The organism is Brachyspira sp. SAP_772 (assembly GCF_009755885.1).
Taxonomy (GTDB): Bacteria; Spirochaetota; Brachyspiria; order Brachyspirales; family Brachyspiraceae; genus Brachyspira.
This window is the reverse complement of the sequence record NZ_VYIX01000001.1, coordinates 1-230,686: the sequence shown is the minus strand read 5'-3', so window position 1 is coordinate 230,686 and position 230,686 is coordinate 1. Positions and strand designations below refer to the sequence as shown.

Below are 230,686 nucleotides of genomic sequence, written 5' to 3'. Positions count from 1 at the left end.
AGTACTTTTATAAATAAGTATGGATTTGGCAGTTTAGAAATTGCTTTAAATTTAGGAATAAAATTTGGAAATTAATTTTAATAAAATAAATTATAAAAAGTTTTAATATTTAGTTATTAATAAGCTATGTATGGAGAAAGAATCAATATGGTTTGAGATAAATAGAACATTGATGGTAATTTACTTTTATTATTGTTATATATTGAAATGATTGAATTTTTACTATACATTTGATAGAACTTCATATTTAAAAAATCTATATTAAATGTAGTATAATATCTAAATATAAGTTTAAAATACAGTTTTTTTGGTTATTTTATACCAATACCGAAGGCACTTCCTACGGTCGTTCTGAAGGACTCCCTTTGGTCGTAAAAGAACTGGGGGTTCGTGGGCTAGTACCCGAAAATAATAACAATATAAAAATTAATTTTTACAAACTTAAAAATTTTAAGTATATATATTACATATAAAAAAACTAGTGGGATTTAATACTATTTTATATTTGCACTTTTTGGTTCTTTTTGCTGCGGGAAAAAGAACAACAAAAAAATTGACAAACTTAAATTTTTTGAGTATATGAAAATAATAAATAGGAATGAAAAAATGGCAAAAATATCTAATTATCTTTTTAACAAACATATAGAAAAATGCAAAATATCATTAAGAGGATTTGAAAAAAGCGAAGTTAAAGATTTAAAAGATGATTTTAAAAAAGAAGCAAAAAAAATTCTAGCTGATGCTAACAATTTTTTAAACGGTATTGATGCATTAAATTATTCTGATTTTGATGATTTTAATAGCAAGGCGGAAACTTTTAATGATGAATTAAACAGAATACTTGAAACATTTTATATAAAAGAGCCTGATGAAATTTATACTTATAATAAGTTTATTGATTATTTTCATTATGATCAAACTATGTTTAATGATGAAGATAATGAAATAGATGTCAATGATTTACATACTTTAGATGAATACTTCGATTACAATACTAATGGAGTTGTTTATAATAATTCAGGATCATATCAGAAAGCTATAGAGTGTTATAATAAAGCCATAGAGTTAATTGATAATTATGCATTATCTTATTATAATAGAGGACTTGCTAACAATAATTTAGGATTTTTTAAAAAAGCTATAAAAGATTATGACAAAGCTATAGAATTAAGTAAAAATTATAAAGATGCTTATTACAATAGAGGGCTTGCTAAAAATAATGCTAATTTACACAAGGAAGCTATTAAAGATTATGATAAGGTTATAGAATTAGACAATAAAAATATAGATGCATATAATAATAGAGGTGTTTCCAAAAATTATTTACAGCTTTTTAAAGAGGCTATAAAAGATTTTAATAAGATTATAGAGTTGGACACTAATAACTATTATGCTTATGGTAATAGGGGCAATTCTAAGCATGATTTGGGACTTTATAGAGAAGCTATTGAAGATTATAACAAAGCTATAAAGATTAATCCTAATTTTGCAGATGCTTACTATAACAGAGCAAATTCAAAACAAGAGTTGGGATTATATAAAGAAGCTATTGATGATTATAATGAGGCTATAAAATGGAAACCTAAAGATTTATATGTATATAACAGCAGAGGAAATGCTAAATATAATTTAGGCTTGTATGAAGAAGCTATAAAAGATTATGATAAAGCTATAGAATTGAATCCTTATTATGCAGATGCTTATGAAAACAGAGGAAGTGCTAAAGATGAATTAGGACAGTATAAAGAAGCTATTGAAGATTATGATAAAGCTATAGAATTAGAACCGAATACTGCTTATTTATATAATGATAGAGGCTGGGTTAAGAAAAATGCTGGATTATATAAAGAAGCTTTGAAAGATTATAAAAAAGCTTTAGAGTTAGATCCTAATAATGAATATGCAATTAGAAATATGCAAGGTCTTAAAGAAGAACATGGCTTGAAATGAAGTTATAATATAATGAATATTTTTAAGTTTGTAAATTTTTTGTTCAACTTTTCCCGCCTTCGCTGTGCGGACTTCGTCAAAGTTGTAAAAAGTGCAAATACTACAACTTTATATTTTATAATATATCTTCGATGTAATATAATATCTAAAATTTAACGTACACCTAAAAGATAGATTTCATAAAATGCAGTTCTTTTGGTTCTTTTATACCAATAAAAGAACTGGGGTGCGGGGCAAAGCCTTGCAAATATTTTAATTTAAACAAATAATTTTTTTACATAATATATGTTTTTGCAACTTTTCCCGTGGCAAAAGTTGCAAAAGCACTTATTAACTTAATTCTTTATTATAGTTTTACTATTTTTATATTTTAAGCCATATAAAAATCAATTATCTAAAAAAATCAGATATGTTCTCAATAAATCCTATTATTGTATGTAATATTAAAGATGGTATAGCAATTACAATTAGAAGTACAATCGTAAAAATAGTTGATAAAATATTAAATATTTTATTAAAAATTAATTTTATATTATATATAAATACTACGGGATACGCTTTTTTGCCATTATTGTTTTTTATATTTTTATCTGCATTATTTTCTATCAAAAGAGAGGCAACTTTTTTTTCCATATTAATATTTCTATGATTATTATTTTTTTTATATGAAATCTTATGAAGTGCAGTATCTCCATCATTATTTTGTAAATTAATATTTACTTCGTTTTTTATAAGCATTTCAATAATATCATATTCTTCTGTTCCTATATTATCTCTAGAAAGTATGTAGTGAAGTATACCATTTCCGTCATTATCTTGTATATTAATATTTGCTCCAAGATTTATAAGTGTTTCAATTTTATATTTGCTATCTGGAACTCCTATAATTTCACTTTTACCAAATTTAGGTTTATGATGTGAATCATATGACTTACTTATATCAAGTATAAGGCTTTTTCCCTCTTCATTTTTCTTATTAATATCCATTCCATTATCTAATAAAACTTGTACGAAATTAGAGAAATTATTAGTGCTTAAATTAGGTATATAGTTATACCATGTCTCACTATTAGTTATAGAGTAAGTTATATATTCTTTTTCAATATTTTCAATTATGTATTTAAACTCATCGATATTTTCTGATATTACTGATTTGTATAATGCTGATTCTTTATTTGTTGCCGCTAAATTTTTAAAATCTTCACTTACCTGACCATAAGCAATGTACGAACTAATAATAAATATTATAATACCTAATACTTTCATCATAAACCTCTTTTAATCATATTTTTGATTATACATTGTAGCAGTATATTGTGTCAATAAAAATTTCATTAATGAAGAATAAAATTGATTATAATAATTTTAATATTTCAAATAACATTTTTAAACTAGGTTTAATAACAACTGAATATATATTATTTTTAAAAATATCTATTTTTTCTTATAATATTTTTTTACTAAATCAATCATTTTTTTATCCTTAATAGCCTCGGCATATTCTAAAACATTGTAGCTTTCTTTTATACTTCTGCCATAGTCATTATCAGGTTTCATTTTTATATTTAAATCCACTCCGTTTTTAAATAAATATTCAGCAACTTCATAATTATGTTGGTCTATAGCATGAAATATCGCAGTATAGTTTATATCATTAGGATAATAGTTCACATCAGCCCCATTTTCAACCAATGCCTTAACTATTTCTAAATTACCCGCACCTGCAGCAATCGCTATAGGAGGATAATAATCTAAAAATTTTGTATCTAAATCAGCACCATTATCTTTTAAGAGTTTTACCACTTTAGGAGTAGATGCTGCAAGTATAGTAGCAGGTGCAACCCCGCTATTATTTACAGCATTAACATCAGCCCCATTTTCTATTAAAAGTTTTGAAGCCTCATAAGGATTTTCTCCCGAAATTGCCCATAATAACGGAGTATCTCCATTCTCATAAGCTTTCAAATTAACATCTATTCCATTGTCTATCAAATATTTCATTATATTAATATTTCCCTTTTCAGAAGCATAAATAAGTGCACTTGCTCCCCAAGATGATTTTGCATTTATATCAGCATTGTTTTCTACTAATAAATTAAATATCTCTTCATTGCCTTTTTCGCATGCAATTATAATCATAGTTTTACCGTCTTTGTTTTTTATATTTATATCAGAGTCATGTTCTATTAGTAATTTTGCTATCTCTATATTGCCAGTCCTCACAGCTTCCATCAAAGCATTAAATCCGTCATTTGCTTTTAAATTAACTAAAGCCCCATTATCAATCAAAGCTTTTGCTATATCATAATGATTATATGATGAAGCTATCATTAGAGGAGTAGTATTAGCATAGTGAGTAACATCACCTATAATAATTTCGTCTTTTGAAGCAGCATTTATACCACCTTCATTTATTAATTCAATTATTTCAGCAACCCCTGTTTTATTTTTATTCTTTTCTAATAAACTTAATAATTCATTGCTTGGCTTTATTATTTCATTTGTAGTAGTGGTTAAACTATTTATTTTATCATTATTGCTCTTGGAATAAAGTGATGAAATTGCAATCATTAATATAAGCAGTATTTTCTTTTTCATATAATAACCTTTTTATTAATATATTTATATAGCAATGTAGGAACTAATTATAATAATCCATAATACTTTCATCATAAACCTCTTTTAATCATATTTGTGATTATACATTGTAGCGGTATATTGTGTCAATAAAAATTTCATTAATGAAGAATAAAAATTGATTATAATAATTCTATGGAATTGAGAATAATAATTTTAATGTTTCAAATAACATTTTAATTAGGTTTAATAATAACTAAATATATATTATTTTTGAAACTATTTATTTTTTATTATAATATTTTTTTACTATGTCAATCATTTTTTTATCTTGAATAGCCTCAGCATATTCTAAAACATTATAGCTTTCTTTTAGTATATCTTTATAAATATCAGAAGGTTTTAATACTATATTTAAATCTACACCGTTTTTAAATAAATATTCAGCAACTTCATAATTATGTTGGTCTATAGCATGAAATATCGCAGTATAGTTTATATCATTAGGATAATAGTTCACATCAGCCCCATTCTCAACCAATGCCTTAACTATTTCTAAATTACCCTCACCTGCAGCAATTGCTATAGGAGGATAATTATCTAAAAATTTTGTATCTAAATCGGCACCATTATCTTTTAAAAGTTTAACTACTTCAGGAACAGATAATGCAAGTATACTAGCAGGTGCAACTTCGCTATCATTTACAGCATTAACATCTGCACCATTTTCAATTAAAAGTTTTGAAGCTTCATAAGGATTCTCTCCAGAAACAGCCCAAAATAATGGAGTACTCCCATTATAATCCTCTTTTCCATTAACATCTATACCATTATCTATTAAATATTTCATTATGTTGATATTGCCTTTTTTAGAAGCATAAATAAGTGCACTCTCCCCCCAATATGATTTTGCATTTATATCAGCATTGTTTTCTACTAATAAATTAAACATTTCTTCATTGCCGTTTTCGCATGCAATTATAATCATAGTTTTGCCGTATTCATTTTTTATATTTATATCAGAATTATTGTTTATTAGTAATTGTGCTATCTCTATATTATCAGCTCTTACAGCTTCCATTAAAGCATTAAATCCATCGATTGCTCTTAAATTAACCAAAGCCCCATTATCAATCAAGGCTTTTGCTATATCATAATGACCAAATGATGATGCTATCATTAAAGATGTTGAATTGGGGTAGTATACTATATTTTCTATAATGATTGTACCTTTTAAAGCCGCATTTACACCGCCCTCATTTATTAATTCAATTATTTCAGCAACCCCTGTTTTATTTTTATTCTTCTCTAATAAAGCTAATAATTCGTCGCTTGGCTTTATTATTTCATTTGTAATTGATAAACTATTTATTTTCTCATTATTGCTCTTGGAATAAAGTGAGGAAATTGCAATTATTAATATAAGCAGTATTTTCTTTTTCATATAATAACCTTTTTATTAATATCTACTATTATATAGCAACGTAGACTAATACTCAATATTAATAAACTATTTTAAACTAACAAAATCTCCTTTGTAATTTATACGCAAATCTAAATAATTGCTTAACTTTATTCTATAGAAATTTGTTGTTTTATTTATTTCGTATATATGAACATCTCCATATCTTTTTATAATATTTCTTAGACTATTTGATATAGGTTTTGGCAATATATTATCTGATATATATTCATCGCTGCTAATATAATTCCAATTACCATTTCTATCAAAATCAATATAAGTTCCATTAGATAATTTTACTTCATATTCATCATTAATTTTATCTATATATATTATTTTTGCATTACGGAAGTAAAATTCTATTAATTTTCTAGCATTTTCAGGAAGTTTGCTAGGGGTTATTTTTATAGAGAATTGTAATTTAGCATTCATATTTAACCTCCATATTGTTATTTGTAAATTATCTTTACAATTATAATTATAGTCATAGATAGAGTTTTGTCAACATTATTTTACAAATAATTTACAAAAAATTTACAATTATTAACACTTTATACATGCTATATAATACATATAACACATAATATGTACAACTTTTATGTAATAAACAACATATTCGTCTTTACAATACTGCTAAATATATTCAAATACACAAAAAATGCTTGAAAAATATAACATTTTGCAATATAATTTTTTTGTAAAAATATTTAGTAAATATATTTTGCTTTAATATTGCTTATTTTAATTCTTTATATAGTAATAAAATAGGCAAGATTTTACAAAATATACATAATAATTGAAAAAATAATAATTTTTTATTAATAAATATAGTATCAAACTACGGAGTGTTAATCATGGAATATAATTTTACTACCATTGAAAAGAAGTGGCAGAAGTACTGGAAAGATAATCAATCTTTTAAAACAGTTTCTAAACCTACAGACAAAAAATATTATGTATTAGAGATGTTTCCTTATCCATCTGGAAAAATGCATATGGGACACGTTTCAAACTATACTATAGCTGACTCTATAGCTAGATACTATAAACTGTTGGGTTATGATATTTTACACCCAATGGGATGGGACGCTTTTGGTATGCCTGCTGAAAATGCTGCTATAGACAATAAAACCCACCCTGCTGAATGGACTTTAAAAAATATTGCCAATATGAAAGAGCAGTTAAATTTGCTTGGATACTCATACGACTGGGATAGAGAAGTTACCACTTGTTTGCCTGATTATTATAAATGGGGACAGTGGTTTATATTAAAAATGTATGAGAAAGGGCTTTTATATAGAAAAGGCGGAGATGTTAACTGGTGCGAGCATTGTAATACAGTGTTGGCAAATGAACAGGTTACTGCAGAAGGTACTTGCTGGAGATGTGATGGAGAGGTTACCAAAAAGAAGCTTGAACAATGGTATATAAAAGTTACTGATTATGCAGAGCAGTTAGATGCAGATTTGAAACTATTAGAAGGCTATTGGCCCGATAATGTTATAGCTATGCAAAAAAATTGGATAGGAAGAAGCGTTGGTGCATATATTAATTTTAATTTAGATGACGGTAAAGACTTCCCTATATTTACAACTCGTCCTGACACTATTTACGGTGTTACTTATATGGCTATAGCTTGGAATTATGACGGGCTTTTGGATATGTGTACTGCCGAACAAAGAAGTGCTGTAGAAGAGTTCATTAAAAAGTCTGCTAAGATTGACCAAAAAACAGACTACGAAAAAGAAGGTGTATTTACAGGAAGATATGTAGTTAATCCATTTAATGGAGAGAAAGCCCCTTTATATGCTGCTAATTTCGTTTTAGCTGAATATGGTAGCGGTGCAGTAATGGCTGTTCCTGCTCATGACCAGAGGGACTTTGAATTTGCTAAAAAATATAATATTCCTATAAAAGTTGTTATACAAAATGCTGACAATTCTATAAAAGCAGAAAGTATGACAGAAGCCTATGTAGAAGACGGAATAGTTGTTAATTCTGATATATTAAACGGGCTTTCTTCAAGAGATGCTATAAAAAGAGCAATAGAATATGCAGCAGAAAAAGGTTTTGGAAGAGAGCAAGTACAGTATAAACTTAGAGATTGGCTTATATCAAGGCAGAGATATTGGGGAAATCCTCTTCCTTTTATACATTGTGAGAAATGCGGGGTTGTACCTGTACCTGAAAGTGAGCTTCCTATAACACTTCCTATGGATATAGAGTTTACAGTTGGAGAGAATCCTCTTAAAAAATCTGCTTCATTTGTTAATACAACATGTCCAAAATGCGGTGCCCCTGCTAAAAGAGAAACTGACACTATGGACACATTTACATGCAGTTCTTGGTATTATGCTAGATATACAGATGCTCATAATGACAAAATGCCTTTTGACCCTGCTGCTGCTAATGCTTGGCTTGGTGTTGACCAATATATAGGCGGTATTGAACATGCTTGTATGCACCTTTTATATTCAAGATTCTGGTACAAGTTTATGAGAGATATAGGACTTATAAAAGGAGATGAGCCTTTCAATAGACTTCTTACTCAGGGTATGGTTTTAGCAAATAGTTATGAGGCTAAATCATTGAAGAAATTCTATACTCAAGAGCAGATGAACAATAAAGAATATGAAAAAGACGGCATTAAAAAAGAAGACATTATAGTAAAAATGGAAAAGATGTCAAAATCAAAAGCTAATGGAATTGATCCTGCTGAGATTATAGAGCTTTTCGGTGCTGATGCTGTTAGAATATTTGTTATGTTTGTTGCACCTCCAGAAAAAGACAAAGAATGGTCTGATGAAGGTGTTAAGGGCTCTGCAAGATTCTTAAACAGAATTTGGAACTTATTCTTAAAATACAAAGATGAAGAAGCTTTCAAAAATGCTAAATCATTTGACTATAATAATCTTTCAAAAGACGGACAAAAGTTATTTAGAAAATACAATAAAACTATTAAGAAAGTTACAATAGACATTAAAGACAGATTCCACTTTAATACTGCCATTGCTTCACTAATGGAGCTTTTAAACGACATGTCTACTATAAAATTAGCTAACAATGATGATTATGCTATGTTTAGAGAAGTGATTAGAGGATACTTAATTCTTCTTAACCCTATAGCTCCGCATATCACAGAAGAGCTTTATCAGATATTAAACTTCGGTAAAATGATAATTGAAGAGAGATGGGTTGAACATAATGAAGAATATTGCAAAGACGACACATTTGAATTAGTATTCCAAGTTAATGGTAAAATAAGAGACAGAGTAGAAGCTGATGTTAATATAAGCGAAGATGATGCAAAAAATCAGGCATTATCAAGCGAGAAAGTAAAACAGTTTACAGAAGGCAAAAACATTGTTAAAGTAGTTTATGTTAAAGGCAAGCTTGTAAACATAGTTGTAAAATAAAATATTTTTTACACAAATAAAATAAAGAAGAGTATAAAGTTATATTTGTACTCTTCTTTTTTATTATAATTTATAACTTTTTTAAAAATTATAAGTATTATTATTTATTAAAAATATTTTTTATTTCTCTAGCTAAATTTTCAGCTATTATTTTATGCGATTCTTTATCAAGATGTATTTGATCTTTTTCACTAGACTGCACTATACTTCCTAAATCAAAAAAATAAACTTTTTCTTGTTCTGCAAGCAATTTATATTTTTCAGGCAATTCTTTAGATATTTTTACAGAATTTTGATTAAACCCTGATAAGTCATTAACAATATCAACTTTATCTCCTATAGGAGGAGGGGCAAGCAATAAAATTTCAGGTTTTTTATACCCCATTGAATCTTCACTATTTCTAATTTTAAATATAATTCTTTTAATTCCCTTAGTAATTAAGTTAGAAGTAGCAGAAAAATGCACTTTAACATCGTTTGTACCTAAAGCTAGTATAATTAAATCTAATGGTTTATGTGTTGCTAATGCTATTTCTATATATGCTATTCCATTTCTACCAGACTCAAATGGATCATCAAATACAGTTGTTCTGCCATTCAAACCTTCCTCAATAATCCTATAATCATTCCCCAAAATATATTGTAATATTCCTGTCCATCTTTCATTTATAGAATATCTTTTATTAACTACTGGTATTAAACCAAATGTATTACTATCTCCATAGCATAGTATATTTAGCATAATCTTAATTTCCTATTAAAATTAATATTTGTTCTTAATAATATTAATAAAAATATATTTGTCAATATTAAAATAAACATATTATTTTTTATATACACTTCTATTATATTAGTATATAAGATTTTTACTAATTTCTATTTAGCTTACATTACATACCCCACCCTTTATTTTTCATTGTTTAATTTTGAAATTCTAATTTTATTTATTTTTATTGTTTAATAAGAATTAGCAAGCCCACCCAAGCTTTATTTAAATTAATAATCTATTCAACGCACGGTTAGATAATCACTGCTTATAAATGAAAATGTTTATAAAAAATTATTCCTAATTTATCATTTAATTTAACGTGCGGTATTGAAATAATTAAATTTTATTGTATTGAATTATTTTTTTTATTTTATATAATGTAATTATGTATATATTTGAATTTAAAGAAATAGGAAAAGAGTCTATTTGGGGCGGAAATACATTAGTTAAATCTTATTCTAAACCTTTTGATAAAGATAAGAATATTGGTGAAAGTTGGGAAATATGTGATTTAAAAAATGATAAAAATGTTGTTTCTAACGGTGAGTTTAAAGACAAAAATATATCATTTGTCATAGAACAGCTTGGAGAAAAACTTTTAGGAACTAATTGCAAAAATAATAAAGACTTTCCACTATTAATAAAATTAATAGATGTAAGAGATAAATTGTCAATACAAGTTCACCCAGATGAAGAATATGCTAATAAAAAACATAATAAGCATGGCAAAAATGAAATGTGGTATATTATGGAAGCGGATAAAAATGCTAAACTTCTAATAGGGTTAAAAAAAGGTATTGATAAAAATAAATTAAAAGAAGCTATAGAAAATAATGAAAACATAGAAAATATGTTTAATTATTTTGATGTAAAAAAAGGAGATGCTTTTTATATACCTAATGGATGCATACATGCTATAATAGGAGATATCTTAATAGCAGAAATACAAACGCCAAGCGATATTACATATAGGCTTTATGATTGGAATAGAGTAGATAAAAATGGAAACTCAAGAGAACTTCATATAGAAGATTCTTTTAATGTTATTAAAGATATAGATGCTTTTCAATTAAAGTCAAAGAAAGAAAATTTATTAAAAAAAGATAATATAGAAATAAATAATATATTTTCAAATGAATATTTTATAGTAGAAGAATATATTATTAAAAATAAATATACTTCTAAAACAAATAATAAAACATTTGAAATAATATTGGTAATAGAAGGAAATGGAACAATAGCAAGCGATGAAAATAGTGTTGAATTAGAAGCTGGAAAAACTGTTCTTTTACCTGCATATCTTGGAAAGTATAGCATTAATAGTGAAAAAGGTATAAAATTATTAAGAGTGACGGTTTAAGGAAAATTGTAGTTTTATGAATATAATAGAATTAAAAGATGTACATAAGAGTTTTGGCAGTCAAAAGGTATTAAATGGTGTCAATCTTATAGTTAACAAAGGAGAAACATTAGCAGTTATAGGCAATTCCGGCTGCGGTAAAAGTGTTCTTATAAAACACTTAATAGGATTGTTACAGCCAGATTCTGGAAGCATTATAATAGATGGAAATGATATAAATCAAATATCAGATAATGAGCTTACAGAGGTGAGAAAAAAGTTTGCTATGGTTTTTCAGGGAGCTGCTTTATTTGACTCTTTAAATGTTTATGAGAATGTAAGTTTTGGGCTTAGAAGAATAAAAAAAGGTATATCAGAAAGTAAAATAAAGGTAAAAGTAGCTGAAGTATTAGATATGGTAGGTATGCCAAATATAGAAAAGAAAATGCCTTCAGAATTATCTGGAGGAATGAAAAAACGTGTTGGGCTTGCTCGTGCTATTGCAATGGACCCTGAAATATTGTTGTATGATGAGCCTACTACTGGATTAGACCCCGTTATGTCTAGGGTAATAGATGATTTAATAGTAAAAATGCAAAATATACTTAATGTTACAAGCATAGTTATTACGCATGATATGACTAGTGTATTTAGAATGGCTGATAGAGTTGTTATGCTGCATAAGGGGCAGATTATAGAAGGCGGAGACCCTGACCATTTAAAAGAAATAGAAAACCCTCATTTAAAATTCTTTTTCATGAGCAGTATAGCAAAGAAGGGTGAAGATATAGAAAGTATTAGACCAAAAGATTAATTTATAAGGAAGTTTTATGAAAAACAAGGTAAAATTAGGAATATTTTTTATAGTTACTTTAGTTCTATTAATTGGAGCTATAACTGTATTTGGTAAGTTTAAATTAAAAGGTAATGGATATAGAATATATGTAGACTATGTATTTATTGGAGACTTGCTTGTAAATGGTAAAGTATCATATAGAGGAGGAGGTATTAATATTGGTTTCATAGAAGATATTAGTATTAATCCAGATGGAACTATAAGAGTAACTTTATTTATTACAGACAGAAAAGTTATATTACCAGAAGGCACAAGATTTACTATACAAACAGTAGGTTTGGGGCTTGGTGAAAAATATATTATGGCTACACCTCCAACAATTACAACATCAGGACTTAAATCTATAGAGCCAGAATCTGTTGTGCAAGGTGTAGAGCCTTTTAGCTTGGAAAGCACATTAGGTTCTATAGGAGATATTGGTAAAGATTTAAACTTTGAGCAATTTTCCGAAATATTTACTAATTTATCAAAAACTATTATAAGTATAACTCAAATCATAGGTACCAATGAGAAAACTATTACAGATGTAATTTCAAATTTTAATGAAAGTTTAGCACATATTAATTCTATTACAAAAGATTTATCTAGCATAATTAATGATGTAGAAAATGGTAAAGGTACAGCTGGAATCATTATGAAAGATACAAATATGCAAACAAATGTAGCTGCTATTATTGATAATATGAAAGTATTTAGTGAGAAATTAAGAGATAATCCTTCTGCATTATTATTTAGAGAGACTAGGACTAATAGATAATATAATTTTTTTAAGGAGTATCTAATTATGCCTATATTTAAAAAATTAAGTGATGAACAAAAACAAGAGCTAAGAGAGAAAAAAGAAATAGAGGCAAAGATAAACAAAATATCAAAATCTAGCTTAAATAGATGTATAAAAGATGCTGAATATATTGCAATTAAAGCAGGAAAATATTCTCTTAAGTTTTTTTCTTCTCCAAAGAAAATATCTCATAAGGGTAAAACAGATTTATTTACAGAGATTGATGTAAAAAATGAAAAAATGATAAGAGAATATTTAGCTAAAAAATATCCAAAATTTGGTTTTTATGGAGAGGAATCTGGACAAACTGATAATGATAAAGATTTTAACTGGATAGTAGACCCTATAGACGGAACTACTAACTTTATACATGGTTATCCATTTTACTGTGTATCTATCGGTTTAGCATATAAAAATATACCTATACTTGGTGTTGTTTATAATCCTATAACAGACACAGTATATAAAGCACATATAAAATCAAAAGCATATAAAAACAAAAAAGTAATTAGTGTAAGCAATAATAATAAATTAATAGACTCTTTAATAATTACAGGTTTTTATTATAACACTAGCACTGATGATGATTTTCTAAACAATAGAATGATAGATTTTGCTAATATGGTTAAAAGAAGTTTGGCAGTTAGAAGAGATGGTTCTGCGGCATTAGATATATGTATGGTAGCAGAAGGTATTGCTGACGGATTTTTTGAATATGGATTATCACCTTGGGATATATGTGCGGGTACTGTGATTTTGAAGCAAGCTGGCGGTATGGTAACAAACATTAACATGAAAGAATATGACATATTTTCAAAAAAACAATATGTAGCAAGTAATAAAAAAATTCATAAAGAAATGATAAAAGTACTTGAATAAGTTTTCAATAGATATAAAATATATATCAATATTTTTTAATATTTTTGTTTGAAGGAAAAATTTATGATAGAAGGTAAAAAAGGAAAGGTAATTCAAGTAGTAGGCTCAACATTGGATGCCGAATTTGAAGAAGGACATCTTCCTGCTATATTAAATGCTCTTTATATAGATAAAGAAGTAGAAGGAATAAAAAGACATATAGTCTGCGAAGTTCAGCAACATTTGGGAAGCGGAAGAGTAAGGGCTATAGCTTTAGAATCCACTGATGGTATATCTAGAGGAGATGATATAATAGACACAGGCAATCATATAATGGTTCCTGTTGGTAATGAAACTATAGGAAGAATATTTAATGTATTAGGACAAACAGTTGATAAAGGTGAACCTATCAATGCTAAAGAATATCGTTCAATACATGCTAATCCTCCTAAATTTGATTCATTGGAACCAAAACTTGAAATATTTGAAACTGGTATTAAGGTAATAGACTTACTTGCTCCATATATTAAAGGCGGTAAAACAGGACTTTTCGGAGGTGCTGGAGTTGGTAAAACTGTTCTCATAATGGAATTAATACATAATATTGCAAGCGAACATGGAGGATATTCTGTATTTGCTGGTGTAGGTGAAAGAACAAGAGAAGGAAATGACTTATGGTCAGAAATGAAAGAGTCTGGAGTTATTAATAAAACTTGTCTTGTTTATGGTCAGATGAATGAGCCTCCCGGTGCGAGACTTAGAGTAGCATTAACTGCTCTTACTATGGCTGAATATTTTAGAGATTCTGCTAATTTGGATGTGCTTTTATTTATAGATAATATATTTAGATTTACTCAGGCTGGAAGTGAGGTATCAGCGTTACTTGGACGTATGCCTTCAGCAGTAGGTTATCAGCCTACCCTAGCTACAGAAATGGGTGCTTTACAGGAGAGAATAACTTCTACTAAACATGGTTCTATTACTTCAATACAGGCAGTATATGTACCTGCAGACGACTTAACAGACCCTGCACCTGCTACAGCATTTACTCACTTAGACGCTACAACTGTACTCTCTAGGGAAGTAAGTGAAAAAGGTATTTATCCTGCAGTAGACCCTCTAGCTTCAACAAGCAGAATATTAGACCCTATAGTATTAGGTAAAGAACATTATGAGGTAGCTAGAAAAGTTCAGCATATATTACAAAGATATAGAGACTTACAAGATATTATTGCAATATTGGGTGCTGACGAGCTTTCTGAAGATGATAAATTAATAGTATCACGTGCTAGAAAAATAGAACAATTCTTAAGTCAGCCTTTCTTTGTAGCAGAACAATTTACAGGACTTCAAGGAAGATATGTTAAACTAGAAGACACTATTAGAAGTTTTAAAGGAATTTGTAATGGTGATTATGATGATTTACCAGATCAGGCATTTAGATTGGTAGGTTCTATAGAAGAAGCTATTGCTAAAGCTAAAACTATAAATGCTTAAATATTAATACACCCTTACCGATAATTATAACAATAATAATACTTTAGGTTGTTTGTATGCAATTAAATAAAAAAGAAATTTCTAGAAAAAATAAATTGAAGTTCTACATACCAATACATTTCTTAATAGTTGCTGTTGTATCTGTTGAATTATATTCAATACTATTAAGAACTATATATCAGTTGGGAAGTTCTTTAAGAGGATATGTATATTTATTTATTGTATTAATAGCATTAGGAATTTCTATAAGTTTATTTTTAGATTGTATAAAAGCAGAGAGAAAAAAATCTGTTATGCTTGGAAGGCTGTATGTTATAAAGACAGGTGTTGCTGTTGTATTAGTAGCTATAGTTTCATATACGATTTACCTAATAGAAGGAAGTATTAGCATTTTTGAAATAATTAATATAAGACTCATAATGGTAATATTTCTTATAACTTTTTCTATGGGGCTTGCTTCTCTTTCTTTTAACTTTTTGGTGGGACCCTTATATAGAAAAACTGGCTCTAAAGAATATTATTTACCTATGGGTTATAGTTTAGTGCCTATATTGATATCGGTAGTTATATTTATAATCACTTTAGTTAATGGTATGCATTATAGGGCTGAATCTTATCACTATGGGGCTTCTAATGCATCTAAAAAAAGAGAATATGCTAATGATTTTGTAAATGAGTTTGCAAGAAGAATAGATAAATATATTAATGTTACTACCGCCCTATCATACTATATAAATAATTATCCTAGAAATAATAATAATTTTAATGATAATATTAATATTATTAATAATTATATAAAAAAACAATATATAAATGATCCTGATATAATATCTTTTGCTATATATTTCTCAAACCTAGATAATATGGGAATGAATATAGATGATACTGCAGCAAGAAATTTATATGTAGATTTTGGCTATAAAGATAATAGCGTTACTAGAGTATATACAAATTATACTCCAAACATAGATAGAACTAAATTGAATCTGCTAACTAGTGAAACTAATTATTATGTAGACATTATAAGATATAATGATAGTTTTTATGTTTATAATCCCATTATTTATAATAACAATAATATAGGTTTTATTTTATTAGAAGTAAAAACTTCAATATATGAAGATTTATTAAATAATAATTTATATAAAGATAATTTAAATATATTTATTACAGATAGAGATTATAATATTAATGCTTTTAATAATCTCAATGAACTTCAAAATATGCAAAACATACTAGGAAATGTTGGAAACTCACTTCAAATTAGAGACGAACAAAACAATAGTAAAATAAATAGTGTTGTAGATGCTAAAATATTCTATAATGAAGCATTAAATTTATTATTTGTAAAATATTTATTATTCAATGATATATATGTAATAAATAGTTGGAGTTATCAGCCTGCATATCAAACAGATCCTGCTTTTAGAGAGGTATTATCTATTGCTAATTTATTTATATATCTAGGATTATTAATATTTTTAATTTCTATAATATTATTAATATACAATTTAAGAAGAACTTTAGTTGCTGCTAAAAACGTTTCTGAATCACTCAGTGAAGGCTCTGGTGATTTAACAATCAGACTTCCTATAGTTAATAATAATGAAACTGGTGAATTAGTTCATTCATTTAATAAGTTTTTAGATAAAATGCAAAACATTATCGTAACAATTAAAAACAATGCTTATACTATGACTGGAAACATACAAAATATGAGAGCTTCTATTAGTATGAGTATTAGTGATTTTAACACAATATATAAAGAGTTTGAAAAAGAATTTGAAAACTCTTCAAAAATATCAGCGTCCTCTTCTAATGCTGCAAGAGTGAGTTTTATGCAAAGAACTAAATTTAGCTCTGTTAATGAAACTATACAATTATTATTAGATAATATTAATGACATTACAGATAAAATAAAATCACAATCTGAAGCAATATCAAGAACAAGTACATCAGTTCAGCAGATGATAGCAAATATTGTTACAGTGAGCCAAGGAGCAAATAAAGCAAATACTTATGCAAAAGTATTATATACAGAAGCACAAGATGGAAGTAATATAGGAGAATCTGTTACAGAATCTATTCAAAGTATTAAAGAATATTCAAAACAGATTACAAACATCACTCAAGTTATACATAACATAGCAGAACAAACTAACCTACTTGCAATGAATGCTGCTATTGAGGCTGCTCATGCGGGTGAACATGGTAGAGGTTTTACAGTTGTTGCTGATAAGATTAGAAAATTGGCAGAAGATACAGATGAAAACTCTAAGATAATTGATGATATTATTGAAGAGACTACACAGGCTATTGACCATACTGTAGCTTTAGCATTTAAGAGTTCTGAATCTATGGAGAAGATACTTGAAGGTTCTAACACCATTGCTGATTTAATTGCTAACATATCTAATGCTAATGATGAACTTGATGTTGGAAGAAGGGATATATTAGCTAATATTTCAAACTTAAATAGTATTACTGAATATATTCAGGAATTATCTATAAAACAGATGCAGATGAGTTCTACTGTTGGGCAGAATATAACAAGCGTTGATAAGTTGGCTGAAGATGTGGTTAATGTTGTAAATACTACTGAAAGTGATATTAAAAGACTTGTTAACTCTATAGAAAATGTAAGTGAGTTGTCTAATGCTAGCAGTGCTAGTATGGAGACTATGGATAAGAGAATAAAAGAATTACAATATATATTCTTACAATTATATAAATCTGTTATTTCATTTAAGACAGAAAAAACTGAAGAAGATTTACAGAAAGAAGCTAAGGCTTTGGATAAATTAAAGTTAAAACTAGAACAGAGAGCTCAAAAACAAAAAATGAAAGAAGAGAAAAAGAAAATGAGAAATAAAGGTTAATATGAGTAAAATAAAATTTATATTAATTTTAACGATATTTATTTTTAATATTTCTTATACTCAAACGATATCGCATAAATTCTTTTGGAATCTCAAAGTTGGAGAGAGAATTGAATCTGTAAAAACTGCTGATGTAGAATATTATGAAAACGGTTTATTAAAAAAAACTTATAAAGAAAGAAACATTGTAGATTTAACAGTTATAGCAATAGCTCCTAAGGGCGGATATAGAGTAAGTGGAGTATTTAAAATCTTTAGGCTATATGACAAAGATAGTGTTTTTCATTTGGAAGAAGAATATTCAAGTGATTTTATAATACACACTAATGGTACATTTGAAGTGCCTTATAATTATTTTATGCCGAATGTAAGACATATTCCTACATTCCCAGACAAAGAAATACCTCTCACTCATTCTTGGAATAGTGAAGCTATGGAGATAGTAAAAGTTAATAATGCCCCTAATCTTGCTATGGCATTATCTTCCGATTATTTATTTGCCAACATTGAAACAAATGAAAATAATGACCCTCTTGCTGTTATACAATATCATATCATGACTGATAAAGATTTACTTCAGGCAGGACTTTCTAGAAATGGTTATCCTGAGAGAATATATGGTTTTAATTATGGAACTTTTTTGTGGGATATGAATAAAAATATACCTGTATCACAAACTGAGAGATATCAGATATTATTTGGATATGGCAAAAACTTATCTTTTCTTAGTTTGCAATACAAGATGAATATTATAAGCACTTATAAAATTTATAATACTCTTACAGAAGAAGAAAATGAATTAAACAGAAAAAAGTTAGAAGATAATCTTAATGATGATGTTGTAGTTGATACTGTTCCCGAGGGGTTGGTAATTAGGCTTGGGGAGATTTTATTTGATACGGATTCTTATACACTTAGAGAAGATGCCAAAGACACTGTTGATAATATTATAAATGCCATTAAAGAAACTTATCCAGACAGAGAAATTATAGTTGAAGGACACACTGATAACACAGGAGAAGCAAATTATAATCAAACCCTATCAGAAAGAAGAGCAAAAACTGTAGCAGATTATATTTTGCCAAAACTCGACCATGATAAATTGTCTTATAGAGGTTTTGGGGATAAAGAGCCTATAGCTTCAAATGATAATCCAGATGGAAGACAAAAAAATAGAAGAGTAGATATTATAATAAAATTAAGATAGGCCTGTAAAAATATATTTTTTACAAGCCCAATAATGTATTTTTATATATTCTTCGTGTTGTCTAAATTATTATTATAAGAACTTCCATTCAAGCCCTATATCCATTTGAATAGCAAACTTATATTGTATATGTTTCTCTACAAGCCAAGTACCCAACTTCACATTAGCAAAAGGAGTAAGACTAGGAACTTTTTCTATAGGTTTCTTATAGCTGTAGGCTGCAAATAACCCTACTCTAAATAAATCTTTACTTGAAATCATATGCTCTATTGTGCTATTGATAGCAAAAGCCATACCCCACTCTCTCATGCTGTAACCTAATTTTATATCATGATTAAAGTACCAATCTTCTGCCTTTACAACTATAGCCTCTCTAGGCAAGTATACAAAATTAGCTTTATCAACTCCAAATGCTCTTATATAGCTTATATATGGAGTGTATATTAAAGCTAATAAACCCGGTCCTGCTGGTCCTCCCATTGTAAGTGTAGGAGCCATTTGAAAATATATTGTATTTCCGCCTACATACTGAGGTTTTTTAGTCATTGGATTAAGACCTGTAAATGGCGGAAGTGCATGATTAAACTCTTTTGTGTTGCTATCTACCAAAGTAGGTCTTCCGGGGTCTGCTAAACCTGCCTCATATGTAAACTTAAATAAAAACTTTAATGCTATTAGAGGCTGAAACTCAACATAGGCTGATGTTCTTGAAAAGCTGCTGAACTCCTGTTCTATGCCGGCAAGCAGATAAGAATCAGCAAAGAAGAAGTTGTTTCTCTCTCTAAATAAAGCTTTTTTATAAAACACTTGACCTTGATACAATGCCCCAAAGTGATTCCATCTTCCTAAGAAGTGATTGGAAAAATACCAGCCCTCATCAGAAGTATCTGTCAAATCTCTTTGAGGCGTTGCATTGTCTTGTGCTATTAACGGCAAACTCATAATTAAACTAAGCATAATAATTAATAATTTTTTCATAAAACCTTCCTTATCACCTATAAAAATATATTCTCTTATCATACTTAGTCTAACCTTCTTAACTCATTTTTATTTAATGGCGTATATTTAGAAACTTCATTAGCAGGCACTTTTTTCCAAGTAAGTGTCTTACCAAAAAGCCCGCCGCCATCTACACTGGCTCTTAATTTTATCTCTTGCTTATTATCAGATAAATCTATTTTAGCATTATACACTTTTCCCTGCTCTGGATTGTAGACTTTACCATTTTTCCACTCTCCGCTTTTGAACTCTAAGTTATATAAATATACTAATCCTTTTAATGGCAAGTTTCTTAATTCTTTCTTTGGATTATTAACATCATACACAACATCATTAGAATTAGTATAAGCAAATGAATAAGCATAATATTTATTGTTTTCTTTGAATATCTCTATAACTGCAATTCTGTTTTTGGCATCAGCATGACTATACCATAAACCAACTATATCATCAGCATTCTGTGCTAAAGCTATTATATTAAATAACATAGTAAAAGCTAATACTTTTATAATCAAATTCCTTTTCATTTTTTCTCTCCTTAATTTGTTTTTTATTATCTTGCTGGCATTATTTTAATACCAACAAGATATTTATTTTGAGATTTATATTACTTAAAAAGATTAATTATCGCAGGAAGCCAATGATGTATTGTTCCAAGAGCTGTACCGAATGCTGTACAAAGGAGTAATCTTAAAACCACATAAGCCTTTATAGGGAACAATATATTTCTTGCTGCCAAATATCCGCTTAATAAAGCTCCTGTAAATCCTCCGCCCGGGAATCCCCAAGCACTAGCAAAGTGAAGATTTTTCACTGTAGGAGATACTCTCACACTGCGGCTTTTTTTCAAATATCCATCTTGAGCAAAACCATATGCTGTACCGTCTGGAGTTTTAATATATCTCTTTATTGTTTTTGGTGTAGCTACTTCATAATATTCAATATTCTCTCTAAATCCCGGATAATGTTTCTCTGCTCTCTCTATCAATTTTTCTGCTAACTCTTTCTTTTTAGCTTTATATTCCTCATCGCTTAAATCTTTCCACTCATCTAAGAATGAAGGGCCTGTTAGTACAGCAAATGAACGCTCATCTCCCTCTTCTACAAGCCCGCTATCTATTGCTGAATAATCTACAAATACAAAGTTTCTATCTTCTACTGGTATATCTCTTTGTCCTTTAGCATCTTCTTTAAATGTGGTGTTCAATGTTTTCTCTGTAGTTATAAATGTAGAGTAGGCATTATTAGGGTAGAGCTCTGAGAACTTTTTCTTAAATATTATGTAAACTGTGTATAATGATACAGAGTTTTTAAGTTTATTTATTCTTTTGTCTTCATATCCTTTTGGCAATAATTCATCATAAACCACTTTAGGAGCAGCATTTGCTATTATATAATCACCATATACTGTTACTTCTTCTTTTGCTCTTTTATCAAAATAAGTTACTCCCTCAGCAATATTGCCTTTTACATTTATCTTTTTTACCTCAGAAGAAACTTTTACTTCGCCGCCATTTTCTCTTATTATATCAGCTAAAGCATTTGATAAGCTTTGACTTCCGCCTTTAATAAAACAAGCAGAATTATAATAAGCTCCCTGAGCACAAGCATGATAATACCAACTAAACTTATATGGGTTATCATGATAATAAGTAATATTAATGTTTAATATTCTTTTTAATTTATCACTTTTTATCATAGAGTCCAACACATCACCTAATTTCTTTTGTGTAAATAGATGATACAAGTTCATAGGGAATGTTGTTATAGGGTAAAAGAAGAAATCAAAGAACTTCAAATCATAAGGCACTCTTCTTATCATATACATCATTCTTGAAAGTCCAGCAAAATATTTTCTTATGCCTTGCTTTTCTTCTGGGAACTCTTTTTCTAAAGTGTTTATAACATTTTCATAACCTTCTGGTATTACTAAATCAGTGTCTTCACTTTTTATTCTCCAAGTTTGAGGAAGCTTTACTAAATCAATTCTGTCATAAAGACCTAATTTATTGAATATTACATGCTTCATATCTCTGCTTTTTTTGCCCATATCCATTTCATGAAGCCCAACTTCAAACTTAACATTTTTTCTTTTAAATACTGTGGCACAACCGCCTACTATATTATGGCTTTCTAAAACCAATACTTTTTTTCCTTGTTTTGCTAAATAAGCTCCAGATGTTAATCCTCCTAATCCAGAACCTATAATTACTATATCATATTTATTATTTTCCATTTTTATCTCCTTATAAAAAGAATCTTTATAAGCATTTTTAATCATTTTTGCTTATATACAAATGATAATATAAAATTATAAAAATACAAGCGTTTTTTTATGAAAATGCGTATATCTAAGTGGCATTTCAGTAAATTTTATGAACTTTTTAGGTATTTGTATAAAATGTAGCGTAAAATATTATGATGTTTTGATATTTTTATTAAAAATTATGGATTATTGTATTGTTTTTGTGAATATTTTTAAGTTTATTAAGTAATTTACTCTTCTTTTTTTATGTCGGATACTATATTTTCTATAGAGTTTTTATTAAGAAAATCTATTTTTTTGCCGTAATTTTTTAGAAGCATCTGTTCATCTTCTGTTTTTACTGATTTGCTTGATATTATAGTTTTTAGCATATGCATCATTAAAGCATGATGTATTTTTAATTTATCAAAATCTATGCATCCTCTTAAGAAATAAAACTTTATATTCTCTTTTTCATTAGGTTTAAAATTTTTATCTAATGAAGCATTATAAATATCTTTGTCATTAGGATCGCCTATACCTATAACAACACAATATATTTTTTTATTATTATGTAAACTATTATAAAGCTTTCTAATAGTTTTTATAGCAGATAACTTTCCAGCATATAATGCACTTACAAATATTATTTTGTTATAATCATTTAAAGTATTTAAAGAAACATGCCCAATTTCAAATATATCAGCATGCAATTTATCTGAAATCCATTTAGAATATGTTTTAGAAGAACCATATTTACTTTTATAAAGTACAGCAATATCTTTTGGCATATCCTTATAATATAATAAATAATTTTTTTTTGCAATAACTAATAATTATTTTTATATTAATAATAGATTTAATGAATGTATTTTTTATTTAAAAAAAGAGCAGCTATTATTTTTTTAACAATAGCTACCCTAAAACTTATAAAACTATATTTTATGAATTATGCTCTTCTTTATCTAAATTTCCTACAAACTTATCAAAAGTATGAAGATTTCTTCCCTCCAAATCACCTAAAATCTTTATTCTTTTAATAATGTCATTAAATAATTCCTCTTCTTCAAGCTGCTCCTCAACAAACCACTCCAAAAACTTTAATGTAACATAATCTTTATCATCCATTGCCTTACCTACTAATTTATTAATACAATTAGTAATATACTCTTCATGCTTAATTATTTTTTCAAATAGCTCTGCTACAGAATTAAAATTACATTCAGGAGCTTTCATCTCTCCCATTATAGCCTGACCGCCAGCTTTATTGATATACTCTCTAAACTTCTCTAAATGTGTATGCTCTTCTGCTGAGTGATTATATAGGAAGCTGCTGCATCCTTTTAATCCTTGTTTCTCGCACCATCCAGCCATGTTGAAGTATAGATTTGCTGAATAATGCTCCTCGTTTAGATGGTCATTTAATAATTTTACTGTTTCTTCTTTGATTATAGGCATAGTAGACTCCTTTTTGTTAGAAATTATAGATATTATTTTAGAGTATTCTAACATTTTTTGCAAGACTTTTATATCATAAAATATAAAAAAATGCTTGATTTTTTATCATTCTACTAATAGAATGTATAAGTATATTTTTTAAAAACAATTTTATTAAATGGAGAAATAATAATTATGAGTTTCAGAGAAAATAGTTCTTTAAGAAGCGACAGAGTATTAAAGGGTGATGAAAGAGCACCAAACAGATCTTTATTCTACTCTATGGGTTATACTGATGAAGAATTAAAAAGACCTCTGATTGGAATTATTTCTGCATATAGTGAAATTGTACCTGGACATATACATCTTGACAAACTCTCTCAGGCTGTTAAGGCTGGAGTATTAATAGGCGGAGGTACACCTATACTTATACCTTCTATAGGTGTTTGTGATGGAATAGCTATGGGGCACTTGGGAATGAGATATTCGCTTCCTTCAAGAGAGTTAATAGCTGATTCTGTTGAAAGCATGGTTATAGCACATGGATTAGACGGCGTTGTGCTTGTACCTAACTGCGATAAAATAGTTCCGGGCATGATAATGGGACTTTTGAGAATGAATATACCGGGAATAGTGATAAGCGGTGGTGCTATGCTTCCGGGAGAGCATGGAGACAGTAAAGTTAGTTTATCAAATATATTTGAAGCTGTTGGAGCAAAAAAGGCTAATCTTATAAATGATGCTGAATTAGAGGAATATGCTCAGCATACATGCCCTAGCTGCGGTTCTTGTGCTGGTATGTATACTGCTAATAGCATGAACTGTCTTTCTGAGGCATTAGGTATAGCACTTCCTGGAAACGGCACAATACCTGCTGTTTATTCTGCTAGAACATTACTTGCTAAAAAAGCTGGTATGCAGGTTATGGAATTATTAAAAAAAGATATAAAACCATTAGATATAATAACTCCAGAATCTTTTAAAAATGCACTTGCTGTTGACATGGCATTAGGCTGTTCTACAAATAGCGTACTTCACTTGCTTGCTATAGCTAATGAGGCAGGAATAGAATTAGATTTAAAAATCATAAATGAAGTAAGCGACCGCACTCCTAATCTTTGCCATTTAGCACCTGCTGGACACAACTATATAGAAGATTTATATAAAGCCGGCGGAATACCTGCTGTTATGAAAGAGCTTGATAAGGGAGGATTTATAAATACTTCTCTTCTCACTGCTACAGGTAAAACAATAGCCGAAAATATAAAAGATGCTGTTAATAAAAATAATAATGTTTTAAGAAATATAGAAAACCCTTATAGTAAAACAGGCGGTATAGCAATACTTTGGGGAAATATAGCAAAAGACGGATGCGTTGTTAAGCGTTCTGCTGTTGCTGATGAGATGCTTGTACATAAAGGCCCTGCAAGAGTGTTTGACAGCGAAGAAGAGGCAATATCTGCTATATATGCCGGTAAAATAAACAAAGGCGATGTTGTAGTTATAAGATATGAAGGACCTAAGGGCGGACCCGGTATGCGTGAGATGTTAAACCCTACTTCTGCTCTTGCTGGTATGAAGCTTGATAAAGATGTTGCATTAATCACTGACGGAAGATTCTCTGGTGCTTCAAGAGGTGCTTCTATAGGTCACGTTTCACCAGAAGCTGCTAGCGGAGGCGAAATAGCATTCATAAAAGAAAATGACATCATTAGTATAGACATTCCTAATCATAAAATCAATTTAGAAATCTCTGATGAAGAAATGGAAAAGAGAAGAAAAGAGATTGCCATTAAACCTTTAGAGGAAATTAGAGGCTGGCTTGGAAGATATAGAAAACTTGTTCAGTCTGCTAATACTGGTGCTGTATTGAAATAATTAAAAATAATTTTTAATAAAATGATGTTATGGGTATTTAATCCTATAACATCGAATAAGCACTAAAAAATCTAAAAGTCATTATAAAAAATTACAGACTGCTTGAATATCTATCTTTTAAGCCAGGATAAAAATTGTTTAGTTTATAGCTGATATAAGCTTAGACTAAATTTATTTTAAATAAAATTTTTAAAAGGAGAGAAATATGATTATTAGAAATTAATTTTATAAAGTAATAAACTTGTTTTATAATTGATTAAAGATATTGTAAAACTATATTATTAAATATTTATATTGTTTTTAGTTAGATATTTAGTATATAAAATATAATTAGTATTACTTTCTTAATTTGCACTTTTTGGTTCTTTTTGCTGCGGGAAAAAGAACAATAAATTTTTATGTTTTTATTATTTGTGGTGGCTTTGCCCCCTGCGAAGCGTGCCCGCAGGGTACACACCCCCACTTCTTTTATTGGTATAAAAGAAGCAAAAGAACTGCATTTTTAAATACTAAAATATATTAAATATTATTTAATCAATATTAATAAGTTTTGAAACAAATCTAATATAAAAACAATAAAACAAAAACTAATAAAAAAGGATATTAAAATGAAAACATTAAAACAAATAAGTAATTTCTTCGGTAAACATATGTCAGTTATAGTATTAGTAGTGGCTGCATTAGCTTTATTTTTCCCAAAATCTGTAAGCTTCATAAAAACTAGTTATGTTAACTACCTTCTTATGACTTCAATGTTCTGTATGGGTATAACATTAAAACTTGAAGATTTCAAAGTGTTATTTACAAGACCAAGAGATATAGTGATAGGGGCAATAGCACAATTTACTATAATGCCTTTACTTGCATTCTTACTTTCTTTAGCTTTCAGACTTCCTCCTGAACTTGCAATAGGGGTAATACTTGTAGGTACTTGCCCGGGGGGAATATCTTCTAACGTTATAACCTATTTAGCTAAAGGAGATGTGCCTTTGTCTGTAGGTATGACTTCCGTATCAACAATACTTGCTCCATTAGCAACTCCGCTTCTTACCCTACTCTATGCTGGAGAAAAAATAGATGTTAATGCTATGAGCATGTTTATATCAATACTTCAAGTTGTAATAGCTCCTATAGTATTAGGATTCGTTATAAATAAATTCTTTCACAAATTTGTTGAACATTTCAAAGATGTGCTACCTTTAATATCAGTAGTGGCAGTTGTGGCAATAGTAGCTGCTGTAGTATCTTCAAACTCTCAAAGACTTATGCAGGTTGGTCATTTAGTAGTTATAGTTATAATAATACATAACACTTTAGGATATATGCTTGGATATTTACTAGGAAAGGTTTGCAAGTTTAATAATGCTAAATGCAAAACCATATCTATAGAAGTTGGCATGCAAAATGCAGGATTAGCTTCATCGCTTGCTTCAACACATTTTGCTTATATGGCACTTGCAGCAGTACCCGGTGCTATAGGAAGTGTATGGCATTGTATATCAGGTTCAATAGTTGCTAATATAATGGCTGCAAGAACAAAAGAGTAAAATTGTTATTAAGAGATAAACTAAAGATAACTTAATTTATTACTTATTCTTTTTTATCTCTTAAAAAATAATTTATTTATAATTTTATAATAATAAAGGATAAAAAATGAGTTTAGAAAATTTATTTCTGCCTAACTTTAGTATAGGAAGTGACGCTTATAAAGATGTATATCATATATGTTCAAATTATGGGAAAAAAGCTGTTATAATATCTGGTAAAAAATCTATTCAAGCATCTATAGAATCAATATTAAATAATATAAAAGACATAGAGATAACAGGAATGTTTCATTATGGAGAAAAATCAACTTTTGAAAATATTGATTTACTTAAAGATAAGAAAGCGGTAATAGAAGCTGATATGATATTTGCAGTAGGAGGAGGAAAGGCATTAGACACATCAAAAGTTTTAGCACATACTATAAATAAGCCTATATTTACATTCCCTACATTAGCTTCAAATTGTGCTGCTGTAACTGGAGTTTCAGTTGTTTATAATAATGATGGAAGTTTTAAAAAAATGTTTAATGAAAAAAGACCTCCTTTGCATACATTTATTAATACTGACATTATATTAAACTCTCCCGAAAATTATTTTATAGCTGGTATAGGAAATGCATTATCTAAACAATATGAAGCATTATTTTCTACAAGAAATGAAAGTTTAAATTACAGAAATTTCTTAGGCATTGAAATAATAAAAAACTGTTCTAATGATATATTAAAACATTATTCAGAAGCTATAAACGATTTTAGAAATAAAAAACTAACAGATACCTTAAAAAGAGTAATACTTCATATAATATATACAACAGGATTAACATCAGTAATAGCAAAAGATGATTATCATATATCTTTAGCACATGGTATGTATAGCGGACTAAGAAAAATAAAAAGAATAGGAGAAAAATTACTTCATGGTGAATTAGTATCATATGGTGTATTACTGCTTCTTACAATGGACAAGCAATATGAGGCAAGAGAAAATATTTTTAATTTTAATAAATCTATTTCTCTTCCAACATGTTTAAAAGACGTAGGTATAAATAAAGCAAGTTTAGATGATGAAGAACTTAATATGGCATTAGATACAGCTCTTACGGGTAAAGATTTAAATATAAGCCCATACAAAGTCGATAAAAAAATGATATTAAAAGCTATCATTGATTTAGAAGAGTTCAATAATAAACAATATTTAAAAAAAGGATAAAAAATGAAGACATTAAAACAAATCAGTAATTTCTTTGGTAAGTATATGGCTATAATAGTATTGATAGTAGCGGCTGTATCATTGTTCTTTCCAAAAACAGTAAGCTTTATAAAAACAAGTTATGTTAATTATCTCTTGATGATAGTAATGTTTGGTATGGGACTTACATTAAAACTTGAAGATTTTAAAGTGGTGTTCACAAGACCAAAAGACATAATCATAGGTGCAATAGCACAATTCACAATAATGCCTTTACTTGCATTTTTACTTTCTATTATTTTTAAGCTTCCTGCAGAACTTGCTGTAGGAGTTATACTTGTAGGTACCTGTCCGGGTGGTACTTCCTCAAATGTTATGACATATTTGGCTAAAGGTGATGTTGCTTTATCTGTGGGTATGACTTCTGTATCTACAATACTTGCTCCTTTTGCGACTCCTCTGCTCACTTTACTATATGCTGGACAAAAAGTTGATGTTAATGCTGTAAGCATGTTTATATCAATAGTGCAGGTTGTTATACTTCCTATATTCTTAGGTTTTATAATAAATAAATTCTTTTATAAGTTTACAAACAACATAAAAGAAATACTTCCTTTAATATCAGTACTTGCAATTGTAGCAATAGTAGCTGCTGTAGTATCAGCAAATTCACAAAGATTAATGCAAGTTGGTTATTTAGTTATAATAGTAGTTATGCTTCATAATTGTTTGGGATATTTGCTTGGTTATATACTTGCTAAACTATTTAGACTTAACAATGCTAAATGTAAAGCTGTATCAATAGAAGTAGGTATGCAAAACTCAGGGCTTGCAACTTCTTTAGCAGCAACTCATTTTGCATCAATGGCACTTGCAACTGTACCGGGAGCAATATTTAGCGTATGGCATAATATATCAGGCTCTATTGTAGCTAATATAATGGCTTCAAAAATAAAAGATTAAATAAAAAATGATAATGGACTTGAATATTATTTTATTTAAGTTCATTATTATTTATATTTTAAATTACTAAACTTTAATTAATTATAAATTTATAATAAACACAATTTAAAATCTTTTAATAATATTATTAAAAGTATGTTGTAAACGTTTTACAAACTTGTGATTTTTTTTCAAAATATAAACTATATTTTTTAAGCTAATATTTTTAGTTTAAAAATAGCCTAAAAGTTATATAAAAACATAGCCTATTATTATAAATATAACAAAAAATAATTTTCTTTTTTATAAACTTCCATTTTTTTAGCATAATTTCATATAAATTTATAAAAAAATAAATTTGACAATTTTTTAAGTAAAATTATAATAAGACAACAACAAATATAAAGAGGGGTATAAGATCAATGAAAGTAATAGATATAGAAAAAAAACCTAATCTTGAAAATGAAAGAATATTTTTTGGAGATTTTGGGCACTATATAAGAATAGATTCTGTAAGCCATGAAATAGCAAGAAAATTAAAAGAAGCTAGTGAAGGAAACACATGGTTTTCAAAGGAAGTTGACTATAAATCTGACAAAACAAGATTCTCTTCTCTTCCTGAAGACGCTCAAAGGGCTTTTAAGCTTAATATAGCATATCAAACTCTAATGGACAGCGGCGTTACAAGCGGTTTTTCATCAATATTAAATAGAATAGTTACAAGTTCTATATGGTCTATTCTTTATTCTAGAATAGCAATAGAAGAAGTTATACATGCTGAGAGCTATTCTTATGGACTTTCTGAAGTTTTTGGGCATTTAGCTACTGAAACTTTAGATTTAGTTTATAATGATGAGTTTGTAAAGCATAGAATGGAAAAAGAAGTTGAGCTTTTTGCCTGTGTTGATGATTTATGTAATATAGAAAATAGCAATGCTACTCTTGAAGAGAAAAAAAAGGCTGTATTAAAGCTTATAACTGGTATATATTTGCTTGAAAGTGTAAAATTTCCATTTTCATTTTTAGTAACATTTACAATCAATAATAGCTACAACGATGCAATTACTGGTTTTACAAAAACTATTAAATTAATAGCACATGATGAACTTAATACTCATGTACCAACTGGTAAGAATGTTATAAGCATATTAAGAAAAGACGCTAATCAAGGCTTTAAAGAGTTATTTGACAGCGGTTGGTATAATGATATGGCTAAAGAAATGACTGAGTTTACTGTTAATGAAGAGATAAAATGGGCAAAATATCTATTTGATGGAAAAGAAGTTGCTGGTATAAACTCTTCTGTAAGTGAACATTTCATAAAATATTGGGCTGGTGTAAGATTAAAAGATTTGGGAGTAGAAACGGAATATTTAAAAGAGCCTAAATCTGATATTATAGATTGGTTTAATGCATATAGAGATATTAACAAACAAAATGCAGCACTTCAAGAGACAACAAACACCTCTTATCAAAAAGGTGCATTAAAAAACGATTTATAATATAAGGTTAATAGGGTTAATTTACTATGATAGAACTTACCAAAGATAAAAAGCATATTATTATCAAAAGAGACGGCAGAGAAGAACCATTTAATGAGGAAAAATTAAAAAAAGTTATTAACTGGGCTACAGACGGAAAAGAAGGCTTTACTAATGCATTGTTAGAGGGACTAAACATAAAAATAAACGATAGAATGAAAATAGAAGTTCTATATGATGAGCTAATAAATACAGCTGTAAATAAAATAAGTCCATTATATCCTTCTTATGATACTATAGCAGAGAAGTTGTATCTTATGAAGATATATAAAGAAACCTGCAAATTAAAAAAGACTGGGAGCTACCCTCATATAAAAACTTTCTTAAAAAAAGGCGTTAAACATAAAGTATACGATAAAAATATAGTATCATTATTTTCAGATAAAGAGCTTGATAAAATTAACTCTATGATAGTTCCAGATAGAGATTTACTCTTTACATATAAAGGATTAGCTATATTTTATAGAAAGTATTGTAAAAATATAGGAAGCAAAAAGTTAGAACTTCCTCAGATAACCTATATGGTTGCTGCTATGTTTTCTTTTTATGATGATTTCTATAAAGGAACTAATAAAGATATAGTTGAAAAAACTAAAGCTGATAGATTAAAATATATAAAAAGAACTTATGATATGCTCTCTAAACATGAGGTAACATTTGCAACACCAAGAATAGCAAATAGCATGTCTATAAGAGCACAATTAGCAAGCTGTATATTAAACACTCCAGACGATGATACTTGGAGTTTAAATCAAACCGATGGAAACATGGCATTATATTCAAAGTTTTCTGGTGGTATAGCTTATGATGCATCATATATAAGGGCTTCAGGCTCTACTATACAAAGCAATAGAGGGCGTTCTGATGGGCCTGTACCTTTTATTAAAAGAACAGAACAGACAATATCCTCATTCAATCAGGGGGGAGTAAGAAAAGGGGCTTGTGTTATCACTTTCCCTTGGTGGCATTTAGATGTATTAGACCTTATTATGCTTAAAGATGCGGGTGGAACAGAAGATACTAGGGCTAGAAAATTAGTTTACTCTATTAGAATAAGTAATATATTAAGAGAACGTGTTAATAAAGATGAATATATTACATTATTTGACCCTAAGGAGACTCCGCTGCTTAATGAAGAGTTTGGGGCAAAATTTGATGTAGCTTATATATATTATGAAAGTAAGTCTTCTATTAGAAAAAAGAGAATTAAAGCAAAAGATTTACTATTTCAAATATTAAAAGTAAGACAAGAAACTGGTAATTTATATCTCACATTTGTAGATAATATTAACGAACAGAATATGGTTAATAAATTTGTAGGGGCTTCTAATCTTTGTCAGGAGATAGTAATTCCTTCTTTTCCTTCTAAATTAATAGAAGAGAAATATGTTGTTAATGAAGATGGAAGCTATGAGATAGTACAGAGAAAGAAAAGCGGTGAGATTGGTATATGTAACTTGGTATCTGTAAACTTAATGTCTTGGGTGAATTTTAGTGCGGAGAAGAAAAAATCATTTTGCTACACTCTTTTAAGAGGATGCGATAATATTATAGACAGTCAGTTTTATCCTGTAAAAGAAGGTGAGATTGCAAACAAGAAAAATAGACCCATTGGTATAGGAGTTATTAATTACGCCAATTTATTAGCATCAAACAAATTAAGATATACTGATAAAGAGGCATTGGAGTTTACAAATAAAATATTTGAAGATTTATATTATCATATATATGAAGCTTCTAATATATTGGCAAAAGAAAGAGGACCTTATAAAACATTTAATGAATCTAAATGGAGAGAAGGAAAAACTCCTGTGCATATTTCACTTTTAAGTAAAAGCTCTAATTTGAAATTTGATATAGATATGGAGAAATGGGATAAACTTGCAGAAAATATAAAAAATTATGGAGTAAGGTTTTCATTCCATGGAGCAATAGCACCAACTGCAACTTCTGGTAAAAGTGTATCTGCTACAGAGAGTATAGAGCCTATAGTAGATTTATTTTTCGTAGAAGAAGGTATACAAACTCTCCCTAGCCTAGCACCAAATTTGAAGAAAAATAGAGAATATTATGAAAGATGTTGGGATATACCAGCAAAAACTATAATAGAACTTGCTGCCATAAGACAAAGATATATAGATCAATCACAATCTTTAAATCTCTATTATGTAAAACCAGATTCTGCAAAAGAGCTGTGGGACGATATTCAGTACGCTATGGATTTGGGGCTTAAAACACTTTATTATATGAAAACACCTAAGTCTAATTTTGAACTTGAAGAAGTTTGTGAGTCTTGTACTTAATAATTAAGATAATAAAATAATTAATAAAAAAGCCCTGTAATATAATTATGGGGCTTTATTTTGTATATAAGTTATAATACATAAAAAACCGCTGCAACCTATTAAAGATTACAGCGGGTACATATTGTAAATATTTTTTAATTCTTTATTTTATTTTAAGCAAGTGCTTTTTTAGCTACTTCAACAACAGCCTCAAACGCTTTATAATCATCAATAGCTAAATTAGATAAAGCTTTTCTATCTATTAAAACATTAGCTTTTTTAAGACCATTAATAAACTTACTGTAAGATATACCTAAAGGTCTGCATGCAGCATTGATACGAAGAGTCCATAATCTTCTCATCATTCTCTTTTTCTGTCTTCTATCACGATAAGCATATTTTAAGCCTCTTATTACAGCCTCTTTAGCCTGCTTTGTTTGCTTGCTATGAGAACCATAATAACCCTTAGCCATTTTTAATATTTTTTTAACTTTTTTCTTTCTTACTATTCCGCTAACTGCTCTCATTTTAGTCTCCTTTTATTATCTGCCATAAGGCATTAATCTTGGCATCTCTAACATATTAGTATCATCAGCTATTTTTGCTTTACGATACTTTCTTTTAGTGTCAGGTCTTTTATTTAAGAATTTGTGGCTACCAAATGCATGAGCAAATTTTACTTTACCTGTCTTAGAAAATCTAAAACGTTTTTTAGCACCGCTTTTTGTTTTTAACTTTTGTTTCATAAACTAATATCCTTTAAAAATTATATTTACTATATGCTCAATCTACTCGTATGATAAGTACAAAGTAGTTAGTGGGCTTAAAAAATTAATTATATTTACTTACTCTTCAGTATTAGCTGAAGCTTCTTTTTTAGAAGCTACTTCAGAATCAGAAGAAGTCTTTTTTACTTTCATTGGATTAAGCACTGCAGAAAGATTTTTACCTTCTAATTTAGCAGGCTTTTCTGTAGAAGCTTCATTTTCCAAATCCTGTATAATTTTATTAATAAGGTCATAACCAAACTCTGTATGAGCCATCTCACGGCCTCTAAACATTATTGTAATTTTTACCTTATTGCCTTCATCTAAGAACTCACGAATATGTTTCATCTTAAAGTTGTAATCATGTATGCTTATTTGCGGACGCATCTTGATTTCTTTAAGCTGAACTGACTTCTGTTTTTTCTTAGCTTCTTTACTCTTCTTTTGAATATCAAATTTATACTTACCATAATTGATAATCTTACAAACAGGAGGTTCTGCTGTAGGAACTATCTCTACTAAATCTGAACCCTCTTCCTTGGCCAATGCTAAAGCTTCTTTTATGCTCATAATACCAAGGCTGCCTTTCTCATCATGTACTACCCTAACTTCTGGTGCAGTAATAAACTGATTAATTCTCTCTCCTTCTTTTTTTACTGTTGCCATTATTTAGCTACCTCATTTAGTAGTAAATATAGAATCATTCATTCTCTCCTTAGATTCTTGCTGTAGTTTTTCCATAAACTCAGTTAAATCCATATCTTTTATTTCTTGTGAAGAACGTGTTCTAATAGATAATTTTCCACTAGATACTTCCTCTGCTCCTATTATAACTGTATATGGAGTTCTTTGCAAGCGATATTTTTTTATCTTAGTACCTAAATTTTCATTACTTTCATCTATTTCTACTCTGAAACCAGCCTCTTTTAACTTTTTAGCTACTTCATGAACTCTATCAATTTGAGGCTTTTCATTAAGAACATTAACAACAGCCACTTGTATAGGAGATAACCATAATGGGAACTTACCATTATAATGCTCTACCAATATACCTATAAAACGTTCCATCGAACCTAGTATAGCCCTGTGAAGCATTACAGGAGTATGTTTTTTACCGTCTTTACCCTCATAACTAATCTCGAATCTCATAGGAAGTGAGAAGTCAACTTGTAAAGTACCGCATTGCCAGTTTCTGTCAAGAACATCTTTAATATTAAAGTCTATTTTAGGACCATAGAAAGCTCCATCGCCTTCATTAACTTTATAGCTTATGCCAAGTTTATCTAAGGCATTCATTAAAGATTTAGTAGCAAGCTCCCAAATCTCATCACTTCCTATTGATTTTGCAGGTCTTGTAGAAACAAATATTTCAAAGTCCTTAAAACCAAAGTCTTTATATACAGATAAATAATATTCTATAGTGTTAATAATCTCATCGCCTAATTGCTCTTCTGTACAGAATATATGAGCATCATCTTGAGTGAAGGCTCTTACTCTAAATAGTCCATGCAAAGCTCCTGAAAGCTCATGTCTATGTACAAAACCCAACTCAGCAACTCTTAAAGGCAAATCTCTATAACTATGTATATTAGAATTATAAACAATCAAACCGCCCGGACAGTTCATAGGTTTTACAGCATATTTAGTTTCGTCAATTTCTGTAAAATACATATTTTCTTTATAGTTATCCCAGTGTCCGCTTCTATGCCATAACTCTTCATTAAGTATAGCAGGAGTTTTAATTTCAACATATCCGCGTTTATCATTCTCATTTCTTATATATGATTCAACTGCCTTATAAATAATCATACCATTAGGATGCCAGAAAGGAAAACCGGGACCTTCATCGTGGAAACTAAATAAGTTTAATTCTTTACCTAATTTTCTATGGTCTCTCTCTTTTGCCTCTTTAAGCTTTTTAAGGTATTTATCTAATGCCTCTTTACTTTCAAAAGCAGTACCATATATACGAGAAAGCATTTTATTGTTTGAGTCACCTCTCCAATAGCTTCCTGCAACAGACATAAGTTTATAAGATTTTATATAGCCTGTTGAAGGTACATGCGGTCCTCTGCAAAGGTCTATAAAATCACCTTGCTCATAGAATGATACTGTATCTGCATCTATGCCTTCTATAATTTCAACTTTATATGGTTCATTTGCCTTTTTAAAATATTCTATAGCTTCATCTTTTTTCATTACTTTTCTTACTACAGGAATATTTTCTTTTACAATTTTTTTCATTTCATCTTCTATTTTTGGCAAATCCTCTTCAGTAAAAGGTTTCTCAGCATCAAAGTCGTAATAAAAACCATCTTTAATAGCTGGTCCTATAGTAACCTGAGTATTAGGATAAAGTCTTCTAACTGCCTGAGCCATTAGGTGGCTTGTAGAGTGTCTTAATATTTCAAGACCCTCTTCGGTGGTGTTAAGTATCAATTCTAAATCGCCATCTGTTTCAGGCGTATATGTAAGGTCAACTTGTGTTCCATTAAACTTTGCTGCTACTGCATCTTTTGAATCTTTTTTTGCGTTTTGTTTAAGGAAGTCTAATAAAGACTCTCCATGAGACAAGTCATAAGACTGTCCTAAATAATTAATTTTTGACATTATAACACCTCTTTGAATTGATACTTTATTATTTACAAATATGCAAATAATTTGAAATATTATAACATATTTTGTTTTATAGTCAATTATTTAACTTTTATAAATTTGTTTAGAAGTATTAGATTTTAAACTATTTTTAATTATAGGCTGTTTAATATATTATCCAATTTTAACATATTATCAGCAATTTCTTTTACATAATCATTATCATTACATCTTTCAGCATCTATATACCAATAATATGAATATAGCTCATAATCTTCTTGTAAATCTAAATTAGGAAATTCTTCTATTAGTTTTTTTCTAAATTTGTTATTTTTTATTTTACTAATAAGTGTTTCATCTGAATTATCATAATAAATACCAAATAACAACCACTGACCCTCATTATTGTATCCAACTTCTAAAATATTATATAGCTCCCCAAATTTTTTATAATGTTTATAAATACTATGGCTTTTATTTTCTTTTGGATTTTGTATATCATTAATTATACTTTCTTTTTCTCCACATACAAAATCATTATTTTTATTCATTATACTCTTAATATTTTCTATAAAAAGAAATTCATTTTTAAATTTTAATTCAATTTTTTTTATGTTTAAAACATCTGCCACGCTATTAAATAATTGCAAATATTCCTCTAACTTATCAACATCTATATTTTCATCTTTATTCATTATTTCTTCATTTATTATTTTTAATATTTCATTTCTTGTCATTTTTAATCTCCTTAAAATTATCTTCTTCTAAAAAGCAAATTATATAATTCTGTATAATCTTTATAGATTTCTTCTAATTTCTCATTAAAAGTTTCATTATTGAATTCTATATTTTTTGAATATAAAAGTTTTTTCTTATGCTCTATATCTTTATTAAATTTTTTATCTAATATTTCATTTTCTAATTTTAATAATTTTTGTTTATTATTTTCATCATATGTAGACAGACATAATTTTATATTATCATGAGTATTTAATATATACAACTCTGTCTTAATCTTATCAAAATATTTATAATTAGACCAGTTATTATTATAGTTTAACAAATGTTCATATATAGTGTCTTCATCTGTTTCATCTATTTTTCCATTATATTTATTTAATAATTTCTCTTGCAATGATATTGTAAATTTAATATCTTCTTCTTTTCTGCTTTTTAATATCTCTAATTTTTTATATCTTATTTTATCACTTATAATATCTGCGGCATTATTATATATTTCTATATATTCATCATATTTTGTAATATCTTCTATACTTTCATATAATTCATTGAGCTTTTCATCATTAAGAAGAATATTATTAATTACTTTATTGTCAGGCTCTATTCCAGATAAATAATTTTCGTTTTGAATAAATTGAATCATAGCAGATTCTAATACTTTATAGTCTTTCTCTTTTTCTATTAATTTAGTAAACATATCACTTTCTAAAATACTTTCAAGCCATGAAGTTATAAAACTATGAGGTATACAAAAAAGATTATTTCCTATATTATTTTTTAATTCATTATTTAAACTATTTTCAGATGGTTCGTATCCATATCTTGTTAGATAAACTACATATATATTTTTTATCTTTCTATTTTTTATATCATTATAATAATCAGCAATTTGATTTTCCCCATTATCTCCGCTATTAACTTTATTTTCTATTATTACAGCATAATTTTTTTTGTTATCCCATATAAGCAAATCTATAAATTTATTCTTTTGCGTTTGAAATTCTTTTTTTACTTCAAATTTACATTCCTCTAATATATTATTTTTATATTCTACATTATATTTATTAAATAAAAATTCTATAAACAGTTTGGCGAAATTTAGTTTTATATCACACTCGTCAATATTTTTGTTGATATTTACTTTCAATATATCATACAACATTTGAGAATTAAATTTTTCTTGCTCTTCTATTGAAATTAAGTTAAATATGTTTATATAAGGAGGCTTATTAGCAAGTTCCTTAAATATGGATTCTCTTTTTGATATGATATGTTTGAATAATTCTGTTTTGATTTTTTCATCTTCTTGAAATTTTTTGATTATAGTTTTTAGCATTATTGTATCCATATTAGGTTTTACATGTATTCTTTATATTATATTATATTGTCAATAAAATAAAAGGCCGACATACAAAATAATGCCAGCCTTAAAATCAAAACTAATAATAAATCAAATCAATTTAACGCCTTTAATTCTTCTACCTCTTTAGCAAATAGTTTTAAAGCACTCTCTACAACCTCAGGCTTAGTCATATCAACACCTGCAACTTTTAGATTCTCTATAGGGGTCCTGCTTCCTCCGCTTCTTAGGAATTTCAAATAATTGTCTCTGTTTGTGTAGTCGCCTTTGGCATTGCCTTCAAGTATCCCATTAGATAAAGCAACAGCAGCTGACATACCTGTAGCATATTTATAAACATAAAATGAACGATAGAAATGAGGTATTCTCAAAGCCTCTAAATCGCTTGTCTCTTCAAGAACAGATTTCTCTCCAAAATATTTTTTAAGTAAATCTTTATAAACATTTCTTATAAGCTCTAATGTTGTAGGGTTGCCGTCTTCTGCTTCTTTGTGGATTATATGCTCAAACTCTGCAAACATTGTCTGTCTAAACACTGTAGCAACAAATCCGTTTATATCTTTATTGAGTAAAAATGCCTTAACTTCTTTTTTGCTTTCATTTTGCATAAGATAATTAAATAAAAGTTTTTCATTGAAAGTGGAGGCAACTTCAGCTTCAAATATAGTATAATCATGATGCTGGAAAGGGTTATTTTTTCTGCTGTAATAGCTATGCATACTATGTCCTGCCTCATGAGCTAAAGTAAATACTGATTCAATACTTTCATCTCTGAAGTTCATCAATATATAAGGCTCTGATACGTAACAGCCCGCAGAAAATGCTCCGCTAGTTTTTCCTTTATTCTCATATTTATCAACCCATCTTGAATTAAGACCTTTTGTGAGAGTTGATATATATTCTTCACCCAGTGGTGATAAGGCCTTATTTAAAACATCTATTGCCTCATCAAACGTATGATATAACTTAACATCTTTTACCACTGGGGCATATTTGTCATATTGCCTAAAGTCGTTAATACCTAATTTACTAGCACAATATTCGTAGTAACTATGAAGTGCAGGCAAAGCATTATGAACACTTTCAATTAAACTATCATAAACACTCACAGGTATATCATCAGCAAATAATTCCATCTCTCGTACGCTGTTATAATTTCTTATTCTAGCGTCAAATATATCCTGCTTAATTTGGCTTGCATAAAGTTCTGCTAATGTATTTTTGTGTTTATCATATTCTTTATAAAATTGATTGTAGCTGTTTTTTCTTATTTCTCTATCTTGGCTTTCTTGAAAACTTGAGAATGTTGCATGAGTAAGAGGAGTTTTTTTACCATTATGTTCTAATTCACCAAAGTCTAAATCAGCATCATTTAAAGTATCGAACACATTTGAAGCTGTTGAAGATAATTCACCTTGAAGAGCTAATATTCTCTCCTCTTTTTCTGACAATGTATGAGGCTTGTATTTTAGTATGTTTCTTAAATAAATTAAATAATCTTTTAATACTTCATCTTTCAAAAAGCCATTAATTTTTTCATCATCAATGCTCATAAGTTCAGGCTCAAAATAACTCATGTTAGCAGATATCTCTGAAGAAAGTTTTGCAAATCTTGCAACTTTTATATTAGAATCATTATTAGTTAAATCTTCTGTTTGTTTTAAGAATGCATAAGAGCCTAACTTTTCCAAAACAATAGAAGCTTTCATTATAGTGTCTAATATGTTTTTTAATTCGGCTGCTGATTTTGATAGATTTCCTTTAAACTTACTCACCTCTTTTGAAAAATCTTCCATTGATTTAAAATCTTTTTCAAACTCTTCATCATTTTTATATAATAAACTTAAATCCCAAGTATCTTCTATTTTTACATCTTTTCTTTCTATTAAAGTATTTGATTTATTTTCACTACTCATATAATATTCACTCCTTAATATTTTTTTATAAAAACATATTTAACTGATATTTGTAAATTATAACATAATATAACGTTTTACAAAATAAGAAATAAATATATAATAATGTAAAATATTTATTTTGGAATATTATTTTGGAACAACATGTTATTGTTAATGAAAAAACAATTAAAGAACAAATTATTAAATTAAATGAAATTATAAAAAATAATAAATTATCTAAATTAAGTAATGAATTAGAAAAAATATTGTTTAATGAATTAAAAGCTGGAAATGAAATAAGAGAAATATCTGTTGGCGGGTTTGGAGATGAAAAACATTTATATATTTTTCTAAATAAAACTTTCATTACTAAAATAGTGAAGAATTATAATAATATAAAATATATAGAAATTAATGACCCTCATTATTGGAAGGCAGAATATACAGATATAAAAAATAAACAAACTATAGCATGTCCTTTTTAAAAACTATAACATAAGGAGATTTACAATGGAAACTTTAAACTTTAGTAATATAGAACAAATCATGACTTTTTATTTAATATTTAATTTTATAATATTGGTATGTTTAATATATATAGTATTATCTTTAATATTTAGATTAACACCTAAAAAGAAAGAAGAAAATAAAAAAGAAGATATAAAACAAATACAAAAAAATAAAAACATAAAAAGAAGAAAAAGAAAAGATATAATAGAACTATTTTGGACTGAAGATAAAGATAGCAAATCAAAAACTATGATAAAAAGAGCTATTTTTATATTTTTTATAATATTTACATCATACTATATATTTAATTCTATAAGTTTTATTATAACAAATATTGATGTTGTAAAAAGAGTTTTAAAAATAGAATAATAAAAAAAACAACATATGTAATTTTTAACAGTTGATTTTTAGAGTTAAAAGGTATATAAATATATTATAAATATATTTTAAAAGAGATTATTATTTATGAATGTATTTATGATTTCAAGTGAAGCCTATCCATTTTCAAAAACTGGAGGCTTAGGAGATATTGCAGGAAATCTTCCGCATGCTTTAAAACAAGTAAATGTTAATAGTTCTTTAATCATACCGCTTTATAAAGATAATTATAAACTAATAAACAATAACATATATACCACATTTGATATAAAGCTTGGATCAGAAACAATACAAACAGAAATTATTAAACATAAACATAATAATATTGACGTTTATTTTGTAAAGAATGATTTTTTGTTTAAAAGAAACGGTATATATTCAGAAGACTCTAAAGATTATGAAGATAATGCAAAAAGATTTATAGCTTTTACTAAGAGTGCCATAGAATTATTAATGTATCTACACAAAAAAGAAAATATTAAATTAGACATAGTTCATTTACATGATTGGCAAAGTGCATTAGCGGCACTCTATATAAAAGAAATATACAACACCGAAGAAGCTTTTAAAAACACAAAAGTAATATTTACTATTCATAACCTAGCCTATCAAGGCAATTTTAATACAGATATATACTCACTTCTCAATATCTCTTGGAAATATTTTATACCAAGCAGAATAGAGTTTTATGGATATGTAAGCTTTATAAAGGCAGGCATTATACTTTCAGATGTAGTAACAACAGTAAGCCCAAATTATGCCAAAGAGATACAAACAGAAGAGTTCGGATGCGGATTAAACAATTTACTTTTAAACAAAAATGAACAAGGAAAATTATTCGGCGTATTAAACGGAATGCATGACACTCAATGGAATCCAAAAACAGATAAATATATAAAACATAATTATGATATAAACACGAAAGAAAATAAGAAATTAATAAGAAATGCTTTATATAAAGAATTAAAAATAAAAGAAAAAAATTATCCATTAGTTACCATGATATCAAGATTCGACCCTCAAAAGGGGCTTGATTTAATATATTCATCTTTCTTTGAACTTTCTACTTATGATGCTAATTTTATATTTTTATTTAGCAGTAATAATTATTTTAAAGATTTTGAGAATGATTTTGTAGCGAGAGTAAAGAGAGCAAAAAATATAAGAGTGTTATTTTTATTTGATGAAGCATTAGCACATAAGCTAACAGCAGCAAGTGATATATATTTAATGCCTAGTAAATTTGAACCTTGCGGACTTAATCAAATATACAGCATGAAATATGGAAGCCTCCCAATAGTGCATTCTGTAGGCGGGCTTAAAGATACAGTTATAAATTACAACGGAGCTAAGACAATAAAAAAGGCAACTGGTTTTTCATTTAATGAATACTCTCAAAAGTCATTTGTAGAAGCTATGGACTTAGCGTTCGATTTATATTATAATAATAAAAATCATTTCGATAATCTTGTAGATAATGCTATGAAAAAAGATTATTCGCTTTTAAAAACTGCTTTAGAATACAAAAAACTTTATAATAAAGTTTTAAAAAATAAATAATAATTATAGGAGGGGTTTATGCCAAAAGATCCAAGCTTTGATATAGTTTCAGTAGTAGATATGCAGGTTATGGACGATTGTGTTAATGTTGCTGTAAAGGAAATAAGCAATAGATTCGATTTTAAAGGTCAAAACATCACAATAGAACTAAATAAAGGTGAAAAAACTGTAACCATAACAGCACCTGCAGAGTTTGTACTTAATCAAGTAAAAGATATTTTATTTCAGAAGTTTATTAAAAGGGGCTTAAATCAAAAAAGTTTAAGAGAAAAGAAAAAAGAAAAAGCAAGCGGCGATGCTGTAAGAGAGATAAATGAAATAGTTAATGGTATAGATAAAGATTTAGCCAAAGAAATAGTAAAAGATATAAAAGACATGAAATTAAAAGTTCAGGCAAGTATACAAGATGAGCAAGTAAGAGTATCTGGTGCTAAAAAAGATGATTTGCAAGCAGTAATCACTATGCTAAAGGGAAAAGATTATCCTATACCTTTGCAATTTGTAAACTTTAGATAATAATAATTTTTTAATCGTTAAAACAAAAAAGGCTTTATTAAAAATAATAGAGCCTTTTTTATTTAAGCAAACTAAAAAAATTATAGCATACTATCAACCATAGCTTTAATATTTTCAATAGTAGCTTCTTCTTTAGTTACTTCTTTTACTTTAGCACCGTCTTTATAAATGGCAATAGTAGGAAGTCCTAAAATCTTTTCACGAATAGCTAATCTTCTTGCTTTAGAAGTATTAAAAGAATAGAAAGGTACTTTGCCTTCATATTGTTTAGCTAATTCATGAACATGAGGCATTAATGCTTTACAAGGCTCACAAGTATCGCCGAAATAATCAACTAGGCATAATTCTTTTGAATTAATAACCTTCTCATCAAAAGTATCTTTATCTAATTCTACCATAATAAAACTCCTATATTAATATATTTTATACGATTATATTATACAAAAAATATAGCCATAGTCAAGAGAATATATAATTTATTATTAAGAATATCATAATAAAGAAATATTTTTTAGCTATTATTTTTATTCAATATAAAAATTACATATTAGTATTTATCTTAATGTTGATTGTAATATAAATGATTTTTTAAAATTAATAATTATTTATCTACAGGTATTCTCAAAAATATTTCACTTCCTATAGAAAGCACATTACTTGTAAGTTTGTTCCAAGCCTTAATTTCAGCAACATCCACATTAAACTTTCTTGCTATAATCCAGAGTGTATCTCCTGCCCTTATATGATACATTATATCTTTATACTCATAATCAGGCGGAGGCAAAGATTCAAAATATACGAATTTACCTTCTCTTATTCTCTCTTGCTCTTCTTCATATTGAGCCAAATCCACCTGCTTAGCATTATCAAGCCCTTGAATAGGAATCATCACCTGCTGACCTATGTTTAAATTTTTTGATTTTAATTTGTTTATCTCAACAATAGCCTGCATAGGCACATTATAAAATCTAGATAAATGCGAAAGTGTTTCATTCATTTTTACTTCATGTCTTCTAAATGTAACCCTCTCTGAAGCAGGAATCTTACCGAAAGTATCATAAAATAATTGTTCTTTTCCCTCAGGTATTCTTAAAGGATAACGCACCATACCCGGAGGAGTTACACCTCTTGATAAATGCGGATTAAGTGCTTTTAAATCTTCTGTTTCAGCTTCTATCATATCTGCTATTATAGATAAATCAGCCGCATCATCAACATAAACCAAATCACCCTCTGGAAAAACTACTTTTGGTTTGTTAATCTTAAATCCAAACTTCTCTGGATTTTTTGCTATAATAACAGAGGCTACATATTTAGGTATATACTCTTCAGTTTCTTTAGGAAGCACCTTAGCTCTAAGCAAATCATAAAAATTATTGCTTTTAACCTGCCTAATAGCCCTAGATATTCTTCCCCCTCCTGCATTATATGCTATTAATGCAATAACCCAAGATTTAAAATTTTCATCAAGCCTCATCAAATGCTCAGCCGCAGCCTTAGTAGAACGCTCTGGGTCAAACCTGTCATCAGACCAATAATTAACTTTTAAATTGTATATAGCTCCCGTCATAGGCATAAACTGCCAAAGCCCCGCAGCCCCCGCATGTGAAACAGCCTGAGGATAAAAACTACTCTCTATTATAGGTAAATAAGCTAAATCTTCAGGCACACCCTTTTCTGCAAATACTTGTTTTATATAAGGCAAATATATCTGTGCCCTGTCAATAATCTTTTGCATATGAGGACGCCAGCTTCCCTGATATCTATCCAAATAATAAGAAACTCTCTCCGTACGAAAATCATCAACATTAAATCCCCTAAGCTCTACTACTTTAATATCGCTTCCAAGTGCCTCCCCATAAACTGTAAGCTCATAAAGATTAACACCATCCAAACCCTTTCGTAAATACAAGTCAAAAGTGTCACATGAGTTAATAAACAAAATCAAAACTATTAAAAATATAGCTAATATGTTTTTTCTTTTTAAGACTTTTATTTTCATGAATAAATATATTTAACATTTTTTTATAATATTTGCAAGTGTGTAATTATCTTTTAAAATTTGTACTAAAGCAATCATAATAGTTGACAATTTCTTTAAATAAAAATATTATATAGCAATAACTTACAGGCATGGAGAGAAAATAAAATTATGGCTAAAATTGTAAAATGTAAATACTGTAAAACTGTTAATGATAAATATGCCAAACAATGTAAATCTTGCGGAAAAGCGTTGTATCCAGAAATATCTTTCAAAAAAGCAACTATTATAACTGTGATATTAGATGCCATATTTGCTTTTATATATATTTTTGGAATATTTTTATTTATATATAATGCCAACAATAATGAAACTCCAAAATATATAAGCTTGCTTCCTGCACCAAATACTATTGCCTTTTTTGTTATTCTATTAATAATGTTATGTTTTGCCGCTATAAAAATACTTTATATATTAAACGTATTCATTTTGAAAAAAGATATTATATACATTATAAGAAGAATTAGTTTATTTGTTGAAGCTATAACAATGTTTCCTTTGCAAACAATATTAGGCCTATATTTTTATGATATAGCAACTAGCGAAGACAAATCAAAAAAGAATAATTAATTTAATAATATTATTATAATATAATAGGATATAGGTGCTGTTAATATTACACTATCAAATATATCAAACACACCCCCATGACCGGGAAACAATTTGCTAGAATCTTTTGTGTCATACATTCTTTTAATTAAGCTCTCTCCCATGTCTCCAAGAAAACCTGTTAATGTAAATATTACAGTAAGCCATATTATTTGTAATAGAGAAAATGTAGGTATATCTTTACCAAGCAATAAACTTAAATATCCATTTGAATATAAATAATAATAAATTATAGATGTAGGTATTGTAAACAAAAACATACCCACTAAACCTTCATAACTTTTATTTGGAGAAGCACTATTTGAAAGTTTATGCTTTCCAAATTTTCTTCCAATCGCATATCCGCCCGTATCGCTAAGCCAAGCACATAATAATATAAATACAATATAATATTTTCCGCTAGGCATAAAACGCATTAAAGATATATGCCACACCCCAAGTCCAACATATATAAAACAAAATACAGCAGTAAGTATTGCCCTACCCCTCTCTTCAAAAGTAGAAACATTTACCTTAAACATATTAATTATAAAAAGAGCCGCTATTAAAGCAAATACCATAACAAGCGATAGATTCATAGAAATACTATTTATTTGAGTAAACTTATAAAGACGAGAAAAATCACCATGAAGTATATTGTTTCCGCATATAGTGATAATATATCCTAAAACCATAGCTGCTATTGTAGTAACAACAGTTCTAAAATTCTTCTGCCTATAAACCTTAGCCATATTAAATATTTCTAATGTGCTTATTATAGAAATAGCTAATATCAAAGCATGAAAGAGAAAAATAACTCTATTGTAAAGCAAAATAATAGTAAATAATGGTAAAGTTAATGCTACAGATATAAGTCTTCCCTTCATTTTTTATAAGCCTCCATACCTTCTGTTTCTGTTTGAATATTCTTCTATAGCTTTTTTAAAATTCTCTTTAGAAAAATCAGGCCATAATATATCAGTAAAATATAATTCACTGTATGATGCCTGATACATTAAAAAATTACTTAATCTATGCTCTCCCGAAGTTCTTATTAGAAAATCTGGGTCTGGTATATCTTTTGTATATAAATAATTTCCTATAGAATTCTCATCAATATCTTCTATATTAATTTTATTTGCTAATACATCAGAATACATATTTTTTATAGCAGTTTTAAGCTCATCTCTAAAACCATAATTTAATGCTAATACAACTGTAAGCATTGGATTTTGGCATTTTTCTAAAGTCTCTTTTTCTGTTTCTTCTATAGTTTTTATAGTATCTTTTGGAAATTTGGAAATATCACCTATATGTTTTACTAAAATATTATTTGAAATAAGCCTTTTAATTTCTTTTTTGTAGAATTCTTTAAGAAGTTTAAATAACGCCTTTTTTTCTTCTTCTGGTCTTTTCCAATTCTCTGTAGAAAAAGCATAGAGTGTTAAATATTTAATATTAAGTTCGCAGCATGCCTCTACTATATTAATAACATTTTCGCTTCCAGCCCTATGTCCAAAACTTCTGGATTTGTTGCGAGCTTTAGCCCATCTGCCATTACCGTCCATAATTATTGCAACATGTGAAGGAACTTTATTATCCTTTTCTGTCATCATAATTATATTTTGTCTAATTCTTTTTCTTTTGAACTAACTAATTCATCAACTTTTTTGATATAGCTGTCTGTATCGTTTTGTATTTTTTTCTCAAGATTTTTAGATTCATCTTCAGTAATAGCTTTCTCTTTGAGTTCTTTTTTTATAATATCATTTTCATCTCTTCTTATATTACGAATAGCTATTTTAGCTTCTTCGCCTCTATGTCTAACACCTTTTTTTAATTCCTCTCTTCTCTCTTTAGTAAGTTCAGGAACCATTATTCTAATATTGCCGCCGTCATTAAAAGGATTGAAACCCAAATCAGCTTTTAATATAGCCTTTTCTATGTCTCCTACCAACGCTTTATCGAAAGGCTGTATCATTATAGTTTTTGCATCAGGAGTAGAAACGTTGCCCACTTGTTTAAGCGGCATACTGCTGCCATAAGCCTCTACCTTTACACCATCTAATATAGAAGCATTTGCTCTTCCTGTTCTAATACCTTTCAAATCATTTTGTAAACTATTAATAGCCTTTTCCATTCTATCTTTATAGGATTCTTTTGACATAGATTAAAACCTCTTAAAATTATTTAAGGCAATTATAATTTAAGATATAAGTATTGTCAAGTTATTATTAATAAGTAAATTTTTATATAATTTTTATATATTGTTTACAACTGTTAATATTTAAGATAATAGTAGAAAAAAATGAAATAATTTCACTATAAAAAAATACTTGACTTTTTTAATAAATAGTATAATATGCATATCAATATTTGTACATCGCGGGGTGGAGCAGTTGGTAGCTCGTTGGGCTCATAACCCAAAGGCCGTAGGTTCAAGTCCTGCCCCCGCTAATAGCCAATAATAAAAGGCTTAAACTTTTTATTTGGCGGCGTGGCTCAGGTGGTTAGAGCATGCGGCTCATATCCGCAGTGTCAGGGGTTCAAGTCCCTTCGCCGCTAATAACTTTAATCAAAAGGCAGGTGAGTTAATTGGTACGTATTTTCGCTAATGAAGGTGAACCAGTTGAAAGCGTTATTAAAAGATTTAGAAGAGCTTGTGAAAACGAAGGTATCTTACAAGAATTAAAAGAAAAACAATTCTACAAAAAACCTTCTCTTGAGAAAAAACTTCAAAGAGAAAAAGCTCTTAAAAGAATGAAAAGAAAAATCAAAAAAGAACGCAGATTAGGTTTACTATAAACTTATCTACTATAAATATTAAAGCATTGATAGTTTTTATTATCAGTGCTTTTTTTATTGTAAAATTATATTATATTATAATAGACTATTGACTTTTATCTTTTGTGATATTATATTAGAACAATAAAATATTGTAGTTTTTCGGAGTATAATATTATGAAAGCAATCAAACACATAACAATACTTACTTCTATTTTATATGTTATAGTATCTTGCGGAGCATCTATGCCGCTTAAAGAGTATAAAGATGCTTCTACTTTAAGAGATAAAACAATTAAATATGAGCTTCAAAACTATTCTAAAGAACAATTTGATATAGCTGAATCAAGCTTTGCAGAGGCAACTATACTTATAGATGAAAACAAAGAACCTGATACTGTAAAAGAGTTACTTACTACTGCTTCAAATGCATATTTGGTTGTTTTAAATGAAGGTTTGCCTGTATATGCTGAAGAATTAAAAACTGAAACTTCAAGAAATAGAATATATTCTAAAGATATTAAAGCTTATATAGTTGATAAAGAAAATTATGAACTTGCTGAATTAAACTATATTAATGCTTTATCAGCTTTAAGCACAAACAATTATGAACTTGCTGTTGATTCTTTCCTTAAAACTAGAGATTATCATAGTAAAGCTTTCTTTAATACAAAAGAACAATTTGATAATAGCCTTAAAGGAATTCAAGAGGCTGATGATAAAATTAAACAAATAGAAGATTTAGAAAATTCTACTAATAATTAATATGGAGTTTTATTATGAAAAAAGCATTATTAATTCTTTTTGCAGCTTGTTATTTAATTTATGGACAAGACACTAATAATAATATAAATAATGAAAATATAAAAGACAGTGAAGATTATCAATTAGCACAAAGATATAGAGAATTAGCTATAGAGGCTCATAATGCTGGTGATTATAATCAGAGTATTGAGTTTTCTAAACAAAGTAAAGAATATTCAGATAAGGTTATAGCTAAGTTTGGAGTATATGGATTAGTTTTAAATGCTCAAAGATATGCTGAGAGAAACTTAGCTTTACTTAGAGGAGTTGGAGGAGATACTAATGAATCTTCTATTAACCTTTATGAAGGCTCTGTAATGGACTATGAAGCTGGAAACACTATATTTGATGCTGCTACTAATGATACAGACTACAGCAACTCTATAACAAAATATACTGATTCTTCTTTAAAATCTAAATTAGGTTATGATTTGGTAACAATAGGTTTAAGAAGAGATTATCTCATTAATGAAGGTGTGCTCACTAACGCAGACAGTAATGATAATAATATAATAGATTTAAGAGATAAAGCTGTAGCATTATCTAAAGAAAATAATTATAATGATGCTTCATCTAATGCTAGTCAAGCAATGAATATATTAGACATGCTTGAAGCTCCTTTAGCTTATGCAAAAGCAGAAGAATCTTTAAACAAAGCTAAAGAAGATGGATATAATGAAACAAAAATGACTAATTATAATCAAGCATCAACAACATTAATATTTGCTAAACAAGCATTAGATGGTGAAGATTTTGCTAATTCATTATTTAATTCAAAACTAGTAATAGAGATGGTTAATGCTATGTATAGCGGTGCTGAATACAATAATAATGAAGAGATAACTATAGTAGAAACATCAGGAGTACTATTCCCTAAATATTATAAAGTTCAATATAGAAGAGTTGGTACTGATTCATTATGGAAAATAGCTTCTTATGACTTCATATATGGTGATGGCAATTTGTGGAGAAAAATATACGAAGCTAATAAAGACAAAATAAAAGACCCTAACATTATAATAGGCGGACAAATATTATTAATACCTAGTCTTAAAGGAGAAACAAGAGACGGCACTTATGACTCTAATAAGCAGTATGGTAATATAAAAGATATAAAATAAATAATATAAGAAGAGAGGAAACAAAATTTAATGTTAAAAAAAACAAAAGTTATTTTATTATCATTATTAGCGGTAATAGTATTTACAGCAGTATTATTGGCACAGAAGCCGCAAACATCTAAAGAGCATTTGTTTATAGAAACCAATTACGGTACTATAGAAATAGCATTCTACCCTGAGAAAGCTCCTAAACATGTAGAAGCTATTAAAAAATTAGCAAATCAAGGTTTTTATAACGGCACACTTTTTCATAGAGTAATACCTGGTTTTATGATACAAGGCGGAGACCCATTAAGCAAACAGCCTAACAGAGCATTACATGGTACAGGAGGCCCTGACTTTGTAATACCTGCTGAGTTTAATGATGTATCTCACAAAAGAGGAATATGCTCTATGGCAAGAAGTCAGAATATTAATAGTGCTGGCTCACAATTTTTTATTTGTGTAGCTGATAGTCCTTTTTTAGATGGACAATATACTGTTTGGGGAGAGGTTATTAATGGAATGGATGTTGTAGATAAGATAGTTAATCTTAAAAGAGATGCAAACGATAACCCTCTTACACCTGCAAAAATGAATAAAGTATATGTAAAATAATAAATAATAACAAAGGAAAAATAATGGAACATTTATTTATAGAAACAGATTATGGTACTATAGAAATAGAATTCTACCCTGATAAAGCTCCTAAACATGTGGAAGCTATTAAAAAACTAGCTAATGAGGGCTTTTATGACGGCATTAGATTTCATAGAGTAATACCTAACTTTATGATACAAGGAGGCGACCCTACAAGTAAAGACCCTACTAAAAGGCATTTACATGGCACAGGAGGCCCGGGATTTAGCATAGAAGCTGAGTTTAATGATGTATCACACAAAAGAGGAATATGCTCTATGGCTAGAAGTCAGCATCCAGACAGTGCTGGTTCACAATTTTTTATTTGTGTAGCAGACTGCCCTTTCTTAGACGGACAATATACTGTTTGGGGAAATGTTGTTGATGGTATGGACGTTGCAGATAAGATTGTTGCTTTACAAAGAGACCACAATGACAACCCTATTGTAAACTCAACTATGAACAAAGTATATATCAAAGAAGTATAATTAATAAAGATAAAAATATTAAAGCGATAGAGTTATAATAAACCCTATCGCTTTTTTATATGCAAAAAATTTCAAGTTTATCATAATTTATTTTTTTAATTTTAATTATTGCGGGGGCTAGCCCCCGCACCCCAGTTCTTTTTGTGACCAAAAGAACCAAAAAGACTGCATTTCTATGAAATATATCTAAAAGCATATAGCATCATTTTATTGTATTTGTTACATATAAAAAATAATATATTGCACTTTTTTAATGATAGATTAAGAACTTAAATATTTGCACTTTAGTGAAGCGTACCTGTAGAGTAAAAACTTTGACGAAGTCCGCACCGCGACCGAAGGAAGTGCCTTTAGGTATGGGTGCGAAGGCGGGAAAAAGTTGAATAAAATAAAAACTTATATAAAAAATATAGTCGTTTAGAATATTATTTATTAAATATTGATGCAAATAAAAAAGTCATACCTAGTATTAAAAACTAAATATGACTTCTATTATAATCACAAACTATTTATTATACTCTTTTAAATACTATAGAAGCATTATGTCCGCCAAAACCAAAAGAATTGCTTATAGCATATTCTATTTTGTAGTCTTGAGCAGTATTAGCAACAACATCTAAATCACATTCAGGGTCTTGCTCATCAACGTTAATAGTAGGGTGAACTTTAGAATCTATTATACTCATTACAGTAGCAATAGCCTCTATTCCACCAGCAGCACCCAAAGCATGACCTGTCATAGATTTAGTAGAGTTAACCTTAATCTTTTTAGCATGGTCTTCACCTAAAGCTTTTTTAACAGCCTTAATCTCAGCTATATCTCCAACAGGAGTAGAAGTACCATGAGTATTAACATAGTCAATCTTGTCTGGAGAAATTTTAGCAGCCTCTATAGCCAAAGACATAGCTCTTGCTCCCATAGCACCATCTTCTAAAGGTGCAGTAATATGATTAGCATCACAAGTAAAACCATATCCAGAAACTTCAGCAAGTATATTAGCATTTCTTTTCTTAGCATGCTCATACTCTTCAAGTACAAGTATACCAGCACCCTCAGCTATAACAAAACCATCTCTGCCCTTATCAAAAGGTCTAGAAGCTTTAGTAGGTTCATCATTTCTAGTAGATAAAGCTCTAGCATTATTAAATCCAGCTATAGTAAGAGGATTGATAGTAGCCTCAGAGCCGCCAACTATCATAATATCAGCCTCATTATCTTTAATATGCTTGTATCCTAAACCTATAGAATGGTTTGAAGAAGCACAAGCAGTAACTGTACTATAGTTAGGGCCATTCATTCCATATTCCATAGCTATTAAACCGGGTGTCATATTAATAATTTGCATAGGAACAAAGAAAGGTGAAACTCTGCTTGGTCCATCAGCAAGTATTACATTATGATTATTTAAAAGAGTAGTGATACCGCCTATACCACTTCCAAGAACACAGCCTGCTCTCAAAGGATCAAAACCTGTTTTAGGCTCTATACCAGCCTGTTTTAAAGCATGATAAGCAGCATATACACCATAAGTTATAAAAGGGTCAAGTCTTCTTAGCATCTTCTTATCAGAATAATAATCACCCTCTAAAGCAGCTACTTCACCGCCTATTCTAGTAGCTAATTGCTCTTTTTCTGGGTCAAAATATTTACTAAGTGTTTTGATTCCAGAAACACCATTAAGAAGATTGTCCCAGAAAGTTTTAACATCGTTTCCAAGACAACTTACAATTCCAAGACCCGTAATAACAACTCTACGTTCGCTCATAATAACTCCTATATGTTATAAATATAAAAATTCCCGCAAAAAATTACGGGAATAATTAATATTCTTAAAGAAAATTATTTCTTATGCTCTTCAATATATTTAGCAGCATCAGCTACATTTTTAATCTTTTCTTGTTCTTCTTGAGGAATTTTGATATCATAACGTTTTTCTAATTCCATAATAAGCTCTACTAAATCAAGTGAATCAGCGTTCAAATCATCTACGAAAGAAGCTGTATCAGTGATTTTACTTTTGTCTGAAATGTTTAATTGATTAGCAACAACATCTTTAATTTCATCGATTAATGCCATGTTGAATCTCCTTTTTTTATTAATTTATTATTATTTTTAATTTATTATAAAGTGCAAAGCAACTTTATTAACTATTACATAGACATGCCGCCATCAACGGCTATAACTTCTCCTGTTATATAATTGCTCAAATCTGAAGCAAGAAATACAACTATATTAGCAACATCTTCTGCAGTACCTAATTTTTTTAAAGGTGTAATATCCATTATTTTTTTTACAGCATCTTCAGCAAGTACGTCTGTCATATCTGTTTGAATAAAACCCGGTGCTATAGCATTAACGCATATTCCGCGAGGAGCAAACTCTTTAGCCATAGATTTAGTAATTCCTATAATGCCCGCCTTAGCAGCAGCATAATTCACCTGACCAGCATTGCCCATTTTTCCTATAACACTTGATATATTAATTATCTTACCCTTTCTTGCTCTTAACATACTTTTAGCAGCTTCTCTTGAAGTGTAAAATGCTCCAGACAAATTAGTGTCTATAACATCATTCCAAGCACTGTCGTCCATCTGTATAACTAACATATCTCTAGTAATTCCAGCATTATTAACTAATACATCTATAGAACCAAATTTTTCTATAGTCTTAGCAACAACCTCTTTACAAGATTCGCTAGATTTCACATCATGAACCAAAGCAAGTGATTCCACATTATATTTTGATTTTAATTCATCAGCAACTTCTTGAGCCTTATTAATATTTGTAGCTGTAACAACAACATTAGCTCCTTCATTAGCTAAGGCCTCTGCTATCTTTTTTCCTATTCCTCTGCTTCCGCCTGTTACTAAAGCTGTTTTATTTTTAAGATTTAAATCCATAATTATCCTTACAATTATTTAAATACGTTTACATTAATTAAAACAAAATATGCCAAATTTGTCAAGCCTATTTTGCAACTTTAAAATTACCGACTTTTTTGTTTAAAAGGTCGAAAAATGATAAGAACTAACTATATACTAATTTTTATAAGTTTATCAAAAATATTTTTTTAGTTTTTTATTTACGGGGGCTTTGCCCCCGTACCCCCACTTCTTTTGGTGCCCCAAAGAAGCAAAAAGACTATATTTTATTTTAAATTTAGGTTTTATAATATATTTAATACATATTTTCTTAATATAAGGCTAAATAAATTGCACTTTTTGCAACTTTGACGAAGTCCGCACCGCGAATGCGGGAAAAAGTTGAAGAAAAAAACTATATAACAAAATATAGTCATTTAAATATACACCCAAAATTACCTTGAAAATTACTAAACTAATAGTGCTTTTTAAACGGCTCTTATACCCAAATTTAGTGCATTACTACTACACGTACACTATTCTCTTGCCACCTGCCCTGCCATTTACTTCCACTCACTACAATAATTCTGTCTTTGTGTTCTGCTAGTTTATGCTCTACCAAAGTATCTTCAAGTATGTTAATCTCGCCTCCGTGACTAATACCAGCACTAAAGTTCAAATCTTCAGGCATATGTATAGTATAAACATTATGACATATAGCAAGACCATTACAAAGATTATTATCAGCCGACATAAACACTATAGGAGTTTTTGGTCTTTTTTTAGATAAATTCCTAACAGTTCTTCCAGACCTTGAAAGAGCTATTATTGCCTTATTATCTAAACTATATGATAAATAAGAAGCACTGTCAGCCAAAGCATCATTAACACCGCTGTCCAAATAAGTCATATTATCATGAGAAGTTTTATTAATAGACCTCTCAGCAGCCTCCACTATAGAAACCATAGCCTTCACAGACTCTATAGGATAATCACCCGAAGCAGTCTCCGCAGACATCATTACAACATCAGTGCCGTCTAATACAGCATTAGCAACATCGCTAGCCTCTGCCCTTGAAGGAACAGGGCTTTTTGTCATACTCTCAAGCATTTGGGTAGCTATTATTGTAATTTTACCCATATCGTTTGCCATTTTTAGTATTTTCTTCTGCCAAACAGGAACCTCTCCAAATGGTATTTCTACTCCCAAATCTCCTCTTGCCACCATTACACCGTCAGACTCTTTTATTATGCTCTCTAAATTCTCTAATGACTCAGTATTTTCTATTTTTGATACTATTCCAACATGCTTAAAATCATTATCATCTAATATCTTTCTAAGCCTTATAACGTCCTCTGCTCTTCTCACAAAACTCATACCTAAATAATTAGCACCGTTTTTAGCAGCAAACAAGGCATCATTAACATCTTTCTCTGTTAAAACCTCTGTTGTTACATGAGCACCGGGTAAGTTAATGCCTTTACTGCTTAATATAGTGCCCCCTGTTATAACCTTACATACAACAAGCTTTGAAGCCTCATCACTAGACTCTACTATAAGCTGTATAGTGCCGTCAGCTATCAAAAGTAATGAACCAGCCTTTACATCATGAGCAATGTTCTCATGTGTAGTAGGTATTATGCTTTCATCATTAGTCTCTTTATGTCCGCTTAATTTTACAATATCACCCTCTTTTACTGTAATATTCTCTTTTAACTTACCTATTCTTATTTTTGGTCCCTGCAAATCTGCTAATATCGCTACAGGTTTACCCAACTCTTCAGAAACTTTTCTTATTATGTTTATTCTCTCTAAATGTTCATCATAGCTTCCAAATGAAAAATTAAGTCTGCATACATCAGCACCATTTGCTATTATCTTTTTTACCATTTCTTCATTAGACCATCTAGGGCCTAAAGTTGCAATTATTTTTGTTTTTCTCATAATATTTTACCACCTCTTATATAGAAAATATTATAAAACATAGAAATATTTTTACAACTTTTTATACTAAAAATTAATATTTTTTTGCTTTAAAAACACTATTAATGTATAATAAATGATTATGAATAAAAAATTATTATATATATTATTAATTACTATAATTCTATCTTCCTGTAAAAAAATAGAAAACATCACAGTTATATTCGATGATATAACAGTAGATATACCAGAAAACTTTGAGCAAAACTATATAAACAACATGGTAGAATATAATCCAAACTTTAAAATAATAGATTCCTACGGCATAGAAACAAAAACTTCTATATACAATGTTTCATACACAAAATCTAATTACCCAATAGATATTTTAGCTTCAAAAGAAGGTATAATAAATGGCGTTATAAATAATAAAGTATTAAAAGAAGTAAAAGTAGAAAAAGAAGGATATTACAAAGAACAAACTAATGCCTATGATATATTAATTAGCTATTATTATGGGCCAAACAAAACATATCAAAGAAGCTTTATAATGCTAAACGGCAATAACATACTTCAAATAACTGCTATATATAATGCCAATAGCAAAAAAGATGATAAAACTATAAACGATATAATAAACTCTATAAAACAAAGAACTTAAACATAATCTTTTATTATTAGAGAAAGCTCTTTTACTTTTTCTATACTCAAAGATTCCCCTCTAATTTCTTTATCAATATTTGCTTTTTTTAATATTTCATCTATTTTATCTTTATCAATATCAATATATGGAGATTTTAAAAAATTATTTTTTATAGTTTTTCTTCTGTTGTGAAATAAAGTTTTTGAAACAGACTTAAAAATATTAAGCATACTCAAATCAACTTGTTTAGGCTTAATGCTTATAATAGATGATGTTACTTTTGGAATAGGATAAAACACTTCTTTTGATACATTGTATTCTAATTTAATATCAGACATAAAACTTGCAAACAATGTTAAAGCAGAATAATCTTCACTGCCCTCTTTTGCAATTAATCTGTTTGCAAAATCGCTTTGTACCATAAAAACAGCATAGTTCCATCTATTATAGCAATCACAAAAAAGCCATTCTATTATAGGGCTTGCTATATTGTATGGAATATTACCGTATACATCAAAGTTTTTATTTTTATCTATATCGTTAATATCAACTTTTAGTATATCACTATGAATAATATTTATATCTTTATAAGTCTCTTTCAAATGATTATACAAAGCATTATCATATTCAACTATAGTGAGATTATTTTTATATATATCAACAAGCACATTACTTAAAGAACCTAAGCCCCCTCCTATCTCTATAGCATCACTCCCTCTCAAAATATCTTTAGGCACAGTGTTTGCTATATTATAAGCAATGTTTCTGTCGCATAAAAAATTCTGACCTCTATTTTTGTTTGGAAATATAGACTTATTTTTTAAATACTCAGTAATTTCTGATTTTGAATATACATTATTTAACATATTTATTTATTCTTGACATCTGTAATAAAAACAATAATATCATAATAACAGCAAAACTAAGCATTATTATAATACTTATATTAATACCTAAAACCATAAGTATATGTGTATTTATATAATTAAGAACTATAATATAAAGCAGTACAAATAATATAGTACCAATAATACCTATTAAATTTGCAGTAAAACCAATAGAGGCATCTTTTTTAACATAAATATTATATCTAAATGAGAAATATGCTATTATTATAAACAATAGTAAATAATAAATCGGAGATAAAATCTTTTTAAATAAAACATTAATAACAAGATCATTAGAATAACCAAATAAAGGAAGCTCTGTTTTTAAGCTCATAATATCTTTGAATCCTGTGTAGCTTAATACTATATATGTATAATATTTAATATTTTTCATAGCACTATCAGACATATTAATAGGAATAATATTTTCAGTTATATTGTTGTTATTATAAGTGTTATTTACAGGATTAAACTTTGCTTTTAAAATAATATTTTTCATATTTGGGGCATTATATGAATCAGTTATTTTACCATATTTATATATTACTTTATTTGTAGCTTTTAACTCATTATCTAAATTAATAATAGATACATCATATAAATACAATGACTCTCTAAGAAAAATACTATAAAGTGCACAAAGCATGGTATTATTATTAAGCATTAAAGTAATACCATTATTTTCTAACATTGTTGTGTTTGTTATAGAATAATAATCTTCAATAAAGAATTTTCTAATCTCTTGTGCTCTATCTATAAAAAAATCATACCTATCAATACTATCAACTATTAAAGAATAATATGTGCTAATTTCATTGATATCAGGATAATTAACAAATAAATTAGATATACTGCTATAAGCTTTCCAAAAATCTCCATTTCTATATAATTCTATAGTATCTGCAAGCTTACCGTATGTTAATGAATCATAGAAGTTATTACCTATATAAGCAGGTTTGTTATTTTGTATAATGCCAATTTTATTAAGATAATAAATAGCTATTGGGTTATGTCTATCAATTTTAAGTACATCATTATAATATCTATTAGCAAGAGTATAATTTGAAAGACTAAAAGCCCTAGAACCTTGAGAAAGTAAATTATTTACATAAGTAGCTCTATCAGTATTGGCAAGCTCTTCTAATTCATTTTTTTTATTTTCAATATCTTTTAACAATAATAAAATATTACCGTCATTTCTATCATATATTAAAGCATTTCTAGCTAATTTCTCTGCCTCATTCAAATTTCCATTATCAAATTCATATTTTGCCATTTGATATTCATTTTCTTTTAATGATGATTTATACTGATTAAAATATCTATAATCTTTATTTGTATTATATTCTTTTAATGCATACACCAATTTGTCAATTAAAAAATAATCATAAAATCCAAAAAATGTAGTCAATACAACTATTAAAGCGATAGGTATAGCAATGATTCTAGATATTTGTAAACCGGGTAAATAATAACCTTTAAAAAAGGCAGAATACACACTTAAAGCAATTATAAAAGGAATGAAGTTTTTATATATAAGAAGCGAAATAAGAATATATACTGGTAAATCGTATACTTTACCCTCACCTCTAGTATATATGTTATATAGTAGAAATATAAAAAATATTGAAATAATACTAATAATAGAAAAGCTTAGTATCAATCTTAGAATTATACCAATTTTTTTCATTATTCTTCCACATCAATTACTTGCTCAACATCCTCTATTACTTCTTCTACTGCTTCAATAGGTCTTAATTTAGGTTTTTTGTCATAAATATCCTGCATAACTTTTTGAGCCAATATTTTAGGAGGCAGCACTGCAAAATCATTTATAACAATATTAAAATAATCTATAGCCTCTTCATACTTATTCTGATAATAATAACAGAATCCTATTTCATAATAAGCCCAAGAAACATCTTTAGCAAAATTATTTCTATCAAAGTTGTCTATGATATATTGATAATATGCTATAGCATTTTTATATCTTTTATTATTAAATTCAGTATAAGCTTTTTCTGCTATGATTTTAGGATATCTTTCTTCAGCATCCACTTGTACAGTTGTAGCACAAGAAATTGATAATAAAGCAAAAATAAGCAATAAATAATAAGTTTTTTTCACCAATAAAATCCACTATTTTTTTATAGAATAGACTTCATCGCGTACTGGCAAACTTTTGCGTAGGATTTTTAGGAAGCTTCTTAAATCGCCCATATCCTTATAATCATCACACTTCTCTACAGTTCTTCTTGCAACTGTAAAATACTTGTACATTTTTTCTTCACCAAGTTTTTTACGCCATTGTTCCTGAGTACATTTTACTCTTAGCAAATATTGTGAGCCGTCTATTCCGCTAGCTTTTCTAAATAAAACACAATATCTGCAATTAGCACAATAAATACCTCCGCATTCTGGAGATTGTTCATTTTGTTCTTCAGTCATAAATACTTACCATAAATTAATTATATTGTTTTATAACTACAGTATAGCAAATTTACTATTAAAAGTCAAGTTCATATGCTATCAATAATACTACATACAAAACAATTATTCTTCTAATATATATAAGTACTCTTCTTTTACAAAAGGTCTTATTTCATCAAAAGAATAAACTATCTCTGTTTCACCTTGAACATAAGCTGTAATACTGTAAATAGGCCATACAAAGTGAATACCATCTTTATATACATAAAAGCTAGTGTCTTCTAAAGTTATTTCATCAAGAGGAACTAAATAATCTTCTTCTGTTCTGTCACTTATAGAAAGAAGTTTAGATTTCATTGTAATAAGCAATTTTTTATCTTTAAAGTCTTTTATTAAATCTGTAATTGAAATTTTCTCTCCATCTTTAAGAGAATAAACTAAAGATGTATTATTATAAACTCCATGAGCTCCTCCCATATATATAGAAGAATAGCTATTGATAGATATTGTTGTATTGTTAAAATATAATATATCTTTACCTGCTATATACTCATAACTATACTCTGAGTTTGTATACCAGTCATTATAAAAATCACTCATAGCCTTTTCAAATAAAGGAAGCGTTTCATTTTTTAGCCATAATGTTTCATCTCTTGTAATGTTGTCAATATTATCATTAATGTCTAAAGTTATTTTATCATAAACTTCTAAATTATTTGTATCGCTTGGAATAAGCACAAATATAGAATCTTTATAAAAGAAAGCAGAGCCATTTCCAAGAGAATCATTTTGAGATGAGTTTGTGTATAAATAGTTGTATGATACAGCAGAAACAAAATCTAAAGCACTAATATCTACTTCATCTATTTTTGTTGTAATGGTAAAGTTTTTATTATAATAATCGCCTCTTATTGTATCGCCTGCATCAGACTGAGCATACATATCAGCTCCATCATTATCAATAGCGGCATTAGAATAAAAATAAGTCTTTATTAAATTTTCATCTATATAAGTAAATCTAAATTGAGCAATATTATATTCTGGAAAAACCATATCATTTAAAGCCAACTGAGCCATAGAGCCATTATCATTTTTCATAAAAGTATAAGGCGAAAACCATTCATTATAATCACCATCACTTTTAACAGTTGTTGTTGGTAAAGTGTTTTGATTAGTATCTATATAATTATTTTCTATATTTTCCTGATTTTTCTCTAAATTATCCTTATTACTGCAAGCAACAAATAAAAATAAAACTAACAATAATACTTTCTTAATCATAAAAACTCCAAACATTTTTTAAAAAAAGAATAATATATTTTTCTTTTTTTTCAAGTAAGAGTTTTTACTTTTTTTGAATATAGAGCTTTACAAAAATAATTAGTCGCTGAATGATATAACGCCTTCAATAATAGCTTCAAATCTTTCAGGCTCTATAATCATCACAGTATCATCAACTTTCAAATTAGGAGCAAAATCACCTATACTTATTAAGAATGAGTGAGCACTCTTATACGCCCTAGCATAATCCATAAACTCATCTACAGTATTTTGTCTCATAGGATATCCAGAAGTATCCAAAGCAAAAGTACTTTTATATGATTGACCTTCAGAACCAAACTTTTTAATAGTTACAAAGAAAACTAAACTATCAGACTTTTTAGTATGGTCTGTTACAATATATCCATTTAAAGTTAATATTCTATAGAAATGTTTTTCCAAATAATCAATAACATCCATTTCTAATGCTGTTCTAAATGCAGTATTAGCTATAATAGAGCTATAAGTTTTTAATTTTTGATCAACATCCAAATATATGTTTCTTACAGATTTTATTATTTCCCACTGTTTAACAGCCTCTTCAAAATGTTTTTGTTTAACTAAAGTTTCAGCATATCTATATCTTTCATCTACAACTTTTTCATTTGCAATATTATCTTTAGTAAGCACTTCCCTATAATATTTATTAGCCTTATCATAATCTCCAAGTTCATAATAAGAATTAGCCAAATCTAATGATATACTATCTTTATTATCCATAAAACTGCTGTCATAAGATATTTCTAATTCTTTTACAGCATTTTGGAAATCTCTCGAAGCAGATAATATTCGTCCATAAAGTAAATGATAATTATAATTAGAAGAATCTAAAGCTATAGCCTTTTCAATATTCTGCTGTGCTGCATGATAGCTTCTCATTTTATAATAAGAATAAGCAAGCATATACAACAATTCAGGATTACTGTCATTACGTGTAGCTGCTAATGACAAATATTTTTGAGCTAATATCCATTCACCGCTTTGATAAGATATAAGTCCTGCTTTATATAGAGAATCATAATCTTGATTTTTTATTTTTATTATATAATCATATTCATCTAAAGCTTTTTTAGCATTTCCAGTCTCTTCATAAATATTAGCTAAAAACTCACGCACTTTTAATTCAGTAACATCTTTGGTGAAATATGCCCCATCTAACATAGATTGTAATGATGCCATAGCTAATATATACTGATTTTGCTTATAATATAAATTAGCACTATACCATAATATAAGCGGATCTTTTTTAAATTTGGGGTCAAGTTCATTAATTTCTTTCATTGCAAGCTCTGCATTACCCTCTTCATAATACTGCGTAATGCGTTTTAATTTAGCAGGATAAGAACCGCTCTTTACAATAAAATTAGTTGCAACTCCCAATACAACTATTAGCATCATTATAAGTATTATTGAAACTTCCACTATTATATTCCTTTTTGATAAACTATAACAGGGCTTTCTGTTTCTTTAGATTCCCTTAAAGCTTCTTTTATTTTATCAGTTAAATTATCTTTAACTGTAAAAATTGATATTTTATTAGCCTTATTATCAGCAAAATCAAATCCGCTAACTGCCATAGATACTTTTACATCTATATTTTCCCCATTATAACTAAAACTATGGTTTTGAAGCATCTTTAAATATCTCTTTGTAATCTTCAACGCCTCTTCTTCATTAGCATACACTATTATATATATAACATCATCATCTATCAAACATTGACTCTCGCCTGCTCTTGCTTCTCTTTTAATAAAAGCCACTAAATCTTTTCTAATCTTATAATAAGCAAATCTATCATAATGCTCTATTATATCATTAGCATTAGAAATATTAAATGCCATTATACCTATAGCATAATTGTGCCTTTGTGAAAATGATATTACTGTTTTTAATGTATCATTAAATATCTCATATTCTAAAGTATTAGTTTTTTCTGTTTCATCATCTGAGCTATTAGATAAATTAGCAGAGTCATATCCTAAATTAAATAATATTAAATTGTACATAAAGAATATAATATTTCTTATGTTATAAGATAAAAATATAGCCATAAAAAATAAGCATAAAGATAATATTGTACTATAAAAAGTATATTCTTGTCTGTATAATATTTTTTGTACTTCTGGTATATAGCTTAGAGAAAGAAGCATTACTATAGAAGTTACAACAAAAAACAAAATATTTCCTATGCTTTTTCTCAAATTAGCCTCATGTTCTTTTGCAGAAAATATAAATACCACCACAAAAGCATACAATATAGACATAGATATCCATATCCAAACCCAAATATCTAAAGTGTAAAGTAAATAAACCAAAAAGTTATTAGGGTTTGAAGAGATGAGTAATATATATATAGGTATTGCTATAGCACTATATATTAAAGTGCTTATCATAGCAGCAAAAAAACCATAAAGATATGATTTTGATAAGCTAATTTCTTTTACTTCCATAAATAACTACCTAATTTTTGCACCATACGGTATTATCATATTTTAATTTATTGAATCCGAATATCTTCATCATTCTCTCTAATTCTTCTTTAGTAGAATAAATCATATATTCAAGTCCCTTTCTGCCCTTGCTTACAATAGAAATAAAACTCTCCTCTGTTACGCAAACAGCATTAGCACCTAAAGCATAATATTTAAACAATTCTCCGCCATATTTAGGAGACTCCGCAAGTATATTAATTTGCATTTTACTCTTTTGCAAGTTTAAAGCTATGCTACTAATAGTATCGGAAACTTTTTTCATACCTTTTAATGAATACTTATTATTATTAGAAAAATATACATTATTTAAATTATTATTCATTATATCTTTTTCATTGGAGACACCTTTTATTATTAGAGGAATATCTAAATGTTTTTGAATATAATTTATTTCTTTATGAGTTTTTAGATGAATATTATTTTCAGTATTATTATAATAATAAGACAAATCTATTCCAACAGCACAAGCTCCGCTTTTTTGAGCCTCTTTAAGTTTTTTCATTATAACATCTTGAGAATTATTACCGCTAATCATAATAATTCCTCTCTTATGTTCTTTTATAGATTGAATAGCCAAATTAAATATTTCATCATTATTAAAATCATTAAGTATAGCAAGTATTTCAGAGTTTGAAGCTATATCCATAGTGATGTTATAATATTCTTTTATATCCATTATACCGTCTAAAGCTTCTGGAAGATTATGAATTGTGTCTATTATTATAGGCTGAGATAGATGCATATTAAATATACTAGTTTGCAAGCTAATATTTTTATCATCGTTATGTATTATACTTGGAGAGAAAGAATAATTTTCTAAACCTGTATCTTTATTTTCATCAAACAAATAATCAACATTATGTTTTGAAGATAATTTTTCTTTTGATACTTTTTTAATTTCTTCTATTGTGAGAGATTTTTCATCGGTTAGCTTAAAATGAACAGCATTTATAGCTTTATTAGCAATTTCTATAGCTTTATCTCTAGTATCTGCCACAGCTATAATATTACCAGCCTTATCAAGATTGCTTGTAGGAGAAACTAATATATCACCAACCTTTGTTTTAATAAATATCTCTTTTACGCCATCTATATTTTTAGCATTCTCCAAACCTTCTATAGATTCAATAATCCCAGTGCCGGGTAAAAATGCTTTTTCAACGGAAACTCTATCCCATTTAGGCTTTAAATCACTTGGAGGGTTACCCAATGCTATTTCTATTGCATTTTTAATTAGGTTTACACCCGTAGCAAAAGGATAAGTATAAGCACTCATAAACCCGCCGGAAAGTCTAGCAGCAATCTCCCCTACCATAGCACCGTTTTTGGTTACTTTTATGTCCCCCTTAGCAGCACCAATTTTTAAATTCAAAGCCTTTATACCTGCCTTCATTACATTGATTGCATCATCTATCTTTTCTTGTTCTAAAGCAGAAGGAAGTATATGACCAGTCTCTATAAAAAATGGAGGATATTCTATTATTCTATCAGCAACACCTGTAACATATATTTCATCATTATAAATAAGCATATCTATAGAAAGTTCAGGCCCCTCCATAAACTCTTCTATTATCACCTCTCCAGAAGGCGAAGCACTCTTAGCCCTATTAAAAGCATTAAGCACATCTTTTTCATCAGACACCTTCATTACACCGCGAGCCCCCATATTATCAGCAGGCTTTACTACAACAGGCTTCTCTAAATTTCTATAAGCCTCAATAGCCTCATCATAATTCCATACAGGGAAAAAATTAGGCTGAGGCACATTGTTTTTCTTAAATCTCTCACGCATTCTTATCTTGTTTGATGCCGCATAAGCATCTTCAAACCTATTACCCGGAAGAGATAAAGCATTGGCAACAGCAGCAACCGTGCTAGAAGCATCAGTTCCAACCGTAATAACCCCATGTATCTCCATCTCTTTGCTTAAAGCCCTAGCAACTCTCACACATCCATCAACATCTCTTGTAGATTCTATTATAGGATAATCCGCTATTTTCATTCCCGGAGCATCTTTATTATAATCTAATACTATTGTATATAATCCCATATCTTTGGCTATTTGTATAGCTGGTACTTGTAATAGTCCAGCTCCTATTATGATAATTCTTTTACCTTTCATAATTAAAAAATTGCCTTTATTTATTTAATTTAAAATAATCCATTAACTATATCGAAATATATTAAACTTACTAAAGAAGATTATAGATTATGTTTATAAAAATTTTGGTTTTATTTTTTTTTGATAAATTAAAATATGATGGCTCTGATCAACATACAACAGATATGAATATAAAATATACATTTAAAAATTGTAATTTATAAAATACTAAAATAAGATAAAAAAACAAACCTTCTAAATTACTTATCTACTTAGTACATACTATATAATTAATCATTGTCAAATTGAAATAGAACTTTACTAAATAAATCCAAATCTATTTTGAAACTAAATTGATTAATAGACTTTCTAAATTTGTTATGGTATAAAATATTATTTGGATCTTCTTCAATATATTCAAAATATTTCATACCTATAGTATCACATATTTCTTTATGATAATATTCATATCTAATATAAGCTACTATACCAAGTAAAGACGTATTTTTATCGCAACAAACAATGTTCGTAAGTCCACTTCCCAATACCGATATAATTTTCTTAGCTTTATTAAATATGCAAAACTGTTCTGCTATGCTGTAATCTTCTGGATAGATTATTTTATACCCTAAAGGTTCTATAAGTTTTATTAATTCTTTTTCATTAATTATATTCCTAGTTTTAACTTTCTTTCTGCTTATATAAATTTTATCATAAAATTCTACATTAATACTTTTTAAAAGTTCTTTTGTAAAATTCAAATATTTATCGCATACCCATTTTGGAGGAGTTTCAGTATAATATCTGGGATATGTAGTAAAAAAAAGATTTTCACATAAAATTTCTTCTTCTGATATATACAATAATTTACTCTCATCTATACCAAACAAATTAAGACTGTCTTTATAAAATTTATTTCTACATTTTGTGCTTACAATAAAATAATCTATTTCATTGAATACATTAGCATCTTTTAATAAAAAAATTCTCGATATAATATCATGCATCCAATCACCATAAAAATTTTGATGTTGCGACATTAAAATAAAAACTTTTCCTCTTATCTTTTTAATTCTTCTAAATCTATAAAGAAGAAATATACCTCCTATCTGGTCTACATAATTTAACATATTATACGGAAAGGTTTCATCTATAAATTTATTTTCATGATTGAATATAAATCCGTAATAATGAAACATTTTCCCATCTTTTATTGAACATACAAATACAGTTTCATTATCATAATTCAATTCTTTATAAAAAGTATGACTTATGTCTTTAACATTAACTTTATTATTATTAAGCCACTGTATGTATCTTTTTCCTATTTCGCCTCTTATTCTTGGATGTATTATTGAATCAATTAAAGACATTTATTATACTCCATGAATAAGATTAATATAAATTAAAAAAGTAAATAAAGTAATAATTGACTTACTTATAAAAAATAGAGGAAAATATCTGGCGTAATATAATAATTGATTTAAAAAATGATTTTTTAGCTTGCTCTTATCGAATTCTAAACATACAAACATGTTATTATTATACATCATTAATAAAAGAAATCAATATATACTTGACAAATTATTAATCATATTGTATATATAAATAGTATATATTTTATAAGTGGATTAATATATATGATACAATATAGAGAAATTAACTGTAAATCAGCACTAAATAAAATAAATAATAAATACGGTTTTTGTTACGATCTAAACATATACAGAGGCTGCATTCATAAATGCTACTACTGCTTTGCCGTGTATTCTCATAAATATATTAATTCAAGAGATTTTTTTGGAGAGATATTCGTAAAGAAAAATATTGCTGAAATATTAGAAAAAGAGTTATCATCAAGAAATTGGAAAAGAGATATTATTAATTTGGGAAGCGTTACGGATAATTATCAAGATGCAGAAAAAGATTATAAACTTATGAGAGATATATTAAAACTTCTTATAAGATATAAAACACCAATGTGCATATCAACAAAAAGCGATTTAATATTAAGAGATTTTGATTTGATAGATGAGCTTTCAAATATAGTTCCTATTAGAATAGCTACTACTATAACAACATTAAATGAAAAACTCTCATCATTAATAGAGCCTAATGTAATAAGCCCACTAAAAAGATTAGAAATATTAAAAGAGTTCAAAAAAACAAAAGCAACAGTTGCAATTCACACAATGCCTGTAATGCCCTTTATCACAGAAGATGAATTAGAAAATATTTTTAAAACAGCAAAAGAATGCGATATAGATTACTGTGCCGCAGATGCCTTAAAACTATGCGGAGAATGCAGAAAGATATTTTTAAATTTTGTTAGGGAGAACTTTCCAAATCATTATAAAAAATATTTGTATATTTATGGAAGTAACGGCATTCTTAAAGATGATTATAAAGAAAAGATGTATAAAAAAATAAAAGCATTGGAAGAAAAATATAATATATCATACAAAACAAGAGAAGAATTACATAAAGAAAAAATTAATATACAGCAAGAAGAAATACTTTTATTTTAAAAAATTTTTAAAAAATTAACCCCCTCTCAAAGCATTAACTTTAAAAGGGGATCAAAAATAACTTTTAGGATATCTTTAAAATATTAACTTATTTTCTTATCGGAATAAATATAACTATCTTTATATATAGGATTCTTTTTAATCTCAGCTAAAACCTTTTGAGCATCTTCTCTAGTTTCATATCTGCCTATTTTTAATTTATACATAGTTTTACCGTCTGAACCTACTTCCTCTTTAACAAAAGTTTTTGGATATTTAGCTTTTAATGTATCTCTTGCTGAGTAAGTATTATCTTTATCAAAACCAACTGCCACTTGTATAAAATAAATAGAGTCTTGAGAAGATGATTTAGTATATGGTACAGTTGTAGTTACTTCTTTTTTCTCTATAGGTTTTACACTAGCTATCATTTGCTGAGGAGGTGTATATGTTGAATTTGGAGTTTGTTCTCCTTTAATATTTGCATTAATAGCATCAAGTTCTGAAGCTAAGTTTTTAGTGTATTCATTATATCTATCTTCTGAAGACACACCCTCTCTAATAATACTGCTGCTTGATAAAGTATTATTATTTAAAGGTTCAATATTTTCTATATTTGAATCAACAATAGTAGACTCCTGCATACTATTTTCTTGACTATTTAAATTATCAGCCATAGACAAAGTATCTACATTATTTAAATTGTCAGTATTCTCTCTCATAAGTATATCACTTGAAACATCTGCACTATTATGAGCAGTATAACTAGCCTTAGAAGAGCCTAAATGAAAACCTATAACAAATATAAACAATATTAAACTAGCGGCACTTACAGAAAATACCAATAGTCTTATAGGTGTAAAATTAACTATATACAATGTTCTTTTATTCTTTTGATGATTATTGAGCTTAGTAGAATAATCTCTTTCTTCCATGTTTTCTTTTTGATTCATTTCCATAATGCCTTCCTAATTTTTGAGATATAATCACTAAATGATTATAATCTCTCATATTGTTAACAATAATATCGGCATCAAGTTTCTTATTTTTTACATCCCTTTGCATTTTTAATATCTTTCTTGCATTATGTTCTGATATATTTCTAGTTTTTTGCATTCTTTTTAATATGTTAGAAGTTTTGGCATTAACAAAAATTAAACTATTACAAAGTTTATAAATATTACTTCTCATAATTAGAGCAGCTTCTATAACAACATCTTTGTCAGTGGAATTTACTAAATCTTCTATTTTTTTTTCTATATAAGAATAGGTAATATCTTGAAGTTTTTTTAATTTTTTTTTATTAGAGAATACAATACTTCCAAGTTTTTTTCTGTCTATATTATTATTTGAATCTAATATACTCTCAGAAAACTCTTTTACAATAATATCTTTTTTATTTTCTAAAGCCTCATGACCAAGCTTATCAGCATCTATATAAAAAGCATCTAATTCTCTTGAAAGAAGCTTAGAAAAAGAACTCTTACCAGAACAAATAAGACCATATACACCTATAATATTTCTCATAAGCAATTATTGAGTAACAGTAGCATTTGTATTTACTGTATTAGTAACATAAGGAACTATTATTTGATTTATATTAATTTTGCTTAAAGCTCTATTATCTATAAGTTTAATTAAAGATACATTCTCATCAACTGTTATTACTTTAGCCAAACCAATAGCCTCTTCATTAGTCATATTCAACTGTGCTTTAGTTGTATTATATATCATCATATTCATATTATTGCTTAAGCCTTGAAGTTTGCCAGCATTAATATATATATTGTCATTATGTATTTTAATTATTTTAGAATAGAAAGGCACTGTATTATTAATAACATTTCCAGCCATAACAGCAGCAGTCATCATCTTATCTCTGCCTCTAGTAGTGATTGTAAAGTTAGTAACAACTCTCTCTGTATTAACATCTACTAAGTCAAGCATTAAAGTAATATTATCATATCCGCTAAATGTAGAACCTCTTAAATAATAATCAGCATTTCTTCTTTTTAATTCTTGATATAAATCTCTATCAGAATAATAAGTATTATAAATATCTACAACATTAAATCTGCCATACTGAGGAAGCACATAAGATAATGTTTGATATAATGCAGTATTTAAAAACATTGGGCTGTCTTTTTGTATATTAATAGTATCAGCTATAGCAACTGTAAAACCCGGCTTATCTACATTATATTGATTATCTATTCCCCAAGTTCTTGAAATTATATTTTTATCTAATTGTCTTTTATAGCTGTCATATTTATAAACAATAGATTTATTAGTAGGATTAACATTTTTAGCTATCTCTAATTCTTCTAAAGCCTTTTCTTCTAGTCCCATTCTTTTATAAACATCAGAAAGCATAAGTCTTGCATAAGTATTAGCAGGGTTTAATTTTAACATATGTTTTAAATATGCTTGAGAGCGAATCTTATCAGCAAGTCTAGTATAGTAAGAAGCCTTATTAGCATAATATAAAGCAGCCCTATCTCTTTCATAATCAGCTTGAGGATTAGTATTTAATAAAACTCTCTCATAAGCTAATCTTCCAAGCTCATCTTCTGGTTTTACTCTTAAATAATTTATATAAGCATTTTTAGCACTAGAGAAATTATTAGCCTTCTCATAAACATTGCCTATATAATAATTTTTAGTATCATCTCTAAAGCTTGATTCTGGTAAATATTCTAATATAGCTATAGCATCATTATATCTATCTAAAGCCATATAAACATTTGCCTCTAATATTTTAGCATCATTATAATTTGTGTAATAATATAAAGCGTTTTTAATCTCATTTAAAGATGCATTATAATTACCAGTTATATAATAATAATTAGCTAAATTATAATAAGATTCAGCCATTTTAGGGTTATTTTTTATATTTAGATTAAACAAATCTAAAGCAGTAACTCTGTCGCCGTTAGCAAGTTTCAAATATGCAAGTGCCACAGGAGCCTCACTTCTAGTTCTATCTATTATCATAGCTCTTTCATATAGGCTCATAGCTGTTTTATAATAACCTACTCTCTCACTTAATAAACCTTCAGCATAGCTTGCAAGATAATTTTTACTGTCTAATGCTTTAATTTGATTGATTGTAGCTCTTGCTTCATTATTTTTATTGTTTAAAAGTTCTATAGTTAATTTTCTTTCTAAAACTCTATAATCTTTAGAATGATATCTATAGGCATCATCTATAAGAGTTTGAGCCATAGTGTAATTTTGAAGTTTTATATAATTGTCTATAAGTAAGAGATATTCATTTATGTTACTTGGTTTAATGTTTAGTGAATTTAGCACAGAGATGGATGCTTCATAATTTCTATTGTTATAGAGATTTAAAGCATCCTCATAACTCTGTGCCAAAGCACTGCATACTGTTAAAACAAATAAACAAAAAATTTTATATATATTCAACGCTGTAACCCTTATCTATTAATATTTCTTACTTGTAATGGTCTTCTAAGAAATGCTGGTTTTTCATAATCAGTATCTACACTCTCATCAGCAAATGGCAATTTAGCTCCCAAATTATTATGCTTTTGCATCTCTTCTTCAGGTATAATCTCAAAAGGAGTTGCCACTCTTCTCTCTTCATTAGTTTCTTCTTCTAAAACACTATGAAGTTCTGCTCTATATTCTTTACGTTCTTGTCTTTCTATAGTATTCATTTTGCTATTTTCTAACTCTTCTTCATATTCCTCAGCAACATCATTATCACTCAATATATTCTCCCTAGATAAATTAACATCAAAATTATTTGATTTTAATTCATTTTCAAGATTTAATCTGCTAAAAGTGCTTTTAGCTATTACAGGTTTTTTCATCTCTTGTATTTTATTTTTAAAGTTAATAACATATTTATTATTTGAAATATCATCACTATTTTCTGTTTTTTCTTCTATTATTTCGTTCTCTATATTCTCTGCATTTTCTATGTTTTCTACATTATTTATGCTTTTCATATGATTTTCTATATAAGTTTCAATTTTTTTATTTTCTATATTATTTGAATTTTCTGTATTAGAATTATCTGCATTAACTGCAGCATCTACAACAAAATCATTTTTTTGAGTTTCTTTAATATCATTAGAATTATTTTCTATATTATTTTTTACTTCATTATTAGAAACATCATTTACTTTATCATCTTTTATAGTATTAGATTCTTTATCTTCTATTTTTTTTTCTTCATTATTATTAGAATTATTATCAAAACCAGTAGCAACTATTGTAACAATAATCTCATCTTTAATCTCTTCTTTAGTACAAACACCAATTTTTATATTAGCATTTTCATTAGCATAGTTATTAATAATTTTGCTAGCCTCTCTGTACTCTTTCATACCAAAATCTTTAGGACAAACTATATTAGCAAGTATTCCTCTAGCATTTTTAATACTAGCAACATCCAAAAGCGGATTTTCAAATGCATTAGTAATAGCCTTGTGAAGTCTGTCATCACCTTTACCAACACCAATACCTAAATGAGCCCTTCCATTAGAAAGAGAAATCATAGTTTTTACATCGGCAAAGTCCACATTTATAAATCCAACCTGAGTGATAATATCAGAAATACCCTGAACACCTTGACGAAGTATATCATCAACAACAGCCAAAGCCTCTTCATATTTATAGTTATCCATATCAACCATATCATAAAGGTTTTCATTAGGTATAATAATAAGCGAATCTACAACTGTAAGCATTTTTTCTATGCCAGCCTCAGCACGCTCCATTTTAAGTCTGCCTTCATACTCAAAAGGTTTAGTTACAACACCAATAGTTAAAGCACCAGCCTTTTTAGCAGCCTCAGCCACCACAGGACTAGCACCTGTACCAGTACCGCCTCCAAAACTGCTCGCAATAAACACCAAATTAGCACCGCTTACAATCTCTTCTATTTTAGCAACATCTTCTCTAGCAGCTTCAGCACCCTTCTCTGGGTCTGTACCTGCACCTAAACCTTGCGTAACTCTATCGCCTAAAACTATTCTAGTAGGAGCATTAGAACGAGATAGTGCTTGAGCATCGGTATTCATAGCTATAAAATCAACGTTTTCTAAGCCTTCAGCTATCATTCTGTTTATGGCATTACATCCGCCGTTACCGACACCTATAACTTTTATTACTGTGTCTAATGATGAGAGGTTATTGTAAGAATTCATTGATATGCTCCCTTTGGAATTTTCATCTAATTCTATTCGATACTTGCTATCCATTATATACTCCACTGAATATAATTTAATATAAAGATATTATCGGCATTTTACTAAACATAATTATATTAACATAATTAAAATTTTCTGCAAGTAGTAAAAATAAAAAAATATGTTATTATATCATTTGTTATTATTTATAAACAAAAAATAAATATAGTTTTAATAATAATATAATTAATAAAGAGAGAAATAAATGAATATACATATACACACATTCGGATGCAGACTAAATCAATACGAAAGCGAAAAGATAGCCTATGAATTAAAAAACATGGGAGCAAATATCACAACCCTAAAAGAAGCAGATGCTATAGCAATCAATACATGCACCGTAACAAATGACAGCGATAAAAAATTAGTGTCATACTTAGAAAAATTGGAAGATATAGAACAAAAAAAAATATTTTTAATAGGCTGCTATGTTTCAAAAAAAGGATTTACTACAGAAAACAAAAATATAATAACAATTAATAATGACCATAAAGAAGAAGCAGCACAAATAATATTTAATAATATACAAAAAGACACAAACAAAGAAATAAACTCTCCAATATTTTTCCCTCAGGAGCAAAGCAGAGCATATTTAAAAATACAAGATGGATGCGAAGTGTTTTGCAGTTATTGTATAGTTTCGAGAGTACGCGGCAAACATAAAAGCCTTGAACCAAATAAAATATATGAAGCTATAAAAATTGCTAATGATTATAATTATAAAGAAATAGTATTAACAGGACTTAATTTAGGCTCTTATAATTTTAACAACGAAATAAAATTTGCTGATATACTAAAAAACATATTAGAACATTCTTCTAAATACGGCATTAGAATAAGACTTTCATCTGTTGAGCCGATTTATTTTGATGATGAGCTTATAAACCTATTTAAAAATAAAGATGTATTATGCCCGCATGCTCATATTCCATTACAATCTGGAAGCAATAAAATATTAAAATTAATGAACAGAAGATATACAAGAGAAGAATATTTAACTTCCATAGAAAAATTATATAAAGTTAATCCAGACATGGCAATAAGCACAGATATAATGGTTGGCTTTCCAGAAGAAGAAAATGATGATTTTAACGATACATACAATTTATGCGAAGAGTCAAAGTTTATAAAAATGCATGTGTTTAGATATTCAGACAGAGAAAACACACCATCATCAAAAATGCCGAATAAAATAGGCTACAGAAGAAAATTAAAAAGAGCAAAACTTTTAAATGAATTAAACAACAAAATGAAAGATAATTATTATAACAATGCTTTAGGCAAAAAATTGGATGTTATTGTTGAAGAGGTTTTAGATAATAATTATTACATAGGCACAAGCGGCGAATATTTAAAAGTAAAGTTCAAAAGTGATAAAGCCTTAAATAAAAAAGAGCTAATAACAGTAAAATCTTTAAAATATGAAGATGATATTATAATAGCAGAGTAAAATAATATTAAAACCTTATCAAGACATTTTTTTGATGTCATCATCCATTTTCTTTTTCCAAAGGTCATAAATCTTTTTCTGTGACTCCGCCTCTTCTGTTTCATTAAGATATATATTTATTCTTCTTAAAGTAGCCATTAAATTAAGAGCTATTTTCATATCATCTAGTCTTCTTTCTTTTAATTCATACTTTGTTCTATGCTGTTCTGCCGCTGCTGATAGTAAAGACTTTGATAATCTCATGAGTTTAACTCTGTAAATATACCCATCTATATCTGGGCTTAACTCTTTTATGTAATTTTTAAAATCTATTATGTTTTTTGATATTAAAGCAAAACGCCATTCTATCTCATAAAAATTCTGAAGCCACTTAGAAGTTTCACCATAGCAATACTTAAAAAAGTCTATAACATAACCAAATGAACATATAAACTTATATCTCCATTCATCATTAAGCTTATCTTTTAAATATTCATGTATATCTTCATTTAATGAAAGCGAATCATCGGCATAATTGCCTAAAGCCTCTTCAAGTAAAATAATGGCCTTGTTAATATATCTTCTTCCATCATTAAGCTGATTTTCTGATCTCACATCTATAGAATCTATTGCAACATAACAAGAAGTTGCTATTAATGAAGAAGCATTTATATATAAAACCGCTAAATCTATCTTTTTTAATGATGCATATAATTCATCATCTATAGTAGATATTTCTTTTTCTAATTTGTTTAATTTAGATTCTACAACAGAAAGTAAATCTTTATATTTGTTTTGTCTTCTAACACATTCAGCCTTAGCTACTTCACTTATTTTTGCCATAAAATTACTCCAACACTATTATCGGAATATTTTTATTAATTATTTAAAACCTCAGGAACTGTAATAGTAAAAGTAGTAGTTTCAAATGGAATATTAATGCTTTTTACATTCATGCTTCCTCCATGAGCCTCTACTATTCTCTTTGATATAGCCAAACCAATACCAACACCATGGCTTTTTGTGGTGAAAAATGGCTTAAAAATATTTTCCATAACTTCATCTGAAATATAAGAATTAGTGTTTTCTACTATTATATCTATCATTGAATCATTATATAAATTATCACTAAATAAAACGCTTATTATAGCATATTGTTCATTAGATATAGCATCTATTGCATTAACAACCAAATTGAATATAACCTCATTCATTCTATCATAATCCCAATGTACAATATCTTTTTTACTGAAATTATGAGCATAAAATTTAATATCTTTGTTGCTTTTCTTTATGTATTCTTTAGATATAATAGTAATATATTTAATGATATCTTCTATTTTAATTTTCTCTGTTTCTAAATTAATACTCTTAGCAAATGATAAGTTCTTTCTAATATAATTTTCTAAATTCTCAACCTCATCGGCTATAATCTGAGCATACTTTTTAATATTCTCATCGGTACTTACTTTTACAAGCCTATTAGCAAACCCAGCAATAGGCACGATAAAATTCCTCAAATTATGTGCCATCGAAGAGCTCATCTCCCCTATAATAGCCAAACTCTTCATATCAAATAAAGTCTTCTGTGCCGTCTTTAAAGCATTATTATTCTTTTCAAGTTCATTATAAAGTGATGAATATCCCAAAGCAACAGCTGCCTGTCTTCCAAACATCTTTAAATAATCCAAATCGTCATTAGGTATAGGCTTATTGTTAAAAGGATTATCAACTAATATCATACCTATACATTTAGTAGCATTCATTATTGGTATAATAGCAAAAGGATAATCTCCAAATAAGTCTGTATACTGCCTTAATTGTTCAACTCTATTATCTTCATTTATATTAGTAATATTAATAGTATCATGAGTATTAAAAACCTCAAAAAATAACTCACAATTCTCATTATTAGGTATAACTGTGTTAATAAATTGCTGATTCAAATCCCAAGAAGCCTTGATACTATTCATATTAAAAGAAAGCATTATCTTTTCTCTTAAAGCATACTTATCTATATTTTTCATATCATTCCATATATAAGCAGCCTCTTCACCATCTTTAGGAGCTATACACATACGTCCCCTAAACACATTAAACCCTTCATCATAAAGAAAAGCAAATGCCCTATTAAAAGCAAAAACATCTCCTATAGTTGTAATAGTTAAAAGCAAAAATAATATATCTTCTGTCTTTGAACGCTCTACCAAAATAGTGCTCATATCATATAATGTATTTAAACGAGACATATGACGCATATTTTTTTCATTAGCTTTGCTTAACTCTACTATATTAAAATATTCTGATACCCTACTTGAAATGTTTAATAAAAGCGGCTTTAATAAACCTGCATCTTCATTATCAAAATCACCCAATGGATTAACAGCATCTGGAATCCTATCTATTACAACAATATAAACATCAACTCCCTCTCTAATCATAACCCTATTAAACAACACAGATCTATTAATAATACCAACAAATTTTTCTGCACATTCAGTCTTTGCTATATTATTAATAAAACTTTTTCCATCTTTTATGCAATTAGATAGATGATTTTCTTTCTCAAAAATTGTACAATCAAAATTATCATCAAAACCATATTTTGATATAGTTTCAAACCTAGTATTATTATCATAGCTAAACATCATAAACGCTTTGCGGGAACTGAATATATTTGCTATATCTTCTGAAATGCCTTTTAGATTAGAATCAAATTTGTCTATATCGCTTAATTTTATATAAAGCTCTCTAAGTAACTTTAATTGTTTATCTTTTTCTTTATATGTAACATTCTGCAAAACATTATTGGCATATACTGCAAAATGACCTATTATGTTAAGTAAATCTTCTAAGATATTTTTATAATACTCTCTCTTATCCTCTTTATTTCTAAAAGCAATTAAACCTATAGGGTTATTATGCAGATAAACAGGCAGAACCATTAGTGAAGAATAATTATTAAAAACATCATACTCACTAATATTCATATTATTTCCAACATATCTTTTTTGCTTATATAAAACTTCCTCTATTCTGTTTTTTACTATAGGAAAATCAACCTTACAAACATAATACCTATCAATGCCGTATACTCCCCTAAGTATTAAATAGTCCCCTTTTGAAAAATAAACCTCTCCGCAATCAAATCCATAAAAATTACAAACCTGCTCTAAAAAAAAATCTACAACTCTATCTATCTCATAGGTGTTTTCCATATAAAGAAGCCCCATAGATAAGTCTCTAAAAAAAGTTTCTATAGATTTATGTTCTGACATAAAAAATTAACCTTCTAAATTATAACTAATAGTCTTTACCACCTTAAATATCTTTAACTGATATGGTAAAAACTCCACTACTCCACTTTCAAAATTATTTACTCTATTATTAAATGATATATCTTCTATTATATTATATTTATCTATTTCCAAAGTTTCTTTATTACAACTTGTATTAACCACTATTAAAAGAGCTTCTTTTTCATCTAAACTATATTTATAAAAACGCTTTAGAGGTATTTTTTTCTCCTCTTTAGTATCTTCTATATTCTCATTATTTTGGTCATTTTGATTATTTTCTTCTTGTGAGTTTTCTAATTTCTTTTTAAGTTCCTCAATTAGCTTCTTCTCTTGCAAATCAATAGAAACTATTTTACCGCAATTAGCAAGTATATCATTATTTTTTATATAATTACTAATATTCTTTATAAACTCGCTTAAATCATAACTAATTTTCTCAAACTCATTGCCTTTAACAACATCGCATCTATTATAAAAACCGTATTCATCGCCCAAAGTTATCATCCACATATCGCAAACCATAGCTGTAAACAAAAATCTCTGCATCACTTCCCATATATTACCGTTATATTCATTAATAAGTCTTAAAGTATCATGATTACTAGGAAATGCTATTTGTTTAGTTTTCTCTCTTGCCAAATCATACTGCTCTATAAACCACTCAGACTCATAATCCCACCACTTTGCACTGCTTGCCACATAATCAAAACCAGCATCTATTAAAGTTAATGTGTCTTCCATAGAACAGCCCAAACTCTCAGCAAAAAATACTGTGTCTTTTTTATTAGTCTTAGCAATGTCAATAAGATATATCCATAAGTCTTTATTAACCTTGTATGCAGCATCGCATCTAAAACCGTCAAAACCTAAACTCAAATTATGAAGTATTAACTCCTTCCAATACTCCCAAATAGGATTTTCTTCTTCTTCAAGCTTTTCATTGTTGAAGCTCGCCAAATCTCCCCATTCAATCCATACTCCATTGTCCCAAGCACCCGGAGATTTTAATTTGCCTTCATCATCCAATAAATACCAATCCAAATGCTCATCAACTAATACACTATCCTTAGAAGAATGATTGATAACTAAATCTATCATCACCTTTATGTTTCTTTCTTTACAATACTTCAAAAAATCTTTTAATTCTTTTTCAGCAATATTAGCCTCAGAACTTGAAAAGAAATTCTCATTATATTTGTAATAATCTTTCGTAGCGTACAAACTTCCGCTAAACCCCGGATAAGTAATAGGATTTATATAAATCCATTCAAAGCCCATGCTTTTTATTCTATCAATATGACTATACCAATTCGAAATGTGCCCCAAAAGAGGAGGAAATAGATTGTAAATAGAAGTCTTCATGTATATATTATATAAAATTAATACAAAAATACAACTAATAATAATTATTATTTAAGAAAAAATGCGTATTTTTGCTTATAACTTCACATTCGGTAATAATAAACCGCCACGCCCCAGCCCACCTAACCCCAACGCTAACACTCACCCCAACGCCGCCGCCGAACTAAAAAACGAGTGGTAAAAAAAAATTTTTAAATTTTGTATTCCTACCCTAACCCGCCCTTTAAAGTTAAACAGAATTTTTTAACATAATAAGCCTAGAAAGAGTAAATTTTTTAAAAAAAGAATGAAGAAAGGAAATGCTCAAAAGCTAACAAAAAATTTTAAAAATTTATATTCCCACCCGCCCACTCTATATAGTTAAACAAATTTTTTAAAATAATAAGCCGAGGGATAGGAATTTTTTTAATAAAAGTAGTAATAATTTATCGTCTCAAGCTACTCGCCTAGCTAACTACTCGCCTAGCTAACTACTCGCCTAGCTAACTACTCGCCTAGCTAACTACTCGCCGTAGGGGCACTCCGCACGTCATAGTTTTATAGCGTATAGTATGTACTAGTGTGCGGTTCATAGCAAGTTATGGCACGAATAGGATACAACCTCACGCATAGACCATAACCACAGCACTAACCTAACCCCAACGCTAACACTCACCCCAACGCCGCCCCTGAACTAAAAAGCTGAAGATTAAGAAAAAATTTTAAAATTTTGTATTCCCACCCTAACCCGCCCTTTAAAGTTAAACAGAATTTTTTAAGGAAATAAGCCTATAAGAAGGAAATTTTTTAATAAAAGTATTAATAATTTATCGTCTCAAGCTACTCGCCTAGCTAACTACTCGCCTAGCTAACTACTCGCCGTAGTGGCTTTCCGCACGGCATAGCTTTAGAGTGTAGAATATGTAACAGTGTGCGGTTCATTATCGCATATTAGGAAAAAAATAAAAAATACCAACTATAGTTCTATTGAAAAATTAATATTATAATTTACAATTTTACTGCAAACAAAATAGAAAATGGAGGTTAAATCTTTTATGAATAGATTAGAAAATGAAATTTTAAAAAAACATTTAATAGAATTGAGTAATAGAAAAGAAATTAAAAATTTTTTAGAACAAAGAAAAATAAAAGGAGAAAATATAATTCCATATTGTTTCAATATATACACTCTACAAAATTATATAGGAAATTACTCTATAGAAATATTAAATGATATAACAGACGGTCCAAATGATAATAATATAGATATTTTTTATATAGATGATGATGATAATGACGATATAATCATAAATTTATTTCAAGTTAAATATCATAAAGATCAAAATTTATCATCAACCATAGGATCAAGAGATATAAATGATTTTTTAAATAGTATAAAAAAAATATTTATTGATAAAAAATTAAATAGTGTAAATTTTAATGATTTCCTTTTAAAAAAATACAAACAATTTGAAGATTTACCTATTGAAAAACTACATTTTAATTTATATCTTGTTACAAATGGTAGCGATATAACAGATTTAGATAAAATTAAATTATCAGAATTTCAGGAAGAACATTCTAATTTATTTGAAGTAAATGTAATAACAGAATCAGAATTTTTCTTAAATAATAATAAATTAACCAATAAAACACACATTTTAAATTTAAATAACAAAGATTGTATAACTATAAATACAGGTATATTATCATATATAGTTAATGTCAATACATATGAAATTTGTAAGTTATACTCAGAAATAGGAGATAACATTTTAAATAAAAATATAAGAAAATTGTTAAAAACAAGTTTAAATAAAGAAATAGAAAAAAGTATAATAAATGACCCTGAAATGTTTTGGTATAAAAATAATGGAATATCTATTATATGCAAAAGAGCTGAGAAAAAAACTTTAAAAGGCCAAACAATTATGGAATTAGAAGATCCATATATAGTGAATGGAGGACAAACAAGCAAAATACTATATAATATTTTTAAAAAAGATGAAACAAATGAAATATTTGTAACTTCTTTTATTTTATTGAGAATATATCAAACAACAGATGATCAAAAAATAGAACAAATAGTAACAGGAACAAATAATCAAAACAAAATTACAATGTTTGATTTGAAATCAAATATAAAAAATTTAAAAACATTAAAAGAATATTTTGAAATTAAAAATATATCATTAATAATTGAAAGAAATTCTGAAGAAAAATTATTAGAAAAAAACATAGTATCTGAGAAATTATTGCAAATATATTGTTCTATATATATGGATATACCTCATGATGCTAAAAGAGCAAAAAATTATTTAGTTAATAAATACTATTCTGAAGTATATAAAAGAGATGATATATATGATGATTTATTAATATCTTTTTATATTTATGATTGTATAATTGAAAAATATCAAAATTCAAATTATGCACATGTTCCACATTCTTTATATTCAATTTTATTTTTAATGACAAAAATATCACCAGAACTAAAAAAAAGTTTTAATGAAAATAAAACTATGGAAACATTTAATATTGCTATGGAAAAAATTAATGATATAATAGAAAAATACAGAAAAGACAATGGAAAAACTTTTACATATACTAATTTCTTTAAATCTCAAAAATCTACAGAAATAATATTAGATTATATTGGATTAGTTAAATAATATTATAATATGGGGTATTAATCCCCATATTATAATAAAATTACTCCCCCTCAATAATTTTAATCTCTTCCGCATCTAACCCGTACAAAGAATAAACAATTTTATCAATAGCGGCATCAACGGCTTGTATGCGAGTACTAAGCATTTCTATAGTGTTAGGGTTCTTTTCGGAGGATAACTTTTTGTTTAAATCAATGATATTGTCAACGAGATTAACTAATTTATTTTCAGTATCCTTATCAGGCTCTGGGATTGGAACATTTTCAATAAATGCAGGTATCCACCTAATACCAACACCGCTAAAATTTGTAGCAACTGAAAACATATAATATTTAAATAATTTAGAATTCAATATTGATAATATATATTTTAATTTATTTAAATCATTATCATTTATTGTTAACATATGTGCTGAAACTGTTATATAATATCCTTCTGTATCTAACATAAATGTTTGATATTTTGAAGTCTGTTTCCATACAATTTTAGGTTTTTCAAATTCTAATAAATAAGCACAATTTCTATGATTGTATGGTGTATATCCCATATCAGACCTATCAAAAAAACTTTTATTATTAGTTGTATGTCCACCTTTTCTTTTCATAACTCCTTTTTTAATTTCTTCTACAGAATTATCAATATATGTTTTTATATCTTTATAATTATTAATATCTATTGGAGGTATATTTTCTGATTTAACGCCATTATGTGTATTTATTAAATACTTATTATTAAAGTTAATTCTATATTTTAATAAAGAATCATCTACTAATACAGGCTTTATAATTTCAGAATTTTTCACATCTTTTTTAATTAATTCTTCTCTAGTATTATCATCTATAATAAAGATTTCATTAAACCCTGTTTTTATTCCTGAAAAAGATTAACATTCCAATCTTTTAAAGGTTTATGTTTAATTATTTTTTCAAAAATACTATTTTCAAGATTATTCATTATTACCCATTCTTTATCGTGATTAGCTATAACTATATCATTTTTAAATTCTAAATCTTTAAGATTTACTAAATCATCATAAAATTTAATAGCCTTAAATTCTCTTGGTTCATTAATTTTTATTTCATCATCTTTTTTTGAATATAATATTATACTCGTATCAACTGTAGCACCTTTAAATCTTCCTGCTCCCAAATCTATAACACCATTAACATTTGCATTCCTATAAAAATAATCTCTCGTAACAGCACCATATCCTGCACGCATCCATTTATTAGAAGTTATCATTCCAACAATTCCGCCAATTTTTAAAACATCTAAACCTTTCTCAAAAAATAACTGATAAATATCCCCTGATAAAACATAATTTTTATAATTAGCTTCTTTGTAACCTTCTTTAAGTTCTTTTTCCATACCTTGAATTTGAACATACGGAGGATTACCAATAACAACATCAAATCCGCCTGATTTCACTACTCGCCGTAGGGGCACTCCGCACGGCATGGCTTTAACCTATTGCATATGTACTAGTGTGCGGTTCATAGCAAGTTATGGCACGAATAAACGACAGCACTAACCTAACCCTAGCACCTGCCATAACCCCAACGCTAACACTCACCCCAACGCCGCCCCTGAACTAAAAAGCTGAAGATTAAGAAAAAATTTTAAAATTTTGTATTCCCGCCCACCCACCCTATATAGTTAAACAAATTTTTTTAAATAATAAGCCTATAAGTATGAATTTTTTTAATAAAAGTATTAATAATTTATCGGCCAACCTACTCGCCTAGCTAACTACTCGCCGTAGGGGCATTCCGCACGACATAGCTTTGAACTAAAGAAGATGTAACAGTGTGCGGTTCATTATCGCATATTAGGCAAAAATAGACTATAACGCCCACCTAACCCCAGTACCAACCTAACTACTCGTCTAGCCACACTTTTTAAACTCACAATCGAGCGTTTTATTATCCAACCATTTTAACATAAAATATGCATATAGATTAAGGAATTATTATGAAATAATATTCATTCTTGTAAGTTTGATTTTTTTAATATCTCTTGTTCATTCATCAAATTAATTTTTAATTCTATTTTTTTATCATAAGTATATTTAAATATTAAAATCAATATTAATAATACTATTAATAAACCTGATATACAAAAAGAGTTCCAAACAACAGACAATTTAATTTTAAAAAACATATTGACATAATAATTTTTATCTATATTTACTACTATAGAAAAAATAAAAATTAATATAGCTATAAAAAAGAATAAAATCATTTTATCTCTTATATCTTTTAATCCATCATTCATTTTTTTTAAAACATAAATATTTTTAATACTATCTATATCAAAACTTATAAGTAAACTAAAACCTACTGAAAAAATGATAGTTATACTTGTAAATAACATATTATTAACATTCGTAAAATTATCTTTATCAAGAAAATTTATAAATGATAAATTTGATAGTATAATAAATAAAGTAGAAGTGAGTATAACAGCAATAATATATTTTAATATTAATTTAATAATTTTCATTTTCAATATCTTCCATATAATTAATCATCTCATTTAACAATTCTTCTTCATTAGGCATTCCGTTTTCGACATATTCACTAATTTCAACAATTCTTTTTTCTGTTAATGTATCACCTGTTATTTGTGAACCATTATTATTTTCTATAATAAGATTTTCAGGATTAAGCACTCTAAAACTTTTTTGAATCTCATTTAAATTTTTCTTTATTTTCAAAACAATTTCTATGTCAAAAGTTTTTTTTATTTCTTCAATTGAAATACTACTATTTGGAAATATTTCTTTAACTAGAGATTCATTCACATTATCCAAAACTTTTATAATATTACCATCTTTTTTATTATTAGTATTAATATTTTTTTTTATATATCTCTCAGATAGCTTTATATTTTTTATTTTACTAAGATTATAATTTTCATTTGATTTAGATATTTTCTGAATTAATGGAGATACAGAATATTCTAAAAACTCATTCTGTATAAAATGATTAATATAATGAAAAAATGATTGATTATATCTTTTTCCATTTGTAATTATAACTTTATTTTTCTTAACATAAAAATTATATATATCACTTATTTGTTTTCTTTTATCTATTTCTAAGTCTTTAGTTATTATTTTATCTTCTTTTTCCATATTTAAAGTAGAAATATCTTTTACTAAATTATTCTTTATAATCATTATTGAACCAAATATAAATTTATCATTCATTTTATAATCAGATATAACCATAGATGTATCCAACTCTTCATTATATACAACTCTATTAACTAATCTTTTTCTATTTTCAGAATATAATTCTTTACTAAAAATATTAAAAAATTCTATGGCTGAATCAGTACAAACGGATAAAAGTTCTTTAGGTTCTACAAGGTATGTATATAATTGAATTTTCATAAAAAATAATCCATATTAAACTTATTATATAATTATAAAAAAAATATAAAAATTATCAACCAACTATAATACATTTTAAAATTTAATCACCCTCAATAACCCTAATCTCCTCATCAGTCAAATTGTACAAAGAATAAACAATTTTATCAATAGCGGCATCAACGGCTTGTATTCGAGTATTAAGCATTTCTATAGTGTTGGGGTTCTTTTCGGAGGATAACTTTTTGTTTAAATCAATGATATTGTCAACGAGATTAACTAACTTACTTTCAGTATCTTTATCAACTTCTGGAATTGGTAAAGTTTCTATATACATGGCTAGCATTCTTATACCTGAGCTACCTAAAGTCATATTATTTTTAGTAAAAAACCACCAATACAATTTTGAATTTAATAAACCTAATAATAATTTTAAACTATAATTTTTACTTACCATTATATAAGCTGTATTATTAATAAAAGAATTATCTTCATCTAAAGAATATGAAGCCTGTTGACATATCTCTTGATAAATTATTTTAGGTTTATCAAATTCTAGTAAATATGCACAATTTCTTAAATTATAAGGAGTTATACCTTTATCTAATCTTTTTGATAATTCTTTATAATATTTATCCAAATGTTTTTTTATAGCGGGATAATCTTTTATATCAATAGGAGCTATATCTTTTTCTTTTATACCATTATGTGTATTAATTAGATACAATCCATTATCATAATTACAAGAATATCTTTTTATATCTCTTCCTCTTAATACAGGTTTAATTATCTCTGCACTTTTAGCATCTTCTTTTATAAGATTATTTTTTGTTTCTTCATCAATAATAAATGCTTCATTAAATCCTGTTAAAATTCCCCTATAAATATTAATATCCCAATCTTTTAAAGGCTTATGTTTATTTATTTTTTCAAAAATACCATTTTCAAGATTATTCATTATTACCCATTCTTTATCGTGATGTGCAATAACTCTGTCATCTCCAAATTTTATATTATTAAGCTCTGATAAGTCATTATAAAATTTAATAGCCTTAAATTCTCTAGGTTCATTAATTTTTATTTCATCATCTTTTTTTGAATATAATATTATACTCGTATCAACTGTAGCACCTTGAAATCTTCCTGCCCCCAAATCTATAACACCATTAACATTTGCATTCCTATAAAAATAATCTCTTGTAATCGCACCATATCCTGCACGCATCCACTTATTAGAAGTTATCATTCCAACACTACTCGCCGTAGGGGCTTTCCGCACGGCATAGTTTTATAGCGTATAGTATGTACTAGTGTGCGGTTCATAGCAAGTTATGGCACGAATAAACGACAGCACTAACCTAACCCCAACGCTAACCTAACCCCAACGCTAACCTAACCACAGCACCAACCCCAACGCTAACACTCACCCCACCGCCGCCCCCGAATTAAAAAAATGAAGGGGTAAGAAAAATTTTTAAAATTTTGTATTCCCACCCTAACCCACCCTTTAAAGTTAAACAGAATTTTTTAGGGAAATAAGCCCAGAAAGATGAATTTTTTTGGAGTAGTAATAATTTATCGTCTCAAGCTACTCGCCTAGCTAACGCACTTCCTACGGTCGCCCTAAAGGCCTCCCTCCGGTCGGGGGCACTCCGCTACTCGCCGTAGGGGCTTTCCGCACGGCATAGCTTTAACCTATTGCGTATATAATAGTGTGCGGTTCATAGCAAGTTAGGACACTAATAGACCATAACGCCCACCTCACCACAGCACTAACCTAACCCTAGCACCAACCTAACCCCAACGCTAACACTCACCCCAACGCCACCGCCGAACTAAAAAAATGAAGGGTAATAAAAAATTTTAAAATTTTGAGTTCCCGCCCGCCCACCCTATATAGTTAAACAAATTTTTTTAAATAATAAGCCGAGGGATAGGAAATTTTTTAAGAAAAGTAGTAATAATTTATCGTCTCAAGCTACTCGCCTAGCTAACTACTCGCCTAGCTGTAGCAGTATTCGCCATACGGGCTTTCCGCACGCCATAGCTTTGAACTAGAGAAGATGTACCAGTGTGCGGTTCACTACTCGCCGTAGGGGCTTTCCGCACGGCATAGTTTTATAACGTATAGTATGTACTAGTGTGCGGTTCATTATCGCATATTAGAATAAAACTTTTATTACAATTTTTCTATAATTATATATATAAATTATTATTAATATAACAGTAACTTTTATAAACCATATCTATAAAATAATCTTCTACAGAAAAAATATTATTCATTTTTTTAGTAAAAATTGACTTATCTAAATCTAATATTTGATTTTTCATTAATTTAATAATGGCAACTTGTTTTGAAACATTAAAATTATGTCCAATATATTCAACTAATAATTTAGCTCTATTTTTATTAATTTTTTGGTTATCTAAAAATAAGTAATCTTCTACAATAAAATACTGTTTTTTAAAATTATTCCATTGTGCTTCAAGACATAAGTTATTAATTAATAAATTAGAAGCAAATAGATTGGCTTGTATTTCCATTCTTTTATTTATGTTTCTAGGTATAATATCACTTTCAAATATTATATCTGTAACTTTATCTTCAAAAAAATCTATATATTTTTCTAGGTAACTTCTATGCAATATAAAATGACCTATTTCATGTGCAAAAGTAAATCTCCATCTTGGATCATCATATTCTAATTTATTAGATATAAATATTTTTGATTTTTTCATAGAAATAAACCCTAATATACTTCCGTCTAAACAAGAATTAAATTCACATTTTAATCCAAATCTACTATCAATAAATTTTATTAGTTTTTCTGTATTTAATCTATCAGAACTATATATATCTAAATAATTAAAATTATTATTTATAATATCTATTATTTTTAATTCTTCCATATATGGAATTTTTATTTTTGAATAATTTATATAATCATTATCAATAATCTTTAGTGCTAATAGTAATTCGTACAAACTATAATATACATAATTATCTTCTTTTCTTTTGAAAATTAAATCGTCATTTTCGTTAATAATAGCTAAATCAATTTTAAATTTTTTTGCTATTTGTATAGCTTCTTTGGCAAAACCTTTATTAGATACTAAAATACCTTTTTGAGCAGTTGAATTAGTAATAAGAGTATTAAAATTTTCTATATATGTAGAAGATATTTTCCTAGTATGGTTTTTACATTCTATAACTATCATACTAGCATGTTTTATATTTTCTCCTTTTTCAGCACGCTCTCTTTCATCTACAGTATTATACATTTTTATTACAATATCAAATTTTATATTTCTATAATTGTTATCTTCTTTTTTACATACATATTTATGTAATAAAATACATTTTCTGGAATCAACATAATATTTATCTCCATCAATATAACTCTTAAATATTCTTAATACCTTTTTTTCAAAATCTTCTCCTTTTTTAGTCGTACTCTCTAAATTATCCATAAATAAACCTTATATAAAATATTATTCTTTATCATATGTAGAGAAAAATATTTTAAAAAAACATTCCATATCTGAACAACTTATATCCATATCTTCTAATAAATATAATTTTGAGTCTATGAACTCACAATTATTTTCATGATTAAATAAAGTTATATTTATTCCAGCATTATCAAGAGAACTATTAAATCTAATCCCATCAAATTTTTTGTTTTTTAATAATTCAGCAATATATTGTGTTGGAACATAATCTGTTTTATCTCCAAAGTTAGGAATAGAAAAAGCATAATTTAATGATTGCAATTCAGGAACATTTTTTAATTTTTCATTTAAATTTGAAATATCAAATAGTTTTAAATCTTTTAATATTTTTATTCGAGCAACACTAATCCTATTTTTTATAATAGGACGTATTTCTTTAATACTTGTTTTGGCATCTTGTGATAGATATAAATAACTAATTTTTTCTGGATTTGCTCTACCTGCTCCAATAATATTTTTATCTTTAGGAGCTAAAGAATTTTCTGCATCATATCCTGATAAATAACCATTTTTAATGAAACAATTTATATCTATAGGTAATCTATATATTCTACTACGATATAAAATAGTTCCTTTTTCTAATATATATTGATGATTTTTTAATTCTTTTTTTAATTTAGTAATAATTTTATGCTTTGGAAAAAATCTATTATTATAAGTAATTTCATTTTTAAATGAATAAAAATCATTAGCTATGTCAGAAAAATATAACATTTTTTCTAAAGATTGTTTTTTTATTACATCTTCATCTTCCATTTAATTACCCTCAATAACTCTAATCTCCTCATCAGTCAAATTGTACAAAGAATAAACAATTTTATCAATAGCGGCATCAACGGCTTGTATACGAGTATTGAGCATTTCTATAGTGTTTGGGTTCTTTTCGGAGGATAACTTTTTGTTTAAATCAATGATATTGTCAACGAGATTAACTAACTTATCTTCAGTATCTTTATCAGGTTCTGGAATTGGTATTATCTCAACATACTGATTTGAAAGTCTAAAACCTGTTTGACCATATTCATGCACATTATGTCTAATCCAAAAATATACTAAATTACTATTCAATACGCCCAATATATAATATGCTTTTTCTCTTGAATTTAGTCCACTAATAAAAGCCATACTATCAAGTATATATTCTCCTTCATTTGAAACTACAAATTTATTTCTATCTGTTATACGCTGCCAAACTATATTTATATTTGAAAAACTAGATAAATAAGCACAATTTCTTAAATTATAAGGAGTTATACCTTTATCCTGTCTTTTTTCTAATTGTTTATAATATTTGTCCAAATGTTTTTTTATAGCTGGATAATCTTTTATATTAATAGGCGGTATATTTTTTTCTTTTATACCATTATGAGTATTAATTAAATATGAAGTATAAGATGAATAATATCTTTTTATATCTCTTCCTCTTAACACAGGTTTGATTAACTCGGCACTTTTAGAATCTTCATTTATAAGATTATTTTTTGTTTCTTCATCAATAATAAATGCTTCATTAAATCCTGTTAAAACTCCTCTATAAATATTAATATCCCAATCTTTTAAAGGTTTATGTTTATTTATTTTTTCAAAAATACTATTTTCAATATTATTCATTATAAGCCATTCTTTATCTTTATCTGCTATGATAATCTCATTTTTAAATTGTATATTATTAAGCTCTGATAAATCATCATAAAATTTAATAGCCTTAAATTCTCTAGGTTCATTAATTTTTATTTCATTATCTTTTTTTGAATATAATATTATACTTGTATCAACTGTAGCACCTTGAAATCTTCCGCCACCTAAATCTATAACACCATTAACATTTACATTCCTATAAAAATAATCTCTTGTAATTGCACCATATCCCGCACGCATCCATTTATTAGAAGTTATCATTCCAACAATTCCGCCTACTTTAAGTACATTTAAACTTTTTTCAAAAAATAACTGATAAATGTCCCCTGTAGAAATATAATTTTTATAATTAGCTTCTTTATATCCTTCTTTAAGTTCTCTTTCCATACCTTGAATTTGAACATACGGAGGATTACCAATAACAACATCAAATCCGCCTGATTTCATTATGTCCCTAAATTTTAAATTCCAATCAAAGCAGTTAATTTTATATAAAGTGTCATCGTCCAAATCTAAATGACTTTCATAAAAATCATTGCCTATCAAACTGTTCCCGCACTTGATGTTGTCCTCCAATGACGGTAAAGCCCGCTCATTAAATAAATCCTGATTGTTCTGTATTGACGCTGGGCTCTCCCCCTCCAAACATTTCATTAGTAGCGATAATTTCGTTACCTCTACCGCATTGCTGTCTATGTCCACACCAAATATGTTGTTGCGTAATATCTGCTTCTTTATCCAAATTGTTAAATCCCCATTCTCCTTTATTACATCTTCTTTCACCCCCTTAAACTTCGCCCTGTCCTTTATCTTGTTGTAATATTCTATATGATAATTAAGTAAATATTTATACGCCCCAAGTAAAAAACTGCCGCTACCGCAAGCAGGGTCCAATATCTTTATATTGGCTATCTCCTCTGGCTTCTTACCCTTTATCGCCTCCCCAACCGTATTCGCTACTATATAATCTACTATATACTCTGGTGTATAATAAACCCCTCCTGCCTTACGCACCTCTGGTTTTAATTCTATCTTTGCACTATGGTTCTTACCTATAGTGATAGTTTTGCCGAGAAACTGCTCATAAGCATTCCCTATTATCTCAACCGATATCACAGAAAACTCATAAGGACTCAAAGGATAATAAAGCTCATTAATAATCTCTTTTATCACCTTATTATCAATCACAATACTGCTGCTAATACTGTCTTTAGAGAAATCAAACAGCCCGGAATTATACCTACCGTCTGCATGTTCAAAGATTTTTAATAGATTGCTGTAAAAATTGTCATTTTTGTTTTGGCAAGTTTTTTTCAAATCGCCATACTCTTCGATACCTCTGTCCTCAGCGGCCCTCAAAAATATAATCCTGTCAATAATCTGCTGCACTGCATAATTCAAATCACGTACAGATAAATCTTTGTTTAATTTAGAAATATTAGAAGCGAGTTTAGTACGTAGATTGTCAAGTGTGATTAAGAAATCTATATCAACGCTTTCAGTACCTTTTTTGTTAGAAGTCCCTGCTATATACTTTTCAAGGGAGCCCTGTTCAATCCTCTCTTTATTGAGTATCTCATAAAGGAAATCAAATTTTTTTAAATAATCCTCAAAATGAATATACTCAATTCTTGCCGTTGATGCCTTATCATTAACACTAGGTTTTCTAGTGCAATCATAAACGGCAAGCTCCTCGAAATCAGTGAGAAAACTAATCCCGAGCTTTGCACTCCAGCCATACCTCCTAAGCTGGAAAGCAGGTAAACTGTCCTCTTTAAGATTAACACCGGGCTTTTTCGCCTCCACAAAGAAAACCCTATTCCCCCCAATACGAAACGCATAATCAGGAGCCTTAGTTTCCTTCCCCACTTTCACCTTATCCTCATGAATTACATCACGATAAGTCTGCGATTTACACGCTCTATTAGAAACGTCCCAACCGAACGCCTCAAAGAACGGATCCAAAAAATCCCTTCTAGTCTCCGTTTCATTATAATTTTTGTTAGTATATTGTTCTCTGTTATTTCTAAACTTAATAACAAGCTCTTCAACTTTTTTATAAACTTCATCTTTGCTATACATAAAATAATCTCCCAATTAGTTATATAAGAAAACATTAATCAAAAAAACCTTGATTGTAAAAAACAATTTTTTTATTTTTACATAGTATAAGTAATTTTTTTTAATTATTCAATGAAAGAGACAATTTTTTATTTATCATTTTTTAGAAAAGATTCTACTACTAATAACTATATTATAAAACTGCAACAAAATAAAAGGACAGCCAGTAAACACCAGCTACCCTTTATACCATATTTATATATATAAATTTTGATTTTAACAGTTACGCTTAAATTTTAATATCTTATCAATACTATCCAAAATCAATGCAAGTAATATCATAAAAAAACAAAACATTTGAAAATTACTAAATATAGATAAAATAAAATTATTACTTGCATTTTTTATTAAAGAATCAATAAATACTTCATTTATTAAATTATAATTAAAAAACCATATAAAAGAAATAACAGCAGAAAATATATTAATAGCTATAAATAATATTGTATTTCTCATATTATAACTATTATCAACTATCTTTATTATCTCTCTAAATATCAATAAAACAATAAAAAATACAGCAAATAAATATGATGATTTTATAATATCAATATTAAATAAATTTATAAACTTCCCATCTATATTAAAACTAAATATACTTGGAGATAAAATAAATAAACTTAAAAATATCACCGCAAATAATATTGATAATAAAGAAAAATATTTATTTGTTTTTATATTATTATTTGGAAGTTTTGGCAATTTATCAAAATCAATATCATCATCAAAAAAATTAATATTAAACTTATATATAAAAATAAATATTAAAGTAACAAAAGAAAAAGATAATATAGATGCCAATATTATATTGCTAAAAAATTTTGATACAGTTTGATTTTGAATATTAATAAGGCAAGACAACCCTGTTCCAAAAATAGTAGATATTAAAACAATCTTTAATATATCTTTATAATAATTATAATAAGGCTGACCTATTAAGCATTTGTCTGAAGAATTATCATATTTTTCATAAAGCTTATTAGGACTTCCCAATTCCATTAAAATAATCTTTGCATCTTTTAACGTTATTTCTTTATCATTATATCTTTCATCTATTGTATCATAAATTAATGTCTTTAATTCATCAGCAACATCATTTTTAATTTTTAAAGACATTTTCTTTGTAACAGCATAAATATATCTTTCTATTAAATCATTTACATCTTTACTAAGTTCTTTCATAATTTTTCCTTTAATTTTTTAATTTAATTATTTTTCAAGAATTTTGTTTACGGCATTAGAATACTCTTTCCAATGTTCTTTAGATTTTTCTAATACTTTCAGCCCATCTTTTGTTATTAAATAATATTTTCTAGGCTTCTCTTCATTTGTTTTCCATTCACTTTTTAAAAGCCCCTGATTTTCTAATCTTCTTAAAAGCGGATATAAAGTATTAGACTCTATTGTTATACCATTTTCTTTTAATTTACTTATTAAGCTGTAGCCATATTCTTCATTTTTAAGCTGACTTAATACAACCATTATTAAAGTACCCCTCCTCAATTCTTGCACCAAACTAGAAATTAAATCATCATTATTCAATCGCCGCTCCTTATTATTTAATACGCTATACTGTGTTATACACAGTATAGTACAACATATATATAGAATTGTCAAGTGAAAAGATAATTATTTTTTAATATTATTTAAAAGAATATAATAAAGATTATTAGCAACAAAAAAGTACAGCTAGCAAATACTAACTGCACTATTTTATTTACATTGTAATAAAATATTTATTACTTATATATAAATTTTAATTTAATAATTTATGTTAAATTTTAATAATCAATAAAAGAATTGATAATAAATAATTTCCTAGTACAAAAATATATTTACTGATTAAGTCTAAGCAAATCTATTTCTTCTACATTCATAGGTGATTGGTTATAAATATGATTACATTCTTTGCACAAAGGCACTATGTATATTGTATCATGTGAATAATTGGGGTAAACATGTGCTCCAACTTCAGCATCATTATTACATGCTAAATTAGAACACTTTTGAAATTTTCTCCCTTTTTTATATTCCCAATATTCTTTCCAAGTATCATAACCGCTTGGAGGATTTTCATTTGAAGTTCCTATTTTATTATATACTGTCATCATTATAACTCCTTTTTAATTATTAAATTATAATAATATAATGATTTATTTAAACCTCTTATAGTTCCATTTTACTACTATCAATAATTAAATATTATATTTTAATAAATTTATAAATAAAAAAGAGCAGCCATTACAGCCGCCCTTTTATAATATTTAAATATTAATTTATTTTTGTATTTTTTATTTCACTGCCTCAGCACATCTAGTACATAACTCTTTATGCTCGCTGTCTGAGCCTACACTGTCATAATGTCCCCAACAACGTACGCATTTTTCATGACTAGCTTTATCTGTCTTAACAAAAGAAACTCCGCCCTCTATAAATGTGTCGTCTTTGCTGTCAGAAAGTGTTACTTTACTTACAATGAATATCTCGTTTAAATATTTTTCATATTTAGTAAGCAAGTCTTTAGTTGATGATTCTTTAGTGCATATTGTTATATAAGCCTCTAAAGATTTTCCTATTGTGCTGTTATCTCTAGCTCTTTCAAGTGATAATAACACATCATCGCGTACTTTAAGAATTGAAGCCCACTCATTTTCTAACTCTAAATCAATTAAACTCTCATCAGCTTTAGGATATAATTCTAAATGTACAGAAGAAGCATTTTCTCCTTTGTAGTATCCCCAAACCTCATCGGTTGTGAAAGGAAGCACAGGAGCTATTAATTTTACTAATACATCTAATATCTCAACAAGCACAGTCTGAGCACTTCTTCTTGAGAGAGAATCTTTTCTATCACAGTATAATCTGTCTTTTATAATATCAAAGTAAGTAGCAGAAAGCTCAACAACACAGTAATTTATAAGTCTTTGATAGAATAAATGGAACTCATAACCATCGCAAGCCTTCTCAGCAACCTTTATAAAACTATTAAGTCTTGATAAAGCATATCTGTCTACAGGAAGCAAATCTTTAACTTCAATCTTTTCTTTACTGTAATCAAAATCAGAAATATTGCCTAACAAATATCTGAAAGTATTTCTTATTTTTCTGTAATTGTCAGCAATAGCCTTCATCATATTATCGCCAACACGAGCATTATGAGTGAAGTCTTCACTTATACACCAAAGTCTTAATATATCAGCACCATATTTGTCAATAACTTCTAAAGGTGAAACAACATTACCAGCACTTTTATGCATAGCTCTGCCCTGCTCGTCTAAAGTCCAACCATGAGTGATAAGCTCTTTATATGGAGGTATTCCTCTTATAGCCATAGAAGGCCAAATTGCAGCTTGGAACCAACCTCTGTATTGGTCGCCTCCCTCTAAATATATATCAACAGGGAAAACTCCGTCCAAATCTTTGTTAGTTTTTTGTGAAGCAAAAGATGATACCCCAGAATCAAACCAAACATCCAAAATATCTTCTTCTTTGTCAAAATCACAGCTTCCGCATTCACATTTAGTGCCTTCAGGAAGTAAATCTTTAGCCTCTAATTCAAACCAAACATCCATTCCCTTAGTTTTTACTATTTCAGCAAAATGTCTTGTAGATTCTGCAGTAAGTAAAGTTTTTCCGCAGTTTTTACAATAGAATGCAGGTATAGGAACTCCCCAAGAACGCTGTCTTGATAAACACCAGTCAGGACGATTCTCAAGCATTTTTTTCATTCTCTCATGTCCCCAAGCTGGATACCATTTTATATTATCTAAAGATTTAACTGTTCTTTCATCTATCTTATCATGTGTCATATTCATAAACCACTGAGAAGTAGCTCTAAATATTAACGGATTCTTACATCTCCAACAAATAGGATAACTGTGAGTAACTTTCTCTTTGTAGAATAATGAACCATTGTTTTCAAGTATCTCTACTACTTTAGGATTAGCATCTCTTACTTTCATACCCTGCATCTCAGGAAACTCGCTTGTATATCTTCCTGCTTTATCAACAGGACAATATATTTCAAGCCCATAATTCATACCTGTCTGATAGTCTTCCATACCATGACCGGGAGCAGTATGAACAACACCAGTACCAGCAGTAGCCTCAACATAATCAGCAAATACAACAGCAGATTTTCTGTCTTTTATAAATGGATGAGCTATTTCAAGTTTTTCAATCTCTTCCATAGATATAGGAATAATATCTCTTCCCTCTGATTTCATGTCTTTTTTACCAAGAACAGTATCAACTAAAGAAGTTGTCATTATTGCATATCTTCCGTCTATCTCAACAGCCACATACTCTAAATCTCTATTGAAAGCACAAGCCATATTTGAAGGCAATGTCCAAGGAGTAGTAGTCCATATCATAACATCAACATTGCCGTTTAACTTATCATTGATTTTATTTAATACAGGAAATCTTACATACACACTTGTAGAAGTATGATTCTCATCATATTCTATTTCAGCAGCAGCCAAAGCAGTTTCACAGTCCATACACCAGTGAATAGTTCTTAAGCCTTTATATATGTAGCCTTTCTCTACTAACTGTGCAAATACTTCAACTATCTCAGATTCATATTCAGGAGACATTGTAAGATAAGGATTTTCCCAATCTCCCATTACACCAAGTCTTTTGAACTCTTTTCTTTGAATGTCAATATATTTCTGAGCATAAGCACGGCATTTTTTTCTCATTATAAATTTAGAAGTTTCTTTATATTTATCTCCTAAACTCTCTTGTACCTTTAACTCTATAGGCATACCATGACAATCCCAACCCGGAACATAAGGAGAATCAAATCCCTTAGCAGATTTATATCTCACAATAATATCTTTAATAATTTTATTTAATGATGTTCCAATATGAATGTCTCCATTCGCATAAGGCGGTCCATCATGTAAAATACATTTAGGAGCACCTTTTCTTAATTCTCTAAGCTTTTGATAAAGTTTTTCTTCTTCCCATTTTTTTATTATTTTGGGCTCTTTTTCCTTCAAACCAGCTTTCATAGGAAAAGCGGTTTTAGGCAAATTGATAGTAGAACTATAATCCATCTTATTTTTTGCTCCATTTTTTTTATTTCTATTAAAGATATTCAATTTTATATTATAAGCTAATTTTTTACAAGGTTTGTAAATTAATAATTTTTATTTGAGAAAAATATAAAAAACATTGCAAAAAAATTTACATATTATATTATGTAAATAGGTTTTATAAATATTGGGAATTATTATGAATTTAAACGATTTGAATGATAATGAAAAAGAGTATTACAACGATATACTTGATGCGATGAATTTGGGTGTTATAGAAAATGATATGAAAGAACATCTTAAAGAATCAAAAATTGATAATAAAATATCCAATGATAGGGCAAAAGAGTTAGAGAAATTAGCAAGAGATGAACAAATTAATTCTATAGAAGAACTAGAAAATGATGAAGAGAGAAGATATTATAAAGAATATATAAAAATGATGGAAGACGGAATTATATCCGACAGCGAGAGAATCAATTTAAATAACAAGAAAAATAGATTATCTATAAGCGATGATAGAGCAGAGAAAATAGAAAATTTATACAAAAAAAATAATAAAATAACAAAATATAAAGATAAAGAAATTTCTATAAGCGAAAAAGATATTATTAGCAGCAATAAAACTTCTCCTGAAGTTAAAGAAACAGAAATAGTTGAAAAAGATAAAGAGATGGGATTTTTTAAAAGATGGAAATATCTTAATAAAACTAAATTCCTTTTTTTTCATATATTTAATTTACTTATTATATTAGCATTTGAAACATATTTTTTTATAAGATTAAAAGGCACATTTAATAATCCTAAACCAGTACCTACAACTTCGTTTGAAAAGTTCGCAGACTTTATAAAAACACGTATTTCTACTATTTATACTATGATAATACCAGATGGAATACAAACTGGATTACAAATGATAGATGATGTTATTTTTAATATAATATTAGCGGCATTACTATTAGTACTTTTAATAGTATTATTCATATTATATACCTATTCTTCAAGAGTACTTTCAGTTATGGTTTCAAAAACTAAATCTCAAGTAGATTTTTTTTATAGATTTATGGCCATATTAATACCTGTGTCTATATCTCTAACTATGATTCTTTTTACAGAATGGGATCATATGAGTGATAGAATAGCTATTTCAAAATTTAAAAAAGAAAATACTAAGCTAATAAAAAATGAAGAGTATTTAAAAGTATTTGATAGAAATAACCATATAGAAAACAATTTAGCACTTATATATAAAAGCAGATATCAGCCTACAAAAACTGAAGAGTTTGACAGATTAATAAGCAGTATGACTAATTCGTTTGAAAAAAGAAATAAATTAGAAATGAATAACACTAATTTTTCTTATATAATGGGAAACCTAGTGCCTGTTTATAATCAATCTATAAGAAATCTGCCTCAATATGCACAAACTTATAACAAAATAATAGGAAATACTGTATCTAATTCATTTAAAAATCGTATAAATTATTTAATAGAAAAAACAAATTATATAGGTGCTTATATTACTATTTCAAGCATACCAAATATTAATATAATAAGTGAGAAAGAATATTTAAATAATTTTAGGCAAGCAGAATATCAAACTCTTTTAGAAAATATAATAAATAATTTTGAAGTTATAATAAATGAAGAAATGAATATTAATAATTATAATTTATTATATATAGAATTTATTTTCGTATTTGATAAAACTTTGGGAATAAATCAAAATTTTTGGTATAAACTAAAAAACACAGATATTAATAAAACTTTTGAAAACTTAGGAACTAAAGCTGGAGAATCAGTACATTCTGCAATTCAAGGCTTTAAAAATTTTTTGGGTGCTGCTAAAGGCGAAGAAAGAAATCTATATGAAGATAAAGATATATTTGTATTTGATGCAGAAGATATCTATTTTGATGAAATTGGTAAAAAAATTATGATTCAAAGAATGGACGAATTAAGAAAAAGACTTGATATAAAGAGAGATAGATATTTACTTGATTTGTACCACAGCTTGCTAAATAACTCAATGACTATAGAAGAAATTGAAAAAGCAATCCCTACAATAGTTCATTATTCTGAAGCAAAAAAAGATAATGTTAAAACCTATTATGAATATTGGAATAATATACGCCATAAACAAGAGCTTGAATTGGATCAGCTTAAATTTGAACTTCCATACAGAGAAAAATTAAACGCTCTGAAATCAGAATATGATAATTTACTTGAAAAAGATATTGATTACACTAATTATATATATGTACGTAATTTAAAAAATGAAATATCTTATTATTATAACAATTTGAGTGATACTCAATATCGTACAGATTTATCAAATAGCATAAAAATTAATGATTATGAATTAGATAAAAAAAGACATGAATATTTAAAAAAATTATCTAATCAGCTTAAAGAAGATATTGAAAATAAAAGAATAGAAAGGAAAGAAGCTTTAGAGAAATCTTATAAGATAGTTCATTATTCTGATGTTAAAATAGATAAAGATGGTTTAATTGGTCTTTTACCGTCTTTTTTAGGTGGAGATACAACGTATTATAAATATTGGAATAATATTAGAAAAGATTTAATTAATAAAATAGAAAAAGAATTTAATTAATCCCTAATCATTTAATAAATATTTATAGTGTTTTTGGTTTAATATTTTATAATTAGCGTTATTTTTTAATTGAACTTTTGCAAAAATCAATAAAGCCCATGAAACCCATTTTGTAATTTTTTAATATTTAAAAAAATAAAATTATTTAAAATATTCTCCGTTAGAATCAAACTTCACACCTGTCTTTGGAAAATCTAAATTTGCATATTCATTCAATTTTTTTATAGCAGTATTAGATGAATCAATACTTGGTATGCCGCCATTTACTAAACGCACAGGTATAACTTTTGCTTTTGAAAATTTTAAATCATCGTCTAAAGTAATTTGTAATATAGCACTAATTCCATTGTTTCCAGATAAAGAGAATTGTCTATATCCAACAAAATTGCCAAGAGAATAAGCTATAAAAGTATTATTATACATTTCCATAGCTCTAAGTACATGCGGACCATGACCAATTACTAAATCAGCACCAGCATCACTGACCGCCCTTGCAAACTTATAAACATCTCCCCTATTCTCTTTATAAAAGTACTCTGTAGTTTTAGGCACTCTAAACATACTGCTTCCCTCAGCTCCGCCATGAAAACTTACAATTAAAAAATCACATTCTTTTTTTGTTTTCTCAACTAAAGCCTTAGCAGCTGCAATATCCTGTATCGCATTATTGGCATAAGAAAAATAATAGAAAGCTAAAAAGCCTATTTTTTTACCCTTAACCTCTATAAAAGAAGCCTGATTTAAAACATTGCCTACAACTTCCATACCAGCTTTTTTTACATACTCTTGAGTTTGACTATAACCCTTAGCACCAAAATCCCTAGAATGATTATTAGCAACAGCAACTATATCAAACCCTGCTTCAGCTATTCTATCAGCCATGTACGGAGGCATACGAAAAGAATATGAACGCTTGCCTGTTTTAGCAGATTTTGTCTCTGAGTTTGCTATAGCTCCCTCTAAATTTGCAAAACTTATATCTGAAGCTTTCAAAAATGATGATACACTTTTAAAAACATCTTTTCCTTCATTGGGGGGTAAATAACTTTTATCTGGATGATCGCTTCCTGTCATAACATCACCTACAAAAGATAGTGTTATTTCAGAATATAAAGAAAATTGAAATAATAATATTAATAATAAAGCAAAACTTCTCATAATAATATGATTTTAGCATAAAAATAAATAAATTCAATATTATGTTTACAATTTATATTAAAAGTTTTTTTATTTTTACCGAATTAGTATAAAGTTAGATAATATTTACAATATATGTACTTGACAATATGTCAAAATTTAGTATTATACTAACTGTTAATTTTTATAATATTATAATCTAAATAAACAAAAAGAACTAATTGCCATGAGAAAATTTAAATACACAAGAGTAAGAAGAAAACAAAATATCATACAAAAAATAAAAAAATATTTAATAGAAGATAGTGATAAAAATCTCTTTCCATACTTTCTAAAAAAATCATTGTTAGTAGCAGTATCTTTTATAATGTTTATAGTTCTAATTAATTTTTTGATACTTGGTGCTAAAAGGAATTCTGATAGTAATTTGTATGCTCAAAATATAGATGATTCAAAAAATACCTCTGAATTATATAGTAAAATAGTAGATGAAGTAAAAGAGATGAAAATAGAAACTAATGATATTGTTGCTGAAGATATAAAAAATATACCAGCAGTTACTTCTACGCCTGTTGCTTCTATAGAAAAGGCTTCTGATGCTTTTTATGATTATTTAGTTTCTGATAACTCACTTGTAAGCGATGGTACTATTAGTCTTAAATACGATGAATATATAATAGAAGAAGGAGACAATCTAACTAGCATTTCAAAAAAGATAGGTGCTAATTTAGATACTATAGTAAGTGTTAATAAAATAAGTAATGCCAACAAATTAAGACCCGGTCAAACAATAATGATACCAAATAGAAATGGTTTGCTTTATATTGTTAAGAAGAATGAAACATTAGAAGAGATTACTGACAGATACGATGTTGAAATTGGCAGAGTATTGAGCTTTAACAAAATAGATAGAGACAACATTAACACTGGTGATGAAATATTTTTACCCGGTGCTAAATACACATTAGATGAAAGAATAGATAAGTTTGGTCAAATGTTTAGCTTACCTACAGTTGTAACAAGAATAAGCAGTGTGTTTGGATATAGAATACACCCAATCACAGGAGTGAGAAGAAAACATTTAGGTGTAGATATACCGGGCGGATTAAACACTCCTATATATGCTGCTAGAAAAGGAAAGGTTATATTTGCAGGATACAGCGGCGGTTTTGGAAATTTGGTTATAGTTCGTCATGACAAAGGATACACTACATACTACGGACACTTAAATAAAATCACTACTACAGTTGGTGCTAATGTGGGCGTTGGTGTAATGATAGGAAGAATGGGAAGCACTGGTAATTCTACAGGAAGCCATTTACATTTTGAAGTGAGAAGAAACGGAGTGGCATTAAACCCTGCTGACTTTATACCTATAGGAAAATTCATTAAAAGAAGATAATTAAAAATAAATAATCTAAAAAATAAAATAAGGAAACAGTAAATAATAACACTGTTTCCTTTTTTTTATATAAAATATAATTATTTCTAAAATACATTAATAAATATTTATGTTGTTTTAATTTTATTGTTTGCATAAGTTTTTTACTCAACTTTTTCCCGCCGCAAAAAGAACCAAAAAGTGCAAACGTTTTAGCTTTGTATGTTTGGAATATATAAAGCTAAAATAATATTTATATTTTGTTATATATAAAAAGCTATACTTCATTAAATGCAGTCCTTTTGCTTCTTTGGGTCACCAAAAGAAGTAGGGGTTCGGGGGCTAGCCCCCGAGAATAAAAAAACATAAAAATATTTTTGAGAGACTTAAAAATTTTTAGTCTATATTAAAATAATTATTTTCTATCAACTTTTTCCCGTAGCAAAAAGTTGCAAAAAGTGCAAATACTATAGCGTTGTATATTTTGGAATATGTATAAAGTATAAGATAATGCATATATTTTAAGTTAAAAAAATGTAGCCTTTTTGCTTCTTTCTAGCAATACCCACAGGCACTTCCTTCGGTCGCCATGAAGGACTCTCTTCGGTCGCAAAAGAAGTGGGGTGCGGGGCAAAGCCTTGCAAATATCTTGATATAAACGAATCATTTTTATATTAAGATATATTAAAAAAATTATTGTTCTTTTTCCCGCAGCTCGCGGTGCGGACTTCGTCAAAAGAACCAAAAAGTGCAAGTTAAGAAAATAATACTAAATCATATTCATTATTTTTATTGTAAGACAACTTATTAATTCACACTATAATTATTATGTTGACTTAATAAAATACAGCCCATAACGAAACATATTATAACAATATGAATTTCTTTTATAAACTACATGATTCTACTAAACGAGCAAAAAATAGCTATCTTCTTCTCTTGATAAAAAATTTCATGACATCGTTAATATAATTACTAGATGTGTCTAATACTATATTTTCTATAGAGTTTCTTTTCAAAAACTGTAATTTATCTTCAAGCATTTTGCTCTGCTCATTGATATAAGCCTCTCTCACATTCTTATTGCCCATATCAAAATAAACATACTCATCATTCTCTAAATCTGATAAAACTAACGTACCAAGCAAATGAGGCATTTCATATTCTAATCTATCATTAACCAAACACACCACAAAATCATTTCTCTTTCTTGTAATGTCTATCTGTTTTTTCGGCAAATCAGAACATGCATCAGTTATAAGAAATGTAATACTGTCTCTTTTTTGTATCTTATTAAAATATTCCAAAGCATTAGCAATATTAGTTTCAGCACTTTTAGGTTCAAACTCTATAAGCTCTCTAATAATTCTAAGCACATGATTCTTTCCTTTGTTTAGAGGAATAAGCTTTTCAATGGTATCAGTAAATATTAAAAGCCCAACTTTGTCATTGTTTTTAAGAGCAGAAAAAGATAGTAAAGCACTAAGCTCCACAATGAGATTATGTTTAGTTTTTGTAAGTCCAAAATCAGTAGAAGCAGAAAAGTCGGCTAATATAACAACATTAAGCTCTCTCTCCTCTTTAAATCTCTTAATAAAAGGCTCATTATACCTAGCACTCACCTTCCAATCCATAGCCCTCACATCATCACCAATATTATACTTTCTCACCTCATCAAACTCTATACCATGCCCCTTAAAAGCAGAATGATACTGCCCAGCAAAATAAGAGTTTACTATACGCGAAGTTTTTATTTCTATTTGCCTAACAGATTTTAGTATATCTTTGGTTGTTATAGTGCTATCTCTAAACATATTTATTTCCTTTAATGTTTAAACTATACAAAAGATTTGAGGTTTTGTCAATTTTTATTGTTTTTTCCCTAGCAAAAAGACTGCATTTTATAAAGTTTAGCTTTTTATGTATATACAAAATATTAATACTGTTTTATATATTCCAAAGATATAAAACTAAAGCATTTGCACTTTTTGCAACTTTTTGCGGCGGGAAAAAGTTGAATAAAATAATAATATAACAAAATATAGTTATTTTAGAATATACCAAAAAATTTTAACTCTTTTATTTTAGTTATTTGCAGGGGCTAGCCCCCGCACCCCACTTCTTTTATTGGTATAAAAGAAGCAAAAGAACTGCATTTAATGAAGTATAGCTTTTTATGTATAGATAAAAACATCTTATATTTATATTTGAAAACATACAAAGTTAAAACATTTGCACTTTTTGCGTCGGGAAAAAGTTGAATAAAATAAAAATTATAAAATATATTTATTCAATCACATAATAACTTCAATCAATATAAAAAAACAAGGGCACACTTTCTTCAAGCATCCCCTTGTTAATTTATTATTAATGTTTATTGATTACAGATTAACTACAGAATTAACTCTCTCGTCAGTAATAGCCTTAGTAGGACATTTAGCTATACTCTCTTCTGTAATAGCATAATCCTCATAATTAACTATAGCCAAATTATTGTCCATTCTCATGCCGCCCTCTTTAGTGTTCTTCACACAAATACTGCATCCTATACAAGCCCTATCACAAGACTTTTTAGCAATAGGACCTTTGTCTTTAGATTTACAGTACACATGAAACTTTTGAGCTACAGGGTGAATCTCTATAAGCTTTTGAGGACAAGCCTTAACACAAGCATTACAAGACACACATTTATCTTCAACAATTACAGGCATACCAGTTTTTTCATCTTTTATAATAGCACCAAAATCGCAAGCCTTCATACAATCATAAAGACCAACACAGCCATAAGTACAATCCTTATTTCCTCCCGCCATAACAGCAGAAACACAAGTTTGAGCACCATTATAAACCTGATTAGATTTAGCTATACCATTATGCCCATGACAAAATATATAAGCCCTAGTTCTCTCTTTTTGAGGCGGAGTAACCTTGCCTAAATATTTAGCAACAGCCTCAGCAGTAGGAGCCCCACCCACAGAACAGCCATCAACAGGAGCTTCATCAGCAACTAAAGCCTTAGCAAATTGAGCACAGCCCGGATAACCGCATCCGCCGCAATTAGCACCCGGAAGCATCTCTGTAAGTTCAGTAACCCTCTCATCAACCTCAACTCTAAAGATTTTAGAAGAAAATATTAATAAAACAGCCAATATCAAAGCTATTAAAGCTGAAGATATTGAAGCCACTAATATAGATGTAACCATTTTTACTATCCTTTAAAAATAATCTCACAAATATCAGATTTTTATGATACCTGAAAAACCATAGAATATAAGTGCTAATATACCAGCAGTAATGAAAGGCATAGCAGGACCTTTAAAAGCCTCTGGTATGTTTGCATTAGCTAAACGCTCTCTAATGCTAGCCATTATAACCAATGCCAAAGTAAAACCAACTCCAGCACCTAAAGCAAATACTATATTCTGTATAAAATTATATTTGTATAAAACGCCAAACAAAGCTAAACCTAATACACAGCAGTTAGTAGTAATAAGCGGAAGATAAATACCTAAAGATAAGTATAAACTTTCGCTAGTTTTCCTTACAACCATCTCTACAAATTGTACTAAGGCAGCTATTACTATAATAAATAAAATAGTTTGTAAAAACTCAATTTTAAAAGGCACCAATATATAATATTGTATCATCCAGCTAACAGCAGCAGTAAGCACAAGTACAAATGTAACCGCAATACCCATACTCACAGCAGAATCTAATTTATTGGAAACACCTAAGAAAGGACATATTCCTAAAAACTTAGTTAATACAAAATTATTAACTAATACAGTAGCAACAAAAAGAAGTATTAAATTCATAATAATTACCTCACTCTAGCATCTATAGTTCTTTTGATAGCTATTAATACTCCCAAAGTAAAGAAAGCGCCCGGAGCTAATATCATAACTATCCAAGGAGTAGTAATTTCGTTATATGCATTCAAAGCAAAAGGCATAGCAGATTCAACAAAACCTCTTACAGTGCCAACGATGTCAAATCCAAGCCAAGTACCATTACCTAAAATCTCTCTAATAGAACCTAATAATAATAAAGCCATAAAGAAACCTACACCATTACCCAAAGCATCAAAAATACTAGGTATAACACCATTCTTATTAGCAAAAGCTTCTGCTCTACCCAATATTATACAGTTTACAACGATAAGTGGTATATATGGTCCTAATGCCAATGATAAAGTGTAAAACTTAGCTTTCATAACAATATCAGTTAAAGTTACAAAAGCAGCTATTACTACAATGTATCCCATAATTCTAACTTCATTAGCATAAATCTTTTTTACTATAGAAATTAAAGCTGATGAACAAACAAGTACAAATATAGTAGCCACAGACATGCCAATGGCGTTCATAACACTATTTGTTACTGCTAAACTAGGACACATTCCAAGAATCTGTACGAAAGTAGGATTATTTTTCCATACTCCATCAATAAAGACTTTAGAATTTTTCATAATTAATTCTACCTTGATTTAATTAAAATTATTTTCTCCTATTCTAACATATATAAGTATAATTTCAAGCATAGAGAAGTCATTTAGAGGGTTGTATATGTGAGTTATGCTGTGCGTACTTTGTCAAAGTTTTTATCCTACTTGTACGCTTCAAAAGGCGGCTAGTACCAACAAACAAAAAACTTGATTTTTTTAGTATATATTAAAACAGCTATAATTTATGTTTTTGTTTTTATTCAACTTTTTCCCGTAGCAAAAAGTTGCAAAAAGTACAAGTAAGAAAATAATACTAAATCATATCTATTATTTTTATTGTAAGATAATTTATTAACTTACATTCATTAGAATTATTCTGTTAACTCAATAAAATGCAGTTCTTTTGCTTCTTTTATACCAATACCATACCTAAAGATACTTCCTACAGTCGCGGTGCGGACTTCGTCAAAAGAACTAAAAAGTGCGAGTGTTTTAGCTTCATACCTTTGGAACATGTAAATCTAAAATTCTTTATTTATATACTAATTCTTAATTCTTATAAACTACAAAACAACTAAATAATTATTTTTTTCTAAAACATTTATAATTTCAGCTTTATTTTTTTATTTTTTTTTATTATAATATTTCGCATGAAAAACATAGATTTAAACAATATAAAAAGAATAGTTTTCAAATTTGGAACTAATGTATTAAGAAATGATGAGGGATATATTTCTTTAGCTAGAATATATTCTTTTATAGAGGCTATAGCTAAATACAAAAAAATGGGCAAAGAAGTTTTGATTGTTACATCTGGAGCTGTTGGGTTGGGAGCGAAAAAAATTAATGCAGCAGATTTAAGCGAGGTATCACTAAAACAAGCATGTGCCGCAATTGGTCAATCGCAGCTTATGTCTATTTATGAGGACGGCTTTTCTAAGTTTGATATCGTTACAGCACAGATTCTGCTTACAGAAGAAGATTTCTCAAACAGAAGAAGATATTTAAACCTCCGCTCTACATTAGACACATTATTAAAATATAACGTAATACCTATAATAAATGAAAATGACACTGTTTCTAGTGATGAGCTTAAATTATTATACGATGTTACTCAAATAAGTTTTTCTGACAATGATAAACTCTCTGCTTTGGTTGCTAGTGAGCTTGATGCTGATTTGCTTATAATACTTTCTGACATCAACGGTCTTTATGATGATAACCCTAAAACTAATCCAAATGCCAATTTTATACATGAAGTTTTTGAGGTAACAAAAGAGATAGAAAGTTTGGGGCTTGATGCTTCTACAGGCGGAAGAGGCGGAATGAAAACAAAATTGCAGGCTGCTAAAATTGTTACAAGGTCAGGATGTGCTTTGATTATAGCTAACGGCAAAACTCCAAACATTTTAAATAACATATTTACTACAAAAGAAAAAACTATATTCTACCCCGTAGAAGAAGATAACGAACTCAACACCAAAAAAAGATGGATTGCCTATGCTACTACTATTATAGGAAAGGTGGTTGTTAATGCTGGTGCTAAAAAGGCTATAATAGAGAAAGAATCTAGTCTTCTTCCTATTGGTGTAACAAAGGTTGTGAACAATTTTAAGAAAGGGGACATTGTAAGCATTATAGATGAAGAGGGCGAAGAGTTTGCGAGGGGTATTATTAATTATAACTCTGAAGATACAATTAAGATAATAGGCAAGCATTCAGATTCTATATTAGAGATATTAGGCTACAAGAATTATGATGCTTTAATTACAAGGGACTACATAGTGTTGTTATAAAATAATATAGCTAAACAAGTATATTATTAATAAAAGTTTTTATTTTTATTCAACTTTTTCCCGCGTACGAGCTGTACCACCTTGCCGCACGGTAATGTTATGCTTTAATTATAACTTCTTAGTCGTGCGGAGGAGTGCCTTTTAATGTACAATTAAATTATAAAATTTATAATAAAAATGCAGTTCTTTTATACCAATACCACAGGCACTTCCTTCGGTCGCAAAAAAAGTGGGGTGCTACCCTACGGGCACGCTTCGCAGGGGGCAAAGCCCTGCAAATAATAAAAAAACTTAAAAAATGTTTAACAAACTTGATTTTTTTAATATACACTGAAACAAATATATTTTATTAACTTATGTATATTATATAAATTTTATCAACTTTTTTGTCGCTCTCGCTGTGCGGACTTCGTCAAAAGAACCAAAAAGTGCAAGTGTTTTTAGCTTTGTATGTTGGTAAATATATATAAATAAATGTAAGATATTTTTATCTATACATAAAAAGCTATACTTCATTAAATCACTTCCTCGCAAAGCCTAATAAATATATAAAAACTAAATTTTGACAAAACAAAACTTTTTCAGTATAATCTAAAACATTGCAAAAATATTACTTTTATTATATAGTATTTAAATTATTAAAACTAAGGACTTTTTTATGACAACTAACAAAGAAGAATTAGAAGCTCTTTTATATCAAACTAGATTAAAAATAGATGATAATCAAAAAGATGAAATGTTAAATAGATTAAATAAAGATTTAGCTTTTATAGAAGAACTATTTGAAGTAAATGTTGATAATATTGACCCTTTATATCATGTTATTGATTTGCCTGAATATTTAAGAGAAGATGTGGCTGGTGAAACTTTGCAAAATGAAGTGATAATGGATTTATGCAGAAGCGGTGAATATGGTTATATAGTAGTTCCTGCTGTACCTGCTGCTTTAGAAAATAGCGAACACCAAGCTAAAAAATAATTTATAATAAGGTTTCAAATACTCATAATGAACTATTCTTATGATGACAGAGAAAGTATAAAAAAAGAAAAGAGAAATGCATTAAAAGCAATATTAAAGCCTTTTATATTTATATATTATAGAAGCGACAATTTATTATATAAAACTATAGCTAGGCTTATTTTAGGTTTTATTATAGCATTCATACTCTTTGGAATTATTACACTTTTTGTTCGTTTTGATAAGATGAAAAGTTCCACTATGATGAATACTATTGAACCAAACAAAATGATAATTACTTCAAAATTAAGATATGCCATTGCAATAAACCCTTTTGTATCAAAATTAACAGGAAAAACTATAGTATTTTCAAGACCCGAGAGAGGCGACATAGTTTTTATAGTTGACCCTAGAAGCAAGAAAGAAAATATTTTTAAAAAGTTTATATCATATACAGTTTATTTTTTCACTTTCGGAAATGTTAATATATCAAACACAAGGTATTTAATAAAAAGAGTGATAGGTCTTCCAAATGAAACCATAGAAATAAAAGATAAAACCATATACATAAATGGAACTGAATTAAATGAACCTTGGGCGAATATTGGTAAAGATAATAGAATATTAGAAGGCAATATATCTTCGAGGGATAATTTCGGTCCTTACATTATAGGCTACAATGAATATTTTGTGTTATCAGACAATAGAGATTATGGTTATGACAGCAGAGATTTTGGAAGTATTCATTTCTCACTCATAGACGGAAAAGTGATATCTTATTAAATAAAATGCTTGAAAAATATTATATAGATGCTATAATACTTCAATTAAAAACTGAAAATATAATTTTTTATGAGGATATATATTTATGAATGCTTTACTTACTTTAGGAATAATCGTTTATTCAATAATCTGTGTACTACTACTTTTACTTATCATAATACAAGGCGGTAAAGCAGAAGGTTTATTTTCTAGTGCACAAGCAAATGTACTTGGAAGCCAAAGAGGAAATGCTTTAACTAAAGCAACTACTATCTTATCTACAATATTTATCGTAGGAGCTTTACTTATATCTATGGCTATAAGCACTCAAAAAACTGCTTTCGACCAAACAACTCCTGCTAATGTGCCAACAACACAACCAGCACCGCAGCAAGTACCAACAAATAATGCTTTACAAGACACTAACTTAAATACTAATAATTAATTGATTAATTTAAGAATTTTTAATAATTTAAGAATATTTAATTGTTAAATAAATAATAGAAGAAGTGTTTATATATTATCATAAATATATAGCACTTCTTCTATATTATTATTGTCGTCTATTTTTAATATCTTTTTTTTGCCTGAATCTTTAAATCCATTTTTTAGATAAAATCTTTTAGCCTCTTCATTTTTATCAAAAACATAAAGGCATAAGTTTTTATAACCATTATCTTTCATATATGACATGCAATGATTTAATAATTCAGTTCCTATACCAGAACCTTGATAAATTGGGTGAACGTATAAAGACATTATCTCTCCATAGTCTTCTATGTTATATCTATTGTTACCGCAGGATATAGCACCTATAATATTGTCGTCTAATAGAGCAATATGCACTTCTCTCGTCTTTGTCTTTATACCCTCAGAAAACTCTTCACACCAATCATCTAAATATATCTTTTTTAAAAAATCTTCCGATACAATATCCTTATAAGATTGCTTCCAACATATAGCATGAAGCTTACTTATATAAAATACATCATCTATATTAGCTTTTCTTATAACTAAATTCATATTCTCTCTCGATTTTTTTATTTATTTATCTATTTATTCGTTATAAGCCTCTTCAGCGCTCATTAAAAGGTCAGTATCATCTGCTTTTTTAGAAGCTTTTTCTTCTTTTTTATCTTCTTCCTGATTTTTATCTTCTTTAATAACAGTGTTTTTATTTTCAAGATACTCTTCTAATTTTTCTTTTACCTTATCTACTCCGCCCATATTGAGTGCCTCTCTAATCTGTATCTCAAGCTCCATACGCATTTTAGGATCAGCTGCAAGAAGTTCTCTCACCTTCTCCTTACCCTGTGCAATCTGCTCTCCATTGTAGTAGAACCAAGCACCGCTTCTTGTGATAATTTTTGCCTCCATTGCTAAATCTATTAAAAGCCCCTCAGAAGATATGCCCTTACCGAATATTATCTCTAAATTAACTACTTTGAATGGTGAAGATAATTTGTTTTTAACAACTTTTATTTTTACTTTATGACCTATAGTATCATCACCTTTTTTAATCCATTCAGTTCTTCTAATGTCAAGCCTTACAGAAGAATAGAATTTCAAAGCCTTACCGCCTGTAGTGGTTTCTGTAGGACCAGCACCATAACCAGTGGTAGCAATGTTTTGTCTTAATTGGTTAATGAATATTACAGCAGTATTTGTATTGCTTATTATAGCAGTAAGTTTTCTCAAAGCATGACTCATAAGTCTAGCCTGTAAAGCAATATGAGCGTCCCCTATATCACCAGCAAGTTCTGCCTTTGAAACTAATGCTGCAACAGAGTCCACAACAACAATATCAAAAGCAGTAGAAGACACAACTTTCTCTAATATTTCAAGAGCCTCTTCACCTGAGTTTGGCTGAGAAATATATAAATTGTCAGTATCAACGCCCAAAGCATTAGCATACGCTGGGTCAAGAGCATGTTCAGCATCTATAAAAGCAGCATAACCTCCAGCCTTTTGAGCTTCTGCTATGATGTGTAAAGTAAGTGTAGTTTTACCTGAAGCCTCATGCCCGTAAATCTCTATTATTCTTCCGCGAGGAACTCCCCCTACTCCTAAAGCATGATCCAAAGTTAATGCCCCAGTAGAAATAACATCAACATTAACAGTTTTATTGCTTCCAAGCCTCATAAAAGAGCCCGGACCGTATTTTTTATTTATTTGGTCGGTAATAGCTTCTATAGCCTCACTTTTACCGTCTTTTTTTATTTCAACTGTTTCTTTCTTCTTAGTAGCCATATTCTCTCCAAAAAATTATTAACTTAAATATCATTTATAAAATTTATTATATTGTACAAAAATACATTATTTTGTCAAGATATTATTATAAATAAAACTAAAAAATAATTGTTTTATACAAATAAAATTATTTAAAATATAAAATTATAATTTATAATATATAGCAATTAAAAATAAAGAAAGTTTATTTAAGGAAATTTATTTATGAATAGATTGTTATTATTACTATTATTAAGCATTTTTATATATAGTTGTAAAGAAACTAATATAGATTATTCTAATAAAAATAATTGGCTTAAAATATCAGAAGACCAAAATAAAGAAGTTGATGTATTTTATTTGTACCCAACAGTATGGTATGGAGAAGGCACTAATAAAGACTTTGTATGTCCTATAGATTTTAAGCCTATGAGAGAAAATGCTACTAATGCATTAATATCTCAAAGCTCTGTATTTGAAGAAATAGGAAATATATATGCTCCTTTCTACAGACAAGCAGATGCTCTTTACATATTAGATACAAACAATAATATAGAAAACAAAGAAAAATATTTTTACGATATACCGAAAAAAGATACAATTGCCGCATTTGATTATTTTATAAAAAATTATAATAACAATAAACCTTTTATATTGCTCGGACATTCACAAGGTGCTATGATGATAAAAGAAATATTAATAGACTATTTCAAAACTAATGAAAACTTAAATAATAGATTGGTTGCTGCATATATTATAGGATATTCAGTTACAACAAATGATTTAATAAAAAACCCTCATTTAAGATTTGCAAAAGGAGAATATGATACCGGAGTAATAATTTCTTATGACACAGAAAGCTCAGCATTTAATGGTTATAACCCTACTCTTCTTGAAGGAGCTATAGCTATTAACCCTATTACATGGACATTAGAAGAAGATGAAGCTGCAAAAGAAAAAAGTTTAGGTTCTTGTTTTTTTGCTGGAACTAATTATAAAGTTGTAAGCAATTTTGCTAGTGCTAAAGTTGACAAAAAAAGAGGCGTTATAAAATGTGATTCTATTAACCCAGATGATTTTTATATTGGCGGCATATTTGAAAGAGGCAATTATCATGTATTCGATATAGCATTATACTATAATGATTTAAAAGAAAATGCTAAAAAGAGAGTTGGAGCTTTTTGGAAATAATAATAAAGGTATATTACATTAATGGAAAATACAAAACAAATAGAATTAGCTACTAAACCAGTTGGAAGATTATTATTCAAATTATCAATACCTGCTATATTGGCACAGATTATTAATGTTTTATATAATGTTGTTGATAGAATGTATATAGGACATATTGAAGATATTGGAGCTATTGCTTTAACGGGTGTTGGGGTTACTATGCCTATAATAATGGCAGTATCGGCATTTGCATATCTTATTAGCATGGGAGGTGCTCCCCGTGCTTCTATTATGATGGGTAAAAAAAGTTATGACAAAGCAGAAGAGATATTGGGTAACTCTGCTATGGCTTTAATAATTATAGCTATCACAATTACTATATTTTTATTAATATTTGCTAAGCCGCTTCTTTTATTTTTTGGTGCTAGTGAAAACACAATTATTTATGCATTGAGATATTTAAGAATATATTCTATAGGAACTATATTTGTGCAATTGGCATTGGGATTAAACGCATTCATTACAGCACAGGGAAAGGCAAAAACCAGCATGTTTACAGTTTTAATAGGGGCAATTTGTAATATAATATTAGACCCTATATTTATATTTGGTTTTAATATGAATGTTAGAGGTGCTGCACTTGCTACCATAATTTCTCAAGCTGTATCTTGTTTGTGGATATTATATTTCATGACTTCTAAAAAAACTTTATTAAAACTAAAAATTAAATACTTAAAAATATCTCCTAATGTAATACTTCCATGTTTAGCATTAGGTTTTTCTCCTTTTATTATGCAATTTACAGAAAGTATTCTATTTGTATGTTTTAATACTTCTTTATTTAAATATGGCGGAGATTTGGCTGTTGGTGCTATGACTATATTAAGCAGTATAATGCAATTTTCTTTTCTTCCAATATATGGTTTAACTCAAGGCTCTCAGCCTATAATAAGCTATAATTATGGGGCTAACAACATTGACAGAGTAAAAAATACTTTCAAAATACTTCTTATAAGCAGTTTAATATTTTCTACTTTAATGTGGGCAATTTCTATGTTTTTTCCATATTTATTTGTTAGGATATTTACAAGCGATGAAACTTTAATTAATTATAGTATTTGGGCTTTAAGAATATATATGGCAAGCTCTCTTATACTTGGGGCACAATCTGCATGTCAGCAAACTTTTGTAGCTTTGGGCAATGCTAAAATTTCAGCTTTTTTGGCAATTTTGAGAAAAGTGATACTCTTAATACCTTTTATCTTTATATTCCCAATATTTCTTGAAAATAAGGTTATGGCTGTAATTTTGGCTGAACCTATAGCAGATGTTATAGCTGTATTAACTACTGTAACTATGTTCTATATATTCTTTAAAAAACTTATAAAAAATATTGAAAAAAATGATAAAAAGTTTAGAATAAAGGCTGCTTAATAGATAAAGTTTATTTTAAAAAAGTAATGACGAAAATATATTAATATGTATTTTTTATAAAATATATTGGAGAGAAGTATGTTTAAAAAATTAAATTTACAGGCAAAAATTAGCGCAGTTATATTAATTCCATTTTTGCTTATGATTATCGTTTCTGGAGCTATTAATGTAAAATCTGTTAGTACTATTACTGAAGATTTATCATATAAAGTACTTGAACAAAGTTCTACAGGTGAAGCCACCATATTACAATTTTTCTTGAGAGAGGAATTATTATACGCTACAGGGCTGCAATATGATGTTGAAACTTTATATAATGATGGTACTAGAACAAGAGTAACATACGAAAATATGATAAGTAATTTCTTAGATAAAATGAATCCAAATGTATGCGGAATGTCTATTACTTTCTTACCAAACTATATGGGTAATGATATAGATTATGCCAATGACCCAAAATATTCTGCTGCAAATGGTCAATTTAGCTATTATATTGCTAGAAGCGGAAATCAAAAAGAATCTAGAGGTTTTACAGCTCAGGAATTAACTGAAGACTACATCACTCAACCATTAGCAACTGGAAGACCTTATATTACATCTATATATGAATATTTATTAGTTGGTACTAAAAAAGAGTTAATTTTTACTTGGTGTCTACCTATTAGAAATAATGGCAACAATATTGGTGTTATTACTGTAGATATATTAGTTTCTTCAATTAATCCTTTGATGGCAAGTATACAGCCTTTTGAAGGTGCAGAAGCTTCTTTATTTGATAGTGCTGGAAATATATTATATGATGCACAAGATACAAATAACGTATCTAAACAGTTATATTCAGCTTACAATTATTATCAGCAATATAATGTATTAGATGGAATTAATAAAGGAACAACAACAAACTTCTCTGCTTATAGTGAAAAATTAAAGAAAAATGTTACATATACATTTGTACCATTAGAACTTACAACTGGACAATATTGGGGATTAAAATTGCTAGTTCCAAATGATGTTATCTTTAGAGAAAGTAATAATATAAGAAACAGAATTATTATTATTTCATTAATTATTATGCTTATAGCATTTATTATTACACCGCTTATAATAAAAAGAAGGGTAAGTAATGTTATTTATCTATTAGCACAGGATATGACTAGATTATCAAATGGAGATATATCTTGGAGCCCGCCTGAGAACTTTTTAAAATCAACTGATGAATGGGGTATTATAGCTAAGGGTATACAAAGTACTATAACTAATCTTAACAAAATAGTTCATACTGTTAAAAACTCTGCTGACCATGTATCTACTGCGGCAAATGAAGTTTTAAGCGGTAATAATGACCTTGCAAGCAGAACAGAAATGCAGGCTTCAAGTTTAGAAGAGACAGCTTCTTCTATGAATGAAATAGCAAGCAACATAAATGAATCTGCTGAGGGTGTATTAAAAAGCTCTCAAATGGTTATGGAAGCTAAAGAATATATAAATAGAGTTGGAAACATAGTTAAAGAAAGTGTTATAAAGATGAATGATGTTAATGAAGCTAGCGGTAAGATTATGGATATTACTAAGCTTATAGAAAATATAGCTTTCCAAACAAACATACTTGCTTTGAATGCTTCTGTTGAGGCAGCACGTGCAGGCGAGCAAGGAAGAGGATTTGCTGTTGTTGCTTCTGAGGTTAGAAACTTAGCACAAAATGCTCAGGAATCTGTAAAAAATATTACTAATCTTATTAATGATAGTAATGATAAAGTTACTTTGGCTACTGAAAGTGTAAAAGAATCTCAAAGCATATTTATAGAATTAGAAGAGAAAATGGATAAAGCAGCAGACATTATGGAAAAAATAAATAATGTTTCTCAAGAGCAAAAAAGAGGGGTTGAACAAATAAACTTAGCTATTATGGAAATGGATAGCTCTGTACAAAAAAATGCTGCTTTGGTAGAAGAGGCTACTGCAGCTTCACAATCTCTATTAGAAGAATCTAGAGATTTAACAAAATCTATTGAATATTTCAAGCTTAGAGAAGAAGAAGAATAATTAAAATAAATTATAAAAATAAAAAGGGTATGTTTATAAATATTGAACATGCCCTTTTGTTATATATAAATAACTTTCAAAACGCACGGTCAATAATCTTTTATTATGTAATAAAAATTGCAATTATTGTTTGATTTTATATTTTAATATACACTGCATGCGGTGATAAAATCAAAAATATATGCAATAATTATTTAAAAATTACTATACCGCACGGTGAGAAAATATAAAAACTTCGCTATATTAAACTCATAATTTCATTAATTTATAAAAATAAACTTACCGTGCGTTTAAATAAAAAATAAATTCTTTTTAAAAATATTTATTATATTTAACAAATAGCATACAAAAATTGATTTTTTAAAAATATGCTATATATTTTGAGTGAATAGAATTAAATCAAGGATAAAAAATGAAAAACAAAATATATTTAATATTAATTGTAATCGCTTTTATAATATCATGCTCAAACAACAACACTAATCCAAATAATGGTAAAGATATAAAAGATAAAACAGAATTAGGCAATGTAGAAACCCCAACAAATGATGGTAGTGGTTCTTCTAATAATGGCAGCTCTGATAATAATACTACAGACAATAATAGAAATAATACAACAGAAAAACCTACCCTTCCTCCACTAGAAAATTATTTATATATGTACAGCGGTGTTGCCAAATATTATGTAAAAACATTAGATGATGCTGTTGTAACTAAACCTACAGATGAAAATATATATGTTGAAATATACGATGATAATTCCATAGTTGTATCTTCAGGAGCAACTTTCTTTTTTAATAATGTACAGATGCCATCAAGCAATGTATATCAATCTACCGAATATTATAATGATGTCACATATAAATTAGAATTAACACTTAATAATGATGGTACTGCAACTCTTAGATTAAGTATAAGAGATAGCCAATACTCATATCATTTTGATGCTGATAAATTAACTAGCTCAAAATAATAAAACTTATTTTTTAAAAATCTGCTGCAAATTTATTGTAGTAGATTTATTTTAAAATACCCCTATCCCCTACTTGAATTTTATTAAAAATATATTATAATAATAGCATTGTTAGACTATTGTAACATTTTATAAAAAATAGTAAAATAAGAATACGTTATATACAGGGGTTTATATATATGAAAATGACTTTAAAAATAGGAGGCATGCACTGTGCTGCATGTTCAAGAGCCGTGGAGAGAGCTCTAAAAAAAACAGAAGGCATTGAAGAAGCTAATGTTAATATAGCTACAGAAAAAGCTGTATTTAACTATGATGAAAAAAAGCTTAAATATGATGATATAGTTAATGTTGTAGTAAAGGCTGGGTATCAAGTTTTAGGGAAAGAGGAAGACCCTGCTTTAGTAAAAGCAAGAGAGATAAAAGAGCAGAAAATAAGACTTATAGTGTCAGCAATATTTTCTATACCTCTTTTTTATATATCAATGGCACCTATGGTAAGCTTAGTAAAATTTCCAATACCTAGCTTTTTGGTGCATCATCTTAATCCTCAAGTTTTCTCTATAGTGGCAATATTTTTATGCGTACCTGTTATGATATCAGGCTATAAGTTTTACACTTTAGGTTTCCCAGCACTTTTTAGAGGAAGCCCTAATATGGATTCACTTGTAGCAATAGGAACAACTGCGGCATTTACTTATAGTATTTATTCTACTGTATTAGCATTTATTGGACTTAATCCTCATGGAGACAATTTTTACTATGAGTCAGCTGCTGTTATAATCACATTGGTACAGTTTGGTAAATATTTAGAAGCTAGAAGCAAAGGAAAGACAGGAGAGGCTATTAAAAAACTTATGGGGCTTCAGCCAAAAACTGCTACCATAATAAAAGATGGCGAAGAAAAAGAAATAAAAATTGCAGATGTAAAAGTTGATGATATAGTATTAGTTCGCCCGGGAGAGAAGATTCCTGTTGATGGTGAAATAATTGAGGGTTATAGCAGTGTTGATGAATCAATGCTTACAGGGGAGAGTATACCTGTTGAAAAGAGTGTGGGAGACAAAGTAGTTGGTGCTTCTATAAATAAAACAGGAAGTTTCAAATTTAGAGCTCAAAAGGTTGGGGCTGATACTGCATTGGCTCAAATCATAAAACTTGTAGAAGATGCACAGGGTTCAAAAGCTCCAATAGCACATATTGCTGATGTTGTGTCATCATATTTTGTACCTGCTGTAATAACTATAGCTTTAATATCTGGAATAGTTTGGTTTATAGCTCTTCACAATTTTGTATTTTCTTTAACTGTATTTGTATCTGTGCTTGTTATAGCATGTCCTTGTGCTTTGGGGCTTGCTACTCCTACTGCAATAATGGTTGGTACAGGAAAAGGTGCTGAGCTTGGAATACTTTTTAAAAATGCTGAAGCTTTAGAAGTTTCTGGGAAAATAAATGCTGTAATGTTTGACAAAACAGGTACTCTTACAGAGGGAAAACCTTATGTTACAGATATTATTTCTGATGATAAAGATAAACTTCTTTTAATAGCGGCGAGTGCTGAAAATGGAAGCGAACATCCATTGGGTGAGGCAATAGTGAGAGAGGCTAAAGAAAAAAATATAAAACTACTTAATATAGAAAATTTCAAAGCAATAGCTGGTTTCGGTATAGAAGTATTTATTGATAATAAAAAAGTTTTAATGGGTAATGACAAACTCATGAACAAAGAAAATATCAATACAGAAAATTATAATTCTCATATGGATAAGCTTTCAAAAGAAGGTAAGACTCCTATGTATGTTGCCTATGATAATAAACTTTTAGGAATAATTGCTTGTGCTGATAAACTAAAAAAAGAAAGCATCGAGGCAATAAACAGACTTCATAAACTTGGAATAAAAACTGCAATGATTACAGGCGACAACAAAAACACAGCTAACTCAGTTGCAAAAGAAGCTGGTATTGATATTGTATTTGCAGAAGTGCTTCCAGAAGAGAAATCTAATGAAGTGAAAAAACTTCAAGAACAAGGTTTTACTGTTGCTATGGTAGGCGATGGTATAAATGATGCTCCTGCTTTAACTCAGGCAAATGTTGGAATTGCTATTGGAAGCGGCACTGATGTTGCAATTGAGAGTGCTGATATAGTATTAGTAAAATCAAACACTAATGATGTTGTAACAGCTATAGAATTAAGCAAGGCTACTATGAGAGACATAAAACAGAACCTATTTTGGGCTTTTTGCTACAATGTAATAGGTATACCAATTGCAGCAGGAGTTTTGCATGTATTTAGAGAGCCTTTAATAGCTTCTTCTATAGGAGGATTTTTAACTGCTATTATGGGTAAAGATTTACTTTTGAATCCTATATTTGCTGCTCTTGCTATGAGTTTAAGTTCTGTTTCTGTTGTTACTAATGCTTTGAGACTAAACTTTTTTAAACCTAGCAAATAAACTTTAATAATTACTTAGTTTTTTTATTCATACTTTACTCCAGAATCTATGTAAATTAGAATTAATTTTAATTTACATAGATTATTTTTTGTAATTTTTTAAACGCACGCAGTGTGAAGCTAATAAATAATAATAGATTAGAATTCAAATTTCATTAAAAAACAAAATTTTATTTACCGTGCGTTAATTGATGTGCAAATTTAATTAACACTTGGGCGGGTGCTATAATTTCTAATATAGCAGTAAAATAAATTTAAATAATAATTTTAAATTAAGCAGAAAATATAAAAGGGCGGGCATTAAAATAAAATCTTAAATCTATTTTTTACTATGCCAAATAAAATATTATAAATTAATAAAAAACTATTTATCATAAATTAATATAGTCATCATAATTTTTTATACAAAAATCATTAAAAAAAGAAATTATAAGAAACTTTTAATCATCTAATTCGTCTAATAAAGTAAATAGCATGCTATATTATCTCTATAAAACATTATTTTATAACTTATAAATTAACTAATTTTGTAATGGGAGGTAAATGATAGATGAAAAACATAATTAAAATACTTGTAGATATAATAATGACTGTTCTTTTTTTTGTTTTACTAGCATATAGTTTCACAGGCCGTACTATGCATGAATATTTGGGATTTGTGATTTTTGCCTTTTTTATACTTCACCATATACTTAATTTAAATTGGTGTAAAAACCTCTTTAAAGGAAAATATAATTTAACGAGATCATTTAATACATTTATAAATTTCATGCTTTTTATATGTATGCTTGGATTAATTATAAGCGGAATATTATTTAATAGAGATATAGTAGAGTTTTTTAATCTTAGCAGCATCAAAGTGCTTAATAAAAAAGTGCATGTAACTTGTAGTTATTGGGGATTTATATTCATGTCTGCACATTTAGGAATGCATTGGGGTATATTTATAAATATAAGTAAAAAATTAATAAATATAAAGAAACAAATATGCATAACAATTGCCTTATTAATAGCTATATATGGAATAGTATCATTTATAAAAAGAGATTTACACAACGTAATGTTTTTATTTACAAGACTTCCAGACTATGAAGAGACTGCTATATTTTTCTTTATGGATCATATTGCAATAATGGGGCTATTTATATTTATTACTTATTATTTATGTAGATTAAGCGTTAAATTAAATAAAACTAATAAAGTATTACAGCAGTAATTTTGCATGTGTTTAGAAATAATTTAATAGTTTATTTTATAGGAGGATTTTAACTACTATTATATTAAAACCTAATTTTTTAAACAAACTAAATTCATACTTACTCCACCATAGGGATAAAATTTTATCTCTATGGTATATTTATAAATACATATATTTTTTAATAATATATACCTCAAAAACATCAAAATACATTTTATTGACTTTTTAATAAAAACGTAATAAAATATAACACTAATGATAAAAACAATATTTATTAATTTTGCAAATATATTTCCGATAATCTAATAACTGCAAAAATATATGGAGGCATTATATATGGCTGAAATAGAACAACAACCTATTGAAAATAATGAGAATAAGGTTGATGTAGAAAATAGTATTAACCTAGTTACTTTTAGATTAGGTAATAATGAATATGCTATAGACATTATGCAGGCTAAAGAAATTATTAAAATGGAAAAAATAACATTAATACCTAATGCCCCAGATTATGTTGAAGGTGTTATTAACCTTAGAGGAAATATTATTCCAATAGTTGATCTTAAAAAGAGATTTAACTTAGAAGAAAATGAGGGCGACAAAAATACTGGTATTATTATAGTAAAAATAGATGATGTAGATATGGGTATTATTATAGATGCTATTTCTAAAGTAGTATCTATTGCTACTTCTAACATACAGCCGCCTCCTCCTATGTTGTCTGGAATAGGTCAAAAATATATTAAAGGTGTAGCTAAATTAGAAGATAAATTATTGGTTGTTCTTGACTTAGAAAAATTAATAGTTGGCGATGATGACGATACAGAAGAAAATATAGAAAATTAAAATATAGCTGTTATTACTTTATTTTCGCTTATTATAATGTCTAATATTTCATCATTATCATCTTTAGGTAAAACAGGAAGTATTTGATAATCGTATGAAAGCCCTATTCTCAGAGCATTTTTATTTTCTTTTAGAATATTATCATAATAACCTCTTCCAAATCCTATTCTATTACAATGTTCATCAAATCCTAAAGCTGGTATTATAAACATTGCTACATTTTCTACATTACAATCTTTACAATGTGCAAATGGCTCACCATTACCAAACTTCGTATTAAAATTAATATCTTTATTATAATCTTCTATATATTTCAATGTCATATTATGATCATCTATTATATATGGAGCTGATACTTTAATATTTTTATTTAAGAGTTTCTCTATGATATTTTTTGTAGGAACTTCATTAGCAAAATCTATATATAAACAAACTTCTCTAAATTTATTTATATCTACTATATTAAATAATTTATTAGTAATTATACTAGCCCTACTCTCTATAAAATTACTATCTAACTTACTTCGTATAAGTTTTAATGATTTTCTTAAAATTTGTTTCTCTTCTTTTATAAGCACTTTAATTTTTAATTATGATGAGAAGTTTTCATCTTCATATTCTATCAATATTTCTTGTAATAATTTATCTCTAATAATCTGGTCAATAATCTTTTGAGAAGCTACTCCAATATCAATAAATTGCACGGCAAAACCTTTAGGGAAATTAGGTCTTTCTGAGCCATTATTGATGAAAACAACTTTAGCCTCAGTAAATAATTTAAAATCCTTAAAAGAAATAGTAAGCCCTAACATCTCACCTTTATTTGGAATATTAATATCAGAGCGAATATAAGCACCATTACCGCTAATAGATAATATATTTCTTTCCATAGTGCCGCGCATTTTATCTTTATAAGCTATTATAACATTTAAAGGCCAATTTACTCTAGAATATTGTCTTCTTTGTGAACTCTCATTATTATTAACATACTGTAAAAGCATATTATTAATATAACTCATCTCAGATTTCTTATTAAAAATTATAGCATAAGGATATTTATTATTATCAAAATCATCTTCAGCTTCTATAATTACTAATTTTATCTGAGGATTAATATCTTTTATTTTATCAGCAAAAAAGCTAATACTATTTTCATCTTTTTCATTATATCTTATCATATAAAAATAAATATCTATATTATTTTTGATAATATATGACATAGATGAATGAGTATCTTTAAAAGTAGTTATATCAAAAGATGCCGAAAGCCCATTTTCATATTTTCCTATAATATTAGAGTCATTCTCTATTAATACAGCCTTTACTTTATCCATTCATTGCTCCTTATATACAACTAAATTAACTATAACATATTTAAATATTTATACAATACTATTATAGTAAAATATTTCTTCTATTTCAAATAAATAACTATTATAATTTTTTATAATTATGTTATAATAATTTTATATTACTCTATAAGTACTATTTTTTAAGGAGAATAGAAAAAATATGCCGCATGTTAATAAAACTGAAATAAGAATAATATATGCTGATACTGATCAAATGGGAATAGTTTATCATGCTAATTATCTTAAATTTTTTGAAATAGGAAGAACTGAGCTTTTAAGAGAATTAGGAATTTCATATAAAGAAATGGAAGCTTATGGTATATATTTACCTGTAAAAGAAGTTTTTATAGATTATAAAATATCAATAAAATATGATGATTTAATTGTGGTTCATACATCTGTAGATAAATTAAAAAATGTTTCATTAAAATTAAAATATGAAATTAGAAACAAGAGTAACCCTGATATACTTCATACAACAGGATATACACTTCATCCTTTTATAAATAAGAATGGTGATATAGTTAAACCTGATGATTACTTATACAATATAATGGCTAAAGGAAAATAAAAAGGATAATAAAAAATATGATGAACTGGATTAATATAGTACTTACTGTTTTATCTTCTGCAAATATGGTTGGTGATATTATAAAAGGAAACAGCCTAGAAAATAAAGCCAAAAATATGTATAAAAAGTTAGATGAAACTGAGAAACTTATGCTCGAAAGAGTTGATGCTAAAATGAGTGGGTATATGGATTATTTTAGCAAAGAGATTAATTCATTAAAAATCGTTATAAAATTTCTACTTATAGTATCTTTTATATTTTTTATTTTATTTATATTATCATTGATATTTTTTATTATTGTTTTAAAATATAAAAAAATAATTTAGAGTTTAGAAATATGGCTACAAAAAATAATAAAAAAACATTAGTATGTTCAGTAATAACTAAAGAGGGTCCTATTTTAAGGTCCATAAAAATAGATCATATAGAATTGCCTTCTGTAAATGGATATGTTTCTATATATACAGATCATTGCCCGTATATAGTAAGCATATCTTATGGAGAGCTTAGAATATATGATGAAGAGGATAAGTTAATAAATCTATATGTGGAAGGCGGTATTACCGAAGTAACTCAAAATGTTATTGGTGTTTTAGCAGAAAAAGCTATATATCCAAAAGATATTGATGTTTCAGTATTGAACGAAAAGATAGAAAAATTAAGCAAACAGATGACTATTAATATTGAAGAGAAAAGAAGAAATAATATTGAAATAGACAAATGTAAAAAACAAATTGAAATAGTTAATAAAATTAATAAATAAAATATTCTATTGTATTTTATTTATTAACCGATAATGAAGTTGACATATTTTTTATATTTTACTATAATCAATATGTGAATACAGTTTATAGATATTGAATATGCCAAAAATCGAAGATTTAGAAAGATTAGGAAGTTTAGCTTTTATAATAGGAAACAAAGAACTCCCAAAAGAATTATCACAACAAGACTATAACAATTTTAAGTCAGTATTTACAGATGAATATATGGCGAATTCTACACAAAATAATGATGATGTACCGTCTATAGATGATTTAGATAATTTAGATAACTTAGATTTGCCTGATAAAATTAATGATGATTTGGGGTTATCTGATGACTTGGGATTGCCTGATGATTTAGAAACAACTAATAATGCAGATAATGATGAAAAGATTGAGTTAGATAATTTGGATTTACCTGAAAGTGTTAATGATGATTTAGGCTTAGCAGATGATTTGGGATTGCCTGACGATTTAGAAACGGCTAATAATGCAGATAATGATGAAAAGATAGAGTTGGATGACTTAGATTTGCCTGATAGCATTGATGATGATTTAGGTTTGCCTGATGATTTGGGATTACCTGATGATTTAGAAACAGCTAATAATGCAGACAATGATGAAAAAATAGAGTTGGACGACTTAGATTTGCCTGATAGCATTGATGATGATTTAGGTTTGCCTGATGATTTGGGATTACCTGATGATTTAGAAACAGCTAATAATGCAGACAATGATGAAAATATAGACGTAGATTTAAATAATTTAGATTTGCCTAGAGATAAAGAATTAGAAAATAAAATTAATTCTGAAATTAATAATTCTGCTGATAATAAATTAAACAATAATATTCCAGACCTTCCTGTATTAGATGATTTACCTTTGCCTGAAACTTTAGATGATTATAGTAATGCTAATGATGGTATAGAAGAAACAATAACAGATGATATTGATAATTTAGCAGATAATTTACCAGACGATTTAGTAAATGATTTAGATGATACATTAGAAGAAGAAATTATTAATAATGACAGTAATCTGGATGATTTAGATGACTTAGAAAGCATATTAGATGATGACAATACTCTTGAGAAAGATTCTAAAGAAGAGGATACTGATAATTTAGACGACTTAGAAAGCATATTAGATGATGATACTGATGATAAAAAAGAAGAAACTAAAGAAGATGACATTGACAACTTAGACGATTTAGAAAGTATATTGGATGATGATACTGATGACAAAAGTGAAGAAGCTAAAGAAGATGACACCGACAATTTAGACGACTTAGAAAGCATATTAGATGATGATACTGATAACAAAAAAGAAGAAGCTAAAGAAGATGACACTGATAATTTAGACGACTTAGAAAGTATATTAGATGACGATACTGATGACAAAAAAGAAGAAGCTAAAGAAGATGATACTAATAATTTAGACGATTTAGATAGCATATTAGATGATGATACTAATGACAAAAAAGAAGAAGCTAAAGAAGATGACACTAATAATTTAGACGATTTAGATAGCATATTAGATGATGATACTGATAACAAAAAAGAAGAAGCTAAAGAAGATGACATCGACAATTTAGACGATTTAGATAGCATATTAGATGATGATACTGATGACAAAAAAGAAGATGCTAAAGAAGATGACACCGACAACTTAGATGATTTAGATAGCATATTAGATGATGATATTAAAACTCAAGATGAATCAGAAAATAGCACAGATAATAGTTTAGAAAATGCTGATGATAATTTAATGGTTGGAAATGTTGCAGGCAATGTAAGAGTAATTGAAGAAGAAAATACACTTCCTTCTCCAGATTCTGCTGACAGTTTAGGAGAATCCAAATATGATGATGTTGACAAAGATATCAATGATGATGAAGTTATAGACAATATAAAAAGATTATCTCCTATTACTAGACACCATGTTTTAGATGCTATATTAAATGAAAAACTCTCTAGAGCATCTATGCAAAAATTATTAAAAGCTTTAGAGAAAGGTGAGTCTAATGAATATATAACAGATTTTATTAATAATGAATTAGGCTTAAGTATTTCAGATTCTAGAGGCGGATTATTAGATATTATACCTATTCCTAGCTCATTAAAAGAATATGCTAAAATAATAAGAGTTGCTGCGATATTCTTAGTATTATTTGTAGGAGTAGTATTATTTTCATATCAATTTATATATAAACCTGTTTTAGCTAATAGATATTTCAAAATGGGATTAGAAAATATATACAATAGTCAATTTGATGAGGCAGAGAGAAATTTTGCTAAGGGTGATAGACTAACTCCTAGAAAAATAAAATGGTATAATAGATATGCAAAAGAATATACAGATAGATTTGCTTTTGATTATGCCCTAAAAAAGTTAGAAGCATCTGTGGATATAAAACCTAGAAATATTGATACTAGACTTTTATTTGGATATTATTATAGAACTAAGGGAGAAAAAGAATTATCAAAAGAAGATTATAACAGCGGTGAAGAGTTGTATAATAATTTGATGACTTATACTGATAAAGAAAAAGATTTAAAGAGAATATATGATGACCTTGGCGTTCTTATGATAAGCAGAGCAAAAAATTTAGTAGAGCCTAATTATTATGACAATGCTTATGAGAATTATAGGGAAATGATAAACAGATTTGGAGATGATGTTATACCAAGAAAGAGAGTAATGCTAATAAGAATATATCAAGACAATTATCAAGATGTTAAAGATTTGCAAAATCATATAAATAGATTAAAAAGCGGATATATAGATGATGAAGTTTATCCTAAATTAGCAAAATATTTATTGGACAAAGATGATTTTTATGGTGCTAGAACATTGTTTGAAAAATTATTAGCAAAATATACAAACAATTTAGAATCTATTGTTGGATATGCAGATTATGAAGCTAGATTAAAACATTATGATAGAGCTAAAGAGATATTAATAAACTCAGCACTACCTTTATATACTTCTAATCCTTATAATGGCGGAGAAGAATATGTGTATAATATGCTTGGACAAATATATTATAACTTAAAAGAATACGGAAGTGCTATTAATAATTTCAAATTAGCATTAGAAAAAAATAGTTTATACCCAGATGCTAATTTTAATTTAGCTAATTTGTATTTTTATCAGGATAATGATTATAAAAAGGCAAAAGAACATTATAAGATAGCTTATGATAATTTAGCTCCAGATTTGAGAAGCGATCAATTGCTTTATAATTTATCTTGGTTATATTATTTAGATGAAGAATACGATTTGGCTTTTCAGGGATTTAATGATTTATTCTACAAAGACCCCGATAACAGCATTGTATCATATGCTTTAGGTAATTCTCTTCTTCATTTGGATAGGGCTAATTTGGCTAATGGTTTTTATAGAAATGCTTTAAATAAGGCATTGGAAAGCAGAAGAGACAAATTTGAAATGCGTACAGAAAAAGACTTTATGTTTATTAGTTATTTAGCTAGCCTACATAATAATATAGGTGTATCCTATGCTTATAACTCTGTTGTAAGCAACCAAATAGAAAATGAACAGATGGCTTTCAAGAACTTTGTTGTTGCTAGTGAATATTTTGACCAATTAAGAACATCTAATATAGATTTGGATATGGCTGAAAAAAGAACTGTTAATATAGACAATCAAAATATTGGTGCTTCAAAATATAATATAATGGCTATACAAAGCAGGAGAAACTTGAAAAATAATGTTATTATAGATGATTATATACCAAAGACTATGTTTAACTTAAACTAAAACTATTATAAAACGATAATAAAGCCTATGATATTTTTATTTAAATCTATCATAGGCTTTTATAATATAATTTTCTTAATTTATTGAATTGTATACTCTCTACCCTACTTATAAAGTTATATCATCAATTTTTTTAAGTTCAAAATCTGTTAAATTGTTTTTATTAATTATTTGAAGATTTTCTATTATTTGGCTAGGTTTAGAAGCTCCTATTAAAACGCTTGTAATCTCTTCATCTTTTAACACCCATCTCAAAGCCATTTGTGCTAAAGTCTCTCCCCTCTCCTTAGCTAAATCATTAAGTTCTTTTATCTGTCTTAATCTATCTCTTGTGATAGCATCTTTTTTTAAGTATCTTCCATCTGCAGCTATTCTACTATCACTTGGTATGCCATCAATATATTTATCTGTAAGTAAGCCCTGAGCAAGAGGACTATAAGCTATTATTCCTTTTGATAATTTCTTTGCCTTTAGTTTAAGCCCATTATTTTCTATAGTTCTATCGAATATAGAATATCTATTTTGATTAATTATAAAAGGCACATTAGCATAGGTTAATATTTTAGCAGCTCTCTCCATAGCAGCTCCATCATAATTGGAAAGCCCAACATATAAAGCTTTACCATCTTTTACTATTCTAGTTAATGCCTCCATAGTCTCTTCAAGAGGAGTTTCATTGTCCATTCTATGATGATAAAATATATCCACATACTCAAGATTTAATCTTTTTAAGCTTTGATTAATGCTCGCTATTATATATTTTTTACTGCCCCAATCTCCATAAGGCCCATCCCACATATCATAGCCTGCTTTAGTACTTATGATAATTTCATCTCTATATTTATTAAAACCATCGTTCAAAATTTTACCCATATTAATTTCAGCAGCACCATACGGAGGACCATAATTATTAGCCAAATCAAAATGTGTTATACCATTATCAAAAGCAGTATTTATAATATCTTTCATGTTATTATAATCACAATTCTCACCAAAATTATGCCATAATCCAAGAGATATTATAGGCAATTTTAAACCGCTTCTTCCGCATCTATTAAAAATCATATTATCATATCTATTCATAAATTAATAACCTCTCTCTATATTTGATATTGTAATACATTTTTAAAAAATTGTAAAATTTAAATATTTATAATACATTTTATAAATTTACCGAAAATATATATATTGCTTTTTACAATAGTTGTTATTTTTGATTTATATATATAATAATTCGGAGGTTAAAGTAGATGCTCAAAAAGATTATAACTATTATTATTATTTTATGTACCGTTGGATGCAGGACACTAGAAACAGCAAAAGATAGTAACAATATAAAAGATAATAAAACAGAAATCAGTGATAATAACAAATCTGAAACAAAAGAAAATAATGATATTAAGGAAGAAACATCAGAAGATGAAATTGTAAAATATGGCTCGGATTCTGAAGTACAATCTATATATATAAACGGAAAAAAATATTATGTATTAAATGCTGATAATATAGAAAATATGACAGAAAATGAAATAAAAAACTCTTCATTAGTAGCACCTTTAAAAATTACAGAAGAAACTATAAAGGGAAATGACGGCATAGTAATAAAATATTATGATGTTCAAGTATTCTTAGGAAAGAAAAATCGATTTGGATCTACAAAGGTAGGATTATTTGAACCGCAATATAGGGCTTGGACTATAGGAGAAGATAAAAAAAGAAATAATGATATAGAATTAAAATTAAGCAATTCTACAGTAACTATTACAATAAAAAGAGGAAGTATATCTCTTAGATATTATTAATAATTTTTGAAAATTCAACAATAGAGTTTTATTATGAGCAATAATTTTCTATATAAAAAAGTATATGATGATATTTTAAAGAAAATAAATAATGGAGTGTGGAAAAGAGGAGACAGAATACCTAAAGAAGAAGATTTATTAAAATCATATAATGTAAGCAGAGATACATTAAGAAAGGCTTTGTCTAAACTTAAATATGAAGGTATTTTATATTCAAAAAGCGGTATAGCTACATATGTTAAAGAAAAAAAGTTGGATTATAAACTAGCTTCTATTGAAAGCTTTAGTGAAATTTCTAAAAGAGAAAATAAAACTCCTAGAAGCATAGTGTATAGAGCAGAAAAAATTATTCCAGATGATGATATTGTAAATAAAATGGAATTAAAAAAAAACGAATCAGTATTTTTTATAGAGAGATTAAGATTAGCTGAAAATAAAATAGTATGTTATGAAAAAACATACATAAATGAAAAACTCTGCCCCGATATAGATAAATTCGTATCCCCAAACACTTCATTATTCAATCTATATGAAAATCAATACAACATAAAAATTAGCTATGGTAAATATACTTTTGAAGCAATCAATGCTCCATCAGATATGGCAAAAATCCTTTCTATTAAAGATGGTGATGCCATTTTGATGATGAATGCTACAATATTTACAATAGATAATATTCCTTTATATACCGTTATAGCCAATTACATAGGAAGCGAATATATTTTCACAACCGTATTACAGAGAGATTAAAAATACGTATTTTTACTTAATTAAATTTGACAAGTAAGTATTTTTAACTATACTATATAGCATATATACGTATATATTACTCTCACATCAAAGGATATAATATATGAAAAATATAGCAATCATAGGAAGCAGCGGGGGAAATTTATACAATTTAGGCGGTAAAGACCCTATAAAACTTTTATCAGAGATTAAACTACAGACAGACTCTACAGAAATTGCAGTATCTAATATTTTATTTATAGGTGCAGATGCTCCTATGGATAATATAAAACCAACAGCAAAGGCATCTATATTTAGGCTTGAGAATGGTGAGATTATAAAAGGAGAAGAAAAAACTTTAGCAGAGATAAATGAAGATGCAAAGGGGTATGATTTAGAATTAGCCAATATTATAGAGAGTGGTAATATAGACGGACTAATATTAATGAGCTGTGATCCTTCGAATATTAACAAAAAAAGTATTGATGCAGCAATAAGCAAGAAAATACCTATAGTTGGTACGGGAGGGGCATCTATGGCAGATTTGCAATCTAATGGTGCAAATGTTATAGCAGTATCTGGTACAACTGGTACTACAAATAGAACTAGAGCAATATCAGCCATTACAAGTTTAAGTAAATATTTCAATATAAAATATAGACCTGTAATAGGTTCTAGCGGAAGTTCTTCTGGAGCATCAAAAGAAAATGTATTTAAGAGGATAAACTTTAGAGGAATAATGATGGGGGCTTTACCGGGATTTATATCTATGGCATTAATACTTGCTGTAAGTAAAATACCAGGTTTAGAAAAGTTAACAGATGTTTTTAATATTTTAATAAAGGCGCTTCCTGTTATGGTTGCTGTAATAGCAGCTAAGCAAGTATCTGGATTAGATGAAGTTGGAATAGTTGCGGGAGTAATATCCGGAGTATTGTCTGTTGAGGGAGGCATTATTGGGGGGATTATTGGCGGTATTTTAGCTGGGCTATTTAGTTATTTTATCATTACTAAATGTTTTGATTTAAGAGTTCCTGCTACTACTGCTAATATAATTGCAGGAGGTTTATCTGGAATTATAGCAGGCCTTTTAGTTTATTTCTTATTAGCACCTGTAGCTTTATTTATAGGAGAGGGTATAAAAAAATTATTAGAAACTGTTATATCATTCTCACCTATATTAGCTGGTGTAGTTGGGGGATTATTAATATGGCCTGCTATTATTGGAGGGGTATATCATGCTGCAATACTGCCTATAGTTCTATTAGAAATGGAGGCTACTGGAAATAGCTTTTTAGGTTCTATAGATATGGTTGGACTTGTTATGTGTTCTGCAGGAATTACTTTTGCAAACATTATAGCTCCTAGAAGAAAAGATGATAAATCAATAGCTGTACCTGGTTTTTTAATCAATGTATGTTTTGGTACATTTGTAGAAACTTCTTATCCATTTATGTTCTCAAATAAATTGGTATTTGCTAGTGCAATAGTATCTTCTGCTATTGGAGGAGCTGTAGTAGGATTATTTAATGTGAGAGGTACTGCTTATGTTCCAGCTATAATAGCTCCTGGACTTTCCACCACACCTATAGGATTTTTAATTGCAATGCTTACTAGTTTTTTAGTTGCTTTCTTATTGACTGTTATAGCAAATAAAATATCAAAAGCAAAAGATAAATAATTTAAGGAGTAAATATAAAAATGATAAGAAATGATATGATAAAAAAAATGGAAATATCTAGAAAAAAAGTACTTGATGCCATCAAAGAAGGAAATGGATATACAATATTAAGTACAGGAATTACTGGAGATGATGCAAGAATTGCTAAGGCCGTTGTAGATGCTGGTGCTAAACTATTAGAACCAAATCACCCTGCTGTTGTATTAGCTAGAGGATATAAAGGAATAAGTAATATGCATAATGCAGAAAAAGTAAGACATGAACTTCCTTTGGAAAAGATGCTTGAAGTTGTATCTGGGGTTAGAAATGTGGTTGGAGATGATATATATATTACTGTTGGCGTACCTGGAGGATTTACAGAAGTTATGCCTATAATATTAGAGGATAATGATTTTCATCAAATATCTTTAGCAGGGGCTGATGGTTTACATACACATAAATCATCTATTGAAGATTTAAAAGAACTTGTAGAAAAAGCTCATAAATATGGTTTATTGGTAGATGCATATATTGGACATCCTAGTGATTTGCATACATTTGGAATACCTGCTAAAACTCCTGATGATGTAAAAAATGTAGCTAAAGAAATGGAAAAAATTGGAGTAGATTTTATTGGATTAATGACTGGAATGAGTTATGAAGGGGTAAAAGCAGGAGAGATACACCCTGAAATAGAAGAAAGACTAAAAGCTTTAGTTTCTGCTGTTAAAGTACCAACATTAGCTGAAGGCGGAATTAACATAAACAATTATAAAGCTTTCAAAAATACTGGGGTAAATATACTTGTAATAGGTACTGCAATAGATAATGTGGTATGTAATGCTGCATCAAACGTGGTTAAAGATTTTTTAACTAAATAACTAAAATAGATAAAAAATACCTACTATATACAAATAAAAAATAGAGGAAGTCTTATATATGAGGCTTTCTCTATTTATATATAGTAAATATACAAATAAATAAAATACTTGCATAAAATCAATTTAATTAATATAATAAAAAGGATGTTTTTAAGATTTTAGAGGTTAATGTGTTAAAGAAGTTATCGCAAATTATAAATAATGCTTTCAAAGGAAATAGTTTAATATTAAAATTTTTAATACCATACATAACTTGTATTATACTCATATGTGTTGCTATATATTTCGTTTATGCACCGCAATATAGAAATACATACCAGACAAATAGTGAATATAATACAGATCAATTAAAAAAGATATTAGAAAATAATGTAGAAAACTTAATAGTTGAAATTAATCTGCTTTGTGCATATTTAGAAAAAGAGGATAATAATGATAAAGCATTAGAAGTATTTCAAAATGTATTAAAAAACAACAGTTATTTAGTTAATATATTTTATTCTGATATTATACCATATAATGAAGGCGGTTTTTTCATAAATGCCAATAATGAATCATTAGGAAATTATAATCCTACATCAGATCAATGGTTTAAAGATGTTATGGCAAATAATAAAATTATAACCGCTACTCCATATGTGAAAAATAATAAAACAATAGCATCTTTTGCTAAGGCTGTATATAAAAATAATAGAGTATATGGAGTTTTATGGTTTGATATAGATTTTGACAAGTTTATACAATCTACAATAGCCGAAAATAAAAAACATGGATACAATATATATATAATCAATGATGCAGGACTATTTTTATTCAGCCCTAATAAAAATGATATATTAAAAAATAATATATTTTCAAATCCAAACTTTACAGGAAATAAAAACAACATATTAAATAATAATAATTTCACATTTATAGATAACAAACTCACACATATATCATCAAAAATAAAAGATACTAATTGGATATTTATATCTGATATATCTAAAAAAGAATTGAATGCTATGTTTTACAAGCTTTACATATTGATTGCAGTAGTATTTATTATTCTTATCGGAATAGAGGCTATACTTGTAATTGTAATAGCTAAGCCTCTATCTACAACATTAAACAGTACTGTAAAAATAATAGAAACTATGTCTGATTGTAATTTTAATATAGAATTTAATGAAAAAGAACTCAGTAAAAGAGACCAAGCTGGTGAATTAGTAAGGGCATTGAATAAAATGCAAAAAACTTTAGGTAAAGTAATATATAATCTAACCAACTCTATAAATGAAATTAATAATTCAGTTAATTTCATAACAGACGGAAGTGTTAATTTATCTGACAGAGCAAATTCGCAGGCAAGTGCATTGGAAGAGTTAGCAAGTTCCATACAATCTGTATCAGATGCATTAAAAGAGACAGCTAGCAATGCTAGTAATGCTAAGAGAATGAGTGAAGAAGTATTTGAATCTACAAAAAGAGGTGTTGATGCTGTAGAAGATACTTCACGTAATATGGAAGATATAGCGGAATCTAGTAAAAAGGTTTCTGACATAATTAAAATAATAGAATCTATAGCTTTACAAACAAATATATTAGCTTTGAATGCATCTGTAGAGGCTGCACGTGCAGGAGAACAAGGTAAGGGCTTTGCTGTTGTTGCTAATGAGGTTAGAAGTTTAGCAAATAATGTAGCTAATGCTGCTAAAGATATATCTGACATAATTAATGATACTGTAAGAAAAATTGAACTTGGAAGCACTTCGGTAAAAGCTTCATCATATATATTAAATCAAATAGAAAAGTCAGTTAATGAGGTGTCAAATCTGCTTGTTGGTATATCTAATGCTATTATCAATGAAGAAGAAAGTATATCACAAATAAACTCTGCTGTTGCGGAGCTTAATAATATAACTCAAGAAACTTCGGCTATAGCTGAACAAGGGGCTATAAATAGCAGCAATGCTTTGGATAAAGCTCAAAATATTGTTGTTGAAGTTTCACAATTTAAATTTTGATTTAAATTAAAATTTTAATTTAGATTAATATAAAGAGGAAATATGATATTTACTTTGCTTTTTTCATTAATAGGCGGTTTTGGGCTTTTTATGTATGGGCTTAAGGTATTTTCTGATGGTCTTCAGGAAAGTACTGAAAACACATTAAAAGAAATACTTCATAAAGTTACTCAAAACAAAATATTAGGCATAGCTCTTGGTTTTTCAATTACTGCTATAGTACAATCTAGTAGTGCTGTTACTGTAATGGCTGTAAGTTTTGTTAATGCAAACATACTAACATTATCTCAGGCAATAAACATTATATTGGGTGCTAATATTGGTACTACTGTTACTGGTTGGATAATTTCATTAGATATAGATATTTTAGCATTACCTTCTTTGGGTATAGGTTCTATCATAGTAATATTTGCAAGCCAAAATAGAAAACTAAAATTTTTCGGTGAAATATTAATGGGCTTTGGTATGATATTCTATGGGCTTATTTTAATGAAAATGGCTTTTGAGGGTGTAAGAGATTCTGAAAATTTTAAAAACTTATTTTTAATGGCAAATGCCTACACTCTTCAAGGAAGATTTTTCTGTGTAGTAATAGGTACTGTAGTAACTGCTATAATACAATCAAGCAGTGCTGCTTTAGGTGTTACAATATCGCTTGCTACTGTTGGTTTGATTGACTTCCCTACTGCTGTTGCTTTAATACTTGGTCAGAATATTGGTACTACTATAACTGCAGTGCTAGCTACAATAGGTGCTTCTATTAATGCTAAAAGAGCTGCTTTAGTGCATTGTTTATTTAATATATTCGGTGTAATTTATATGTTCTTCTTATTCCCATACTATCTTAAACTTGTTGAGTTTATAGTTGGTTTTATGGTGTCAGGCGGACCTGATTTAGTGGTTAATAACAATTACGTTAATATATCTTTCTATATTGCTGCAGCTCACACTATTTTTAATATAATAAACGTTATAGTATTTTTCTTCCTCACTGATAAATTAGAATATATTGTTTGCTTAATTATTAAAGATAAAGACGGCGAGAAACATATTAGCTTATTGTCTGACAGACTTTTGCATATGCCTATTTCTGCTGAGATAGAAGTGAGAAAAGAGGTGGCATATATGGGAGAAATTGCTAAAAAAATGCTCTCAAGAATAGAACAGCTATTTGAAAACCCTAGTGAAAAGCTTATTAATAAAATTCGTGACCATGAAAAAATGCTGGATAATACAGATAATGAAATACATACATTCTTACTTAAACTTCTAGGAAAAAGCACTCTAAACTCTGCAGATATTGCTTCTTTAATTAACATTAGTACATACTACGAAAACTTAGGCGATAATTTAAAAGATTTAGCTAAGGCCATTATTAAAGGAAATGAGAAAAAAACTTTATTTAATGAAATACAAAAAAAAGATATACTTCAAATGCTTCATAACAATAAAGACTTTATAGATTATTTATCAACTCTCATACTTAATAATTATTCTATAAATAGAGAAAAAACTTATGAAGAAGCTATGGAAAGATACCACACAATAAAGTCATTCTATTATGAAGCAAGGCAAAGGCATTATGACAATGTTGATAAATCTTTAATACCAGCATTGAATGCCCATTTATATGGAGATGTACTTGTTTATTTTAACCGCTCTATTTCAAACTTGGTTAATATAGTAGAGTCCATTACTGGAAAAGATAAGTAATATAATTTTTATTTAAAAGGGCAATCTGCATAATGGTCATTAATAATACCTATAGCCTCTAAATAGCTGTATATTATAATACTTCCTACAAATTTAAAGCCTCTTTTAATTAAATCTTTGCTTACAGTTTTTGAAAGCTCATTTTCGGCAGGAAGTGCATCATCATAGTTTAGTTTATTATATACAACTTCATTATTTGTAAAACTCCATATATATTTATCAAAACTTCCAAACTCTTTTTGAACTTCTATAAATTTGTTTGCATTTGTTATTAAAGCTTCTATTTTTCTTCTGTTTTTAATAATAGCTTTATTTTCTAATAGTGATGCAATTTTTTTTTCATTGTAATTAGCTATTTTTTTATAATCAAAATTGTCAAAAGCTTCTCTCATAGCCTCTCTCTTATTTAAAACGCATCTCCAGCTTAAACCAGCCTGCATACCTTCAAGTATAAGCATCTCAAATAATTTATTCTCATCATGACAAACCTTACACCATTCGTCATTATGATATTTTATTTCTATCTCAGTTTTAGCCCATTTGCATATTTTTTTCATTTTATAACCTACTTCGTATAGCCTAAAAATTATAAACCATGTTTCTTTTACTTATTCTATATTTATATCACACTCATAATAATCTGTTTTTATATTATAATCTCCATCAACTAACTTTAATTCATAACTCTCTTTATCGCCCCAAATATTAATTATCTCCTCTTTGTTTTTATGTATTATGCAATATTTTTTTATATCTCTAATATTTAAATAATATTCATTTTCGTATTTGCTTATCTCTATGTTTTTATAAATATAGCTTTTTTCAGTATTATTCTCTCCCCTACTCAAAAGCGGTGTTAATATAGAAAAATAATTAAAGCTGTCAATTATTCCATTTTTTATTTTAATAGAAGCCTTATTAATAGATTTCTCAAACATATTAGAATCTTCTATATTATCCATTACAAATAAATCAAACCTTAAACTATTAACTCTATTTTGAATATTAATATCATTTTCAAGTAAAGATAAAAATTCTTTTGACACCTCTAAGTCGCTTACATATCTTATAATCTCTTCTTCATATTTTTGAACATTATTATTCATAGCTTAAAACTCTCCTTTAATTGAGTTTTTATCTTTTTTATAATCTTTGTAACAGCATTAACAGTAATATCAAAAAGCTTAGATAAAAAGTCATAGCTAACAGTAACTTTAATAGATTGCAATTTTTTTATTCGCTGTTGTTTTTTGCTAGCCAAATGTATAGTAAAAATTCCTTTTCTATTATTTTCTGCAATTTGTGAATTAATATTTGCTATAGAATCTTGAAGCTTTATTATATCATTATATTTATGTATGTAAGTAGCCCTTGCTTTTTCAATAATAGAATATGCCTCTTCATAAGAAATATTAAAATAATTCATTAATGGTTTTGAAACAAGATTTATAAATAGCTCCAAATTATGCATAAAGAATGTTAGAGAATCCCTCTCATTAAAAACACTCTCTATATAATTAAACATCTTCAAACTGATACTTTCTATATCATCAGTACTGTCTACATAATCGCTTAAAGAATAACTTTTTGTGTCATATAACACATCATGCAAAGTATAAGCCTCTCTATTACAAATCGGAGCATCTATAGAAACTTCTTCTACATTATTATTATGTTTTTCTTTTCTCTTTTTATAATCTACATAATTTAAATAACTATTTCTTAATGTATAAGTAAACCAAGTGATAAACTTAACTTCAGTCTCATTATATTTTAGTATAATATTTTCTATTCTCTCCAGATAATAGCAATAAAAATCTAAAGCACTTTCATGATTAATTCCAAATGCCTTTCTTGGATAATTATAAATATATCTAGATAAATGTTCATTAATCTCTTTTAATGTAATTACACTTCTAGTAGACTTATAAATAGATATACTCTTTTTTATATATTCATCATCAATAAGAAACATTTTATTATTTAATCCTCTGCCTCAAGTAAAATATTATAAAATTTCTCTCTCATTTTCTCATCTTCTATATTAGATTCTTTTATAGTTTTATCAGCCCATTTTTTATGTTCTTCAGTTATAGTTTTTTTTATATAGTTTTTTTTGTTATTATTTTCAAAATTATTATTATTAATATCATCTATTCTTGTAACAAGATTATAAACTACAATATTAGTTTCATTTTTTATATTATTAAATATTTTTATTTTATTCATAACAATCTCATTAGCCCATACACTGTCTATAACATTAACTGTTAAAATACCATTTCTAAAAAATGAAGGATAACATATCTTAGATAAAACATCACCCATAATTATATTCCACTTATTGGCAATTTTTAAATATGAATATAAATTAGTATTTCTCTTGTTTGAATATTCATTTAATATATCTATAATCTCTTTCATAAGTATTATTACTGATTTGTGTTGTTTAGTATATTATTAGTATTAATTGTATTAGTTGTATATGTATTATTAGTAACAATTTGATTTGTACTTACTATAGGCTCTATTGAATTAACTTCTGTGTCTTCATTATGAGTGGTTTCAACAGTATTTGCAACTTTTATGTTTTCGTTTGTATATCCCAAGTAATTTTTAACTCTATTTATAGATTCAGCCACATTTCTATAAGTTTTATCTATATTATAAACATCTTCATAAATCTTTAAAGCTGATATATAATTTTTATCTCTTTCATAAGTAGCAGCCAAATTAATCATATATACAACATTATTAGTGCTATATATATTAGCCTTCAAAAAAGCAGCCTCAGCTAAATTATAATCTTCAGTATAGAGATATAATAATCCCAAAAAATTATTCATATAAGCATCATCAGGATTTAATATTAAAGAGTGTCTTATAGGTTCGATAGCCTCATTAGTTCTACCTAATTTATATAAAGCATAACCTTTCTGGAAATAAAGCTTATGAGAAAATCTATTCACTATAATACCATCTCTTGCCACTCTAAGCATATTATTATAATCTTTCATATACATATATGAATTTGCAAGCATCTCATAATATTCTATTTTTAGTACAGGCGTAGTTTTAATTTCATATTCTAATAATTCTGCAGCTTTCTTATAATTTTTGGCTCTATAAAACATATATGCATTATTAATATTAGAAGCATCATAGGTAAAACTTAAGCTAAAAAAAACTAAAAATAAAACAAATATTTTAATTTTCATCTTTTCTAAAACTTTGTAATCTAAAGTCATTAATCATAGCAGAAGCATAAGCTATAGTAGCATTATAAATATCTTCTTTACTTTTTCCTTTAAAGAATGAATATACCCTTGGAGATTGAGAGCTAAGAGATTCAGGCAATATAATATTATTTTCAAAGCTATTTTTTAAAACCATCATTTTTATAGCATTCATTTTATCAATAAAAGAATGAAGCAAAAATCCAGCCTCTTTTAATATAAACTGCTCAAATCTGCTTGAATTATCACCTTTATCTAAAGCATACACATAATCGCTAAACATTTCTGGAATGCGTCTCTCACCTATTGGAGTTACAAATCTCTGAAATTTATTATCATAATCTTTCAAAGCTGTTTCTACTATATAATCACTAGCAGGTCCGCTTGAAAAATATCTTACAACAGAAAAACATTCATATAATTCTCTAAAAGCACCATATAAATGCTGAAGTTCATAATCAGCCTTGTCATGCAATTTAGCTTCTGGATATTTTTCTACTGCATTTCTAAATTTTTCTATCATATTATCAACTTTTTTCATGAAAGAGTTTTCTTTTGCTTTTTCTTCTTCAGCTTTCTTTCTTTGTGCTTCTTCTTCTTTTTGAATTAAAGTTGTTTTAATATCTTCTAATATTTTAAGTTCTAATAATAAAAAACTAGATAAATCCTGCCTCTTCTCTAAAGCTTCTCTATATCTATTATTAAAAGAATCTACATTATATATTCTAGCACCATATTTCTCAGCACCCTCAGCATAATCTTTTCTAATTTTTGCTAAAGTTGCATTAATTTCTTTATCACTTAAACTAGGCATATTAAAATCCCCTAATATTATTAATTATAAATAGTTTATATATTATACTATATTATAAAAAATAAATAAATAAAAAAAGAAATTATTTTTCTATCATAATATTGAGTATTTCAACATCGGTAGCCTTCATGCCTTCTTTAGCCATTCTTCCTATGCTGTCAATAGTAGCCTCAACATCATCTTTTACAAGCCCATCACCAGACTTAAATACTTTACCATCTTTAGCCATATTAAAAGCAAGTATTCCGCAATCAATAGCCTCAGCAATCTTTGAAGCACAAGAAGATTTAGCTCCATCGCAAACCATTCCGCCTATAGTACATAAAGCATTAATTATAGTATCAGATATTTGTTTGTATGTAGCATCATGCAAATAAGCAATACCAGAAGCAGCACCAGTAGCAGCACATACAACTCCGCAAAATGCTGACAATTTACCTATATGTTTCTTTTGTAAAATAGCTATTAAATTAGATAACACTAAAGCTCTGTATAATTTTTCTTCAGATACTTTTAAATGTGATGCATATTCTATTACAGGAATAGAAGCAGTAATCCCCTGATTACCACTTCCCGAATTTGTAACTACAGGCATAGCACATCCGCCCATACGAGCATCAGAACCTGCAGAAGCATAAGCTTTTGCCTTATTTCTTATATCATCTTCCCCATAATATTTTAATAATGTTTTTCCAACAGAAGCACCATATTCATTTTTTATACCTTCTTTGGATATAGCTGTATTCATATTTATTTGTCTTGATATTACATCTTTTATATCTTCTATTTTTACTTCGTTAGCAAAAGTGTATATATCTTTAACGGTGAGAGACTCTCTGTCTGTATTAGAATTTGAAGAAGAATTGTCATCAGATTTAAAAATTTCTTTGCCGTCTTTAATTATTTTTGTAATATTAGTGTGTCCATTTCTTATTTCAACTATAGCATTAGATTTTTTATTTTTAGCTTCAATGATAATATATAAGTTTTCAACGTTTTCTATAAGCTCGCACTTACAAAAATCTGTTTTAAGTAATTTTTTTGTATTGTCAATATCTTCTTGTTTAATACTGCTTAATACTTCAAGATTTTTACTAGCATCTCCCCCAACTATTCCCAAAACAGCTGCAACATCAATTCCTTTAAGCCCATTAGAATTAGGAACCGTAACACCTTTTACGTTTTTAATAATATTTCCGCTGCATTTCACTACAACAGATTCAGGCATGTCTCCCAAAACCTCTCTTACTTTAGCACCAGCAAAAGCTATAGCTATAGGCTCAGTACATCCCAAAGCAGGAACTAACTCCTCTTTTAAAATATTAATATAATTATCATACAGCTTTTTATCCATTTTCTATATCCCCTAATTTTTTATACAATTTAAAGTATATATAGTTTTATATTAAAATCAATATGTTATTATTACATTGTACCAAAATTGTAAATTTACAGCAAATAATATTACTATTTGTAGTTATTAAATACAAAAAAATGTGATTTTTTATTTACTTATTGTGATTTTTGTATATATTAGTAATTATAAATATTTTTAAATATTTTAAGGAGTAAAAATGGAAAAAAAATTTAAACTTGGATTAGTGCCTAGGTTGATTATTGGAATTTTACTTGGTATATTTTTTGGTCAGCAATTTATACCAGAAGTAATATCTAGAGTCATAGTAACTGCATCTGGTATATTCAGCTCTTATCTAAAATTTGTAATACCTTTGATGATAGTTTCTTATGTATCTATGGGTATAGCTGATTTAAAAGAAGGCTCTGGTTTTTTACTGCTTATAACTTGTATATTGGCCTATGGTTCTACATTAATTGCTGGTTCTGCATCATTCTTAGTTGCTTATAACTTGTTTCCTAGCTTTATGAGTGCTGATGACATTCAAAGAATTGCTGATGCTGCTGGTAATTCTGTTGCTCCTTATTTATCTATAACTGTAACACCTTTACTAGATACTTTAGCTGCTGTTTTATTTGCATTTATAATAGGTCTTGGAATATCTACTATGAGAGGCAAAGAAATAGGAGATTATCTATATCATGTTTTCAAAGAATTATCTACTATAATAGACAAAGTTTTGCGTGTATCTATAATTCCTTTACTTCCTCTTTATATTTGCGGTACTTTTGTTGATATGACTAGATCTGGAAAAACTTTTGTAATATTAGGAATATTATGGAAAGTATTTATAGTAGTAATCATAATGCATTTACTTTATTTATTAATAGCATTCTTAGTATCTGGCTCAATAGGAAAGAAAAATCCTTTTATGCTTATGAAAAACCAAATTGCAGGATATGCAACCGCTTTAGGTACACAATCATCTGCTGCTACTATACCTGTTAATTTACAATGTGCTGAAAAAGATGGAATATCTGAACAAATAAGAAATTTCGTAGTTCCTCTCTGTGCTAATATTCACATGGCAGGTTCTATGATTACAATTACAGCATGTGCTACAGCAGTATGTTTAATGAATCAGATTCCTATAACTTACAGCACTATACTTCCATTTATTGCTATGCTTGGTATTGCTATGATAGCTTCTCCCGGTGCTCCCGGCGGTTCTATAATGACAGCTTTACCATTCCTTTATATGGTTGGTCTTGGCGGTCCTGATAGTCCTTTAAGTGCTATAATGGTTGCTCTATACATTACTCAAGACTCATTCGGTACTGCTTGCAATGTATCTGGTGATAATGCTTTGGGGCTTATAGTTGATACAATATATAAAAAGAAAGTTGTAAAAGCTTAAGTTAATAATTAAAAAATTATAGCCGTCTATTATTTTTAGGCGGCTTTTTGTTGTATTATTTAGTTAAAATATAGTTATTCAATTATATACTAATAATTTGCAAAATTATTTAAATATATCTTCAAATTTTTTCAATTCTTTCTGATACTCTTTTGATATTTTATTTTTTAATTTTTCATCTTTTACAATATCACAGCATAATAAAACTTTTTCGTATAATTTCAAATAAAAATGAAAATGTTTATTTTTAAAAGGCTCGCTAATGAAAGCCCATATTTCTTTTTCTATTTTCTCATTATTAATATTAAGCATTATATCAGCTGCTCTTTCTATTATATGTCTACCTAAATTAATATTATAAAATTTATCATCTTGAATATTTTTTATATTATTCATATATTTTGATATTAACTGCCAAGCATAATCATGTTTATTATTATCAATTAAAGATTTAAGATAAGTATCTAAAGCAAAAACTATATCCCAATTACTCTCATTTTCTTCAACAGCCATTTCAAAAAGTTTTTTAGTAGTTTTAAGTAAAGATTCTTTATCTTCTATAAGTTCCTCATAATATTTTAATTTATTTAAATTCTTTTTGTCCCATTCTTTTATATTGCTTTTCCATATATCAACAAGTTTTGAACACAATCTTAATTCATCAATATCTATAAAATACGATATTATAGAATCTATATTTAATTGATCTAATCTTTCATTATAATAATTATAATAATCAACACCATAACCGCAATTACAATCAAAGTTTGCATTTTTTGCTTTATCAAATAAATATGCATATTTAGAGAGTAATTTATTTATATCATCATTATAAAGTTTAACGAATAAAAAACTCATAATTTCTAAAGAAGTACCTATTCCCTGATAAGAATTAGTTTGCCTATCTTTTATCTCTTCTTCAAACAAAAAAACAAGTAAATCTTCAAATGATTTTTTATTCATTAAGTAGTTTATATTTTTATGATAGAGTATAGATAAAACTAATTTTAATCTTTCATTATATTTTTTATCTTTTGTATATTCCACCTCATTATCTTTTTGATATGCAAATATATTAACTTTATCTCTAAATTTTTTTTCATCATTATTTTCTAAACAGTTTAATAATTCTTCAAAAATATTATAATATTCTTTTAAATAATCATTAAATAACTCTTGATGAAACTCCATAATATCTCCAAATCATTTATTAATCATTATGATCATATATAGAAGTTACTCCAAGAACCTTAGCTACCATATATGATATTATAGCGACTATCATAAGAGCAACGAAATTTGATACAGAACTTGAGATCTCTAATATTAATATACATACCATTATAGGTGTTCTTGTGATACCTGACATCATAGAAGTAATGCCCAACACTATAAACAAATCTCCATACATAATATATTCTGGAAAATAATGTACCAAAAAAATATCATACAAAGAACCTATAGACGAACCAAGTATAAAAGTAGGAAAGAATACTCCCCCCACAGCTCCAGATGTAGAGCATACTGATGTATAAAAAAGTTTAACAAATATAAGTATAACTAGCATATATATAGGAAACTTATCCATTACTATACTTCCTATAAGCAAATCACCACTTCCTAATACATAAGGAAAAAACATTATCATAATACCAGCAGTTATAAAAGCAGGTACAGGGCGAAGTATATCATTTTTTATATTCTGATAGAATTTGTTAAATGTGTTCATTAGTATATTTTGAAAAGAAGCAAGAAGTCCGCATATTAATCCTAAAGGAAGTAATGATATATAATGTCTTACTTCAAGTATTCTAGGCAAGTTAAAATTAAGTATCATAGACTGCCCTAAAATATGCTCTATTACAAGTATAGAAGATATTGAAGAGAGTGCTATACAAACAAAAACTATATGATTTTTATTTTCCTTAAGCTCTTCAAAAGAAAAAGCAATCCCCGTAAATGGTGCACTAAAAGTAGCAGTCATACCCGCACAAGCACCAGATATAATAAGATATCTTCTATATTTGGATATATGACTATAAAAATGTTTATGATAAAAAAGCCCAACAAGTGTACCTATATGCATAGAAGGGCCGGCTCTTCCAAGTGAAAGACCGCTTGCAAAAGATATCATACTACCCAAAAGTTTTAATATTATTTCAACAAAAATATTTTTAGGTTCATTAAGCGATAAATAATAATTTATTTGAGGAACTCCCGCACCTCTTATCTGAGGGTAATGTCTTAGTATTAACCCTATAAGAGAGCCAAGAGCTATTAAAACTATAAACATTATTATAGGATAATACCATTTGCTAAGAATAAAATTTGAAACATAAAAAATATTAATACTTAGTCTATATAATATCATCCTATAAAAAGATACTATAAACCCAACCGTTGCCCCTATAAACGATGACAATACATATAGCTTAATATACTTCGCCTCAAAATTCAGTTTCATTTTATTATTATTTAATAGTTTTATATATTTTTATTTGGAATTAAACTTTTTTAAACTCTTATAGAAAGTAAGTTAAACATTGAACCTAAAAGTTACAACATCTCCCTCTTGCATAAGATACTGTTTGCCCTCAAGCCTAATAGCACCAGCCTCTTTAGCCTTAACAAAACTTCCAAGCTCTAAAAGTTTATCACAGTTAATAACCTCAGCACTAATAAATCCCCTCTCAAAATCACTGTGTATAACCCCAGCAGCCTCTGGAGCATAAGCACCTTCTCTCACAGTCCAAGCCCTAGTTTCATCTTCTCCAGAAGTAAGGAATGTTAAAAGCTTTAATAATTTATGTCCTGCCTTAGTTAATCTCTCTACTCCAGATTCTTTAACTCCCAAATCTTCTAAATAGCTTAATCTCTCCTCTTCGTCCAAATCCTGCAAATCTGCTTCTATTTTAGCACTGAAAGGTATAAGTTCTATATTTCTTTCTTTGGCATAATTTTGAAGTGTTACATAATGAGAATTTTTTTCTGGGTTAGCTAATTCATTTTCTGATAAATTAGCCCCTATCATCATGCTCTTTGATGTTAATAAAAATAATGGTTTTAATATATCTTTTTCTGTGTCGGTTAAATCTAAACTAAATATTGGCTTAAAATTATTTAACTCTGGAAGTATTTTTTCAAGTAATGCAATCTCTTCTTCTACTGCTTTTGCTTTGCTTCCTTTAGCAACCTTTTTTTGTCTCTCCATTCTTGCATTAAGTGTTTCAATATCTGCAAGCATAAGTTCTGTTAATATAATGTCCAAATCTCTTAATGGATCAACTTCTCCTATATGGGTAATGTTTCCATCTTCAAATACTCTCACAACATGAAGAACTGCATTTACTTCTCTAATATGTGAAAGGAATTTGTTTCCAAGCCCTTCACCCTTAGAAGCTCCCTTTACAAGTCCTGCTATATCAACAAATGTAGTAGTGTTATAAACTTTCTTTTTTGATTTAAAAAGATTTGCTAGTTTATCAACTCTTTCATCTTTTATTATAGCAGTGGCTTCGTTTTTATCTATAGTACAAAATGGATAATTAGCTGCCTCTGCGTGTGCATTTGTTAGTGCATTAAAAAGTGTTGATTTTCCTACGTTTGGAAGTCCTACTATTCCTATAGATAAAGCCATATTATTATTTCCTTAAATTAATTTATTAAAAAAAATTGAAAAACTGAATTATTTTCTATAGTATTATATATTAAAAAATATTAATAACAAGCGTATAAAAGATTATAATTGTAGTAATTTTATAAAATTTATATTATTAATATGTTTTGTATATACTAAAAATTTTTAAGTTTATTAAAATTTATTTTTTTAAATTATTTGCAGGGCTTAGCCCCATGCGAAGCGTGCCCGTAGGGTAGCACCCAACTTCTTTTGCCTATAGGCACCTACTCGGTATTGGTATAAAAGAAGCAAAAGAACTATATTTTATGAAGTCCATACCAAATAAATTATAAAAAGCTGATAATATATCTATAAAAAATAGAAATTTATAAAATATAATTAATTTCAATATTTCACAAAGCTTTTATAATTAATAATACATCTATAATTTATTATAAAATTCATCTTATAAAATGTTTATTTATTAAAATAAAGATATATAATTATGAAATGTTGATATTAAATTAAGGACAAACATATGATATACAATATGTGGTATGGAGTGTTAGACTCTAAAGAAATAAAGAAAAGTAAACCTCTCTTCGCTAAAAGATTAAATAAAAATCTAGTATTCTGGAGAGATGAAAATAATAATATATGCTGTATAGAAGATAAATGCTGTCATAGGGGGGCTTCATTATCCTCTGGAAAAGTATGCGGTAATAATATAGCTTGTCCTTTTCATGGTTTTCAATTTGACAAAAACGGTAAAGTTGTAATGATTCCTGCTAATGGAAAAAACACTAAAGTTGATGAAAGATTTTTTGTTGAAAGCTATGAGGTGAGAGAGCTTTATGGCTTAATATGGTTATGGTATGGTGATAAAGATAAAATTAATGATAAGATAATGTTTCCGGATGATTTGAAAGATAACAAGTTTTCCTACTCAACAATAAAAGATGAGTGGCATAATCATTATACAAGATGCATAGAAAATCAGCTTGATGTAGTGCATATTTCTTTTGTTCATTACAACACAATAGGCAAAGGAAATAAAACTTTAGTTAATGGTCCATTAGTAGAGATAGATGAAGATAATAATATATTAAAGTTTTATGTAAACAATGTAATTGACAATGGGCAAAAGGCTTTAAGTGCTTCAGAAATGAAAAAAGAAGATTTTAAATATTTTTTATATTTTTATTTTCCTAATATTTGGCAGAATTATATATTTGATAAAATGAGAGTGTTTGGAGTATTTGCCCCTGTTGATGATGAGAACACAGTTATTTATATTAGATTTTATCAAAAACTTGTAAACATACCTATAATAAAAAATATAGTAAACTTTATAGGCAAAAAATTCTCAGCTTATGTATTAAAGCAAGATAAAGATGTAGTAAAAACTCAAAGCTCTAAAGAATCATATTTAGGCATGAAAGAAGAGAAACTAATAACAGCTGATATGCCTATAATAATTTATAGAAGCCATAGAGATAAATTAAAAAAGTCTAATAATAAATAAAAAAGACTTGCAGATTATTTACAAAAAAACCTAACAAGTCTTTTAATATATATTATAGAATCATATTAATTAGATTTATTCTTTTTCTCTTTTTTGAATCTCTTATAATCTTTTACAAGTGAAGATACAAGCGGACTTAATGCCAATATACCAAGAAGGTTAGGTATTACCATAAGACCATTAAAACAGTCAGCCAAAGACCATACTAAATCAACTTTAAGAGTAGAGCCTATAAATATAAATACAACCACAACTAAAGCATATACTTTTGTAGCCTTTTGACCAAATAAAAATTTAATATTTTGTTCTCCAAAGAAATACCAAGCAATAATTGTAGAGAAAGCAAAGAAAAGCAAACATAAAGCAATGAATATCACACCAGCATGACCAAATTTCATCTGAAAAGCAGTTTGAGCTAAACCAATACCTTTTAAAGATTCAGCTATTAAACTATGCGATTCTAAATTATAAACATGATTTTCTAATATTCCAGAAGTAAGTATTACTAAAGCAGTTAATGTAAGTACAATAAAAGTAAAGAATACTCCCATCATAGCAACAACCCCCTGCTCGCAAGGATGATCCACTTTAGCAATAGCATGAGCATGCGGAGTAGAACCCATACCAGCCTCATTAGAGAATAATCCTCTAGCTATACCAAAACGCATAGCCTGCTGTATTCCTATTCCTAAAGAACCGCCTATAACAGCTTGAGGATTAAATGCTGATACAAATATCATATAAAAAGCATGAGGTACTTTTGTAATATTTAAAAGTATTAATACAATAGCCCCAACAAGATAAGATATAGCCATTATAGGAACAATTTTTTCTGTAAATGATGCTATTCTCTTAACACCGCCTAAAAATATAAATCCAGAAATAATAGCTACTACCACTCCCACAACTTTAGTATTAACAGGAAAAGAATTAGAAAAAGCAGATGATATAGAATTAGACTGCACCATGTTTCCCATTATACCCAAAGCCAAAATAATAAGAATAGCAAATAACCCAGCTAAGAATTTACCAAATCTGCCTTTATAAGCAGCCTGTATATAATAAGCAGGTCCACCTATCACTTGACCATCTTTATAAGTTTTAAACTTCTGAGCTAATGTAGCTTCAGCAAATATTGTAGCCATACCTAAAAAAGCAGATACCCACATCCAAAATATAGCACCGGGACCTCCAGCAACTAAAGCAGTAGCAGCCCCAGCTAAATTACCAGTACCCACTTGAGCAGCAATAGATGTTGCAAGAGATTGAAATGAACTCATACCATGCTCATCAGCAGCACTTCCTTTCAAAGATACAGAACCAAATGTTGACTTAAAACTATCTTTAAACTCTCTTATCTGTATAAATCTTAAACGTATAGTAAAATAAAGACCTGTACCGCATAAAAATATAAGTAATGTATAATCCCACAAAAATGAATTAATCTTTGAAACCAACTGTTCAATAATATACATTATATCTCCTAATAATAAATGTAAAAATCATTACATTTATAAATAAAATTAAAATAAAAAAATATTCTTAAATAAATATTAATTAAGAAAAATATATAAAAAAATAATTTTATTATTTATTACTATAAACAATAAGAATTCTTTAGAAGAAAAATGTCTGGAAGTAATACTTACCAGACATTTTTATTAATAATCAAAAATTATGTTTATTATTTTTTATTTAAATCATTATATTCTTTAAATAAAGCAGAAGCAACTCCGCCTAATGCTAAAAGCCCCAAAAGGTTTGGTATAACCATTAAACCATTGAAAGTATCAGCCAAAGACCATACTAAATCAACTTTTAAAGCTGAACCTAAAAGCACGAAACAAACAACTAAAACAGCATAAACTTTAGCAGCTTTTACACCAAATAAATATTTAATGTTTTGCTCTCCAAAGAAATACCAACCTACTATAGTAGTGAAAGCAAAGAAGAACAAACATACAGCAACAAATACTACACCAAAGAAACCAAATCCTAATCTAAATGCTTCTTGAGGTAAACCAACACCTTTTAATATTTCAGGTATAAGAGCAGCTGATTCTAATGGATATATTCTAGTTTGTAATATATCAGAAGTTAATATAACTAAAGCAGTTAAAGTAACAACTATAAATGTATCAAAGAATACACCTATCATAGCAACAACACCTTGTTCGCAAGGGTGTTTAACTTTAGCTAAAGCGTGTGCATGCGGAGTAGAACCCATACCAGCTTCGTTAGAGAATAAACCGCGAGCAACACCAAAACGCATAGCTTGTTGTATACCTATACCTAATCCGCCGCCTATAACAGCTTGAGGATTAAAAGCAGAAGTAAATATTAAAGCAATAGAACTAGGAAGGTTTTTAATATTCATTATTATAATAATTAAAGAACCTATTATATAAAATAAAGCCATAATAGGAACAATTTTTTCAGTAAATGAAGCTATTCTTCTTAAACCGCCAATAAATATGAAAGCAGCTATTATAGCACATACTATACCAACATATATAGGTTTAATAGAAGGGAAAGCATTAACAAAAGCACCAGATATAGAGTTTGACTGAACCATATTACCCATAAAACCTAAAGCTAATATAATGAATACAGCAAATAAAACAGCTAAAAATTTACCAAGAGCACCTTTATAAGCAGCAGTAATGTAGTAAGCAGGGCCACCTATAACATGACCATCTTCAGTAGTAGTTTTGTATTTTTGGCCTAAAGAAGCCTCAACAAATATAGTAGCCATACCAAAGAAAGCAGATACCCACATCCAAAATATTGCTCCTGGTCCTCCAGCAATCAAAGCAGTAGCAGCACCAGCTAAATTACCAGTACCAACTTGAGCAGCAATTGCAGTTGCTAAAGATTGGAAAGAACTCATACCATCTTTGTCAGCAGCTTTACCTTTTAAAGAAATACTTCCAAAGGTTCTGTCCCAGCCATCTTTGAACTTCACTATCTGCACAAATTTAAGTCTAAAAGTGAAATAAATTCCACTTCCGCATAGCATGATTATCAACAGATAATCCCACAAAATACTGTTTACCTTTGCTACTATGTTTGAAACAATATCCATAATAAACTCCTATGATTTAATATATTAATAAAAATAAAAAATGGAAACACTAGATATTATTATTATATCTAATGTTTCCATATTTTTAACTAGTAAAAAAGTTACTATAATTGTTCTTTGAAGCAGATAATCTTAAACTAAGATATAAATCCGCCTTTTCTCAAAATATTTTCAGCATTCTCTTTATTTTTATCACTAACTAATATGATAGGTCCAGTACAACCCATACCAGACTCAGCATATATACCATTTTCCATAACTAACTCTACAGCCGCATCCAAGTCCATAACCTCTACACCCGGAATCTGTGCAGTTACAACCTCTTTAGCAACAGCAGGTTTAGCCTTCTCACCGCCAGAAGAAGCATTAGCTTTAGGCTTTAAGCTTTCTAATATAGCATCAAAACCATATTTCTTAACTTCCTCTTCTTCTTTGTTCATAACATCTATTATATTACCGCTAACACACTGATAAGCATACTCAATAGCACCAGCAATAACATTAGAACCAGAAGCCCTAGATATAATAAATATCGGAGTTTTAAATCCAAATCCTATACCAGGACCATAACCATATCCAATAGCCTCATAACTTCCGCCGCTGTTGAAAGAAGAGAACATCTTTATAAGAATGTTTCCAGTAAGAGAATCACAAACAACAACATCAACAGCACCAGTAATAAGGTCATTACCTCTTAATACCGCACCGCCGTCAGCACGATTAGAAGCACCAAACTTAATGTTATAACCATTAGAAGCAAGCTCTTTTAAAGCCCTCTCAACTGTACGAGCAGAATCTATATTTAATATACCAACAGTAGGCTCTTTTATTCCGCAAGCCTTAGCTGTTATAATACCATAAATAGCATTTTTAAACATAGCCTGATCTCTAACAGTAGCAGAAGTACCAGTAGTAGTAGCAATATATGTTTCTTTACCATTAGCTTGAGAAATAACTCTGCCAACAGTAGATACACCAATAGGGAAAGGATAATGCATAGTAACACAAGCATCTAATTCCCCTTTAGCAAGCATCTCTTCCATTATCTTATGAGCTTTTTCATCGCAATCAGTTTCTATTGTTTGTAAACCAGTAGAGTTCTTTTCACCAATCAAAACAACTTCAACATTTTTGTTTCTGCTCATAGCTATAACACCGCCAAGAGATACAGCTTCAGCTCCATGCTCAGAACCTCTGTTTGTTATACCAACGCGTACCTTTTTACCAAATTGACCAGTTTCTAAAGCATTAGCAAGAGAGAGAAAAGTCTCCCCTATCATAGATTTTATAGCTGAATTAGAAGCATCACTCATAATATAATACCTCCTTACTCACCTAACATGCTCTTAGCAAAATCTCTCATAGCATTAGCAATAAGCTTATTAACTTCTTCTTTAGAAACACCTTCGCCAGTGCCTTTATCACCATTATTTTTTTCTATAATAACAGATATACCGTCAAATAGATTAGTCATTCTTCCTAAGAATAATGAACCTTTACCTATTAACATCACACGATTAATTTTACCAGACATAATATCTTCAATAGCAAAACCTAAATAAGGAACACCAGATGGAATATGTCCTTGAGTAGGAGCCCAACCAGACATACCATGCTTTTCAACAAACTCTGCTAATTGGCTTCTATCAATATCACCCTTCTTAACACCAATAGCAGCTATCATTTTGTAATTAGCCTCAGGTACATCGCCAGCACCAGCAGGTTTAGTAACATCAGGGTTTTGCATCTCAACAGTATATTTATCTATATCAGTAACTTTTAAGTTTGCTTTCTCTAAAGGATTAACTATCAATGAGTTCATAACAGCCTGAGGAGCAGAACCTGTAGCAACAGTGTGTTTTCCAAGTATATCAGTTCTAATAACAGGATGTACTCCATCGTTTTCACTAATTAATACAGCAAAAGCACCAAGTATATCTTCAATAATAGGAAGATTTTTAGTAACATGGCTTTTACCATTCATACCCAATTTAGCAGTAGCACCACCAGCAACTATTACAACATTTTTATAAGAACCAGCTTTTACTAATGAAGCAGCTGTTACTAAAGCATGTGAAGGAGCAGCACAGAATCCTCTAATATCAAAACCAGTAGCATTAGGTATACCAGCAATTTCAGCAACACTCTTAGCAAAGTTACCACCGCCTCTTTGGTTCATATCACCGCAAGCCTCTTCAGAACATTCTATTACTAAATCAATACTGCTAGGATCAATATTTTTCTTTCTAATAAGTTCTTTTAAAGCCATTATACCAGAAGCTTTAACTGCTAAGTTTTCAAAAATAACATGCGCACTCAAGTTAATATCTACATCATGAGCTCTTTTTACACAACCAACTAACTTCTCATTGAAATATAAACCTTCAGCATGTTCTTCTTTCATTAATCTTTCTATTTCATCAATTTTAGTTTCACATTTTACTTGAGCTAAATCTTTTTTAAGTTCTTCTTCTGTTTTGTATTTTGATTCTACTGCCACATAAGCATCTTTCATTTTTTTCTCAAACTCAGCTTCTAAATATACAAGTTCAAAAGTATCAGCTATTTTCATCATAAAGATAAACTCATCTTCAGCGAAAATCTCACCAAATTTACCAGTTCTCTCTCCCTTACAAGGCACTCCAATCCAGCTTCCGCCAGCTTTTTTTACTTCTTCAGAAACCTGAGAAGCAAGTTTTTTTAATTCTTCAGGATGAATATTACCAATATAAGTTTGATTAGGAGCATAATTTATAACATCTTCAAAAGGTCTAAGATGCTTTTTTATGCTTTTAAGATAATCAGAATTAGGATTAACTTCTCTTTCCACTGTTTGAGTAGTACCGTTATTGATAACCATATCAGGAGCATGTACTATAGCATAAGCAGCGGCTTTTAATACAGCAAAACTCATTTTTTAATCTCCTATAATTTTATTTTTTCATTTATAAAATAAGGGGATATACAACTATCATTTAAATATTTGTACTCCCCTTTATTTTATTATTTATATATAGTATATATAAATAATTTTAGTTTTCAATACCAAATTAATTTTCAAAAACTGTTTGAGAATCTACAGGAGTTGTTAAAGCTTTTAAAGCTTTTTCAACTAATGCACGTCTTAATTTTTTCTCATCCTCTTTAGATAAGTTTGGATTACCAAGTGGGTGAGGTATAGCAACAGCAGGAACTATTCTGTTAGCACCAACTGTTAAAGATATAGGAACAATAGTACAAATATGAACTACAGGTATTCCAGTAGCTTCTATTGCTTTAACCATCGTTGCACCGCAACGAGTACAAGTTCCTCAGGTTGATGTTAAAATAACAGCTTGAACTCCATCTTTAACTAAAGTTTGAGCAAATTCTGTAGCATAAGCTTTAGAGTTTTTAACTGAAGTACCATTACCAGTAGTAGTGTAATAGTAAGGATAAAGCTCTCCAATTTTTCCTTCTTTTTGTAAATCTTTTAATACGTCAACAGGTAATACTCTGTTAGGGTCTTGGTTAGCATAAGTAGGGTCATAACCGCCATGTGCTGTTTCGCCCATATCATCAATAGAATATCTGCCATATTTTGAAGCAGAAGAAGATTCTATATGGTCTGGGTTACCAGATGGTACTATACCGCCGCTTGTAACTAATGCTATTTTAGCTTTAGTAATGTCTTTAATAGCTTCACCAGGAGTTACTCTGTCGAAGTCTGGCATAGGATATTCTGTAGTAAATGCTTCACCTTTAATTTTTTTGATAAGCATATCAACAGCTCTCTCAGCACCATTTTTCTCTCTAAATAATGGAACACGTATTCCTCTAGGTATATAACCTTCAGCTTCTGGAGTTCCAATTTCTTCTTTCTTAAGAAGTTTAGAAGCTAATTTAGCTATAACAGGTAAAGCATTTCTCATACCAGCAGCAGAATCTTTAGTAGAAACGATATAAACATCTTTCTTAAACATATCTGCACCAGGGTTTTCAACATACATACCAGTAACAGCAGGTACTTTTAATTCATCTTGTACCATTTTAGCAACTGTACCGCAAGCAGTACCATAACGACCAGCATTAAAAGCAGGACCAGCAATAACTAAATCTGGGCTAAAGCTTTTAATCATATCTAAAACTTCTTTTTTAGCTTTATCTAGGTTTTCGTTAAAGTAAGAGTCACCGCAAATAACAGTACCAACTACTTCAGCATCAAGACCTAGTTTTTTAAGCTCACCTTGAAGTCCTGCACCAGGACCAACAACTCCATCTCTTTTCTCTGGAGCTATATCAGCTTTTTCTTCACCACCAATGTTAGCAAAGAACTGATTAATGTAATGTACAATTTTATATTGTGGCATTTAAGCCTCCTAATTTTTTTAATTTAAGGCAACCATATATATTATATATGGCTGCCGTATTTTTTAAAACCAAACTGGTTTTTATTTACAATGGATTTTTTTATTTTTTAGAGAATTTGTTTTTTATAAAAATTATAAGTTAGTTGTATTATTTGTTTTCTTCACGCATTCTTTTCATTTCTGCGATTATTTCGTCTACATTTAATGTCATCTCTGCCATACCAACTTGTTCATCATAAACGCCAGCATCTACTGCTTCTTTGAACTCTGGCTCTACAGCATGATAAGCATCTAAATGTAAAGCAACGTTTGCTAAAGCACCAGCATATGTAGGATCACCTAACATTACTGTTTCAGCAGCTAAACCTGTAGCTTCAGCTTCAGCAGCTCCAAATAATACTACTATATTCTCCTTACCAAATTTTTCTGCAAACTCTTTAATTCTCTTTTGATTCTCTAAATCCATCGCTCCTGCGGCTGTTCAAACAAAACACTCCGTAGCAGCAAACAAAACTTCTGCGTCGCTTACTGTTTCAACGCAAGCTTTGATAGCTTCTCCAGGAATGCCGTCTCTATCGCCAATGATAACAACTTTTTTACCATTTAAAATACTCATGGCTTTCCTCCTAAAAATTTTGTTTATATTCTAACAATTTAATACTAAAAAACATTATAGTCCTGTAGCACTAAATTTATTAAAACCTAATTCATTTGTAGCACCAGTTATAACCTGTATCTCTGCTTCAATAGAACCATCTGGTTTTAATGAACCATCAAATCCGCCTGCTATCTTATCTGTATAATCTAACATACCTATTACTTTATCCATTTTTGGTAAGTTAATAACTACATTAGCATTACCAGCTGTTACTGTAGCATTAGCTGATACATCTGAATCTGCTAAAGATTGTGAAGAACCATCTCTACCAGCATATTCATCTGTAATGATACAAGTTTTAATTCCGAATGCTTCTGCTTTTCTGCAGTTCATTATTAAGTCAGCATCTGGGTTACCAAATCCTTCTTCAGAGATGATTACTGCATCCAATCCGAAATATTTAGCTAATTTTGATGCCCAATCTGATGAACGCATCTTATCTGCTAAGAATACGTTTTCATTTGTTATTATAACACCCATAAAGTTAATATCTTTACCATGTTTATCATATAAAGCTTTAATTACAGGGTTATTTAAATGGTGATAAGTAGTGTTTTTATCGCAAGCTGATACACAGTTACCGCTTACTATAGCACCATCCATTACTTCTGTTGGATATATGAATGTTGGAACTATTTTCTTAGCATCAACACCATAAACATAAGTATCATGTAATAAGCCTTGTGTTTGAAGCATGTATACATAACCTACTTTTGGTAAATTAGGATACATTGCAGCTTGTTCAAATATAGGTTTAGTTTCATAAGTGAAAGTTTTGTCTGCTTTCAAATCTTTAGCTAATTGACCTAAATAAGTAGCAACTTTTAAACCTGCTCCTCTTACAGCTGCTTCATAATCATGTTTTTCTATAGGCTCTACTGGCTCTATAACTAAACATAAATTGTTAAGTTTAGAGAATGGTGTATAATCTGCACCAGGACCAGTCATGTCTATTATACCTTCTTGGAAACCTACTATCTTACCGCAAGTAATAACAGCAGCACCTTTTAGTATATTAGTTTTGCCTTCTCCTACAGTATCTACTTTTGATATCATACCTGGGAATATTCCGCCCTTGCCTTCAACTTTTACTCTAGGCTCTATAACATCTTTTACAGGTGTTATACGAACAGATTCTCCCGGACGAGCTACATCAATTTTTACACTTTTCAATTTGTCGTCTTCAAGTACCATCTTTGTAATCTCATCAACATTTACATAGAGTACTCCATTCTCGACTTTTGAAATTTTGTCAAGTTTTATATCTTTAATATAAATCTCGCCTAACTCTAACTTCATATAGTCTCCTTTATATATTTTTATTTTTATTTATAAATATAAGTTATAAGCAATAAAAAAGAGCAGGAGCATATAAAAAATATGCTACCACTCTTGAATTTCAATAAATGCAATTTAATCCCTGATAAATTTATCCCTAGCAAAATAAACAATGCAATAATACCGCTATAAATAGAATATTGATTCATTGCAACGCAAGAGATATTTTTTACTCAGCCTTTAAATTTCATCATCTATATTTTTCCTTTAATTAAATAATTAAGAATAATGTTCTTCTATATATTTGTTAGCAGAAATTCCAGCTATAGCACCATCTGCTGTAGCAGTAATAACTTGTTTAAGCATCTTAGGTCTTAAATCTCCGCAAGCAAATACACCCTCAACATTTGTTTTCATCTCTTCATCTGTAATGATGAAACCATCTTTCATATCCACTTTACCCTCAAATAATTTTGTCAAAGGAACATAACCAACAAATATAAATACACCAAATGTACCATCTTCTTCATCAGCTTTATATTCATAAGTTTCACCTGTTTCATTGTTTAAGAATATTGCAGATTCAACAATTCCTTCACCTTTAAGCTCTAAAAGTTCTGTTCTAAATTTTATCTCAATTTTAGGATTAGCTTTAGCTTTTTCTTCTATAGAGTTAGCACAGCGTACATAATCTTTTCTCACTATCAAAGTAACTTTTCTAGCGAATTTAGATAAGTACATAGCCTCTTCTACAGCAGTATCTCCACCACCTACGCAGAAAACTTCCATACCTTCAAAAAAGTTAGCATCACAAGTAGCACAATAAGAAACACCTTTACCAGTGTATTCTAATTCACCTTTACAACCTAATTTTCTAGGCTGAGCACCTGTAGCAATTATTACTGTTTTTGATGTATAAACTTCTCCATCAGCAGTTTTAACTTCTTTTACTTTACCGTCTAATTTAACATCAACTACTTCTTTATGCTCTATTTCAGCACCAAAAGACTTAGCCTGTTCTATCATTTTATTAATTAGATTTTTAGGATGTCTTGCTTCTTCATCTGGTTCATAAAAACCCGGATAATTAGCTATTTCATCAGTAATACTAATCTGTCCGCCAAAACTAGCCTTTTCAAAAAGAATTGTCTTTAATCTAGCTCTAGCAGCATAAACTCCAGCAGCCAAACCAGATGGTCCGCCACCTATTATAATACAATCATACAAATTACTCATACAAAATCTCCGTTATTTTAATACTACAAAATATTTTCTATTGCTCCAATAACTAATTTATAATCTATTAATTTAAAATCCTCATCTATTTCTTTTGTTAATTTCCTTCTAGGTTTATCCAAAAAGTTTTTTGTAAGCTCTATGGAATTTTCTATTAACTCTAATGAGTATAAATCCAATTCTGGACTTTTAGACAAAGCAACGCTTTTATATGGGGTCTCATAAGGTTTTATACTGCTCACTATAGGATGAGTTAATAGTTTGTAACCTAAATGTACATAGTCTCTTACTTTACAAAGAACTTCCATAAAATCCGAATTTGACATATAAATTATTTCTGCATTTTTACTCTTTACTTCTTCAAAAATCTTCGGATTATTTGTTATAACAACACAATTCATACTCTTATAATATATATTTTTTTATTTATTTGTCAATATATTATTACAAGAGTATTCTATTTTTTAAATAAAAAAATACAAAATTTTTTTTATTACTATTTATAATATTACATCTTGCAGTTATTTTCAAATTTAAATAAGCTATTATTGTGAAAATAAAGAACAACAATATTAAAAATACTTCCTGCTCCCTAGTAAATAAAACTACAAAACAAGAAGTATTTTATAAAATAATTATTTCTTTTTTGATAACTTCATTATAAAATAAACAACCGCTCCAATTACAAGACCGCCCAAACCAAATATGATCTTCTTTAAGTCTGATTGTGATAATAACCACAAGCTAACAACTATAGCAATTATAGGAATAACAGGACCAAGAGGAAGTACAAAACCTCTCTCCATATCCGGAGCTTTTTTCCTCATTACTGGAACTGCCAAACAAGTAGGAATATACTGAGCAAAACGTGATACTACACTAATAGCTGCTAATGTAGTAAAACTTCCTGTTAATGTTACTAAAGCTGTTAATATAACTGATATTATTACTGCTACATAAGGAACATCTTTAGAGTTTCTTTTTGAAATAAAGCTTGGAAGCTGATTTTCATCAGACATAGCAACACCTGCACGAGGAGTTAAGAATGAAGAAGCTACGTTAATACCTCCTATAGATATCAAAGTACCAGCTGTTACCATAGCTCCTGCCCATTTACCCAAGAACTTTTCTGCTGCAGTGGCAACTGGTGTGCTTGTTGTTGCTAGAGAAGCTCCTAATATACCTATACTATTTACCTGAATAAGTATATATATTATAGCTACCAACACCAAAACTATACATATAGCAAGAGGAACATTTTTCTTGGCATTATCCATATCTCCTGCAGCAACTCCTATAGATTCAAAACCAGTATAAGCATAAAATATAAGCAAAGCTGCACTTCCAAATGTACCTTTTAATACAACCTCACCATTTTCAGCTACAGGATTTACAAAGTTTTCACCCTTTATAAAGAAAATACCAACAGTAACAAATAATATTAAAGGTATTAATTTACCAGTTGTTACTATATTGTTCATTATTTTGGATATTTTAACTCCCATAATGTTCATTATACCAAGCAAAACGAGTATACTTATAGCAATAACTTTTTGTACAACAGGGTTTTGTGCTGGTGCCCAAACTGCTCCCAATGCTGTAGGAAATCCCATAGCCATAGCAGCCCAAGCAATTATACTTATAGCCCATTTCATTATACCAACTTCAAAACCAACAAACTCCCCAAAAGCATCTTTTGCATAAAGATAAGGTCCGCCATTGTTTTTATACATTCCGCCCATTTCGGCAAAACATAATGCTATAGAAATAACCAAAAAAGCATCAAATATGATTACTCCTATACTCATAACCCCAACTTCAGCATAAGCCTGATTTGGAAGCAAAAATATACCTGTTCCAACAATAGCATTGATACCAAGCAATATTATACTAAAGAGCCCTAACTTATTACCCGACATAAAAAACTCCTTAAAAAATATTTTAAAAAAATATAAGAGATTAAAAAAATTATCTCTTACAAACAGATATCAATTTTTTGAAAATATTTAAAGCGAAATCATAATGAGAATGCATCATTTCTGGGTGAAATTGCACACCAAGTACAAAATTGCCATTTTCTGTATATTCTACACTTTCAACCACTCCATCTGTAGAATAACTTGTAGCAATTAACCCTTTACCCAAATCTTTAATCGCTAAATGGTGAAAAGAATTGACCCTTAAACTCTCCCCTACTATTTCTCTGATAATACTACCCTCTTTAGTTGTGATATTATGTGTAGGTTCATAAGGTTTAGCAGATTGAGAATGTTTTATATAACAATCTTTTATGAAAGACAAATCTTGATATAAACTTCCACCAAAAGCAACATTGATAATTTGACAGCCTCTACATATACCTAGTATAGGTTTTTTCATTTCTAAGGCATATTTTACTATTTTTAATTCATGATTATCTCGTCTTGGAAATATTCTTCCTAGTTTTGAGCTAATCTCTTCTTTCCAATATATAGGATCAACATCATATCCGCCAGAGAGAACAACTCCATCAACATGAGAAATTTGTGTTTTTATATCTTCATCATTATCTATTATCGGCACTATAAAAGGCACACCTCCCGCCTTCGTAACAGAGAGCACATAATCATCATTTACATAAGCCCTTTCATAACCAGAAAAAACACCATCATTTTCATTAGCTAATATACTTCCGCTTATACCGATAACAGGCTTCATAAAACACTCCGTATAATAAATAAATTTGTATTTTAAAGTATAGTAAAAAATAAATAGTTTGTCAAAAAAACTATTATAGTTTATAATATAGAAATAAAATAAATTTTTAAAAGGTTTTTTTAGTTTTATGAAAAAAGAATCATGTGATATTTTAGATAATAAATTAAAAGAAAAAATAAAAGAAATAGAAAAAGAGATTATAGATATAAGAAGACATATACATTCATATCCTGAATTAGGTAATGAAGAATATAAAACAATGGAGTTTATATCAAATTATTTAACATTACATGAAATAAAACATAAAACAAAAATAGCAAATACTGGAATTGTAGCAGATATAGAAGGAGAAGATAAAAGCTTTACTATTGCATTTAGAGCAGATATAGATGCTTTACCTATAGAAGATTTAAAACGCTGCAGCTATGCTTCAAAAAATAAAGGAGTTTGTCATGCTTGCGGACATGATGTACATACTGCAATAAATATGGGTATAGCAAGAATATTCTCAAACAAAGATAAAAATTTTACTCCGCCATGCAATATAAGATTAATATTTCAGCCTGCAGAAGAATCAACAGGTGGAGCTTTAAATATGATAAAAGAAAATGCTTTGCATAATGTTAACATTACTTATGGGCTTCATGTGAATGTTAACACTGATGTAGGAAACATAGAAATAACTGATAGTGTATTTAATGCTAGCTGCTTAGATTTTAAAATAAAAATATACGGCAAAAAATCTCATGCTGCTAATCCTGCTGACGGAGTGGATGCTATAGTAGTATCTGCAAATATCATAAATGCAATACAAACTATAATAAGCAGAAACACATATGTTGGAGAAAATGCCGTTATAACTATTGGTACTATTAATGGCGGACAAGCTTCAAATGTGGTATGCGATTATGTGGAAATGAATGGTACTATTAGAGCATTAAAAGATACAACTATTAATAACATAATGAATAGAATAAAAAAGATAATAAAAAACATAGCTATATCAATGGAAGCAGATGCTGAGTTTATAGAAATAACTTATTTTCCAAGTTTAGTTAATTGGAAAGAGGCAGCAGATATTATAAGAGAAAATGCTGTAAATTTATTAGGCGAAAAAAACGTATTAAATAGAAAACCATCTTTAGGTGCTGAAGATTTTTCTTATTTTATATTAAATAAACCGGGAGCATTTTTTAATCTTGGAGCTAAAAACATTAAAAAAACAACAATGCCTAATGCTCATAGCAGTTTATTTGATGTAGATGAATCTTGCATGGCAATAGGACTTACATTGCAAATAATGAATATTTATAATACTTACCTTAAAAAAGATATGTTTCCAATGGGAATGAGTAGATAATATAAAAAAATAGTAAAAAAAATTATTGACAAGATTATATTATAAAATATAATCTTTCTAAAAAAAATCCATACTAAGGGTGGGTAATATGAAAAAATATATTATTATTCTTACCGCTTTATTCTTATCTTTTTTATCTTGTACAACTAAAAAAACTATTGACGAAAACACTATTTATGTAAATCTAGGAGCAGAACCAAAAACTATTGATCCTGCTTTAAATATTACATTGCAAGGTTCTACTTATGTAACTCATCTATTTGAATGCTTAACTACAAAATATAAAGACATAGCTATTCAGCCGGGAGCTGCAGAAAGTTGGGACATATCTGAAGATGGGCTTACATATATATTCCATTTAAGAACAAATGGCAAATGGTCTGACGGAAAACCTCTAACAGCACAGGACTTTGAATATTCTTGGAAGAGAGTTGTTGATCCAGATACGGCAAGCGAGCCTAGTTATTTATTTGAACCTATACTTAATTTTTCTAATGTTAATGCTGGATATATGCCTGTTGATGAGTTTGGTATAAAGGCTTTAGATGATTACACATTAGAAGTAAAATTAGAATATCCTACAGCTTATTTTTTGGAGCTTGTGAACCTTCCTGTATTTTCACCTGTGAGAAAAGATATGGTTGAAAAAAATCCTGATAACTGGACTAGGGATCCTAAAACTTGTATTGGTAATGGTGCTTTTATGTTAAAAGAGAGAAAGCCGGATGAAAGTATTACTGTTGTAAAAAATACTAATTATTGGGGAGCTGACACAATAGTTGCCGAAAGAATTAAATTTGTTCTTATGGATAATCCTAATTCTGCAGTTGCGGGTGTTAAAGAAGGCTCTCTTCATTTCTCTGATCAATTTCCATATCAAGATGTAGACACCTTAAAAGAAGAAGGTTTAATAGATATAGCTACAAGAATAGGAACTCAATATTATGCACTCAATACCACAAATGAAACTCTAAAAGACAAAAGAGTGAGGAAAGCATTATCACTTGCTATAGACAGAAACTACATAGTAGATAATATTATAAAATCTGGAAGACCTGCTGGTGCATTAGTGCCTTGGGGTGTTACAGATGTAAAAGGTTATTTTAGAGATAATGCTGGCGAATATATAAGCACAAACAAAGCAGATTATCAAAAAAATGTAGAAGAGGCTAAAAGGTTAATGGCAGAAGCAGGATATCCAAACGGTGAAGGTTTTCCTGTATTAGAGTTTTATCTTACATTTAGTAATGATATACCCATGTTTGAAGCTGTGCAGAATATGTGGAAAGAAAATCTTGGTATAGATGTTAAACTTACACAAATGGAGTTTGCACCGTTTATTCATGCATTTAGAACAGAGAGAAACTATACTATGGCAGCTGCAAGCTGGACTGGAAGCTACAATGACCCTACTACGTTTTTAGGAATGTTTGTTAGCTATTCATATAAGAACCACTCTCTATTTACAAATAAGGCTTTTGATGAGGCAATTAGTATAGCGTCAAAAACTACTGACCAAAATATTAGAATGAGAGAGTTACATAAAGCAGAAAAAATACTTATAGAAGATGAGGCTGTTATTATACCTATAGCATATTTTGAACCTGCTGTATTAAAAAGCCCTAAATTAAAAGATGTGTTCTATATACCTTTTGCTCAATATAAATTCTCTTATTCATATTTAGAAGAATAAATATATAAATAATTTGTAATGATGCTGATTTTTTATTGGCGTCATTACAAATTAATAATAATCTCTATAATACTTTCTATAATCATCTTCAATAATTTTCTCTTCATCTTCTTTATAATAGTTATCATAGAAAAAATTAAACATACTATTAACAAATCTATTACTCATATCCAAATCACCTATATGTATATATAATGGATTATCAGATATTTTATTAAACCTTTTTAAATGATAAAGTCTTGGATTTTTTAAATATATAAAAAGATAACTTCCAATTATATCTAAATCTTTAATATCAGACCAAAATACATATAAATATTTTTTAACTATTAAATTATTATAATATATTCCATTATTATCTAATATAAAACTAGGATTTTTAAGAAACACACTTCTAATTAAAATAAGAGATAATAATAAAACCCCAAATATAAGAAATAACAAAACAAATATTACAGCAATTCTCATATCTCTATCTTCTTCTATAAATAAAATGCTAGTGAGAAGTATACTCACTATAAGCCCTATCATCATAACTGAAAAATATCTTATATTGTTTATATAAACTTTAATAGAAAAATTATTATTATTAAAAGTTAATTCATCATTTCTCTTCATGATAAAAACCCCATCTATTGAATATTATAAATCATTATAAAAAAAATATATATATATAAAACTCTTTAATATATGTTGACAAACAATAAATCTATAGTATATAATATTGCACTAAAATACATATAATTCTTTGAGTAAACAAAACATGAATAGTAATCATTTGATTAAAAATAAATTATTTGGAAATTGGGATTTTTACAGATTATGCATTTCTATTGCTGTGCCTGTAATGCTTCAGCAGCTTATAATGGGAATGGTATCTCTAATAGACAACTTTATGGTGGCTGAACTCGGTGATATAAAAATGGCTGCTGTAAATGTATCTAATCAGCTTAATTTTATATATTTAGTAATACTCAATACATGTTATGGTGCGGGCGGAATATATATGGCACAAAATGCTGGGGCTGACAACAAAGAAGGTATGCAGCAAGCTTTTAGATTTAAAGTAATACTTCCTTTTACTATATCTGCTATATACATGATATTAATGCTTATAAACCCTGAAATATTCATGCGTTTAATGACAAACGGCAACAATTCACAAGAGGCAATACTAGCTTCAAGCACAAAATATATGAGTATAATAGCATTCACTTTTATACCTATATCAATTTCTGGTGCAATAGGAACTTCATACAGAGAAATAGGCAAACCGCATATACCGCTTATAATATCAGTAATAGCAACATTCTGTAATACTATTGGAAACTACATTCTAATATATGGTAACTTTGGAGCTCCAAGACTTGAAGAGACTGGGGCTGCTATTGCTACTCTCATCGCTAGAATAATAGAGATGATATTATTTATAGTTTACATTAAATTGCATAAAGAAAAGTTTTATGTAAGAACTAGAGAAATTTTAAAAGTAAAACTTAATGTATTTTATTCTATGCTAAAGAAGTCAAGTTTAATATTTTTAAGTGAGATAAGTTGGGGGCTTAGCGAGATGTTTATGACAGCTCTTTACAACAGCAGAGGAGGAGCTGAAACTGTTGCAGGTATGGCATCTGGTTTTACTATAGCTAATATATTTTATTTAGTATTTCAGGGAATATTTGTATCTACTATGGTTGTAGTTGGGGGTACACTTGGAAGGGGTGAACTTGAAGATGCAAGAAATAAGGCAAAGTGGATATTAAATGGTTCTGTTATAGCGGGGGCTGTAGTTGGGATTGTGCAAATGTCTTCTACACTATTAATACCTTTTATATTCTCAAAACTTACTCCCGATGCTCAGGGTATAACTAGAAGTTTAGTAATATTAATAGCTTCATATATGCCTGTTTGGACTTATATCAATGCTCAATTTGCTGTTTCAAGGGCTGGAGGAGATACTATATTTGGTTTCGCTGTAGATGTACCTGTGTCTTTACTTATATTTGCACCTTTGGCTTTGATACTTGCAAAATTCACTACTGTAGGACCTGTTGCTATGTTTGGTATAGCTAAATTATCAGACTTCGCAAAAATTACTATAGGTGTTATAATGCTTAAAAAAGAAAGATGGGTGAGAAAATTGACAGAATAAAACCTATTAGTAAAAAATATATTTTGTCAATTTTTAGTTTTTTATGAATATTAATTATAATTTTTTATGATATAAAATATTGTTGTGTATTAATAGAATATATTTTATTTGTATCTAGAAAATACATATAAAATAATACTATATGTTTTTAACTATACTTCATAAAAATTGCAGTCTTTTTGCTTCTTTGGGTCACCAAAAGAAGTGGGGTGCGGGGCAAAGCCCTGCAAATATTTTATTTAAATAAATGTTTTTTACAAAAAAATTAAGATAATTTCATTGTTCTTTTTCACACAGCTCGCACCCATAGGCACTTCCTTCGGTCGCGGTGCGGACTTCGTCAAAAGAACCAAAAAGTGCGAATGTTTTAGTTTTATATCTTTGGAATATATAAAATAATATCTATATTTTGTATATGCATAAAAAGCTAAACTTTATTAAATGCAGTTCTCGCGAAGCGTATCCGAAGGATATGAGGTTCTTTTATACCAATAAAAGAACTGGGGTGCGCACCCTAAGGGCACGCTTCGCAGGGGGCTAGTCCCCGCAAATAATTATATTTTATTAATTTTTTTATTGTTCTCTTTCCGTGCAAATAATTAAAAATATGATTTCGACAAACTTAAAAGTTTTTAGTATTTTTATACAAAATTATTCATGTAATTATTAGTGTTAAATATATCATATATAAACATCAAAACCTTTGAGCTATATATAATTCCACCATACTCTGTCATATTTAATACAAAATACGATACAATAGAAATTATAAGCGAAACTATAAAAAGCATAACTATTGCACCAAGAATCCTATCCACCCAAGATAAAAATATCATCTTCAAAACTTTTTTTATACTATCAGCCGCCTTTGAAAGTATTATCCTTATAAAAGAATAACTTATAAGAAATGATACTATTTTTAATATAATAGAATGGTCAAAATATTTAGAAGCATGATTATATATAATTGGTGCTATAATAAAAGTGGATATTATTGCTATTACTGGTATTGTAATAGATATAATACCTCTGTAAAAACCATAAATAAATATAAATACTAAAAATATTATTATAACTATATCAATATTATTAAACATACCACTATTTTTTCAATAAAGTTATTATAGGTTTAAAAGCTATACTGCTCTTATTGCTATGAGTGCTTATAATATTTGAAAGCATTTCTATATAAGTGTGTGAAGCAGATGAATAATTACCTATTTTCATTATAACATCATCAAGTTCATCTTTTACTTCTATAATTCTGCTAAAACTTCCTAAAATTTTAATTATATCAGCACCCTGAGAATCTATTTTGAGGTTTAAGCTATTTTGAATATCAAGCATAGCAACGATATTTTCTCTTACAGAAGATACTATATCATTTTGCTCTTCTACTATTTTATACATAACATTATTATATTTTTCTAGTAATTTGAAATTTTCAAACTCTGTAGAAATTTTGCTAATACGTTCTTCTATATTCTTACTATAAGCATCTATCTTATCAAGCATTTGCTTAGTTTCATTTTCTATATTTTTACAATGATCATCTATATAAAATGAAGAATTCTCTATTAAAACCAATCCTCCAAATATATCTGTAAGCATACTCTCTATAGATGCTGTACCCTTTGAAATCTCAAAAGACAACACCCCTATTTCTTTAGATACAACAGAAAAACTTTTACCTAAAACACCAGCTTTTGATGCCTGTATACCAGCATTAATTGAAAGTAAATTGGTTTTATTAGTCATATTCTTTATATATTCTATAGTATCATATATATCTTCTGTTACTTTATTTACATCCTTAAAACTTTCAAAATGTTTTTTTATACTAACTATAGCATTATTAGAACTCTCTTCTATATTGTTTCTTATTTCTTTTAAATCATTATTTAGAGAAGATATTTGTTCATAAGATAAATTAGAAACATTCATATTAGCCATAGTTTGAGCTAATGCCCTAAAATGATCCTGCATTTGATTTTTATACTTATCAAAAAAAGTAAATATAGTATTAGTAAACTTTATACCATCTATAATAAGATGTTTCTTACTCTCTTTTGTATCTATTAATTTATTTTTTGAATCTATAACAGTATTTATTTTAGATTCTATAATGTTTAGAGCATCTTTATTCTCTTTATCTACTTCAAAAACAAACATAGAAGAATCCATAAAATTCTTATCTATAGAGTTTAATTTCTCTGATATTTCATTTATCTCAGTTACAATATTTAAATTAGATTTTAATCTATTATTTAATATGGTATCCTTTCTTATAGATTCTAAAGCATTTCTTGTAAAAGAAGAAAATATAGCAACAGAGCTAATTAAATAAGATAATATAACAGCTAAGTCTAATTTATCAAAATATATATCTTTTCTTAAATTAAAAATCTCTATATTTGTAATAACTAAAACAAAAGATAAAAGATTAGAAAGTATAATAATAGTATTTCCAACTATATTGTATCCAAAAAATATATCAATTACCATAGGCACAAAAGCCATGGCATATATAATTAAACTTAAATAAGTAAGATAAACAAAAAAATTACCATTTCCTATAACACTAAATGCCTTATCTGGATAAGTTCTTAAAGTCGTATTAAAAAATGTATTTTTATTTATTATACTAATAACAACGAGAGAAACTACAACCAATATAGTAATAAATATAATTAAATTACTAAACCCGCCAACAAATTTTTTATTTTTTAAGAAAAATCTATTGTTAATTGGAAGCAAAGCAATAACAAATAAAAATATTATATGATTAATAACATACAGATTTGAAGCTAATACAACATTATTACCAGATATACCTAAAAATATTATAACAAAAGATAATATATTATATACAAGCAAAAATAAAAGTGCTAATTCTACTATAATATAAATACGATCTCTAGTTTTGATAAGCAATATTGTATAAAGCATAATAAATATAAAAACCATAGAAGTACCAACAATAGGTACTAATAATTCTATAATAGAAACATTATATCCCGGTATAAAACTAGTTAATACATCCATATATTCTTATGCCCTTATATTACTTTAGAATATTCATTAATTACTTTTTTAAGATTATCTGAATACTCTAATAATTTTTTAGTTTCATCATCAAGTTTATTTGTTATATCCTCAAAATCTTCACTCGTAGCAACTAATTTATTCATATCTTTCATAATATTTTTTATATCAATATTTTGATTATTAGCATTTTGTGATATATCTGATATATATTCATTAAACTCTTCTATTTTTGTTTTTATGTTCATAAAATCATTTTCTTCATTAACTATAATAGTACTCATATCAGATATAGAATTATACATCTTATCTGTACTCTTTATAATATTAATATTATAATCATTTTGTCTTTCCATAGTATTATTGAATTTTATTAATCTATTATAATGAGAAGAAGTTTCACGTATTAATTCCATAGTACCCGCTTTTATACTATTGCTGGCATAATTATACTTTTTAAAAATTTCTTCTATCTGAAACAAAAGTTTTTGCATATTTTCAGTAATGTTTCCAGTCTCTACTACTAAATCAGCAACCTCTTTAGAAACTACATTAAAGTTATGATACCATTCTCCAGATTTAGAAGCCTGTATACTAGAATTAATAGAGAGGGTTTTTACTTTATCTTGCATGTTTGTCATAAATGATAATATCTTATTTATTTGAAAAGATAATTGGTTAAACACTAAAGTTTTATCTAATATTTTTATTATATCATTTCTTTCTTTCTCTATATTAAGCTGAAACTCTTCAAAACTTCTTAATATCTGAACACTCTCAGATTGTAAAACATAAACTTCTTTTACAGATTCTTGTAATATATTAATATACTCTTCAAGCATATTTTTTTGCATTTCAGAACTAACTTGTAAACTAGGATATGTTTCTATAAGCTGTTCTATTTTTTCTATATTTGTATTACCGTCATTTACTTGGAAATTTTCTATAGTGATAAACTCATTAGTATTATCTATTACTTTAGCTATATCTGTTTTTAAGTTGCTAACAGATAAACTTGTATTTTTTACTTTATCTACTAAAGTACCAACAAGACTATAAAAATGTTCTTTCATCTCAAGTAATTTTGATGAAGTATTCATTGCTGTATTAATAATAATAGCATCTTGAGCTTTAATTGATTCCAAATCATATTTTTCAGCATCAGATTTCTTATAAACAGCATTAATAAAATTAACAGTGTATCCATAAACTGAAAAAACATTAAAAATCATATAAACTAAAGAAAATCTAGAAAAAGAAAAAGCTGGAAATAATAAATAATTACTAGTATATTTAGAAATTCCATTAAAATCATCAAAAAAAGCAAGTGTTATTATAGAAAATAATACTAATGTACCTATATTAACTTTATATATCTTATTAACAAATATTTCATAAAGCAGCATACATATTATTATTACACTATAAACTGAAAATATAAAATCTCTAAAAATATATATAGGTCCTATTTCCCCTCTTATCTTAACACTATTAGAAGCAGAACTATTTAATGTTGTTATTACATCTGTTGTTGAAACAAATAATTGTGAATATATTAAAGCAATAACTAATATTACCATAGATAAAAATATAGCTGCACTTTCTGCCCTATCCAAAAAAGAATGCAATTTATCATTTAGTTTTAGACTATTTTTTGTATATCTAATCCAAGGAAGTATTGTTAATGATACGGCTATTTGTTCTATTCTATACATTAAAAGAGATAATTGCGTATTTTGTATTGAAATAGCAACTATAATATTTATTGTTTCTGAAAGTGTAAAAATAAAACATAGTATAGAAAGTGCTAAAGCTGTTAACTGACTTTCTTGAAATAACTTAAAAAATATATAAAAATGCACTATTATAGCTACAAATGCTATAACAGCTGCTATTGTAGATACACCTAATTCTATAATTACGCTATGAAAAATATAATTCATAATTTACAAAACCTTAATTACTTTATTATATACTATAAACAAATATATTAAAACTATATAAAATTATATATAAAGTATCTTTTATATCATCGGCATTATAGATGTAACTATTTAAAGCAATCATAAAAATGAATATTTTAATATATAAACAATATATATATTAAAATATTAAAACTTAATTAGATATAAAGATATCAAAACTTAACAATTATTAACAAATAAAGCATAATTTTATTTATATTGCAAAATAATTTAATCATAAGGATATAAAAAAATGATTAATATATTTTATGCCAATATACAAACAATATTTTAAAAAATCTATTTGCTATACCCTAGTATAGTGTAGAAAAAAATTAAGTTTTTTTATTTTTTCTTGGAACTTTTATTTTTTATATACGTCTAATAATCATAAAATAAAGCGTAAAATAATAAAAAGGAGGTTAAAAATAAAAAATGATTTGTATTGAAATTAGCTTTAAAAAATTACAAAATTAATTTAGGTAATATACAAGCTTTTATTCATTATTCAAATCAATGACAATTTTATAATTACACGCTACAATTGTTTAAGTAGAAAAACTAAGGAGAAAAAAATTATGAAAAAACTAATTGTATCAATTTCTTTATTGCTGGTAACATCTGTATTAGCATACTCTAACTCTATTGGAATAGGAATGTATATACCATTGGGCGGAAGTATTCCTAGTCTCTATCAAAACAATGATTTAAATCCAAATTTAACATTATCACCAAAAACTGCATTTGAAATGGGAGTTATATTTAATCCCAGAGTTACTTTTAATGTAAATGAATATAACGATGTATCTATAGGTGTAGATGTTGGTTGGTATAGAGATACATTTAAATTTGATAATGGTTCACAAAACTTTACACATGAATTTGATACTGTTATGACAGGTCTTAATTTTAGATGGCGTCCTTCAATATTTCAATTAGGCATAGGAGGGGGTGTTAAATTTCCTTTTATAGGTAAATATTGGGAAGGAAATAATAATACTACTTTAAGCGGAGGAAATTTCTCATCAAGATTTAATAATGTTTTAATACCTTATATAAGACTTTATACAGGTATAGACTTATCTATTATAAGTTTATCATTATATGTTAACTTTGATATACCAAATATGCAAATAAAAGATAATTTATCTGCATTAGGAGCAGGATATGCATATCCCGGAAAGTTGGGGTCTGTTGATATAGGTGCTCAAATAGGTTTATACTTAGATATATTTGATTTTGGTGAATAATAATAATTCATATATTTAAAAAGTTTTATAATGTATTTTGCTTTATTATTTTTATAACTTGTGTTTATTATAATATGTGATATCATATAAAAATATGATAAGTTAGGAATAATAAATGACAAGAGATAATTATATACTTTTATCATTCAAATAAAAACAATGTTTCAATATTGTAAAATATATTGAAGCGTTGTTTTTTATTTTTAGGATTTTAGCGATGAAAAATAACAGTATAGATATTTTAAATAAAGCAGAATGTACAGGATGCAGAGTTTGTTATCAAATATGCCCGCATAATGCTATAGAAATGAAAGAATCCAAAGAATGTGTTTATCATCCTATTATAAATGAAGAAAAATGTACTAACTGCGGACTATGTGTAAAAAAATGTCATGCTCTAAATGATAATTTTAATAAAGATTTCAATCAGTTAATATATGATGTAAGGGCAAATGATGAAATAAGAATGAAAAGCTCTTCGGGTGGAGTGTTTACTCTTTTAGCTGATTATGTATTCGATAATAACGGATATGTATGCGGAGTTAGTTTTACCGATGATTGGCTTGGAGTTGAACATATATTTATTAATAATAAAAAAGATTTAGACAAATTAAGAGGCTCTAAGTATATAGAAAGTAATTTAGGAAATACTTTTATAGAGATAAAAAAAATGCTTTCTGATAAAAAATTAGTTTTATTTAGCGGATGTCCTTGTCAAGTATCTGCTTTAAAATCATATTTATCTAAAGATTATGATAATTTAATTACTATAGATTTATTTTGCGATAGTATAGTTCCTCAGAAAATATGGGAAAAATATTTAAAAGACAGATTTACTGATGATGAAATAAAAGATATGGAGTATATAAGTTTTAGAGACAAAGATAAATTCGGATGGGAGGCAGGAGGAATATATTTTAGATTAAAGAACAAAGAATATATTGAAAAGAACAGCTCATATATGAAAGCATTTCTAAATCATACTGGCGTAAAAGAAGAATGTTTAAATTGTAAATATAGAAGATATGAAAGAGTTGGAGATATTTCTATTGGCGATAATTGGGCTGTAGAAGAATATGATAATAAAGGTGTTTCTTTAGTAATAATAAACACTTATAAAGGAAATAATATATTTCAAAAAATAAAAGAATATTCTAAGTATATAGATGTTACTAAAAATAGGCCTTTTAATGGGGGATTAGGAGGCAATATAACTGTATTGGGTAACAGAAAATGTTTTTTTGACAATTTACATAAAGAATCTATGAAATAAGTAATATAGTGTTTCAGTTTAATTTTAGATGTTTTTATATACAATGTTATTTTTAATTTAGTACATATATCAAAAAATTAAATTATGCCCATTAAAATTTTATTAACATAAACATACTTGTTACTATTTTTTAATCACAATAAAATTAATAATTGAAAAATATTGTATATAGTATAAAATATCATATCAATTTTGAAGATTATTATATATTTATTTAATTATATTGATTCATTGGAGGAAAAAGAATATGAAACATACTTTAGAAGGGCCATACACCCCTAAGAACATTGAAGACAAATTATATAATTTCTGGAAAACTAGCGGATTTTTTCATGCAGTTATGGATAAAAATAAAGAACCATATTCTATAGTCATACCTCCTCCAAATGTTACAGGCGTACTTCATATGGGACATGGTCTCAATAATACGCTTCAGGATATACTTATAAGATTTCATAGAATGCTTGGAAAATGCACTTTATGGATGCCGGGTACTGACCATGCAGGAATCGCTACTCAGAATGTTGTTGAAAGAAGATTAAAAGCTGAAGGCAAAAATAAGCATGATTTAGGAAGAGAGGCTTTTGTTAAAAAAACTTGGGAAGTAGCTAATGAGCATCACTCTATAATAGTAAAGCAATTAGAGAAAATAGGATGTTCATGCGATTGGGAGAGAGAGAGATTTACTCTTGATGAGGGATTAAGCAATGCTGTTAGAGAGGTATTTGTTGAGCTTTATAATCAGGGTTTAATATATAGAGGAAAATATCTTATTAACTATTGTCCAAGCTGCGGCACTGCTTTGGCTAATGATGAAGTTGAACACGAAGAAGTTGCTGGTGCTTTATATCATGTTAAATACCAAATAGAAGGAAAAGATGAGTATATTGAAATAGCTACTACAAGACCTGAAACAATTTTGGCAGACGTTGCTATTGCTGTTCACCCAGATGATGAAAGATATGCACATCTTACAGAACAAGACGTTTTAATACTTCCTATAGTTGGAAGAAAATTAAAACTTGTAAAAGATACTTATGTTGATAAAGAGTTTGGTACAGGAGCTTTAAAAATTACTCCAGCTCATGACCCTAATGACTTTGCTATAGCTCAAAGACATAATTTAGAAATAATAAATATACTTAATGCAGACGGTACATTTAATGAAAACACTCCATCTAACTATCAAGGAAAAACTGTAAAAGAAGCAAGAGATTTAATTATAAAAGAGCTTGAAGAGATAGGTGCATTCGTTGGAAAGGATAATATCAAGCACCAAGTAGGACACTGTTATAGATGTCATAATGTTGTAGAGCCTTATTATAGTGACCAATGGTTTGTAAAAATGAAGCCATTAGCAGAAAAGGCATATAAGGCTGTTAATGACGGCAATACAAAAATATATCCTGAAAGATGGATTAACACTTACAATCACTGGATGACTGATATTAGAGATTGGTGTATAAGCAGACAATTATGGTGGGGACATAGGATTCCTGTTTGGTACTGCGATGACTGCGGCGAGATGATGGTTTCAAAAACTGATATTACAGAATGCTGTAAATGTAAAAGCAAAAATATTCATCAAGATGAAGATGTGCTTGATACTTGGTTTTCTTCTTGGTTATGGCCTTTTTCTACTTTCGGCTGGCCTGAAGTTAATGAAGAGTTAAAATATTTCTACCCTACTACTGCACTTGTTACAGGTTATGATATATTATTCTTCTGGGTTGCTAGAATGATTATAGCAGGTACTCATTTTATGAATGATGTGCCTTTTAAAGATGTTTATCTTAATGGACTTATAAGAGATAAAATCGGAAGGAAGATGTCTAAGAGTTTAGGAAATGGTATTGACCCTATAGAAATTATAGACGAGCATGGAGCTGATGCATTTAGATTTACTTTATCATTTATAACTTCATTAGGCGGACAAGATATTTGGCTTGACAGAGAACTTTTCAAAATGGGCGGAAAGTTTGCTAATAAAATCTATAACAGTGCTAAATATATTTTTGGAAACATTGAAGATAATGCTAATATAAAAGATTTAGACAGCTACACTCTTGAAAATAAAGACAAATGGATATTATCAAGACTTCAGAAAGCTATTGAATCAACTACTCAGAAATTAAAAGAATATAGATTCGATGAAGCTTCTCAGACAATTTATAAATTCTATTGGAATGAGTTTTGCGATTGGTATATAGAAATAAGTAAATTCGATTTGAAAGATGAAAGCAAGAAAGAAAAAACTATTGCTGTTCTTTTATATGTACTTGAAGAATCAATGGCTATGATTCACCCATTTATGCCATTTATCACAGAAGAGATTTATTCTAATTTACCAAAACATAATATTAATTCAAAAGCATTGATGATTAGAGAGTATCCAAAAGCTAATAATAAATATATATTTGAAGATATAGAAAAAGATTTCAACTTAATTCAAGATATAGTATCAGGAATAAGAAATTCCCGCTCATCATTTAATTTACCTCCAAACAAAAAACTTGATGTAATAATTCGTTATAGTTCAGATTATTTCAAAAATACTTCAGAAAGCTATAAAGATATTATATCAGCACTTTCACTTACAGAGTCATTAAATATAGTCTCTTCAAAAGATAGTGAAAGAAATAAAGGCTCATTTGTTAAAGTGTTTGAAGGCGGAGAGATAAATGTTAATCTTGTTGGCATAATAGATTTAGAAGCAGAGAAGAAGAGATTAGAAAAAGAAGCGGCAGGCTACAAAAAAGATTTGGAAGCTGTAAACAAAAAACTTTCTAATGAAAATTTTATAAAAAAAGCTAGACAAGAAGCTATTGACACAGAAAACAGAAAGAAAAAAGAGTTTGAAGATAAACTGAAGGGTATAGAGGAAGTTTTGGCTTCTTTATAATTTTTAATAATATTTTATAATTAAAAGCTTGGCTTATGTTTATTGATGTAAGTCAAGTTTTTTTATTTTAACTAAGATAAAAAACTATATTTTCTAAATTTTTATATTGTTCTTTTTCCCGCAGCTCGCGGTGCGGACTTCGTCAAAAGAACCAAAAAGTGCAAATACTACAACTTTATATTTTACAATATATCCTCAATATAATATAATATTAACATACACCTAAAGGTAGATTTCATTAAATGCAGTTCTTTTGGTTCTTTTATACCAATACCACGGGCACTTCCTCCGGTCGTAAAAGAACTGGGGTGCGGGGGCTAGTCCCCGTAAATAATAAAAGATTATTTTTGATAAAATACATTTTTTATATATAAAAAGAATAATTAAAAACTTGGCTTATGTTTATTGATGTAGGTCAGGTTTTTATTTCAAGTAAAATATAATATTAAATCTTTTGATTGTTATTTAAATATATTTACACAAAATTTTGTTTACATAATTCATAAATTTTCTTATCAAAAATATACAAAAACTACTAAAAAACTATTGCACAAAAATCAAAAAAATATATAATTCCTAATCGTAATAGAAAATCGAGTGGTTTATTTGATTCCTATTGCATCCATTTTGGTAAAAATATTTTGACCTTAACCTTTAAAAAGGGGAAAAGAGGCCATACGGACAGCCGGGTCAAAAGCCGATTTGCGATTCAATCGTGTTAATTTATTTATAAGGTATAAACGTACTTGTGAATGATCAACATGAGCAGTAAAAGTAGAAATTACTGTATAGGCTCAAATAAACTAATATTCATAAATAGTTAAGATCTAATCAAGTACAATTATTTATCTTTATGTAAGGAAACTTATGTTAGAAAAATAATTGTATTTTTTTATCTAAGATTTCCTTCTATACAATATTGTTAGGAGGATTTTTATGCCAGACAAAATTAAACTATATGGGTTTAATAATCTCACAAAAAGTTTAAGCTTCAATATCTATGATGTATGCTATGCTAAAACGGAACAGGAACAAATGAAGTATATAGATTATATTGATGAGCAATATAATTCTAAAAGACTTACAGAAATTTTATGCAATGTAACCAATTTAATAGGTGCTCATATTCTAAACATATCAAAACAAGACTATGACCCTCAAGGTGCAAGCGTAACTATACTTATTTCTGAAGAGCCTCTAAAAGATACTTTATTAGATGAAACATGCAACAAAGGAAATATCCCATTTGTAGAAAAAGAAACAGTATGTGCACATTTGGATAAAAGCCATATCACAGTTCACACCTACCCCGAATATCACCCCAACAAAAGCATATCATCATTTAGAGTTGATATTGATGTGTCTACCTGCGGTAAAATATCTCCGCTTAAAACTCTTAATTATCTTATTCAATGTTTTGATTCTGATATAATATCTATAGACTACAGAGTAAGAGGTTTTACTAGAACAGTAGACGGCAAGAAGTGTTTTATAGACCACAAAATAACAAGCATACAAGATTATATAAGCGAAGAGATACAAGAGAAGTATGATGCTCATGATGTTAATATATATGGTTCTAATATTTTCCATACTATGATGATAATTAAAGAATTAAATTTAAGTAATTATTTATTTGGAAAAGATGTTAATGAATTTACTCCAAAAGAGAGATTAAAAATATCGAATGACCTTCGTGAGGAGATGATAGAAATATATTCAGGAACAAATATATATGACAATGAATAATCAGAAAAGAACCCCTATTGTTGATGCATTAAATAAATACAGAAAAAAACGTATAGTAAGTTTTGATGTTCCGGGACACAAACAGGGCAAAAGCACAAAAGTTCTTGCCAATATTTTAGGAGAGAAATGCGTGCATATAGATTATAATTCATCAAAGCCCTTAGATAATGCAACTCACCCTATAGGAATAATAAAAGAAGCTCAAGAGTTAATGGCTGAAGCATTTAAGGCTAAGGAATCTTTTTTAATGGTTGGAGGCACCACTTCAGCTGTACAGGCTATGATATTTACTGCGTGTAAGCATGGAGATAAAATAATACTTCCGAGAAATGTTCATAAAAGTGCTATAAACGCTTTAGTGTTGTGCGGGGCTATACCTATATATGTAAATCCGGGAGTTAATAAAGAATTAGGCATATCTCTTGGAATGAGTGTAGAAGATATAAAAAAAGCAATAGAAAAACACTCTGATGCTAAGGCTATATTTATTAATAACCCAACCTATTATGGAATATGTTCTGATTTAAAGAAAATAGTAAAATTGGCACATGAAAAAGGCATGATGGTTTTGGCAGATGAAGCCCATGGAACACATTTTTATTTTGGGGAGAATCTTCCTATAACTGCTATGGAGGCAGGAGCTGATATGAGCTGTGTAAGTCTTCACAAAACAGGAGGCTCTCTCACTCAATCATCTGTACTTTTAATAAATGATAATGTAAATGGAAATCATGTAAGACAAATAATAAATCTCACTATGACTACAAGCCCTAGTTATATACTTATGAGCAGTTTGGATATAGCAAGAAGCGAATTAGCAATTAATGGAAAAGAGATTTTTAAAACAGTTGTAAATATGGCTGATTATGCTAGAAAAGAAATAAACAAAATAGGCGATTATTATGCTTTTGGGGAAGAGATAGTAAATAATAATGATGTATATGCTTTTGATAATACAAAACTTTGCATACATACCAGAAAAATAGGACTCGCTGGAATTGAGGTATATGATAAGCTTAGAGATGAATACAATATACAAATAGAGTTTGGAGATATTGGAAACATTTTAGCTATAATATCTGTAGGCGACAGAACTCTTGAATTAGAACGCTTAATTGCGGCTTTGGCAGAATTAAAAAGAAAATATAAAAAAGACTATACTCATTTATTTGACCATGAATATATTAACCCAATAGTAAAATATAGTCCTCAAAAAGCTTTTTATAGTAACAAGCATTCTGTGTTATTGGATAATTCAGCAGGAAAAACTTCGGCTGAATTTGTTATGGCATATCCCCCGGGAATACCTATAATAGCACCCGGTGAAGAAATTACAGAAGAGATAATCACTTATATAAAATATGCAAAAGAAAAAGGCTGTGTAATGCAAGGCACAGAAGATATAGAATTAAATAATATACAAATAATGGAGGAATAATAAAAATGGATCTTTGGTACACAGAAAATCATACTGAAGAAGTAAAATTTTCAATAAAGGTAGAAAAACAATTATATTCTGCACAAACTAACTTTCAGAGAATAGATGTATTTGAATCAAAAGAGTTTGGAAAGTTCTTTACATTAGACGGCTTAATTATGGTAACTGAAAAAGATGAGTTTATTTATCATGACATGATAGTGCACATACCTATGGCAAGCAATAGCAATATTAAAAATGTATTGGTTATAGGCGGAGGAGACGGAGGCACTGTAAGAGAATTAACACGCTACAAAACTATAGAAAAAATACATATGGTAGAAATAGATGAACAAGTTGTAGAAACATGCAAAAAATATTTTCCTACAACAACTTCAGGATTAAGCGATAAAAGAGTTACATTATATTTTCAAGACGGACTTAAATTTGTAAGAGATGCTAAAGAAGGAGAATACGATTTAATAATAGTAGATTCAACAGACCCATTCGGACCGGGAGAAGGATTATTTACAAAAGAGTTTTACGGCAATTGTCATAAAGCATTAAGCAAAGACGGAATATTAGTAAATCAGCATGAATGTCCTTATTACAGCGATTATGCTTATAATATGCAAAGAGCTCATAGAAACATATATGAAACTTTTAATATAGCTAAAGTTTATCAAGTACATATACCAACATACCCAAGCGGACATTGGCTTTTCGGATTTGCTTCAAAAACTATAGACCCTATAAAAGACCTTAAAGAAGAAGAGTGGCTAAAACATAATTTAGATACTAAATATTATAATTTAGATATACATAAAGGCTGTTTTGCTTTACCTACTTATGTAAAAAAATTATTAGAGGAATCTCATCATGAATAATCAGCCTAATATATTTATGGCACTTGATTCTAGTTTTGAAGAAAGCAGTATAGTTTTGTTCGGTGCTCCCTATGACGGCACGGTGAGCTATAGACCCGGTACAAGGTTTGCTCCTCAGTCTATAAGACAAGAATCTTTCGGAATAGAAACTTACTCTCCATATCAAGAAAAAGATTTAGAAGATTTGAAAGTTTTTGATTATGGTGATTTAGAGCTTCCAATGGGAAACAGAGAAAAGGCACTTGATATAATATACAAAACAACTAAAGAAATAACTGATAATAATAAAATACCATTTATGATAGGCGGAGAACATCTTGTAACATTGCCTGCATTTAAGGCTGTATTAGAAAAATATAATGATTTGGTGCTTATACAATTTGATGCTCATGCTGATTTAAGAAATGATTATTTAGGAGAAGAATTAAGTCATGCATGCGTAATGCAAAGATGCTACCAAATTATGAAGTCAAAAGAATTATATCAATTTGGAATAAGGTCTATGACTAAAGAAGAACATAACTTTGCAAATAAGCATACTGTGTTAGAAAAGTTTTCAGCAAATACTGTGCTTGAAGCAAAAGAAAAAATAAAAGATAAACCAGTATACATAACTATAGACCTTGATGTATTAGACCCCTCTATATTCTCTGGAACAGGCACTCCTGAACCGGGCGGATTAACATATAAAGAATTACAAAAAGCTATACTTGATATGAGAGGCTTAAATATAGTAGGTTTAGATGTTAATGAACTTTCTCCAGATTATGACCATAGCAAAGTATCAACTATAACAGCTTGTAAGGTGATAAGAGAATTATTAATGATAGTATAAATTTTTTAATAAGAGTATATGAATCAATATACTCTTATTAAACTTTTAAATTATTCTTAAACAAAACATTCTAAAAATTTAAATTTACTATAATTATTTACACACAATTCTAAACTTAGATAAAATAATAATAATCTTATAATAAATCTCTCAATTTTAAACCACAAATTATAAACACTAAAAAACTATAAATAAATCTGCTGCTAACTTTTTTATAATTTTTATTTCCAAAACTAATATTAATTTTTATTATATCATCATATTCTGTATTTTCATCAATATCTGCAGACATTGAAAATATATCATCATCATTTGAAGTGAATGTATATGTTATAGTCTCTCCAAACTTATCATTAGTATGCATTTCATATCTTTTAGCAAAATCTCTAAAAGCTCCGTAAGTTCCTTCTATGCTAGAGAATTTTTTTATTTCTTTTTGCAAGTTTTTCTTATCTAATTTTACTACTTTTAATTGTTCTAAAGGCTGTGATAATTTATAACGCTCAAACTGTTTTATCCATTTATCTATAATTTCATCACTCATCTCTACAGGGCTTGCTAAACCAACAAAACTATCATTATTAATTTTTATTTCTTTATCTTCAGAATCTATATACTTACCTTCTCCTAAATATCTAAAAGTAGCTATAATTTTTTTGTCTTTATCATAGAAATTCCATATTAAAGTTGAAGCAAATTTATTCATTAAAACATTATCAATAAAATATTCTCTAAATAAATCATAACTATATATTTCACCGTCTATTAATATAATGCTTAAAAGATAAGAATTAGCCCTCATAAACTTATTTATTTCTTTTTCTATGGATTTTATTTCTTCTTTTAATTCCTCATCAAATTTGTTAGGCATATTTTTTAATGTTTTATTATTTTTTATATCAAACAAACTTAAAGAATAATCATTATTTAAAATTAATTTATAATCTTTATTTAACTCTCTTTCTCCCTTAGAATTAAATTCAAAATCTGGCAAGCTCTTTAATTTAAACTCACTATAGCTAATATTCATTTGTTCAAGCACTTCATCAATTATTTTTAAAGCTTCTTTTTTAATATCACTTTTCTTTGTAGTTGTATATATTTCGTATAATAATTTAAGAGCGTATTTGCTTTCTATATTAAGTTTTATTAGTGAAAGAAAAAACATTGAATCGAATTTCAATTCATATATATCTTTTAAAGCTTCATCTCCTCCGTATATCCCATAAATCAAACAAGCAGCATCTCCCTTATTTTCTAAATAGAACTCTTTAATTTGCTTTATAAATGATTTTTTATCAAACAAGTTTACTATATCATCAATTCTTTTTAATCTTATAATATTTTTTAAAGACAAATATTCTGAATATATATATTTTATTACTTTAATATTAACTTCTCTTGATTTATCTTTTACAAGCACATGGCATTCTTTTATAAACTTAAGTCTTTTATCTTCTTTATAATTATTTTTTATATAATTTTCTGCATCATCTATATTTGTAAAATTATCTTCAGAGAGAGAAAGCTCTTCTTTAAAATTACTTTCTATTTTTTTTCTTAATCTTACAACTTTTTTATTTTTATCTTTAAGTATTAAATTATATACTTCTTTTGCATTATTATTTGTTATAGTGATACAATCTTCATCAGAACCATAAAAAGCCTTAACATATATTTTTAATCTTAAACCTAATCTTTCATAATCATCGCAAAAAGTGCCTATATTCTCTAAACTATCCAAGTTCCAATTTTCTAAAGACTCATAATGATTAAACACTGCCGCAAATCTAAATAGTCCTGCTATAGTAGTTACTTTTTGTGTGTCCCATTTATCAAGAGGCTGATTAAACTCTTTTGCTAAATAAAACAAGCAGTCCATATTTTCTACTTTGGAAACATTCCAGCTATTTAAAGGCTGATTAAATTTACGGCATGAAAAAAATGTATTTTCCATTGTTTCAACATTAGAAGTGTTCCATTTATCTAAAGGCTGATTGAACTTTTCGCATTCCCTAAACAAAGATTCCATATTTTTTACATTAGAAACGTCCCAATCATTAAGAGACTGATTAAAGCTATGGCAATAACGAAACGTATTTGATAAGTTTTCAACTTGAGAAATGTTCCAATTATTTAATGGCTGATTAAACTCCTTAGCCCAAGCAAACATATAAGACATATCTTGAACATTAGAAGTGTCCCATTTATCAAGAGCTTGATTAAATTTTTCACAATGCTGAAACATACCTCTCATATCTTTTACTTTAGAAGTCTTCCAATTATTTAAATCCTGATTAAACTCTTTCGCTCCAAAAAACATAAAAGCCATATCTTCAACATTTGAAACGTCCCATTTATCTAAAGGCTGATTAAAATTAGAACAATAAGTAAACATATTATTCATGTTTTTAACTTTAGATACATTCCAATTATTTAAATTAGGATTAAAATCTGTCATAGAATATTTTCCCATAAGATGATAATCCATATATGCAAACATCATCTCCATATTTGTAACATTAGAAACGTCCCAATCTTCTATGCCTTCAAAATCTTTTCTTTTACTTTTATAAAAAAGTTCACTCATATCTGTGATAAGACTTGTATCAATATCGTAGAGTTTTATATCGTTGTTGGTGAATACTAATTTTTTTAATTCTTTTTTTGTTGCTGGTTTATATTTTTTCATAATCTCATATCCTAATTACAAATTTAAATATATCACTAAATTAAATACTAAAAATTATTTATATATACTAAAAATTTTTCAGTTTGTAAATTTTTATGTTGTTCTTTTTCCCGCAGCAAAAAGAACCAAAAAGTGCAAATAAAACATAATACTCAACTATGTTGTATAACACAAATACTTATTTTAGTCGTAAAATAACTAGAGTGTGCGGTACCCAGGCAAATATTACAAATTATTTTTTAATTAAAATAAATCTGTCAATCTAAAATCATGAATCATCAATATTAATAAACTATAAATAAATCTTTTACTTGTTTTTTCTCCATTTTCAAAATAAATATTAATCTTTACTTTATCGCTGTAGCTTCTGTCAGCATTAACATCTGCAGTTATTAAAAAGCTATTTCCATCATCTGACTCAAATGAATATGACTTAATAACTTTATATCCTACAAAATCCGCATCCATATCGTATCTGCTTCCAAAATTCTTAAAAACAACATAGCTTATTTCCATATTTTGAAGCTTCTCTATTTCTTTTTGCAAATTATTTTTATCTAATTTTATAAGTGATAATTGTTCTAATGGCTGAGATAGTTCATAATCTTCAAGCTGCTTTCTCCATTTAGCTATAATTCCATCGTCCATTTCTACAGGGCTTGCTAAACCCACAAAACTATTATCATCAATTTTTATTTCTTCATCATCACAGTTTGAATAGCTTCCGTCTCCTGAATATCTAAAAGTCGTTAAGAACTTATAATCTTTGTCATATAGATTCCATATCAATGTTGATGCAAACTTATTCATCATTATATTATCAACAAAAACATCTTTATAAAAATCATAACTATATATTTTGCCATCTATTAACAAAACACTCAAAAGATGAGAAGTATTTTTTATAAAGTCAACTACTTCTTTTCTCAAACTTTTTATCTCTTCTTTTAACTGTTCAGGAAGGTTTTGAGGTGTCTTTTTAAGTTCTTTATTATTTTTTATGTCAAATAAAGTAAGGGTATAATCACTATTTAAAATTAATTTATAATCTTTATTTAAAAGCATCTCACCTTCAGAATTAAATAACAAATTTGAAGAAAATCTTAATTGAAACTCATTATAGTCAATATCCTTTCTCTTCATCACTTCCTCAACCAAATTATAAGCTTCATAACGAACTTCAGATTTTTTTGTGTTTGTATATATTTTGTATAATAACCTAAGTGCATATTTACTTTCAATATTTAATTTAATTATTAAAAGAGAAAGTTTTGTATCTTGTTCTTTTTTATATATATTATATAAAGCTTCATCTCCCCCATATATACAATAAATAATAGCAGCAGTTTCTTTATTAGTTTTATCATAAATATTTTTAATAAACTTTATGAATGATTCTTTATCAAGCAAATTAATTATATTGTCAATTTGTATCAATCTTTTAACATCTCTTTTAAGAAGCAAATATTCCAAGTATATATATTTTAAAACTTTATTGTCAACTTCTCTTGATTTATCTTTTATCAAAACCTTATAATCACTTATAAAGCTTACTTTCTTATCATCTTTTTTATTATAATTATTTTCAACATACTTTTCTGCTTCTTCTATAGTTTTGAAATTATAATTTTCTGTAACAGATGAAAGTTCTTCGCTAAACTCGCTTTCTAATCTCTTTTTAAATGACAAAACTTTTTTGTTTGTGTCTTTTGATATTGAATTATATACTTCTTTAACATTCTCTTTTGTGATATTTAAATAATCTTTATAAGAACCATAAAATGCCTGAAGATAAGCTTTAATTCTTAAAGGCAGTTCTTCATACCTGTTAAAACATAAATTACTCATTTCTGATACTTTATTTAAATCCCAGTTTGCTAATGAGTCAAAACTATTATAACCTTCAGCAAAATCAAATATTCCAAACATTGTTTTTAATTTTTTTGTATCCCATTTATCAAGCGGCTGATTAAAAGATTCAGTACTACGAAACATAGATTCCATAGTTTTCACATTGGAAACATTCCAACTATTTAAAGGCTGATTAAATTTAAAACATTCATTAAACATCCCCTCCATAGTTTTTACATTAGAAACGTCCCAATCATTAAGAGGCTGATTAAAATTAACACATGTACTAAACATATACCCCATATCTTCAACTTTACTAACATTCCAATTATTTATATTTTGATTAAACGCTTTAGCATAATTAAACATAGCCCTCATAGTTGTAACATTAGAAACGTCCCACTTCTCTAAAGGCTGATTAAAACTTTCCGCTGCCTGAAACATACCGCTCATATTTGTTACATTTGATACATTCCAAGTATTTAAAGGCTGATTGAATTTCTTACAATTATCAAACATTCTAAACATATCCTCAACATTAGAAACGTCCCATTTATCTAAAGGCTGATTAAAATCATGACAATAATAAAACATGAAACTCATATGCTTAACTTTAGATACATTCCAATTATTAAGATTATGATTAAACTTAGCTTTAGAACGGCTTTCAAAACTATCATAACTCATAAAAGCAAACATATATGACATATCTTCAACATTAGAAACGTCCCACTCTTCTATGCCTTCAAAATCTTTTCTTTCACTTTTATAAAAAAGCTCACTCATATCTGTTATAAGACTAGTATCTACATCATAGAGTTTTATTCCATCAGTATATACTAATTTTTCTAATTCTTCTTTTGTTGTTGGTTTATATTTTTTCATAAGTTCCTCCTAAACATTGTTCTATAATTTTATCATATATTAAAAATTTTGTGTTTTATCAAAAAATAAATATTTATTGTTTTTTTATTTGCACTTTTTATTCTTTGATGAAGTACGTACAGTGTAAGGCTGGAAAAGAACAATAAAAATCTATAAAATATTATCTTGATTATAATTTCTTATTTTTCTACATACCAAGAAGGCGGATTATTTCCTATAAGCGAATTTGAAAAAGCATATTCCATACTAACATTTTCTCCTAACTTCCAAGATTCTAAATCCTGATTGAAATTAATACAGTTATCAAATAAAAATGATATATATTTAATATTAGACATATTCCATTTGTCTAAAGGCTGATTGAAATTTGAAGCCCATTGAAACATTGAGGTTATAGATTCAACATTACTCATATTCCAATCATTTAAAGGCTGATTAAAACTTTTTGCATGCCTAAACATAGCATCTGCATATTTTAATTTGCTTATATTCCATTTAGAAATATCCTGATTAAAAGAATATGCACTTTCAAACATAAAGTTCATAATCTCTACATTACTAACATTCCAATTACTTAAATCATTATTAAAAATAATGCAATGTGAAAACATAAAATTCATATACTTCACATTAGAAACATTCCAATTATTAAGAGGCTGATTAAATCTAGCACATCTCTCAAACATATAAGCCATATCTTCTACTTTAGATACATTCCAATTTTCTATATTATGATTAAAATATACAGCTTCTTTAAACATACTATGCATATCTTCTACATTTGAAGTATCCCAAGTTTCTAGCCCATCAAATTTTTTAAGTTTTGAGTTCTGAAATAACCCTGACATATCTGTTATTAAACTAGTATCTATTTTAGAAAATTTAACTTTTTGTATTATTAATCTTAATAACTCAATCTTATCTTTAGGTTTATATTTTTCATCATCTTTTAATTCTATTTTTTTAGCTTTTTTATATTCTAATATAATATTCTCTTTATTTTCAATGAGTTCCTTTAATTCATCATAATAAGTATTCTCAAGTTTTTTAATAAAATCTTTAAGTTTATTATATTTAAGAACTTCTTTATACACTTCTTTTATATTGCAGTTTTCAAGCATACTTAAAAGTTTTTTTCTATTATTTCCTTTAGATATAAAATAAATATTTAATATAGACTTAATATCCTTAAAAGAAAAAGCATTTTCGAAAATATTATCAATAAAGCAAGCCTCATTAATGATCCAATTTTCTATAGATTTATTAAAACTTTCAGCACCGCTAAACATATATGAGATACTAATTGCACTAAAAACATTCCAATTATTGATATCCTGATTAAAACTTTTAGCTCCCTCAAACATACCTGACATATTAGTAACTTTTGAAACATTCCAATTATTAAGAGTCTGATTAAAACTTTCAGCTTCAAAAAACATAAACTCCATATCTTTTACATTAGAAACATCCCAGTCATTTAAAGGCTGATTAAATTTTTTGGCATTTGAAAACATACCTGACATATTAATGACTTTTGAAACATTCCAATTATTTATATTTGAATTAAAATTTATTGCCCACATAAACATTTCTGACATATCTGTAACATTAGAAGTATCCCAATTTTCTATGCCGTCAAAATTTTCTCTCTTGCTATTTAAAAATAAATATTTCATATCGGTAATTAAACTTGTATCAATATAGCCCAAATAAATACTTTCATCTTGTACTAATTTTTGCAATTCTTCTTTTGTTGTTGGTTTATATTTAGCCATAATTCCATTCTCCATTTATTTTATATAATATAGTAGATATTATATAAAATCACTATGTAAAAAATATTTTTTGAAAAAGAAAATTTTTAGATACTCTACAAAACACTTTTACTAATACATAAATAGAAATATATATATTCAAAATAAAACTAATAAACTATATTGACTAAAAAACTTATTTATGTTAATATAGATAAACTAATAATTGATAATATTTGGAGAGATGCCCGAGAGGCCGAAGGGAGCAGTTTGCTAAACTGTCGTAGGCAACCCCTACCGCGGGTTCGAATCCCGCTCTCTCCGCATTGGAAATAGCTGTGATAAAAAAAATATTATTACTTACTATATTCACTCTATCGCTTCTATATTCACAAGATACAAATGAAATCATTCAAACTAATACTACTCAATCAAATTATTTTAATATTCAAGAAGATACAATAATAAATAATACAAACGATGAACCTGCAATTCTTCAAGATATTAGAAACATAGAAAACAGAGCAAATGTTAGTACTACTTCTATGTTTATAAGGGCAATTATTGGTTTTATATTAACATTGGTTGGAATATATATTGTATTTATGTATTTGAAAAATAAAACTAAAAAAATATCTGGTTCTAACGAAATTATAAAAGTGTTGGCTACTACTGCCATAGCATCAAATAGATATGTTTCTATTATAGAGATAGCAAATGAAATGTATTTAATATCTGTATCTGACCATAACATAAACTTGCTTTCAAAAATAGAAGATAAAGAGATGAAAGATCAAATAAAAATGATGTATGTTAATTCTAAAGAAAACTCTGTAGAAGATAGCTTCAAAAATATATTAGACCAAACTCTAACAATATTTAAACAGCCAAAGATGAAAAAAGAAGATGCTCTAAAAACAACAGCAGATATAAGAGAGAAATTAAAATCCCTAAATGAAAACAATAATAAAGAATAATATATACCCACTATACCATTCTTGTTTTTTATACAAAATAATATATGATAAATATTAAATATCTTATTATAAAGGATTAAAGAATTATGAATAAAAATATAATGATGATTTTTTCATTGATTGTAATAGCTTTTACTATTTCTTGTAGTGATTCTTATGCTGCTATAAAATGGGAAAAAGATTTAGCTTCTGCTACAAAAAAAGCAAAAGACAAAGATTTGCCTATAATGATAGATGTATATACTGATTGGTGCAGTTGGTGTAAGGAATTAGATAAAAACACTTATGCCAACAAAGAAGTAATTGACGCTGCCAAAAAAATGGTATCTGTAAAACTTAATCCAGAAACATCTAAAGAGGGTGCTGATATAGCTCAGAAATATGGTGTTCAAGGTTATCCTACTATATTATTTATTAGCCATGACGGTTTTGTTTTAGAGAATGTCGGCGGATATGTGGAAGGTGAAAAGTTTGTTCCATACATGAAGAATGCTCAAGAGAAATTAAAAAAAATAAGAATAGTTCTTCAAAGCAAAGAGCCTAGTTTAGAAAAATTAGATTTATATATGGAATCTGGAAATGAAGAAGAATCTTCAAAAATATTCAATGCTTTATTAGAAAAAAATGCTATATCAAAAGAAGCTATGTCTAAATATATATTAGGCTTTGGTTTGATGAGAGCACAAAAAAATGATTATGATACAGCTAATTCTTATTTTGACAGAATTATAAAAGAATATCCAAACTCTCAAGAGGTTTATATAGCACATTATTATAAAGCAGTAACAATGGTGTTGGCAGGAGAAAAGGAAGAGCCTAAGAAATATTTAGAAAAATTATTGGACGACCCTAAAATACCAGAAGAGATGAAAGTACAATACAACACATTATTATCATATATAAACGAAAATTGATAAATTTAATAATCAAATAAAAAATAGAGGTATAGCAAAAACTATATCTCTTTTTTATTTTTAAATTAATTCATAATAACTTTCAAGAAAGTTCATGAATATTAACCGCCTCAAACTCTTTTAATACATCTCTTATAAAAACATCTTTCGTAAAAATAACTATAGGTATATTATAATCCTTTGAATATTCAACTATAAACTTAAGAGCTTCTAATATTCTGTTATTGTCAAAAGTGATAAAAGGGTCATCTAGTAAAATTAATCTGCCTTGCTTGTGTATTTTTGTAAGTATTGAAAGACGCATTGCTATATAAACGGCGTCCCTAGTAGCAGAAGATAAAAACTCAATATTTCTCTTTTCATTTTGCTTATCTAAAACCATTATTTTATTTTTATCAAAACCTGACATCGTTATTCCGTCATCATGAAGATTTTTGCCTGTAATATGATTATATAAAACTTTAGCCTCATTAGACAATGATTCAAACACATTATCATTTTTCTGATTTATATTGGATAAAATATCTTCAAGAAGCTGTAAGGCTTTTTTTCTTTTATTTATATTTATAGTTTCATCATCTAATTTAGACAAATCGCTCTCAAGATTAACTATAGTATTATGTATATTATCAAAATTATTAAGCTCTCCGCTTGTATATGATATTTCTTTTTCTATTTTATTTATATTTTCTTTTATTAACTCAATCTCTTTTTCTAAGCCTTTTAATTGATTTTCTAATCCTCTAAACTCAGCCTCATTAAAATCATCATAGCCTATGCTTTCTAATTCTTTTATAATCCTATTACAATCAGCCTCGAGCATATTAATATCTTTTAGAGAGTTTTTCTTAGCTTCCTGCATAAGTTTATTATAAAGCTCACTTGTCTCTTTATATAAAGCATCATAATCTCTTTTCATAGAATAGTAATGCTCTATATTTTTAGCATTGAGTTTGTTTAATAGATTTTCTAATTTTGAGTTTTCTTCTTCACAACTTTTTTTTACTGACTCTAACTCTTCTAAATATTTATCAATCTCTTCATTATCTTTACTGTTAATTATTAATTCTATTTTTGCCAATTCTTTATTTAATAAATCTCTCAAATAATTATAATCATTAATATCATTATTTATATCTAATTCTGGCAAAGTATCCAAAATATCTTTTATAATTTTTGTATTTGTATTTTCTTTTATAAACAAGAATGGCAAAGAAGGAAGTATTATAACAAGCCAAAATGCATTCTTAAAATAAACACTAAGAAGAATAGAGATAAATGCTACAATTAATATAAAAACAAATTTAGGAACTTTTTTATTTTTATTTACTACCTCATCTATTTTTTTTATTGCATTTTCTATTCTTATTTTTATGCTGTTATAATCAATAGATTTTCTCTCTTCTATATTTTTTTTAAGGCTCTCTATTTTTCCATTCAAATAAGACTCTTTATTTTTTAATTCATCAATATTATTTGTTATAGATTTTATTTCATTAGAATAATCATTTTGAAGTATTTTATTTTCACTTAAAAAATTATTCTTTTTATAAAAATTATTTATTAGAGAGAGTAAATCCAATTTATAATTTTTTAATTGTGCTTTCTTTTTTAAATCAAATGTCTTAAATATTTCATCATATTCTTTAATTTTATTTTTCATGAGATTAGCATTAAAATTAAGCTTATCATTTAATTCTTTTATCTTTTCTTTTTTAGAGCTTTCATTACTCATTTTATCATACAAAATATTTAATTCTTCTTTTATGTTATTTTTTTTATTTTCCATTAAATTAATCTGATATGGAATAGACGACTGAGCTCTTCCGTTATATTCCGCCCTAATTTCTGAAATCATCTTTCCTATATCAATGTCAGAAGAGAATAATTTTTTCTTTATTTCACTCTCCCACTCTTTTGAATCCTTTTTATTATCAGACATGTTAAATATTATTTCGCTTTGTCTTATAGCGTATAAATTATTATAAGAATCTGGGTGAAGTTTGATGCTATCATCAATTGCAGGCACACTCTCTACATCAATCTCATCACCGTACCTATTTTTTATCGTCTTTGAAAAACCTAAACTCTTTTTATTCTCAGAAAATAAATACATAAGTGAATCAAATATAGTAGTCTTTCCAGATTCATTTGCCCCATAAAATAAAGTAATAAAATCTGATATCTCAAAACTTTTATTTTTAAACTTTCCAAAATTATTTAGTTTCAAAAGCATAAACAAAACCCATTATTTTTTATTGTAAAGCATTATATATTTTCTCTATACCCAAACGTTTAGCAAGCTCTAATATTTCTAAATTATCTTTATTGTTAATATCAAACTCATAACTATTTACAACATCCAAAAACTCTTTAATTATTCTTTCATTGTAGGCATTCTCCAAAAAATATAATTGACTGTTTTTTAAATTAATATCTCTTACATTTTTTGAATATTTATTTATTATAGATTTTTTAGTTTTTTCAAGTTCATTTTCATCTTCTATAATGCCATAAATATTAATGTTTATAATATCATTTTTTTTCCAATTAACAGATAAACTATCTATCTTTGTTTCAATATCGTAACTATTACATTCATAAACTCTATACTCTCCAGCAGATTCTATACTAATATACTCTTTTTTTATTTTATTATTTTTTATCTCTAAGCCCAAACATCTTCTAACACCAATTTCTGCCTTGCTTCTTCTCCAAACTCTCGAAGAACCCGGATAAACTATTTCAATATTTTCTATTCTTGTATCCATCTGTTTATGAATATGCCCTACTATTGCTAAATCAACATTAGACTTTTTTATTATATCAATAGGGATACTTGCAGAATCCTCATTTTCTTCTATAGCCCATAAAGTACCCTCTACTATACCATGTGCTAAAAGTATTCTCTTTTCATTTTTAAGACTATCAACCAACTCTAAAAACTCATTGTTTACTGAATATTTATCATTATAAGGCAATGCAATTATATCCAAATCATCTATACTAAAAGTACTTATCTCTTCTAATACTGTAATATTGTTTGGGAAATTTAATTGGCTTAGGCTAATTCCTTTAGATTTTAAGTTTTCATGGTTACCTTTAAGAAGATATATTTTGTTTTCCTCTATTATATTTATAAACTCTTCTTTAAGCTCTTTCAAATCTTCAAATGTATCAAAAGTATCCCCAAGCAAAACTAAAGCATCATAATCTTTTGATATTTCTATTATTTCTCTAAGCACATTAAAAGAATATTCTCTCTCTGAAACGCTTAAATGCAAATCTGAAGCTATTAATAATTTTGGCATAATTTTTATTTTCTCTGAAGTATATATATTATTTTTTGTATTATAGATTATATATATTAATTAATCAAGAATTGAAATTTAATTATTATGGTAGTATTATAATGAGCATAATTTTTGTAATTTTATAAAATAAAGGCTTAAAGAATGGATAAAGAATACGCTAAACATCTAATGGGTATATACAAAGATAAAATACTTCATGAGAGAATGAAAAGAAGACTTGAATATTTCGAGAGAGTTTATAAGAGAGAAAATGATAAAAGGTTATTTGCTGAATTAGCCTTTTGTATATGCACTCCTCAGACAAAAGCAAGAAGCGGAGCTGCTGCTATAATAGACCTTTATAATCATAATTTACTTTTTAAGGGTTCTGAAGAGAGTATTGCTAATATATTAATAAAGCATGTACGTTTTCACAACATGAAAGCTAGAAATATAGTTCTTGCTAGGAAGTTATATTTTCCAAAAGAGAAATTTATATTGAGAGAGAGAATTGATGATGCTATAAAAAACGATTCTATTGTGAGTTTGAGAAATGAATTAGCAAAAGAAGTTAAAGGCTATGGGCTTAAAGAGGCTAGCCATTTTTTAAGGAATATTGGTTTTGGTCAAAAGATTGCTATACTTGACAGGCACATAATGAGGGTAATGAGCAAATTAGATATACTTCCAGAATCTATGACGCCAAAAACAAGCTTAACTAAAAATAATTATATGAGCTGTGAAGCGAATTTAGTAGAGTACTCAAAAAAAGAAAAAATACCAATGGAATATTTGGATTTCGTATTTTGGTATGATGCCACTAACGATATATTTAAATAATATTATTTACTGATTTATGAGAGCGTTCTTAGCATTAAATATTGATGAAAATATAAAAAATAAATACCATAATCTTTTACTAAAAAAGATAGATGATAATATAGCAGAAGTAAAATTTGTAAATAAAAACAAAATGCATATCACATTAGTTTTTTTTGAAAATATAAAAGAAAGCGATATAGAAAAAATAAAATCATCATTAGAAAAGACAAGCAATATAATAAAGCCTTTTAATATATTGTTTGAAAAACTATCATATTTCACAAATAAGTTTAATGATATAAATGTTTTGTTTGTAAAAGCAAATTGCAAAGAATTAGATGAGTATGTAAAGCATTTAAGAGATAATATTAATATAAAATATGACAAAAAAGATTTTAAATCGCATTTCACATTAGCAAGAGTAAAAAAGGTTTATGATAATGATAAATTAAAAGAGATAGTAAATAATATTAGTTTTGAAAAGAGCAGTTATTTAGCGAACTCTATCACACTTTATGAAAGCGACTTTGTTAATTACAGAGAAATATTCAAAGTAACGTTTTGAATATACTAAATATTTTTAATTTTTTTATTTGTGGTGGCTTTGCCCCCTGCGAAGCGTGCCCGGAGGGTACACACCCCCAGTTCTTTTGCTGCCGCAAAGAACCAAAAAGGCTGCATTTTATAAATCCTTATGTATAAACAAAATATAGATATTATCTTACATTCATTTATATATATTACTAAAATATAAGGTTAAATATTTGCGTTTTTTGCAACTTTTTTGAGCGACAAAAAAGTTGATATTACATTCATAAAAATAATATAGAAATTTATAAAATATAGCAATTTAAATATAAATTAACCAATATTAACTTCCGCAGTAGGCAAATCTATTAAACCGTATCTGCTGTCCACTGAACCAATACTCATAAATAATGTTAAATATCCCACACGTCCAATAAACATTAATGCTATCACTATAATTTTGCTCCACACAGAAAGCCCAGCAGTAATACCAAGTGAAAGCCCAACTGTAGATATAGCAGAAACAGTTTCAAATATTACTGGCATCATAGCTTTATGCCCGTCAATATAAAATATAAGCAATGCACCAAAAACAGATATAGCCATAGCTAAAGTAAATATGGCAATAGATTTATTAATAGCATCATCTTTAATCTTTCTTCCCTTTACAATAATAAAAGGCCTGTTTGTAATAGCCCTAATAATTGAAGCTATAAATACAAAAAAAGTAGTAGTCTTAACTCCTCCGCCTGTACTGCTTGGAGAAGCACCTATAAACATAAGAAATATTACAACGCCAATCGTAACGCTATTCATAGAATTATAAGCAATAGTCTCAAAACCAGCTGTTCTGGTACTTACACTTTGAAATATTGAAGCTAAAATCTTTTCTTTTAAAGGCATACCCTCTAAAGCATTAGAATATTCATTGAAAAATATAAATAAAGTTCCAAATAACAAAAGAAAAGCACTTGTAAACAAAATAATTATTGTCTGCACATCCATAACATATCTTTTACCTTTAATCTTGCTAATAATAGCAGTGTATATGCTTACAAATACAGGATAACCTATTCCTCCAAGCACTATTAAGAAACTCACAGTAATAGTCAAAAGAGCATTATCAGAAAACCTGTGAAGACTGTCGGTATATAAAGCAAATCCGGCATTACAAAATGCACTTATAGAGTGAAACAAAGAATAAAATATCCTCTCCCCTATTCTATTATTATCCATAACAGTAAAAAGCAATATTGCCCCAATTAACTCAACTAAAAAAGTAGCCAAGAATATAGCCTTTACAGTAGAGCGTATAATATCTTTATTTTTTGTGTTAAACATTTCAAGCGTTCTTATTCTGTCTTGCACGCTTCCTTTGTTAATAGAAAATAAAATTACTATTGCAGATATGGACATTATTCCAAGCCCGCCAATCTGTATTAATATTAATACAACAATCTGCCCAAAAAAAGTAAACTCTCTAGAAATATCTATTACACTTAACCCCGTGACGCAAACGGCACTAGTAGCAGTAAATAAAGCATCAATAAAAGGAAGCCTTCCGCTGGTTGTGCTCAATGGTAAATATAAAAGCAGTGCCCCTAATGTAATTATAAAAATAAAAGACGCTATAATCATCTGATAGAGAGTAAACTTTGAATAGGATAATCTAAGCCAATTTATTACTATTATTAAAAAAAACAGTATAGAACCCGCTATAGTCCATATAATTCTATTTGCATATATACCATAATATTTTCTGCTGAAGAAATTAAGAAGCAAAAGCCCTATAATCTGTATTATAGGAACTATTATATATAACTTCCTCGGTGCTATTCTTATTTGGTCTATCAAAATAATAATAAAACAAACTGTGATGATATTTATTATTTTATCATAATGATATATATAAAAATTATAAACTGTAATCTGCCTTACTTGCATCAAAAGAACAAATATTGCAAATATAGAGCCTGCTATTGCAATTAAATTTGAAAGCCTTCTTAAAATTTCATCTAATGATTGAAGTATAGACTTCTTTTTGTTACTAAATATATCATTCAAAATATTTTTTTTCATATAAATAATATCCTAACATATTATCTTATTTTAATATATTATATATTATAAGTAAATAGTGAAATTATTTTAAATGATATAAAAAACATCTTATTTCTTATTTATATATTAATTTTTTCCTTGAAAATATTTTTATATGTATTATAATAGCAAACTATAATTTTATTTTTAGTTAGGATTGGTATGATGGATAATTTAGATTCAATTCGAGAACTTTTTGAGCAAAATATATCAAATGCAAAAAACCAAATAGAAATAGACGAGATAAGGATTAATTTTTTAGGGCGTAAAGGTAAAATTACAGAACTTCTAAAGAACATGTCTTCTATAGAAAGTATTGAAGAGAAAAAAGAATTCGGTAAAAAGATAAATGAACTTAAATCTTATTGTGAAAACACATTAACAGAAAAGAAAACATTATTAGCAGACAAAGAATTTTTAGAATCTTTAGAAAGAAATAAAATAGATATAACAATGCCCGGAAGAAGACCAAAGGCAGCAAGTGTTAATTTACTCACTAAAGTAGAAGAAGAAATTGTAGGAATATTAACAGAAATAGGCTTTAGAGTTGTAGAAGGCAATGAAATAGAAGACGATTTTCACAATTTTGAAGCTTTAAACATACCATCTTATCACCCTGCAAGAGACAGTCATGATTCATTTTTTGTATCAAAAGAGTATGTATTAAGAACTCATACTTCTGGCATGCAAATAAGAACCATGATGGAAACAGAGCCTCCTATAGCAGTTGTTTCACCCGGTAAATGTGCTAGAAGAGATGCTATAGATTCAAAACACTCTCCTATATTTCATCAAGTAGAGGGACTTTTAGTTGATAAAAATGTAAGTTTTAATGATTTGAAAGGAATATTAGAATTATTCTGTAAGAAGATGTTTGGAGATAAGACTCAAATTAGATTAAGACCTGATTTCTTTCCTTTTGTAGAGCCGGGTGCTGATTTAAGTGCTACATGTGTTATATGTGGCGGTAAGGGATGTAAAACTTGCGGAGGAGAGGGCTGGCTTGAGCTTATGGGAGCTGGTATGATTCACCCTAATGTATTTAAGCATGTTGGTTATGATGCTAACAAATATACTGGTTTTGCTTTTGGTATGGGTATTGAAAGAGTTGCTATGATTAAATATGGCATTACAGACATTAGAATGTTTTATGATAATGATATAGATTTCTTAAAACAATGGTAAATTATTAGTTGAGGTTATTATAATTATGAGAATTCCTTTGAGTTGGTTAAAAGAATTTGTTAATTTAGATGGTTTAGATGTAGAGGAGATTGCTAGAAACATCACTCTCTCTGGAAGTGAGATTTCTTCTATAGAGACTACAGGCGGTGATATACCGGGCGTTATAATTGGTAAAGTTCTAACTGTACATAAACATCCCGATGCTGATAAATTAAGCGTATGTAAAGTTAATGTAGGTGATGATGTGCTTTCTATAGTATGCGGTGCTCCTAATGTGAAAGAAAATATATATGTTCCTGTAGCTATGATAGGAGCTAAACTTCCTAATGGACTTACTATAAAAAAAGCTTCTATAAGAGGTTTTGAAAGTAATGGAATGCTTTGCTCTAGAACAGAGTTAGGATACGAAGAAGTTGAAGGCGTTTACGGTATTTGGATATTAGATGACCATATAGAGAAATTAAACATAGAAGACAAAGACAGTATTTTAGGCAACTCACTTTCAACAATCGTAGGTTCTACAGATCATATATTTAATGTAGAAGTTACAGCAAATAGAGGAGATTTGGTTAGTATTATAGGTTTTGCCCGTGAATGTGCTTTAGTATTAAATAAAAGAGTAAGCATACCTTCTGTAAATACTTATGAAGCTACAGGCGGAAACATTGATATTACAGTAGAAAATCAAAACTCTTGCTATAAATATGTTGGAAGACTTATAAACAATATAACAGTTGGACCTTCTCCAGATTGGATGCAAAACAGACTTAAAAAATGCGGTATTAATCCTATAAACAATATAGTAGATATTACAAATTATGTTATGCTCGAATATGGTCAGCCTCTTCACGCTTATGACTTTGATAAGGTAAAAGACGGAAAAATTATAGTAAGAAATGCTAAAACTGGTGAGAAAGTTAAACTTTTAGACGGCAGAGAAGTAGACCTTACAGATGAAGTTTTGGTTATTGCTGATAGTGAAAAGCCTATAGGTGTAGCTGGTGTTATGGGAGGAGATGGCACTAAAATAGAAGATACTACTAAAAATATATTAATAGAAAGTGCATATTTTGACCATATAGCTGTAAAAAAATCCACTATAGCCATTAATACAAAAACTGATGCTTCATATAGATTTGAAAGAGAAATTGATCATACTCTCACTTTAGCAGCATTAAACAGAGCGGTTGATTTAATAGTGACGTTAGATAATAATTCTAAAATAGCATCAAGAGCTAAAGAAGTAAATGTAAAACAATTTGAAGCTACAAGAATAGTATTTGACTGCGGACTTGTAAAAAGATATTTAGGTCTTGATATGAGTAAAATGCAAATATCTTCTATATTTAAGAGATATGGCTTTAATGCATCTGCTTTGGGTGAAAACAATTTGAAAGTAGACATTCCTTTTTATAGACATGATCTTACAATAGCAGAAGACCTTATAGAAGAGATAGCTCGTGTTTATGGATATAACAACCTTGATTCTAATGTACCTCATATTAAATGCAACCCTATTAAAACAGATTATGCTGATATAAGTTTTGTTAAACATAGAATGGCTTCTTACGGGCTTTATGAAACTAAGCAGTATTCTCTTGGTGACAGTAAAATGTTTAAGAATATAGGTTTTAAAGATGAAGATCTTATTAGAGTTGTAAACCCTCTAACAAGCGAAATGGACGTTTTAAGACCTACTACATTAGTTTCACTTCTTAATAGCATTGCATACAATCAAAATCACAGACATAAAAATGGTGCTTTGTTTGAAGTTGGAAACATATTCTACAAAGAAAATGATAAGTTTGTAGAAGAGAAGCATTTATCTGCTGTAATGTTTGGGCTTTATCAAGAAAAATTATGGAATAAAGAATCAAGAGCTTATGACTTCTTTGATATGAGCGGTGTTGTAGAAGAGCTTCTTATAAGAGATTTAAAAAGTACTGATTACAACTTAATACCTAAGGAACATGATTGGTTTATACCTACTATGTCTGCTGATATAGTGATATTTGGTGAAAAAATAGGTATTATTGGCAGAATTCACCCTAAAATATTATCTCTATTCGATATTAACACTGAAGTTTATTTTACTGATATTAATATAAGATATGCCGTTGAGCTTATTAAAAAAAGAGTAAAAAAACAGCAATTAAAAGATATAGGCAAATATCCTGCTGTATTTAGAGATTTAGCATTAGTCTGCGATAGAAACATTGAGTTTAGTAAAGTAATAAAATCTATTTCTAAGTTTAATGATATTATACAAAATGTTGATGTAGTAGACAGATATGTTGGAGAGCAGGTAAAAGAAGGCAAACAATCTATAGCAATATCTATAACTTATTATGACCCTAACAAAACTTTAAGGGAAGAAGATATTAATGCTGTAGAGAGCTCTTTACTTGAAATGCTTAAAACAAGATTTAGTATAGAGTTGCGTTCATAAACAAATTGGAGATTGCTTATTATGAAATATGATGTTATATCTTGGGAAAGTATTGATGAGGCTATTGAGATTTTAGCTAAACAGATAGAAGAATCAAAAATAAAATATGAAGTAATTTATGGGCTTGCTCGCGGAGGATTAGTTCCTGCTGTTATGCTTTCACATAGATTAAAAGTGCCTATGGTTCTTAATATGGAAGAGGTATGGAGATTAAAAGTAAAAAACAAGTCTGCTTTAATTGTGGATGATATATCTGATACAGGTGAAACTTTAAAATATTTTGATGACCAGAAATTTGATATAGCTGCTTTATTTATTAGAGAGCATACTAGTAAGATAAGACCAAAATATATATACAAAAGTATAAATCATGATGATTGGTTGTTATTTCCATGGGAGACAAAATCTTCTAGCAAATAAAAAATTTTTATAAAACAGTTAAATATATTAAGCATTATTATTTAAATAATAATGCTTATTTTTTTATTTTCAGTAAAACATTTAATTTTAAAAGCATAAGAAATTAAAGATTAGTTTTACGATTCAAATAATAAAATATTATATACCCTACCACATAAATAAAAAATATATTTCCAAATACTAAATTTCTGCATCAAAACGCATGCAAAAATAAATATAATATTTTTTTAAATTTTAGCTATTGACATTATTTTTTAATTGTATTAATATTAGTTTCCAAATAAAAATGACAGACCTGTCATTTTTATTAACTCTATTTACATGAGGTGAAAGCAAAAAAACCAAAATGCCAAAAGTAGATGAAGAATATTTTGAGAATAAGAGAAAAATAATCTTAAATGCTGCTATGAGAGTTTTCCAAAGAAAGCCTGCTTATAGCGTTACAATGAAAGATATTGTTAATGAATCTGGATTGAGTCAAGGGGGTGTTTACAAATATTATTCAAATATAGAAGAAATTGTTGCGGCTTTACTTAATACTATTACTGTACCTGTACAGCCAAAAGAGCTTATAGATAAATATAGTAATGACCCCGAAAAGGCTATATTTGAATTATTTAGTGCTTTTAGAAAATTTTTCTTTGTAACAGCAAAAGAATTTGGAAAAATAATGTTTGAGTTGCAGCCTATGTTTTTCAACAATATGGAGAAATTAAAAATATTAAAAAAAAATATTAATAAAGATATTATATTAAATTATTGGTTTGGTGAATTATTAGTATTTATAGATAAAAAAATAGATGAAAAATATTTTACTCCTGTATTGAATGCAAAAGACATTTATATGCATATGATAGTTAGTGTTGGCGGAATTGGTAATGAATTAATATTAGACAAATATTATAACTTAGACAGAAAGCTTTATTTTTATAAGGGGGAAAAAAGAAAAGATAGAGATTTAGAAGTTAATTTAGATGCTTTAATTGACACATTATATAAAACATTATTACTTTTACTTGGAAGTAAAAATGTAAACAAGTATGGTTTTATAAATTAGAGAAAAGTTAATAAATAAAAAATTAGAGAAAAAGTTAGTAAATGAGTAGATTTATGGGTATAAGAAGGAGTATTAATGAGGATAAAATTATTATTATTAATATTATTTAGTATCAGTATGGTATATGGTCAAACTACTAATACATTAAGTTACGCCCAGTATATGGAAAATATTAGAGATTTGATACCAGAATTAAAGATAAATGCTGTAACAGAAACAAATGCTGAAATGAATTTGCTTAGTGCAAAATCCAGCGGAGATGTTAATCTATCTGCACAGCTTGGAGCAGTTGGTAAATATGGAAGTTTATCATCAGGATATACTGACCCAACTTTAAGTCCATCTATTGGTGCTACAGGTATTCAAGCAGGAATTGGTCTTGGAAGTTTAATACCATATACAGGTACAAAATGGTCTGTTAATTTAACACACAACTCTTTTCTCACAGGAGATTTAGTTTCACCTGATGGTACAACAGCAAAATTTCAAAATTATCAGCCATCATTAACATTAGAAGTAACTCAGCCTATTTTAAGAAACTTCTTCGGAGCATTAGACAGATACCCTATAAAAGATGCTGAATATGCCTTAAACATAGCAAAACTTCAAAGAAGATTAGATGATGCTAGCGTATTAGTAGCTTATCAAAAAATCTATTATCAATGGATAATGTATGAAAAGCTATTAGAATATTACAGAAATATGTACATCACAGCAAGAAGATTTGAAAATCAGATGAGAGACAGATACAACAGCGGTCTTATAGATAATGACTCTTATCAAAATGCAAGAACACAAACTATGCTTTATAGCGATTATTTTGCACAAAATAAAATTGCTTTAGATACACTATTAACAACAGTAAGCTTCTTCTTCCCTGTAACTAATCTTAAACCAGATCATACTACTTGGGATTCTTATTTAGATTTAGGAAGCAATATGACTATGGAGTCTGTTGCTTTTGCTGACAGTGTTAATGGACAGATTGCATATCAATCAAAAATTAGAGCGGAATATGCTTTATCTGCAATGAAAAACGGTACATTACCAAGTTTAGATATAGTAGGAAGTGTAAGCTTAAATGGTGTAAGTCCTAATACTTCTGGTTATTTTAATTCATTTGGAAGCATGACTAATGTTGATTTTTTTGCTGGTGTGCAATTCTCCTACCCTCTTGGAAACAGAGCTAATGAGGCACAATACAAAATGGCTGAAAACTCTTTATACGGAATAATAGCTCAATACGATATGCTTGAAAAAGATTATAACACACAACTACAAGGATATATTTATAAATTTGAAACCTATAAAAATTTAATGAATAGTAAAAGAGCACAAATCAGAGCAATTAACTCAAGAATAGCCACACAGCTTCAAAAACTTGATCAAGGACGTTTAGAAGTTGATGATTTGCTTACTTCAAGATTAGATTTAGTAGCAACGCAAACAGAGCTCTTAAACCTACAATATGAGTTTATTACAACCATATTTGATTATAGAGCATTACTTGCTATGGACTACTAAAAATTATTATTAAGCAAAAACAATAATAAAAGTTAATATCAAGGAGAATGACTAATATATGGAAAGAATTATAGTATTTTTTGCAAAGAAAACTATGCTTGTTAATATAATAGTAATGGCTATATTATTTGTAGGAGGCTATTACTATTTCAACTTACAAAAAGAATCAATCCCATCTACAGATTTAGATAAAATGCTTGTAGCAGTAACATACCCCGGTGCTACTCCGCTTGACGTAGAACAAAATGCTGTTATACCAATAGAAGAAGAATTACAAGCTATAGCTGGTATAGATGAATATGAAACAACAATAATTGAAAATGTTGCTATTATTATAATTACATTAGATGAAACTCTGCCAGACAGACAGCCTGTAAAAGATGAAGTATTTAGACAGATGCAAAACGTTCCAGATTTATCAGAAGATGTTGAAGAAGTTACAACTTATGACTTAAACCCTAATAAAAGGTCTATATACACATTAGCTGTTCACTTTAAAGAAGGTATGGAAGGAGATGAGAGAGAATTATTTGATGTAAGTCAGTGGCTTGAAAATGAACTTGTAAGGCTTGATGGTGTTGGAGAGGTAAGAATAGACGGAAGAACTGACCCAGAAATTAAAGTATATGTAGACCCTATAAAAATGCAGCAGAATTATATAGCTTTAAGTGATGTAGTTAATGCTCTTGCCGTAAGGAATGTTAGGGCTACAGGCGGAGATATGGAAGCCAACAACAAAGAGGAGACTGTTGTAACTTATGGAGAGTTTATCAATCCTTTAGAAGCAAGCAATACTGTTATACGTTCTACATTCAATGGACAAAAAGTTAGAATAAGTGATATAGGACGAGTTGTTGAAGGTTTTGAAGATAAAACTGTATATATGAGAGTAAACCAATCTCCCGGTTATGCTTTATCTGTTGTAAAAAATGAAAACGCTGACATTCTTAAAACTATTGAAACTGTAAATCAGTATTTAAAAGATAATGCTGACTTAATACCTGAAAATGTTCAAGTAACACCTATGGGTGATGACTCTAGAACAATTAAATCACTTTTGGATATAGTTACTTCCAACCTCATTCAAGGTTTTATTGTAATATTTATTACTTTAATTATATTTTTGGATTTCAAAAGTGCTATGTTTACAAGTTTGGGTATGATAATTACCATGTTCTCATGTTTTATATATATGCAAGTAACAGGAATAACATTCAATACTATGTCATTAGCAGCTATTATTACTGTACTTGGTATGATAGTAGACAACTCAATAGTAGTATCTGAAAATATATTTAATTTCAAAAATTCTGGATATAAAGGACTTGAAGCTACAAGACTTGCTGTAAGTGATGTTGTAATGCCAATGGTCGCTTCAACACTTACAACTGTTGCAGCATTTTTCCCTATGCTTACAATAAGCGGTATCATGGGTAAAATATTAAACCTTTTCCCAAAAATAGTTATATTTACTCTTGTTGTTAGTATGCTTCAGGCTACTTTACTCTTACCTAACCAATTACAAGACAAAGAAGATAAATATAAATCATACAAACCTAAAAAGAAAAGATTTAATTTCAAAAACCCTCTTGATTTTGACAAAGATGCTTTATTTGATAAAATGAAAATACCTTTTGGTGTTGCATTAGAAAAATTAATAAAAGTAAGATATATAGTAGTAGGAGCATTTGTTGTACTGCTTATAGCTTCAATATTTTTAGCACAAAGCAGTTTCAAAAACTTTGTACTTATTTATGACACAAGTGCAGACACTATAGTAATTAATATAGAAATGCCTATAGGTACAACTAAAGAAAATACAACAAAAGAAATTGCTAAAATTGAAGCTGCTGTTGCAAGAGTTGTAAAACCTGAAGAGCTTGTTGCTTTATATTCTCTTGTGGGTAAGCAAGTTGACCAAGAGGTTGTTTCTGAAGAGAAAGGAAATTTAGCGGGTATTATGGTTTATTTGGTTCCTGCAGCTCAAAGAGATAGAACTGCTGATGAACTTGTTGTATTAATTAATCAGGAATTAGATAAAACTGATGTAAGACAAACTGTTCCTATATTTAGTATGAATACAAAAGGAAGTATTGACCCGGGTGATCCTGTAGACATTAAAATAGTAGGTAACAAAACTGAACTTGCTAAAGAGGCAAAAGAAGAAATAAAAGCATTTTTGGCTACTGTTCCGGGTGTTATCAATATTGATGATGACGACAAAGTAGGTAAAGAAGAGTTAAGAATAATGCTTGATTATGATAAAATAGCAGAACTTGGTGTTGATGTTGCAACTGTAGCTAATGAAGCTAGAACAGCATACTATGGTACTGAAGCTACATATATACAAGAGCTTGAAAATAAATTAAATTTTAGAGTTGTATTTGATGATAAATTTACATATGATACACAATATCTTACTAATCTTTTAATACCTAATTCAAGCAGAAGACTACTTTATCTTCATAACTTAGCAACTATAGAACCAGCAGATGGACTTGCAACACTTATGCACTATAATGGTCAAAGAACAATAACTATTACAGCTGATATTGAATATGGTAAAAATACTTCTCAACAGGTTATGAATGCGGTTAGAGAAGAGTTTAAAGATTTCTCTAAAAAATATAGAGGATTAAAATTAGAGTTTGGTGGTGAGGCTAAAGAAACTGTAAAAGCATTAAAACAATTGGCTTTCAGTTTTGCTATGGCTTTCATATTCGTATATATTGTATTATTGCTTCAGTTAAACAGATTCATACAGCCTATTATGATAATGATAATTATTCCATTTGGTTTAATTGGGGTGCTTTTAGGATTTGCTATTCACAGAATGCCTTTATCATTCATGGGTGTTGTAGGTATTATTGGTTTGGCAGGTGTTGTTGTAAACAATGGTATTATACTTGTTGACCTCATTAACAAAATCATAGATGAAGGTGTTGAGGGTGGTAAAAAAGGAGTGGCTAAGGCTATTGTTGAAGGAGCTAAACAGCGTCTTCGTCCTGTATTCTTAACTACTGTTACTACTGTAGTTGGACTTTTACCTACTGTGTATGGTATAGGTGGTAGAGCTGATATTATTATTCCTATAGTTATGGCATTAGCTTATGGACTTTTATTTGCTTCTCTTCTTACACTCATATTCTTACCTTGTATGTTTATGATTATGTTTGACTTGAGATTAATAAAAATACCTGAAAGTAAAATCGAAGATACATCTACTATAATAACTAGTACAGGTAAATAAGCTTTTTCATATTTTTCTTACATTAAATAAGCCATTAGTAAAATAATGGCTTATTTTTTTATTTAACTATAAATATATTATTTTGACAATTTATAAGTTTTTATATATAATTTTATAAATATTATATTTTTAGGAAAAACAATGAGAATAGGATATGGATATGATTCACATATATTTCAAGAAAATCGTAAATTAATTTTAGCAGGAATAGAAATACCATATCATTTAGGATTAAAAGGTCATTCAGATGCCGATGCTGTAATACATGCTTTAATAGATTCTATATTTGGAGCATTAGCTTTAGGAGATATAGGAAGTCATTTTCCAGATAATGATGAAAACTATAAAGACATATCTTCTATGGAACTATTAAAACAAACAATCTCTATTATGAAAGAAAAAAATTATACTATATCAAACACTGATATTACTATCATCATAGAAAAACCAAAGATGAGAGATTTTATAGATTTAATGAGAGAGAATCTATCAAAGGCTCTTAATACTAGTATAGATAATATTTCTATTAAAGCTAAAACAAATGAAAAAATGGACGCTGTGGGCGAAGGTAAAGCCGTAGCTGTACATTGCGTAACATTATTAGAAAAAATATAAGAGATAAAATATGGGAACAAAAATTACAAACAAATATTTACTTGACTTAGTATCTAGAAGCTTTGCTTTAACTATACCGCTATTAGACAAAAATAAAAAATCTAAAGTGGAAGTGCAATATTTATTAGCAAGAATTATAGACACTATAGAAGATTCTATGCATAACACTAATGATAAAGAAACTTTAATAACAGGTTTTATAAATATATTAAAATCTTCAAGTTTAGAAAATGTTAAAAATCTTGATAATTTTAAGCATATAGTATTAGAAAAAACAATAAATGATAATGATAAAATATTGATAGAAAATATTGATTTAGTATTAAAGACATTTTTTAGTTTTGATTATCATATAAAAAATATGTCTATATCATATTTAAATGAAATGGGTTATGGAATGATATATTATCAGGACCATACTATAAATAATTTTGAAGATTTAAATGATTATTGTTATTATGTTGCGGGAACGGTTGGAGTATATTTAACAGAGCTTATTAGAGCTTTGGACAATTTATCACTTGACAGAGAAAAGGCAAAAAAGTTTGGAAGATTTCTTCAAAAAGTGAACATTATAAAAGACGTGAGAAATGATTTTAAAGAAAACAGAATATTTTGGCCTAAGAATTTATTTAATGATGATAATATAGGTTCATACTTTCAAGATGAAACTTATAGAGATAAATCTATAGAGGTTCTAAATAAGATGGTTGATAATGCCATGGACGATTTTGAAGATACAATAAAATATATAATGGAGATAGAAAAAAAGGCTGTTGGATATAGGCATTTTTGTTTGATAGCAGCATTGATGGCATATAAAACCTTAAAAATAATGTATAACAATTATAATGTGTTTTCTGGCGAGCCTATTAAAATACCAAAAAAAGAAACTATGGATATTGTTGCTAAAGCAAAGGCTAACTATTATACAAATAAAAAATTAGAAGACTTGATAGAAACTCATTTATCTGAGAAATATGAAAAAATAGTAAAAGAAGATAAATAATTAACTAAAATAATTAATATATGAATTATAGTTCTTTTTAAATTTTTATATTTTTGCTATAATTATAACAGAAAATAATTATAAGGAGTATAAAATGAAAAAAAGATACTTTATAATTCCTATTATAACTATTGCAATTTGTTTATTTATGGGATATTTAGCTGGAATATCTGTTAAAGCTGATAATTTCTCATGGTATAATTCTCTAAATAGATCTCCTCTAAACCCTCCAAATATAATATTTCCCATAGCTTGGAGTATATTATATATTTTAATGGGTATATCAATAGCAATTATAATTAATAAATATATAGATGAAAAAGATTTAGAAATAAAGAAAAATATTAAAAATTATATATTTCTTTTTATCGTTCAATTTATTTTAAATATGTTTTGGACTTATATATTCTTTGGTTTAAAAAGTCCGTTATTTGGTTTTATAGAAATAATAATTTTAGATATACTCATTATAATTACAATGATGAAATTTAAAACTATATCTAAAGCAGCAAGTTATATATTGATACCTTATATTTTATGGTGTTTATTTGCAAGCTACCTAACTTTTCATGTATTAATATTTAATTAAAAAACTACTGTAATATCAGCAAAATACTCCCTACTCGATATAGGATAGCCCTTTATAGTTTCATATTTTACATCTAGAATATTTTTTATTCCATATTTTAAAGAAACTGTCTTTTTATAATTAAAAGAAGATATCAAATCAAAAGTGGTATAAGATTTAGTCATATCACTTTTAGTAGTATTATTATAATCATCTCCTATATACTGAACATTAAACATCAAAGCATATTCATAATTTAAATTAATACCATAAACATATTCTACAGAAGTATTAAATTGATGCTTTGGAAGACCGGGAAGTGAATTATTATTAACACTTAAATTATATGTATTTTCTCCATAAAGATAAGAATAATTTCCCTTTAATCTAATACTCGAATTGATAGAAGCTAATGGTATATTAAAAGTAATGGTTGTTTTATTTCCTTGTGCCATTAAGTATTTATTATTTGTAATAGTTAAAGTATCTCTTTTGCTTGTTACAAAATACATGCTTTCTATTATTATAAAATCAACAGGTTTAAGTTTTACTCCAAAAGTTCCGCCTTGATATATATTCTGATTTTTTATATTATTTGTTTCATTTTGTCCGAGTAAACCAATATCTGTTTGCAAATCTAAAAAATATTTACCAGTAAAGCTTATCTCATCAATGGGTTTCAAATTAAAACTTACATCGCTTTTTAAATATGTTCTTAAATCTGCATTCTTACTCTTCCTTCCGCTAAAACCTTTCTCCTCTCCAGATGTATCTAATTTAAAATTGAGTGAATTATCATCTTTTTTTATTTTGTAATTCAACACATTTAAATTACCATAAGTTTTGCTTGAATTTGTTTCTATTTTTTTATAAGTTATTTTTTCATTTGTAAAGTCTAAAGAAACATTTTCTAATATGTTTTTATAAATCAATTCTTCACCCTGAGAATATCTGGAAGTAATTATATTATAAACTATATTTCCATCATAAATATTATATCTTATATCAATAGAATCTATATTATTTTTATCATACAAAAATAAATATATCTTCTTCTCTTCATTATTTAATCTTGTACCATTAATTATAAAAGCGGACTGAGAATATACTTTTTTATTTTTTATATTAATATTGCTAAACTCTTTTATAATCTCTGCTAGGTTTTTTGACTTAGAAGATTTAATGTCACTTTTTCTAATAATTAAATAACTATCAAAAAAATGATTAGTGTTTTCTTCTGTTATATTGTCAAAATTAGTATTCTCCTCTATATATGAAAACAAATTATAAGAAAGAATAACAATTATAATAAATATTAATAATAAAAATCTTCTCATATACATATATTATAAACTTATAAAAAAATTATCAACTGTAATTATATATAACAAAAAAATAGAATAATAATAAAATAAATCAAAAATTTAATTATAATAAAGAATTGTTTTTTTATACCGATATCATATAATAAGATATATGAAAAAATTAATTATATTATTTATAATTTTATCTATAAGTAATCTATACCCTAAAATAGATATGAAACGCTCAACCATAATAGAAAAAAAAGATTATGGATATATAGTTTATGCTGAAGATTATTATAGACTTTATTCGCTTCCTTCATATTATGCTGAATATGATTTGCTTAGAAATGTGGATTATTTAGAAAGAGCATTAAACGCACCATTTGATTTTGTAAATAGAGCATTAACTATAATAGAAACAGAAGAAGCTTATACTAAATATAAAGATCTTATGCATATGCAATTTAATTATCTAATCACTCAAAATTACATATATTTAGCAGGTCTTTACGATAAAGAAAATTATTATTTTTATAATTCGCAGTTTGATGAAGATATAAAAAAGAGCTTTGAATATGCTGTTTATTTTTATAATCTAGCTAAAGAAAGATGGATAATTACTAAGGAATTGGCTCAAAAAGTAATGAAAAACAAATCAAAGCTAGAAATGGATAATTTAATAGACAAAGCATACAAAATAGCACTTGGAGAAATAGATTATAATAAAACAGCAGATAGACAATTAAAGCATATAGAAGAAATATTAAATATGATGGAATAAATTATGGATAAATACTATGAAATAGAATTTGAAACCATAATAAGATCAAAGATAAAAATATATAATGATGATATTACTATAAAATGCCAAAACATGAATGGAATAGTTACTTATTTTGAAGGTAAAGCTATTGATATATTTATAGATGAAATAAAAAAGAATAATCTTTTACTAAAAAATTCAAAATTCTACACAAGTGTATTATTAGATAAAAAAGAAATCCCCAATAAAGAAAAATTTAATGCAGCTGAATATTTTTACCGTATTTATTTAAATTGTATACCCTATTCTAATAAACTAAAAGATGAAAATAATGAAACTTTAAATAAAATATGCAAAGAAAAATCTGAAGAACGTTTCTTATTTTTAGAGACAAATGTTGATAAATTAAAATCTATATTTAAATCTACAAAAAAAATAAATTTAGATACATTGTACTTAATAGATAGAACATTAAGCGATATAGGAATATTAATAAGAACTGATTTTATCAAATATATACAAGCTATAAAAAAATCTCTTGCTATAGGGAACAAAGTGGATAAAAAAGATATGTATATTTATCATATAATGAGCAGCATTGTTTCTTATTTAGAGCATAATCGAGTTTTTAATTATATTTTTGATAATGCTGATTTTCAAGATATTAATATGATATCACATAGCAATAGAACTGCTTTAATGATGATGGAGTTTATGCATTATTATAATAAAGAGTTTAAAAATAGATTAGGAAATAAATTAAGATTAGAATATAAAAATAAATATATAGATAAATATAAAAAAATAACATCACATTTTGGAAGCGATATACCAATAGATAATTTAGAAAGAGTATTTAAATTTGGAATAAGAAAGTTTAGCAGTACTGAAATAGTTAATTTTTCTATAGGAGCTTTATATCATGATATAGGTTTATTAAAAATATTTGATTCAGTACCTATGAATAATTTCCTAAAAGATACAGATAACAATCAAGACTTACATGCATTAAAAGGTTATAACTTTATAAAGAAAACTTTAAACTTTCAAGATGATGTATCATTATTAGTAGGACTTCATCATGATTATTATGGATATTCAAAAAATAATCTTATAAAACAATTTTTAAATAATAAATATCCAGATAATATATTGTCATTTGAAGCAGAAGATTTTATAAAAGGCGAAGTATATGCCTATGTGCCTTCAAAAATATTAGAAATAGCAGATATATTTGATGTATTAGTTTTTATGAACTCAAAGAAAAAAGAAAAAGTTGAAGATGTATTAATATATATAAAAGATAAACTAATGGCAGAAGAAATAAAATTAGACCCTATTATTTTGGATTTATTTATTGATTATCTATCTGAAACATATCAAATAAAATTAAATGTTACAAATTAAAGAAATCTTTTAGAAAAACACCTACACCATTATTTGTATATGTTATATGCTTATATAATATTATAAATTTACAAAAAAATTATCAACTGTAATTATATATAATAAAAAATGTAATAATAAAATAAATCAAAAATTTAATTGTAATAAAGAATTGTTTTTTTATAGCTATATCATATAATAGGAGTCATGAGGAAGTTAATTGTATTATTTATAATTTTATCTGTTAGCAATCTATCCTAAAATATATACGAAGTATTCTACCATAATATAAAAAATATTATGGCTATATAGTTTATGCTAAACTTTATTAGCTTCCTTTAGAAGAAATTTAAATATAATGGAATAAATTATGGATAATGAATACTATGAAATAGAATTTGAAACCATAATAAGAGCAAAGACCAAAATATATAATGATGACATTACTATAAAATGCCAAAATATGAATGGAATAGTTACTCATTTTGAAGGTAAGGCTATTGATATATTTATAGAAGAAATAAAGAATAATAATATTTTATTAAAAAACTCAAGATTTTACACAAATGTATTATTAGATGAAAAAGAAATATTTGAAAAAGAAATATTTAATGAAGCTGAATATTTTTATCATATTTATTTAAACTGTATACCTTATTCAAATAATTTAAAGAATAAAAACTTAAATACATTGAGAGAGATTTCCAAAGAAAAAAGTGATGAAAAATTTTTATTATTAGATGTTAAACTAAATAGATTAAAAGAACTTTTCAAATCAAATAAAAAACTCAATAATGAAATAGTTTTATTAATAGATCAAATATTAACAGATATAGGCATTCTTATTAGAACAGATTTTATTAAATATATAAAAAATATAGGAAATTCTACTGTTGAGAGTAATAAAATTAATGGAAAAGAGATGTATCTTTATCATATAATGAGGAATATAGTTTATTATTTGGAAAAAGAGTATATTTATAATTATATTTTTAATGCGTATAATGATTTACAAGATATTAACATGCTATCACATAGTAATAGAGTTTGTTTAATGATGATTGATTTTTTGCATTATTATAACAGAGAATTTGTGAAAGGATTAGGAAACAAATTAAGATTAGATTATAAAAATAAATATAGAGAAATATATAGAAAAGTTACTAGTAATTTTTACAGCGATATATCTACAGAAAATTTAGAAAATGTATTTAAACTAGGTATTAGAAAATTTACAGATTCAGAAATAATATATTTTGCTATAGGCTCATTATATCATGATATATCACTACTTAAAATATTTGATTCAGTACCTATGAATAACTTTCTAAGAGATACAGACAATAATCAAGACCTGCATGCATTAAAAGCTTATAACTTTATAAAGAAAACTTTAAAATTTAAAGATGATATTTCTTTATTGGTAGGACTTCATCATGATTATTATGGATATTCTTCAAACAGTTTGATAAATAAATTCTCAACTGAAAAAGATCAAGAACATATACTATCTTTTGAAGCAGAAGATATTATTAATGGTGAGGCATTAGCTTATGTACCTTCTAAAATATTAGAGATATTAGATACTTATGATGTATTAGTTTTTATGAATTCAAAGAAAAAAGAAAATTTAAAAGATGTATTAATTAACATGAGAGATAATCTTATAACCAATAAAATAAAATTAGACCCTATATTATTTAATTTATTTACAAATTTTTTGCATGAAGTTTCAGATATAAAATTAATTTCATTATCTATAGATTAAAGAAATCTTTTAAAAATACTCCTACACCATTATTATTATTGGTATCTGCTATATACTTAGCATTCTTTTTCACATTATCCTCAGCATTACCCATAGCAACACCAACACCTGCAAACTTAATCATCTCTAAATCATTATAATTATCTCCAAAAGCCATTACACTGTTTCTATCAATACCTTTCTTATCGCATAACCATTTCAAAGCATTAGCCTTATTTGTATTTTCTGAAAGTATCTCTAAAAAATGAGGCTCAGAGAAAGAAGTGTGAACTGTAAATAAATTATCAATTGTTTTTTGTATCTCTTCCAACATATCAGTTTCTCCGAGTATGACCATCTTTTGAACTTCAATATTATAATTAAAATTTTCTAAACCTATTATTTTATTTTTTTTATCAATTTTTTCTGTATGAGTTTGAAATTTAAAATTATCTTTTGCAACTATATATTCTTTTATAGAATATATAATTAATGAAGCATCTTTTATATATTTTTCTTTATAAAGATTTATTATTTTCTTTGCTATATCTTTTTTTAAAGGATTGCTAAAAATACAATTAAAATTATTATCAACAACCATAGCCCCATTGAATACTATAGATTCATTATTATTTTTTAATTCTTCATAAAAAAAATGCATAGCAGATATAGGTCTTCCTGTAGAAATTACAACATCAATTCCTCTATCTATCAATTTAGTTATAATATTTTTATTATAATCTGTTATTTTTTTATCTTCATTAAGAAGAGTACCATCTAAATCGGTAGCTATTAACTTTATATTGTTGTTCATAATTAAATAATTTCCTCCAAAAACTTTCCTAATCCATCATCTTCATTAGACAAAGCAACATAATCAGCTCTTTGTTTTAAAATATCCTCAGCATTCTCCATAGCAACCCCAATACCCGCAAACTCAATCATCTCTATATCATTATAATTATCTCCAAAAGCTATAACATTTTTTCTATCAATGCCCTTCTTATCGCATAACCATTTTAAAGCACTGCCCTTATTTATACCAGAAGCTAAAACCTCTAAAAAATTAGGATGCGAAAATGAAGTGTGAACATCAAGATTTTCTCTTATATAAGTTTCAAGATTAGAAAGCACATTGTTCTCACCAATAAATAGCATCTTACTAAAATTATAATTGTCAAGTAAATCGAATCCTATTACAACATCAGTAATATTTTCTTTTTTTGCATAATTTTTGAAATATATATCCTCTTGAGAAACTATATACTGATTGCCATTGTAAACATGCAAATAAACATCATAGCTTTTAGCAATATCCATTAAATACAATACATCATTTTCTTTAATAACTTCATTATATACAATATTTCCTTCACTATCAGTAATAACAGAACCATTACAAACTATAGAATAATTATTATTGTCTAAATATTTGTTGTATCTTTTAAGCCCATCAAAAGGTCTTCCGCTAGCTAATATAAGCTCTATACCATTATTAATGCAATCTTTTAATACATCTCTATTGTAATCGCTTATCTCACTATCATTATTAAGAAGTGTACCGTCTAAATCTGTGGCTATTAGTTTTATATTACGCATACTTTATATAATACCATAAAAAAAATCTAATTCAAGTATATTTTAGTTTTATTGAAAATATAAAAAAAAATTAATTTTTTATAAAAAAAACAAATTATATGTTGATTTCTACAAACGTTTGTATATACTATAAAGTATACAAACGTTTGTAGAATATATTTAATTTTAAGGAGTTTCTTATGTCAAAACAAAAAAATTGGAAAACTATATTTCCAGCAATATCAATACCATTAAATGATGATTATAGTATTAACGAGCCTGAATTAAGAAAATATGTTAAATGGTTAGCATCTTTTGATGAAATAAAAGGTTTAGTTTGTAACGGACACACAGGAGAAATAACTTCATTAAGAAGAAGCGAAAGAAAAAGAGTAGTAGAAATAGTAGCTGATGAGGTAGGAGATAAAGTTACTATTATATCAGGAATAAACTGTGAAAACACTATAGAATCTATAGAAATGGCTAAAGAGGTTAAAGAAGCTGGTGCTGATGGTATACTTTTAATGCCTCCTCATATGTGGTTAAGATTTGGAATGCACCCTAGAGCACCTTTTGAATACGTAAAAGATGTAGCAGAAGGAGCCGATATAGATATTATTATACACCTTTATCCTGCAACTACAAAAGCATTTTATCCTGTTGAAACTTTAATCGAAATGGCTAATAAGATAGAACATGTAAAATGTATAAAAATGGGTACAAGAGTAATGCCAAAATATGAACATGATATAAGAGAACTTAGAGAAAAAGCTCCTCATATATCTTTAATAACATGCCATGATGAAACTTTATTAAGTTCTATGTTCCCTGGAGTAGATGGTGCATTAATAGGATTTGCAGGCTGTATTCCAGAATTAATAACAGAAGCTTGGAAAGCAGTAAAAGCACAAAATTATGCAGAAATAAAAAAATACGATGATTTAATCTACCCTATTTCTCAAGCTATATATGGAGAGGGTCAACCTTCAGGTGAGGCTCATGCTAGATTAAAAGAGACTTTAGTACAAAGAGGAATATTTAAATCTGCTTTAATGAGAAGACCTGTACTACCTTTATGTCAGGAAGAAAAAGATATAATTAAAAATGCTTTGGCAAAAAGTAAAGTTCCAAATGTAACATTATAATAATTATAATATGCATAAAGCTCTGAAATTCCAACTATTTCAGAGCTTTAAGGGAGTGTGATTAAATGGATAATATTAATGATGTAAAATTACTTCCAATTAAAGAACTCTTAAAAAGAATAGGACCTAGTGCCATTATATCTACAGGTATTGTTATAGGACCCGGGGCAATTACTACAGCTGCTATGATAGGTGCAAAATATGGATATAAACTTATATGGCTTTTAATTCCAATTATATTTATGGGCTGTTCTTTCATACTTACAATATATAGAATTTCTACATTAACAGGTCTTCCTTCTTTACATGCAATTAGAAAATATTATGGAGCTTTTGCTTCGGGATTTGTAGGCTTTGCTACTTTTTTATCATGCATGTTTTTTACTATAGGAAACATCTCGGGTACTGGTACAGGGTTTAATCTTTTATTTAATTTAAATTGGAAATTAGGTTCTATTATAATGATATGTGTGATGGGATATTGCTATTTTTCTAGGAATGTTTATTCAAAAGTTGAAAAAGGAATAACATTATGCATATTAGGAATGGTAATATCATTCTACGTAACTTTAATAGGAAGCGGGGGACCAAATATAAAAGAAACTTTTTATGGAGTCACTCATTGGACATTGCCTGCTGGAAGTATGGCTATGGCTTTAGGTTTTATTAGTACCAATGCTTCTGTAAATACTGGCGTATACGGTACTTATCTTGGAAAAGAAAAGAAATGGAAAAAAGAAGATTTTTTTAATGGAGTGGTTTTAGTTGATACAATAGCACATATATTATTAATAGTACTAATTAGCGGAGCTATAATGGTTGTAGGTGCAATAGTGCTTTTCCCAGAAGGAAAAACAATAAAAGCCCCAGAACAATTAGCAGAACTTTTAATACCAATATTAGGAAATGCTTCAAAATATATTATGGGTATTGCTTTATTAGGGGGAGCTTTTTCTTCTTTACTTGGAAATACTCAAAGAAGTATAGTACTTCTAAATGCAGGTTTTAATAAGCCAGTAGAATTAGAAAATAAAATGGTAAAAATAGAATCTATGATTTTAATAATAGTATGCTCTATTATATGTTTTTTATATAATGGTTCTCCTGTGCAGCTTATATATTTAGCAAATGTTGCAACATCTGTAGCAACTCCTGTAGCGGGATTATTTATTGTATTATTAATATGGCGTAAGGATATAAACGAAGGCTATAAACAACCTATTATATTACAAATATGTATGACTATAAGTTATTTGTTTGCATTATTTATGACATTATATGCATTAAAAAATTCTTTTCCTCAATTTGCAAAATCCATACTAGACCTATTCTAATAATAAATAAAAAATATATAGGGGGTAATATTAACATACTCCCTATATATTTGACATATCAAAATTATATTATATACTTTATTCCGAATTATTTTATTAAAAAAAATTAGGAATAATATGAGTACGTTAAAAGATGTTGCTAAGCTAGCAAATGTTGATGTGAGTACTGTATCAAGAGCATTAAATGGAAAATCATACGTTCAGGAAGAAACTAAATTAAGAATATTAAATGCTGCTAAGCAACTTAATTATAGCCCAAATCTGTTAGCTAAAAATTTAAGAGAAGGAAAAAGTAAAACTATAGCTGTAATAGTTCCAAGCATATCTTTAAATATATTTGCAGATATAACATATTACATAGAAATAGAATGCAGAAAACTTGGTTATAACACCATAATATCAAATACTCAAGATGACCCTTCTATAGAAGCTAATTGTTTAAAACATTTAAGCAAAGGTTTTGTGGATGCAATAGCAATAGCTTCTTGCGGAAAAAATAAAAAATTAATAAAAGAAATACATAAAAGAGGAATACCAATAATTCAAATAATAAGGAAATATGATAATACCATATCTAGTGTAGCAGCAAATTATGAAACCATTGGTTATGATGGTACTAAATATTTAATCTCTAAAGGATGTAAAAATATTGGATTAATAAATGGGTCTAAAGATATAATACCATATAAAGAAAGATATGATGGATATAAGAAAGCAATAGCAGAAAATAATTATCAAGAAAATGTTGCAGAAATAACGGCTCTTGATTTTTTAGAAGGCAGTTATAATGCTGTTTATAATTTATTAGAAACAAACCCAAATATAGATGGAATATTAGTATCAACAGATATGCAAGGAATAGGAGTAATGAGGGCTTTAAAAAATAAAAAAATTAAAGTACCACAGCAAATAAAAATAATCAGTTTAACAGGCAATTATATAGGGGCTTGGCTTGAAACTGCAATAACTTCTGTAGAAATTCCTTCCAAAGAAGTAGGCAAAAAAATAGCAAACATAATCATTGAAAATATAAAAAATAAAAAAGATACTGCTAGCCACATAGTATTTGAACCGCATCTAATAGAAAGAGAAACTACTTAATATTTATTAAAATACTACTTATTTAATTAATAATAAAATATTATCTAAAATAATAATATTATTATCTTGCTCCTTTATCATAAGGCACTCCAGAAGCTTTAGGGGCTTGAGAGCTTTTAGAAGTAAATGAGAGTACAATTAAAGTAGCAATATAAGGTATCATTTTATAAATGCTGTTTGATATGGGCAAATTAGCAAGCAAAGGTATACCAGAATATGCTGAAGCAAGTGTTTTCATAAGCCCAAAGAAAAAAGCAGCATAAAGTATTTTAATAGGCTTCCATTGACCAAATATTAATACTGCCAAAGCCAAAAATCCATATCCTGCAACTGTAGCATTAAAGTTTGTAGAAGTAGGTATAATAAATACTAATCCTCCAAGTCCGCCCAAAGCACCTGAAATAGCAACACCAATATATCTTATTTTATAAACATTAATACCCACAGAATCAGCAGCTTGAGGATGCTCTCCGCAGCTTCTAAGCCTAAGGCCGAATCTTGTTTTATAAAGAACAAACCAAGATAAAGCAAGTATAACAAAGCCTATATAAGTTGTTATATAAGTATTTTTGAATAATAAATTGCCAATAACAGGAATACTTCCAAGTATAGGCACAGACTCTATTCTAAAATTATTAACAAAACTTATTTGCTGAACAGTTTGTATAGCTCTTGTAACATATATAGCAAAAGCAGGAGCAAATATATTTAAAGCAGTACCGCTAATAACTTGATCGGCACTCATATTAATAGCAGCATAAGCGTGAAAAAGAGAAAATATAATACCCGCTAAAGCAGATATAATCATAGCCAAAAATAATGTAACAACAGGAGGGAAATTTGGCCCAAGCCTGCTTATAAAAAATATTCCCGCGAAAGCACCTATTATCATTATTCCTTCAAGAGCAATATTAACAACCCCGCTCCTCTCAGAAAACATTCCCCCTAAAGCAACAAGTAAAAGAGGAATAGAAAAAAACATAGTCTGCTGTACTAAAAAATAAATTGTATCCATTGAAAACTCCTTTTTATTTGTCTTTTACTCATTGCATTTTTACTCATTAGCATTTGTCTCTCTATTTTTATTTACTTTTTTAGATATAAATCCAACAATAGATTTAAAAAGCAAAGCAAAAGCACTAAAATAAATGATAGAAGCAATAATCATCTCTATTATCTCAGGTGTAAAATCATAAACCTGCATATAAAATCCGCCAACAGTAATATGAGCAATGAAAAGCCCCGCAATCAAAATACCAATAGGATGAGAAAGACCAAGTAATGCAATAGGTATTCCCATAAAACCCTCTTCAGCAAGTACATCAATAACCTCAATATGCTTACCAATACCAGATAAATAAAGAAGTCCTCCGCCAAGCCCAGCTAAAGCACCAGCTATCACCATAGAAAGCACAATATTTCTCTTTTCATTAATTCCTGCATATCTGCTGGCATCTTTGTTTAATCCGCAAGCCTTAAGCTCGAAGCCAAATGTAGTTTTAGAAAGTATTATATAAGTTATAATAACAACAATAACAGCCACAAAAAAACCGCCATTAGCACTAGAGCCTCTAAATAATACATCTAACCCCATACCCGGTAATGTAGCAGAAGGAGGAATATTTTGCGATTGATTTTTAAGCATATCATAAACTGTTAATGTAACTAAATAATTAGTAAGATACATACCAATATAATTCATCATAATGCTTGAAATAACTTCATTAACATTAAACCTTGCTTTAAGAAGTCCGGGTAAATAAGCCCATAAACCGCCAGCTATAAAAGATGCAATTAAAGCGATAATCCAGTGAATAGCAGGAGGAAAGAATGTGCATTTAATTGCAACCAACACTGCAGCATAAGCCCCTATAATAAATTGACCGGGAGCTCCTATATTAAAAAGTCCATTTTTAAAAGCAAAACCAACAGAAAGCCCTGTGAGTATTAAAGGAGTAGCTGTATATATAACCTGACCTATACCCCTTGTGCCACCAGAAAAACCTCCAGAAAGTATAGTCATAAAAGCAGGAAAAGCTTCGCCCACATTACTTACAAGAAGTATTATAAGCCCTAAAAGTAAACCTATAATGATAGCAAGAAAAGATGAAAAGATATTTACAAAACCTTCTTTCTCTAAAACATTTGCTAATTTATCTTTTAAATTACTGCTCATTAAGCACTCCTTTTAGAACCAGCCATATATAAACCTAATTCATTTATAGTAATATCTTTATTATTTATCACATTAGCTACAATCTCACCTTCATATATAACAAGTATCCTATCACTCAAATTCATAACTTCATCAAGTTCTAATGATACAAGAAGTACCGCCTTTCCGCTGTCTCTCTGTGCTATTAACTCTTTATGTATATATTCAATAGCTCCAACATCCAATCCCCTAGTAGGCTGAACCGCTATAAGCAAATCAGGATTTCTGTCTATTTCTCTTGCCACTATTACCTTTTGCTGATTACCTCCAGACATGCTCCTTGCAAAAGTTTTAGCCCCTTCAGCACTTCTTATATCAAATCTTTTTATAAGTCCATTAGCATAATCTTCTATTTCTTTAAATTTCAAAAATCCATTTTTTTGGAATCTGTCAGTAAAATAAGTTTGCAGTATAGTGTTTTCAGCAAGCGTATAATCAAGTACAAGTCCATGTTTATGCCTATCTTCAGGAATATGCCCTATACCGCTTAATGTCTTTTTTCTTATAGATAAATTAGTAATATCCTTTCCATTCAAACTAACACTTCCGCTATACATATCCATAAGCCCTGTTAAAGCATATATAAGCTCAGTCTGACCATTTCCATCAATACCAGCAATACACACTATCTCTCCCGCACGTACATCAAAAGAAACATTCTTTACTATATTTTTTTCACTATGCGGAGATTTAACATTCAAATCCTTAACAGATAATATTACATCCTTTGGCTTAGCTTCTGTCTTTTCTACTACCAAAGCAACCTTCCTTCCAACCATCATCTCAGACATCTCTTCTTTTGTAGTAGTCTTAACATCAATAGTGCCAATATATTTTCCTTTGCGAAGCACTGAACATCTATCAGCAACTTCTTTTATTTCATTTAATTTATGAGTAATAAAGAGTATAGATTTACCTTCTTTTGTTAAAGATTTCATTATCTTCATAAGTTCTTCAATTTCATGAGGAGTAAGTACTGCGGTAGGCTCGTCAAAGATAAGTATTTCATTGTCTCTATAAAGCATTTTTAATATTTCAACTCTCTGCTGCATTCCAACAGTTAAATCACTAATAATAGCATCAGGATAAATTTCAAGCCCATAAGTCTTACTTAATTCCATAACCTTTTTTCTAGCATCATCTACTTGAAGCACACCATTTTTTACAGTTTCTACCCCAAGCATAATATTTTCTAAAGCAGTAAAATTATGAACAAGCTTGAAATGTTGATGCACCATACCAATACCTAAAGCATTTGCCGTATTAGGGTTATCAATATTAACTTCTTTTCCGTTAACCTTAATAATACCCTCTTCTTGCTTATAAAGTCCAAAAAGTACGCTCATAAGTGTAGATTTACCCGCACCATTTTCACCAAGCAAAGCATGTATTTCACCCTTTTTTAATTGTATGGTAATGTTATCATTAGCTACTATTCCCTTAAATCTCTTAGTAATGCCTAACATCTCAACTACATATTCCACAATACATCCCTCCTAAAATATAGGGATACCTAATCAAAAGGTATCCCTTTTATATAAAACAAATTTTTTACTGTATAAAATTAACTTGAACAATATTTAAAGGAAGTTTATTAACAGAATCAACATCAGTATCTTTAAGAAGTTTTATATTTCCAGCAACTAATTGCTGATATATAGCATCATAATTGTCTTTAGTAAAATTTTTAAATCTAGAAGTTTCCATAGGAAGACCTACACCATTAACTTTAGCATCAAGTACAACAGATTGTCCGCCAGGGAAATTGTCATTATAATAAGCATCTATAGCATCATAAACAGATCCTCCTAGCATCTTTATAGCAGAAGTAATAACAGTTGGAGATTCTGCACTCTGGTCAACATCAACCCCTATAACAAGACCATTATTTTGTTCAGCAGCAGCCATAGCTGAGTTTCCTGCACCACCCGCAGGAGCAAATATTACCTGTACTCCGCTTTGATACCAAGAAGTAGCAAGTGTTTGATTTTCTGGAGTAGGATTAAAGTTTCCAACATAAGTATAATTAATTCTCACTCTTCCTTTAGCTAATCCTAATTCTTGAGATGCATATTCAGCACCTTGTACAAAACCATAACCAAATCTTATAACAGCAGGTACAGCCATACCAGCCATAACACCTAAATTAGTATATCCCTCTTTTACTATAGCATAACCAGCTAAGAAACCAGCTTGCTCTTCTGCATAAAATACTGAATAAACATTGCTTTCTATTCTAAAATCAGTATAAGTACCATCTTGAGGAGTACCATCTAAAAGTATAAATTTAACATCAGGATGAGTATCTTGTGCTTTATATACTGCAGGTTCAAATAAATATCCAGGTGTAACTATAACTTTAGCCTTACCAGCAACAGCTAAATCTATAGCATTAACATATGCATCAGTAGACTTTTCTGAAGGCTGATAATATTTGTGAGAAATTTTGTTCTCTTCTGCATATTTTTTTAAACCTTCCCAAGACCCTTGGTTAAAAGATCTATCATCTATAGTACCAACATCAGTAATCAAAGCTAATTCATAACCCTTACCGCCGCTTCCGCAAGATAATATCAACGCTGAAATTAATAAACATAAAAGTTTCTTCATATTTTCTCCTATTTTTCTAGAATATTTATTGCTTAATTTTTATTAAAGCCAATTTTATTTTTTATCATTATCTATCAAAACTTTAATAGATTCTATAACCAAATCTATAGCCTCTTCTCCTGTGTAATTTTTTGGATCATCTATACCATTTTTTATTCTTTCTTGATTATGGAGCACAAGCATAGAAGCACCTGTTCTCACACCCTTAGAAGCTCCAACTGCAAAAAGTGCAGCAGACTCCATCTCTGAAGCCAAACATCCTGCCTTTATATATGATTCCCATTTATATAATAGCTCTTTATCAACTGCCATACTCTCTGGAGCATGCTGTGCATAAAAAGCATCTTTACATTGAACAATACCTGTATGAGTTTTTATATTGAGTTTTTTTGAAGCATCAATCATAGCATCTAATACATCTATATTTGGAACGCAAGGAAACTCATCTGGTATATAGTTTCTCATAGTACCACCAACCTTTATAGCACCATTAACTATTACAACATCACCTGGAAGTACATTCATATTCATTCCGCCGCAAGTGCCTACTCTTATAAAAGTATCAGCCCCCACCTTTATAAGCTCCTCTAATGCTATAGCTGTAGAAGGGCCTCCTATACCATGAGATGTAGTAGAAACTTTAACTCCATTTATATAACCAGTATAGGTAACATATTCTCTAAAATCTGCTACTAGTTTAGCATCATCAAACCTCTTTGCTATCTTTACGCATCTTTTAGGATCTCCGGGCATTATAACATATCTTCCAACATCGCCTTTTTTTAATTTTAAATGATGAACTAAATTCTCATCTTCTATAAAAAAAGGTTTTGGCAAAGCATTTTTTGTATTAGACATAAAATATATTACCCTCTCTTTTCTAATAATACTATAGCTTCTAATGCAGTTAAAATCATATTATCTATGTTTGAAGAATAGTTTAAATGCGTACCCATTCTCTCTATCATAGTGTTCTCTACAACATGCATAATTCCGCCAGCCCTCACATTTCTAATAGCTGCACAAGAAAAAAGCGCCGCACATTCCATCTCTGAAACTATAGCCCCGCATAATGTATAATATTTAAGATTATTTTCAAACCTCTCTCTAAAAAAAGAATTCTCTGGTTCTAACTCACCATAAAAACAATCTTTACTATGAACAACACCTATATGATAATTATAATTTTTTAACTTTGCCGCATCTCTTAAAGCAAACACTATATCTGTATTAGCAATAGCAGGATATTCAAAGGGTATATATTCTAAAGAAGTGCCCTCATCTTTTATAGCGGCCTGAGCAATAGCTAAATCTCCGGGCTTCACTTTTAAACTAAGCCCTCCGCCTGTGCCTACTCTTATAAAAGTATCAGCACCCACCTTTATAAGCTCTTCCATAGCTATAGAAGCAGAGGGACCTCCTATACCTGTTGAAGTTACACTTACAGGAATATTTTTATATTTGCCTGTAACTGTAACATATTCTCTATAGTCAGCTTTAAACTCTACATCTTCTAAAAAGCCTGCTATATACTCAACTCTTTTAGGATCTCCAGGAAGTAAAACATATCTTGCAACATCACCCTTTTTTAATTTTATATGATACTGCAATAACCCCTTATTAAAAGCTTCTTCATCATAGAATGCTTTAGGCTCTCTATATTCCATTTACAATAATCCTTGATTTTTTATTTTATTAAAGAAATTACTTTAAAGACTTCATTATAGTGACACCATTACTAGTACCTATTCTATTAGCACCAGCATTTATCATTTTTATGGCATCTTCATAAGTTTTTATTCCGCCTGAAGCTTTTACTCCTATTTTATCTCCAACTGTCTTTCTCATAAGCTCAAC

General features: G+C 28.0%; 188 protein-coding genes, 3 tRNA genes and 1 pseudogene (1 of these 192 cut by a window edge). 87 read left to right on the top strand and 105 right to left on the bottom strand.

Going from position 1 to position 230,686, the window contains the following annotated elements; genetic code table 11:
* On the top strand, window positions 1-75 hold the end of the coding sequence (locus tag GQX97_RS00960; protein ID WP_157150098.1) for a hypothetical protein. Its footprint begins 687 nt before the window's first position; the window shows 75 of its 762 coding nt (coding positions 688-762); the start codon falls outside the window, past its left edge; its stop codon occupies window positions 73-75.
* 531 nt (window positions 76-606) lie between these two features.
* Window positions 607-1,950 carry a tetratricopeptide repeat protein gene (locus GQX97_RS00955; RefSeq protein WP_157150097.1) on the top strand — a complete coding sequence of 448 codons (1,344 nt, stop codon included), beginning with the start codon at window positions 607-609 and terminating at the stop codon, window positions 1,948-1,950.
* 390 nt (window positions 1,951-2,340) lie between these two features.
* Here the strand turns inward: GQX97_RS00955 and GQX97_RS00950 are convergent, their stop codons facing one another.
* The 4 genes from GQX97_RS00950 to GQX97_RS00935 form a co-directional block, all read right to left on the bottom strand.
* Window positions 2,341-3,216 carry an ankyrin repeat domain-containing protein gene (locus GQX97_RS00950; RefSeq protein WP_157150878.1) on the bottom strand — a complete coding sequence of 292 codons (876 nt, stop codon included), beginning with the start codon at window positions 3,214-3,216 and terminating at the stop codon, window positions 2,341-2,343.
* A 168-nt stretch (window positions 3,217-3,384) separates the two neighbouring features.
* A complete protein-coding gene (locus GQX97_RS00945; protein ID WP_157150096.1) occupies window positions 3,385-4,548 on the bottom strand; it encodes an ankyrin repeat domain-containing protein in 1,164 nt (387 codons plus the stop codon).
* Window positions 4,549-4,810: 262 nt separating this feature from the next.
* A complete protein-coding gene (locus GQX97_RS00940) occupies window positions 4,811-5,971 on the bottom strand; it encodes an ankyrin repeat domain-containing protein (RefSeq protein WP_157150095.1) in 1,161 nt (386 codons plus the stop codon).
* 66 nt (window positions 5,972-6,037) lie between these two features.
* Window positions 6,038-6,421, bottom strand: a complete 384-nt coding sequence (locus GQX97_RS00935; RefSeq protein WP_157150094.1) for a PepSY-like domain-containing protein — start codon at window positions 6,419-6,421, stop codon at window positions 6,038-6,040.
* 422 nt (window positions 6,422-6,843) lie between these two features.
* Here GQX97_RS00935 and leuS point away from each other — a divergent pair, with 422 nt between their 5' ends.
* Entirely contained in the window at window positions 6,844-9,405 is a 2,562-nt protein-coding gene (gene leuS, locus GQX97_RS00930) for a leucine--tRNA ligase (RefSeq protein ID WP_157150093.1), read from the top strand.
* 100 nt (window positions 9,406-9,505) lie between these two features.
* Here the strand turns inward: leuS and GQX97_RS00925 are convergent, their stop codons facing one another.
* Window positions 9,506-10,147 carry an SGNH/GDSL hydrolase family protein gene (locus GQX97_RS00925; protein WP_157150092.1) on the bottom strand — a complete coding sequence of 214 codons (642 nt, stop codon included), beginning with the start codon at window positions 10,145-10,147 and terminating at the stop codon, window positions 9,506-9,508.
* A gap of 412 nt (window positions 10,148-10,559) precedes the next feature.
* Between GQX97_RS00925 and GQX97_RS00920 the strand changes: the two genes are divergently transcribed.
* From GQX97_RS00920 to GQX97_RS00890, 7 genes are all read left to right on the top strand, one after another.
* The gene (locus tag GQX97_RS00920) at window positions 10,560-11,534 is read left to right on the top strand and encodes a type I phosphomannose isomerase catalytic subunit (RefSeq protein ID WP_157150091.1); all 975 of its coding nucleotides are present in this window, start codon (window positions 10,560-10,562) and stop codon (window positions 11,532-11,534) included.
* 16 nt (window positions 11,535-11,550) lie between these two features.
* Window positions 11,551-12,327: an ABC transporter ATP-binding protein gene (locus tag GQX97_RS00915; RefSeq protein ID WP_157150090.1), complete on the top strand. Its 777-nt coding sequence runs from the start codon at window positions 11,551-11,553 to the stop codon at window positions 12,325-12,327.
* A gap of 16 nt (window positions 12,328-12,343) precedes the next feature.
* Complete coding sequence (locus GQX97_RS00910; protein WP_157150089.1) at window positions 12,344-13,126, top strand: MlaD family protein; 783 nt, start codon at window positions 12,344-12,346, stop codon at window positions 13,124-13,126.
* 27 nt (window positions 13,127-13,153) lie between these two features.
* The gene (locus tag GQX97_RS00905; protein ID WP_157150088.1) at window positions 13,154-14,029 is read left to right on the top strand and encodes an inositol monophosphatase family protein; all 876 of its coding nucleotides are present in this window, start codon (window positions 13,154-13,156) and stop codon (window positions 14,027-14,029) included.
* A 63-nt stretch (window positions 14,030-14,092) separates the two neighbouring features.
* The gene (gene atpD / locus GQX97_RS00900) at window positions 14,093-15,505 is read left to right on the top strand and encodes a F0F1 ATP synthase subunit beta (protein ID WP_157150087.1); all 1,413 of its coding nucleotides are present in this window, start codon (window positions 14,093-14,095) and stop codon (window positions 15,503-15,505) included.
* A gap of 56 nt (window positions 15,506-15,561) precedes the next feature.
* The gene (locus tag GQX97_RS00895; protein WP_157150086.1) at window positions 15,562-18,384 is read left to right on the top strand and encodes a methyl-accepting chemotaxis protein; all 2,823 of its coding nucleotides are present in this window, start codon (window positions 15,562-15,564) and stop codon (window positions 18,382-18,384) included.
* A 1-nt stretch (window position 18,385) separates the two neighbouring features.
* Window positions 18,386-19,591, top strand: coding sequence for an OmpA family protein (locus GQX97_RS00890; protein WP_157150085.1), 1,206 nt, complete (start codon window positions 18,386-18,388; stop codon window positions 19,589-19,591).
* A 72-nt stretch (window positions 19,592-19,663) separates the two neighbouring features.
* Here GQX97_RS00890 and GQX97_RS00885 read toward each other — a convergent pair whose 3' ends face one another.
* The 5 genes from GQX97_RS00885 to GQX97_RS00865 form a co-directional block, all read right to left on the bottom strand.
* Window positions 19,664-20,569, bottom strand: a complete 906-nt coding sequence (locus GQX97_RS00885) for a hypothetical protein (protein ID WP_157150084.1) — start codon at window positions 20,567-20,569, stop codon at window positions 19,664-19,666.
* A gap of 44 nt (window positions 20,570-20,613) precedes the next feature.
* On the bottom strand, window positions 20,614-21,117 hold the full coding sequence (locus GQX97_RS00880) for a DUF2147 domain-containing protein (RefSeq protein WP_157150083.1): 504 nt from the start codon (window positions 21,115-21,117) through the stop codon (window positions 20,614-20,616).
* Between the two features lie 80 nt (window positions 21,118-21,197).
* Window positions 21,198-22,826: an NAD(P)/FAD-dependent oxidoreductase gene (locus GQX97_RS00875; RefSeq protein WP_157150082.1), complete on the bottom strand. Its 1,629-nt coding sequence runs from the start codon at window positions 22,824-22,826 to the stop codon at window positions 21,198-21,200.
* A gap of 260 nt (window positions 22,827-23,086) precedes the next feature.
* Window positions 23,087-23,626, bottom strand: coding sequence for a flavodoxin domain-containing protein (locus GQX97_RS00870; RefSeq protein ID WP_157150081.1), 540 nt, complete (start codon window positions 23,624-23,626; stop codon window positions 23,087-23,089).
* A gap of 151 nt (window positions 23,627-23,777) precedes the next feature.
* Window positions 23,778-24,293 carry a ferritin gene (locus GQX97_RS00865; RefSeq protein ID WP_157150080.1) on the bottom strand — a complete coding sequence of 172 codons (516 nt, stop codon included), beginning with the start codon at window positions 24,291-24,293 and terminating at the stop codon, window positions 23,778-23,780.
* A gap of 174 nt (window positions 24,294-24,467) precedes the next feature.
* Here GQX97_RS00865 and ilvD point away from each other — a divergent pair, with 174 nt between their 5' ends.
* The 6 genes from ilvD to GQX97_RS00835 all read left to right on the top strand — a co-directional run bounded on the left by ilvD (window position 24,468) and on the right by GQX97_RS00835 (window position 33,672).
* Entirely contained in the window at window positions 24,468-26,150 is a 1,683-nt protein-coding gene (gene ilvD, locus GQX97_RS00860; protein WP_157150079.1) for a dihydroxy-acid dehydratase, read from the top strand.
* Between the two features lie 608 nt (window positions 26,151-26,758).
* Entirely contained in the window at window positions 26,759-27,697 is a 939-nt protein-coding gene (locus GQX97_RS00855; RefSeq protein ID WP_157150078.1) for a bile acid:sodium symporter family protein, read from the top strand.
* Between the two features lie 106 nt (window positions 27,698-27,803).
* Entirely contained in the window at window positions 27,804-28,907 is a 1,104-nt protein-coding gene (locus GQX97_RS00850; RefSeq protein ID WP_157150077.1) for an iron-containing alcohol dehydrogenase family protein, read from the top strand.
* Between the two features lie 3 nt (window positions 28,908-28,910).
* The gene (locus GQX97_RS00845; RefSeq protein WP_157150076.1) at window positions 28,911-29,849 is read left to right on the top strand and encodes a bile acid:sodium symporter family protein; all 939 of its coding nucleotides are present in this window, start codon (window positions 28,911-28,913) and stop codon (window positions 29,847-29,849) included.
* Between the two features lie 401 nt (window positions 29,850-30,250).
* Window positions 30,251-31,330 (top strand): ribonucleotide-diphosphate reductase subunit beta, encoded by a 1,080-nt coding sequence (locus tag GQX97_RS00840; protein ID WP_157150075.1) that lies wholly within the window; start codon window positions 30,251-30,253, stop codon window positions 31,328-31,330.
* A gap of 26 nt (window positions 31,331-31,356) precedes the next feature.
* Window positions 31,357-33,672 carry a ribonucleoside-diphosphate reductase subunit alpha gene (locus GQX97_RS00835; protein ID WP_157150074.1) on the top strand — a complete coding sequence of 772 codons (2,316 nt, stop codon included), beginning with the start codon at window positions 31,357-31,359 and terminating at the stop codon, window positions 33,670-33,672.
* 155 nt (window positions 33,673-33,827) lie between these two features.
* Here GQX97_RS00835 and rplT read toward each other — a convergent pair whose 3' ends face one another.
* The 7 genes from rplT to pepF all read right to left on the bottom strand — a co-directional run bounded on the left by rplT (window position 33,828) and on the right by pepF (window position 41,033).
* Window positions 33,828-34,181, bottom strand: a complete 354-nt coding sequence (rplT, locus tag GQX97_RS00830; RefSeq protein WP_013243468.1) for a 50S ribosomal protein L20 — start codon at window positions 34,179-34,181, stop codon at window positions 33,828-33,830.
* Between the two features lie 15 nt (window positions 34,182-34,196).
* Window positions 34,197-34,400: a 50S ribosomal protein L35 gene (gene rpmI, locus GQX97_RS00825; protein WP_157150073.1), complete on the bottom strand. Its 204-nt coding sequence runs from the start codon at window positions 34,398-34,400 to the stop codon at window positions 34,197-34,199.
* A 99-nt stretch (window positions 34,401-34,499) separates the two neighbouring features.
* The gene (infC, locus tag GQX97_RS00820) at window positions 34,500-35,087 is read right to left on the bottom strand and encodes a translation initiation factor IF-3 (protein ID WP_157150072.1); all 588 of its coding nucleotides are present in this window, start codon (window positions 35,085-35,087) and stop codon (window positions 34,500-34,502) included.
* 12 nt (window positions 35,088-35,099) lie between these two features.
* Window positions 35,100-37,031: a threonine--tRNA ligase gene (gene thrS, locus GQX97_RS00815; protein WP_157150071.1), complete on the bottom strand. Its 1,932-nt coding sequence runs from the start codon at window positions 37,029-37,031 to the stop codon at window positions 35,100-35,102.
* 140 nt (window positions 37,032-37,171) lie between these two features.
* A complete protein-coding gene (locus GQX97_RS00810; RefSeq protein ID WP_157150070.1) occupies window positions 37,172-37,753 on the bottom strand; it encodes a hypothetical protein in 582 nt (193 codons plus the stop codon).
* Between the two features lie 17 nt (window positions 37,754-37,770).
* Window positions 37,771-39,093 carry a PD-(D/E)XK nuclease family protein gene (locus GQX97_RS00805; RefSeq protein ID WP_157150069.1) on the bottom strand — a complete coding sequence of 441 codons (1,323 nt, stop codon included), beginning with the start codon at window positions 39,091-39,093 and terminating at the stop codon, window positions 37,771-37,773.
* 119 nt (window positions 39,094-39,212) lie between these two features.
* Window positions 39,213-41,033, bottom strand: coding sequence for an oligoendopeptidase F (gene pepF, locus GQX97_RS00800; RefSeq protein ID WP_157150068.1), 1,821 nt, complete (start codon window positions 41,031-41,033; stop codon window positions 39,213-39,215).
* Between the two features lie 134 nt (window positions 41,034-41,167).
* On the opposite strand from pepF, the gene GQX97_RS00795 reads away from it, so the two are divergent.
* The 4 genes from GQX97_RS00795 to GQX97_RS00780 all read left to right on the top strand — a co-directional run bounded on the left by GQX97_RS00795 (window position 41,168) and on the right by GQX97_RS00780 (window position 43,979).
* The gene (locus tag GQX97_RS00795) at window positions 41,168-41,500 is read left to right on the top strand and encodes a hypothetical protein (RefSeq protein ID WP_157150067.1); all 333 of its coding nucleotides are present in this window, start codon (window positions 41,168-41,170) and stop codon (window positions 41,498-41,500) included.
* 25 nt (window positions 41,501-41,525) lie between these two features.
* Complete coding sequence (locus tag GQX97_RS00790) at window positions 41,526-41,894, top strand: hypothetical protein (RefSeq protein WP_157150066.1); 369 nt, start codon at window positions 41,526-41,528, stop codon at window positions 41,892-41,894.
* Window positions 41,895-41,990: 96 nt separating this feature from the next.
* The gene (locus GQX97_RS00785; RefSeq protein WP_157150065.1) at window positions 41,991-43,463 is read left to right on the top strand and encodes a glycogen synthase; all 1,473 of its coding nucleotides are present in this window, start codon (window positions 41,991-41,993) and stop codon (window positions 43,461-43,463) included.
* Window positions 43,464-43,481: 18 nt separating this feature from the next.
* Entirely contained in the window at window positions 43,482-43,979 is a 498-nt protein-coding gene (locus GQX97_RS00780; protein ID WP_013243475.1) for a YajQ family cyclic di-GMP-binding protein, read from the top strand.
* An 80-nt stretch (window positions 43,980-44,059) separates the two neighbouring features.
* Here GQX97_RS00780 and trxA read toward each other — a convergent pair whose 3' ends face one another.
* Both trxA and GQX97_RS00770 read right to left on the bottom strand, forming a co-directional pair.
* Complete coding sequence (gene trxA, locus GQX97_RS00775; protein WP_013243476.1) at window positions 44,060-44,377, bottom strand: thioredoxin TrxA; 318 nt, start codon at window positions 44,375-44,377, stop codon at window positions 44,060-44,062.
* A gap of 203 nt (window positions 44,378-44,580) precedes the next feature.
* The gene (locus GQX97_RS00770) at window positions 44,581-45,981 is read right to left on the bottom strand and encodes a lytic transglycosylase domain-containing protein (RefSeq protein ID WP_157150064.1); all 1,401 of its coding nucleotides are present in this window, start codon (window positions 45,979-45,981) and stop codon (window positions 44,581-44,583) included.
* Window positions 45,982-46,131: 150 nt separating this feature from the next.
* Here GQX97_RS00770 and GQX97_RS00765 point away from each other — a divergent pair, with 150 nt between their 5' ends.
* Entirely contained in the window at window positions 46,132-46,590 is a 459-nt protein-coding gene (locus GQX97_RS00765; protein WP_157150063.1) for a hypothetical protein, read from the top strand.
* Here GQX97_RS00765 and GQX97_RS00760 read toward each other — a convergent pair.
* From GQX97_RS00760 to frr, 3 genes are read right to left on the bottom strand one after another with little or no spacing between them, the layout of a single operon-like run.
* Window positions 46,587-47,495: a phosphatidate cytidylyltransferase gene (locus tag GQX97_RS00760; protein WP_157150062.1), complete on the bottom strand. Its 909-nt coding sequence runs from the start codon at window positions 47,493-47,495 to the stop codon at window positions 46,587-46,589. The genes GQX97_RS00765 and GQX97_RS00760 overlap by 4 nt on opposite strands.
* A 3-nt stretch (window positions 47,496-47,498) precedes the next feature.
* The gene (locus tag GQX97_RS00755) at window positions 47,499-48,224 is read right to left on the bottom strand and encodes an isoprenyl transferase (protein ID WP_157150061.1); all 726 of its coding nucleotides are present in this window, start codon (window positions 48,222-48,224) and stop codon (window positions 47,499-47,501) included.
* Window positions 48,225-48,226: 2 nt separating this feature from the next.
* On the bottom strand, window positions 48,227-48,775 hold the full coding sequence (gene frr, locus GQX97_RS00750; protein ID WP_157150060.1) for a ribosome recycling factor: 549 nt from the start codon (window positions 48,773-48,775) through the stop codon (window positions 48,227-48,229).
* 217 nt (window positions 48,776-48,992) lie between these two features.
* On the opposite strand from frr, the gene GQX97_RS00745 reads away from it, so the two are divergent.
* The 7 genes from GQX97_RS00745 to GQX97_RS00715 all read left to right on the top strand — a co-directional run bounded on the left by GQX97_RS00745 (window position 48,993) and on the right by GQX97_RS00715 (window position 52,423).
* Window positions 48,993-49,065: transfer RNA gene (locus GQX97_RS00745), tRNA-Met, on the top strand.
* A 34-nt stretch (window positions 49,066-49,099) separates the two neighbouring features.
* Window positions 49,100-49,173, top strand: a tRNA-Met gene (locus GQX97_RS00740).
* 30 nt (window positions 49,174-49,203) lie between these two features.
* Entirely contained in the window at window positions 49,204-49,413 is a 210-nt protein-coding gene (gene rpsU / locus GQX97_RS00735) for a 30S ribosomal protein S21 (RefSeq protein ID WP_013243482.1), read from the top strand.
* A 156-nt stretch (window positions 49,414-49,569) separates the two neighbouring features.
* Window positions 49,570-50,157: a hypothetical protein gene (locus GQX97_RS00730; protein ID WP_157150059.1), complete on the top strand. Its 588-nt coding sequence runs from the start codon at window positions 49,570-49,572 to the stop codon at window positions 50,155-50,157.
* A 14-nt stretch (window positions 50,158-50,171) separates the two neighbouring features.
* Window positions 50,172-51,317: a LysM peptidoglycan-binding domain-containing protein gene (locus GQX97_RS00725; protein WP_157150058.1), complete on the top strand. Its 1,146-nt coding sequence runs from the start codon at window positions 50,172-50,174 to the stop codon at window positions 51,315-51,317.
* 30 nt (window positions 51,318-51,347) lie between these two features.
* Complete coding sequence (locus GQX97_RS00720; RefSeq protein WP_157150057.1) at window positions 51,348-51,914, top strand: peptidylprolyl isomerase; 567 nt, start codon at window positions 51,348-51,350, stop codon at window positions 51,912-51,914.
* A gap of 23 nt (window positions 51,915-51,937) precedes the next feature.
* Window positions 51,938-52,423, top strand: coding sequence for a peptidylprolyl isomerase (locus GQX97_RS00715; RefSeq protein ID WP_157150056.1), 486 nt, complete (start codon window positions 51,938-51,940; stop codon window positions 52,421-52,423).
* 512 nt (window positions 52,424-52,935) lie between these two features.
* Here GQX97_RS00715 and fabF read toward each other — a convergent pair.
* The 4 genes from fabF to pyk all read right to left on the bottom strand — a co-directional run bounded on the left by fabF (window position 52,936) and on the right by pyk (window position 57,230).
* Entirely contained in the window at window positions 52,936-54,189 is a 1,254-nt protein-coding gene (gene fabF / locus GQX97_RS00710) for a beta-ketoacyl-ACP synthase II (protein WP_157150055.1), read from the bottom strand.
* Window positions 54,190-54,263: 74 nt separating this feature from the next.
* Window positions 54,264-54,500: an acyl carrier protein gene (acpP, locus tag GQX97_RS00705; RefSeq protein WP_013243488.1), complete on the bottom strand. Its 237-nt coding sequence runs from the start codon at window positions 54,498-54,500 to the stop codon at window positions 54,264-54,266.
* A gap of 74 nt (window positions 54,501-54,574) precedes the next feature.
* Entirely contained in the window at window positions 54,575-55,324 is a 750-nt protein-coding gene (fabG, locus tag GQX97_RS00700) for a 3-oxoacyl-[acyl-carrier-protein] reductase (RefSeq protein ID WP_157150054.1), read from the bottom strand.
* A gap of 472 nt (window positions 55,325-55,796) precedes the next feature.
* A complete protein-coding gene (gene pyk / locus GQX97_RS00695; protein ID WP_157150053.1) occupies window positions 55,797-57,230 on the bottom strand; it encodes a pyruvate kinase in 1,434 nt (477 codons plus the stop codon).
* A 121-nt stretch (window positions 57,231-57,351) separates the two neighbouring features.
* Between pyk and GQX97_RS00690 the strand changes: the two genes are divergently transcribed.
* A complete protein-coding gene (locus GQX97_RS00690) occupies window positions 57,352-57,870 on the top strand; it encodes a hypothetical protein (protein WP_157150052.1) in 519 nt (172 codons plus the stop codon).
* Here the strand turns inward: GQX97_RS00690 and rsmA are convergent.
* The 9 genes from rsmA to GQX97_RS00645 all read right to left on the bottom strand — a co-directional run bounded on the left by rsmA (window position 57,867) and on the right by GQX97_RS00645 (window position 68,455).
* Window positions 57,867-58,718: a 16S rRNA (adenine(1518)-N(6)/adenine(1519)-N(6))-dimethyltransferase RsmA gene (gene rsmA, locus GQX97_RS00685; protein ID WP_157150051.1), complete on the bottom strand. Its 852-nt coding sequence runs from the start codon at window positions 58,716-58,718 to the stop codon at window positions 57,867-57,869. The genes GQX97_RS00690 and rsmA overlap by 4 nt on opposite strands.
* Entirely contained in the window at window positions 58,708-60,429 is a 1,722-nt protein-coding gene (locus GQX97_RS00680; RefSeq protein WP_157150050.1) for a M48 family metallopeptidase, read from the bottom strand. Before GQX97_RS00680 ends, rsmA begins: the two co-directional genes overlap by 11 nt.
* Complete coding sequence (locus GQX97_RS00675) at window positions 60,429-60,866, bottom strand: tetratricopeptide repeat protein (RefSeq protein ID WP_157150049.1); 438 nt, start codon at window positions 60,864-60,866, stop codon at window positions 60,429-60,431. The genes GQX97_RS00680 and GQX97_RS00675 overlap by 1 nt, the downstream gene beginning before the upstream one ends.
* Before the next feature lie 12 nt (window positions 60,867-60,878).
* Window positions 60,879-61,187: a hypothetical protein gene (locus GQX97_RS00670; RefSeq protein WP_013243495.1), complete on the bottom strand. Its 309-nt coding sequence runs from the start codon at window positions 61,185-61,187 to the stop codon at window positions 60,879-60,881.
* Window positions 61,188-61,292: 105 nt separating this feature from the next.
* On the bottom strand, window positions 61,293-62,450 hold the full coding sequence (locus GQX97_RS00665) for a DUF3298 domain-containing protein (protein ID WP_157150048.1): 1,158 nt from the start codon (window positions 62,448-62,450) through the stop codon (window positions 61,293-61,295).
* 99 nt (window positions 62,451-62,549) lie between these two features.
* Window positions 62,550-63,911: a lipopolysaccharide assembly protein LapB gene (locus GQX97_RS00660; protein WP_157150047.1), complete on the bottom strand. Its 1,362-nt coding sequence runs from the start codon at window positions 63,909-63,911 to the stop codon at window positions 62,550-62,552.
* Window positions 63,912-63,913: 2 nt separating this feature from the next.
* Window positions 63,914-64,939 carry a hypothetical protein gene (locus GQX97_RS00655; protein WP_157150046.1) on the bottom strand — a complete coding sequence of 342 codons (1,026 nt, stop codon included), beginning with the start codon at window positions 64,937-64,939 and terminating at the stop codon, window positions 63,914-63,916.
* Window positions 64,940-64,949: 10 nt separating this feature from the next.
* Complete coding sequence (locus GQX97_RS00650) at window positions 64,950-67,103, bottom strand: alpha-hydroxy-acid oxidizing protein (protein WP_157150045.1); 2,154 nt, start codon at window positions 67,101-67,103, stop codon at window positions 64,950-64,952.
* Between the two features lie 269 nt (window positions 67,104-67,372).
* Entirely contained in the window at window positions 67,373-68,455 is a 1,083-nt protein-coding gene (locus GQX97_RS00645) for a DUF563 domain-containing protein (RefSeq protein WP_157150044.1), read from the bottom strand.
* Between the two features lie 267 nt (window positions 68,456-68,722).
* Between GQX97_RS00645 and GQX97_RS00640 the strand changes: the two genes are divergently transcribed.
* On the top strand, window positions 68,723-69,610 hold the full coding sequence (locus GQX97_RS00640; protein WP_157150043.1) for a radical SAM protein: 888 nt from the start codon (window positions 68,723-68,725) through the stop codon (window positions 69,608-69,610).
* A gap of 83 nt (window positions 69,611-69,693) precedes the next feature.
* Here the strand turns inward: GQX97_RS00640 and GQX97_RS00635 are convergent, their stop codons facing one another.
* Genes GQX97_RS00635 through ftsZ form a run of 4 tightly spaced genes read right to left on the bottom strand, consistent with a single transcriptional unit; the run spans window position 69,694 to window position 74,823 of the window.
* Window positions 69,694-70,548 (bottom strand): SPOR domain-containing protein, encoded by an 855-nt coding sequence (locus GQX97_RS00635; protein ID WP_157150042.1) that lies wholly within the window; start codon window positions 70,546-70,548, stop codon window positions 69,694-69,696.
* Window positions 70,499-71,116: a dephospho-CoA kinase gene (gene coaE, locus GQX97_RS00630; RefSeq protein ID WP_157150041.1), complete on the bottom strand. Its 618-nt coding sequence runs from the start codon at window positions 71,114-71,116 to the stop codon at window positions 70,499-70,501. Before coaE ends, GQX97_RS00635 begins: the two co-directional genes overlap by 50 nt.
* Window positions 71,117-71,122: 6 nt before the next feature.
* Window positions 71,123-73,018, bottom strand: coding sequence for a hypothetical protein (locus GQX97_RS00625; protein WP_157150040.1), 1,896 nt, complete (start codon window positions 73,016-73,018; stop codon window positions 71,123-71,125).
* Window positions 73,019-73,029: 11 nt separating this feature from the next.
* A complete protein-coding gene (ftsZ, locus tag GQX97_RS00620; RefSeq protein WP_157150039.1) occupies window positions 73,030-74,823 on the bottom strand; it encodes a cell division protein FtsZ in 1,794 nt (597 codons plus the stop codon).
* A gap of 193 nt (window positions 74,824-75,016) precedes the next feature.
* On the opposite strand from ftsZ, the gene mtaB reads away from it, so the two are divergent.
* On the top strand, window positions 75,017-76,264 hold the full coding sequence (gene mtaB, locus GQX97_RS00615; RefSeq protein WP_157150038.1) for a tRNA (N(6)-L-threonylcarbamoyladenosine(37)-C(2))-methylthiotransferase MtaB: 1,248 nt from the start codon (window positions 75,017-75,019) through the stop codon (window positions 76,262-76,264).
* 18 nt (window positions 76,265-76,282) lie between these two features.
* Here the strand turns inward: mtaB and GQX97_RS00610 are convergent, their stop codons facing one another.
* The 3 genes from GQX97_RS00610 to GQX97_RS00600 are packed head-to-tail and all read right to left on the bottom strand — an operon-like array spanning window position 76,283 to window position 80,904.
* Entirely contained in the window at window positions 76,283-77,086 is an 804-nt protein-coding gene (locus tag GQX97_RS00610) for a hypothetical protein (protein ID WP_157150037.1), read from the bottom strand.
* A 35-nt stretch (window positions 77,087-77,121) separates the two neighbouring features.
* Window positions 77,122-79,521: a GAF domain-containing sensor histidine kinase gene (locus tag GQX97_RS00605; protein ID WP_157150036.1), complete on the bottom strand. Its 2,400-nt coding sequence runs from the start codon at window positions 79,519-79,521 to the stop codon at window positions 77,122-77,124.
* A gap of 6 nt (window positions 79,522-79,527) precedes the next feature.
* Complete coding sequence (locus tag GQX97_RS00600; protein ID WP_157150035.1) at window positions 79,528-80,904, bottom strand: alpha-amylase family glycosyl hydrolase; 1,377 nt, start codon at window positions 80,902-80,904, stop codon at window positions 79,528-79,530.
* A 1,034-nt stretch (window positions 80,905-81,938) separates the two neighbouring features.
* On the opposite strand from GQX97_RS00600, the gene GQX97_RS00595 reads away from it, so the two are divergent.
* Complete coding sequence (locus GQX97_RS00595) at window positions 81,939-83,555, top strand: AIPR family protein (protein WP_157150034.1); 1,617 nt, start codon at window positions 81,939-81,941, stop codon at window positions 83,553-83,555.
* 40 nt (window positions 83,556-83,595) lie between these two features.
* Here GQX97_RS00595 and GQX97_RS00590 read toward each other — a convergent pair whose 3' ends face one another.
* The 12 genes from GQX97_RS00590 to ileS form a co-directional block, all read right to left on the bottom strand.
* The gene (locus GQX97_RS00590; RefSeq protein ID WP_157150033.1) at window positions 83,596-84,357 is read right to left on the bottom strand and encodes a TaqI-like C-terminal specificity domain-containing protein; all 762 of its coding nucleotides are present in this window, start codon (window positions 84,355-84,357) and stop codon (window positions 83,596-83,598) included.
* 65 nt (window positions 84,358-84,422) lie between these two features.
* A complete protein-coding gene (locus tag GQX97_RS00585; RefSeq protein WP_157150032.1) occupies window positions 84,423-84,983 on the bottom strand; it encodes an Eco57I restriction-modification methylase domain-containing protein in 561 nt (186 codons plus the stop codon).
* A gap of 555 nt (window positions 84,984-85,538) precedes the next feature.
* Window positions 85,539-86,057, bottom strand: coding sequence for a hypothetical protein (locus GQX97_RS00580; RefSeq protein WP_157150031.1), 519 nt, complete (start codon window positions 86,055-86,057; stop codon window positions 85,539-85,541).
* Window positions 86,044-86,952, bottom strand: a complete 909-nt coding sequence (locus GQX97_RS00575) for a hypothetical protein (protein WP_157150030.1) — start codon at window positions 86,950-86,952, stop codon at window positions 86,044-86,046. The genes GQX97_RS00580 and GQX97_RS00575 overlap by 14 nt, the downstream gene beginning before the upstream one ends.
* Before the next feature lie 82 nt (window positions 86,953-87,034).
* Window positions 87,035-88,177 (bottom strand): TaqI-like C-terminal specificity domain-containing protein, encoded by a 1,143-nt coding sequence (locus GQX97_RS00570; protein ID WP_157150029.1) that lies wholly within the window; start codon window positions 88,175-88,177, stop codon window positions 87,035-87,037.
* Window positions 88,178-89,127: 950 nt separating this feature from the next.
* Window positions 89,128-90,402, bottom strand: a complete 1,275-nt coding sequence (locus tag GQX97_RS00565) for an ImmA/IrrE family metallo-endopeptidase (RefSeq protein ID WP_157150028.1) — start codon at window positions 90,400-90,402, stop codon at window positions 89,128-89,130.
* A gap of 21 nt (window positions 90,403-90,423) precedes the next feature.
* Window positions 90,424-91,200 (bottom strand): RES family NAD+ phosphorylase, encoded by a 777-nt coding sequence (locus GQX97_RS00560; RefSeq protein WP_157150027.1) that lies wholly within the window; start codon window positions 91,198-91,200, stop codon window positions 90,424-90,426.
* Window positions 91,201-94,164, bottom strand: coding sequence for an Eco57I restriction-modification methylase domain-containing protein (locus GQX97_RS00555; protein ID WP_157150026.1), 2,964 nt, complete (start codon window positions 94,162-94,164; stop codon window positions 91,201-91,203).
* A gap of 255 nt (window positions 94,165-94,419) precedes the next feature.
* Complete coding sequence (locus GQX97_RS00550) at window positions 94,420-95,385, bottom strand: hypothetical protein (RefSeq protein ID WP_157150025.1); 966 nt, start codon at window positions 95,383-95,385, stop codon at window positions 94,420-94,422.
* A gap of 27 nt (window positions 95,386-95,412) precedes the next feature.
* Window positions 95,413-95,745, bottom strand: coding sequence for a PadR family transcriptional regulator (locus GQX97_RS00545; protein ID WP_157150024.1), 333 nt, complete (start codon window positions 95,743-95,745; stop codon window positions 95,413-95,415).
* 293 nt (window positions 95,746-96,038) lie between these two features.
* On the bottom strand, window positions 96,039-96,314 hold the full coding sequence (locus tag GQX97_RS00540; protein WP_157150023.1) for a hypothetical protein: 276 nt from the start codon (window positions 96,312-96,314) through the stop codon (window positions 96,039-96,041).
* Between the two features lie 180 nt (window positions 96,315-96,494).
* Entirely contained in the window at window positions 96,495-99,266 is a 2,772-nt protein-coding gene (gene ileS, locus GQX97_RS00535) for an isoleucine--tRNA ligase (protein WP_157150022.1), read from the bottom strand.
* Between the two features lie 178 nt (window positions 99,267-99,444).
* Between ileS and GQX97_RS00530 the strand changes: the two genes are divergently transcribed.
* A complete protein-coding gene (locus tag GQX97_RS00530; RefSeq protein ID WP_157150021.1) occupies window positions 99,445-101,862 on the top strand; it encodes a hypothetical protein in 2,418 nt (805 codons plus the stop codon).
* Between the two features lie 141 nt (window positions 101,863-102,003).
* Here GQX97_RS00530 and GQX97_RS00525 read toward each other — a convergent pair whose 3' ends face one another.
* Complete coding sequence (locus GQX97_RS00525) at window positions 102,004-103,020, bottom strand: CapA family protein (protein ID WP_157150020.1); 1,017 nt, start codon at window positions 103,018-103,020, stop codon at window positions 102,004-102,006.
* A 205-nt stretch (window positions 103,021-103,225) separates the two neighbouring features.
* On the opposite strand from GQX97_RS00525, the gene GQX97_RS00520 reads away from it, so the two are divergent.
* Window positions 103,226-104,401, top strand: a complete 1,176-nt coding sequence (locus GQX97_RS00520; protein ID WP_157150019.1) for a peptidoglycan DD-metalloendopeptidase family protein — start codon at window positions 103,226-103,228, stop codon at window positions 104,399-104,401.
* A gap of 905 nt (window positions 104,402-105,306) precedes the next feature.
* On the opposite strand, the gene GQX97_RS00515 is transcribed toward GQX97_RS00520, so the two are convergent.
* The 4 genes from GQX97_RS00515 to rsxE all read right to left on the bottom strand — a co-directional run bounded on the left by GQX97_RS00515 (window position 105,307) and on the right by rsxE (window position 108,848).
* On the bottom strand, window positions 105,307-106,194 hold the full coding sequence (locus GQX97_RS00515) for a DUF58 domain-containing protein (protein ID WP_157150018.1): 888 nt from the start codon (window positions 106,192-106,194) through the stop codon (window positions 105,307-105,309).
* A gap of 567 nt (window positions 106,195-106,761) precedes the next feature.
* Window positions 106,762-107,583: an RnfABCDGE type electron transport complex subunit B gene (locus tag GQX97_RS00510; protein WP_157150017.1), complete on the bottom strand. Its 822-nt coding sequence runs from the start codon at window positions 107,581-107,583 to the stop codon at window positions 106,762-106,764.
* Between the two features lie 33 nt (window positions 107,584-107,616).
* The gene (gene rsxA / locus GQX97_RS00505; protein WP_157150877.1) at window positions 107,617-108,198 is read right to left on the bottom strand and encodes an electron transport complex subunit RsxA; all 582 of its coding nucleotides are present in this window, start codon (window positions 108,196-108,198) and stop codon (window positions 107,617-107,619) included.
* A 2-nt stretch (window positions 108,199-108,200) separates the two neighbouring features.
* Window positions 108,201-108,848 carry an electron transport complex subunit RsxE gene (gene rsxE / locus GQX97_RS00500; RefSeq protein ID WP_157150016.1) on the bottom strand — a complete coding sequence of 216 codons (648 nt, stop codon included), beginning with the start codon at window positions 108,846-108,848 and terminating at the stop codon, window positions 108,201-108,203.
* A 626-nt stretch (window positions 108,849-109,474) separates the two neighbouring features.
* Here rsxE and proB point away from each other — a divergent pair.
* The 4 genes from proB to secG all read left to right on the top strand — a co-directional run bounded on the left by proB (window position 109,475) and on the right by secG (window position 112,785).
* The gene (proB, locus tag GQX97_RS00495; RefSeq protein ID WP_157150015.1) at window positions 109,475-110,620 is read left to right on the top strand and encodes a glutamate 5-kinase; all 1,146 of its coding nucleotides are present in this window, start codon (window positions 109,475-109,477) and stop codon (window positions 110,618-110,620) included.
* Window positions 110,621-111,278: 658 nt separating this feature from the next.
* Entirely contained in the window at window positions 111,279-111,599 is a 321-nt protein-coding gene (gene gatC / locus GQX97_RS00490) for an Asp-tRNA(Asn)/Glu-tRNA(Gln) amidotransferase subunit GatC (RefSeq protein ID WP_157150014.1), read from the top strand.
* A 27-nt stretch (window positions 111,600-111,626) separates the two neighbouring features.
* Entirely contained in the window at window positions 111,627-112,361 is a 735-nt protein-coding gene (gene lepB / locus GQX97_RS00485) for a signal peptidase I (RefSeq protein ID WP_157150013.1), read from the top strand.
* Between the two features lie 85 nt (window positions 112,362-112,446).
* Window positions 112,447-112,785, top strand: a complete 339-nt coding sequence (gene secG / locus GQX97_RS00480) for a preprotein translocase subunit SecG (RefSeq protein WP_157150012.1) — start codon at window positions 112,447-112,449, stop codon at window positions 112,783-112,785.
* A gap of 68 nt (window positions 112,786-112,853) precedes the next feature.
* Here secG and GQX97_RS00475 read toward each other — a convergent pair whose 3' ends face one another.
* Complete coding sequence (locus tag GQX97_RS00475; RefSeq protein ID WP_157150011.1) at window positions 112,854-113,363, bottom strand: GNAT family N-acetyltransferase; 510 nt, start codon at window positions 113,361-113,363, stop codon at window positions 112,854-112,856.
* Window positions 113,364-113,396: 33 nt separating this feature from the next.
* Window positions 113,397-114,590, bottom strand: a complete 1,194-nt coding sequence (gene recA, locus GQX97_RS00470) for a recombinase RecA (RefSeq protein ID WP_157150010.1) — start codon at window positions 114,588-114,590, stop codon at window positions 113,397-113,399.
* A gap of 204 nt (window positions 114,591-114,794) precedes the next feature.
* On the opposite strand from recA, the gene GQX97_RS00465 reads away from it, so the two are divergent.
* The 7 genes from GQX97_RS00465 (at window position 114,795) to GQX97_RS00435 (ending at window position 124,691) form a co-directional block, all read left to right on the top strand.
* Complete coding sequence (locus GQX97_RS00465; RefSeq protein WP_157150009.1) at window positions 114,795-115,760, top strand: DUF3089 domain-containing protein; 966 nt, start codon at window positions 114,795-114,797, stop codon at window positions 115,758-115,760.
* A gap of 21 nt (window positions 115,761-115,781) precedes the next feature.
* Window positions 115,782-117,176 carry an MATE family efflux transporter gene (locus GQX97_RS00460; protein WP_157150008.1) on the top strand — a complete coding sequence of 465 codons (1,395 nt, stop codon included), beginning with the start codon at window positions 115,782-115,784 and terminating at the stop codon, window positions 117,174-117,176.
* Between the two features lie 78 nt (window positions 117,177-117,254).
* Window positions 117,255-119,219, top strand: coding sequence for a methyl-accepting chemotaxis protein (locus tag GQX97_RS00455; protein WP_157150007.1), 1,965 nt, complete (start codon window positions 117,255-117,257; stop codon window positions 119,217-119,219).
* Between the two features lie 412 nt (window positions 119,220-119,631).
* Window positions 119,632-120,192, top strand: a complete 561-nt coding sequence (locus GQX97_RS00450) for a hypothetical protein (RefSeq protein ID WP_157150006.1) — start codon at window positions 119,632-119,634, stop codon at window positions 120,190-120,192.
* A 179-nt stretch (window positions 120,193-120,371) separates the two neighbouring features.
* Window positions 120,372-122,648 (top strand): heavy metal translocating P-type ATPase, encoded by a 2,277-nt coding sequence (locus GQX97_RS00445; protein WP_157150005.1) that lies wholly within the window; start codon window positions 120,372-120,374, stop codon window positions 122,646-122,648.
* A gap of 549 nt (window positions 122,649-123,197) precedes the next feature.
* The gene (locus tag GQX97_RS00440; RefSeq protein WP_157150004.1) at window positions 123,198-123,863 is read left to right on the top strand and encodes a DUF4405 domain-containing protein; all 666 of its coding nucleotides are present in this window, start codon (window positions 123,198-123,200) and stop codon (window positions 123,861-123,863) included.
* A 318-nt stretch (window positions 123,864-124,181) separates the two neighbouring features.
* Window positions 124,182-124,691 (top strand): chemotaxis protein CheW, encoded by a 510-nt coding sequence (locus GQX97_RS00435; protein WP_157150003.1) that lies wholly within the window; start codon window positions 124,182-124,184, stop codon window positions 124,689-124,691.
* Here the strand turns inward: GQX97_RS00435 and GQX97_RS00430 are convergent.
* Window positions 124,688-125,269, bottom strand: a complete 582-nt coding sequence (locus tag GQX97_RS00430; protein ID WP_157150002.1) for a 5-formyltetrahydrofolate cyclo-ligase — start codon at window positions 125,267-125,269, stop codon at window positions 124,688-124,690. The two genes, GQX97_RS00435 and GQX97_RS00430, sit on opposite strands and share 4 nt — an antisense overlap.
* Window positions 125,270-125,281: 12 nt before the next feature.
* Window positions 125,282-126,025 carry a PilZ domain-containing protein gene (locus GQX97_RS00425; protein ID WP_157150001.1) on the bottom strand — a complete coding sequence of 248 codons (744 nt, stop codon included), beginning with the start codon at window positions 126,023-126,025 and terminating at the stop codon, window positions 125,282-125,284.
* 178 nt (window positions 126,026-126,203) lie between these two features.
* Between GQX97_RS00425 and GQX97_RS00420 the strand changes: the two genes are divergently transcribed.
* From GQX97_RS00420 to flcA, 4 genes are all read left to right on the top strand, one after another.
* Entirely contained in the window at window positions 126,204-126,614 is a 411-nt protein-coding gene (locus GQX97_RS00420; RefSeq protein ID WP_157150000.1) for a thioesterase family protein, read from the top strand.
* A gap of 17 nt (window positions 126,615-126,631) precedes the next feature.
* Entirely contained in the window at window positions 126,632-126,940 is a 309-nt protein-coding gene (locus tag GQX97_RS00415; protein WP_157149999.1) for a hypothetical protein, read from the top strand.
* A gap of 11 nt (window positions 126,941-126,951) precedes the next feature.
* Window positions 126,952-127,377 carry a F0F1 ATP synthase subunit epsilon gene (locus tag GQX97_RS00410; RefSeq protein ID WP_157149998.1) on the top strand — a complete coding sequence of 142 codons (426 nt, stop codon included), beginning with the start codon at window positions 126,952-126,954 and terminating at the stop codon, window positions 127,375-127,377.
* A 100-nt stretch (window positions 127,378-127,477) separates the two neighbouring features.
* A complete protein-coding gene (flcA, locus tag GQX97_RS00405) occupies window positions 127,478-131,161 on the top strand; it encodes a periplasmic flagellar collar protein FlcA (protein ID WP_157149997.1) in 3,684 nt (1,227 codons plus the stop codon).
* 108 nt (window positions 131,162-131,269) lie between these two features.
* Here flcA and GQX97_RS00400 read toward each other — a convergent pair whose 3' ends face one another.
* Window positions 131,270-132,244 carry an aldo/keto reductase gene (locus tag GQX97_RS00400; protein WP_157149996.1) on the bottom strand — a complete coding sequence of 325 codons (975 nt, stop codon included), beginning with the start codon at window positions 132,242-132,244 and terminating at the stop codon, window positions 131,270-131,272.
* A gap of 167 nt (window positions 132,245-132,411) precedes the next feature.
* Here GQX97_RS00400 and GQX97_RS00395 point away from each other — a divergent pair, with 167 nt between their 5' ends.
* From GQX97_RS00395 to GQX97_RS00370, 6 genes are all read left to right on the top strand, one after another.
* Window positions 132,412-132,963, top strand: a complete 552-nt coding sequence (locus GQX97_RS00395; protein WP_157149995.1) for a hypothetical protein — start codon at window positions 132,412-132,414, stop codon at window positions 132,961-132,963.
* 33 nt (window positions 132,964-132,996) lie between these two features.
* Entirely contained in the window at window positions 132,997-133,713 is a 717-nt protein-coding gene (locus GQX97_RS00390; RefSeq protein WP_157149994.1) for a GntR family transcriptional regulator, read from the top strand.
* A 103-nt stretch (window positions 133,714-133,816) separates the two neighbouring features.
* On the top strand, window positions 133,817-135,373 hold the full coding sequence (locus tag GQX97_RS00385) for a PTS sugar transporter (protein WP_157149993.1): 1,557 nt from the start codon (window positions 133,817-133,819) through the stop codon (window positions 135,371-135,373).
* Between the two features lie 20 nt (window positions 135,374-135,393).
* Entirely contained in the window at window positions 135,394-136,233 is an 840-nt protein-coding gene (locus GQX97_RS00380; protein WP_157149992.1) for a histidine biosynthesis protein, read from the top strand.
* A gap of 170 nt (window positions 136,234-136,403) precedes the next feature.
* A complete protein-coding gene (locus GQX97_RS00375; RefSeq protein ID WP_157149991.1) occupies window positions 136,404-138,239 on the top strand; it encodes a methyl-accepting chemotaxis protein in 1,836 nt (611 codons plus the stop codon).
* A gap of 42 nt (window positions 138,240-138,281) precedes the next feature.
* Window positions 138,282-139,952, top strand: coding sequence for a Na/Pi cotransporter family protein (locus GQX97_RS00370; RefSeq protein ID WP_157149990.1), 1,671 nt, complete (start codon window positions 138,282-138,284; stop codon window positions 139,950-139,952).
* 8 nt (window positions 139,953-139,960) lie between these two features.
* Here GQX97_RS00370 and GQX97_RS00365 read toward each other — a convergent pair whose 3' ends face one another.
* The 7 genes from GQX97_RS00365 to GQX97_RS00335 form a co-directional block, all read right to left on the bottom strand.
* Window positions 139,961-140,509, bottom strand: coding sequence for a DNA-3-methyladenine glycosylase I (locus GQX97_RS00365; protein ID WP_157149989.1), 549 nt, complete (start codon window positions 140,507-140,509; stop codon window positions 139,961-139,963).
* A 51-nt stretch (window positions 140,510-140,560) separates the two neighbouring features.
* A complete protein-coding gene (locus tag GQX97_RS00360) occupies window positions 140,561-141,058 on the bottom strand; it encodes a hypothetical protein (protein WP_157149988.1) in 498 nt (165 codons plus the stop codon).
* The gene (locus tag GQX97_RS00355) at window positions 141,055-141,927 is read right to left on the bottom strand and encodes a sigma-70 family RNA polymerase sigma factor (RefSeq protein WP_157149987.1); all 873 of its coding nucleotides are present in this window, start codon (window positions 141,925-141,927) and stop codon (window positions 141,055-141,057) included. The genes GQX97_RS00360 and GQX97_RS00355 overlap by 4 nt, the downstream gene beginning before the upstream one ends.
* 8 nt (window positions 141,928-141,935) lie before the next feature.
* Entirely contained in the window at window positions 141,936-142,376 is a 441-nt protein-coding gene (locus GQX97_RS00350) for a DUF721 domain-containing protein (protein WP_157149986.1), read from the bottom strand.
* Between the two features lie 8 nt (window positions 142,377-142,384).
* Window positions 142,385-143,200 carry a lipopolysaccharide assembly protein LapB gene (locus tag GQX97_RS00345; RefSeq protein ID WP_157149985.1) on the bottom strand — a complete coding sequence of 272 codons (816 nt, stop codon included), beginning with the start codon at window positions 143,198-143,200 and terminating at the stop codon, window positions 142,385-142,387.
* On the bottom strand, window positions 143,160-144,002 hold the full coding sequence (locus GQX97_RS00340; RefSeq protein ID WP_157149984.1) for a hypothetical protein: 843 nt from the start codon (window positions 144,000-144,002) through the stop codon (window positions 143,160-143,162). The genes GQX97_RS00345 and GQX97_RS00340 overlap by 41 nt, the downstream gene beginning before the upstream one ends.
* An 82-nt stretch (window positions 144,003-144,084) precedes the next feature.
* Window positions 144,085-145,356: a serine dehydratase subunit alpha family protein gene (locus GQX97_RS00335; RefSeq protein ID WP_157149983.1), complete on the bottom strand. Its 1,272-nt coding sequence runs from the start codon at window positions 145,354-145,356 to the stop codon at window positions 144,085-144,087.
* Between the two features lie 220 nt (window positions 145,357-145,576).
* Here GQX97_RS00335 and GQX97_RS00330 point away from each other — a divergent pair, with 220 nt between their 5' ends.
* The gene (locus GQX97_RS00330; RefSeq protein WP_157149982.1) at window positions 145,577-146,776 is read left to right on the top strand and encodes a dicarboxylate/amino acid:cation symporter; all 1,200 of its coding nucleotides are present in this window, start codon (window positions 145,577-145,579) and stop codon (window positions 146,774-146,776) included.
* A gap of 105 nt (window positions 146,777-146,881) precedes the next feature.
* On the opposite strand, the gene GQX97_RS00325 is transcribed toward GQX97_RS00330, so the two are convergent.
* The 3 genes from GQX97_RS00325 to ychF all read right to left on the bottom strand — a co-directional run bounded on the left by GQX97_RS00325 (window position 146,882) and on the right by ychF (window position 150,413).
* Window positions 146,882-147,967 carry a hypothetical protein gene (locus tag GQX97_RS00325; protein WP_157149981.1) on the bottom strand — a complete coding sequence of 362 codons (1,086 nt, stop codon included), beginning with the start codon at window positions 147,965-147,967 and terminating at the stop codon, window positions 146,882-146,884.
* Between the two features lie 19 nt (window positions 147,968-147,986).
* The gene (locus GQX97_RS00320) at window positions 147,987-149,240 is read right to left on the bottom strand and encodes a chloride channel protein (protein ID WP_157149980.1); all 1,254 of its coding nucleotides are present in this window, start codon (window positions 149,238-149,240) and stop codon (window positions 147,987-147,989) included.
* 72 nt (window positions 149,241-149,312) lie between these two features.
* A complete protein-coding gene (ychF, locus tag GQX97_RS00315) occupies window positions 149,313-150,413 on the bottom strand; it encodes a redox-regulated ATPase YchF (RefSeq protein ID WP_157149979.1) in 1,101 nt (366 codons plus the stop codon).
* 520 nt (window positions 150,414-150,933) lie between these two features.
* Between ychF and GQX97_RS00310 the strand changes: the two genes are divergently transcribed.
* Window positions 150,934-151,920 carry an aromatic ring-hydroxylating dioxygenase subunit alpha gene (locus GQX97_RS00310; RefSeq protein WP_157149978.1) on the top strand — a complete coding sequence of 329 codons (987 nt, stop codon included), beginning with the start codon at window positions 150,934-150,936 and terminating at the stop codon, window positions 151,918-151,920.
* 65 nt (window positions 151,921-151,985) lie between these two features.
* On the opposite strand, the gene GQX97_RS00305 is transcribed toward GQX97_RS00310, so the two are convergent.
* The 11 genes from GQX97_RS00305 to GQX97_RS00255 all read right to left on the bottom strand — a co-directional run bounded on the left by GQX97_RS00305 (window position 151,986) and on the right by GQX97_RS00255 (window position 165,223).
* Window positions 151,986-153,395, bottom strand: a complete 1,410-nt coding sequence (locus GQX97_RS00305; protein WP_157149977.1) for a sodium:alanine symporter family protein — start codon at window positions 153,393-153,395, stop codon at window positions 151,986-151,988.
* Window positions 153,396-153,604: 209 nt separating this feature from the next.
* Window positions 153,605-155,005, bottom strand: a complete 1,401-nt coding sequence (locus GQX97_RS00300; RefSeq protein WP_157149976.1) for a sodium:alanine symporter family protein — start codon at window positions 155,003-155,005, stop codon at window positions 153,605-153,607.
* A 137-nt stretch (window positions 155,006-155,142) separates the two neighbouring features.
* Window positions 155,143-156,318, bottom strand: a complete 1,176-nt coding sequence (gene grdD / locus GQX97_RS00295) for a glycine/sarcosine/betaine reductase complex component C subunit alpha (protein WP_157149975.1) — start codon at window positions 156,316-156,318, stop codon at window positions 155,143-155,145.
* A gap of 14 nt (window positions 156,319-156,332) precedes the next feature.
* Window positions 156,333-157,919, bottom strand: a complete 1,587-nt coding sequence (gene grdC / locus GQX97_RS00290) for a glycine/sarcosine/betaine reductase complex component C subunit beta (protein ID WP_157149974.1) — start codon at window positions 157,917-157,919, stop codon at window positions 156,333-156,335.
* Window positions 157,920-158,055: 136 nt separating this feature from the next.
* Window positions 158,056-159,354 (bottom strand): glycine reductase complex selenoprotein B, encoded by a 1,299-nt coding sequence (gene grdB, locus GQX97_RS00285; protein WP_157149973.1) that lies wholly within the window; start codon window positions 159,352-159,354, stop codon window positions 158,056-158,058.
* A 148-nt stretch (window positions 159,355-159,502) separates the two neighbouring features.
* Window positions 159,503-159,970 (bottom strand): glycine/sarcosine/betaine reductase complex selenoprotein A, encoded by a 468-nt coding sequence (grdA, locus tag GQX97_RS00280; protein ID WP_157149972.1) that lies wholly within the window; start codon window positions 159,968-159,970, stop codon window positions 159,503-159,505.
* A 54-nt stretch (window positions 159,971-160,024) separates the two neighbouring features.
* Window positions 160,025-161,311: a glycine/sarcosine/betaine reductase component B subunit gene (locus GQX97_RS00275; RefSeq protein ID WP_157149971.1), complete on the bottom strand. Its 1,287-nt coding sequence runs from the start codon at window positions 161,309-161,311 to the stop codon at window positions 160,025-160,027.
* Between the two features lie 258 nt (window positions 161,312-161,569).
* Complete coding sequence (locus GQX97_RS00270) at window positions 161,570-162,526, bottom strand: NAD(P)/FAD-dependent oxidoreductase (protein WP_157149970.1); 957 nt, start codon at window positions 162,524-162,526, stop codon at window positions 161,570-161,572.
* A 23-nt stretch (window positions 162,527-162,549) separates the two neighbouring features.
* Window positions 162,550-162,927, bottom strand: coding sequence for a GrdX family protein (locus GQX97_RS00265; RefSeq protein ID WP_157149969.1), 378 nt, complete (start codon window positions 162,925-162,927; stop codon window positions 162,550-162,552).
* A 234-nt stretch (window positions 162,928-163,161) separates the two neighbouring features.
* A complete protein-coding gene (locus tag GQX97_RS00260) occupies window positions 163,162-164,445 on the bottom strand; it encodes an APC family permease (protein WP_157149968.1) in 1,284 nt (427 codons plus the stop codon).
* Between the two features lie 49 nt (window positions 164,446-164,494).
* Window positions 164,495-165,223 carry a gamma-glutamyl-gamma-aminobutyrate hydrolase family protein gene (locus GQX97_RS00255; RefSeq protein WP_157149967.1) on the bottom strand — a complete coding sequence of 243 codons (729 nt, stop codon included), beginning with the start codon at window positions 165,221-165,223 and terminating at the stop codon, window positions 164,495-164,497.
* Between the two features lie 127 nt (window positions 165,224-165,350).
* Here GQX97_RS00255 and GQX97_RS00250 point away from each other — a divergent pair, with 127 nt between their 5' ends.
* Window positions 165,351-166,583 carry a M20 family metallopeptidase gene (locus GQX97_RS00250; RefSeq protein WP_157149966.1) on the top strand — a complete coding sequence of 411 codons (1,233 nt, stop codon included), beginning with the start codon at window positions 165,351-165,353 and terminating at the stop codon, window positions 166,581-166,583.
* An 88-nt stretch (window positions 166,584-166,671) separates the two neighbouring features.
* Complete coding sequence (locus GQX97_RS00245) at window positions 166,672-168,276, top strand: peptide ABC transporter substrate-binding protein (RefSeq protein WP_157149965.1); 1,605 nt, start codon at window positions 166,672-166,674, stop codon at window positions 168,274-168,276.
* A gap of 51 nt (window positions 168,277-168,327) precedes the next feature.
* Here the strand turns inward: GQX97_RS00245 and GQX97_RS00240 are convergent, their stop codons facing one another.
* Complete coding sequence (locus tag GQX97_RS00240; RefSeq protein ID WP_157149964.1) at window positions 168,328-168,894, bottom strand: hypothetical protein; 567 nt, start codon at window positions 168,892-168,894, stop codon at window positions 168,328-168,330.
* Window positions 168,895-169,039: 145 nt separating this feature from the next.
* On the opposite strand from GQX97_RS00240, the gene GQX97_RS00235 reads away from it, so the two are divergent.
* A complete protein-coding gene (locus GQX97_RS00235; protein WP_157149963.1) occupies window positions 169,040-170,428 on the top strand; it encodes an MATE family efflux transporter in 1,389 nt (462 codons plus the stop codon).
* A gap of 641 nt (window positions 170,429-171,069) precedes the next feature.
* Here the strand turns inward: GQX97_RS00235 and GQX97_RS00230 are convergent.
* The 3 genes from GQX97_RS00230 to GQX97_RS00220 are packed head-to-tail and all read right to left on the bottom strand — an operon-like array spanning window position 171,070 to window position 175,416.
* Window positions 171,070-171,525: a CvpA family protein gene (locus GQX97_RS00230; RefSeq protein WP_157149962.1), complete on the bottom strand. Its 456-nt coding sequence runs from the start codon at window positions 171,523-171,525 to the stop codon at window positions 171,070-171,072.
* 4 nt (window positions 171,526-171,529) lie between these two features.
* Window positions 171,530-173,473, bottom strand: coding sequence for a methyl-accepting chemotaxis protein (locus tag GQX97_RS00225; protein WP_157149961.1), 1,944 nt, complete (start codon window positions 173,471-173,473; stop codon window positions 171,530-171,532).
* Between the two features lie 14 nt (window positions 173,474-173,487).
* On the bottom strand, window positions 173,488-175,416 hold the full coding sequence (locus GQX97_RS00220; RefSeq protein WP_157149960.1) for a methyl-accepting chemotaxis protein: 1,929 nt from the start codon (window positions 175,414-175,416) through the stop codon (window positions 173,488-173,490).
* Window positions 175,417-176,015: 599 nt separating this feature from the next.
* Between GQX97_RS00220 and GQX97_RS00215 the strand changes: the two genes are divergently transcribed.
* From GQX97_RS00215 to speB, 7 genes are all read left to right on the top strand, one after another.
* Window positions 176,016-176,687 carry a hypothetical protein gene (locus GQX97_RS00215; RefSeq protein WP_157149959.1) on the top strand — a complete coding sequence of 224 codons (672 nt, stop codon included), beginning with the start codon at window positions 176,016-176,018 and terminating at the stop codon, window positions 176,685-176,687.
* Window positions 176,688-176,904: 217 nt separating this feature from the next.
* A complete protein-coding gene (locus GQX97_RS00210) occupies window positions 176,905-177,960 on the top strand; it encodes a Coenzyme F420 hydrogenase/dehydrogenase, beta subunit C-terminal domain (protein WP_157149958.1) in 1,056 nt (351 codons plus the stop codon).
* 247 nt (window positions 177,961-178,207) lie between these two features.
* Window positions 178,208-180,862 (top strand): valine--tRNA ligase, encoded by a 2,655-nt coding sequence (locus GQX97_RS00205; protein WP_157149957.1) that lies wholly within the window; start codon window positions 178,208-178,210, stop codon window positions 180,860-180,862.
* Window positions 180,863-181,798: 936 nt separating this feature from the next.
* Window positions 181,799-182,611, top strand: a complete 813-nt coding sequence (gene speD / locus GQX97_RS00200) for an adenosylmethionine decarboxylase (protein WP_157149956.1) — start codon at window positions 181,799-181,801, stop codon at window positions 182,609-182,611.
* Window positions 182,604-184,049 carry an aminotransferase class I/II-fold pyridoxal phosphate-dependent enzyme gene (locus tag GQX97_RS00195; protein ID WP_198391198.1) on the top strand — a complete coding sequence of 482 codons (1,446 nt, stop codon included), beginning with the start codon at window positions 182,604-182,606 and terminating at the stop codon, window positions 184,047-184,049. Before speD ends, GQX97_RS00195 begins: the two co-directional genes overlap by 8 nt.
* A 5-nt stretch (window positions 184,050-184,054) precedes the next feature.
* The gene (gene speE / locus GQX97_RS00190; protein WP_157149954.1) at window positions 184,055-184,915 is read left to right on the top strand and encodes a polyamine aminopropyltransferase; all 861 of its coding nucleotides are present in this window, start codon (window positions 184,055-184,057) and stop codon (window positions 184,913-184,915) included.
* On the top strand, window positions 184,908-185,750 hold the full coding sequence (gene speB, locus GQX97_RS00185; protein ID WP_157149953.1) for an agmatinase: 843 nt from the start codon (window positions 184,908-184,910) through the stop codon (window positions 185,748-185,750). Before speE ends, speB begins: the two co-directional genes overlap by 8 nt.
* Window positions 185,751-185,886: 136 nt before the next feature.
* On the opposite strand, the gene GQX97_RS00180 is transcribed toward speB, so the two are convergent.
* The 3 genes from GQX97_RS00180 to GQX97_RS00170 all read right to left on the bottom strand — a co-directional run bounded on the left by GQX97_RS00180 (window position 185,887) and on the right by GQX97_RS00170 (window position 192,953).
* Entirely contained in the window at window positions 185,887-188,442 is a 2,556-nt protein-coding gene (locus GQX97_RS00180; protein WP_157149952.1) for a BspA family leucine-rich repeat surface protein, read from the bottom strand.
* Window positions 188,443-188,685: 243 nt separating this feature from the next.
* On the bottom strand, window positions 188,686-191,178 hold the full coding sequence (locus GQX97_RS00175; protein WP_157149951.1) for a BspA family leucine-rich repeat surface protein: 2,493 nt from the start codon (window positions 191,176-191,178) through the stop codon (window positions 188,686-188,688).
* 179 nt (window positions 191,179-191,357) lie between these two features.
* Window positions 191,358-192,953, bottom strand: a complete 1,596-nt coding sequence (locus GQX97_RS00170; protein ID WP_157149950.1) for a BspA family leucine-rich repeat surface protein — start codon at window positions 192,951-192,953, stop codon at window positions 191,358-191,360.
* Between the two features lie 217 nt (window positions 192,954-193,170).
* Here GQX97_RS00170 and GQX97_RS00165 point away from each other — a divergent pair.
* The 3 genes from GQX97_RS00165 to GQX97_RS00155 all read left to right on the top strand — a co-directional run bounded on the left by GQX97_RS00165 (window position 193,171) and on the right by GQX97_RS00155 (window position 194,823).
* Window positions 193,171-193,256: transfer RNA gene (locus tag GQX97_RS00165), tRNA-Ser, on the top strand.
* 14 nt (window positions 193,257-193,270) lie between these two features.
* Entirely contained in the window at window positions 193,271-193,909 is a 639-nt protein-coding gene (locus tag GQX97_RS00160; RefSeq protein ID WP_157149949.1) for a flagellar biosynthetic protein FliO, read from the top strand.
* 86 nt (window positions 193,910-193,995) lie between these two features.
* Window positions 193,996-194,823, top strand: a complete 828-nt coding sequence (locus GQX97_RS00155; RefSeq protein ID WP_157149948.1) for a thioredoxin family protein — start codon at window positions 193,996-193,998, stop codon at window positions 194,821-194,823.
* A gap of 82 nt (window positions 194,824-194,905) precedes the next feature.
* Here GQX97_RS00155 and GQX97_RS00150 read toward each other — a convergent pair whose 3' ends face one another.
* Together GQX97_RS00150 and GQX97_RS00145 are read right to left on the bottom strand one after the other, a co-directional pair.
* A complete protein-coding gene (locus GQX97_RS00150) occupies window positions 194,906-197,059 on the bottom strand; it encodes an ATP-binding protein (RefSeq protein ID WP_157149947.1) in 2,154 nt (717 codons plus the stop codon).
* Window positions 197,060-197,078: 19 nt separating this feature from the next.
* A complete protein-coding gene (locus GQX97_RS00145) occupies window positions 197,079-198,134 on the bottom strand; it encodes a metallophosphoesterase (RefSeq protein ID WP_157149946.1) in 1,056 nt (351 codons plus the stop codon).
* A 144-nt stretch (window positions 198,135-198,278) separates the two neighbouring features.
* On the opposite strand from GQX97_RS00145, the gene GQX97_RS00140 reads away from it, so the two are divergent.
* Window positions 198,279-198,956, top strand: a complete 678-nt coding sequence (locus GQX97_RS00140; protein WP_115599670.1) for a transcriptional regulator — start codon at window positions 198,279-198,281, stop codon at window positions 198,954-198,956.
* A 16-nt stretch (window positions 198,957-198,972) separates the two neighbouring features.
* Window positions 198,973-199,503 carry an RNA 2',3'-cyclic phosphodiesterase gene (gene thpR / locus GQX97_RS00135; RefSeq protein WP_157149945.1) on the top strand — a complete coding sequence of 177 codons (531 nt, stop codon included), beginning with the start codon at window positions 198,973-198,975 and terminating at the stop codon, window positions 199,501-199,503.
* A 296-nt stretch (window positions 199,504-199,799) separates the two neighbouring features.
* Here thpR and GQX97_RS00130 read toward each other — a convergent pair whose 3' ends face one another.
* Complete coding sequence (locus tag GQX97_RS00130) at window positions 199,800-201,545, bottom strand: TrkH family potassium uptake protein (protein ID WP_157149944.1); 1,746 nt, start codon at window positions 201,543-201,545, stop codon at window positions 199,800-199,802.
* Window positions 201,546-201,731: 186 nt separating this feature from the next.
* On the opposite strand from GQX97_RS00130, the gene pheS reads away from it, so the two are divergent.
* From pheS to GQX97_RS00085, 9 genes are all read left to right on the top strand, one after another.
* Window positions 201,732-202,751, top strand: a complete 1,020-nt coding sequence (pheS, locus tag GQX97_RS00125) for a phenylalanine--tRNA ligase subunit alpha (protein ID WP_157150876.1) — start codon at window positions 201,732-201,734, stop codon at window positions 202,749-202,751.
* Window positions 202,752-202,776: 25 nt separating this feature from the next.
* Window positions 202,777-205,200 carry a phenylalanine--tRNA ligase subunit beta gene (gene pheT, locus GQX97_RS00120; RefSeq protein WP_157149943.1) on the top strand — a complete coding sequence of 808 codons (2,424 nt, stop codon included), beginning with the start codon at window positions 202,777-202,779 and terminating at the stop codon, window positions 205,198-205,200.
* A 21-nt stretch (window positions 205,201-205,221) separates the two neighbouring features.
* Complete coding sequence (locus tag GQX97_RS00115) at window positions 205,222-205,620, top strand: phosphoribosyltransferase (protein ID WP_157149942.1); 399 nt, start codon at window positions 205,222-205,224, stop codon at window positions 205,618-205,620.
* A gap of 346 nt (window positions 205,621-205,966) precedes the next feature.
* Window positions 205,967-206,677 (top strand): TetR/AcrR family transcriptional regulator, encoded by a 711-nt coding sequence (locus tag GQX97_RS00110; RefSeq protein ID WP_157149941.1) that lies wholly within the window; start codon window positions 205,967-205,969, stop codon window positions 206,675-206,677.
* Window positions 206,678-206,752: 75 nt separating this feature from the next.
* Window positions 206,753-208,201: a TolC family protein gene (locus GQX97_RS00105; protein ID WP_157149940.1), complete on the top strand. Its 1,449-nt coding sequence runs from the start codon at window positions 206,753-206,755 to the stop codon at window positions 208,199-208,201.
* Window positions 208,202-208,259: 58 nt separating this feature from the next.
* Window positions 208,260-211,451: an efflux RND transporter permease subunit gene (locus GQX97_RS00100; protein WP_157149939.1), complete on the top strand. Its 3,192-nt coding sequence runs from the start codon at window positions 208,260-208,262 to the stop codon at window positions 211,449-211,451.
* Between the two features lie 141 nt (window positions 211,452-211,592).
* The gene (gene ispF / locus GQX97_RS00095; protein WP_157149938.1) at window positions 211,593-212,066 is read left to right on the top strand and encodes a 2-C-methyl-D-erythritol 2,4-cyclodiphosphate synthase; all 474 of its coding nucleotides are present in this window, start codon (window positions 211,593-211,595) and stop codon (window positions 212,064-212,066) included.
* A 10-nt stretch (window positions 212,067-212,076) separates the two neighbouring features.
* The gene (locus tag GQX97_RS00090; RefSeq protein ID WP_157149937.1) at window positions 212,077-213,075 is read left to right on the top strand and encodes a squalene/phytoene synthase family protein; all 999 of its coding nucleotides are present in this window, start codon (window positions 212,077-212,079) and stop codon (window positions 213,073-213,075) included.
* Window positions 213,076-213,169: 94 nt separating this feature from the next.
* Window positions 213,170-213,664 carry a TspO/MBR family protein gene (locus GQX97_RS00085; RefSeq protein WP_157149936.1) on the top strand — a complete coding sequence of 165 codons (495 nt, stop codon included), beginning with the start codon at window positions 213,170-213,172 and terminating at the stop codon, window positions 213,662-213,664.
* Here the strand turns inward: GQX97_RS00085 and GQX97_RS00080 are convergent.
* Window positions 213,661-214,980, bottom strand: coding sequence for a TonB-dependent receptor domain-containing protein (locus GQX97_RS00080; protein ID WP_157149935.1), 1,320 nt, complete (start codon window positions 214,978-214,980; stop codon window positions 213,661-213,663). The two genes, GQX97_RS00085 and GQX97_RS00080, sit on opposite strands and share 4 nt — an antisense overlap.
* Window positions 214,981-215,119: 139 nt before the next feature.
* Here GQX97_RS00080 and GQX97_RS00075 point away from each other — a divergent pair, with 139 nt between their 5' ends.
* The 3 genes from GQX97_RS00075 (at window position 215,120) to GQX97_RS00065 (ending at window position 218,867) form a co-directional block, all read left to right on the top strand.
* Window positions 215,120-215,731 (top strand): hypothetical protein, encoded by a 612-nt coding sequence (locus GQX97_RS00075; protein WP_157149934.1) that lies wholly within the window; start codon window positions 215,120-215,122, stop codon window positions 215,729-215,731.
* A gap of 3 nt (window positions 215,732-215,734) precedes the next feature.
* Window positions 215,735-217,120 carry a phosphohydrolase gene (locus GQX97_RS00070; protein ID WP_157149933.1) on the top strand — a complete coding sequence of 462 codons (1,386 nt, stop codon included), beginning with the start codon at window positions 215,735-215,737 and terminating at the stop codon, window positions 217,118-217,120.
* A 349-nt stretch (window positions 217,121-217,469) separates the two neighbouring features.
* Complete coding sequence (locus GQX97_RS00065) at window positions 217,470-218,867, top strand: phosphohydrolase (RefSeq protein ID WP_157149932.1); 1,398 nt, start codon at window positions 217,470-217,472, stop codon at window positions 218,865-218,867.
* Here GQX97_RS00065 and GQX97_RS00060 read toward each other — a convergent pair.
* On the bottom strand, window positions 218,857-219,660 hold the full coding sequence (locus GQX97_RS00060; RefSeq protein WP_157149931.1) for a Cof-type HAD-IIB family hydrolase: 804 nt from the start codon (window positions 219,658-219,660) through the stop codon (window positions 218,857-218,859). The two genes, GQX97_RS00065 and GQX97_RS00060, sit on opposite strands and share 11 nt — an antisense overlap.
* Before the next feature lie 2 nt (window positions 219,661-219,662).
* Window positions 219,663-220,445 carry a Cof-type HAD-IIB family hydrolase gene (locus GQX97_RS00055; protein ID WP_157149930.1) on the bottom strand — a complete coding sequence of 261 codons (783 nt, stop codon included), beginning with the start codon at window positions 220,443-220,445 and terminating at the stop codon, window positions 219,663-219,665.
* Between the two features lie 179 nt (window positions 220,446-220,624).
* On the opposite strand from GQX97_RS00055, the gene GQX97_RS00050 reads away from it, so the two are divergent.
* The 3 genes from GQX97_RS00050 to GQX97_RS00040 all read left to right on the top strand — a co-directional run bounded on the left by GQX97_RS00050 (window position 220,625) and on the right by GQX97_RS00040 (window position 224,004).
* Window positions 220,625-221,569, top strand: a complete 945-nt coding sequence (locus GQX97_RS00050; RefSeq protein WP_157149929.1) for a dihydrodipicolinate synthase family protein — start codon at window positions 220,625-220,627, stop codon at window positions 221,567-221,569.
* 65 nt (window positions 221,570-221,634) lie between these two features.
* A complete protein-coding gene (locus tag GQX97_RS00045; RefSeq protein WP_157149928.1) occupies window positions 221,635-222,903 on the top strand; it encodes an NRAMP family divalent metal transporter in 1,269 nt (422 codons plus the stop codon).
* A gap of 117 nt (window positions 222,904-223,020) precedes the next feature.
* Entirely contained in the window at window positions 223,021-224,004 is a 984-nt protein-coding gene (locus GQX97_RS00040) for a LacI family DNA-binding transcriptional regulator (protein ID WP_157149927.1), read from the top strand.
* Between the two features lie 61 nt (window positions 224,005-224,065).
* Here the strand turns inward: GQX97_RS00040 and GQX97_RS00035 are convergent, their stop codons facing one another.
* From GQX97_RS00035 to GQX97_RS00005, 7 genes and pseudogenes are all read right to left on the bottom strand, one after another.
* The gene (locus GQX97_RS00035; protein WP_157149926.1) at window positions 224,066-225,019 is read right to left on the bottom strand and encodes an ABC transporter permease; all 954 of its coding nucleotides are present in this window, start codon (window positions 225,017-225,019) and stop codon (window positions 224,066-224,068) included.
* Window positions 225,020-225,058: 39 nt separating this feature from the next.
* Window positions 225,059-226,180, bottom strand: a complete 1,122-nt coding sequence (locus GQX97_RS00030; protein WP_157149925.1) for an ABC transporter permease — start codon at window positions 226,178-226,180, stop codon at window positions 225,059-225,061.
* Window positions 226,180-227,703, bottom strand: coding sequence for an ABC transporter ATP-binding protein (locus tag GQX97_RS00025; protein ID WP_157149924.1), 1,524 nt, complete (start codon window positions 227,701-227,703; stop codon window positions 226,180-226,182). The genes GQX97_RS00030 and GQX97_RS00025 overlap by 1 nt, the downstream gene beginning before the upstream one ends.
* A 67-nt stretch (window positions 227,704-227,770) precedes the next feature.
* Window positions 227,771-228,829, bottom strand: a complete 1,059-nt coding sequence (locus tag GQX97_RS00020) for a BMP family protein (protein ID WP_157149923.1) — start codon at window positions 228,827-228,829, stop codon at window positions 227,771-227,773.
* Window positions 228,830-228,883: 54 nt separating this feature from the next.
* Window positions 228,884-229,687, bottom strand: a complete 804-nt coding sequence (locus GQX97_RS00015; protein ID WP_157149922.1) for a nucleoside phosphorylase — start codon at window positions 229,685-229,687, stop codon at window positions 228,884-228,886.
* 8 nt (window positions 229,688-229,695) lie between these two features.
* A complete protein-coding gene (locus tag GQX97_RS00010) occupies window positions 229,696-230,496 on the bottom strand; it encodes a nucleoside phosphorylase (protein WP_157149921.1) in 801 nt (266 codons plus the stop codon).
* A 37-nt stretch (window positions 230,497-230,533) separates the two neighbouring features.
* Window positions 230,534-230,686, bottom strand: a pseudogene (locus GQX97_RS00005) (2-deoxyribose-5-phosphate aldolase); the annotation flags it as partial.

Excerpts from the sequence above, each read along its gene's own strand:
- GQX97_RS00955 (WP_157150097.1), top strand. The coding sequence starts at position 607 with ATGGCAAAAATATCTAATTATCTTTTTAACAAACATATAGAAAAATGC.
- GQX97_RS00950 (WP_157150878.1), bottom strand. The coding sequence starts at position 3,216 with ATGAAAGTATTAGGTATTATAATATTTATTATTAGTTCGTACATTGCT.
- GQX97_RS00945 (WP_157150096.1), bottom strand. The coding sequence starts at position 4,548 with ATGAAAAAGAAAATACTGCTTATATTAATGATTGCAATTTCATCACTT.
- GQX97_RS00940 (WP_157150095.1), bottom strand. The coding sequence starts at position 5,971 with ATGAAAAAGAAAATACTGCTTATATTAATAATTGCAATTTCCTCACTT.
- GQX97_RS00935 (WP_157150094.1), bottom strand. The coding sequence starts at position 6,421 with ATGAATGCTAAATTACAATTCTCTATAAAAATAACCCCTAGCAAACTT.
- leuS (WP_157150093.1), top strand. The coding sequence starts at position 6,844 with ATGGAATATAATTTTACTACCATTGAAAAGAAGTGGCAGAAGTACTGG.
- GQX97_RS00925 (WP_157150092.1), bottom strand. The coding sequence starts at position 10,147 with ATGCTAAATATACTATGCTATGGAGATAGTAATACATTTGGTTTAATA.
- GQX97_RS00920 (WP_157150091.1), top strand. The coding sequence starts at position 10,560 with ATGTATATATTTGAATTTAAAGAAATAGGAAAAGAGTCTATTTGGGGC.
- GQX97_RS00915 (WP_157150090.1), top strand. The coding sequence starts at position 11,551 with ATGAATATAATAGAATTAAAAGATGTACATAAGAGTTTTGGCAGTCAA.
- GQX97_RS00910 (WP_157150089.1), top strand. The coding sequence starts at position 12,344 with ATGAAAAACAAGGTAAAATTAGGAATATTTTTTATAGTTACTTTAGTT.
- GQX97_RS00905 (WP_157150088.1), top strand. The coding sequence starts at position 13,154 with ATGCCTATATTTAAAAAATTAAGTGATGAACAAAAACAAGAGCTAAGA.
- atpD (WP_157150087.1), top strand. The coding sequence starts at position 14,093 with ATGATAGAAGGTAAAAAAGGAAAGGTAATTCAAGTAGTAGGCTCAACA.
- GQX97_RS00895 (WP_157150086.1), top strand. The coding sequence starts at position 15,562 with ATGCAATTAAATAAAAAAGAAATTTCTAGAAAAAATAAATTGAAGTTC.
- GQX97_RS00890 (WP_157150085.1), top strand. The coding sequence starts at position 18,386 with ATGAGTAAAATAAAATTTATATTAATTTTAACGATATTTATTTTTAAT.
- GQX97_RS00885 (WP_157150084.1), bottom strand. The coding sequence starts at position 20,569 with ATGAAAAAATTATTAATTATTATGCTTAGTTTAATTATGAGTTTGCCG.
- GQX97_RS00880 (WP_157150083.1), bottom strand. The coding sequence starts at position 21,117 with ATGAAAAGGAATTTGATTATAAAAGTATTAGCTTTTACTATGTTATTT.
- GQX97_RS00875 (WP_157150082.1), bottom strand. The coding sequence starts at position 22,826 with ATGGAAAATAATAAATATGATATAGTAATTATAGGTTCTGGATTAGGA.
- GQX97_RS00870 (WP_157150081.1), bottom strand. The coding sequence starts at position 23,626 with ATGCCAAAAGATATTGCTGTACTTTATAAAAGTAAATATGGTTCTTCT.
- GQX97_RS00865 (WP_157150080.1), bottom strand. The coding sequence starts at position 24,293 with ATGCCTATAATCAAAGAAGAAACAGTAAAATTATTAAATGACCATCTA.
- ilvD (WP_157150079.1), top strand. The coding sequence starts at position 24,468 with ATGAGTTTCAGAGAAAATAGTTCTTTAAGAAGCGACAGAGTATTAAAG.
- GQX97_RS00855 (WP_157150078.1), top strand. The coding sequence starts at position 26,759 with ATGAAAACATTAAAACAAATAAGTAATTTCTTCGGTAAACATATGTCA.
- GQX97_RS00850 (WP_157150077.1), top strand. The coding sequence starts at position 27,804 with ATGAGTTTAGAAAATTTATTTCTGCCTAACTTTAGTATAGGAAGTGAC.
- GQX97_RS00845 (WP_157150076.1), top strand. The coding sequence starts at position 28,911 with ATGAAGACATTAAAACAAATCAGTAATTTCTTTGGTAAGTATATGGCT.
- GQX97_RS00840 (WP_157150075.1), top strand. The coding sequence starts at position 30,251 with ATGAAAGTAATAGATATAGAAAAAAAACCTAATCTTGAAAATGAAAGA.
- GQX97_RS00835 (WP_157150074.1), top strand. The coding sequence starts at position 31,357 with ATGATAGAACTTACCAAAGATAAAAAGCATATTATTATCAAAAGAGAC.
- rplT (WP_013243468.1), bottom strand. The coding sequence starts at position 34,181 with ATGAGAGCAGTTAGCGGAATAGTAAGAAAGAAAAAAGTTAAAAAAATA.
- rpmI (WP_157150073.1), bottom strand. The coding sequence starts at position 34,400 with ATGAAACAAAAGTTAAAAACAAAAAGCGGTGCTAAAAAACGTTTTAGA.
- infC (WP_157150072.1), bottom strand. The coding sequence starts at position 35,087 with ATGGCAACAGTAAAAAAAGAAGGAGAGAGAATTAATCAGTTTATTACT.
- thrS (WP_157150071.1), bottom strand. The coding sequence starts at position 37,031 with ATGTCAAAAATTAATTATTTAGGACAGTCTTATGACTTGTCTCATGGA.
- GQX97_RS00810 (WP_157150070.1), bottom strand. The coding sequence starts at position 37,753 with ATGACAAGAAATGAAATATTAAAAATAATAAATGAAGAAATAATGAAT.
- GQX97_RS00805 (WP_157150069.1), bottom strand. The coding sequence starts at position 39,093 with ATGCTAAAAACTATAATCAAAAAATTTCAAGAAGATGAAAAAATCAAA.
- pepF (WP_157150068.1), bottom strand. The coding sequence starts at position 41,033 with ATGAGTAGTGAAAATAAATCAAATACTTTAATAGAAAGAAAAGATGTA.
- GQX97_RS00790 (WP_157150066.1), top strand. The coding sequence starts at position 41,526 with ATGGAAACTTTAAACTTTAGTAATATAGAACAAATCATGACTTTTTAT.
- GQX97_RS00785 (WP_157150065.1), top strand. The coding sequence starts at position 41,991 with ATGAATGTATTTATGATTTCAAGTGAAGCCTATCCATTTTCAAAAACT.
- GQX97_RS00780 (WP_013243475.1), top strand. The coding sequence starts at position 43,482 with ATGCCAAAAGATCCAAGCTTTGATATAGTTTCAGTAGTAGATATGCAG.
- trxA (WP_013243476.1), bottom strand. The coding sequence starts at position 44,377 with ATGGTAGAATTAGATAAAGATACTTTTGATGAGAAGGTTATTAATTCA.
- GQX97_RS00770 (WP_157150064.1), bottom strand. The coding sequence starts at position 45,981 with ATGAAAATAAAAGTCTTAAAAAGAAAAAACATATTAGCTATATTTTTA.
- GQX97_RS00765 (WP_157150063.1), top strand. The coding sequence starts at position 46,132 with ATGGCTAAAATTGTAAAATGTAAATACTGTAAAACTGTTAATGATAAA.
- GQX97_RS00760 (WP_157150062.1), bottom strand. The coding sequence starts at position 47,495 with ATGAAGGGAAGACTTATATCTGTAGCATTAACTTTACCATTATTTACT.
- GQX97_RS00755 (WP_157150061.1), bottom strand. The coding sequence starts at position 48,224 with ATGATGACAGAAAAGGATAATAAAGTTCCTTCACATGTTGCAATAATT.
- frr (WP_157150060.1), bottom strand. The coding sequence starts at position 48,775 with ATGTCAAAAGAATCCTATAAAGATAGAATGGAAAAGGCTATTAATAGT.
- GQX97_RS00730 (WP_157150059.1), top strand. The coding sequence starts at position 49,570 with ATGAAAGCAATCAAACACATAACAATACTTACTTCTATTTTATATGTT.
- GQX97_RS00725 (WP_157150058.1), top strand. The coding sequence starts at position 50,172 with ATGAAAAAAGCATTATTAATTCTTTTTGCAGCTTGTTATTTAATTTAT.
- GQX97_RS00720 (WP_157150057.1), top strand. The coding sequence starts at position 51,348 with ATGTTAAAAAAAACAAAAGTTATTTTATTATCATTATTAGCGGTAATA.
- GQX97_RS00715 (WP_157150056.1), top strand. The coding sequence starts at position 51,938 with ATGGAACATTTATTTATAGAAACAGATTATGGTACTATAGAAATAGAA.
- fabF (WP_157150055.1), bottom strand. The coding sequence starts at position 54,189 with ATGAGCGAACGTAGAGTTGTTATTACGGGTCTTGGAATTGTAAGTTGT.
- acpP (WP_013243488.1), bottom strand. The coding sequence starts at position 54,500 with ATGGCATTAATCGATGAAATTAAAGATGTTGTTGCTAATCAATTAAAC.
- fabG (WP_157150054.1), bottom strand. The coding sequence starts at position 55,324 with ATGGATTTAAATCTTAAAAATAAAACAGCTTTAGTAACAGGCGGAAGC.
- pyk (WP_157150053.1), bottom strand. The coding sequence starts at position 57,230 with ATGAGAAAAACAAAAATAATTGCAACTTTAGGCCCTAGATGGTCTAAT.
- GQX97_RS00690 (WP_157150052.1), top strand. The coding sequence starts at position 57,352 with ATGAATAAAAAATTATTATATATATTATTAATTACTATAATTCTATCT.
- rsmA (WP_157150051.1), bottom strand. The coding sequence starts at position 58,718 with ATGTTAAATAATGTATATTCAAAATCAGAAATTACTGAGTATTTAAAA.
- GQX97_RS00680 (WP_157150050.1), bottom strand. The coding sequence starts at position 60,429 with ATGAAAAAAATTGGTATAATTCTAAGATTGATACTAAGCTTTTCTATT.
- GQX97_RS00670 (WP_013243495.1), bottom strand. The coding sequence starts at position 61,187 with ATGACTGAAGAACAAAATGAACAATCTCCAGAATGCGGAGGTATTTAT.
- GQX97_RS00665 (WP_157150048.1), bottom strand. The coding sequence starts at position 62,450 with ATGATTAAGAAAGTATTATTGTTAGTTTTATTTTTATTTGTTGCTTGC.
- GQX97_RS00655 (WP_157150046.1), bottom strand. The coding sequence starts at position 64,939 with ATGGAAGTAAAAGAAATTAGCTTATCAAAATCATATCTTTATGGTTTT.
- GQX97_RS00650 (WP_157150045.1), bottom strand. The coding sequence starts at position 67,103 with ATGAAAGGTAAAAGAATTATCATAATAGGAGCTGGACTATTACAAGTA.
- GQX97_RS00645 (WP_157150044.1), bottom strand. The coding sequence starts at position 68,455 with ATGTCTTTAATTGATTCAATAATACATCCAAGAATAAGAGGCGAAATA.
- GQX97_RS00640 (WP_157150043.1), top strand. The coding sequence starts at position 68,723 with ATGATACAATATAGAGAAATTAACTGTAAATCAGCACTAAATAAAATA.
- GQX97_RS00635 (WP_157150042.1), bottom strand. The coding sequence starts at position 70,548 with ATGGAAATGAATCAAAAAGAAAACATGGAAGAAAGAGATTATTCTACT.
- coaE (WP_157150041.1), bottom strand. The coding sequence starts at position 71,116 with ATGAGAAATATTATAGGTGTATATGGTCTTATTTGTTCTGGTAAGAGT.
- ftsZ (WP_157150039.1), bottom strand. The coding sequence starts at position 74,823 with ATGGATAGCAAGTATCGAATAGAATTAGATGAAAATTCCAAAGGGAGC.
- mtaB (WP_157150038.1), top strand. The coding sequence starts at position 75,017 with ATGAATATACATATACACACATTCGGATGCAGACTAAATCAATACGAA.
- GQX97_RS00610 (WP_157150037.1), bottom strand. The coding sequence starts at position 77,086 with ATGGCAAAAATAAGTGAAGTAGCTAAGGCTGAATGTGTTAGAAGACAA.
- GQX97_RS00605 (WP_157150036.1), bottom strand. The coding sequence starts at position 79,521 with ATGTCAGAACATAAATCTATAGAAACTTTTTTTAGAGACTTATCTATG.
- GQX97_RS00600 (WP_157150035.1), bottom strand. The coding sequence starts at position 80,904 with ATGAAGACTTCTATTTACAATCTATTTCCTCCTCTTTTGGGGCACATT.
- GQX97_RS00595 (WP_157150034.1), top strand. The coding sequence starts at position 81,939 with ATGAATAGATTAGAAAATGAAATTTTAAAAAAACATTTAATAGAATTG.
- GQX97_RS00580 (WP_157150031.1), bottom strand. The coding sequence starts at position 86,057 with ATGAAAATTATTAAATTAATATTAAAATATATTATTGCTGTTATACTC.
- GQX97_RS00575 (WP_157150030.1), bottom strand. The coding sequence starts at position 86,952 with ATGAAAATTCAATTATATACATACCTTGTAGAACCTAAAGAACTTTTA.
- GQX97_RS00570 (WP_157150029.1), bottom strand. The coding sequence starts at position 88,177 with ATGATAACTTCTAATAAGTGGATGCGTGCAGGATATGGTGCGATTACA.
- GQX97_RS00565 (WP_157150028.1), bottom strand. The coding sequence starts at position 90,402 with ATGGATAATTTAGAGAGTACGACTAAAAAAGGAGAAGATTTTGAAAAA.
- GQX97_RS00560 (WP_157150027.1), bottom strand. The coding sequence starts at position 91,200 with ATGGAAGATGAAGATGTAATAAAAAAACAATCTTTAGAAAAAATGTTA.
- GQX97_RS00555 (WP_157150026.1), bottom strand. The coding sequence starts at position 94,164 with ATGTATAGCAAAGATGAAGTTTATAAAAAAGTTGAAGAGCTTGTTATT.
- GQX97_RS00550 (WP_157150025.1), bottom strand. The coding sequence starts at position 95,385 with ATGAAAGAACTTAGTAAAGATGTAAATGATTTAATAGAAAGATATATT.
- GQX97_RS00540 (WP_157150023.1), bottom strand. The coding sequence starts at position 96,314 with ATGATGACAGTATATAATAAAATAGGAACTTCAAATGAAAATCCTCCA.
- ileS (WP_157150022.1), bottom strand. The coding sequence starts at position 99,266 with ATGGATTATAGTTCTACTATCAATTTGCCTAAAACCGCTTTTCCTATG.
- GQX97_RS00530 (WP_157150021.1), top strand. The coding sequence starts at position 99,445 with ATGAATTTAAACGATTTGAATGATAATGAAAAAGAGTATTACAACGAT.
- GQX97_RS00525 (WP_157150020.1), bottom strand. The coding sequence starts at position 103,020 with ATGAGAAGTTTTGCTTTATTATTAATATTATTATTTCAATTTTCTTTA.
- GQX97_RS00520 (WP_157150019.1), top strand. The coding sequence starts at position 103,226 with ATGAGAAAATTTAAATACACAAGAGTAAGAAGAAAACAAAATATCATA.
- GQX97_RS00515 (WP_157150018.1), bottom strand. The coding sequence starts at position 106,194 with ATGTTTAGAGATAGCACTATAACAACCAAAGATATACTAAAATCTGTT.
- GQX97_RS00510 (WP_157150017.1), bottom strand. The coding sequence starts at position 107,583 with ATGGTTACATCTATATTAGTGGCTTCAATATCTTCAGCTTTAATAGCT.
- rsxE (WP_157150016.1), bottom strand. The coding sequence starts at position 108,848 with ATGAAAAATTCTAAAGTCTTTATTGATGGAGTATGGAAAAATAATCCT.
- proB (WP_157150015.1), top strand. The coding sequence starts at position 109,475 with ATGAAAAACATAGATTTAAACAATATAAAAAGAATAGTTTTCAAATTT.
- gatC (WP_157150014.1), top strand. The coding sequence starts at position 111,279 with ATGACAACTAACAAAGAAGAATTAGAAGCTCTTTTATATCAAACTAGA.
- lepB (WP_157150013.1), top strand. The coding sequence starts at position 111,627 with ATGAACTATTCTTATGATGACAGAGAAAGTATAAAAAAAGAAAAGAGA.
- secG (WP_157150012.1), top strand. The coding sequence starts at position 112,447 with ATGAATGCTTTACTTACTTTAGGAATAATCGTTTATTCAATAATCTGT.
- GQX97_RS00475 (WP_157150011.1), bottom strand. The coding sequence starts at position 113,363 with ATGAATTTAGTTATAAGAAAAGCTAATATAGATGATGTATTTTATATA.
- recA (WP_157150010.1), bottom strand. The coding sequence starts at position 114,590 with ATGGCTACTAAGAAGAAAGAAACAGTTGAAATAAAAAAAGACGGTAAA.
- GQX97_RS00465 (WP_157150009.1), top strand. The coding sequence starts at position 114,795 with ATGAATAGATTGTTATTATTACTATTATTAAGCATTTTTATATATAGT.
- GQX97_RS00460 (WP_157150008.1), top strand. The coding sequence starts at position 115,782 with ATGGAAAATACAAAACAAATAGAATTAGCTACTAAACCAGTTGGAAGA.
- GQX97_RS00455 (WP_157150007.1), top strand. The coding sequence starts at position 117,255 with ATGTTTAAAAAATTAAATTTACAGGCAAAAATTAGCGCAGTTATATTA.
- GQX97_RS00450 (WP_157150006.1), top strand. The coding sequence starts at position 119,632 with ATGAAAAACAAAATATATTTAATATTAATTGTAATCGCTTTTATAATA.
- GQX97_RS00445 (WP_157150005.1), top strand. The coding sequence starts at position 120,372 with ATGAAAATGACTTTAAAAATAGGAGGCATGCACTGTGCTGCATGTTCA.
- GQX97_RS00440 (WP_157150004.1), top strand. The coding sequence starts at position 123,198 with ATGAAAAACATAATTAAAATACTTGTAGATATAATAATGACTGTTCTT.
- GQX97_RS00435 (WP_157150003.1), top strand. The coding sequence starts at position 124,182 with ATGGCTGAAATAGAACAACAACCTATTGAAAATAATGAGAATAAGGTT.
- GQX97_RS00425 (WP_157150001.1), bottom strand. The coding sequence starts at position 126,025 with ATGGATAAAGTAAAGGCTGTATTAATAGAGAATGACTCTAATATTATA.
- GQX97_RS00420 (WP_157150000.1), top strand. The coding sequence starts at position 126,204 with ATGCCGCATGTTAATAAAACTGAAATAAGAATAATATATGCTGATACT.
- GQX97_RS00415 (WP_157149999.1), top strand. The coding sequence starts at position 126,632 with ATGATGAACTGGATTAATATAGTACTTACTGTTTTATCTTCTGCAAAT.
- GQX97_RS00410 (WP_157149998.1), top strand. The coding sequence starts at position 126,952 with ATGGCTACAAAAAATAATAAAAAAACATTAGTATGTTCAGTAATAACT.
- flcA (WP_157149997.1), top strand. The coding sequence starts at position 127,478 with ATGCCAAAAATCGAAGATTTAGAAAGATTAGGAAGTTTAGCTTTTATA.
- GQX97_RS00400 (WP_157149996.1), bottom strand. The coding sequence starts at position 132,244 with ATGAATAGATATGATAATATGATTTTTAATAGATGCGGAAGAAGCGGT.
- GQX97_RS00395 (WP_157149995.1), top strand. The coding sequence starts at position 132,412 with ATGCTCAAAAAGATTATAACTATTATTATTATTTTATGTACCGTTGGA.
- GQX97_RS00390 (WP_157149994.1), top strand. The coding sequence starts at position 132,997 with ATGAGCAATAATTTTCTATATAAAAAAGTATATGATGATATTTTAAAG.
- GQX97_RS00385 (WP_157149993.1), top strand. The coding sequence starts at position 133,817 with ATGAAAAATATAGCAATCATAGGAAGCAGCGGGGGAAATTTATACAAT.
- GQX97_RS00380 (WP_157149992.1), top strand. The coding sequence starts at position 135,394 with ATGATAAGAAATGATATGATAAAAAAAATGGAAATATCTAGAAAAAAA.
- GQX97_RS00370 (WP_157149990.1), top strand. The coding sequence starts at position 138,282 with ATGATATTTACTTTGCTTTTTTCATTAATAGGCGGTTTTGGGCTTTTT.
- GQX97_RS00365 (WP_157149989.1), bottom strand. The coding sequence starts at position 140,509 with ATGAAAAAAATATGCAAATGGGCTAAAACTGAGATAGAAATAAAATAT.
- GQX97_RS00360 (WP_157149988.1), bottom strand. The coding sequence starts at position 141,058 with ATGAATAATAATGTTCAAAAATATGAAGAAGAGATTATAAGATATGTA.
- GQX97_RS00355 (WP_157149987.1), bottom strand. The coding sequence starts at position 141,927 with ATGTTTCTTATTGATGATGAATATATAAAAAAGAGTATATCTATTTAT.
- GQX97_RS00350 (WP_157149986.1), bottom strand. The coding sequence starts at position 142,376 with ATGAAAGAGATTATAGATATATTAAATGAATATTCAAACAAGAGAAAT.
- GQX97_RS00345 (WP_157149985.1), bottom strand. The coding sequence starts at position 143,200 with ATGACTTTAGATTACAAAGTTTTAGAAAAGATGAAAATTAAAATATTT.
- GQX97_RS00340 (WP_157149984.1), bottom strand. The coding sequence starts at position 144,002 with ATGCCTAGTTTAAGTGATAAAGAAATTAATGCAACTTTAGCAAAAATT.
- GQX97_RS00335 (WP_157149983.1), bottom strand. The coding sequence starts at position 145,356 with ATGGATAAAAAGCTGTATGATAATTATATTAATATTTTAAAAGAGGAG.
- GQX97_RS00330 (WP_157149982.1), top strand. The coding sequence starts at position 145,577 with ATGGAAAAAAAATTTAAACTTGGATTAGTGCCTAGGTTGATTATTGGA.
- GQX97_RS00325 (WP_157149981.1), bottom strand. The coding sequence starts at position 147,967 with ATGGAGTTTCATCAAGAGTTATTTAATGATTATTTAAAAGAATATTAT.
- GQX97_RS00320 (WP_157149980.1), bottom strand. The coding sequence starts at position 149,240 with ATGAAACTGAATTTTGAGGCGAAGTATATTAAGCTATATGTATTGTCA.
- ychF (WP_157149979.1), bottom strand. The coding sequence starts at position 150,413 with ATGGCTTTATCTATAGGAATAGTAGGACTTCCAAACGTAGGAAAATCA.
- GQX97_RS00310 (WP_157149978.1), top strand. The coding sequence starts at position 150,934 with ATGATATACAATATGTGGTATGGAGTGTTAGACTCTAAAGAAATAAAG.
- GQX97_RS00305 (WP_157149977.1), bottom strand. The coding sequence starts at position 153,395 with ATGTATATTATTGAACAGTTGGTTTCAAAGATTAATTCATTTTTGTGG.
- GQX97_RS00300 (WP_157149976.1), bottom strand. The coding sequence starts at position 155,005 with ATGGATATTGTTTCAAACATAGTAGCAAAGGTAAACAGTATTTTGTGG.
- grdD (WP_157149975.1), bottom strand. The coding sequence starts at position 156,318 with ATGAGTGATGCTTCTAATTCAGCTATAAAATCTATGATAGGGGAGACT.
- grdC (WP_157149974.1), bottom strand. The coding sequence starts at position 157,919 with ATGAGTTTTGCTGTATTAAAAGCCGCTGCTTATGCTATAGTACATGCT.
- GQX97_RS00275 (WP_157149971.1), bottom strand. The coding sequence starts at position 161,311 with ATGAAGTTAGAGTTAGGCGAGATTTATATTAAAGATATAAAACTTGAC.
- GQX97_RS00270 (WP_157149970.1), bottom strand. The coding sequence starts at position 162,526 with ATGAGTAATTTGTATGATTGTATTATAATAGGTGGCGGACCATCTGGT.
- GQX97_RS00265 (WP_157149969.1), bottom strand. The coding sequence starts at position 162,927 with ATGAATTGTGTTGTTATAACAAATAATCCGAAGATTTTTGAAGAAGTA.
- GQX97_RS00260 (WP_157149968.1), bottom strand. The coding sequence starts at position 164,445 with ATGTCGGGTAATAAGTTAGGGCTCTTTAGTATAATATTGCTTGGTATC.
- GQX97_RS00255 (WP_157149967.1), bottom strand. The coding sequence starts at position 165,223 with ATGAAGCCTGTTATCGGTATAAGCGGAAGTATATTAGCTAATGAAAAT.
- GQX97_RS00250 (WP_157149966.1), top strand. The coding sequence starts at position 165,351 with ATGAAAAAAGAATCATGTGATATTTTAGATAATAAATTAAAAGAAAAA.
- GQX97_RS00245 (WP_157149965.1), top strand. The coding sequence starts at position 166,672 with ATGAAAAAATATATTATTATTCTTACCGCTTTATTCTTATCTTTTTTA.
- GQX97_RS00240 (WP_157149964.1), bottom strand. The coding sequence starts at position 168,894 with ATGAAGAGAAATGATGAATTAACTTTTAATAATAATAATTTTTCTATT.
- GQX97_RS00235 (WP_157149963.1), top strand. The coding sequence starts at position 169,040 with ATGAATAGTAATCATTTGATTAAAAATAAATTATTTGGAAATTGGGAT.
- GQX97_RS00230 (WP_157149962.1), bottom strand. The coding sequence starts at position 171,525 with ATGTTTAATAATATTGATATAGTTATAATAATATTTTTAGTATTTATA.
- GQX97_RS00225 (WP_157149961.1), bottom strand. The coding sequence starts at position 173,473 with ATGGATGTATTAACTAGTTTTATACCGGGATATAATGTTTCTATTATA.
- GQX97_RS00220 (WP_157149960.1), bottom strand. The coding sequence starts at position 175,416 with ATGAATTATATTTTTCATAGCGTAATTATAGAATTAGGTGTATCTACA.
- GQX97_RS00215 (WP_157149959.1), top strand. The coding sequence starts at position 176,016 with ATGAAAAAACTAATTGTATCAATTTCTTTATTGCTGGTAACATCTGTA.
- GQX97_RS00210 (WP_157149958.1), top strand. The coding sequence starts at position 176,905 with ATGAAAAATAACAGTATAGATATTTTAAATAAAGCAGAATGTACAGGA.
- GQX97_RS00205 (WP_157149957.1), top strand. The coding sequence starts at position 178,208 with ATGAAACATACTTTAGAAGGGCCATACACCCCTAAGAACATTGAAGAC.
- speD (WP_157149956.1), top strand. The coding sequence starts at position 181,799 with ATGCCAGACAAAATTAAACTATATGGGTTTAATAATCTCACAAAAAGT.
- GQX97_RS00195 (WP_198391198.1), top strand. The coding sequence starts at position 182,604 with ATGAATAATCAGAAAAGAACCCCTATTGTTGATGCATTAAATAAATAC.
- speE (WP_157149954.1), top strand. The coding sequence starts at position 184,055 with ATGGATCTTTGGTACACAGAAAATCATACTGAAGAAGTAAAATTTTCA.
- speB (WP_157149953.1), top strand. The coding sequence starts at position 184,908 with ATGAATAATCAGCCTAATATATTTATGGCACTTGATTCTAGTTTTGAA.
- GQX97_RS00180 (WP_157149952.1), bottom strand. The coding sequence starts at position 188,442 with ATGAAAAAATATAAACCAGCAACAAAAAAAGAATTAAAAAAATTAGTA.
- GQX97_RS00175 (WP_157149951.1), bottom strand. The coding sequence starts at position 191,178 with ATGAAAAAATATAAACCAACAACAAAAGAAGAATTAGAAAAATTAGTA.
- GQX97_RS00170 (WP_157149950.1), bottom strand. The coding sequence starts at position 192,953 with ATGGCTAAATATAAACCAACAACAAAAGAAGAATTGCAAAAATTAGTA.
- GQX97_RS00155 (WP_157149948.1), top strand. The coding sequence starts at position 193,996 with ATGAATAAAAATATAATGATGATTTTTTCATTGATTGTAATAGCTTTT.
- GQX97_RS00150 (WP_157149947.1), bottom strand. The coding sequence starts at position 197,059 with ATGCTTTTGAAACTAAATAATTTTGGAAAGTTTAAAAATAAAAGTTTT.
- GQX97_RS00145 (WP_157149946.1), bottom strand. The coding sequence starts at position 198,134 with ATGCCAAAATTATTAATAGCTTCAGATTTGCATTTAAGCGTTTCAGAG.
- GQX97_RS00140 (WP_115599670.1), top strand. The coding sequence starts at position 198,279 with ATGGATAAAGAATACGCTAAACATCTAATGGGTATATACAAAGATAAA.
- thpR (WP_157149945.1), top strand. The coding sequence starts at position 198,973 with ATGAGAGCGTTCTTAGCATTAAATATTGATGAAAATATAAAAAATAAA.
- GQX97_RS00130 (WP_157149944.1), bottom strand. The coding sequence starts at position 201,545 with ATGAAAAAAAATATTTTGAATGATATATTTAGTAACAAAAAGAAGTCT.
- pheS (WP_157150876.1), top strand. The coding sequence starts at position 201,732 with ATGGATAATTTAGATTCAATTCGAGAACTTTTTGAGCAAAATATATCA.
- pheT (WP_157149943.1), top strand. The coding sequence starts at position 202,777 with ATGAGAATTCCTTTGAGTTGGTTAAAAGAATTTGTTAATTTAGATGGT.
- GQX97_RS00115 (WP_157149942.1), top strand. The coding sequence starts at position 205,222 with ATGAAATATGATGTTATATCTTGGGAAAGTATTGATGAGGCTATTGAG.
- GQX97_RS00110 (WP_157149941.1), top strand. The coding sequence starts at position 205,967 with ATGCCAAAAGTAGATGAAGAATATTTTGAGAATAAGAGAAAAATAATC.
- GQX97_RS00105 (WP_157149940.1), top strand. The coding sequence starts at position 206,753 with ATGAGGATAAAATTATTATTATTAATATTATTTAGTATCAGTATGGTA.
- GQX97_RS00100 (WP_157149939.1), top strand. The coding sequence starts at position 208,260 with ATGGAAAGAATTATAGTATTTTTTGCAAAGAAAACTATGCTTGTTAAT.
- ispF (WP_157149938.1), top strand. The coding sequence starts at position 211,593 with ATGAGAATAGGATATGGATATGATTCACATATATTTCAAGAAAATCGT.
- GQX97_RS00090 (WP_157149937.1), top strand. The coding sequence starts at position 212,077 with ATGGGAACAAAAATTACAAACAAATATTTACTTGACTTAGTATCTAGA.
- GQX97_RS00085 (WP_157149936.1), top strand. The coding sequence starts at position 213,170 with ATGAAAAAAAGATACTTTATAATTCCTATTATAACTATTGCAATTTGT.
- GQX97_RS00080 (WP_157149935.1), bottom strand. The coding sequence starts at position 214,980 with ATGAGAAGATTTTTATTATTAATATTTATTATAATTGTTATTCTTTCT.
- GQX97_RS00075 (WP_157149934.1), top strand. The coding sequence starts at position 215,120 with ATGAAAAAATTAATTATATTATTTATAATTTTATCTATAAGTAATCTA.
- GQX97_RS00070 (WP_157149933.1), top strand. The coding sequence starts at position 215,735 with ATGGATAAATACTATGAAATAGAATTTGAAACCATAATAAGATCAAAG.
- GQX97_RS00065 (WP_157149932.1), top strand. The coding sequence starts at position 217,470 with ATGGATAATGAATACTATGAAATAGAATTTGAAACCATAATAAGAGCA.
- GQX97_RS00060 (WP_157149931.1), bottom strand. The coding sequence starts at position 219,660 with ATGAACAACAATATAAAGTTAATAGCTACCGATTTAGATGGTACTCTT.
- GQX97_RS00055 (WP_157149930.1), bottom strand. The coding sequence starts at position 220,445 with ATGCGTAATATAAAACTAATAGCCACAGATTTAGACGGTACACTTCTT.
- GQX97_RS00050 (WP_157149929.1), top strand. The coding sequence starts at position 220,625 with ATGTCAAAACAAAAAAATTGGAAAACTATATTTCCAGCAATATCAATA.
- GQX97_RS00045 (WP_157149928.1), top strand. The coding sequence starts at position 221,635 with ATGGATAATATTAATGATGTAAAATTACTTCCAATTAAAGAACTCTTA.
- GQX97_RS00040 (WP_157149927.1), top strand. The coding sequence starts at position 223,021 with ATGAGTACGTTAAAAGATGTTGCTAAGCTAGCAAATGTTGATGTGAGT.
- GQX97_RS00035 (WP_157149926.1), bottom strand. The coding sequence starts at position 225,019 with ATGGATACAATTTATTTTTTAGTACAGCAGACTATGTTTTTTTCTATT.
- GQX97_RS00030 (WP_157149925.1), bottom strand. The coding sequence starts at position 226,180 with ATGAGCAGTAATTTAAAAGATAAATTAGCAAATGTTTTAGAGAAAGAA.
- GQX97_RS00020 (WP_157149923.1), bottom strand. The coding sequence starts at position 228,829 with ATGAAGAAACTTTTATGTTTATTAATTTCAGCGTTGATATTATCTTGC.
- GQX97_RS00015 (WP_157149922.1), bottom strand. The coding sequence starts at position 229,687 with ATGTCTAATACAAAAAATGCTTTGCCAAAACCTTTTTTTATAGAAGAT.
- GQX97_RS00010 (WP_157149921.1), bottom strand. The coding sequence starts at position 230,496 with ATGGAATATAGAGAGCCTAAAGCATTCTATGATGAAGAAGCTTTTAAT.